Below are 230686 nucleotides of genomic sequence, written 5' to 3'. Positions count from 1 at the left end.
GCGATGCGGTGCGCCGTTTCTCGTACTGCATTGCGGACAATACGTACTTTCAAACTCGTCCTATTCCTGCACACCTTCGTCGCTGCGACCATCAGACCTTCGTCAAGCGAAGGAGTGGAAAAGATGGCGCATGTGTATGAAAAGGCGGCTGAACATCGGCTGCTCGCCATCGCCGCGCTCGCATGCAGTCCGCTCGTCGCATTACCCGCGTCCGCTGCGACCGAAGACTGCCCCGCACGCGTTGCCGTTACCCAGCGGCTCGACGGTCAACCACCCGATGGCTGGAAAAGCTTCGACACGCAAAGCACCTACCCGCTTGCCAGCGTCACCTTCTGGTCAGGGCCGCCGGACCGGATGATGTCCTTGCTGCCGAACCGCTCGCGCTCCGAACCCAAAAGCGACGTCTATACCTGGTCGCTCGCTGAAAACCGTGAGGATTACTGGGTCTCATGCGACTACGGGAATACGAGCGTCGTGATCGCACGACCGCTCGGCAGACAGGCGCAGACTTGCGTCGCGCGTTACAGGCGTGGGCACGCCATCGTACAAAGCTGGCAATGCACGCCGGGGAAGTAATCCGCGTTCAGGCCGGTGCGCTGCCTTGAATCAGCCGCGCCGCGACCGACCCGCGCAACGCATTGCAGATCATCAACTCGTCCGCGTTCAGCACATCGTCGAGCGTCAGCACGCGCTCTTTTGCGCCTAGCGCCGGATCCTCGAGCAGCACACCGCGCATCACGCCCGGCAGCACGCCGCACGACAACGGCGGCGTCAACCACACGCCATCACGCTTCACGAACACATTCGACCGCCCACCTTCGGTCACCTCGCCGCGCTCGTTCACGAACAGCATGTCGAAGCCGCCGAGCGCTTCCGCCGCCTGCCACGCACGGTCGTACTCGGCGCGGCGCGTCGTCTTGTGCAGCAGCAGCGCGTCGTCCGTGCGGGTCGGCGCGAAGCCGTGCGCGGACGCGAGCATCACGCCGACCGGCCCCGCGGGCAGCGGCTTCAGCGCCGCGGCCGTGATGTCGACCGTGCCGTCCTTCGCGAGTGCGAGCTTCATCCGGTACGGGCCGTCGCCGTCGAGCGCCGCGCAACGCGCGTCGATCTCGCGGCGCAACGCGTCGGCGTCGAGGCGGAAGCCGAACGCATCCGCGCTGCGCTGCAGCCGCGCGAGATGGCGCTCGAGATGCCGGATGCCGTCCGCACGTGTCGCGGCCGTGGTTTCGAACAACTGGAAGCCGGGATCGGCATCGGTCAGGAATCGCGCTTTCAATTCGCACTCCGCATATTCGTCGGCGGCGACGCTGTCGAGCACGATGCCCGCGCCGACACCCATCCTGCCGCGCCGCCGGCCGCTAGCGGCCGTTGCCGCGTCGCGCGAGCCGATCGTTGCGGCCGCATCGACGGCGATCGCATCGAGCGTCAGCGTCCGGATCGCGACCGACAGGCAGAAATCGCCGCAGCCGGCCACGCCGTCGGGCACCGCAGCGCCTGCCGAAAGGCCTTCCTTCGGTGCATCGAGCCAGCCGATCGCGCCCGTATAGAGCCCGCGCGGCGTCGACTCGATCGCGTCGATCAGTTCCATCGTCTTGTGCTTCGGCGCACCGGTGATCGATCCGCACGGAAACAGCGCACGCAGCATCTGCGCGAACGTGGTGCCGTCGCGCCAGCCGGCCTCGACCGTCGACGTCATCTGCCACACCGACGCATACGGCTCGACCGAGAACAGCGCCGGCACCTTGACCGTGCCCGTGCGCGCGATCCGCGACACGTCGTTGCGCAGCAGGTCGACGATCATCACGTTTTCCGCGCGGTTCTTCGGATCGTTCGCGAGGAACGCGGCAGCCGCCGCATCGTCGCGCGGATCGGCCGAGCGCGGCGCGGTGCCCTTCATCGGCCGCGCGCGCAGCACGTCGCCGTGCTTCTCGACGAACAGCTCCGGCGAGCACGACACGACCCACGCGCCGTCGGGCAGCGCGATCAGCGCGCCGTAACGCACGGGCTGACGCGCGCGCAGCCGCCGGTACAGCGCGAGCGGCGTGCCGAACATGTCGAAATTCAACCGGTACGTGTAGTTGATCTGATACGAATCGCCCGCCCGCAGCGCGTCGTGCACCGCGGCGATCGCCGCGTCGAACGCGTCGCGCGACACACTCTTCGCGACGTGCGCGACGCCCGCGATCGACGGCGGGCCGCCGCCGTCCTGCTGCGCGAGCCACGCATCGACTTCGTCGCGCGACAGGCGCTCGCAGCGCGCATACAGCAAAAAGCGCAGCGGGGCATGGCCCGGCTGCGCTCTGTCCAGATTGCGCCCGAATTCGTAGTCGCCGACGACGATCGCATGCAGCCCGTCGCGCAGATCCTGCGCCACCGCCGCATCGACTTCGTCGAGCCGTGCCGGATCCGTGCACACGCGTTCGCGCACGAAACCGGAATACAAACGACTCGACCGCGCGGACGCGGTCGAGTCGCAATCGTCCAAGAGCGCGAACGACGCGCTCTCGTTGCCTTCAGTCATGCCGTTACTCGAAGAAGCTCTTCACCCGGTCGAACCAGCTCTTGCTCTGCGGGCTGTGACGCGCACCGCCCTCGGCCAGCGACTTCTCGAACTGCTTGAGCAGGTCGCGCTGCTGGTCGGTCAGCTTCACGGGCGTCTCGACCTGCACGTGTACGTACAGATCGCCCGCGATGCTCGAACGCAGACCCTTGATCCCCTTGCCGCGCAGGCGGAACGTCTTGCCCGACTGCGTGCCTTCCGGCACCGGGAACGACGCACGGCCGGCCAGTGTCGGCACCTCGATCTCGCCGCCCAGTGCGGCGGTCGTGAACGGGATCGGCATCTGGCAGTGGAGATCGTCGCCGTCGCGCTCGAACACCGAGTGCGGCTTGATGTGGATCTCGACGTACAGGTCGCCCGGCGGCCCGCCGTTGATACCCGGCTCGCCGTTGCCGGCGGAGCGGATCCGCATCCCGTCGTCGATGCCGGCCGGGATCTTCACTTCGAGCGTCTTGGTTTCCTTCACCTTGCCCGAGCCGTGGCAGTGCACGCACGGTTCCGGGATGTAGGTGCCGGTGCCGTGGCACTTCGGGCAGGTCTGCTGGATGCTGAAGAAGCCCTGCGACATGCGCACCGTGCCCTGGCCGTGACAGGTCGGGCAGGTTTCCGGCTTCGTGCCGGGCTTCGCGCCCGACCCGTGACAGACTTCGCACGATACCCAGCTCGGCACGCGGATCTGCGTGTCGTAGCCGTGCGCGGCCTGCTCGAGCGTGATTTCCATGCTGTAGCGCAGGTCGGCGCCGCGATACACCTGCGGACCGCCGCGGCCGCCGCGCGCGGCACCGCCCGCGGCCTGGCCGAAGATGTCGCCGAAGATGTCGCCGAACGCATCCGCGAAGCCGCCGAAACCCTGTGCGCCCGCACCGCCCATGTTCGGATCGACGCCCGCGTGGCCGTACTGGTCGTACGCCGCGCGCTTCTGGTCGTCCGACAGCATTTCATAGGCTTCCTTCGCCTCCTTGAAATGCTCTTCCGCATCCTTGTTGTCCGGATTGCGGTCAGGGTGATACTTCATCGCAAGCTTGCGATACGCCTTCTTGATTTCGTCGTCGCTCGCGTTCTTCGCGACGCCCAGAACCTCGTAGTAATCCCGTTTCGCCATATCGATTCACTGTGCCGTCGCGCGTCACGCACGCGGCGGCTCCTTTCGCCCGCAGTAAAGTCTCTCGACTCGTCTGGCGCTGCGCCGTCCGCGGACGGCTCGCGCAGCACCCGCCAAAAAACAAATGTGCCCGGAGGGCCGCGAAGCCCGCCAGGCGTGGAGTCGATCCGGCCATCCGGAAGGAAAGACAGACCGCTTTCAGTCGTTGGTCAACCGCGCCGCGCGCGTTTCCACGCGCGGCGTACGGTGCCATTGCAACCCGGCTTAGTCCTTCTTCACTTCCTTGAACTCGGCGTCGACGACGTCGTCGGCAGCCTGCTGCGCACCGCCCGCCTGGGCCGCGCCTTCCGCTGCACCCGCCGCGCCAGCTTGCTGCGCCTGCATGTCGGCGTACATCTTTTCGCCGAGCTTCTGCGAAGCCTGACCGAGTTCCTCGACCTTCGCGTCGATCGCCGCCTTGTCGGCCGACGTATCCTTCAGCACGTCCTCGAGCGACTTCAGCGCCGCTTCGATCTTTTCCTTCTCGCCCGCGTCCAGCTTGTCGCCGTACTCGGTGAGCGCCTTCTTCGTGCTGTGAACCAGCGCGTCGCCCTGGTTGCGCGAATCAGCCAGCTCGCGCAGCTTGTGGTCTTCCGCTGCGTTCGCTTCCGCGTCCTTGATCATCTGGTCGATTTCAGCGTCGGACAGGCCCGAGTTCGCCTTGATCGTGATCTTGTTTTCCTTGCCGGTCGCCTTGTCCTTCGCGCCGACGTGCAGGATGCCGTTCGCGTCGATGTCGAAGGTCACTTCAATCTGCGGCACGCCGCGCGGCGACGGCGGGATGCCTTCGAGGTTGAACTCGCCGAGCAGCTTGTTGCCCGCTGCCATCTCGCGTTCGCCCTGGAACACCTTGATCGTCACGGCCGACTGGTTGTCGTCCGCCGTCGAATACACCTGAGCGTGCTTCGTCGGGATCGTCGTGTTCTTGTTGATCATCTTCGTCATCACGCCGCCGAGCGTCTCGATGCCGAGCGACAGCGGGGTCACGTCGAGCAGCAGCACGTCCTTGCGGTCGCCCGACAGGACCTGGCCCTGGATCGCCGCGCCGACTGCGACGGCTTCGTCCGGGTTCACGTCACGGCGCGGATCCTTGCCGAAGAACTCCTTCACCTTCTCCTGCACCTTCGGCATGCGGGTCTGGCCGCCGACCAGGATCACGTCGTCGATGTCCGACACCTTGACGCCGGCGTCCTTGATCGCGATGCGGCACGGTTCGATCGTGCGCTCGACCAGATCCTCGACCAGCGCTTCCAGCTTCGCGCGGGTGATCTTCAGGTTCAAGTGCTTCGGACCCGATGCGTCGGCCGTGATGTACGGCAGGTTGATTTCGGTCTGCTGGCTCGACGACAGCTCGATCTTCGCCTTTTCAGCGGCTTCCTTCAGGCGCTGCAGCGCGAGCACGTCCTTCGACAGGTCGACGCCCTGCTCCTTCTTGAACTCACCGATGATGTAATCGATGATGCGCTGGTCGAAGTCCTCGCCGCCGAGGAACGTGTCGCCGTTGGTCGACAGCACTTCGAACTGCATTTCGCCGTCGACGTCCGCGATCTCGATGATCGACACGTCGAACGTACCGCCGCCGAGGTCATACACGGCGATCTTGCGGTCGCCCTTCTCGGCCTTGTCGAGGCCGAACGCGAGCGCGGCGGCCGTCGGCTCGTTGATGATCCGCTTGACTTCCAGGCCCGCGATGCGGCCGGCGTCCTTGGTTGCCTGGCGCTGGCTGTCGTTGAAGTACGCCGGCACCGTGATCACGGCTTCCGTGACCGGCTCGCCGAGGTAGTCTTCGGCCGTCTTCTTCATCTTGCGCAGCACTTCGGCCGACACCTGCGGCGGCGCGAGCTTCTCGCCGTGCGCTTCGACCCATGCGTCGCCGTTGTCGGCCTTGATGATCGCGTACGGCATCAGGCCGATGTCCTTCTGGACTTCCTTCTCTTCGAAGCGGCGGCCGATCAGGCGCTTCACGGCGAACAGCGTGTTCTTCGGGTTGGTCACGGACTGGCGCTTGGCCGGCGCGCCGACGAGCACTTCGTTGTCGTCCATGTAGGCGATGATCGACGGCGTCGTGCGCGTGCCTTCCGAGTTCTCGATGACCTTGACCTGGTTGCCTTCCATGATGGCGACGCACGAGTTCGTGGTGCCGAGGTCAATACCGATGATCTTTCCCATTTTTCCTAATCTCCAGAAATGCTTGTTTGCTGCGCGAAACCCCGCGTTTTTGGGCAGTTTCGCGCGCCAGAATTCAACTCTGTTCCCGAAATGCGTCCGGCCGATCCGTTTTCAAGACCCGCCAAGCGATGCGGATATTAAATTTTTTCAATCGCCGCCGGTAGCCGGATCGTACGAACCGGCGTCGCGGTCCGACGGCGCGCCGGCCGCCGCGGCGATCTTCGCGCGCGCCGCCGACACCGCCGCCTGGAACTGCGCGAGGCCATGCCAGCCGGTCGCACGGCCGAGCCGCTTGCCGCGGTGGAAGAAGAACCACGTCGGCACGCCGTGCAGGCCGAAGCGGCGCCCCAGCTCATGATGTTCGTACACGTTGCAATGGAACCACTTCAGATCCAGCGCGCGGATCGCGTCCGGCTGGGCGAGCATCGCCTTCTTGGCGATCTCGCAGTTGAAGCAGTCGACGCCCCAGAAGAACACCACGGCGAGCGCATCCCCGGCGTCGGCGATCGCGGCGTCGAACGTGTCGGCCGCCAGCGCCTGCATGTCGAACGCGTCGAACGCGGCCGGATCGACGCCGGCGGGAACCATCGCGTCGGCCTTACTTCGGCTGGGCGACCGTGACGAGCGCCGGGCGCAGCACGCGGTCGGCGATCATGTAACCCTTTTGCAGGACGGTCACGACGGTGTTCGGCTCCTGCTCGGCCGGCACCATCGAAATCGCCTGGTGCTGGTGCGGATCGAACTTCTCGCCGACCGGGTTGATCGCGACGACGCGGCCCTTCTCGAGCGCGCTCGTCAGCTGGCGCAGCGTCAGTTCGACGCCTTCGCGCACCTTCGTGATGTCGCCGGACGTATCGCCGACGGCAGCCTCGAGGCTGTCCAGCACGGGCAGCAGGTGCTCCGCGAAGCCCTCGATCGCGAACTTGTGCGCCTTCGAGACATCTTCCTGCGCGCGGCGGCGGACGTTCTCGGTCTCGGCCTTCGCCCGCAGGAAGCTCTCCTGCAGCTCGGCGACCTTGGCTTGAGCCTCCGCGAGCGCCGCGTCGGCTGCTTCGGCGGCGGGCGCCGCGCCTTGCGCCGCCTGCTTCTCGCTGCCGATGTCTTCGGCCGATTGGGTAGCCGGGTTCTCTTGCGTGTTTTCCATGTCGCTGAAAGTCGATTAGAGGTTGAAGCCAAATCGGCAACCGCCGGACCGTATGTCGGCGGCACCGCACATTGTTGGTGCAAATAAGGGCGAAAACTGCGATTTCAAGGGGGTTATTCACCGGCATTCGCCAATGCCGTGAAACAACCGCGCTGCGCGCCGCCGATTACGTGCATTTGTCGCCGGATCGGACGAAACGACCGGTAACAACGCTTACCAGGCAAGTACTAGCTCGGCACAGGGGGGTGCACTACACTCCATTCAAGCGTCGAAAAAGCGCGTTTACCCTAGCTTACCGGCGCCTGACATCCACCTGGCGCTGCATTCACAGTCCCATCGAGGCGCGTACCGTGAAACTGACCTTTGCCATATCGGTGGTCGCGCTGGTACTGATTGCCGGCACCACCACCATCTGCCTGTCCGGAGCCGTCACCGACCGCACGACCGAATACGGCAGCGCGCGGGCGACGTTCGACCAGATGTTCAGCTCCCACCAGAAAATCTGTCGATGATGCGCCGGTCGCGCTTGGTCGGCCGGCCGTGCAGCTCCGCCGCCGGCTCGCGATAGGTGCGGCGCCGTTCCAGTTCGGCGAGCCGCGCGACGCGCCCCGCTTCCGTTTCCTCGTAAAGCGTCTGCGCGATGCTCGCGGGCCCGCGCACGTCGCAAATGCCAAGCACGGCAATGTGCCAGACGACACCGTCGATCGCAATCTCGACCTCGTCGCCGACGCGCACGTCCTTGGCCGGCTTCACCGCCGCGCCGCCGATCTTCACGTGGCCCTTGTCGACCGCGTCGGACGCGAGCGAGCGCGTCTTGAAGAAGCGGGCCGCCCACAGCCATTTGTCGATGCGCAGCTTCGCGCCGGGTTCCGTCGAAATCCTGTAGTTCATCGCGTTCAACTCACCGTTTCGGGCTGCGCGGCCTTCACCGGCCAGCCCTGCAGATTCTCGGCGACGATCTCGCCCACCGCGCCGATCCACGCGGGCGCGCCGTTCAGGCACGGAATCCGGTGGAACGCCTGGCCGCCGCCCGCGATGAACTCGTCGCGCACCTCCATCCCGATCTCCTCGATCGTCTCCAGACAATCGGCCGTAAAACCGGGACAGAACACGTCGGCCCGCCGCACGCCCGCCTCGCCGAGTTCGCGCAGCGTCGGCGCCGTGTACGGCTGCAGCCACTCGGCCTTGCCGAAGCGCGACTGGAACGTCACGCGGCATTCGAGCGTCGACAGCCCGAGCGCGGCCATCAGCAGCGCGCCCGTCTGCTGGCACTGGTCGTGATAGGGGTCGCCCAGATCGAGCGTGCGCTTCGGCACGCCGTGGAAACTCAGCACGAGCTTGTCGCCGGCCGCGAAGTCGGGCCGGCCATGCTGCGCCCAGTACTGGCGCACCTGCTCGGCGAGCGCGTGGATGTAGGCCGGATGGTCGGCGTAGTGCCGCACCGTGCGCACTTCCGGCTGGTTGCGCATCCGCGCGAGCGCGGCGAACGCGGCATCGAATGCCGTCGCGGTGGTGGACGCCGAGTATTGCGGGTACATCGGCATCAGCAGCACGCGCTCGACGCCCGCACGCTTGAACTGCGCGAGCGCCTGCGCAATGCCCGGGCTGCCGTAGCGCATCGCGTAGTCGACCGTCACCTGATAGCCGTTCGACGCGAGCAGGTGGCGCACGCCGTCGGTCTGGCGCTCGGTGTACACGCGCAGCGGCGAGCCTTCGGGCATCCAGACGGCCGCGTACTTCTTAGCGGACGCGCGACCGCGCAGCGGCAGGATCAGCGTGCGCAGCAGCACCTGCCAGACGACCTGCGGGATTTCGACGACACGCGGATCCGACAGGAACTCGGCCAGATAGCGCCGCACCGCGCGCGGCGTCGGGGCGTCGGGCGTGCCGAGATTGATCAGCAGCACGCCGATGCGATGGGCAGCTGCGACGCTCGAAGGCGGCTCAAGATCGAAACGCATGGGCAGGAACGTGCTCGGGGCACGCAGTCGGACGGCCCTCAATTATAGCGGGCCGTCTCGCCCGGGTCGGCTGGCCGTTCGGCCGACTGGCGGTGCGCACGGCGCCGCGGCACGATGGCTGGACGGTATCGGTCGGGTTACTGCTGGCTCAGCGTGAGCGACAGCAGCCGCGCGGTGATGTCGACGATCGGGATCACGCGGTTGTACGCCATGCGGGTCGGGCCGATCACGCCGAGCGTGCCGACGATCTGGCCGTTCACCTCGTAGGGCGCGGTCACGACGCTCATTTCCTCGATCGGCACGAGCGTCGATTCGCCGCCGATGAAGATCTGCACGCCTTGGGCGTGGCTCGACACGTCGAGCAATTGCAGGAGGCCCGTCTTTTGGTCGAACACGTCGAACAGCTTGCGCAGCCGCGCCATGTCGGACGACAGATCCGCCACTTCGAGCAGGTTGCGCTCGCCGGAAATGAGCACGGTGTCCTCGGTGTCGGGCACCTCGGTGCTGGCCGTCACGGCCGCATGCATCAGCGTGGTCATGTCGCCGCGCAGCTGGTCGATCTCGTCGCGCAGGCGGCGGCGCACCTCGTCGAACGACAGCCCGGCGAAATGCGCGTTGATGTAGTTGGAGGCCTCGGTGAGCTGCGACGGCGAATAGTCGCGCGGCGTCGCGAGCATCCGGTTCTGCACGTCGCCCTCGGGCGTGACGATGATCAGCAGGATGCGCTTGTCCGACAGCCGCATGAACTCGATCTGCTTGAACACGTGGCTGCGGCGCGGCGTCAGCACGACACCCGCGAACTGCGACAGGTTCGACAGCACGCTCGCCGCGGCCGCCACGACCCGCTGCTGCGGTTCGCCGGCCTGCAGCGTGTTCTGCACCTGGCGCGCGACGGCCTCGGCGTCGATCGGCGCCTCGACCGTCAGCATCGTGTCGACGAACAGCCGATAGCCGCGCGGCGTCGGCACGCGGCCGGCCGACGTGTGCGGGCTCGACACGAGGCCGAGCTCCTCCAGGTCGGACATCACGTTGCGGATCGTTGCCGGGCTCAGTTCGAGCCCGGAATAACGGGACAACGTGCGCGAGCCGACCGGCTGACCGTCGGCGATATACCGTTCGATCAGGGTTTTCAGGAGGGTTCGTGCGCGAGGATCTAGCATGGTGGAAAATTTTAGCGCAACCGCGCGAGCACGGCGAGTGGCCGCGGCCACTGTCGCCCGGGCCGACCGATCCGGCCCCGTTCGCGCACAGCCGGTTCTTTTCGTCAACGAGCTATGGTGTAATGCCGGCATGAAAACCGGTAATCAGTTCAACACCGTCGCGCTCGTCGGCCGGAGCAACACGCCCGGCATCGCCGAGCCGCTCGCCACGCTGGCTGGCTGCATCGCGAAGCTCGGCTTCGAGGTCGTGTTCGAAGCCGAAACGGCGCGCGAGATCGGCATCTCCGGCTATCCGGCGCTCACCCCGGCGGAGATCGGCGCGCGCGCGGACGTGGCGGTCGTGCTCGGCGGCGACGGCACGATGCTCGGCATCGGCCGCCAGCTCGCGCCGTACAAGACACCGCTGATCGGGATCAACCACGGGCGGCTCGGCTTCATCACCGACATCGCGGCGGCCGACATGCAGGCGCGCGTCCCGGTGATCCTGTCGGGCAAGTTCGAGCGCGAGGAGCGCTCGCTGCTCGAGGCCCGGATCGTGCGCGACGGCGAACCGATCTACCACGCGCTCGCGTTCAACGACGTCGTCGTGAACCGCAGCGGCTTTTCCGGGATGGTCGAGCTGCGCGCGTCGGTCGACGGCCGGTACATGTACAACCAGCGTTCGGACGGCCTGATCGTCGCCACGCCGACCGGCTCGACCGCCTACGCGCTGTCGTCGGCCGGCCCGATCCTGCATCCGCAGCTCCAGGGCATCGTGCTCGTGCCGATCGCGCCGCACGCGCTGTCGAACCGGCCGATCGTGCTGCCCGACGATTCGAAGATCGCGATCCAGATCGTCGGCGGCCGTGACGTCAACGTGAACTTCGACATGCAGTCGTTCACGTCGCTCGAGCTGAACGACACGATCGAGGTGCGCCGCTCGAAGCACACGGTGCCGTTCCTGCACCCGGTCGGCTACAGCTACTACGCGACGCTGCGCAAGAAGCTGCACTGGAACGAACACGCATCGAACGAAGACGACAAGGCGTCCTGACGCACCCACGCCCGACACCATGCTCCGCCACCTCTCGATTCGCGACTTCGTCATCGTCGCCGCGCTCGATCTCGAATTCGACAGCGGCTTTACCGTCTTTTCCGGCGAAACCGGCGCCGGCAAATCGATCCTGATCGACGCGCTGGCCCTCGCGCTCGGCGAACGCGCCGACGCGAGCGTCGTGCGCGCCGGCTGCGGCCGCGCCGACATCACCGCCGAATTCACGCCGCACGACCGCGTCGCGCGCTGGCTCGACGAACACGCGTTCGACGCCGAGGACACCGTGATGCTGCGCCGCGTGATCGACGCGAACGGCCGCTCGCGTGCATTCATCAACGGCACCAGCGCGACGCTCGCGCAGCTGCGCGAGCTCGGCGAGATGCTGGTCGACATCCACGGTCAGCACGCGCACCAGCTGCTGATGCGGCCCGACGCGCAGCGCGAGCTGTTCGACACGCACGCGGGGCTCGTGGCCGATGCCGCGAACGTCGCACGCGCGTGGCGCGTCTGGCGCGACGCAACGCAGGCGATCGACGCCGCGAAAGCGCATGAGCGCGAACTGCAGCTCGAACGCGAGAAGCTCGCCTGGCAGCTCGCCGAACTCGACAAGCTCGCACCGCAACCCAGCGAATGGGACGAAGTCGGCAGCGAGCACAAGCGCCTGTCGCATTCGGCGAACCTGATCGCCGGCGTGCAGGGCGCGCTCAACGCGCTGTCCGAGGCCGACGACGCGATGCTCCCGCAGCTCGGCGCGATCGTGTCGAAGCTGCGCAGCCTGGCCGACTACGACACGGGGCTCGGCGATGCGCTCGCGTCGCTCGAACCGGCCGAAATCCAGCTGCAGGAAGCCGTCTATTCGCTGTCGCACTACGCGCAGCGCCTCGATCTCGACCCGGCCCGGCTCGCGCAGGTCGAAACGCGCCTCGACGCGCTGCACTCGACCGCCCGCAAGTTCCGGCTGCCGCCCGACACGCTGCACGAGGAACATGCGGCACGCCGCGCGCAGCTCGCCGCGCTCGACGCGGCCGCCGATCTCGGCGCGCTCGAAGCCGCGCAGGCGAAGGCACGGGAAGCCTATCTCGCCGACGCGAAACACCTGTCGACGGCCCGCGCGCAGGCCGCGAAGGCGCTCGGCACGGCCGTCACGGCCGGCATGCAGGAACTATCGATGGCGGGCGGCAGCTTCGAAGTCGCGCTCGTGCCGCTCGCCGACGGCGGCCCGCACGGGCTCGAACAGGTCGAATTCCGGGTCGCCGGGCACCCGGGCGTGCCGCTGCGGCCGCTCGCGAAAGTCGCGTCGGGCGGCGAACTCGCACGGATCAGCCTCGCGCTGGCCGTGATCGCTAGCGCCGCCAGCCCGACGCCGACGCTGATTTTCGACGAAGTCGACACGGGGATCGGCGGCGGCGTCGCCGAGGTGGTCGGCCGCCTGCTGCACCAGCTCGGGCGCGACCGCCAGGTGCTGTGCGTGACGCACCTGCCGCAGGTCGCCGCACGCGGCGACCATCACTTCCAGGTCGCGAAAGGCGCCGACGAGCGCGGCGGCACCGTCTCGTCGGTCGTCCCGCTCGACAAGGCGAGCCGGGTCGAGGAAGTCGCGCGGATGCTCGGCGGGCTCGAGATCACCGCCACCACGCGCAAGCACGCGAAGGAAATGCTGGCGGCCTGACGCCGGCTTCGTCGGCCGAATGCAGAAGATCGGCGCATGCGCCGGTCCCGGACCGCCGACGAACCCCACGTTTTTCGGCACGTGGCGTGTCGCTTTTCCCGGAACAGGCCTGCAGCGGCACGGCGAGCTGGCAGACCGATCTACCGGTCGAACCGCTCGCACGGCGCAGTTTTTCGATGGACGGCCGCCGCCCGGGCGCGCCCGCCCTGCCCCGCGGATTCGAGCGTCCTGCCGCGAACGCCGAATTCAAACGTCCGACTCAAACTCCCGTTTCGACTGCGCCGAACACACGCTCCCACAACGCCGTCACGGCCGCCCGCTCGTCGGCCACCAGCGCCGGATCGACCCGCGCCTTCTCCATCCCGTCGAGCCGCAGCTTGTGCTGCAGCTTCCGGTACTTGCGATACGCGGCGCCGACGCGCTCGGCCTCGTCCTCGCCCATCAGCCCGAATCGCGCGACCTCGCGCAGCAGTGCGATGTTGCCGGTGTTGCGGATCAGCTCGGCATCGCTCGACGCATGCAGCAGCACCCAGTACTGGACGATGAACTCGATGTCGACCATCCCGCCGCGATCGTGCTTCAGGTCGAACAGCTCGGTCTGGTTCGGGTGGCCGGCGAACACCTTGCCGCGCATGTCGACGATTTCCTTCGCGAGCACCGCCCCGTCGCGCGGCGTCGTCAGCACCTGCTGGCGGATCGCCTCGAAGTCCGTGCCGATCTGCGGATCGCCCGCGCTGTAGCGGGCGCGCGTCAGCGCCTGGTGTTCCCACACCCACGCGGTGTTGGCCGCGTCGCCCTCGCGCAACTGGTAGCGGCGGAACGCGTCGAGATCGGTCACGAGCAGCCCGGCCTCGCCGTTCGGCCGCAGCCGCAGGTCGATGTCGAACAGCGCGCCCGCGCCGGTCGCGGTCGTGAGCCACGTGATCAGCCGGCGCGTGAACGTCGTGTAGACGTCCGCCGAGCGCTCGTCGGGGTCGTCGTACAGGAAGATCAGGTCGAGATCCGATGCGTAGCCGAGCTCCTTGCCGCCGAGCTTGCCGTACGCGATCACCGCGAACTTCGGCACGTCGCGGTGGCGCTTCGCGAGCTGCGACCAGACGACTTCGATCGTCACGTCGAGCACCGCGTCGGCGAGTTCCGACAGGCGGTCGCTCACATGCTCGACCGACAGCTGGCCGGCCAGGTCGATCAGCAGGATGCGGAACACCTCCGCGTGCTGCGCGTGTCGCAGCAGGTCCATCTGCTGCTCGGGGCCGTCGGCGGCCGCGAGGCGCGCACGCAATGCGTCCTTGAACGCAGGCCAGTCGAACGGGCTCGCGATCGCTTCGTCGTCGAGCAGTTCGTCGAGCAGCTGCGGATGGCGAATCAGGTAGCCGCCGCCCCAGCGCGTCGCGCCGAGCACCGACAGCACGCGGTCGAGCGCGGCCGGATACTCGGTCAGCAGCGCGAGATAGACGCCGCGCCGGCTGACCGTCTCGAGCAGGTCGAACAGCCGCACGATGGTGTCGTCGCGGCGCGCGGCGTCGATCCGCGGCGCGGCCTCGAGCGCGCGCTGCGCGACGCTGTCGAAACGCTGCCGGCTCTTTTCCGGCAGGCCCGCGTAGCGCGACGACTGCCAGATCGCGCGCAGCCGCGCGAGCACGGCCGCCGGATCGGTGAAGCCCACGCCGTCGAGGCGCGCGAGCAGCGCGTCGTCTTCGCCGTCGTCGGCGAGCGCCCCGCTCCAGATCCACGTCGCGGCCGTGTCCTCGCCCGCCGCGCAGGGGCCGCCGTTCACCTTGTCGGCAAAGATCTGGTCGAACTGCGCCTCGACGAACGTCCGGTGACCGTCGAGCACCGTCATCAGCGCCGCATAGTCGGCAAAGCCGAGCGACGCGGCCAGCACCGCCCGCTCGCCCGGATCGACCGGCATCGCGTGCGTCTGCGCGTCGTCGCGGTACTGCAGCCGGTGCTCGAGCGTGCGCAGGAAGTTGTAGGCGTCGGTCAGGCGCTCGCGCACGTCCTCGCCGATCAGCCCGCGCGCCTGCGCATGGCGCAGCACCGCGAGCGTCGGCCGCACGCGGAATTCCGCATCCTGGCCGCCGCGGATCAGCTGGAACACCTGCGCGCTGAATTCGATTTCGCGGATTCCGCCGCGCCCGAGCTTGATGTCGTCGGCCTTGTCGGGCCGCATCGACGCGCGGCGCGCGGCTTCCTGGCGAATCTGCTGGTGCAGCGCACGGATCGCGCCGATCACGCCGAAGTCGAGATAGCGGCGGTATACGAACGGCTTGACGATCGATTCGAGCTGCGCCGCCAGCCGCCGCGCCGCGTCGCTGTCGCCTTCGGATACGAGCCGCCCCTTGATCCACGCGTAGCGCTCCCATTCGCGCCCCTGCACGTAGAAATACTCCTCGAGCATCCCGAGACTGCAGACGAGCGGCCCCGAATCGCCGTTCGGGCGCAGCCGCATGTCGACGCGAAACACGTAGCCGTCGGCCGTGACCTCGGACAGCACGCCGATCAGGCGCCGACCGAGCCGCGTGAAATATTCCTGGGTGGACAGCGGCGAGCGCGTGCCGCCGGCCGTTTCCCCGTCGTCCTCGTAGACGAAGATCAGGTCGATGTCCGACGACACGTTCAGCTCGCGGCCGCCGAGCTTGCCCATCCCGACCACGCCGAGCACAACGCGCTGGCCGTCGGCGCCGCGCGGCTCGCCGTACATCGCCTCGAGCTCGGCCGACAGCAGCGCGAGCGAGCGCTGCACGGCCACTTCGGCGAGATCGGTCATCGCGCCCGTCACCTCGGCGACGCTCGCGACGCCGCGCAGGTCGCGCTCCGCGACCGCGCCGAACACCTCGATACGCAACTGCCGCAGCGCGCGCTTCAGTTGCTCGTCGCCCGGCGCGGCCGTGCCGGCCGGCGTGGCGAGCAGTTCGGTCAGGCGCGCGTCGAGTTGCGCGCGCGTGAGCGGCGCGGCGGCCCACGCGGCGATCTGGTCGGACAGCGCGGGACGCGCGGCGGCCGCGCGGGCGAGATAGCGGGAATAGGACGTGCTGATCAGGGCGGAAGCGTCGGTCATCGAAAAGCGGGCCTGGCAGTAAGGCCCCGCTGCGGGACAACGCGTGCGCGTCCCGCTGCCGACAGGCCCCTTGGACTCGGCGCGGTGTCGCGACGCGGGTGCGCCGCCGCGACAACCGCGCGCAGGAAAGCCCGTGCCGTGCGGGCTCAACGGCCGCCGGCACGAACCCGTGTGATACATTTCAACGTCAGTCTGCAAAACTACCATATCGCCGCCCTTCCGCCGCATGTCCGACCGTCAGGAATCCGCCGTAGCTGAGCCCGAAGCGGGACCTCCGAAGCACGATCATCCGGTCCTGCGTCGCGTGTTCAGGGTGACGCTGGCAGTCGGGATCGGCACGTACTTCGTCGCGTCCGGCGTGTTCCTCGGGATGCGCTACGTGCTGCTGCCGCGGATCGACGAATACCGCCCGCGCATCGAGCGCGCGGTGTCCGACAAGCTGCACGCGCAGCTTTCGATCGGCAAGCTGTCTCCGCACTGGTCCGGCATGCAGCCGGGCGTCGAAGTCGCCAACCTCACCATTCGCGGCCGTGACGGCCAGATCGCGCTGTCGGTCCCGCACGCGACGGCCGCGCTCTCGTGGATGTCGCTGCTGCGGCTGTCGCCCGCGCTGTCGAGCCTGATCGTCGACCATCCCGACCTCGTCGTCGCGCGCGCCGCCGACGGCTCGCTGAGCGTCGCGGGCGTCGGCGTCGCGACCACTCACGGCGGCAACGACACGTTCGGCACGTGGCTGCTGAAGCAGGAAGCGATCGTGCTGCGCAACGGCACGCTGCGCTGGCGCGACGCGCAGCACGACGCACCGGAACTCGCGCTGTCCGGCATCCGCCTCGCGGTGCTCAACCACGGCCGCGAGCACAAGGCCGCGCTGCAGGCGCCCGCGAACGGCACGCTGCTGCTCGGCCCACTCGATTTCCGCGCGCGTTTCCGCCACAAGCCGCTCGCGCCGATCGGCAAGCCGACGAACTGGACCGGCGACGCGTACCTGTCGACCGGCCCGGTCGACCTGCAGACGCTCGGCCGCTATCTCGACATCCCGCTCACGATCCACGCGGGCCGGATCGACAACGCGATCTGGGCGACCTTCCAGGACGGCCACCTGCGCTCCGCGGGCGGCGACCTGCAGGGCGCCGACGTCGTGCTGCGCGTGCGGCCGACCCAGCCGCGCCTCGACGTGCCGACGGTCGGGTTCGGCTGGGACATGGCGCTGGACGCCGGCCACGACTACACGCTGCACCTGACGCGCTTCAACGCGGAGCTCGGCCAGCCGCCGCTGCCGGACGGCACGCCGCTCGCCCGTTCGCTCGCGCTGTCGACGCTGACCGCCCGCTACCGCGTGCCGACCGCCGACCAGGGGCAGCTGCTGAGCGTCGTCGGCGACCGCGTCGATCTCGGCATCCTCAGCGAGTTCATCCGCGGGCTGCCGCTGCCCGCGCGGCTGCGCAACGAGCTGATCAAGCTCGACCCGCGCGGGATGGTGTCGAACTATCACATCGAGGTCGAACGCGCGAAGCCGGCGCGGGCCGAGCTCGCCGACGAAGAGCGGCGCACCGGCGCCGCGCCGATCGTCCGCTACCGCTTCCTCGGCGATCTGCAGGGCATCAGCGTCGCCGCGCAGGAGCCGCCGCCGGGTCTTTCCCCGCGCGGCCACCCGCGCGCCGGCTGGCCGGGCGTCGAGAATTTGTGGGGCCGCATCGATGCGAAGGAAACCGGCGGCACCGCGCACTTCGACACGGTCAATGCGGCGGTCACGGTACCCGGCGAATTCGACGAGCCGCGCCTGACCTTCGACCGGCTGCGCGGCAACGCGAAATGGGTGATCACGCCGGCGCCGGGCGAGAAGCACGCGCGCGTCGACGTGACGTTGCCCGACCTGTTCGTCGCGAACCCCGATGCGGAAATCGCGGTGTCCGGCACGTACACGAACCCCGGCCACGGCCGCGGCTCGCTCGACCTGCGCGCGGATTTCGCGCGCGCATCGGTGGCGCGCATCCCGCGCTACCTGCCGACCGGGATGTCCGAGCACCTGCGCGACTATCTCGGCCATGCGCTGCAGGACGGCCAGGTGACCAAGGGGGCGTCGATCGTCGCCCGCGGCCCGCTCGAGAAATTCCCGTTCGAACACGAGCCGGACGCCGGCGTGTTCCACATCGTCGCGCCGTTCACCGGCGGGCGCTTCGAGCCGACGCCGTACCCGCCGCGCAAGCTCGCGAACGGCACGCCGAGCGTCTGGCCCGCACTCGACGGAATCGACGGCGTGTTCGAGCTCGCGCAGAACAAGCTGCGCTTCGACATCGCGCGCGCGCACTACAAGCGCGTCGCGCTGACGAAGGTCGCCGGCTGGATCGACGATCTCGGCAATCCGTCGAAGTCGCCGCTCGTCATCGACGGCCATGCGCAAGGCCCGCTCGCGGACCTGATCGACTACGCGGACAACAGCTCGCTCGGCACGATGAGCGGGCACATCGGCCAGCGGATCGATGCGCAGGGGCCCGCGGCGCTCGCGCTCAAGATCACGATTCCGCAGCACGTTCCGCATCCGCATACGCACGTCGAGGGCACGCTCGCGTTCGGCGGCAACACGCTGTCGACCGACGGCGTGCCGCCGCTGTCCGCGCTGCGCGGCAGCGTGCGCTTCAGCGAGGCCGGCGCGTCGCTGCACGAGCTGTCGGGGCGCTTCCTCGGCGGCCCGGTGCGCGCGAACGGCAACTTCCAGTCGCACGGCCCGTACGCGGTGGACGTCGACGGCAAGCTCGCGCTCGACGCCGCGCGCGGCCTGAACCTGCGGGGCACGGCCGCGGCGCTGCTCGAGCACGTGGTCGGCGACGCGCCGTACCAGCTCGCCGTGCGCGGCGCGCCGGGCCGCTTGCCGGAGGTCACCGCGCATTCCGACCTGACGGGCGTCGCGCTGAATTTCCCGGCGCCGTTCGCGAAACCGGCCGGCACGCCGATGCCGTTCCGCTTCACGCTGCAGCCGGCCGCCCAGGCCGGCGGCAAGCGCCTCGAGCATGCCGACCTGACGCTCGGGCCCGTGTCCGCGACCTACCTGCTCGACGCGACGCCCGGCCAGCCGCTGCGCGCGGTGCGCGGCGCGATGGGCATCCATCGGATGCCCGATCTGCCGCAGGACGGCGTGAGCGCCGCCGTCGACGTCGACGAACTGGATGCCGACGCGTGGCTCGCGCTCGCCCGCACGCTGCAGCACGACACGCCGCGCGCGCCGGAGCCGCAGGCCGCGCCGCGCGTCGACGTCGCGAGCTTCACGCCGAAGCGCTTCGCGCTCCACTTCGGCACGCTGAAGCTGCTCAAGCGCAACTGGGAAAACGTGATCATCGGCGCGTCGCACGTCGACGAGCTGTGGCAGGCGAACATCGCGTCGAACCAGGTCTCGGGCTACCTGTCGTGGGCGCCGGGCGGCGGCCACAACGGTGCGGGCGTGCTGAACGCGCGGCTCGCGAAACTCGTGATCCCGCAGAGCGCGCAGCACGACCTCGTCGGCCGCGCGATGAACCTGCCGACGCCGACCGACCGGCCGATGCCGTCGGTCGACCTGATCGTCGACCAGGTCGTCGCGCGCGATCACGACATCGGCAGGCTCGTCGTCAACGCGCGCAACCTCGAGGAAGACGGCGTGCCGGTGTGGCAGCTCGACAAGTTCGAACTGGCGAACCCGGCCGCGAAGCTGACGGCGACCGGCAACTGGCGCACGTCGCGCCGCGCGCTGGCCCGCGGCGTCGACGAAAACGATGCGCCGCGCCGCAGCGTGTTCGACTTCAAGCTCGACGTCGGCAACGCGGGTGCGCTGCTCGACCTCGTCGGCCTGCCGCGCACGCTTGCAAACGGCCACGGCACCGTGACCGGCAAGGTCGGCTGGCGCGGCGGCCCGACCGCGGTCGATCTGCCGTCGCTCGGCGGCCAGGTCGCGCTCGACCTGGAGCACGGCCAGATCCTGAAGGTCGATCCGGGTGCCGCGAAACTGCTCGGCGTGCTGAGCCTGCAGAGCCTCGCGCGCTTCCTGACGCTGAATTTCCGCGACGTGATCGGCAAGGGACTGCCGTTCGACAAGATCACGGGCACCAGCCGGATCTCGAACGGGATCGCGCGCACCGACGACTTCTCGATGACGACGGCGCCGGCGAACGTGACGGTGCGCGGCGCGGTCGACCTCGGCGCCGAGACGCAGGACCTGCACGCGCACGTCGCGCCGAAGATCGGCGCCGGCACGGCGGCAATCGCGGCCGCGATCATCAATCCGCTGCTGGGTGTCGGCGTGCTGGCCGCGAACTACGCGCTGTCGGAGACGCTGTCGCACGCGTTCGCGCTCGACTACGCGATCACGGGCTCGTGGGCGCATCCGCACATCGAGCGGGTGCGAGGCGATCAGGGTAAGATGAATCACGGTCCGGCCGATGCGGCGAGCCACTGACGCGCGCAGGGTGCCGGGCCGCACCCCATTTATGACGCAACCGATCCAGCGATGACCGATCACACCCGTTCCGCCACGCCCTTTCGGGTCGCCGCGCTGCAGATGGTGAGCACGCCGGACGTCGCACGCAATCTCGCCGAAGCCGGCCGCCTGATCGCGGAAGCGGCCGGCGACGGCGCGCAGCTCGTCCTGCTGCCCGAGTATTTCTGCTTCATGGGCCATCGCGACACCGACAAGCTCGCGCTCGCCGAACCCTACCGCGACGGCCCGATCCAGCGCTTCCTGTCGGAGGCCGCGCACCGTCACGGCATCTGGGTGATCGGCGGCACGCTGCCGCTGAAGGCGCCGGAGCCCGATCGCGTGCTGAACACGACGCTCGTGTTCGACCCGAACGGTCAGGAAGCCGCCCGCTACGACAAGATCCACCTGTTCAACTTCGAGAAAGGCGACGAATCGTTCGACGAGGCGCGCACGATCCGCGCGGGCGACACGGTCGTCGCGTTCGACGCGCCGTTCGGGCGGGTCGGCCTGTCGGTCTGTTACGATCTGCGCTTTCCGGAGCTGTATCGCAGGATGGGCGACTGCGCGCTGATCGTCGTGCCGTCGGCGTTTACGTATACGACGGGCCGCGCGCACTGGGAAATGCTGCTGCGCGCGCGGGCCGTGGAGAACCAGTGCTACGTGCTCGCGGCCGCGCAAGGCGGCAAGCACGAGAACGGCCGGCGCACCTGGGGCCACAGCATGCTGATCGACCCGTGGGGCGAGATCGTCGCGGTCCGCGACGAAGGCGCGAGCGTCGTGACCGGCACGCTCGATCCGCAGCGCATCGCCGACGTGCGCCAGAGCCTGCCCGCGTGGCGGCATCGCGTGCTGGCCTGAACCGCTGAACCGCCCGGCGCTTGAAACGCCGCCCGGCCAACCCATCTGCCCAGAACGCACCCGACAACTTTTTGAGAACCCTCGATACCCGCATGAACATCATCGAACCCGGCATCCGCAATCTTGCGCTGGCGAAGGACATCCTCCTCACGCCGTACGGCCTCGACGAGAGCCTGCTCACGCGCACGATGGCCGACATCTTCACGCATCGCGTCGACTACGCCGACCTGTACTTCCAGGCGACCCGCAGCGAAGCGTGGAGCCTCGAGGAAGGCATCGTGAAGTCGGGCAGTTTCAGCATCGACCAGGGCGTCGGCGTGCGCGCGGTCGCGGGCGACCGCACCGCGTTCGCGTACTCGGACGACCTGTCGCCGGAAGCGATCGCACAGGCGGCCGCGGCCACCAAGGCGATCGCGGCGGCCGGCGGCGGCCGCCAGAAGATCAAGGCGGCGACCTCCCTGAAGGGCATCTCGGGCCGCGACCTGTACCTGCCGTCCGATCCGCTCGCGTCGCTCGACGCGACCGCCAAGGTCAAGCTGCTCGAGCGCATCGAGCAGATGGCGCGCGGGCGCGACCCGCGCGTCACGCAGGTGATGGCGGGCCTCGCCGGCGAATACGACGTCGTGCTGGTCGCGCGCAGCGACGGCGCGCTCGCGGCCGACATCCGCCCGCTGGTGCGCGTGTCGGTCACGGTGATCGCCGAACAGAACGGCCGCCGCGAGATCGGCTCCGGCGGCGGCGGCGGCCGCTTCGACTACGGCTACTTCACCGACGACGTGCTGTCGCGCTACGTCGACGACGCCGTGCACGCGGCGCTCGTCAACCTCGACGCGCGCCCCGCGCCGGCCGGCGCGATGACGGTCGTGCTCGGGCCGGGCTGGCCGGGCGTGCTGCTGCACGAGGCGATCGGCCACGGCCTCGAGGGCGACTTCAACCGCAAGGGTTCGTCGGCGTTCGCCGGCCGGATCGGCGAGCAGGTCGCCGCGAAGGGCGTGACGGTGGTCGACGACGGCACGCTGCCGAACCGCCGCGGCTCGCTGAACATCGACGACGAAGGCAACCCGACGCAGTGCACGACGCTGATCGAGGACGGCATCCTGAAGGGCTACATCCAGGACACGCTGAACGCGCGCCTGATGAAGATGCCCGTCACCGGCAACGCGCGGCGCGAGTCGTACGCGGCGCTGCCGATGCCGCGCATGACCAACACGTACATGCTGAACGGCGACAAGGATCCGCAGGAAATCATCGCGTCGGTGAAGAACGGCCTGTACGCGGTGAACTTCGGCGGCGGCCAGGTCGACATCACGAACGGCAAGTTCGTGTTCTCGGCGTCCGAGGCGTACATGATCGAGAACGGCAAGATCACCTACCCGGTGAAGGGCGCGACGCTGATCGGCAGCGGCCCGGAATCGCTGAAGTACGTGAGCATGATCGGCAACGACATGTCGCTCGACTCGGGCGTCGGCGTGTGCGGCAAGGAAGGCCAGAGCGTGCCGGTCGGCGTCGGCCAGCCGACCCTTCGGATCGACAAGATGACGGTCGGCGGTACGGCATAACCGCATCGCGGCGCAGACAATCCGCGCATTTTGGCAAAAGCACGCGGATTCTCCGCATTTTTGAGCACCCCCGGTTGCCAGCGACGCGGCGACCGGGTATAAATTCCGAATCAACTTTTTTTGACGAACCGAATCTCCGTCATGTCCGCCAAGTTTTATTTTTACTTTTTTTGGCATCTCAGACCGCTGGCGGATCGAGAGGGTTGATGGCGCGTGAAGCGCAACCGAAATTCCCGAAAAAACCGCCGGCGAACCCGGCGGTTTTTTTTCGCCCTTCGCCACCCGGTCGCCGCCGCAGCGGATCCCGCGGCCCCGACCGAAATCACTGAATCGCTTGAATCGATGAATCTGCCGCACGCGCACTGACCGAACGGCGCCCGCAAAACCAGGAGAAACAGCATGCCCCCGCACAACACCGACGACGTCCGCATCCGCGAACTCAAGGAACTGACGCCGCCCGCCCACCTGATCCGCGAATTCGCGTGCTCCGAGGCCGCGTCCGAGCTGATCTACAACTCGCGCCAGTCGATGCACCGCATCCTGCACGGGATGGACGACCGGCTGATCGTCGTGATCGGGCCGTGCTCGATCCACGATACGAAGGCGGCGATCGAGTACGCGGGGCGGCTCGTGAAGGAGCGCGAGCGCTTCAAGGGCGAGCTGGAAATCGTGATGCGCGTGTACTTCGAGAAGCCGCGCACGACGGTCGGCTGGAAGGGGCTCATCAACGATCCGCACCTCGACAACAGCTTCAAGATCAACGAAGGGCTGCGCACCGCGCGCGAACTGTTGCTGCAGATCAACGAGATGGGGCTGCCGGCCGCGACCGAATACCTCGACATGATCAGCCCGCAGTACATCGCCGACCTGATCTCGTGGGGCGCGATCGGCGCGCGCACGACCGAGTCGCAGGTGCACCGCGAGCTGGCGTCGGGGCTGTCGTGCCCGGTCGGCTTCAAGAACGGCACCGACGGCAACGTGAAGATCGCGGTCGACGCGATCAAGGCCGCATCGCAGCCGCACCATTTCCTGTCGGTGACGAAGGGCGGCCATTCGGCGATCGTGTCGACGGCCGGCAACGAGGACTGCCACGTGATCCTGCGCGGCGGCAAGACGCCGAACTACGACGCGGACAGCGTGAACGCCGCGTGCGCGGACATCGGCAAGGCCGGCCTCGCCGCGCGCCTGATGATCGACGCGAGCCACGCGAACAGCTCGAAGAAGCACGAGAACCAGATTCCCGTGTGCGCGGACATCGGCCGCCAGGTCGCGGCCGGCGACGAGCGCATCGTCGGCGTGATGATCGAGTCGCACCTCGTCGAGGGGCGCCAGGACCTGAAGGAAGGCTGCCCGCTGACCTACGGCCAGAGCATCACCGACGCGTGCATCGCGTGGGACGACAGCGTGAAGGTGCTCGAAGGCCTCGCGGAATCGGTGAAGGCACGGCGCGTCGCGCGCGGCAGCGGCAACTGACAGGCGATACCGGTCGTGACCGTGGCTTCCCGCTTGCCAGCGGGTTGCCATGGTTCGACTGCAGCCGGTATCCGGTCCTGCTAGGCTAGCTAACACGCCCTGGCTAACCGGAGGTACTCATGTCGACCGTCAACATGCATGATGCCAAGTCGCGGCTTTCAAGTCTCGTCGAGGCACTGGAACTGGGGCGCGAATCCGAAGTCGTGATCGCCCGCAATGGCCATCCGGTCGCCCGCATCGTTCCCTACACGGCGCCTCGCCGCATCGGCGCCGCTCGTCAGCTGCTTGCCGGCCTGAACATCCCGACGACCGTCGAAGCATTCAACGCCGGCGACGAATCGATTGCCGCCGATTTCGATGCCAGCGCCGAGCGAGGACTCGCGCGTGAAGCTGTTGCTCGACACGCATATCGCGCTGTGGGCGGCTGAAGGCGCGCCGCAACTGTCGCCGACCGCCGTCGCATTGATCGAGGATCCGCAGAACACGCTGTACGTCAGCGCCGCGTCTATCTGGGAAATCTCGATCAAGTATCGTAAAGGCAACCTCCCCGTTCATCCACGCGATGCCCGTTCGGCATTCCGGCTCGCTGGCTTCGCGGAATTGTCGATCAATAGCGATCACGCCGAGGCGGTCGCTGCGTTGCCGGATTTCCCTGACCATGCCGATCCGTTCGATCGCATGATGGTCGCGCAGGCGCTACATGAAGGCATGCCGCTCGTCAGTGCCGATCCGAAGGTATGGCGCTACCACGCAACACTGATGCTACGCGCCTGAAGTCGCCCGCCTGGCGCAGCACGAACAAAAGCCCGACTCGCGCCGGGCTTTTTCATTGCCTCGGCCGGAACCGGCCGTCAGATCCTCACTCGAGCGCACCCGAGCCGAAGATCTCGGTGTTGATGCGTTCCGGCGCGACGCCGAGCGCGACCAGCGCGTCGCGTTGCGCCTTCATGAACGCGATCGGGCCGCAGATGTAGTAGTCGGCGTCAGGCACAAGCGCGTATTGCTTCACGCGTTCCGGCGTCAGGCGCCCTTCGAGGTCGTGATCGACGCCAACCCGGTCGGTCGGCCCCACCAATTCATATAGCACCGTGCGCTTGACGTTCGCGTGTTCGCGCACCGTATCGTTCAGCCAGTCGCGGAACGCATGCACCGCGCCCGACCGGCATGCGTGGACGAACCGCACTCCACGCGTGCTGCCTTCGCCGACCAGCGTCGAGGCCATCGACACCATCGGCGTGAGCCCGACGCCGCCTGAGATCAGCACGACCGGCGTATCGGCGCCGCGCTTCAGCGAGAATTCGCCCATCGGCGCCGTCACCTCGACGATCGCGCCCTCCTCCACGCCGTCATGCATCAGCGTCGACACCTTGCCGGCCGGGATCACCTCCGGCTGGCCGGCCTCGCGCTTCACCGAGATGCGCAGCCACTTGCCGTGCGGCGCGTCGGACAGGCTGTACTGGCGCGGCTGATCGACGCCGAGATCGCCGACGAAGCGCTTCACCGTGACGTACTGGCCCGGCGCGAAGGTCGGCGCGTCGCCGCCGTCGGCGGGTGTCAGGTAGAACGACGTGATCTCGTCGCTCTCACGCACCTTGCGGGCAACCTTGAACGGACGGAAGCCGCTCCACGCTGCGCCCGCGTACAGGTCGGCCTCGGCGCCGATCAGGATCTGCGCGAGCTGGCCGTACGCGACGCGCCATGCCTCGAGCGTCTCGGCATCGACCGCATCGCCGAGCACTTCGACGATCGACGCGAGCAGGTTCTCGCCGACGATCGGGTAATGCTCGGGGCGGATGTTCAGGCTCGCGTGCTTGTGCGCGATGTGCGACACCGCCCCGCCGAGCGCGCCGAGGTTGTCGATGTTCGCCGCATACGCATAGACCGCCTTCGCGAGCGTTTCCGGCTGGCTGCCGGTCTTCTGGTGCGTCTGGTTGAACAGGTTCTTCAGTTCCGGATGCCGCGCGAACATGCGCTGGTAGAAATGCTTCGTGATCGTCGCGCCGTGCACGGCGAGGACAGGGGCAGTGGCCTTCACGCGAGCCATCTGGTCAGCGGTGATGTGGGTCATGTTCGTTCTCCGTTAAACATGCGCATACGATACATCTTTAAAAACAGACGTCCGTCGGGCAAATTGTCGCAGTGCGGAAACACGACGCCGGGCGTCAGCGGACGCGCCCGCGCTCCCACAGCACGTCCGAGCCGCCATCCGCGCGGTTCAGCACACGCGCCAGCACGAACAGCAGGTCCGACAGCCGGTTCACGTAACGCCGCGGCGCGTCATTGAGCGTGTCGGTGCGCCCGAGCGCGACGATCGAGCGCTCCGCGCGGCGGCACACCGTCCGGCAGACGTGCGCGAGCGACGCCGCACGCGAGCCGGCCGGCAGGATGAATTCCTTCAGCGGCGGCAGCGTCGCGTTGTAGTCGGCCAGCCACGTGTCGAGGCGCGCGAGGTGCGTGTCGTCGAGCACCGCATGGCCGGGAATGCACAGCTCGCCGCCGAGATCGAACAGGTCGTGCTGGATCGTGACGAGCGCCGTGCGCACGTCGTCCGGCAGCGTCTCGGCGAGCAGCACGCCAAGATTCGAGTTCAGTTCGTCGACGTCGCCGATCGCGGCGATCCGCGCGTCGTCCTTGCCGATGCGCCGGCCGTCGCCGAGGCCCGTGGTGCCGTCGTCGCCCGTGCGCGTCGCGATCTTGCTCAAGCGGTTGCCCATGCGAATGTCCTCTCGTGCGCGGCCGCGATGCGGCCCGGTTGGGTTGGTACGCGATTATCGCAGCCCGCGGCGGCGGGCGCAGCGGGCGTTCCAGCGTAGAATGGACCGAAAGTTTGACAAGCAGTCGTCAGGAGACATTCGTGAATCACCCTGCCCCGCCGGCCGCCACGCGCCGCCCGCTGCCCCCCGCCATGCTCGATGCGCTGCGCGCCGCCTTCGGCGAGCGCGTGTCGACCGCCGACGCCGTGCGCGCCCATCACGGCCGCGACGAATCGCCGTTCGATCCGCAACTGCCCGACGCCGTCGTGTTCGCCCGCAACGCCGATGAAGTCCGCGAAGTCGTGTCGCTGTGCGCGCTCTACAGCGTGCCGCTGATCCCGTACGGCGCCGGCTCGTCGCTCGAAGGCCATCTGCTCGCGGTGCGCGGCGGCGTCTCGCTCGACCTGTCGGAAATGAACCGCGTGCTGTCGATCAACGCGGAAGACCTGACGGTCACGGTCGAACCGGGCATCACGCGCAAGGCGCTCAACGAAGCGCTGCGCGACACCGGCCTGTTCTTCCCGATCGATCCGGGCGCCGACGCCAGCATCGGCGGGATGACCGCGACCCGCGCATCGGGCACCAACGCCGTGCGCTACGGAACCATGCGCGAAAACGTGCTCGGCCTGACCGCCGTGCTCGCCGACGGCCGCGTCGTGAAGACGGGTTCGCGCGCGCGCAAGTCGTCCGCCGGCTACGACCTCACGCGCCTGTTCGTCGGCTCCGAAGGCACGCTCGGCGTGATCACCGAGATCACGCTGCGCCTGCATCCGCTGCCCGAAGCCGTGTCGGCCGCGATCTGCACGTTCCCGTCGATGGGCGACGCGGTGCGCACGGTGATCGAAACGATCCAGATCGGCGTGCCGATCGCGCGCGTCGAATTCGTCGACGCGCTCGCAGTGCGCTCGATCAACCGCCATTCGAACCTGACGCTCGCCGAAGCGCCGACGCTGTTCTTCGAATTCCACGGCACCGAGGCCGGCGTGAAGGAACAGGCCGAGCTCGTGCAGGCGCTCGCGGGCCAGAACAACGGCCAGGGCTTCGAATGGGCGACCCGCCCCGAGGACCGCACGCGGCTCTGGGCCGCGCGCCACAACGCGTACTTCGCGATGCTGCAGCTGAAGCCCGGCTGCCGCGCGGTGACGACCGACGTGTGCGTGCCGATCTCGCAGCTCGCCGCGTGCGTCGAGGAAACCGAGATCGACCTGCGCGCATCGTCGCTGCCCTGCCCGATCGTCGGCCACGTCGGCGACGGCAATTTCCACGTCGCAATCCTGATCGATCCCGACAAGCCCGAGGAAATCGACGAAGCCGAACGCATCAACGACCGGATCGTCGAGCGCGCGCTGCGCCTCGGCGGCACCTGCACCGGCGAACACGGCGTCGGGCTGCACAAGATGCGCTTCCTGCCGAAGGAGCACGGCGACAACGCGATCGACGCGATGCGCGCGATCAAGCTGGCGCTCGATCCGCGCAACCTGATGAATCCCGGCAAGATCTTCACGTGCTGACACGGCGGCGCGCCGCCGCGCCCCGGCTGGAGACCCAATGAACGCTTCCGTCGAACTGTCGAGCGCGACCCGCGCGCAGCGCCAGCGCGAAGTCGTGCAGGCGCTGATGGCCGTGCTGCCGACGCATTGCCTGCTGTTCCGCGACGAAGACACCGCGCCGTACGAATGCGACGGCCTGTCGGCGTACCGCCGGCTGCCGCTCGCGGTCGCGCTGCCCGAAACCGAATCGCAGGTGCAGCGGATCGTGCAGATCTGCCGCCGCATGGAAGTGCCGATCGTGCCGCGCGGCGCCGGCACGAGCCTGTCCGGCGGCGCGCTGCCGATCGCGAACGGCGTCGTGCTGTCGCTCGCGCGCTTCACGCGCATCGTCGAGGTCGATCCGTACGCGCGCACGGCCACCGTGCAGCCCGGCGTGCGCAACCTCGCGATTTCGGAAGCCGCCGCGCCTTACGGGCTGTACTACGCCCCCGATCCTTCGTCGCAGATCGCCTGCACGATCGGCGGCAACGTCGCGGAAAATTCCGGCGGCGTCCATTGCCTGAAATACGGGCTGACGGTGCACAACGTGATGCGCGTGCGCGCGGTCACGATCGACGGCGAGGTCGTCGAATTCGGCTCGCTCGGTCTCGACGCGCCGGGCCTCGACCTGCTCGCGGTGATGATCGGCAGCGAAGGGATGTTCGCGATCGTCACCGAAATCACGGTGAAGCTGATCCCGAAACCGCAGACCGCGCAGCTCGTGATGGCGAGCTTCGACGATGTCGTGAAGGGCGGCGAGGCGGTCGCCGCGATCATCGCGTCGGGCATCATCCCGGCGGGGCTGGAGATGATGGACAAGCCGGCCACTCAGGCCGTCGAGGCGTTCACGCACGCGGGCTACGACCTCGATGCGAAGGCGATCCTGCTGTGCGAATCGGACGGCACGCCCGAAGAAGTCGCGGAGGAAATCGTCCGCATGACGGCCGTGCTGCGCGAGCATGGCGCGACGCGCATCCAGGTGTCGCGCAACGAAAGCGAGCGGCTGCGCTTCTGGTCCGGCCGCAAGAACGCGTTCCCGGCCGCCGGGCGCATTTCCGCCGACTATTACTGCATGGACGGCACCGTGCCGCGCCGTGCGATCGGCCCGCTGCTCGCCCGCATCGAGCAGCTCGAGACGCGCTACGGGCTGCGCTGCATCAACGTGTTCCATGCCGGCGACGGCAACATGCATCCGCTGATCCTCTACAACGCGAACGATCCGGACGAGCTGCACCGCGCCGAGCAGTTCGGCGCGGAAATCCTCGAATGCTGCGTGGAATTCGGCGGCAGCGTGACGGGCGAGCACGGCGTCGGCATCGAAAAGCTGAATTCGATGTGCGTGCAGTTCTCGCCGCAGGAGCGCGATGCGTTCTTCGCGGTCAAGCGCGCGTTCGATCCGGCCGGGCTGCTGAACCCCGACAAGGGCATCCCGACCCGCGCGCGCTGCGCCGAATACGGCCGCCAGCACGTGCGCGGAGGGCTGCTGCCGCACCCCGACCTGCCGCGCTTCTGAGCGCCGCGCGGTGCGCGGCCCGTGCCGCCGCGCGGGCCGCGATGTGCCGCCCTGCCCGCGCCGGCCGTGCGCGCGGCGACGCCCGCATGCATTCGTCATGCGTGGCTTAGGGATAGTCGCGATGTGGATTCGCGCCACCCCGGTACAATCGACCGGACAACAACGAGGCAGCAATACAACATGGAAGAGGACGACATCGTCGCCGGATGGGCCGAACGCGTCCGCGCCGCCAGTGCCGACGGCCGGCCGCTGCGGATTCGCGGCGGCGGCACCAAGGACTGGTACGGCCAGGCGCTGGACGGCGAAATACTCGACACGCGCGCGTTTCAGGGCGTCGTGTCGTACGACCCGGCCGAACTCGTCGTCACGGTCCGCGCGGGCACGCCGCTCGCGCAGCTTGAAGCCGTCCTCGCCGAGTGCGGCCAGATGCTGCCGTTCGAGCCGCCTCACTTCGGCCGCGCGGCCACCGTCGGCGGCTGCGTCGCGGCGGGCCTCGCGGGGCCGCGCCGCGCGACCTGCGGCGCGCCGCGCGATTTCGTGCTCGGCGTCACGCTGATGAACGGCCGCGGCGAAGCGCTGCGCTTCGGCGGGCAGGTCGTGAAGAACGTCGCCGGCTACGACGTGTCGCGGCTGATGGCCGGCTCGCTCGGCACGCTCGGGCTGATGCTCGAGCTGTCGATCAAGGTGCTGCCGGTGCCCGTCGCCGAAGTCACGCTGAAGTTCGAGATGACCGCGACCGACGCGGTGCGCAAGCTCAACGAATGGGGCGGCCATCCGCTGCCCGTCAGCGCGAGCGCGTGGCGCAACGGCACGCTCGTGCTGCGGCTGTCGGGCGCCGAGGCGGCCGTGAAATCGGCGAAGACGCTGCTCGGCGGCGAAGTCGTCGACGCGGTCGAGGCCGAGCGCTTCTGGGCAGCCGTGCGCGAGCACACCGACCCGTTCTTCAACGGCATCCCGCCCGGCTATGCGCTGTGGCGGCTCGCGCTGCCGTCGATCACCGAACCGATGCACCTGCCCGGCACCCAGCTGATGGAATGGGGCGGCGCGCAGCGCTGGTGGATCACCGACGCCGACGCGCAGACGGTGCGCATGAGCGCGAAGCAGGCCGGCGGCCATGCGACGCTGTTCCGCGCGGGCGAGTCGTACGACCGCAGCGCGGGCGTGTTCACGCCGCTGCCCGCGCCGCTGATGAAGATTCACCGCGGGCTGAAGGCTGCGTTCGATCCCGCGCGTATCTTCAACCGCGGCCGCCTCTATCCTGATCTCTGAGGGATCGATGCAAACGAACCTCGCCGATTTCATCCGCAATACGCCCGACGGCGACGAGGCCGACGCGATCCTGCGCAAGTGCGTGCATTGCGGCTTCTGCACCGCGACGTGCCCGACCTATCAGCTGCTCGGCGACGAACTCGACGGCCCGCGCGGCCGCATCTACCTGATCAAGCAGATGGTCGAAGGCGCGCCCGTCACGCGCAGCACGCAGCAGCACCTCGACCGCTGCCTCACCTGCCGCAGCTGCGAGACGACCTGCCCGTCGGGTGTCCAGTACGGCCGGCTCGTCGAAATCGGCCGCAAGCACGTCGAGGCGCAAGTGCAGCGCCCGGTGCAGCAACGACTCGTGCGCCGCGTGCTCGCCAGCCTCGTGCCGAACGCGGCGCTGTTCTCGCCGCTCATGCGGCTCGGCCAGCACATGCGGCCGCTCTTGCCGAAACGGCTGCGCGACAAGGTGCCGCCGCGCACGCGGCTGCTCGAATGGCCGCAGCGCCCCCATTCGCGCAAGATGCTGATGCTCGCCGGCTGCGTGCAGCCGTCGATGCTGCCGAACATCAACATCGCGACCGCGCGCGTGCTCGACGCGCTCGGGGTCGAGACGATCGTCGCGCCCGACGCGGGCTGCTGCGGCGCGATCCGCCTGCACCTGAACTATCACGACGAGGCGCTCGACGACGCGCGCCGCAACATCGACGCGTGGTGGCCGTACGTCGAGCAAGGCGCCGAGGCGATCGTGATGAACGCAACGGGCTGCGGCGCGACGGTGCTCGAATACGCGCACCTGCTGCGCGACGATCCGGCCTATGCGGAGAAGGCGCAGCGCATCGTCGCGCTGACGCGCGACATCTCCGACGTGCTGCTCGCGTTCGAGGCCGAGATCGCGACGCTCGCGCGGCGCCGCGCGATCCATACCGTCGCGTACCACCCGCCGTGCACGCTGCAGCACGGCCAGCAGTCGCGCGGCAAGGTCGAGCGCCTGCTCGAGACGCTCGGCATCGACGTGCGGCTGCCGGCCGACAGCCATCTGTGCTGCGGCTCGGCCGGCACCTATTCGCTGACGCAGCCGTCGCTGTCGTACCGGCTGCGCAAGCAGAAACTGCTGAAGCTGCAGGCACTCGAGCCGCAGATGATCGTGTCCGGCAACGTCGGCTGCATCGCGCACCTGCAAAGCGGCACGCAGATTCCGGTCGCGCACTGGATCCAGCTCGTCGAACATCTGCTGTACGGCTGACGCGGATGGCCGGCCCCGCCGGCGCCCCGTCCGTATAATGGGCGAACCGATGCGGCGCGTGCCGTGCCGCACCCGCTGCCGCATTCGTCACCGCATTCGCCGCCGTACTCGCTTCCCGTGCCTGCTTCCGTGCCCGTCATGTCCGATTTCGCACTCCGTCTCGATTCCGTTCACCGCCGCATCGCCGACGCCGCCCGCGCGGCCGGCCGCGATCCCGCCACCGTCTCGCTGCTCGCCGTGTCGAAGACGTTTCCCGCCGACGACGTGCGCGCCGCGCATGCGGCCGGCCAACGCGCGTTCGGCGAGAACTACGTGCAGGAATCGATCGACAAGATCGACGCGCTCGCGGATCTGCGCGCCGCGCTCGAATGGCATTTCATCGGGCCGCTGCAATCGAACAAGACGCGCCCGGTCGCCGAACGGTTCGACTGGGTCCATTCGGTCGACCGGCTGAAGATCGCGCAGCGCCTCGCCGAACAGCGCCCCGCGCACCTGCCGCCGCTCAACGTATGCGTGCAGGTGAACATCAGCGGCGAGGCGTCGAAGAGCGGTGTCGCGCCGGCCGACGTGGCCGACGTCGCGCGCGCGGTCGCCGCGCTGCCGGCGCTGCGCCTGCGCGGCCTGATGGCAATTCCCGAGCCGGCCGACGATATCGATGCGCAACGCGTGCCGCATCGCACGCTGCGCGCGCTGTACGACGCATTGCGTGCCGACGGCCTGCCGCTCGACACATTGTCGATGGGCATGTCCGCCGATCTCGAGGCCGCGGTGCTCGAAGGCGCGACCATCGTGCGCGTCGGCACCGCAATCTTCGGCGCCCGCGATTATTCGCACTGAGCGCCGCCCTTTTCCGCCTTCCCGTTCACTCACTTGCTCAATTCGACACCATGAAAATCGCATTCATCGGCGGCGGCAACATGGCCGCGGCCCTGATCGGCGGCCTGATCAAGCGCGGCGTCGCCGCTGACGGCCTGTATGCCATCGACGTCAACGAAGACGCCCGCGCGCGCACCGCGCAGCAGTTCGGCATCCGCACCGGCGCGGCCGTCGACGCGACGCTCGCGGACTACGACGCGATCGTGCTCGCGGTGAAACCGCAGGTGCTGAAGGACGTCGCGCAGGCGCTCGCGCCGCACCTGACGTCGCAGCTCGTGATCAGCATCGCGGCCGGCATCCGCGGCACCGACCTCGCCCGCTGGCTCGGCGACTACGCACGCGTCGTGCGCACGATGCCGAACACGCCGGCGCTGGTCGGCATGGGCGTGACGGGCCTCGCCGCGCTGCCGGGCGTCGACGCGGCCGGTCGCGAGCTCGCGTCGAACGTGCTCGGCGCGGTCGGCGAGATCGTCTGGTTCGACGACGAAGCGCAGCTCGACGCGGTCACGGCGATCTCGGGCAGCGGCCCGGCGTACGTGTTCTATTTCATCGAAGCGCTGCAGGAAGCCGCGCGCCGCCTCGGCATGAACGACGAACAGGGCCGCGCGCTCGCGGTCGCGACGTTCGCGGGCGCCGCGCAACTCGCCGCGCAGTCGGGCGAACCGGCGAGCGTGCTGCGCGAGCGTGTGACGTCGAAGGGCGGCACGACGGCCGCCGCGCTCGCGTCGTTCGACGCGCAAGGCGTGAAGGAAGCGATCGTGCGCGGCGCGCTCGCGGCCGAGGCACGCGCGAAGGAAATGGGCGACGAGCTCGGTCGCGCGTAAGCGCCGCGTCGTCGGCCGGGCGTGCCCGGCAGCGCCAACAAAAAAAGCGGCCGCGGCCGCTTTTTTGTTGGCATCGCGCGCCGGCGAGGCGCCCGTACCGCTTCAATTGGCAGCCGGCCCCGCCAGCAGGTAATGCACGGCGATCCCCGCGAACAGCACGCCGCCGAGCCAGTTGTTGTGCCGGAACGCCGCGAAGCACGGCATCCGCTCGCGATCCTTGATCAGCGTGTAGTGATACAGCGCGCAGCCGACCGCCGCCGCCCAGCCGGCCCAGTACGCGAGACCGAAGCCGAGCGTCACGCCGATCCACACGTAGATGCCGAGCGTCACCGCATAGCACGCCATCACGGCCGCGACGTCGAAGCGGCCGAACGTCAGCGCGGACGTGCGAATGCCGATCTTGATGTCGTCGTCGCGGTCGACCATCGCGTATTCGGTGTCGTACGCGACCGACCAGAAGATGTTCGCCACCAGCATCACCCACGCGAGCGTCGGCACCGTGTCCTGCACGGCCGCGAACGCCATCGGGATGCCGAAGCCGAACGCGATGCCGAGATACGCCTGAGGAATCGCGAAGAAACGCTTCATGAACGGGTACGAGCCGGCGACGAACAGCGCGACGACCGACAGCTCCTTCGTCAGCGTGTTGAGCGGCAGGATCAGCAGGAACGCGATGAACGACAGCACCACCGCGATCGCGACGGCTTCCCATGCGCGGATCTTGCCCGACGTCAGCGGCCGGTCGGCCGTGCGCTTCACGTGACGGTCGAAATCGCGGTCCGCATAGTCGTTCATCGCGCAGCCGGCCGAGCGCATCAGCAGCGTGCCGAGCGCGAAGATCACCAGCAGCGGCCAGCGCGGATGACCGTCCGACGCGATCCACAGCGCGTTGAGCGTCGGCCAGAGCAGCAGCAGGCTGCCGATCGGCTTGTCCATCCGGACGAGCCGCAGATACAGGGGAAAGCGGGCGAGCATGGCGAACCACCGGGAAGAGAATCCCGGCATTTTAGAGCCGAGCGGCGGTTCGCGTCATGTCGGGACGGCCCGCAGCCGGGTGAGGCGGCACGCGCGCAGGCTGCTCGGGCCCGCTGCACGCGGCCGAGCAGCCACATACGTCAATCAGGGGACAGATGCATGGGCGGGGCGGGGCGGGGCGGGACCCGCCCTGCCCGACATTCGATGCCGATGCGGGCAATCCGACCCCGCTTCGACTTCGGGACACCGCCCAGTTGACACCGGCCGCACGACGCACGGCCCGTCACGCCGGATTCAGGCAAGCAGCGACCGCAGCATCCACGCGGTCTTTTCATGCGTCTGCAGGCGCTGCGTCAGCAGGTCGGCGGTCGGCTCGTCGCTCGCCGCATCGGCGATCGGGAAGATTTCGCGCGCAGTGCGCACGACCGTCTCGTGCCCTTCGACGAGCTGGCGGATCATCTCTTCGGCCGCCGGCACGCCGTTCGCTTCCGACACCGACGACAGCTTCGCGAAATCCGCGAACGTGCCCGGCGCGACGACGCCGAGCGTGCGAATGCGCTCGGCGACCAGGTCGACCGCGAGCCACAGTTCGTTGTACTGCTCTTCGAACATCAGATGCAGCGTGTTGAACATCGGACCCGTGACGTTCCAGTGGAAGTTGTGGGTCTTCAGGTACAGCGAAAACGTATCGGCGAGCAGACGCGACAGGCCGTCCGCGATCTTCTTGCGGTCCTTGTCGCTGATGCCGATGTTGATCTGCGTGGCGTTGCCTTTCCTGGCCATCTTCGGGACTCCTCATTCGAAATGTTGAACCGGCGAAAACGCGTCGAGCAATCCGCATGCCGCGCCGTGCGGCATCCGTTCGCGACGTGCCAGTCTAGCGCGGCGCGCGATTCGCTGCGCTCAGCCGCCGAGCGCGTGCAGCGCCTGCGCGACCAGCTCGGCCGCCCCGCCGATGACGATCGCGAAACCGACGATACGGCGCGCCAGCTCGGCCGGCGTGAACGCGGCGCGCATGTTCAGCATCATTTGCGTCATGGTCGTCACTCCTTCGACAAGACCTCGAATCGGAAGAAAAAACGGCCGGTCGTGCGACCGGCCGTTTCACGTTTACAGCGTGACTGCGTCAGCGCATCGCGACTTTCACGCGAGGTCGAAGCGGTCGAGGTTCATCACCTTGTTCCAGGCCGCGACGAAATCGCGCACGAACTTCTCGTGCGCGTCGGCGCTGCCGTACACCTCGGCCAGCGCCCGCAGCTGCGAGTGCGAACCGAAGATCAGGTCGACGCGCGTGCCGGTCCACTTGACCTGGCCCGTCGCCCGGTCGCGCCCTTCGAACACGTCGTTCGCGGCCGACACCGGCTTCCACTCCGTGCCCATGTCGAGCAGGTTCACGAAGAAGTCGTTGGTCAGCGCGCCCGGACGATCGGTGAACACGCCGTGCTTTGCGTCACCGACGTTCGCGCCGAGCACCCGCAGGCCGCCGACGAGCACCGTCAGCTCCGGCCCGCTCAGCGTCAGCAGCTGGGCCTTGTCGACCAGCAGCGCCTCGGCCGGCGTCTTGTACGCGTGCTTCAGGTAGTTGCGGAAACCGTCCGCAACCGGCTCGAGCACGGCCATCGCCTCGATGTCGGTCTGCTCTTGCGACGCGTCCATCCGGCCCGGTGCGAACGGCACCGTCACCGCGACACCCGCGTTCTTCGCGGCCTGTTCGACGCCGGCTGCACCGGCGAGCACGATCAGGTCGGCGAGCGATACCTTCTTGCCGCCCGTCTGCGCATCGTTGAACGCCTTCTGCACGCCTTCGAGCGTCTCGAGCACCGCGGCAAGTGCCGCCGGCTGATTCACTTCCCAGTCCTTCTGCGGGGCGAGGCGGATGCGCGCGCCGTTCGCGCCGCCACGCTTGTCCGAACCGCGGAACGTGGAAGCCGACGCCCACGCGGTCGACACGAGCTGCGCGACCGACAGGCCCGACGCGAGCACCTTCGCCTTCAGCGCCGCGACGTCGGCGGCGTCGATCAGCGGGTGGTCGACGGCCGGGATCGGGTCTTGCCACAGCAGTTGCTCGGTCGGCACTTCCGGGCCCAGATAGCGCGCACGCGGACCCATGTCGCGGTGCGTGAGCTTGAACCAGGCGCGCGCGAACGCGTCGGCGAACTCGGCCGGGTTCTCGTAGAAGCGGCGCGAGATCTTCTCGTAGGCCGGGTCGAAACGCAGCGACAGGTCGGTCGTCAGCATCGTCGGGCGATGCTTCTTCGCCGGATCGAACGCATCGGGAATCACCTCGTCGGCGCCCTTCGCAACCCACTGGTGCGCGCCGGCCGGGCTCTTCGTCAGTTCCCATTCGTAGCTGAACAGGTGCTTGAAGAAGTCGTTGCTCCACTTCGTCGGCGTCGACGTCCACGTGACTTCGAGGCCGCTCGTGATCGCGTCGCGGCCCTTGCCCGATGCGTACGTGCTCTTCCAGCCGAGGCCCTGCTGCTCGATGGCCGCCGCTTCCGGCTCGGGGCCGACGTTCGTGGCGGGGCCGGCGCCGTGCGTCTTGCCGAACGTGTGGCCGCCGGCGATCAGCGCGACCGTCTCTTCGTCGTTCATCGCCATCCGCGCGAACGTCTCGCGGATGTCGCGGGCCGCCGCGACCGGGTCGGGGTTGCCGTCCGGGCCTTCCGGGTTCACGTAGATGAGGCCCATCTGCACGGCCGCGAGCGGGTTCTCGAGATCACGGTCGCCCGAGTAGCGGCTGTTCGGGCCGCCGCTCAGTTCCAGCCAGATCTTTTCCGAACCCCAGTAGACGTCGTCCGGTTCCCACGTGTCGACGCGGCCGCCCGCGAAGCCGAAGGTCTTGAAGCCCATCGATTCGAGCGCGACGTTGCCGGTCAGGATCATCAGGTCGGCCCACGAGATGTTGCGGCCGTACTTCTGCTTGATCGGCCACAGCAGCCGGCGCGCCTTGTCGAGGTTGCCGTTGTCCGGCCAGCTGTTCAGCGGCGCGAAGCGCTGTTGCCCGCCGCCCGCGCCGCCGCGGCCGTCGGCGGTCCGGTACGTGCCGGCGCTGTGCCAGGCCATCCGGATGAACAGGCCGCCGTAGTGGCCGAAGTCGGCCGGCCACCAGTCCTGCGACGTGGTCATCAGCGCCTGCAGATCGCGCTTCACCGCCGCGAGGTCGAGCTTCTTGAACGCTTCCGCGTAGTCGAAATCCTTGTCCATCGGATCGGACAGCGCCGAGTGCCGGTGCAGGATGTTGAGATTGAGCTGGTTCGGCCACCAGTCCCTGTTCGACGTGCCGCCGGCCGCCGTATGGTTGAACGGACACTTCGATTCGGTCGACATGCTTTTTCTCCTTTGCTTGACTCGTAAGCCCCCACTTGCCGGGCGCGGTTCATGGAGCATTGCGGGGGGATGAAACGGAACAGGTTGATCCTGTCGTACTACGGGGTGTCAGGCCGCGCGGCCTTCGATGCGGGTTGCGGGACTTCGGACATGCAACGCTCCCTCATGGCTGAACGGCGGTGAGTCGGGGAACACCGAACCGGCATGCAACGGCACTCATCCGCCATACGTACGGTCCGCCAGGTACGCGAACGCAATCGGGCGCAGGCTCCGGGCCGCGGCCCTCGCACGATTGACGACCTCGTCGCGCGACGGGATGTTCCGCTGCGCGTGCTGCAGTACCGACCGCATCATGACATCCTCCTTTGACGCTTGCATTCAACGTGCGAATCGAACCGCCGATCCGACGCAATCCATGGAAATGATTCTAATTACGTCTATCGATATTTTGAATTTAATAAATTTCATCTATTCGATAGGCAAAAATAAACGGGGTCGCCAGACCCCGTTCATCCGCCTGCCTCGGGAGCACTGCTCCCTGATCAGTTCACTCAGTTCATCGTCGCCGGCATGTCGAGCTTCGCGACGCCCGGCAGCTCGCACGCGGCGATCGCCTCGCTGATCGCGTCGATCGCGGGCATTCGCGTGAAGCTCTTGCGCCACACCAGCACGACGCGGCGATCCGGCACCGGTTCGTTGAACGGCACGTACGACAGCAACTCGGCGTCGGGGCCGTTCGCGCGCGGACCAACCTCGGCGACCGACATCCGCGGCAGCACCGTGATGCCGACGCCGCTCGCGACCATGTGGCGAATGGTTTCGAGCGACGAGCCCTCGAAGGTCTTCTGGATGCCGTCGGCCGTCTGCGAGAAGCGCATCAGCTCCGGGCACACGCCGAGCACGTGATCGCGGAAGCAATGGCCGTTGCCGAGCAGCAGCATCGTTTCCTGCTTCAGGTCCTCGGCATCGATTTCCTCGCGCTTCTCCCACGGATGGCCGGCCGGCAGCGCGACGACGAACGGCTCGTCGTACAGCGGCCGCACCATCAGGCCGGTTTCGGGGAACGGCAGCGCCATGATCGCGGCGTCGATCTCGCCCTGCTTCAGCAGTTCGAGCAGCTTCAGCGTGTAGTTTTCCTGCAGCATCAGCGGCATCTGCGGCACGCGCTGGATCATCTGCTTGACGAGCGTCGGCAGCAGGTACGGCCCGATCGTGTAGATCACGCCGAGCCGGAACGGGCCGACGAGCGGGTCCTTGCCCTGCTTCGCGATCTCCTTGATCGCGAAGGTCTGCTCGAGCACGCGCTGCGCCTGCGTGACGATCTGGTCGCCGATCGGGGTCACGCTCACTTCGCTCGCGCCGCGCTCGAAAATCTGCACGTTGAGCTCGTCTTCGAGCTTCTTGATCGCCACCGACAGCGTCGGCTGGCTCACGAAGCACGCTTCGGCCGCGCGACCGAAGTGCCGTTCGCGCGCGACCGCGACGATGTATTTCAATTCAGTCAGGGTCATTGTGGGTCAATCAGGGATATACAGGCGATAGGTTTAATTTATACACCCGTTGGCACCGGTTCGCCAAGTTTCTCTGTATCGCAACGCGCCGAATCAACGCTGAATGGCGGTTTTAAATCCGACCCTGAATGCGCGAATCAGGCCTTCAGATATTGCTCGCGCGCGCCGAGCCAGCGGGCGAGATGCTGCGTGACCACGTCGGGATACGCGGCGATCAGCCGCGCCGCCGCGTCGCGGGCCGGATCGATCAGCCAGCCGTCGGTCTCGAGGTTCGCGAAGCGCAGCATCGCCGCGCCGGACTGGCGCGCGCCGAGGAATTCGCCGGGGCCGCGGATCTCGAGGTCGCGCCGCGCGATCTCGAAGCCGTCGGTCGTCTCGCGCATCGTCTTCAGCCGCTCGCGGCCGGTCAGCGACAGCGGGCCCGTGTACAGCAGCACGCACACCGACGCCGCGGTGCCGCGCCCGACGCGGCCGCGCAGCTGGTGCAGCTGCGCGAGGCCGAAGCGCTCCGCGTGCTCGATCACCATCAGCGAGGCATTCGGCACGTCGACGCCGACTTCGATCACGGTCGTCGCGACGAGCAGCTGCACGTCGTTGCGCGTGAAGGCCTCCATCACGGCCGCCTTGTCGGCCGGCGACAGCCGCCCGTGCACGAGCCCGACCTTCAGCTCGGGCAGTGCCGCGGCCAGCGTTTCATAGGTTTCGACGGCCGTCTGCAGCTGCAGCGTCTCGCTCTCCTCGATCAGCGGACACACCCAGTACACCTGGCGGCCGGTCAGCGCGGCCTCGCGCACGCGGGCGATCACCTCCTCGCGCCGCGCGTCGCCGACGAGGCGCGTCAGCACCGGCGTGCGGCCCGGCGGCAGCTCGTCGATCGTCGACACCTCGAGGTCCGCGTAATACGTCATCGCGAGCGTGCGCGGGATCGGCGTGGCCGACATCATCAACTGGTGCGGCTGGAAATCGCGCGCGCCGTTGGCCGCGTTCGCGGCCTTCGCGCGCAGCGCGAGACGCTGCTCGACGCCGAAGCGGTGCTGCTCGTCGACGATCACGAGGCCGAGCCGCGCGAATTCGACGGTGTCCTGGATGATCGCGTGCGTGCCGATCACGAGCTGCGCGGTGCCGAGCGCCGCGGCCTCGATCGCCGCGCGCTTCTCCTTCGCCTTCAGGCTGCCCGCGAGCCATGCGACCGTGACGCCGAGCGGCTCGAGCCATGCGCGCAGCTTGCGCGCATGCTGTTCCGCGAGGATTTCGGTCGGCGCCATCAGCGCGGCCTGGTAGCCGGCGTCGATCGCCTGCGCGGCCGCCAGCGCCGCGACGACCGTCTTGCCGCTGCCGACGTCGCCCTGCAGCAGCCGCTGCATCGGGTGTGCGAGCGTGAGGTCGTGCGCGATCTCGTCGACGACGCGCGACTGCGCGCCCGTCAGCGTGAACGGCAGCGCCGCGTAAAGGCGTGTGGTCAGCGCATCGGCATCGGTCGCGGCGCGGCGCGGCATCGCGGGCGCCGCGCGCGTGCGTCGCTCCTCGTGCGCGCGCTTGAGCGACAGCTGCTGCGCGAGCAGCTCCTCGAACTTGATGCGGGTCCACGCCGGATGCGAGCCGTCCATCAGCGCGGCTTCGTCGGAATCGACGGCCGGGTGGTGCAGGATGCGCACGGCCTGCGCGAGCGTCGGCACGCCGAGCGGCTTCAGGTAGTCGCGCTCGATCTCGGGCGGCAGCAGCTCGGGCAGCGGCGTGCGCTCGACCGCGTTCTCGATCGCCTTGCGCAGATACGCCTGCGACACGCCGGCCGTGCTCGGATAGACGGGCGTGAGCACCTGCGGCAGCGGCGCATCGGCCTCGACGACACGCACGGCCGGATGCACCATCTCCATCCCGAAGAAGCCGCCGCGCACGTCGCCGCGCACGCGCAGCCGCTGGCCGACGGCCATCTGCTTGACCTGCGAGCCGTAGAAATTGAGGAAGCGCAGCACGAGCTGCTCGCCGTCGTCGTCCTGGATCTTCACGACGAGCTGACGACGCGGCCGGTACGCGACCTCGTTGTCGAACACGACGCCTTCGGTCTGCGCGATGCCGCCCGGCAGCAGTTCGCCGATCGGCGTGAGCGTGGTTTCGTCCTCGTAGCGCATCGGCAGATGCAGCACGAGATCGATCGAGCGCGTGAGGCCGAGCTTCGCGAGCTTGTCGACGGTCTTCACGGGTTTGTCGGCGGCCGGCTTCTTCTTGCGTTTCGCACCGGAGGGTCCAGCTGCGCCCGCCTCGTCGCTGCCCGCGCCCGGTTCGGCGTCGGGCGCGGCCGCGGCCGGCTGCGCGAGCCGGCCGTCGGCACCGCGCTTCGGGCCCGTGCGGCGCGGCGCGATACTGCGCGGCGGCTCGTGCTCCCCCGCGCTGCGCGCGGGCAACGCGGCATCGTCCGCGTCGAACGGATCGGCGGAATCGGCAACGGCGGCGGTGGAACGGCGTGGTGACACAGGCATCGGATCGTCTGGGTGCTTCGCAAGGCAAGTACAATAGCGGCTTTCACGTCGTCCGAACGAACGACGCCGGCCAGGCCGCGCATCCCGCCATCATAGCGGCTCGCGCGCCCCATTCATGCGTTTCCGCCCTGTCGGCGGCGCCCGCCGGCCGTTTCGAACCAGCCCGCATGTTCACGCTTTCCGATTTCGATTTCAATCTGCCTCCCGAGCTGATTGCGCAAACCGCGCTGCCCGACCGTACCGCGAGCCGCCTGCTCGAGGTCGACGGCACCGTCGAGCCCGCGCGCCTCGTCGACCGCCGCTTCGCCGAGCTGCCGTCGTGCATCGCGCCCGGCGACCTGCTCGTGTTCAACGATACCAAGGTCCTGAAGGCACGTTTCTTCGGCCAGAAGGCCAGCGGCGGCAAGATCGAGGTACTGATCGAGCGCGTGACCGGCACGCACACCGCGCTCGCGCAGATCCGCGCGAGCAAGTCGCCGGGCGCCGGCACGACGCTGCGCCTCGCCGACGCGTTCGACGTGACGGTCGGCGAGCGCGTCGAGCCGTTCTTCACGCTGCATTTCCCGGCGCCGTGCCTCACGCTGATCGAGCAGCACGGCCGCCTGCCGCTGCCGCCGTACATCGAGCACGACGCCGACGCGAACGACGAGACGCGCTATCAGACCGTCTACGCGAGCAATCCGGGCGCGGTCGCCGCGCCCACGGCCGGGCTCCATTTCGACCGGCCGCTGCTCGAGAAGCTCGACGCGATGGGCGTCGAGCGCGCGACGCTGACGCTGCACGTCGGCGCCGGCACGTTCCAGCCGGTGCGCGTCGAGAACCTCGCCGAGCACAAGATGCACAGCGAGTGGTACGACCTGCCGCAGTCGCTCGTCGACAAGATCGCCGCGACCCGCGCGCGCGGCGGCAACGTGATCGCGGTCGGCACGACCTCGATGCGCGCGCTCGAAGCCGCGGCGCGCAGCGCCGACGAAGCCGACCGCCCGCTCGCGGCGACGCAGGCCGAGACCGACATCTTCATCACGCCCGGCTACGCTTTCCGGGTCGTCGACCGGCTCGTCACGAACTTCCACCTGCCGAAGTCGACACTGCTGATGCTGGTGTCGGCGTTCGCGGGCGTCGAGACGATCCGCGCCGCGTACCGGCACGCGATCGACGCACGCTACCGCTTCTTCAGCTACGGCGACGCGATGCTGCTCACGCGGCGCGATACGCCGGAGGCGCCGCGCGCGTAAGCGCGGCAGGTGCGAAGACACGCCGGCCCGCGCCGGCCCGCGACCGCGCTGCGGCCGCTGAGCTTCGCGCCGTCGCGCGCCGCGCCGTTGTCCCCGCGCTGTCGCCCCCGCTTTCCTGCGGTACGCGCTACGATGGCGCGCACCCGCTTTTCCCCGCCGCCGGTTGCCCGGCGGCGTTTCCAACATGCGCCGGACTGTTCTCCGGTGGCAAGGAGAATGACGCGATGACCGAAGGTTCATCCCACGATACGCACGCTCATCCGCACGCCCCCGTGCAGGACCGCCCCGCGAACGGGCTCGAATTCGAACTGCTGACGACCGACGGCCATGCGCGCCGCGGCCGCGTGAAGCTCAACCACGGCGTGGTCGAGACGCCGATCTTCATGCCGGTCGGCACGTACGGCACCGTGAAGGCGATCCAGCCGCGCGAGCTGCACGAGATCAAGGCCCAGATCATCCTCGGCAACACGTTCCACCTGTGGCTGCGCCCGGGCCTCGACACGATCGACGCGCACGGCGGCCTGCACGGCTTCATGGGCTGGAACAAGCCGATCCTGACCGACTCGGGCGGCTTCCAGGTGTTCTCGCTCGGCGACCTGCGCAAGATCACCGAGGACGGCGTGACGTTCGCATCGCCGATCAATGGCGACAAGCTGTTCCTGTCGCCGGAAGTGTCGATGCAGATCCAGAAGGTGCTGAACTCGGACATCGTGATGCAGTTCGACGAGTGCACGCCGTACGCGACCAACGGTGTGCCGACCACGCACAAGGAAGCGGCCGAGTCGATGCGCATGTCGCTGCGCTGGGCGAAGCGCTCGCTCGACGAGTTCGACCGGCTCGGCAACCCGAACGCCCTCTTCGGGATCGTCCAGGGCGGGATGTTCGAGGACCTGCGCGACGAATCGCTCGCGGGCCTCGCGGAGCTCGACTTCCACGGCCTCGCGATCGGCGGGCTGTCGGTCGGCGAGCCGAAGGAAGACATGATGCGCGTGCTGCAGCACGTCGGCCCGAAGCTGCCGGCGCACAAGCCGCACTACCTGATGGGCGTCGGGACGCCGGAGGACCTGGTCGAGGGCGTCGCGAACGGCATCGACATGTTCGACTGCGTGATGCCGACCCGCAACGCGCGCAACGGCTGGCTGTTCACGCGCTTCGGCGACGTGAAGATCCGCAACGCGACGCACAAGAACTCGCTGAAGCCGCTCGACGCCAGCTGCACGTGCTACACGTGCCAGAACTTCTCGCGCGGCTACCTGCATCACCTGCACCGCGTCGGCGAAATCCTCGGCGCGCAGCTCAACACGATCCACAACCTGCACTACTACCTGCAGCTGATGAGCGAGATCCGCGACGCGATCGAGACCCATACGTTCGACGCATTCCGCCAGCGCTTCGCAGAGGATCGCGCGAGAGGGGTCGACTGACGGGCCGGCGGCCCGCAGCGCGCCCGTCACATAGGACGTGTACTAAATAATGCGTTCTGAGTGCCGGTCGCGACCGCCAAACATTACAATTGCCTTTCCAAACGAGTCGCAACGGTGTCGTTTCACGCTTAACAGCTTGATCCGAAAGCGCATTTGCCGAGCCGTTCGCGCATGGGGCCGGTGGTAGAATAACCGGCTTATTTTTCGATCTTCCCCTACGGAGAGACCAACGTGCCGTTCATTTCCAATGCCTTCGCGCAAGGCGCCGGTGGCGCCGAATCGAGCCTGATGAGCTTCCTGCCGCTCATCCTGATGTTCGCGGTGCTGTACTTCATCATGATCCGTCCGCAGATGAAGCGCCAGAAGGAACACCGCAACATGCTCGCGGCCATGGCGAAGGGCGACGAAGTCGTCACGAGCGGCGGCCTCGTCGGCAAGGTGACGAAGGTCACCGAAGGCTACATCGGCGTCGAAATCGCCGAAGGCACCGAAATCACCGTGCAGAAGGCTGCGGTCACGACCATTCTGCCGAAGGGCACGATCAAGTCGCTGTAAGGTTTTCACCGAGCGTCCGGCTCCCCGCGCCGTGCCCGCCTGACAGCGCGGGCCGCCGCGGCGCCGGACGCGACGCTTTCACGCCAACCACCCGTTCGGCCCCCTCATGAATCGTTATCCACTCTGGAAATATGTCGTGATGGTCGTGGCGCTCGCCATCGGCCTTCTGTACACATTGCCCAACTTCTTCGGCGAAGCGCCGGCGGTGCAGGTGTCGAGCGGCAAGGCCACGGTCAAGCTCGACTCGACCACGCTGACCCAGGTCGAATCCGCGCTCGCGTCCGCGCAGATCACGCCGGACGACGTCACCTTCGAGAACACGGCGTCCAACGCGAACATCCGCGTGCGCCTGAAGGACACCGATACGCAGCTGCGCGTCAAGGACCTGCTGCAGAAATCGCTGAACACCGACCCGAACGATCCGCAGTACGTCGTCGCACTGAACCTGCAGAGCGCGTCGCCGCGCTGGCTGACCGCGCTGCATGCCCTGCCGATGTATCTCGGCCTCGACCTGCGCGGCGGTGTGCATTTCCTGCTCCAGGTCGACATGACGGGCGCGCTCACCAAGAAGCTCGACTCCGACGCGTCCGACGCCCGTGCGCTGCTGCGTGACAAGAACATCCGCGACGGCGGCGTGAGCCGCGTCGACCAGTCCGTCGTCGTCAACTTCAGCGACGCGCAAACGGCCGAAGACGCCCGCAAGGTGCTCGCCGCGTCGGTCACCGAACTGCAATGGGCGACCCAGCCCGGCGGCGGCGGCACGCAAGTCGTCGGCACGTTCACGCCGGCCGTGCAGAAGGCCGTCGAGGACGCCGCGCTCAAGCAGAACCTGACCACGCTCCACAACCGCGTGAACGAACTCGGCGTGTCCGAGCCGATCCTGCAGCAGCAGGGCAGCGACCGTATCGTCGTCGAACTGCCGGGCGTGCAGGACACCGCGAAGGCGAAGGACATCATCGGCCGCACCGCGACGCTCGAGGCGCGCCTCGCCGATCCGCTCAACACGCACCCGAACCCGAACGACCCCGTGCCGCCGGGCGAGGAGCTGTTCACGCAGGGCAACCAGGCGCCCGTGCTGCTGAAGAAGGACGTGATCTTCACCGGCGACCGCATCATCGACGCGTCGGCCGGCTTCGACGAACATCAGCGTCCGTCGGTCAACATCCGCCTCGACTCGGCGGGCGGCCGCTCGGTGCGCGCGGTGTCGCGCGAGAACATCGGCAAGCCGATGGCGATGGTGTTGTTCGAGAAGGGCAAGGGCGAAGTGCTGACGGTCGCGACGATCCAGTCCGAACTCGGCGACCGCTTCCAGATCACGGGCCAGCCGACGCCGCAGGCGGCGGCCGACCTCGCGCTGCTGCTGCGCGCCGGTTCGCTCGCCGCACCGATGGACATCATCGAGGAACGCACGATCGGCCCGAGCCTCGGCGCGGACAACATCAAGATGGGCGTCCACTCGGTGATCTGGGGCTTCTGCGCGATCGCCGTGTTCATGATCGCGTACTACATGCTGTTCGGCGTGATCTCGGTGATCGGCCTGTCGGTGAACCTGCTGCTGCTCGTCGCGGTGCTGTCGCTGATGCAGGCGACGCTGACGCTGCCCGGTATCGCCGCTATCGCGCTCGCGCTCGGCATGGCGATCGACTCGAACGTGCTGATCAACGAGCGCGTGCGTGAAGAACTGCGTGCCGGCCAGCCGCCGCAGCTCGCGATCCAGGCCGGTTACGCGCATGCGTGGGCGACGATTCTCGACTCGAACGTCACGACGCTGATCGCCGGCCTCGCGCTGCTCGCGTTCGGCTCGGGCCCGGTTCGCGCGTTCGCGATCGTGCACTGCCTCGGCATCCTGACGTCGATGTTCTCCGCGGTGTTCTTCTCGCGCGGGATCGTCAACCTCTGGTACGGCGGCCGCAAGAAGCTGAAGTCGCTCGCGATCGGCCAGGTGTGGAGGCCGGAAGGCGCCACGGCCGGTGCCGCAGGCGCAGCGTTCGGCGCGGCCGACGAATCGACCGACACCGCGCGCGCCGCGAAGCTCGCCGCACCCGCGAAGGGCGACGCACCGCGCGCCGGCAAGCCGCAGCTGCGCAACCGCGCGCAGCAAGGCGTGTCGCCGAAGAAACCGGGCTCGACCCAATAAGGCCCCGGAGACGAAGCCATGGAATTTTTCCGCATCCGTAAAGACATTCCGTTCATGCGGCACGCGCTGGTGTTCAACGTGATCTCGCTGGTCACGTTCCTCGCCGCCGTGTTCTTCCTGTTCCACCGCGGGCTGCACCTGTCCGTCGAATTCACCGGCGGCACGGTGATCGAGGTCCAGTACCAGCAAGCCGCGCAGCTCGAACCCGTGCGCGACACGCTCGGCAAGCTCGGCTATGCCGATGCGCAGGTGCAGAACTTCGGCACGTCGCGCAACGTGCTGATCCGCCTGCAGCTGAAGGAAGGCCTCACGTCCGCGCAGCAGAGCGACCAGGTGATGACCGCGCTGAAGGCGCAAAGCCCCGACGTGACGCTGCAGCGCGTCGAGTTCGTCGGCCCGCAGGTCGGCCGCGAGCTTGCGACCGACGGTCTCCTCGCGCTCGCGTGCGTGGTGATCGGCATCGTGATCTACCTGTCGATCCGCTTCGAATGGAAGTACGCAGTCGCCGGTATCATCGCGAACCTGCACGACGTCGTGATCATTCTCGGCTTCTTCGCGTTCTTCCAGTGGGAGTTCTCGCTGGCGGTGCTCGCGGCCATCCTCGCGGTGCTCGGCTACTCGGTCAACGAGTCGGTCGTCATCTTCGACCGGATCCGCGAAACGTTCCGCCGCGAACGCAAGATGAGCGTGCAGGAAGTGATCAACCACGCGATCACGACCACGATGTCGCGGACGATCATCACGCACACGTCGACGGAAATGATGGTGCTGTCGATGTTCTTCTTCGGCGGCCCGACGCTGCACTACTTCGCGCTCGCGCTGACGGTCGGCATCATGTTCGGCATCTATTCGTCGGTGTTCGTCGCGGGCTCGCTCGCGATGTGGCTCGGCATCAAGCGCGAAGACCTGATCAAGGAAAAGAAGACCGCGCACGATCCGGACGATCCGAACGCGGGCGCGCAGGTTTAAGCGCCGCATCGCTTCGGCTGATACCGGAAGGCCGGTCCCTCGTGGACCGGCCTTTTTTCATGGCCGAGCCGCCGCCCTCCTCGTCCGTCGCGACTGCACGGACCGTCGGCTACAATCGCGTCACCGTCCCGCCCCGCCACCCGCCGAAGCCGCGGTCCTCATGATGCCAGCCACGCGTGTCGTTCATCGCATCGTCGCCTGGAGTACCGGTGCAGCCGCCGCGGCTGCGTTCGTTGCATGCGCATCGGCCGCGCGCGCACAATCCGCGTCCGCGCCGCCTGCCGTCCCGCCTGCGGCCCCGTCCGCGGCCGCGGCGGCCGCTGCTGCCGCCGCGTCGCAACCGTCACCCTGCCCGCCCGACTGGGAACCGCAGCTCTGCGAACTGAAGGCCGCGGTCGACGTGCTGAAGAAGCAGCACCTGACCGACGTCGACATCGGCGCGCTGCTCGACGCCACCGTGCACGACGGGATCAAGACGCTGCCGCACGCGCGCTTCTTCAACGCGAAGGAGGAGCAGGAACGGCGCGACGACGAGCGCCGCGCGCGCGACGGCACGCCGGGCATCGGCATCGTGTTCGAGACACGGCCCGACGGGCTGCACATCCTCGACGTCATCCCCGACGCGCCCGCCGAATAGGCCGGCGTGCGGCCCGACGATCTCGTCGTCGCGATGAACGACCGGAGCGTCGTCGGCATCGACAGCAGCGAGGTCGTGAAATTCGCGAAGGGCGACGCGGGCGTGCCGCTCAAGCTCACGGTCCGGCGCGGTCCGAACCACGTGACGCTGACCTTCGCGCCGGTCCGCGCGATCGTCCGGCCACACCCGGCGACGACGAAGCGGCTCGCCGGCGACATCCTGTACACGCGGCTGTCGAGCTTTCCGGAGCCCGCGATCGGCAATACGATCGATGCGGTGCAGGCCGCGCGCCGCGCGGGGCCGCCGGTGAAAGGCGTGATCCTCGACCTGCGCATCAACGGCGGCGGCGCGCTGAATGCGGCGATCGGCATCACCGCGCTGTTCGCCGGGCGCGACCGTACCGCGATGATCACGCTCGAGCGCGACGGCACGAAGCGCCGCCGCTTCACGACCAACTGGCCCGACTACGAACTGCCGGTCATGCGCGGCCAGGATCCGCTCGCGCCGCTGCAGGCCGACGACTGGTGGCGCACCGTGCCGCTCGTGGTGCTCGTCGACGGACAGAGCGCGTCGGCCGCCGAAGCGACCGCGGCCGCACTGAAGGATCTCGGCCGCGCGCGGCTGCTCGGGATGCCGACCTACGGAAAGGGACTCGCGCAGACCGGCGTCGACCTGATCGACGGCACGCGCCTCGCTTTCACGTTCGCACGCAACCTGCGGCCGAACGGCTGCCCGATGGACGGCTACGGCGTCGTGCCGGACTGGCTCGTGCCGCCGCGCCGCGACTCGGACGTCGACGGCGTGCTGCTGTGGTACCGCGAAGTCGATCTCGCCCGCGCGCCGTATGCGGACCGGGTCGCGCCCGACCCGTTCGCGCAGGTCCGCAAGGCGCGGCAGGCACTGCGCGAAGCCCGTGTGCGCGCGAAGATCGATACGGCGAAGAGCGCGGCGCTTCCGCAGCGCGAATTCGGCACGGCAAGTGACTGGCAGCTTCAGCAAGCGCTGAATGCGCTCGCGCAGCGCGCGGTCGCGACGATCGAGGCGAAACCATCGTTGATGCCGGCGAAGCCGACGTGCGAGCCGGAAGGCTGACCTGCCAATACGATTGCAGGCCCCGGCTCAATCCGGCCCGGTCATCAGGCACGACAACGTTTGTCTTTCCGGTGACGGCGAATTACTCCATTCCGGCGAGTTTCTTTTCCGAAATCCTTCCAAAGATTGGTAGCCGCTCACATTCCAGTTGTAACCCCTCGCGTGCTCGACTTCGACAACGGAATAACGGCATCGACTGCTGCGGTTCTTCAAACGAAAGACCATTCGTTCCTGATCGCGATCCAGTCCGCTTTCCAGAATTTCGTAGTGCGTCGCCTCACAGATGCTGTAGGTTGAATTCCATTCGATTGTCTTGGCACGTACATGGAGTGCGCCGGAACAGGCCCGGCCGGTTCCCTGGAATGTACCGGTGAATACGTGGTCGGCTGCGACCGCCGCACTCGACAGGCCGCCGATGGACATCGACAACACCCAGGCCATCAGTACGCGCATATCGCCTGCCATTTTTCGAAACCTGTCTTCGGTCGTGCCCGCTCCGCCATATCAGTCCTGTCCCGCCAAATTGCCGGGGGTAATTTGCGAAATACCCCCGGGACTCTACAAAGCGAGGGACAAAATCGCTATAAGACATGACTGAATTGGCAAGGCTCAATTTGAACCAGGGCAATCGCTGAAATATCATTACCCGGCGCGCGCGGCTACCTGACGGTCTGCCTGTCAGTACCTGAAAACCACCGCACCCTCGGAAAGCGGCTGACGCACCGCCAGCGTCGCCGCGACCTCACCGGAACCCGAACCGCCGCCGCAACACCACCAGCGCCGCGAGGCTCAGCACGGCCGCGAACATCAGGTAGAAGCTCGGCGCGGTCTTCATCCCGGTCGCGCGGATCAGCCATGCGATGATGAACGGCCCGAAGCCGCCGAAGATCGTCACCGCGACGTTATACGCGAGCGACATCCCGGTCGTGCGCGTCTGCACCGGAAACACTTCGGACAGCAGCCCCGGCAGCGCCGCGAAATAGCCGGTCATCAAAAACGCAAGCAGCACCTGCAGCGCGATCAGCGTGCCGAAGCCCGGATGCGCGACGAGATACGCGAACGCCGGATAGATCAGCACGAGAATGCCGACGGCCGGCGCGAGCATCACGCGCACGCGGCCGTAACGATCCGACCAGTGGCCGACGAGCGGCGCGAACGCCATCTGGATCACGCCGACGACGAGGATCGCCGCGAACGCGGCCGACGGCGCGAGGCCGAGCTGCTTCACGCCGTAGGTCGGCATGAACAGCACGAGATAGGTCGCGACGGTGCCGAGCACCACCACGCCCATCGCGGCGACGAGCCGCGCCTTGTGCGACGCGAACGTGTCGCGCAGCGGGCTCGCGGTGCTTTCCGCCGCGAGGAATTCGGGCGTCTCGTCGACCTTCGAGCGGATGTAGTACGCGACGGGCCCGAGCAGCAGCCCGAAAAAGAACGGGATGCGCCAGCCCCACGCGGCCATCTGCTCGGCCGTGAGCTGCGCGTTCAGCACGGTGCCGAAACCCGCCGCGAGCAGCGTCGTGAGCCCCTGGCTCGCGACCTGCCAGCTCGCGAAGAAACCGCGCCGCCCGGGCACATGCTCGGCCAGGAACGCGGTCGCGCTGCCGAATTCGCCGCCGGCCGAAAAGCCCTGCATCAATCGCGCGGCGACGAGGATCAGCGGCGCCGCGACGCCGATCGTCTGGTAGGTCGGCAGTACCGCGATGACCAGCGTGCCGGCCATCATCAGCAGGATCGACAGCGTGAGCGCGGCCTTGCGGCCCGCGCGGTCGGCGTACGCGCCGAGCACGATCGCGCCGAGCGGGCGCATGAAGAACGACACACCGAACGTGCCGAGCGTGAGCAGCAGCGACACGGTGTCGTTGCCGGCCGGAAAGAACAGCTTCGAGATCGTCACCGCGAAGAAGCCGTAGACGACGAGGTCGAACCATTCGAGCGCGTTGCCGATCGACGCGGCGACCACCGCGCGCCATACGCGCGACGACGAAGCAATGGAGCTGGACTGCGTGACGGCGTGCATCGGCGATCTCCTTGTCGTTGTACGTTCTGTCCGACGCGTCCGTTCTCGCGCCGCGAGCTGTGCGCACGATTATAGGCGCGCAAAAAAAACCGCCGCGCCCCCGAACAACGGGAGCGCGGCGGCTGGCACGCGACGGGCCGGCGAGCGTGACGCGGCGGCCGGCCCGGCCGGGCGCGTTACTGCTGCTTGACGGCTTCGGCCGTGATCAGCAGCTTCGTCTTCATCTTGAAGCCGTACTGCTTGCCGTAGTCGAGGCCGAAATCGTCGCGGCTGAATTCGCCGACCGCGTCGACACCGCACACTTCACGCTTGAGCATCGGATGCGGCATGCACTTGAACGAATCGATCTTCAGCGTGAGCGGCTTCGTGACGCCGTGCAGCGTCAGGTTGCCGACCACCGACACCGGCTTGTCGCCGTCGAACTTGATGGTGCCCTTGTAGTTCGCCTGCGGGAACTTGGAGACGTCGAAGAACTCGGCCGTCTGCAGGTGCTCGTCGAGCTTCGCGCTGCCCGTCTGGATCGACGCGACGTCGGTCGTCACGTCGACCGTGCCGGTCTTCGCCGCGCGGTCGAGCGTCACGCTGCCGCTCGACTTGTCGAACTTGCCGCGCCAGACCGACAGGCCGCCGAAGTGGTCGGCCTCGAAGCTCGGGTACGTGTGGCTCGGGTCGAACTGGTACGTCGCGCTGTCGGCGAATGCCGAGAACGACAGCGAGGCGGCCAGCGCGCCCGCGGCGATGATCAGATGCTTTTTCAAATGCTTTCTCCTTGGAACAGCGCCGCGCCCTCGCGCGGCATTCGGGGTGATGCGACAGCCCGCCGCTTACTTCGTGGCGACGAGATGGAACTTGATCTGCACTTCGTCGGCGACGATCGACGTGTCCTTCCACTCGCCGGTGCCGACGTTGAACGCCGAACGCTTGATCGGCAGCACGCCGTCGAAGGTCTGCGTCGCGCCGCTCTGCGTGACCGTGACGGGCACGGTGACGGTCTCGGACTTGCCCTTGATCGTCAGCTTGCCGGTCACGTTGTACTTGTTGCCGCCGGCCGGCGCGATCGCCGACGACGCGAAGGTCGCCTGCGGATACGCCTTCGCGTCGAACCAGTCCTTGCCCGCGACCTGGTCGTTGTACATCTTGTCGCCGAGGTCGAAGCTCGCGATGTCGATCGACATTTGCGCGCTGCCCTGCGCCGCCTTCGCGGGGTCGAACTTCACCTGCGCGGAGAACTTCTTGAACGCGCCTTCGGTCGGCACGTTCATCTGCTTCGACACGGCGGACACCTTGCTCTTCGAGAGATCGACGTCGGCATGCGCCGCGGCCGACGCGACAAGTGACACCGCGGCGAACGCGGTCAGCATGGAGCGGGAGAAAGACACTTTCATGGGATCCTTCATTTGGCAGAGGGAAGCATCCGCGACAGCAGGCCGTCGCGGTCCAACAACTGGTGCTTGAGCGCCGCGAGCACGTGCATGGCGACGAGCGCAAGCAGAATGTAATTCAAGGACACGTGCAGCGTCTTGAAGGTTTCCTTCAGCACCGGATCGGGATCGATCAGGCGCGGCAGCGGCAGGATGCCGAGGTAGACGACCGGGATGTTCGATGCCGAGCTGTACAGGTAACCCGTTACCGGGATCACGATCATCAGCACGTACAGCAGCATGTGCACGCCGTGCGACACCGCGCGCTGCCACGCCGGCGTGTCGCCCGGCAGCGGCGGCGGCACATGGGTCGCGCGCCACAGCACGCGCACGACGGCCAGTGCGAACACCGTCACGCCGATCCACTTGTGCCACGAGAAGTACTTCAGCTTCGTCGGCGTGAAGCCGGGGATGTCGGTCATGACCCAGCCGAGTGCGAAGCCGCAGACGATCAGCAGCGCGATCAGCCAGTGCAGCGCGATCGCGGTGTGCGCGTAGCGTGCCGGCCCGGCCGGCGGCGATTTCGATGCCATCTTGGATTCCTCAGTTGAGCGAACGGCTGCGCCGGCCCATTCGTCCGACGCTTGTCAAGGCCGCCATGCTACCGCAACCTTTTGCCACGCGCGGACTCTGAGGACACGCGCGCCAGCCGGCTGCCATGTTTACGCCATGTTACCGACCGGTCACGCGGCAACCAGGCGTTGACACGTCGAAAAAGCCGTTTTGGTAAGATTGGCGCGGGTTCCGGCCCCGTCGACGCGTCTCCCGCCCGTCGCACAACCGCTTTTCCCATGCAACGACACGACCTGATTGCCTGCCACGAATGCGACGCACTGTTGCATAAACCGCACCTCGCGCGCCGCGAAATCGCACGCTGCCCGCGGTGCGACGCGCTGCTCTATCGCGACAGCACCACGCAGATCGAGCGAATCAGCGCGCTGGCGGTCGCGGCGCTCGTCACGTTCATCATCGCGCAGGGGTTCCCGATCCTCGAAATGGACCTGAACGGCACCCGCGTTCAGACGACGCTGATCGGCGCGATCGACGCGCTGTGGCATCAGGACATGGAGATCGTCGGCGTGATGGTGTTCTGTTCGACCGTGCTGTTCCCGCTCGTCGAGATGGCCGCGCTGCTTTACGTACTGCTGCCGATCCGGCGTGGCGTCGTGCCGCCGGGCCTGAACTTCGTGCTGCGCATGATCCAGTTCGTGCGGCCGTGGGGGATGATCGAGGTGTTCATGCTCGGGATCCTCGTGACGATCGTGAAGATGGTGAGCCTCGCGCGCGTCGTGCCCGACGCGGCGCTGTTCGCGTTCGCCGCACTCACGCTGATGACCGCCGTCGTGCTGATGTTCGATCCGCGCACGCTGTGGGACATGGCCGACGACCTGCGCGCCGGGCGCTCGCCCGTGCGGCCCGACACCACCCCGCCGCGACCGGAAGCCCCCCGCCGATGACGACGCCGACCGCCGCCCGCGAGGGCTACGCCAGCTGCCACGCATGCGGGCTCGTGCAGACGATCGACCATCCGCACGCGCATTGCGCGCGCTGCGGCAGCGCGCTGCACATCCGCAAGCCGAACAGCATCATGCGTACGTGGGCGCTGCTGATCGCGGCCGCGATCCTCTATATTCCGGCGAACCTGCTGCCGATCCTGCACACGTCGTCGATCGTCGGCTCGCAGGAAGACACGATCATGAGCGGCGTCATCTATTTCTGGACGTCCGGCGACTGGCCGCTCGCGGTCGTCGTGTTCGTCGCGAGCATCCTCGTGCCGATGCTCAAGCTCGGCGTGCTGACGATCCTCGTCACCAGCGCGCAGCGGCGTGCCACGTGGCGGCCGCTGCAGCGCACGCGCCTGTTCCGGATCGTCGAGCGGATCGGCCGCTGGTCGATGCTCGACATCTTCGTCGTGACGCTCACCGTCGCGCTCGTCCATTTCCGTTCGCTCGCCGTCATCACGGCCGGCCCCGGCGCGCTCGCGTTCGGCTCGGTCGTGATCCTGACGATGCTCGCGTCGATGCAGTTCGATCCCCGCCTGATCTGGGATCCAGTCGAAACCTCAGGGAAACACCATGAATAGTCCGCAAGGCCCGCAGCACGATGCGTCCCGGCCGCCCGATCCGGCGATCTCGACGAAAAGCGGCTGGCTGCCGTCGCTCGTCTGGCTCGTGCCGCTGATCGCCGCGCTGATCGGCATCGGCCTCGTGATCAAGTCCGTGCGCGAGCGCGGCCCGGAAATCTCGATCAGCTTCCACAGCGCGGAAGGGCTCGAGCCGGGCAAGACGCAGGTCAGGTACAAGGACGTCGAGATCGGCACGGTCAAGACGATCAAGCTGTCGAAAGACCTGTCGCGCGTGCTGGTGCAGGTGCAGCTGAAGAAGGAAGCCGAGGACTTCGCGATCAAGGGCTCGCGCTTCTGGATCGTGCGTCCGCGCATCGGCGCGACCGGCGTGTCGGGGCTCGGCACGCTGCTGTCGGGTGCGTACATCGGCGTCGATGCCGGCCACGGGCAGGACACGCAGACCGACTTCACCGGCCTCGAGACGCCGCCGCCCGTGACCGGCGACCAGAAGGGCACGCAGTACGTGCTGCGCGGCGATTCGCTCGGCTCGGTCGACATCGGCTCGCCCGTCTACTACCGCCGCGTGCAGGTCGGCCAGGTGGTCGGCTTCTCGCTCGACAAGGACGGCACCGGCGTTACGTTCAACGTGTTCGTCAATGCGCCGTACAACCAGTACGTCGGCGTGAACTCGCGCTGGTGGCAGGCGAGCGGCGTCGACCTGCGGCTCGATTCGAGCGGCCTGAAGCTGAACACGCAGTCGCTCGCGACGGTGATCCTCGGCGGCATCGCGTTCCAGACGCCGCCGAACCAGGACAGCGGCGCGACGGCGCCGAACAACACGACCTTCCGCCTCGGCTCCGACGAGGCCGACGCGATGCGCGATCCGGACGGCCAGCCGCTGCAGGTCGTGATGAACTTCAACCAGTCGCTGCGCGGGCTCGCGGTCGGCGCGCCGGTCGACTTCCGCGGCATCGTGCTCGGCGAAGTCACGAACATCGGCATCGACTTCGATCCGAAGACCAAGAACTTCCTGATGCCGGTAACGATGAACGTGTATCCGGAGCGGCTCGGACCGCGCTTCCGCGAAACGATCGAAAGCAAGGGCGAACCGGCCCGCCGCGAGATCGTCGAGCGCCTGGTCCAGCACGGGCTGCGCGGCCAGCTGCGCACGGGCAACCTGCTGACGAGCCAGTTGTACGTCGCGCTCGACTTCTTCCCGAAGGCGCCGGCCGTGAAGATCGACACAGCGCGCCAGCCGCTCGAGCTGCCGACCGTGCCGAACACGCTCGACGAACTGCAGCTGCAGGTCGCCGACATCGCGAAGAAGCTCGACAAGGTGCCGTTCGACCAGATCGGTGCGAACCTGAACAGCGCGCTGTCGAATGCCGACAAGCTGTTCAAGCAGCTCGACACGCAGGTCGCGCCGGAAGCGCGCGACACGCTGTCGGCCGCGCGGCAGACCTTCTCGACCGCCGAGGTGACGCTGCAGCAGGATTCGCCGCTGCAGTCCGACGTGCGCGGTGCGCTGAAGGAACTCACGCGCACGCTGCAATCGCTGAACGCGCTCGCCGACTATCTGGAGCGCCATCCCGAATCGCTGCTCAAGGGCAAATCAGGAGATCGATAATGACGACGACACGCGTGAACGTCCTCGCGAGCGGCGCGGCGGCAGTGTTCGCCGCGCTCGCGCTCGCCGCGTGCAGCTCGCCGCCCGCGCGGTTCTATACGCTGAGCCCGGCCGACGCCGCGGCGCCCGTGCGCACCGCACCCGCCAACCCGCCGTTCCTGATCGAGGTGCCGTCCGTCGGCGTGCCCGAACAGGTCGCGAAGAACCAGCTCGTCGTGCAGAAGAACGCCGCGCAGGTCGACGTGCTCGAGCAGGAACGCTGGGCCGCGCCGCCCGCCGACGAGATTCGCCGCGCGCTGTCCGACGACCTCGCCGCACAGCTCGGCACGATCGATGTCGCGAATTCCGCGTATCCGGCCGGCGTGCCCGTCTATCGGATCAGCGTGAACGTGCAGCGCTTCGAGTCGTGGCCCGGCAAGCGTGCGGCGATCGATGCGGTGTGGAGCGTGCGCGCGGTCGGCACGCAGGCACTGATGACCTGCCGCACGAGCGTCGCGGAACCGGTCGCCGACGGCTACGACGCGCTCGTCGCCGGTCACCGGCGCGCGCTCGACGTGATTGCATCGCAGGCCGCGTCCGGCGTGCGCGCGCTCGCCGCGCGGCGCGGCTCGACGGCTGCCTCGGCCCCGTCGACGACCGCGTCCGGCAAGGCAGCGGCCGCCGCGCCCGTCATACCCTGCCCGGCCAATCCGACGCCCGGCGGCGACGCGAGCGCGAGCGTCAAGTCCGGCGCGTAAGCGCGGCGCGCGGCCGGCGTCCGGTGCCTGCGCGCCTGCGACCGGATTCGGCACGCGCCGCCCGATAGTCCTCGCCGGCATCGATCCGCGTGCGCGCGCCGCCGCGCACGCGAACCCGCCGCCCTCGTCGCCACGGCCGACGCAGCACGGCATCCATCGGCCGGACGGCCGCTTTGCAGTGTTTGTCAAAATCCGCCGGAACCGGCGCCATGCAATGCGGTCGGCTTGCGTTTTCGCGCCCGATTGACGATCCTACGCACTTTCCGGCGCGTGCCGCGTGCCGCGTGCCACCTGTCGCGCGCGCCAGCCGGCGGCGATCCGCCCGTTGTGGCCGGTCCGGCCGCCGCGTCTCCCGGAGCTCGCACGCGTGTTCGCGTGCACCGCATCGGGGCAGCCGCATCGCGGGTCGCCGCGCATCGTCCGGCATCCCGACCAGCTTCACCGTTCTCGCCGGCGCCGCGCCGTGTGTTCCCGCCGGCATCCCGAACCCGCCCGTCCAGGGCTATCGCTATTCCGTTTATGTTTCGTTCCCTGACGACCCTGATCAAGAAGTGGCGCGCGTCGCGCAATGCGGGCCACCAGCTCGATGCGCTGCTCGCGCATGCCGACGCGGACGCGCCGTACGCCGAGCGCAGCGAATGGCTGATCGAGCTCGCGCACTGGCTGCGCCGCAACGGCGCGATGCAGGCCGCGCACGACACGCCGGCCGCACGCGATGCCGACGCACGCGCGTATCCGGCGCACGCGCGGCTGCGCTACCTGTTCCACGTGCTCGACCGCAACCCGGCATGGAAATCGCACGCGGCGCGCATCCTGCGCGGGATCCTGCGCGAATGCGACGGCATCTCGCTGCTGTGCGACGCCGGGATGCCCGTGCATTCCGGTTTCTTCGGCGCGCTGTTCGAGCGCATCGACTCGTCGCTGATCCCGCCGGCGCCGAACCGCCGCGAGCTGACGGCGCTGTTCACGCTGATGTTCCCGACGCCGGAAGACGCGCAATGGATCGACGCGCTGCCCGACGACCTGCTTGCCCGCCTCGCCGAGCTGATCTCGTTCGACGTCACCGACGAAGAACGCCACGAGCCCGGCTCGTTCTCGCGCGACCTGCTGGCCGCGCTGCACAACCTGACCTGCCAGATCAGCTCGACCGGCCTGTCGCAGACGGTGCGCAGCCGCCTGTCCGACGACGACGCGCGCAAGCCGCTCGAAACGCAGCCGTTCTACCGCCTCACGCGTGCGATGCTCGCGGTCGAGACCGCCCACGCGGCCGTCGAGGACGGCGGCGACCCGAGCAAGCTGCTGCACGAGGTGAATTACCTGCGCGTGCTGCTCGACGAATGCCGGATCGCGGTCGACGACGTGTTCGCGCACCTGTACCGCAACGGCGTGTCGGTCGACATCGTGTTCCAGGTCGAACGGATGCGCATGCGCATCCTGCGCGCGGAACTGCTGCTCAACGCGTGGATGGCACGCGACGACCTGCGCGGAATGGCGCGCCTGACGGCCGAGCTCGTCGACGCGAACCAGAACAGCCAGAGCGTGTCGCACCTCGTGCGCAGCAACTTCTCGCTGTTCGCGCGCAAGCTCGTCGAGACCAACGCGGACACCGGCGAGCACTACATCTCGCGCGGCCGCGCCGAGTATCTGAAGATGCTGCGGATGGCCGCGGGCGGCGGCCTCGTCACCGTCGTGACCGTGTGCGTGAAGTTCGCGATCACGGGCGCGCACCTGCAGTCGATGCTCGAAGGGCTGCTCGCGGGCGTCAACTACGCGGCGAGCTTCATGCTGATGCACTTCCTGCACTTCACGCTCGCGACCAAGCAGCCCGCGATGACCGCGCCGACGCTCGCGCGCGAGCTCGACGACACCGGTCACGAGGAAGGCGTGAAGGCGTTCGTCGCGTCGGTGATCGCGCTGATCCGCACGCAGGCCGCGGCGATCTCCGGCAACGTGCTCGTCGTGCTGCCCGTGTGTCTGCTCGTTCAACTTTTCGCGGGCAACCTGCTGCACGCGAACCTGATCTCGCCGGAAAAGGCGCACGCGACGCTGCATTCGTTCTCGCTGCTGGGCCCGACGCCGTTCTACGCGGCGCTCACCGGCGTGCTGCTGTGGGCGTCGAGCCTGCTCGCGGGCTGGGCCGACAACTGGTTCGTGCTGCACCGGGTCGGCGATGCGCTCACGTACAACCGCCGGCTGCGGCTCACGCTCGGCGCGGCGGGCGCCGCGAAACTCGCGCACTTCTGCCGGTCGAACGTCGCGGGCGTGGTCGCCAACGTCGGCCTCGGCCTGATGCTCGGCCTGATTCCCGCGATCGTCACCGTGTTCCTGTTCCCGTTCGAGGTGCGGCACGTGACGCTGTCGGCCGGCTCGATCGGGATCGCGCTCGGCGTGCTCGGCAAGGGCGCGCTGAGCACGCCCGAACTCTGGTGGGCCGGCGCCGGCGTGCTGAGCATGGCGATCCTCAACGTGCTCGTGAGCTTCGCGCTCGCGTTCACGATGGCCGTGCGCTCGCGCAGCCTGCGCCGCACCAAGGTGCGCGCGCTGGTCGGCGCGATCGTCCGCACGGTGCTCGCGAAGCCGTCCGCGCTGTTCTGGCCGGCCGGCGGAACGGCCGCGCGCGCCGGCCAGACGGGCTCGCACTGAGCGTTCGACGGCGGCGCGCCTGCCTGGGCGGGCGCCGCCGCGCGGCCCGGCGGGCCGCCGTCACGGCCGGCCGACCCGCGCCGGCGTCCCGAATCCGACGCAACGCCGGCCCCGGGCGCCCGCGCCGCGTACAATAGTGGACTTTTGCACGTCCTCACCCGCCTTATGTCCTCGCCCACCCTGTACGAATTCTTCGCTCCCTGCCCGCGCGGCCTCGAAGCGGCGCTTGCCGCCGAGCTGGCCGAAATCGCCGGCCGCCATCTGGACGGCGCGCCGTTCACCGCGGGCGCGCAGGTGCCGGGCGGCGTCCATTTCCGTGGCGGCTGGGCCGCCGGCATGGCCGCGAACCTCCATTCGCGAATCGCGAGCCGGATCCTGCTGAAGATCGCGCACCGCCCGTACCGCAACGAACAGGACGTCTACGCGCTCGCGCTCGAGCAGCCGTGGGAACGCTGGTTCGCGTCGACGCAGACGCTGCGCGTCGACATCACCGCGATCAAGTCGCCGCTGAAGAGCCTCGAGTTCGCGACGCTGCGCGTGAAGGACGCGATCTGCGACCGGATGCGCGACAAGACCGGTTCGCGCCCGAGCATCGACACCGGCGCGCCTGACGTGCGCGTCTTCGCGTTCCTGACGGCCACCGAGTGCACGCTGTACCTCGATACGTCGGGCGAGCCGCTGTTCAAGCGCGGCTGGCGCCTCGACAAGGGCGCGGCGCCGCTGCGCGAGAACCTCGCGGCCGGCATCCTGCGCCTGACGGGCTGGACGCCCGGCACCGCGCTGTACGACCCGATGTGCGGCAGCGGCACGTTCCTCGCGGAAGCCGCGCAGATCGCGCTCGGCGTCGCGCCGGGCGTCGAGCGCCGGTTCGGCTTCGAGAAGCTCAAGCAGTACGACATCACCGCATGGCAGGGCCTGAAGGTCGCGGCGCTCGACGCGAAACGCGCGGCGCGCGGCAAGCGCGATTCGCTCGGCGTATACGGCAGCGACATCTCGGGCGACATGCTCGAGAAGGCGCGCGCGAACCTCGAGCGCGCGGGCGTGCCGTCGGTGTGGCTCAAGCAGGTCGACGCGCGCGGCATGACGCCGCCGTGCGACGGCCCGGGCATCATCCTCGCGAACCCGCCGTACGGCGAGCGGATCGAGGTGCGCGGCCGCAGCGCGCGCGGCGAGGTGCGCGAGACGGGCCGCAACCGCGGCAACGACGACGCATTCCGCCGCACGCACACCGACGCGCCGGACAGCGAGTTCTTCAACGCGCTCGGCGATGCGCTCAAGCAGCGCTTCACCGGCTGGCAGGCGTTCCTGCTGACGTCGGACCGCTCGCTGCCGGGCCAGCTGCGCCTGCGCGAATCGGCGAAGACGCCGCTGTTCAACGGCGCGCTCGAATGCCGGCTGTTCCGCTTCGACCTGATCGCCGGCAGCGTGAAGGCACGCCCGGCCACGCCGGAAGGCGACGCCTGATACGCGAGGCGGCGGCTGCGGCCGCCTGCTGACACCCTGACGATGCCCGGCCAATCGGCCGGGCATTTTTCTTTCCGCCGCACCCAGGCGAGCGGCGCCACGCGCGCCGCCGAAGTCCCGCGCGGTCGTTGTGGGAGCGAAGCCGCCATTTGTCAGCGTCATTTGTCAGCGTCGCCACGACTACTGACAGCACGCTGTCAGCAGCCCCCGGTCACACTGCAATCCCGGCGCAATGCAAGGCTGGTTTCCATCAAGAACCCGAACAACACGGAGCTCGTCATGACGTCCGCAACTGCAACCGACACCGCAACCCTGGAACGCGCGATCGCGTGGTTCGACATCCCGTCCCTCGATTTCGACCGGGCGATCCGTTTCTACGAAACCGTGCTGCAGACGACGCTGCAGCGCGAAGTCATCGGCGGCGTGCCGATGGCCATGTTCGATCACGAAGCGTCGAGCACGGGCGGCAGCATCGTGTTCGATCCGCAGCAGATGAAGCCGAGTGCGAACGGCGTGCTCGTCTACCTGAACGCCGGCGAGTCGGTCGTCGCGGCACTCGAACGCGCGAAGCGCGCGGGCGGCGTCGTGCAGGGTTCGGTCGTCGAGTTGCCGAACAACTACGGCTACATCGGCTACCTGATCGACACCGAAGGCAACCGCGTCGGCCTGCACGCGCCGAAATGCCACTGAGCGCGTCCACCCTCCGGCGGGCGCGGCGCTATCATCGCGAAGTCCCCGTAGCCGTTGGAGTCGAGGTGCAGCCATGACGCGCCGTGCCGACCGCCTGTTCCAGATCGCCGAGCTGCTGCGCGGGCGACGTCTCACGACCGCGCAGCAGCTCGCCGACTGGCTGTCGGTGTCGCCGCGCACGGTCTATCGCGACGTGCGCGACCTGCAGCTGTCGGGTGTGCCGATCGAAGGCGAAGCCGGCATCGGCTACCGGCTGAACCGCAACGCGAGCCTGCCGCCGCTCACGTTCACGGCCGAGGAGCTCGCGGCGCTCGCGGCCGGCGCGCGCATGCTCGAGACCTGGGGCGGCGCGCGCTTCGCGGGCGGCGCGCGTTCGGCGCTCGCGAAGATCGCGTCGGCGATGCCGGCCGACAAGCGCACCGCGCTCGATCGCCTGCCGGTGTTCGCGCCGTCGTTCCACATCGACGAGACGTTCTGCGCGAAGGTCGACGCGATCCACCAGGCGGTCGACACGCATCACGTCGTCAGCTTCGACTACCGCGACCGGCTCGGCGCGCACACGAAGCGCCGCGTGTGGCCGCTCGGGCTCGTCTACTGGGGCGGACGCTGGACGATCGGCGCATGGTGCGAGCTGCGCGACGACTTCCGCACCTTCGACATCGCGCGGATGGGCGACATCTCCGTGCACGAGCAGTTTCCGGACATGGAAGGCCGGCGGATCGCCGACTACATGCGGATCGCGGAAGCGCCGATGCGCTGAGGCGGGCAGGCTCGGGCCGCTGCCCGCTGAATGACGCGCCGCGGTTCGGCTGTTCGGCTGTTCGGCTACCTGGTTGTCCGGCGGTCTGGCTGGCTGTCCGGCCGCCCGACTGTCTGGTTGTCCGGCTGGCTGTCCGGCCGCCCGACTGTCAGGCCACCTCGCCGCCATTCGCACACCGGGGCGTCCGCGCCCCGGTCGCACCCGTCACTCGCCGAACACCACCGACCGCTTCGGCCGCTCGTCGACGTGCAGCGAAAACACGTCCGGGCGCGCATAGTGCCCGACCACATCGAAGTCGTAACGCGCGCGCACGAGTTCGTCGGTATCGATGCGCGCAGTCACGAGTCCGGCCTCGCCGATCAGCGGCTCGGTCAGCAGGTCGCCGAGCGGCCCGACGATCACGCTGCCGCCGCGGATCAGCGGCCGCTCAGGATCCCAGCCCGGCACGTCGATGCCGAGCGCGCGCGGCGACGGCTGCACCTGGCAGGCGCTCACGACGAAGCAGCGTCCCTCGTGCGCGATGTGCCGCATGGAGCTTTGCCACAGGTCGCGCTCGTCGACGGTCGGCGCGCACCAGATCTGCACGCCTTTCGCATACATCGCGCAGCGCAGCAGCGGCATGTGGTTCTCCCAGCAAATCACGGCGCCCGCGCGGCCCGCGGCCGTGTCGACCACCGGCAGCGTCGAGCCGTCGCCCTGCCCCCAGATCAGCCGTTCGGTGCCGGTCGGCATCAGCTTGCGGTGCTTCGCGACGAGCCCGTCGCGCGGATCGAAGAACAGCGCCGTGCAGTACAGCGTGCTGCCGCCGCGCTCGATCACGCCGACCACGAGGCTCGCGCCCGTGCGCTGCGACAGCGCGGCCAGTTCGTCGGTTTCGGGGCCCGGCACGTCGATCGCCTGCGCGGCGTAGCGCGTATACGCGTCGCGGCCCTCGGGCAGCCGGTAGCCGAGCCGCGTGCCGAAGATCTCGCCTTTCGGATAGCCGCCGAGCACGGCTTCGGGCAGCACGACGAGCGACGCGCCGCTGTCGCGGATCGCGGTTTCGTAGCCGAGGATCGTGTCGAGCGTGGCGCGCGTGCCGGCGGGCGATGCGCCGATCTGCAGCGCGGCGATGACTGAGGTGGACATGACGACGTCTCCGGTGAATGGGGTGACGCCATCTTTATCGATATCATTTCATCGATCAAATCGATACAACGATAACTGACATGAATACGGATGATATCGCCGGGCTCGACCTGAACCTGCTGAAGGTGTTCGAGGCGCTGTACGAGGAAGGCGGCGCGAGCCGCGCGGCGCTGCGGCTCGGCCTCACGCAGTCGGCCGTCAGCGCGGCGCTCGCGCGGCTGCGCGTAATCTACGCCGACCCGCTGTTCGTGCGCACCGGCCGCGGGCTCGCGCCGACGCCGCGCGCGGACGAGCTCAAGCCGATCCTGTCCGACGCGCTCGACCGCTGCCGCGCGAGCCTCGCGATCGCGGCCGACGGCGGCGAGCGGGTCGGCCGCACGATCTCGATCGGGCTGTCGGACGACTTCGAGATCGCGCTCGGCCGCGCACTGATCGACGCGGTCGCGCGGGAAGCCGCGGGCATCCGGCTGATCTTCCGGCAGACCCACAGCGGCATCGCGGGCGACGCGCTGCTGCGGCACGGCGTCGATCTCGCGATCGCGTCGGGCGGGTTCTCGGCGAACGGGCTCAGCCGGCGCGCGGTCGCGACGGGCGGCTACGCATGCCTGATCGATCCGGCCGGCCGGGCGCGCGCGCCGCGCACGCTCGCGCTCGCCGATTTCCTGCGGCGCGATCACCTGCTCGTGTCGTCGGGCGGCGTGATCGGGATCGTCGACGAGGCGCTGGCCGCGCTCGGCCACAAGCGGCGCGTGGCGGCGTCGACCACGCATTTCGCGGCGCTGCCGTACCTGCTCGCCGGCTCCGACGCGGTGGCGACGATACCGGCGCACGCGGCCCGCGCGATCGCGCAGTCGACGTCGCTTCGCGCGCTCGCATGCCCGGTCGAGCTGCCGCGCTACCCGGTGGAAATCGGCTGGCGCACGAGCACGCAGCGCGACCCGGCGATCGTGCGCGTGCGGGACACGGTCGCCGCCTGCGTCGCGACGATCGTCGCGCCATAAAAGGGCGCGATACGGCGTGCACTGGTGAGGCGAGGGCGCAAGACCGGGGTCGGATTCGTCTAACGTAATGGCCGGCAGCGTCCGGGCGCAACCGGTAAAATGCCAATCCATGAAACCCGAAATCTGGACCCCGCATGTGACCGTCGCGGCGCTCGTCGAGCGCGCCGGTCGCTTTCTCGTGATCGAGGAAGAAACCTCGACGGGCCTGCGCATCAACCAGCCGGCCGGCCATCTCGAGGCCGGCGAGACGCTCGCCGACGCCGTAATCCGCGAGACGCTCGAGGAAACCGCGCATCCGTTCGTCCCCGATGCGCTCGTCGGCGTCTATCTCGCGCACTACGACCGCCCCGGCAGCGCCGGCGCGACCTACCTGCGCTTCACGTTCTGCGGCACGGCCGGCGAGCCGCTGCCGGGCCACGTGCTCGACGACGGCATCGTCCGCACGCTGTGGATGAGCGCCGACGAGCTGCGCGCGTGCAGCGAGCGTCACCGCTCGCCCGCGGTGATGCGCTGCGTCGACGACTATCTGGCCGGGCGGCGCATTCCGCTCGATTTCGTGCACACGCATTCGGTCGCGCCGCGCCCGGACGCATTCGACCGTCAGGCGGTAAACAAATGAGCAAGCGCCGTGTAGTAGTGGGCATGTCGGGCGGCGTCGATTCGTCGGTGACCGCGTGGCTGCTGAAGGAACAGGGATACGACGTGGTCGGCCTGTTCATGAAGAACTGGGAAGACGACGACGACGGCGAATACTGCTCGACGCGCCAGGACTGGATCGACGTGGTGTCGGTGGCCGACCTGATCGGCATCGACGTGGAAGCCGTGAACTTCGCGGCCGAATACAAGGACCGCGTGTTCGCCGAATTCCTGCGCGAATATTCGGCCGGCCGCACGCCGAACCCGGACGTGCTGTGCAACGCCGAGATCAAGTTCAAGGCGTTCCTCGACCACGCGATGTCGCTCGACGCGGAAATGATCGCGACCGGCCACTACGCGCGCGTGCGCGAGCGCGACGGCGGTTTCGAACTGCTGAAGGCATTCGATCATACGAAAGACCAGTCGTACTTCCTGCACCGGCTGAACCAGGCACAACTGTCGAAGACGATGTTCCCGCTCGGCGAGATCCCGAAGACGAAGGTGCGCGAGATCGCCGCGCAGATCGGCCTGCCGAACGCGAAGAAGAAGGACTCGACGGGCATCTGCTTCATCGGCGAACGGCCGTTCCGCGACTTCCTGAACCGCTATCTTCCGACGAAACCCGGCCCGATGAAGACGCCGGACGGCAAGGTGGTCGGCGAGCACATCGGCCTCGCGTTCTACACGTTCGGCCAGCGCAAGGGCATCGGCCTCGGCGGCAGCAAGGACGGCAGCGGCGAGCCGTGGTTCGTCGCGGCGAAGGACATCGCGTCGAACACGCTGTACGTCGTGCAGGGCCACGACCATCCGTGGCTGCTGTCGCGCGAGCTCGTCGCCGGCAACGTGAGCTGGGTCGCGGGCGAGCCGCCGGCCGACGGCTTCGCGTGCGGCGCGAAGACGCGCTACCGGCAGGCCGATGCGGCATGCGCGTTCGGCGCCGTCGCACCCGGCCCGGCCGGCGAAGCCCGCTTCTCGCTCGCCTTCGACGACGCGCAATGGGCCGTCACGCCCGGCCAGTCGGCCGTGCTGTACGACGGCGAGATCTGCCTCGGCGGCGGCATCATCGAGTTCGCGGCCACCGGCCAGCCCGGCCAGACGGCGCCGGCACCGGCGGCAGCCCGCGCGGGTGCGCTCGCCGAAGCACGCTGACATCCATTCGGTTTAGACTTGCGGCACGCCGCGCCCGGCGGAACACGATTCCGCCGCGGCCGGTGCGCCGCCGCGCAGCGTACGCATGGCGGCATTTCAAGATTCTTACGGAGTCCCCATGCTTTCCAGACGCTACCTCGCGATGTGGTGTGCCGTCCTGCTGCTCGTTGCCGCGGCCGCGCTCGCGTCGATCCACGTGCTTTCCTGGCTGTGGATCATCATCCCCGTCGCCCTCGTCGCCGTCGGCCTGTACGACCTGAACCAGGACCGCCACGCGATCCTGCGCAACTACCCGCTGTGGGGCCATTTCCGCTTCCTGTTCGAGTTCATCCGGCCTGAAATCCGCCAGTACTTCGTCGAGGACGACACCGACGAGAAGCCGTTCTCGCGCGCGCAGCGCAGCCTCGTCTACCAGCGCGCGAAGAACGTCGCCGACAACCGTCCGTACGGCACCGAACTGAACGTGAAGGCCGTCGCGCACGAATGGATCAGCCACTCGCTCGCGCCGACGAAGCTGCCGAACCACGACTTCCGCATCCGGGTCGGCGCGAATCGCGCGCAGCCATACGACATCTCGATCTTCAACATCTCGGCGATGAGCTTCGGCTCGTTGTCCGCGAACGCGATCCGCTCGCTGAACCTCGGCGCGAAGAAAGGCGGGTTCGCGCACGACACCGGCGAAGGCTCGCTGTCGAAGTACCACCGCGAGAACGGCGGCGACATCATCTGGGAAATCGCGTCCGGCTACTTCGGCTGCCGCAACGAGGACGGCACGTTCAACCCGGACAAGTTCGCGAAGCAGGCCGCCGATCCGCAGGTCAAGATGATCGAGATCAAGCTGTCGCAAGGCGCGAAGCCGGGCCACGGCGGCGTGCTGCCGGCCGCGAAGATCACGCCCGAGATCGCCGAGACGCGCGGCGTGCCGATGGGCAAGGACTGCATCTCGCCCGCGACGCACTCGCAATTCTCGACGCCGCGCGGGCTGCTCGAATTCGTCGAACGGCTGCGCACGCTGTCGGGCGGCAAGCCGACCGGCTTCAAGCTGTGCATCGGCCATCCGTGGGAATTCTTCGGGATCGCGAAGGCGATGCTCGAGACGGGTATCGTGCCCGACTTCATCGTCGTCGACGGCGCGGAAGGCGGCACCGGCGCGGCGCCGCTCGAATTCACCGACCATGTCGGCGTGCCGCTGCAGGAGGGCCTGCTGCTGGTGCACAACACGCTCGTCGGGATCGGCGTGCGCGATCGCGTGAAGATCGGCGCGAGCGGCAAGATCATCAGCGCGTTCGACATCGCACGCACGCTCGCGATCGGCGCGGACTGGGTGAACTCGGCACGCGGCTTCATGTTCGCGGTCGGCTGCATCCAGGCGCAGCACTGCCACACCGACCGCTGCCCGACCGGCGTCGCCACGCAGGACCCGGTGCGCCAGCGCGCGCTCGTCGTGCCCGACAAGGCCGAGCGCGTGTTCAACTTCCACCGCAATACGCTGCACGCACTGCAGGAACTCGTGCAGGCGGCCGGCCTCGGCCATCCGTCCGAGCTGCGCGCGCATCACATCGTGCAGCGCGTCGCGCCGCACGAGGTGCGGCTGATGTCGCAGCTGCTGAAGTACCTGAAGCCCGGCGCGTTGCTCGACGGCCAGACCTGCGGCTATACGCTGTACGACAAGTGGTGGCCGATCGCGCGCAGCGATTCGTTCGTGCTCGGCGAAACCGTTTACACGTCGATCGAGTAACGCGCGAGCGCCCGCCGCCGGGCGGCTCGCCAAAAAGAAAAGCGCCCCGCGGGGCGCTTTTCTCTTGTCTGCCCGATCCGCCGGCGGCGGCAGGTCAGCCTTGCGGCAGCGTGTCGACGAACGTCTGCCGCTGCGACAGCTTCACGAAATGCTTGTCGAGGTTCGGATGGCGGTCGCGCCAGTTGAGTTCGGACATCCGGAAGTCGAGGTAGCCGAGCGCGCAGCCGAGTGCGATGTCGGCGAGCGTGTAATGATTACCGACGCACCACGTCTTGCCGCCGAGGCCCTGCGACATCGCGACGAGCGCGTCGTCGATCTTGCGCTGCTGGCGCGCGATCCAGCTCGCGCTGCGCTGCGCTTCGTCGCGCAGCGTGTGTTCGAGACGGATCGCCACGGCCGCGTCGAGCACGCCATCGCCCAGCGCTTCCCAGCACCGCACTTCGAGCCGTTCGCGCCCCGACGGCGGAATCAGCTTGCCGACCGGCGACAGCGTGTCGACGTATTCGCAGATCACGCGGGAATCGAACACCGCGGCACCATCCTCCATCACGAGACACGGGACCTTGCCGAGCGGGTTCGATGCATGAATGTCCGTCTCCGGCGCCCATACGTTCTCGAGCTCCAGCTTGTAGTCGATCTTCTTTTCAGCAAGCACGATCCGCGCCTTGCGGACGTACGGGCTGCTGAGCGAACCGATTAATTTCATCATCTGCCTTTTCAAGGGAACTGCCGAGAGTATACGTTGTCGCCGATCATAACCGGCCGGCGCGGCCCGATAGAAAATCGCCCGTCCGGCCTGTGGATGGTTTGCAACAGCCGCCGCCGAGCCCCGTCCGGCGCGGCTTGCGGCCGTGTCTCTCACGCGCCGCGTCCGGCGGCGCTACAATCGCACGATGAATGCGCCCCTCGATACCGCCATCGCCGTCGACGTCTACCGCCAGCGCCGTGAACGCGTGCTTGCCGCACTGCGCGCCGCCGGCGGCGGCGTCGCCATCGTTCCCACCGCGCCGGAAATGCTGCGCAACCGCGATACGGCCTTTCCGTACCGGCATGACAGCTACTTCCACTACCTGACGGGCTTCACCGAGCCGGACGCCGTGCTCGTGCTGAACGCGGCCGGGTCGCACGGCGCGCCGGAATCGATCCTGTTCTGCCGCGCGAAGAATGCCGACCGCGAGATCTGGGAAGGTTTCCATTACGGGCCCGAGGCCGCGCGCGATGCGTTCGGCTTCGACGCGGCCTACGCGGTCGACGTGATCGACACCGAAATGCCGCGCCTGCTCGCCGATGCGGGCACCGTGCACTACCGGTTCGGCGCGTCGGCCGAGTTCGAGCGCCAGCTCGCCGGCTGGATCGATGCGGTGCGCGCGCAGGCGCGCAGCGGCGTCGCCGCACCGGACGCGCTGCTCGACCTCACGCCCCTGCTCGACGACATGCGGCTCGTGAAGGACGAACACGAACTCGCGATCATGATGCGTGCCGCACACATCTCCGCGCTCGCGCACCGTCGCGCGATGCAGGTGTGCCGCCCGGGGATCCGCGAGTACGAACTCGAGGCCGAGCTGCTGTACACGTTCCGCAAGCATGGCGCGCAGGCGCCCGCGTACGGCTCGATCGTCGCGGCCGGCGCGAACGCGTGCGTGCTGCACTACCCGGCCGGCAACGCGGCCGCGCGGGACGGCGACCTGATCCTGATCGATGCCGCGTGCGAACTCGACGGCTACGCGTCGGACATCACGCGCACGTTCCCGGCCAACGGGCGCTTCTCGCCCGCGCAGCGCACGCTGTACGACATCGTGCTCGCCGCGCAGCAGGCCGCGATCGACGCGACGCGCGCGGGCGTGCCGTTCGAGGCGCCGCACGACGCGGCCGTGCGGGTGCTGGCGCAAGGGCTGCTCGATACGGGCATCATCCCGAAGACGCGCTTCTCGAGCGTCGACGACGTGATCGCCGAGCGCGCGTACGCACGCTTCTACATGCACCGCACCGGCCACTGGATCGGCATGGACGTGCACGATTGCGGCGACTACCGCGAGCGGCTCGCCGCGCGCGACGCCAACGGCGCGCTGCCGTGGCGCACGCTGAAACCCGGCATGACGCTCACCGTCGAGCCGGGCCTGTACGTGCGCGCCGCCGACGACGTGCCGTCCGAATACTGGAACATCGGCATCCGCATCGAGGACGACGCGATCGTGCGCGAGCACGGTTGCGAGCTGATCACGCGCGACGTGCCGGTGGCGGCCGACGAGATCGAGGCGCTGATGCGTGCGGGCGCGGCGCACGGCGCTTGAGCGTGCCGCAGGTTGCCATCGCGCCGGTGCCGGGTCGCCGTTGGCCCGGTGTTGACCTGCCGTTGACCCGCAGTTGACCGTTACCCCGTTTCACGAACACAGATGACGACCGCTTCCTCCCCGGCCACGCCGGACCATGACCTCGCCATCGTCGGCGCGGGCCCCGTCGGGCTCGCGCTCGCCGGCTGGCTCGCCCGACGCAGCGCGACGCAGCACGCGTCGATCGCGCTGATCGACGCGCGCGAGCCGGCCGCGAGCGCGAACGACCCGCGCGCGATCGCCGTGTCGCACGGCAGCCGCGTGCTGCTCGACACGCTCGGATGGCCGGCCGACGCAACGCCGATCGAACACATCCACGTGTCGCAGCGCGGCCATTTCGGCCGCACGCTGATCGATCGCGACGAGCACGACCTCGCCGCGCTCGGCTACGTCGTGCGCTACGGCTCGATCGTACAGGCGCTCGCGCAGGCCGTGCGCGGCACGCGCGTCGACTGGCTCACGTCGACCACCGCACGCATGCCGCAACAGGACGCCGACGGCGTCACGCTGACGCTCGACGGCCCGCAAGGCGAGCGCACGCTGCGCGCGCGCATCGTCATCAACGCCGAAGGCGGGCTGTTCCACGAACAGCAGGCCGATACCGGCAAGCAACGCCGCGACTATGGCCAGACCGCGATCGTCGGCACGGTCACCGTCTCGGCGCCGCGCCCGAACGTCGCCTGGGAGCGCTTCACGCACGAAGGCCCGCTCGCGCTGCTGCCGCTTGGCGGTGCCGACTATTCGCTCGTGTGGTGCTGCACGCCCGACGAGGCGGCCCGCCGCGCCGCCCTTCCCGACGACGCGTTCCTGCGCGAACTCGGCGCTGCATTCGGCGAGCGGATGGGCCGGTTCGTCGCGATCGCGGGGCGCGCATCGTTCCCGCTCGGATTGAACGCGGCGCAGACGCTCGTCAACGGGCGCATCGCGATCGTCGGCAACGCCGCGCAAACGCTGCATCCGGTCGCCGGCCAGGGGCTGAACCTCGGACTGCGCGATGCGCACACGCTCGTCGACGCGCTGTCCACGCAGGGCTTCGAAGCGACCGCGCTCGCCACCTTCAACGCACGGCGCGCGCTCGACCGGCGCTTCACGATCGGCGCGACGGACACGCTCGCGCGCCTGTTTACCGTCGACGCCGGCCCTCTTCCGCTGCTGCGCGGCGCGGCGCTCACCGCGCTCGAATTCGTGCCGCCGCTCAAGAAGGCGATCGCACGCCAGATGATGTTCGGCCAGCGCAACTGACACGCCGCGCGTTGCGCGCCGTCAGGCCGCGCAAACCGGGTCAAATCGGCGGGGCATGGGAATACGGTAAAATAGCCGTTTTCCCTCTGCCCTTTTTTGCCCGCGACGCCCGGCGCTCGCGGGCGGTGCCATTGCGATGCCCGTTATCGGCTCTCACGTATTGCGTAACAACCTGTTCGTCGCCCCGATGGCCGGCGTGACGGATCGTCCGTTCCGCCAGCTGTGCAAGCGGCTGGGGGCCGGGTACGCCGTGTCCGAGATGGTCGCGTCCAATGCGCAGCTGTGGAAGAGCGCGAAGACGATGCGACGGGCGAACCACGAAGGCGAGGTCGAGCCGATCGCGGTGCAGATCGCCGGCGCCGATCCGGCGATGATGGCCGAAGCGGCCCGCTACAACGTCGACAACGGCGCGCAGATCATCGACATCAACATGGGTTGCCCGGCGAAGAAGGTCTGCAACGTCGCGGCCGGCTCCGCGCTGCTGCAGAACGAGCCGCTCGTGCAGCGGATCGTCGAGGCCGTCGTCGCGGCGGTCGGCACGGGGCCTGATGCGGTGCCCGTCACGCTGAAGATCCGCACCGGCTGGGATCGCGAGCACAAGAACGCGATCACGGTCGCGCGCCTCGCCGAGGCGGCCGGCATCTCGATGCTGACCGTACACGGCCGCACGCGCGCCGACCTCTACCGCGGCGACGCGGAATACGACACCATCGCGGCCGTGAAGGCGGCCGTGCGCATCCCGGTCGTCGCTAACGGCGACATCACGTCGCCGGCAAAAGCGAAGGCCGTGCTCGACGCCACCGGCGCCGACGCACTGATGATCGGTCGCGCCGCGCAAGGCCGGCCGTGGCTGTTCCGCGAAATCGATCATTTCCTGCAAACCGGCGAGCTGCTGCCCCCGCCGCGGATCGACGAGATCCAGCACGTGATGAACGAACACCTGGAAGACCACTACGCGTTCTATGGTGAATTCACGGGCGTCCGTACTGCGCGCAAGCACATCGGCTGGTACACTCGCGGCCTTTCCGGTGCCAACGGGTTCCGGCACAGGATGAACACGCTCGATTCCACCCGCGAGCAACTCGCCGCCGTCAATGCATTCTTCGAGGCGCAAAAGGCGCTGTCGGACCACCTCGTCTACGTCGATGACGAAGAGGAAAACGGCCAGGGCGAGTCGGACGACCATAACCAGTTAGCAGCATGAGCAAGCACAACATCGAACAATGTGTCCGCGAGAGCCTGGACGTGTATTTCCGGGATCTAGACGGCTCCAATCCGCACGACGTCTATGAAATGGTGATGTCCTGCGTCGAAAAGCCGATGCTCGAGGTCGTGCTCGTACAGGCCGGCGGCAACCAGTCGCTCGCCGCGGAGTACCTCGGCATCAATCGCAATACGCTGCGCAAGAAGCTGCAGCAGCACGGCCTGCTGTAGGCAGCCGTCCCGTCCCCGTTTCCCTGGCTATTGGTGGTTCCATCATGATCAAGCAAGCGCTCATTTCCGTTTCCGACAAGACCGGCATCGTCGATTTCGCGAAGTCGCTGTCCGACCTCGGCGTCAAACTGCTGTCGACCGGCGGCACCGCGAAACTCCTCGCCGACGCGGGCCTGCCCGTGACCGAAGTCGCTGACTACACGGGCTTCCCGGAAATGCTCGATGGGCGCGTGAAGACGCTCCACCCGAAGGTGCACGGCGGCATCCTCGCCCGCCGCGACCTGCCCGAGCACATGCAGGCGCTGGAGCAGCACGGCATCCCGACGATCGACCTGCTGGTCGTGAACCTGTACCCGTTCGTCGCGACGATCGCGAAGGACGACTGCACGCTCGCCGACGCGATCGAAAACATCGACATCGGCGGCCCGACGATGCTGCGCTCGGCCGCGAAGAACCACCGCGACGTGACGGTCGTCGTCGACCCGGCCGACTACGCGGTCGTGCTCGACGAAATGAAGGCGAACGGCAACGCGATCGGCTATGCGACCAACTTCCGCCTCGCGACCAAGGTGTTCGCGCACACCGCGCAATACGACGGCGCGATCACGAACTACCTGACGAGCCTGACCGACGAGCTGCAGCACGCATCGCGCAGCGCATACCCGGCCACGCTGAACATGGCGTTCGACAAGGTGCAGGACCTGCGCTACGGCGAGAACCCGCACCAGAGCGCGGCGTTCTACCGCGACCTCGCGGCGCCGGCCGGCGCACTGGCGAACTACCGCCAGCTGCAGGGCAAGGAACTGTCGTACAACAACATCGCGGATTCGGACGCGGCGTGGGAATGCGTGAAGACGTTCGACGCGCCGGCCTGCGTGATCATCAAGCACGCGAACCCGTGCGGCGTCGCGGTCGGCAACGATTCGGCCGACGCGTACGCGAAGGCATTCCAGACCGACCCGACGTCGGCGTTCGGCGGCATCATCGCGTTCAACCGCGAAGTCGACGAGACGGCCGCGCAGGCGGTGGCCAAGCAGTTCGTCGAAGTGCTGATCGCGCCGTCGTTCACGGACGCCGCGAAGCAGGTGTTCGCCGCGAAGCAGAACGTGCGCCTGCTCGAAATCGCGCTCGGCGACGGCCATAACGCGTTCGACCTGAAGCGCGTGGGCGGCGGCCTGCTCGTGCAATCGCTCGATTCGAAGAACGTGCAGCCGAGCGAGCTGCGCGTCGTCACGAAGCGTCAACCGACCGCGAAGGAAATGGACGACCTGCTGTTCGCATGGCGCGTCGCGAAGTACGTGAAGTCGAACGCGATCGTGTTCTGCGGCAACGGCATGACGCTCGGCGTCGGCGCAGGCCAGATGAGCCGCGTCGATTCGGCACGCATCGCGAGCATCAAGGCGCAGAACGCGGGCCTCACGCTGGCCGGTTCGGCCGTCGCGTCGGATGCGTTCTTCCCGTTCCGCGACGGTCTCGACGTCGTCGTGGCGGCAGGCGCGACCTGCGTGATCCAGCCGGGCGGCTCGATGCGCGACGACGAAGTGATCGCCGCGGCCGACGAGCACGGCATCGCGATGATCCTGACGGGCGTGCGCCACTTCCGTCACTGATCGCACGCGGCCCGCGCGGCCGCCGCACGAAAACCCGGCGGCATCATACCCGCCGGGTTTTTTATTGCGCGGCGCCGGCGCACGCAGCCACGCGGCCGGCCCCGCGCACCATTCGTTGTAGTATCGCGGCATCAGGTTTTTCTCCTCACTCATGCGAATTCTCGGCATCGACCCCGGCCTGCGCGTCACCGGCTTCGGCGTCATCGACGTCAGCGGCCACCGGCTCGCCTATGTCGCAAGCGGCGTGATCCGCACGCCTACGGCTGACCTGGCTACCCGGCTCGGCACGATCTTCCAGGGCGTATCGACGCTCGTGCGCGAACACGCGCCCGACCAGGCCGCGATCGAACAGGTGTTCGTGAACGTGAACCCGCAGTCGACGCTGCTGCTCGGCCAGGCGCGCGGTGCCGCGATCTGCGGGCTCGTCTCCGGCGGCCTGCCGGTGGCGGAATACACCGCGCTGCAACTGAAGCAGGCGGTCGTCGGTTACGGCCGCGCGACCAAGTCGCAGATGCAGGAGATGGTCACGAGGCTGCTCAACCTGACCGGCCAGCCTGGCAGCGACGCGGCCGACGCGCTCGGGATGGCGATCTGCCACGCGCACAGCGGCAATACGCTCGGCACGATCGGCGGCCTCGCGCCGGCGCTCGCGAAAAGGGGGCTGCGCGTGCGGCGCGGACGGCTCGTCGGCTGACGCGACGGCACGCATCCCCTCGGCGCGGCGCGCGGCTACCCGCATCGCGCGTATTGCGCCTGCCACCGTCCTGCCTACCCGCCCGCCTGATCGCCTGATCGCCCCGCGTCGCGCGGCGCCCCGACCTGACGGCCAACCCATCGGCATCGCGCCGCAGCTGCGCTACACTCGCGCTTTCTTCCTCGCATCCCGCCATCCATGATCGGTCGCATCGCCGGCATCCTGCTCGAAAAGAATCCGCCTCACCTGCTCGTCGACTGCAACGGCGTCGGTTACGAAATCGACGTGCCGATGAGCACCTTCTACAACCTGCCGCAAACGGGCGAGCGCGTCGTGCTGCTCACGCAGCAGATCGTGCGCGAGGACGCGCACCTGCTGTACGGCTTCCTGACGCCGCAGGAGCGCACGACCTTCCGCGAACTGCTGAAGATCACCGGCATCGGCGCGCGCATGGCGCTGGCCGTGCTGTCCGGCATGAGCGTGCAGGAGCTCGCGCAGGCGGTGACGATGCAGGATGCTGCACGTCTCACGCGCCTGCCCGGCATCGGCAAGAAGACCGCCGAGCGCCTGCTGCTCGAGCTGAAGGGCAAGCTCGGCGCGGACCTTGGCGCACTCGCCGGCGCCGCGTCCCAGTCCGACCACGCGACCGACATCCTCAACGCGCTGCTCGCGCTCGGCTATTCCGAAAAGGAAGGCCTCGCCGCGATCAAGAACGTGCCGGCCGGCACCGGCGTGTCCGAAGGCATCAAACTCGCGCTCAAGGCACTGTCGAAGGTGTAACGGCCGCCCGAGCCGGCTGTCGGAGCCAGTGTCGCGCCGTCGCGCGGCACGCGCCAGTCGGCCGTTCGGCCAGTTCGGCCGCGCGACGGCGCGCGGTACAATGGCCGCATGATTGAAACCGACAAACTCGCCGCCGAGCGGATCATCGCCGCCACGCCCGCCTCGTCGCACGAGGAGGTGTTCGAACGCGCGCTGCGGCCGCGCCAGCTCGACGACTACGTCGGCCAGGAAAAGGTGCGCGGCCAGCTCGAGATCTTCATCGAGGCCGCGAAGCGCCGCGCCGAGCCGCTCGACCACGTGCTGCTGTTCGGGCCGCCGGGTCTCGGCAAGACCACCCTCGCGCACATCATCGCGCGCGAGATGGGCGTGAACCTGCGCCAGACGTCGGGCCCCGTGCTCGAACGCGCGGGCGATCTCGCCGCGCTGCTGACCAACCTCGAAGCGAACGACGTGCTGTTCATCGACGAGATCCACCGGCTGTCGCCGGTCGTCGAGGAAATCCTGTATCCGGCGCTCGAGGATTACCAGATCGACATCATGATCGGCGAAGGGCCGGCCGCGCGCAGCGTGAAGCTCGACCTGCAGCCGTTCACGCTGGTCGGCGCGACCACGCGTGCGGGGATGCTGACCAACCCGCTGCGCGATCGCTTCGGGATCGTCGCGCGCCTCGAGTTCTACGATGCCGAGCAATTGTCGCGCATCGTGCGGCGCTCGGCGTCGCTGCTGAACGCGCAGATCGATCCGAACGGCGCGCTGGAGATCGCGAAGCGTTCGCGCGGCACGCCGCGGATCGCGAACCGGCTGCTGCGCCGCGTGCGCGACTATGCGGAAGTGAAGGCCGACGGCCAGATCACCGCGGCCGTCGCCGACGCCGCGCTCGCGATGCTCGACGTCGACCCGGTCGGCTTCGACCTGATGGACCGCAAGCTGCTCGAGGCGATCCTGCACAAGTTCGACGGCGGCCCGGTCGGCATCGACAACCTCGCGGCGGCGATCGGCGAGGAGCGCGACACGATCGAGGACGTACTCGAACCGTACCTGATCCAGCAGGGCTTCCTGCAGCGCACGCCGCGCGGGCGCGTCGCGACGCTGCTCACGTACCGCCACTTCGGGCTCTCCGCGCCCGACGCCGGCAACCCGGAACGCGGGACGTGGGATACCGCCGACGGGAAGTAACCCGCTGCCCGCGCCAAGCTCGCCATGACCACGCCGCCCAGCCCGCACCCCGCCCCGCCCACACCGGGCCCGCGCTGGGTCGAACCGATCCGCAAGCGGCTCGTGGCCGGCATCACCCACCTGACGACGGGCGGCGGCGGTCCGTCGATCGATCTCTCGTCGCCGCCCGGAGACCCTGGGCTGTTCGGCCCCGACGCGATCTGCTGGCGCGTGCATGCCGATTTCACGTCGATGATGACGGGCGGCATTGCCGCGCTGCTGCTGCAGGCGCTCCATCCGCTCGCGCTCGCGGGCGTGTGGGATCACTCGTCGTTTCGCACCGACATCCTCGGCCGCTTGCGGCGCACCGCCACGTTCATCACGGGCACGACGTTCGGCAGCCGCGCGGACGCGCTCGCGCTCATCGAGCGCGTGAAAACGATCCACGCGCGCATATCGGGCACGGCGCCCGACGGCCGGCCGTATCGAGCCGACGATCCGGCGTTGCTGACGTGGGTGCATGTCGCGGAAGTTTCGAGCTTCCTCGGCGCGCATTTGCGCTATGTGAATCCGTCGCTGTCGGGCGAGCTGCAGGACGGCTACTACGCGGAAACGGCATTGATCGCGGAGTTGCTCGGCGCCCGGGATGTGCCCCGTTCACGCGCCGAGGTAGCGGCCTATTGCGCGCGCATGCAGCCCGAACTCGAAGCCGGGCCGCACACCTTCGAGGTCATGGACATCCTGTTGAACGTGCCGGTCGCAACGCCCGCGCTGCGGCCAGCCGCGTCGCTGATCATGCATGCGGGAATCGACCTGCTGCCGCCCTGGGCGCAGCGCATGCTCGACGTGTCGACCTTCGCGCCGCTGCGACGCGCGGTGGTCCGGCCCGGTGTGCGGGCAGTCGCGCCCGTGCTGCGCTGGGCGCTCGTCAACGGCGCGTCGAAGCGCGCACGCCGCCGCGCAACCGCGACACCGCCCGACGGCACCCCGCCCGCCTGACGATCGGCTTCTTCCGCCGGGCGGAGCCGGTACGACCGGATCAGAGTACCTTGCGATACCCGTCGTCGTCGTCGCTCGCGGCGTCCAGGTGCGACACGTCGGCCCATTGCACGACCTGTGCGCGACCATCGACGTAATCGACGACGTTGATGCTCGTGTTGAGCAGCTGATAGCTGCGCGGCGCCGACAGGTCGATACCGTTGGCGAAGCGGTACACGCAGTCGAGCACGCCGCCGTGTGCGACACACGCGATCCGGCCGCCCGGATGCGCGGCGACAATCGGCTCGAGCGCATGCAGCACGCGATGATAGAACTCGCGCTGCGACTCGCCGCCGTCGGGCGCGAAGCCCGGATCGCGCGTCTGCCACGCGGCGTAGGCGTCCGGAAACAGCGTCTCGATCTCGGTGCTGTCATGCCCCTGGAACACGCCGTACGCGCGTTCGCGCAGCCCTTCGCGCAACTGCAGCGGCAGCCCAAGCGCATCGGCAAAGGGTTGCGCGGTTTGTTGCGCGCGCATCAGGTCGCTCGAATAGATCGCGTCGATCCGCTGCCCTTCGCGCGCGTCCCGCGCGAGCCGGACGGCCAGCCGCTGCGCCTGCGCGAGCCCCGTGTCGGCCAGCGGAATGTCGATGTGGCCCTGGATGCGCTTGATGCGGTTCCAGGCCGTCTCGCCATGGCGAATGAAGAGAATCTGCGTAGTGGCCATCGCGGCGCGTCTCCGGGAATGAATCAGGGCCGCACTTGCAGCCAGAACGTCACGGGGCCGTCGTTGACGAGCGACACCTGCATGTCGGCGCCGAACTCGCCCGTCTCGACGACCGGATGACGCTCGCGCGCGGCCGCGACGAAATAGTCGAACAGGCGCGCGCCTTCGTCGGGCGGCGCGGCCGGCGTGAAGCTCGGCCGCAGCCCGCTGTTGGTATCGGCCGCGAGCGTGAACTGCGACACGAGCAGCAGGCCGCCGGCGCCGCCCGCGCCGTCGATGTTCGACACCGGCAGGTTCATCTTGCCCGCCGCATCGCTGAACACGCGATAGCCGAGCAGCTTCGCGAGCAGCTTGTCGGCCGCGGCCTCGGTGTCGCCACGCTCCGCGCAGACGAGCGCGAGCAGCCCTGCGCCGATCTCGCCCGTCGTGCGGTCGCCGACGCGCACGTCGGCGCGCTTCACGCGCTGGATCAGCGCGATCATGCGGTCAGCGTGACGCGCGCGAAGCGGCGCTTGCCGACCTGGACGACGAACTCGCCGGCCTCGACCTTCAGCCCCTTGTCGGAGACGGTCGCGCCGTCGATCTTCACGCCGCCCTGCTCGATGTTGCGCAGCGCTTCGCTCGTCGACGGCACGAGGCCCGCCTGCTTCAGCAGCTGGCCGATCGCGAGCGGCGCGCCCGCGAGCGTGACCGACGGGATGTCGTCCGGCACGCCGCCCTTCGCGCGGTGGTTGAAGTCCTCCAGCGCACGCTCGGCATCGGCCTGCGAGTGGAAGCGCGCGACGATTTCCTGCGCGAGCAGCACCTTGAAGTCGCGCGGGTTGCGGCCGCCTTCGGCGTCGCGCTTGAAGCCCGCGATTTCTTCGATGCTGCGGAACGACAGCAGCTCGAAGTAACGCCACATCAGCGTGTCCGAGATGCTCATCAGCTTGCCGAACATGTCGGTCGGCTTCTCGCTGATGCCGACGTAGTTGCCCTTCGACTTCGACATCTTCTCGACGCCGTCGAGGCCTTCGAGCAGCGGCATCGTGAGAATGCACTGCTGCTCCTGGCCGTACTGCTTCTGCAGTTCGCGGCCGACCAGCAGGTTGAACTTCTGGTCGGTGCCGCCGAGCTCGAGGTCGGCGTTCAGCGCGACCGAGTCGTAGCCCTGCATCAGCGGGTACAGGAATTCGTGGATCGAGATCGGCACGCCGCCCTGGAAGCGCTTCGTGAAATCCTCGCGCTCGAGGATCCGCGCGACCGTGTAGCGCGACGCGAGCTTGATCATCCCGTCCGCGCCGAGCGGCATCGACCATTCGCTGTTGTAGCGGATTTCGGTCTTCGCGCGGTCGAGCACGAGCGCAGCCTGCTCGAAGTAGGTCTTCGCGTTCGATTCGATCTGCTCGCGCGTGAGCGGCGGGCGCGTCGCGTTGCGGCCCGACGGGTCGCCGATCAGCGACGTGAAATCGCCGATCAGGAAGATCACCGTGTGGCCGAGGTCCTGCAGCTGACGCATCTTGTTCAGCACGACCGTATGGCCGATGTGGATGTCGGGTGCGGTCGGGTCGAGGCCGAGCTTGATGCGCAACGGCGTGCCGGTGGCCGCGCTGCGCGCGAGCTTCTGCGCGAACTCTTCCTCGATCAGCAGTTCGTCGACGCCGCGCTTCGTGACGGCGAGCGCATGGCGGACTTCGTCGGTGATCGGGAAAACAGGCTTGGAACTGGGTTCGGTGCTCATCGGGGCCAGGAAGAATGTCGCAAAGACAGGGATTTTCCCATAACTTGCGCGTGCATCGCTTAACGACGCGTCAGGTTGCGCGGATAATCGGGCGCAAGGCGCGTGGCACCGGCCCGCGCCGCTCGATCCAGGAGGACCCAACGTGCCGCAACGACATCCGCAACCCGCCCATCCGGCCGACGGCATCTACTTCGGGCTGATGTCGGGAACCAGCATGGACGGCGTCGACGGCGTCGCCGTGCGTTTCGAGACCGGCCGCGCGCCGGTCGTGCTCGCGGAAGCGTTCGTCGGCTTCGCCCAATCGCTGCGCGACGCGCTGTTCGCGCTGCAGCAGCCCGGCGACAACGAGATCGACCGCGAATCGGTCGCGGCGAATGCGCTCGTCGCGCGCTACGCGGTGTGCTGTCACGAGCTGCAGCGCACGGCCGGCCTGTCGCGCGACGAGATCCGCGCGATCGGCGTGCACGGCCAGACGGTCCGGCACCGTCCCGAGCGCGGCTACACGCGCCAGCTCAACAATCCGGCGCTGCTCGCCGAACTCACCCATCTCGACGTGATCGCCGATTTCCGCAGCCGCGACGTCGCGGCCGGCGGCCACGGCGCGCCGCTCGCGCCGGCGTTCCACGCGACGGTGTTCGGCGCGCCGGGCGAGACGCGGGTCGTCTGCAACCTCGGCGGCATCAGCAACATCACGATCCTGCCCGGCGAAGGCGGCGACGTGCGCGGCTTCGACTGCGGGCCCGCGAACGCGTTGCTCGACGAATGGGCGACGCGCCATCTCGGCAAGCCCTACGACGACGGCGGCAAGTTCGCCGCGCGCGGTACCGTGCACGCGGCGCTGCTCGACGCGCTGCTCGACGAACCCTACTTCGTCGCGCCGCCGCCGAAAAGCACCGGCCGCGACCTGTTCAATCCCGCGTGGCTCGACGCGAAGCTCGCCGCGTTCGCGCAGGTCGCACCGGAAGACGTGCAGGCGACGCTGACGGCACTCACCGCCGTCTCGGTCGCGCGCGAGATCGCCCGGCACGCGGCCGGCTGCAAGGCCGTGTTCGTCTGCGGCGGCGGCGCCCGCAACCCGGTGCTGCTCGATGCGCTCCGGCATGCACTGCACGAGGCCGGCGTGCCGGCGACGGTAGAGACGACGGCCGCGCTCGGCGTGCCGCCGCAGCAGGTCGAGGCGCTCGCGTTCGCGTGGCTCGCGTACCGCTTCACCGCGCGCCAGCCCGGCAATCTCGCGAGCGTGACGGGGGCCGCGGGCGAGCGCGTGCTCGGCGCACTTTATCCGCGCTGATACGAGAAAACGACGAAACGAGCGGGAGCCCCGATGCGGCGCGTCCGGGACGCGCCGACAGGCCACCCGCGCGGTTCGTCGCGTACAACGGACGCAAAAAAAACGGGGCATCAAGCCCCGTTTTTCATTCCGGCGAACCGGACAGGATCCGTCGTGCGTTCAGACCGAGAACGACGAGCCGCACCCGCAGGTGGTCGTGGCGTTCGGGTTCTTGATCACGAACTGGGCACCGTTGAGGTCGTCCTTGTAGTCGATCTCGGCGCCGACCAGGTACTGGTAGCTCATCGAGTCGATCAGGAGCTGGACGCCGTTCTTGTTCATCACGGTGTCGTCCTCGTTGACTTCCTCGTCGAACGTGAAGCCATACTGGAAGCCCGAGCAGCCGCCACCCTGCACGAACACGCGCAGCTTCAGGTCGGGATTGCCCTCTTCGTCGATCAGTTGCTTGACCTTGTCGGCCGCGGCGTCGGTGAAGACGAACGGTGCCGGCATTTCGGTGGTCGTTGCTGCGGATTCGGTAACAGCGTTCATGCGAACTCTCCAAAAAGCTTTAGCCGCTATTGTAGGGCCGATCAGAAGATCGTGCTGATGTCCATGAAATCAATAGGTTCTTGTTGATTTCAGTAAAGGAAACCGCCCGCGGGGCGCCGCCGCGCGGGCATAAAAAAACCGCCAGCGCGAAAACTGGCGGTTTTTCCGGCGGACGCCGCCCGGAAGCGGCGCGGCCATGAAGCGGAATTAACGCTTCGAGAACTGCTTTGCGCGACGTGCCTTGCGCAGACCAACCTTCTTACGCTCGACTTCACGTGCATCGCGCGTGACGAAGCCTGCGTTCGACAGCGACGGCTTCAGCGTTGCATCGTAGTCGATCAGCGCGCGGGTGATGCCGTGACGCACTGCGCCTGCCTGACCCGTTTCGCCGCCGCCGTTGACGTTGACCTTGATGTCGAACGTCTGGCCGTGGTTCGTGAGTTCCAGCGGTTGACGCACGATCATCAGCGACGTTTCACGCGAGAAGTAGTCGGCGATGGGCTTGCCGTTGACGATGATGTCGCCCTTGCCAGCCTTGATGAAGACACGTGCGACTGCGCTCTTGCGGCGGCCCGTACCGTAGTTCCAGTTACCGATCATGTGGGCTCCCCTTAGATCTCGAGCGCCTTCGGCTGTTGAGCCGAATGCGGATGCGTAGCTTCAGCGTAGACCTTCAGCTTCTTGATCATCGCGTAGCCGAGCGGGCCCTTCGGCAGCATGCCCTTGACCGCCTTCTCGAGCGCACGGCCCGGGAAGCGTTCTTGCATCTTGCCGAACGTCGTTTCATAGATACCGCCCGGGTAGCCCGAGTGACGGTAGTACTTCTTGTCCAGAGTCTTGTTGCCCGTGACCTTCAACTTGCTCGCGTTGATGATGATGATGAAATCACCAGTGTCGACGTGCGGGGTGAACTCAGGCTTGTGCTTGCCGCGCAGACGGCGTGCCACTTCGCTGGCAACACGGCCGAGAACCTTATCCGTCGCGTCAATCACGTACCATTCGCGCGTCACCTCATGGGCTTTTGCGGAAAACGTCTTCATGATCGATCCAAAAAAAATGCTTTGCCCGATGTGTTCTTCCTGCTTGTCTGTGTGCGCTTCGAGGCGCGGTGCAGGCTCTCCCTGTTCTTTTTCCGTGGGCATGAATGCGGAAAAGCCCTGAATTATAAAGGAAATACCGCAGCGCGGTCAAAGAGAATCCACGCCCCGTGCCGGCGGCGCCCGAAATGGGCCAAAATCCGGTCGTGCCCCGATACACCAGGCGAACCGAGCGCCTGGGGCGGCACCCATCGACGCGCGGCACCTGACCTGGCCGCGCCAGACCGGCCGATCACGGAAAACAACAAACAAGCATGATGAAACAACGACTTACGCCCTTTCTCGCGGCCGCGTTGCTGGCCGCCGCGGCGCCCGCCGTCGCCGCCCGGGCCGGCTGCGAGGCCAAGCTCGACGCTCTCGACGCCCGCATCGCCGACGCCCGCCACGCCCATGCCGAAGATCGCATCGCCCGCCTGCGCGCGGTGCGCGAACGCGTGCGCCACTTCTGCGCGCGCGGTCATGGCCATGCATCGGCCGCACACGTTCCGCCCCCTGCCGCCCGTTCGACGGACACGCCGCCCGGCGCGGCATCGCAGCCAGCCGCGCGGCGGCCGGCGTAAAGGGGAGTCAATGACGGATATCGACGCGCGCAAACTGCGCGCCGATGCTTGCATGGGACGAAAAAAAGCCCGAACGGCTGGTTCGGGCTTAATCCACCTTAGGAGGAGGGTGGAGGAGACATGCGGAGGTTGCCGCAGCGCGACAACCAATGAGGCTGATTATACGAACGCGTCGCCGACTTCACAAGAAAATTTGCATTACGAAATGCAACACCATAATGCGGAATCCGGTGAGCCTCACGCGATGAATGGATTTTCCCTTTTAAAATCAATCTACTGGGAAGAAAGCGCGCAGCAGGAAGCCCGCCACGCCTAGAGTAAAACCCCTAAAGACAGCAGGGAAATCGCCGTTCGGCGCCCCGCCGGGCGCCGCACGCGGCGGCATGGCGTGGCGCGTCGTGCAGCGCATCAGCCGAGCGAAGCGCTGCGGGCTACAATGCCGGATCAAATCCGAATCAGGCAACGCTGGAGTGCAAGCATGGAATGCAAAGTAAGCTGGATGGGTCAGGACGGCATGGCGTTTTCCGCCCAGACCGGAAGCGGGCACCTCGTCGCGATGGACGGCGCGCCGGAAGGCGGCGGCCACAACCTCGCGCCGCGCCCGATGGAAATGGTGCTGGTCGGCACCGGCGGCTGCACCGCGTACGACGTCGTGCTGATCCTGAAGAAGAGCCGCCAGGAAGTCACCGGCTGCTCGGTCACGCTGAAGGCCGAACGCGCGAGCGAAGATCCGAAAGTGTTCACGAAGGTCCACTTCCACTTCACCGTCACCGGCCGCAACCTGAACCCGGCCACGGTCGAGCGCGCGATCAACCTGTCGCACGACAAGTACTGCTCCGCGTCGATCATGATCGCGAAGACCGCCGAACTCACGCATTCGTTCGACATCGTCGCCGACTGAACACACGGCAGCCACGCATGAAAAAAGGGCCGGCGCTCCTGACGGAGCGCCGGCCCTTTCGCATTCGAACGGCAAAGCAGGCCGATAAGCCGGATTCTGTGCACGCTGCACGCCGAAGCGCACGGCGCGTGGCAGCCATTCCTCTAGGCGCGCCATTGCTGACGCGCTCAAGCTTCCTACCCGCAGACGAGACGGGGGCCCCGTCCTGCATCCGAAAATGCGCGCCTGCCTACTTGGAATTGCTCCGGGTGGAGGTTACCGTGCCGGCGAACGTCGCCGTCGCCGCGGTGCGCTCTTACCGCACCGTTTCACCCTTACCTGATCCCGGCTTGCGCCGGGCCATCGGCGGTTTGCTTTCTGTTGCCCTGTTCCGCGTGTCGCCACGGATGGCCGTTAGCCATCACCCTGCCCTGTGGAGTCCGGACTTTCCTCGCCCCCGCCAGCCCGAAGGCAGCGAGGCCGCGACTGCCTGGCCTGCTTTGCGACGCGCATTCTAGCACTGTGCGCCGCCGCCGGCAGCGCGCGAGCGGCGGCCGCTGCGGAAAACCGCCGGATCGGCGTAGAACGCGGGCGCGGCATTCGCTTCGCACCAGCCCGGCACGCCGAGCACCGGCAGCGGCGCGAAATCGCGGCTCGTCAGGTCGCGGGTCGCCAGTTCGCCGGCGATCCGCGCATCGACATGCGCGGCACGCTGCGCGTCGGGCCACGAAAAATAGTCGTCGCCCACTTCGACGATCCATGCGTGCGCGGTGCACGACTTGTAGGGCGCGACGAGCTTCTCGAGCAGCGCATGGCCGACGAGCCGCGCCTCGCAGCGCGTGCCCCACGCGTCGCGCGCCGCCACCAGCAACTGCTGCCAGCTGAAGCCGCGCAGCGCATCGGCGAGCGTGCGGTCGGCCGTCACGAACAGCGCGGCATTTTCGTCGAACAGCGTCAGCGCATCGCGCAGCGTGCCGCGCACCGGCTCGACGCCGCCCGCGGCATCGATCGCCGCGGCCTGGCGTGCGTTCAGCGCAGCCTTGGTGCGCGGATACGCGAACCAGACGAGCGCATTGAAGAAGTCGTGAAGATTGTGGCGGGTCGGGACGCCGCCGGTCGCGGCGATATGGGTTTCGTATGCGATGCCGGGCGGCAGCTCGGCCTGCGGCACGAAGCGCAGCGGCTTGCCGCGGCCGCTGACTCGGGCATCACCGCGCATTGCGCCGTTCAGTGCGTCGAGCAGCGCGGCCTCGCCGGCGAGCGCGGCCGCCTGAAGCGTGCGGCCCGGTGCCGCGTAACGCGCGAGCCACGGCGCGGACCAGTCGATCCGCGCGAACGCCGCCGCGCCGCCGCCGGCCGCGTGGCCGGCCGCGCGCGGCGGCGTGCCGGTCACGCGAACTTCCAGCCGATCGATTCGCCGGCGCGCAGCGGCACGACCGGCGTATCGCCCGCGAACACCTCGCGCGGCAGTTCCCAGGTCTCGCGGCGCAGCGTGATCGTCTCGGTGCTGTGCGGCAGCCCGTAGAAATCGGCGCCGAAGCGGCTGGCGAAATTTTCCAGCTTGTCGAGCGCGCCCGCCTTGTCGAACGCTTCCGCATACAGCTCGAGCGCGTGCAGCGCCGTGTAGCAGCCCGCGCAGCCGCACGCGGTTTCCTTCGCGTCGCGCGCGTGCGGCGCGCTGTCGGTGCCGAGGAAGAAGCGCGGGTTGCCCGACGTCGCGGCTTCGACGAGCGCGACGCGGTGCGTTTCACGCTTCAGCACCGGCAGGCAGTAGTAATGCGGGCGGATCCCGCCGACGAACAGCGCGTTGCGGCTGTACAGCATGTGCTGCGGCGTGATCGTCGCGCCGAGCAGGCCCGGCGCCGCATCGGCGTCGCGCACGTAGTCGGCCGCGTCCTTCGTGGTGATGTGCTCGAACACCACCTTCAGGCCGGGGAAATCGCGGCGCAGCGGCGTCATCACGCGGTCGATGAACACCTTCTCGCGATCGAACATGTCGATCGCCGGATCGGTCACCTCGCCGTGCACGAGCAGCGGCATGCCGGTTTCCTGCATGACCTCGAGCGTCTTCGCGCACTTCGCGAGATCGCTGACGCCGTGGTCGGAGTTCGTCGTCGCGCCGGCCGGATACAGCTTCACGCCGTGCACGAAGCCGCTGTCGCGCGCGCGGCGGATTTCGTCGGGCGACGTGTTGTCAGTCAGGTACAGCGTCATCAGCGGCTCGAACGCCATGCCCGCCGGCAGCGCGGCCAGGATTCGCTCGCGATAGGCCTGCGCTTGCGCGGTGGTCGTGACGGGCGGCTTCAGGTTCGGCATGACGATCGCGCGGGCGAACTGGCGCGCCGTGTGCGGCAGCACCGCGGCCAGCATGTCGCCGTCGCGCAGGTGCAGGTGCAGGTCGTCGGGACGGGCGAGCGTGAGCGTCGCCGGAGAGGAAGCGTTCGAGGCAGTCATAGGAGGCGTCGTGAGGAACGGGCTGGCCATCTGCGGGGCCGGAACGCGCGTGTGCGGGCCGACTGACGGCAAACCGCAACACGGGGCCTTCGGCCGGCGGAATCCGCTTTTTACCGCTCAAGGCTCGGTGATATGCTAGAAGCCACATTGTACCGGGGTTCACCCGGTTGGTTACCCTGCTTCCGCCCCCGCCCCAAGTAAAATGTGCCAACTCCTAGGAATGAACTGCGCCGCGCCGACGGACGTCACATTCTCCTTCACAGGTTTCGCGGCCCGGGGCGGCCTCACCGATCACCATGCCGACGGCTGGGGGATCGCATTCTTCGAGGACAAGGCCTGTCGCCTCTTCGTCGACCACCAGGCATCGGCCACGTCGCCGCTCGCCGAAATGGTCAAGCGCTACCCGATCAAGTCCAAGAACACGATCGCGCACATCCGCAAGGCCACGCAAGGCCACATCCTGCTCGAGAACAGCCACCCGTTCATGCGCGAGCTGTGGGGGCGGCACTGGATCTTCGCGCATAACGGCGATCTGCAGGAGTACGAACCCGATCTCGACGGCAGCGTCTACCATCCGGTCGGCACCACCGACAGCGAGAAGGCGTTCTGCGTGCTGATGCAGGGGCTGCGCGAAGCATTCCCCGGCGCGCAGCCGCCGTTGCCGGAGCTGTTCGAGCGCGTCGGCGAGCTGACGCGCGGCATCACCGATCACGGCGTGTTCAACTTCCTGATGTCGAACGGCCAGGCCCTCTTCGCGCACTGCTCGACGCGGCTGCACTACCTCGTGCGGCGCTGGCCGTTCTCGACCGCGCATCTGGTCGACGAAGACCTGTCGATCGACTTCGCGAAATACACGACGCCCGAGGATCGCGTCGCGGTGATCGCCACGCAGCCGCTGACCGACAACGAAATCTGGACCTCGTTCGAACCGGGCGAGCTCATCATGTTCCAGTGCGGCGACGTCGCCGCGCGGATGCAGATTCCGGTGCCCGAGCGCGTGCTCGAGAAACTGCGCAACCCGGCGCTCGACGCGTCGGCGTCCGCGCCGTGCGGTTCGCAGCACGCCGCACTCGCGGCCGGCGCCGACGGCGATTCCGACGACTCGATCGATTTCTGAGCGCGCCGCGCCACCGCCGGGCGCGCCCTTCGTGCGTTGCGCTGTTCCGCCAGCGTCGCGGCCCGGCGATCCCGCGTCATGCCCGGATCGTCGCACCACGCATCCGGCATCCGGCATCCGGCATCCGGCATCCGGCATCCGCCAATGATTGCCCGCATTGAAAGTCTCCGCTCGACAACGTTCCATTCAGGCCGCCATTTCACGCACGCGTGCGTCGCCACACGACATTCACTTTTATTTTATTAATTTTCAAGTGAAAATAATTCACCGGCGAAACAAATAAAACAAGATATTCAAAACGGGGTAATCCGGAAACCATAGATTAAAGCAAAATCTCCACGCCGATCGTGCGCCAGCCCACCGAACCGGCGATTCCGGCTGTTTTAGAAAAAATCCACCAAGCCCTTACCCACAAAGGCTTTCAGTTCGATTACCCACACAACTCAGAAATACCACTCGATACCGTTACCATCCCCACATTTCCTGATTTTTTGAAAATCGCCCGCCCCGCCAATTAGTAGACTCGCTCCATCTTCGGTGTAACGAAACCCGACCGGCGCGTCATGCAGCCACGGCTGCCGCATGTCCATTCGCGTCACGCGGCACCGTGGAATGCGCATTCGCCGCATGCGGCGAGTAACACGTCAAAACAAGAAAGAGGGCATGTCGTGAATCACTCATTTCGATCGATCTGGAGCGACGCCGCCGGCTGCTGGGTCGCGGTCGCGGAAACGACACGGGCGCGCGGCAAGCGTTCACGCCGCGAATCGGGCGCAAGCACCCGCGCCGGCCGCACGGCGATGCGCCGCTCGCCGCTGCGCGTCGCCGCGCTCGGTGCCGCGCTGGCCGCGCTGTCGGCCGGCTCCGCGTACGGGTCGAGCTGCGGCGACGGTTCGGCAGTCGCGAGCGGCGGCAGCTGCGCGCTCGGCAGCGTCAGCCCGACCGTGAACGACAACCTGGCCGGCGCCACGACCGTGTCCGGCGGCGACGCGGTCGGCGTGACGGGCGCATGGACGGCGCAGAACAGCGGCGACGCCGGCTACACGCGCATCCCGTTCGGCACGACGACGATCGTGTCGGGAAATCCGGATCAGCCGCTGGTGTCGCTCGGCGGCAAGACGCAAAACATCGGCACGCCCGACACGATCACGGGCACCCATACGTCGGTCGCCACCTACGACTCGTCCGCGTTCTCCGCGTCGACGGTCGGCACGACCGACGTGCCCGTCTACCGCGACGTCAACGGCGACCAGTACGTGAACACGCGGATCGGCACCGTCGACCGCTCCGGCGGCACGCTGAACGTGTCGATCGGCAATCCCGCCAACGCGCCCGGCTCGGCCGGCAACGCGATCACGATGGCCGCGAAGCAGACGGACCTCACCGTCGCGGACGGGACGGGCGCCACCCCGAGCGTCGTCAACTGGAATTCGCGCAACCAGGTCTGGTTCACCACCGGCGACTACCTCGCGAGCGGCGGCTCCGTCGGCAACCTCCAGCTCGACGTGCCGGCCTATGCGGGCACCTTCACCGCGTTCGACGGCAGCACGTGGACCGTCAGCGACGCCGCGTCGCTCGCCGCCTACAACGACTTCCTCGTGCGTTCGGTCCGGAGCGGCGCGCTCGGCTCGCAGGCCGCGTACGACACCGCGTTCGGCCAGGCCGTCACGTTCTCGAAGGAGATCTTCCAGTACGCGAACAACGTATCCGCCGGCGACAAGAACACGCTGCCGATCGATCACCTGTCGGCAATGCACGGCACCGGCGCGAACGCGACGCTGCAGATCGGCAAGGACGGCCAGATCGACTTCCGCGGCACCAACACGATCGCATCGAGTTCGGCCGTCCTCGCGGAAAACGGCGCGCACTTCGTCAACGACGGCCGCCTGTCGGGTGATTTCACGCTGGTGCGCCTGCTGAGCGGTGCGAGCGGCGTCAACAATGGCGTGATCTCGTCCGGCTACGCGTCCGGCGACAATTTCGACACGAGCAGCGGCACGCCGCCCGACAACTTCGGGTTCCATGCGTACACCGAGGGCAACGGCGTGTACGCGAACGGCTCGGGCACCTCGTTCGTCAACCACGGCGTGATGAACGTCGGCGCGTGGACGCTCGCCGGCGACCGCCCCGACCTGCAGAACTACGCGGTGGCCGTGACGGGCGGCGCGAACGCGTCGAACGCCGGCACGATCAACGTCGGCGTCAACGCGACGACGCTCGACAGCCAGGTGATCGGCGGCTTCGCGGCGGGCGGCACCTTCACGAACGCGGCCGGCGGCACGATCTATCTCGGCCGCGCGGCCCAGTACGGCCCGGGGGCGGCGGCGAACGACGTCGCGCTGTCCGCGCACGCGTACGGGATCCTGCTCGGCGCGTCGGGCACCGCCAGCAACCTCGGCTCGATCGTGATCGGCTCGCAGACGCAGAACGGCGCCGGGATGGCGAGCATCGGCTCGTCGTCCGGCACGCTGCGCAACGCCGGCACGATCGTCGTGAACGGCGCGGCGCCCGGCACGCCGTTCGCGAACGTCGGCATGCTCGCGGCCAACACGGCCGCGACCGTGACCAACACCGGCACGATCACGCTGAACGGCGTGAACGGCATCGGCATCATGGTGGTCGGCACCGGCTCGACCGCGACGGCCGCAACGTCGACCGGCACGATCTACGTGGCCGGCGGGCTCGATCCGGCATCGGACACGCGCAACTACGGCGTGTGGGCCGAAGGGCCGCGCGCGAAGGCCACGGTCGACGGCGCGCTCAACCTGACGGGTACTGGCGCGATCGGCGTCCATGCGCGCTCGGGCGCGACGATCAACGTCGACGCGAACGCGGTGCCCCACTTCATGTCGGGTACGAACCAGATCGGCTTCTATGCGTATGGCGCAGGCTCGAAGATCAACGTCGCCGCGCAGCACCTGAGCGTCGATACCGACGATTCGACGCTGTTCCGCATGGCGGGCGGCGCGGCCTATACGGGGGCATCGGCCGCCGGCACGCTGACGACGGACGTCAATGGCCAGCGCGCGCGCGGCGTGCTCGCGACCGGTGCCGGCACGACGCTGTCCACCGGCCACGCCACCTACAACGTCAACGGCGCGAACGGCATCGCGGTAGCAGTCGAAGGCGGCGCGAAGGGCACGATCGACTCGGGCGCGACCATCAACCTGAATGCGGCCGGCGCGATCGCGGGCGTCGTCGACGGCCAGGCGCACGACCTCGCCAGCGCGAATGCCGGCGCGCCGGTCGCGACGACGCTGACCAACGATGCCGCGGTCACCTCGTCGACCGCGGGCGTGACGGGTTTCGTCGCGCAGAACCTCGGCACGCTCGACAACCGCGACACGGTGCTGCTGAGCGGCGCAGGCTCGACGGGCGTCGTGGTCGGCACGCTCGGCACCGTGAACAACGCGTCGGCGATCCGCGTGGCCAACGGCACCGGCGCGCTCGTGCAGGGCGCGTCGGCGACGCTCGCCAACGCGGGCACGATCGAGGCCGACGACGGCGTCGCGGGCGTGCACCTGACCGGCACGGGTGCGTCGGTCGCGCTGTCGGGCGCGGGCACCGTCGTCGCGAACGGCAGTGCCGACGGCGTGCTGATCGACTCGACCGTCTCGAACGGCGGGATCGCGGCCGGCGCGACGTCGATCGCGGCGGGCGGCGCCGGCAAGGGCATCGACAACCGCGGCACGAACACGACGATCGTGCTGTCGGGCACGCAGATCGGCACGACCGGCAATGGCGCCGACGGGCTGTCGTCGACGGGCACGGGCGCACGCATCGCGACCGACGCGGCGACCGTCGTACGCACCGCCGGCGACAACGCACGCGGCCTCTTCGTGACGGGCGCGGATTCGACGCTCGCGGCCGACGGCACGACCGTCGCGACGACCGGCGCCGGCGCGCATGCGATCGTCGCGGGCAGCGGCGCGACCGTGTGGCTGTCGGGCACGAAGGTCTCTGCGGCGGGCGCGGCAGCGGACGGTCTCGTCGCGCGCAACGGCGGCCGTATCGGCGACACGGGTTCGTCGCTCGCGAGCGCGGCCGGCAACGGCGCGACCGTCGACGGCGGCGGCGTGCTCGCGCTGACGGGCACGACGCTCAAGGGCGCGACGGCCGGCGTCATGAGCACGGACACGCTCGCGACCGGCGCGACGAGCTCGGTGCGCGTCGACGGCGGCAGCGTCGCGTCCGTCGCCGGGCCGGCGTTCGCCGCACGCGGCGGCACCGTCGACATCGCGGTGCGCAACGGCACCGTCGTGACGGCCGGCAACGGCACGCTGCTGGACCTCGCGAACGGCAGCACCGCGACCTTCAACGCATCGGCCGTGAATCTCGCGGGCGACATCGTGTCGGACGCGTCGAGCACCGGCAACGTGTTCCTGACGAACGGCACGACCCTGACCGGCACGATCGACCCGGTCGCGCTGAGCGTCGACGGCTCGAGCACGTGGCACATGACCGGCAGCTCCGTGCTGAGCAGCCTGAACAACGCGGGCCTGGTCGCGTTCGCCGCGCCGTCCGGTTCACCGACGGCCGCCGGCAGCTACCGGACGCTGACGACCGGCAGTTACGTCGGCAACGGCGGCACGATCGCGCTGAACACCTACCTCGGCGCCGACGCATCGCCGACCGACCGGCTGATCGTGAACGGCGGCACCGCGAGCGGCACGACCGGGCTGAAAATCGCGAACACGGCCGGCACCGGCGCGCAGACGACGGGCGACGGGATTCCGGTGGTCGTCACGGCCAATGGCGGCACGACTACCGCGTCGGCGTTCCATCTCGCGGGCCCCGTACAGGCCGGCGCGTACGAATACCGTCTCTACCGCGGCGGACAGGGCGATGCGAACGGCTGGTACCTGCGCTCGCAACTGGACCCGACGGACCCCGGCGATCCGGTCGGCCCGTCCGTCATCGAGGGCGGCGACAACGGCGGCAATCTCGCGTACCGTCCTGGCGTCGCGGGTTATGCGATGACGCCGCTGCTGAACGCCGACTACGGCTTCTCGACGCTTGGCAAGCTGCACGAGCGCGTCGGCGACATCTACAACCTCGAGAAGCAGGCGCCGGGCAACCGCGACGGCGTGTGGGGCCGCATCGGCGGACAGAGCCTCGACGCGAACGCGGGCCGCTTCGCGGCCGACGAGCGCACGTTCTTCGCGCAGTTCGGCAAGGACTGGACGCTCGACCAGGCGCCCGCCGGCGGCAGCACGCATGCGGGCGTGACGGCGAGCATCGGCGTCGCGAACGCGAGCTTCAGCGACACGGCACGCGCCGACACGGCCGGGCTGTCGACGTCGACGGGCTCGGTCGAGATGCACGCGCAGAGCGTCGGCGGCTACTGGACACGCTACCTGTCCGACGGCACCTACTTCGACAGCGTCGGCCAGGTCACGCACTACGGCAACCGCTATCGCGACAGCTACGGCAACGAGGCCTCGCAGAACGGCTTCGGCATCGCGCTGTCGCAGGAGGTCGGCAAGCCGTTCGGGATCGGCGGCACGCCGATCGCGGTCGAGCCGCAGGCGCAGCTGATGTACCAGTACCTGAAGCTGAACGGGTTCAACGACAACGTATCGGCCGTGTCGGGCACGACGACCCACGCGCTGCGCGGACGCGTCGGCGTGCGCGTCTTCCGGCCGAACCTCGACGCGAACGCGGGCGGCGGCGCCGCGACACCGTACTTCACGGCCGACGTGCTGCACGACTTCCTGTCGCCGGGCCAGACCGTCGTCGGCGGCACGCCGTTCGCGACACACCTGGGCCGCACCTGGTACGAGCTCGGCCTCGGCGTGACCGCGGGCTTCGGCAAGTCGGGCGCGTTGTACGCGAACGTGAAATATGCGCGCAACATCGGCGGCGATTACCGGCGCGGCGTGACCGGGCAGGTCGGCTACCGCTACAGCTGGTAACGCCCGACGCGACGCCCCGTCCACTGCCATCGGCGGGCGACGGGCAGCCCGCGAAAAAAACCGCCCGGTGTTCAGCCGGGCGGTTTTTTTCATCGGCGTGCATGCGGCACACGCGCTGCACGAACGCTCAGTGCAGGATTTTCGCGAGGAAGTCCTTCGCGCGATCCGACTTCGGATTCGAGAAGAAATCGTCCTTGCGGTCGTCCTCGACGATCGCGCCCTTGTCCATGAAGATCACGCGATGCGCGACCTTCTTCGCGAAGCCCATCTCGTGCGTGACGACCATCATCGTCATGCCTTCCTGCGCGAGTTCGACCATCACGTCGAGCACTTCGTTGATCATCTCGGGATCGAGCGCGGACGTCGGCTCGTCGAACAGCATCGCGATCGGGTCCATCGACAGCGCGCGCGCGATCGCGACCCGCTGCTGCTGGCCGCCCGACAGCTGGCCCGGAAACTTGTGCGCATGCGCCTTCAGGCCGACGCGATCGAGCAGCTTCATGCCCTTCTCGGCCGCTTCGTCCTTGCCGCGGCCGAGCACCTTGACCTGCGCGAGCGTCAGGTTCTCGGTGATCGACAGGTGCGGGAACAGCTCGAAATGCTGGAACACCATCCCGACCTTCGAGCGCAGCTTCGACAGGTTCGTCTTCTTGTCGCCGACCGACTGGCCGTTCACGAGGATCTCGCCCTGCTGGAACGGCTCGAGGCCGTTCACGGTCTTGATCAGCGTCGACTTGCCCGAGCCGGACGGGCCGCACACGACCACCACCTCACCCTTCTTGACCTCGGTCGTGCAATCGGTGAGGACCTGAAACTGGCCGTACCACTTGGAAACGTTCTTGATGGAAATCATCTTGTGACCTTTTTCTGGAGACCTTTGACGAGGGCAGACGCCACCGAGCAAACCACGAAATAGCATGCGCCCGCGAACAGGACCATCTCGACGGTCGTGCCGTCGCGATCGCCGACGTTGGCGGCCGTGCGGAAGAAGTCCGCGAGACTGATCACGTACACGAGCGACGTATCCTGGAACAGGACGATCGCCTGCGTGAGCAGCAGCGGCACCATCGCGCGGAACGCCTGCGGCAGGATCACGAGGCGCATCGCCTGCGCGTAGTTCATGCCGAGCGCGAACGCGGCGTTGACCTGCCCGCGCGGCACCGCCTGGATGCCGGCGCGGATGATCTCGGAATAATACGCGGCTTCGAACAGCGAGAACGCGACCATCGCCGACGCGAGGCGAATGTCGATCGTCGGCGACAGCCCGAGCACGCCCTGCAGCACCTGCGGCACGATCAGGAAGAACCACAGCAGCACCATCACGAGCGGGATCGAGCGGAACACCGTCACGTACGCCTTCGCGAACCACGCGAGCGGCTTCACGCCCGACAGCCGCAGCAGCGCGAGCAACGTGCCCCACACGATGCCGACGACGATCGCGATCAGCGTGATCTTGAAGGTGACGATCGCCCCCGTCCACAGCGTCGGTATCGCGCCGGGAATACTACTCCAGTCGAACTGATGCATCACTTGCCTCCGATGTAGCCGGGCAGCCGCGTGCGGCCTTCGATCCAGCGCATCAACGCCATCACGACGAGGTTGATGATCACGTACGCGAGCGTGACCGCGATGAACGACTCGTAGGTCTGCGCGGTGTAGTCGACGAGCTGGCGCGCCTGCGCGGACAGGTCGAGCAGGCCGATCGTCGACGCGACCGCCGAGTTCTTGAAGATGTTCAGGAACTCGGACGTGAGCGGCGGCACGATGATCCGGTACGCAACCGGCAGCAGCACGTAGCGGTACGTCTGCCATTGCGTGAAGCCCATCGCGAGGCCGGCCGCGCGCTGGCCCTTCGGCAGCGCGTTGATCCCCGAGCGCACCTGTTCGCACACGCGCGCGCCCGTAAACAGGCCGAGACAGATGATCGACGAGGTGAAGAACTGCGTGGTCGGCGGCAACTGCTTGATCCAGGTGCCGATCGACGCGGGCAGCAGCTCGGGCACGACGAGGTACCAGATGAAGAACTGCACGATCAGCGGGATGTTCCGGAAGATCGACACGTACACGGTGCCGATCGCGGACAGCCATTTGTTCGGCACCGTGCGCAGCACGCCGAACAGCGAGCCGACGATCAGCGCGATGACCCAGGCGACGAGCGACACCTCGATCGTCACCCAGAAGCCGGACATCAGCCATCCGAAATAAGTCGTCGGCTCGCCGGTCGAGACGGGGCTCAGGAAGACGCCCCAGTTCCAGTGGTAAGACATGGGCAAGACTCCAGCAAAAAGAAACGGAAGAAGCGTGGCCTCTTCCGTTTCAGTAGCGTCATTTCTGCGTCAACGGCCGCGTGGTCAGTCGAGCGCCTTGTCGTTCGGGTTCGCGTACAGCTTCTTCATCGAATCGGACAGCGGGAAGTTCAGGTTCAGCCCCTTCGGCGGGATCGGGTTCTCGAACCACTTCGCGTAGATCTTCGCGGCTTCGCCCGACTTCTCGACTTGCGAGATCGCGTCGTCGACGACCTTCTTGAAGTCCGCATCGCCCTTGCGCATCATGCAGCCGTACGCCTCTTCCGACTGCGGCGTACCGACGATCACCCATTCGCCCGGCTGCTTCGCCTTCGCGCGCTCGCCCGCGAGCAGCGCGTCGTCCATCATGAACGCGACCGCGCGGCCCGACTCGAGCGTGTTGAACGAATCGCCGTGATCCTTCGCGCTGATGATGTTCATGCCCAGCTGCTTGTCGTTGTTCATCTTGCGCAGCAGGCGCTCGGACGTCGTGCCGGCGGTGGTCACGACCGTCTTGCCCTTCAGGTCGGCGAAGTCCTTCACGCCCGAATCCTTCTTCGTCATCAGGCGCGTGCCGATCACGAAGATCGTGTCGGAGAATGCGGCCTGCTGCTGACGCTCCAGGTTGTTGGTCGTCGAGCCGCACTCGATGTCGACCGTGCCGTTCTGCACGAGCGGGATGCGGTTCTGCGACGTGACCGGGATGTTCTTGACCTGCAGGTTCGGCAGGTTCAGCTTTTTCTTCACCGCGTCCACGACCTTCAACTGGAATTCGCGCGAATAGCCGACGACCTGCTGGTTCTGGTCATAGTAGGAGAACGGAATCGACGATTCGCGGTGGCCCAGCGCGATCACGCCCGTGTCCTTGATCTTCTTCAGCGTGCCGGTCTCCTGTGCGTGCGCGCCGCTCGCGAACGCGCACAGCGCCGCGACCATCAGGACTGCCTTGTGGTATTTCATTTTGGTCATCTCCTTGGCTAAAACCCGCGCCAGTGTATCAAAGTAATATTTTTGAAAGTACTGGTTGTTAACCGCACTACGAATCGCGCTGTGCGAAGCCGTCCTCCCGGCTCCGGGCGCCCGTTTCGGCACCTGAATGCGCGCGCGGGCGATGCCGGATTCGGCATCGCCCGCGAGGGTTCATGCACGCAATCGGGTGGATTGCGTCATGCTTTGATCGTAGTCAACCGATCGGCGATCGGCAACGACCGATCAGGGGTACAGGCCGCGCATTTCGCGCGCCATCAGGATGCGCTTGCACGCGACGATGAACGCCGCCGTACGCACCGTCACCTTGTGCTCTTCCGCGACCGCCCACACGCCGGCGAACGCTTCGCGCATCACGCGCTCGAGACGGTGGTTGATCTCGTCTTCCGTCCAGAAGAAGCTCGAGAAGTCCTGCACCCACTCGAAGTACGACACGGTCACGCCGCCCGCGTTCGCGATCACGTCGGGGATCACGAGCACGCCGTTCGCGCTCAGGATGTCGTCCGCCGCCGTCGTCGTCGGGCCGTTCGCGCCTTCGACGATGATCTTCGTGCGGATCTTCGCCGCGTTCTTTTCGGTGATCTGGTTTTCCAGTGCCGCCGGGATCAGGATGTCGGTCTCGACCGTCCAGAACTCGTCGTTCGGCATCGGCTCGGCGCCTTCGAAGCCCGCGACGCCGCCCGTGCGTGCGACGTGGTCGAGCAGCTTGTTCGAATCGAGGCCGGCCGGCTGGTAGATCGTGCCCGTGTGATCCTGCACCGCGATCACCTTCGCGCCCGCTTCCTGGAACAGCTTCGCCGCGATGCCGCCGACGTTGCCGAAGCCCTGCACCGCGATGCGCGCGCCTTCGATTTCCAGGCCCTTCTTCTTCGCCGCTTCGGAGCCGACGACGAACACGCCGCGGCCCGTTGCTTCCTTGCGGCCGAGCGAACCGCCGAGCGCGATCGGCTTGCCGGTCACGACGCCGGTCGACGTCTGGCCCTGGTTCATCGAGTACGTGTCCATCATCCACGCCATCACCTGTTCGTTGGTGTTGACGTCCGGTGCCGGAATGTCGGTGTTCGGCCCGATGATGATGCCGATTTCGCTGGTGTAGCGGCGCGTCACGCGCTCGAGCTCACCACGCGACAGCTTGCGCGGGTCGACGCGGATGCCGCCCTTCGCACCGCCGTACGGCACGTTCACTGCAGCGTTCTTCACGGACATCCATGCCGACAGCGCCATCACTTCCGACAGCGTCACGTCCTGGTGGTAGCGCACGCCGCCCTTGCCCGGGCCGCGCGACACGTTGTGCTGCACGCGATAGCCTTCGAAGTGCGCGACGGTGCCGTTGTCGAGCTCGATGGGGCAGTCGACGATCAGGATGCGCTTCGGACGCTTCAGCGTCTCGAGCCAGCGCGACAGCGAGCCGAGGTACGGCGCGACGCGATCGACCTGCTGAAGGTAGTTGCCCCACGGGCCGAGATCGTCGGCGTGAAGGTAGGACGGGATGGACTGCAGTTGCGAAGACATGGACACTCCAACGTTCAACGGATTGCGCACATTGTCGAAAAACCCGTTTTTTTTATCCAATGCCGTTTGCTTATTCGATTATGCGTTTCTTGCATGATCGTGATTTTTCGCAAATCCGCGGTCGATTTGCGCAAGAACGCCCGCGATCGGCCATGCATCGCGGGCGTGAAAAATCGTCGTGAAAGTCGCGGGACGCCCGCCGGACGGGCGTCCGACAGGCGTCGAAAGCGGCTCGTCAGTCGCTCGCGGCCGACCGGCCCGGTTAACCGCCGACGGTTAACCGGTGGTTTCGCGCAGTTCGTCGCGCACGACGTCCCACAGCGCGCGCACGAGTTTCTGGTGCGGATCGTCGCCCTGCAGCGCGAGCTTGTCGCAGTACAGGCGGATCTCCATCGTCAGCGTGAACGGATGGGTGCCGCCGCGCGCGGAACGGTCGAGCCGGATCAGGCGGCCGCTCGCCACCGCATCCTCGACCGCGCTGTGCGGCAGGAACGCGACGCCGTGGCCCGCGAGCGCCATCGCCTTCAGCCCCTCCGCCATGTCGGTTTCGTAAACACGATCGAGGAACAGCGACGTCGGTGCATTCGCCACGATGACTTCGGTCATCCGGCCGAGATACGCGTTCGGCGTATACGACAGGTACGGCACGCGCGCCTCGGCCGTGCCCGGCAGCGTATAGCGCGGCCGGCCCGCGCGGCCCGGCGCCGAAAACGCGCTGATCGGCTCGCTGCCGAGCACCAGCATGTCGTAGCGGGCCGGGTCGAGCGCGACCGGATGGCTCGGGTGGTGGTAGCCCATCACGAGATCGCAGCCGCCCTCGACGAGCGACAGCACGGCATCGTGCACGTTCAGCGCGCGCAGCCGCGTGTGAACCTGCCCCATCTTCGCCTCGATCCGCTGCAGCCAGCGCGGAAAATACGTGAGCGACAGCGTGTGCGGCACCGCGAACTCGATCGTCGGCACCGGCGCGCCGACGTGGCCGCGCAGCAGCGTGCGCGCCTCGTGCGCCTGCGACAGCATCGTCAGCGCCTGCTCGTAGAAGATCTGGCCGGCCTGCGTGAGCCGCGTCGGATAGACCGAACGATCGATCAGTTCGGTCGCGAGCCACGCCTCGAGCGCCTGGATACGCCGCGAGAACGCGGGCTGCGACACGTGCCGCAGTTCGGCGGAGCGGCTAAAGCTGCGCGTTTCCGCGAGCGAGACGAAGTCTTCGAGCCATTTCAGTTCCATGCAGGCGGGCGCGGCGGGCGGCGGTCGGGAAGAAGCCTGCATTCTACCGGCGGGCGGGCCGGCCCGGCGGCGTGGCGGGCAGCCCGGCGAGCCGCCGCACACGTCGGCAGGCAAGCCGACCGACCGGCCGTCGGCGGGCCGCGCGGGCGCGTTGCCGGGGCGGTTTCGACGCGGCGCGCGCGCGATTTGTCCGCGCCGGCGGCGGCCGGACCGGTTCGGCCGGGATCGCCCCGCGGCGATGGTAAAATGCCGGATTCTTCCCCCCTCGCTCGACCCGGCCCCAAGGCCCGCCCGATCATGTCCGACACTCGTCCCGATACGCTTTTCGCCCTCACCGCGCTCTCGCCCATCGACGGCCGCTACGCCAGCAAGACCGAAGCGCTGCGCGACTGGCTCTCCGAAGCCGCCTTCATGCGCCACCGCGTCACCGTCGAGGTGCACTGGCTGATCGCGCTGTCGCGCGCCGGCTTCGCGGAAGTCCCGCGCTTCTCCGACGCGTCCGAACAATTCCTGCTGCAACTCGCGGAGCGCTTCACCGCGCACGACGCCGCCCGCATCAAGGAAATCGAGCGCGTGACGAACCACGACGTGAAGGCCGTCGAATACTGGCTGAAGGAATCGGTCAAGGGCCAGGCCGAACTCGAGAAGGCCAGCGAATTCATCCACTTCGCGTGCACGTCCGAAGACATCAACAACACGTCGCACGGGATGATGCTCGCCGGCGCGCGCGAGCACGTGATCGTGCCGGCGCTGCGCACGGTCCACCAGCGCCTCGTCGCGCTGTCGCACGCGCTCGCCGAGCAGCCGATGCTGTCGCGCACGCACGGCCAGCCGGCCAGCCCGACGACGCTCGGCAAGGAACTCGCGAACGTCGCCGCGCGCCTCGCACGCGCGATTACGCGCATCGAGAAGGTCGAGATCCTCGGCAAGATGAACGGCGCGGTCGGCAACTTCAACGCGCACCTGTCCGCGTATCCGGAATTCGACTGGGAAGCGTTCTCGCGCGACGTGATCGAGAACCGCCTGAAGCTCACGTTCAACCCGTACACGATCCAGATCGAACCGCACGACTACATGGCCGAGCTGTTCGACGCGGTTGCGCGCGCGAATACGATCCTGCTCGACCTCGATCGCGACGTGTGGGGCTACATCTCGGTCGGCTACTTCAAGCAGAAGACGAAGGCCGGCGAAATCGGCTCGTCGACGATGCCGCACAAGGTCAACCCGATCGACTTCGAGAACTCGGAAGGCAACCTCGGCCTCGCGAACGCGACGCTGCGCCACCTCGCCGACAAGCTGCCGGTGTCGCGCTGGCAGCGTGACCTGACCGACTCGACGGTGCTGCGCAACATGGGCGTCGCGCTCGGCTATTCGCTGCTCGCGTACGACTCGCTGATCCGCGGCCTCGACAAGCTCGAAGTCAACCCGCAGCGCCTGAACGAAGATCTCGACAACTGCTGGGAAGTGCTCGCGGAGCCGGTGCAGACGGTGATGCGCCGCTACGGCATCGAGAACCCGTACGAACAGCTGAAGGAACTGACGCGCGGCAAGGGCATCACGCGCGAAGCGCTGCAGGAATTCGTCGCCACGCTGGCGATCCCGCAGGACGCGAAGGACCGCCTGCTCGCGATGACGCCGGCGTCGTACATCGGCAAGGCCGTCGAACTCGCGAAGCGGATCGCGTAAGCGCCGCCGTCGCCGGACGGAAAAAAAGCCCGATGCGAAATTGCTCGCATCGGGCTTTTTCTTTGGCGGCTCTCGCGCGCTCGACGAAAAAAGGCGCCCCGAGGGGCGCCTGTCTCACTGCGGCCTCACGATTGCCGCGAACCGCGCTCAGTGCGCGTGGCCGATCTTCGCCATCACCTGATCGACGATCTGTTCGGGCGTCAGCTCGATGCTGACCTCGATCGCCTCGTCCGGGCCCGGCTCCTCGAGCGTGTCGAGCTGGCTCTTCAGCAGCGACGGATCGAAGAAATGGCCGGTGCGGCTTTTCAGGCGCTCGTGCAACACCTCGAACGAGCCCTTCAGATACACGAACCGCACGTCGGTGTCGGTGCCGCGCAGCACGTCGCGGTACGACCGCTTCAGCGACGAGCACGTGAACACGGCCGTCTCGCCGGCACGCTGCTTTTCCTCGATGGCCGCGCGGATCGTGCGCAGCCACGGCCAGCGGTCGTCGTCGGTCAGCGGAATGCCGTTGTGCATCTTTTCCTTGTTCGCCGCGCTGTGAAACGCGTCGCCGTCGGTATAGCTGCACGACAGGCGTTCTGCCAGCATTTCGCCGATTCGCGATTTGCCCGCGCCCGACACGCCCATTGCGATCAGAATCATTGACTACCCCTTGTTACAAAACCACGCTCAGCAGCAGCGTAAAGCTCAGACCGAGCACCGAGATGATGGTTTCAAGCAGCGACCAGGTCTTGAACGTCTGACCAACCGTCATCCCGAAGTATTCCTTGATCAGCCAGAAGCCGCCGTCGTTCACGTGCGAGAAGATCAGCGAGCCCGAGCCCGTCGCGAGCACCAGCAGCTCCGGACGAACCGCCGCGCCCGACGCCGCCGCGATCGGCGCGACGATGCCGCAGGCCGTCGTCATCGCGACCGTCGCCGAACCCGTCGCGAGACGCATCAGCGCCGCGACGAACCAGCCGAGCAGCAGCGGCGACAGGTGCGCGTGCTTCGCGGTCTCGACGATCTGCTGCGAGATCCCGCTGTCGCGCAGGACGCCGCCGAAGCCGCCGCCCGCACCGACGATCAGCGTGATGCCGGCGATCGGTGCCAGGCATTCGCCGCAGAACTTCTGGATCTGGTCGCGGTTGAACCCCTGCAGCTTGCCGAACGTGAAGAAGCTCACCAGCACGGCGATCAGCAGCGCGACGTCGGAGTTGCCGGCAAAGCGCAGCAGGCTGTTCGGCAGCGACTTCGGCGTGAAGATCAGGTCGGCCCAGCTGCCGACCAGCATCAGGATCACCGGCAGCAGGATCGTGAACAGCGTGATGCCGAAGCTCGGCAGTTCGCGCTGCTTGCCTTCCGTGTGCGATTCGACGAACTGCGCGGCGAGCGGATTGTTCTCCGGCAGCTTGACGAATTTCGAGATCATCAGCGCGAACAGCGGGCCCGCGACGATCGCGGTCGGCACGCCGACGATCAGGCCGAACGCGATCGTCTTGCCGATGTCGGCACCGTATTGCTGGACGGCCAGCAGCGCGGCCGGGTGCGGCGGAATCAGCCCGTGCACGACGGACAGGCCCGCGACCATCGGCAGGCCGACGACGAGCAGCGACTTGCCGGTGCGCTTCGCGACGTTGAACGCGATCGGGATCAGCAGCACGAAGCCGACTTCGAAGAACACCGGCAGGCCGACGATGATCGCGACGAACATCATCGCCCAATGGATGTTCTTCTCGCCGAACCAGTCGATCAGCGTGGTCGCGATCCGCTCCGCGCCGCCCGATTCGGCCATCATCTTGCCGAGCATCGTGCCGAGGCCGACGACCACCGCGATGTGGCCGAGCGTGTTGCCGTTGCCGGTCTCGAACGACTTGACGATCTTGTCCATCGGCATCCCGACCACGAGGCCGAGGCCGAGCGAGACGATGATGAGCACCAGGAACGGATAGATCTTGAACCGCGCGATCATCACGATCAGTGCGACGATCGCGATCACGGTATAAATGAGCAGCATGCTGCCTTGGACAGCCCCCATGTGGCACTCCTCCTAGGATTGTTCGAACCGGGCGAGTTGTTGCGAGTATGCCCGGCTATGCAGGTCTCCGAAACACGGGGGTTCCCACCCCGCGAGGACGCTGAATTTTACTTATCTTTACGGTCCGCGGATAGAACCGGTTCCATCAGCAAAAACCCTCGGTAAAACAAGCACTAAGCGCTCGCTTACCGAGGGTCAAACGTTCGTTTCGTACAAGTCTTAACGGGGCAGCTGGCTCGCGGCTTGCGCGAGGCGCGTGACTTCGGCCCAGTCCTGCGCGGCGAGCGCGGCCTTCGGTGTGAGCCACGAACCGCCGACGCACACGACGTTCGGCAGCTTCAGGAAATTCGGCGCGGTGTCGACCGTGATGCCGCCCGTCGGGCAGAACTTCAGCGCCGGGAACGGACCGTGGAACGCCTGCAGCATCGGCACGCCGCCGGCCTGCTGCGCGGGGAAGAACTTGACGATCTCGTAGCCGAACTCGAGCGCCTGGATGATGTCGCTCGGCGTCATCACGCCCGGCAGCAGCGGCAGGCCGGCGTCGAGCGACGCGAGGTGCAGGTCCTTCGTCAGGCCCGGCGACACGCCGAACTTCGCACCCGCGCGCTTCGCCTGCTCGCAGTGCTCGGGCTTCGTGATCGTGCCGACGCCGACGACGATGTCGTCCGCGAGCTGGCTCGCGCGCTGGATCGCCTCCAGGCCGGCCGGCGTGCGCAGCGTGATCTCGAGCACCTTGACGCCGCCCGCGTGCAACGCGCGCGACACGTGTTCGCCCTGCTCGACCGAGTCGAATGCGAGCACCGGAATCACCGGGCCCAGCTTCACGATTTCAGCAATCGTCTTCATCTGGAACACTCCTTGAAATTCATGCAGCGACGCTGACGGCCGTTTCGCCGACCAGCGTCCCGAAAACCGATGCGCCCTGCTCGGCCGGCGCGGCCGCCGCGCGGAACACGCCGAACAGTTCGCGCCCGAAACCGACCTCGTTCTCGGCCTGGTGCAGCGGCTGCGCGACCGGGCGCGCCTGCCACTCGGCGTCGTCAACCTCGATGTCGAGGATGCCGGCTTCCGCGTCGATTACGAGCGTGTCGCCCGTCTTCACCTTGCCGAGCGGGCCGGCCAGCAGCGCTTCCGGCGACACGTGGATCACGGCCGGCACCTTGCCCGACGCGCCCGACATGCGGCCGTCGGTCACCAGCGCGACGTGGAAGCCCTGATCCTGCAGCACGCCGAGCAGCGGCGTCAAACGGTGCAGCTCGGGCATCCCGTTCGCGCGCGCGCCCTGGAAGCGCACGACCGCGACGAAATCGCGCTTCAGCTCGCCGCGATCGAAGGCCTCCTGCACGGCTTCCTGCGAATCGAACACGATCGCGGGTGCCGTCACCTTGCGGTGCTCGGGCGCGACCGCCGAGATCTTGATCACGCCGCGGCCGAGCCGGCCCTGCATCAGGCGCAGGCCGCCGTCCGGCTGGAACGGGTCGCGAATGCCGCGCAGCACCTTCGTGTCGTGGCTCTCGGCCGTGCCGTCAACCCACGTCAGCTTGCCGTCGATCAGCTTCGGCTCCTTCGTGTAGTGCGACAGGCCCTTGCCCGCCACGGTCGTCACGTCTTCGTGCAGCAGCCCGCCCTCGAGCAGGTTGCGCACCAGGAACGCGACGCCGCCCGCCGCGTGGAAGTGGTTCACGTCGGCCTTGCCGTTCGGGTAGATCTTCGCGAGCAGCGGCACGACCGCCGACAGCTCGTCGAAATCGTTCCAGTCGATCAGGATGCCGGCCGCGCGCGCGATCGCGACGAGGTGCAGCGTGTGGTTGGTCGAGCCGCCCGTCGCGAGCAGCGCGACGATCCCGTTGACGATCGCCCTCTCGTCGATCACGTGGCCGATCGGCGTGTAGTGGCCGCGCTCGACCGTCAGGTCGAGCACGCGGCGCGCGGCTTCGGCGGTCAGCGCGTCGCGCAGCGGCGTGTGCGGATGGACGAACGCCGAACCCGGCAGGTGCAGGCCCATCAGCTCCATCAGCATCTGGTTGCTGTTCGCGGTGCCGTAGAACGTGCAGGTGCCGTGGCCGTGATACGCGGCCGATTCCGCTTCGAGCAGCGCGTCGCGGCCGACCTGACCGGTTGCGAACTGCTGGCGGATCTTCGCCTTGTCGTCGTTCGACAGGCCGCTCGTCATCGGGCCGGCCGGCACGAAGATGGTCGGCAGATGGCCGAACTGCAGCGCGCCGATCAGGAGGCCCGGCACGATCTTGTCGCAGATGCCGAGGCAGAGCGCCGCGTCGAACATGTTGTGGGTGAGCGCGATCGCGGTGCCCATCGCGATCGCCTCGCGCGAGAACAGCGACAGCTCCATGCCCGGGTTGCCCTGCGTGACGCCGTCGCACATCGCCGGCACGCCGCCCGCGAACTGCGCGACGCCGCCGTTCTCGCGCGCGGCGGCCTTGATGATGTCGGGGAAATCCTTGTACGGCGCGTGCGCGGACAGCATCTCGTTGTACGAGGACACGATGCCGATGTTCGGCTCGCGGATCGCCTTGATCTGGAACTTGTCGCTGCCTTCGAGACCCGCGAAGCCGTGCGCGAGGTTCGCGCACGACAGCGCGCCGCGCGCCGGGAACTTGCCTTGCGCGCCGTCGATGCGCTGCAGATAGGCGGAACGGGTCGATTGGCTGCGGGCGATCACGCGATCGGTGACTTTCGCCAGGGTGGGGTGCAGCGACGTCATGCTGGGCGCTCCTGTATGCCGGACGGACACCGGCGGTTGGAATCGTGGGGACGGTCGAGTGCATCGAACGAACGAAGTCAGTCTAGTAGAAAAACTACAAGCGCGCAATGCGGATCGGCATACGCTCAACTCACATCCCCGCCACCAGCAAGGCTTTCCTAGTGAAAACCCTAACAAACGGCATCGTCCACTGCAGAAATTGCCGACGGTAGAGCTAGCATTTTCATGTAGATTTTCTACAATTCGATTGCGATACACTCGCTCATCCGAACCCGATTTCCATCCGCCGTCCCATGCTGCCTCGCATTGAAGCGATCCGCGCCGACCTGCGCCCGTCCGAGCGCAAGCTCGCCGACTACATCCTCGCCGCGCCGCGCGAGGTGCTCGACCTCGCGATGACCGAGCTGTCGACCCGCGCGGGCGTCAGCCAGCCGACCATCGCGCGCTTCTGCCAGGCGCTCGGCTGCAGCGGCTTTCGCGAATTCAAGATCCGGCTCGCGCAGAGCGTCGCGCCGGGCGTGTCGTCGGTGTATCGCGACGTCGAGCCCGACGAGCCCGCGCCCGGCATCATCGGCAAGGTGTTCGACCGCACGATCGGCGCGCTGATCGAGGTGCGCAACAGCCTGTCGGCCGGCAGCGTCGCCGACGCGATCGCGCTGCTGTCGAACGCGTCGCGCATCGAGTTCTACGGCGCCGGCGGCTCCGGCATCGCCGCGCAGGACATCCAGCACAAGTTCTTCCGGCTCGGCGTGCCGAGCGTCGCGTATTCGGACCCGCACACGTTCTCGATGTCGTCGGCGCTGCTCGGGCCGCACGACGTCGTCGTCGCGATCTCGAACACCGGCCGCACGCGCGACATCGTCGAGGCCGCGCGCTCCGCGCTCGCGTGCGGCGCGAAGGTCGTCGCGATCACGCAGAGCCATTCGCCGCTCGCGAAGCTCGCGACGGTGAGCCTCGCGTCGAACGTCGCGGAGGAAACCGACGTGTTCTCGCCGATGACGTCGCGCATGTCCCATCTCGCGATCGGGGATATCCTCGCGGTCGGCGTCGCGCTGTCGCGCGGGCCCGCATTGATGGAGCGCGTCGGCCGCGCGAAGGAAGCGATCACGCGCCGCCGGATCGACGACGGCACGAAGGATTGACCCACGCACGGCGCCCCGCCGGCGCATGAGCGATGCAGAACCGACGCGCGGTCCGGCGCGTCAGCCAACACCCGACGCGCACGTAAACGAAGAACGGCGCCCCGCGGGGCGCCGTTGCGCTTGGGTCGGTGCGGCCAACCGGCCGCTCAGCTCAAAACGGCTTGATCACGACCAGCGCGACCGCCACGAGCATGCCGAGCACCGGGAGTTCGTTGAACACGCGATACCACTTATCGGTGCGACGGTTCTCGCCGCGCTCGAACACCTTCAGCAGATGCCCGCAATACGCGTGGTAGATGACGAGCAGCAGCACCACCGTCACCTTCGCATGGATCCAGCCCTGCCCCTGGCCGATGCCGATCACGAGCCACAGCCACAGCCCGCATGCGAGCGCCGGCACGGCGATCATCGTCATGAAGCGGAACAGCTTGCGCGCCATCAGCAGCAGGCGCCGCACCGCGGCCGGATCGGTCTCCATGGCCAGGTTCACGTAGATGCGCGGCAGGTAGAACAGTCCCGCGAACCACGCGGCGATCAGAACGATATGGAACGTCTTGACCCAGAGCATTGCCATCGGTTGTGCGCCTCGCTTTACTGGCGGCCTTCGCCGTGCCCGAGCACGACGTACTTCAGCGACGTGAGCCCTTCCAGGCCGACGGGGCCGCGTGCGTGCAGCTTGTCGTTCGAGATGCCGATTTCCGCGCCGAGGCCGAATTCGAAGCCGTCCGCGAAGCGCGTCGACGCGTTGACCATCACGCTCGCCGAATCGACTTCGCGCAGGAAGCGCATTGCGCGGTCGTGATCCTCGGTGACGATCGCATCGGTGTGGTGGGAGCCGTAATGGTTGATGTGCTCGATCGCGGCGTCGAGGCCGTCGACGACCTTGATCGCCAGCACCGGCGCGAGATATTCGGTGTGCCAGTCTTCGTCGGTCGCGTCGACGAGCGGACCGACGCCCGCCTCGGCGAGCACCGCGCGCGCGGCTGCATCGACGCGCAGCTCGACCTGCTTGTCGCGATACAGCTTGCCGAGCGGCGGCAGCAGCGCGGCCGCGATGCCGCCCGACACGAGCAGCGTTTCCATCGTGTTGCAGGTGCCGTAGCGGTGCGTCTTCGCGTTGTCGCACACCGTCAATGCCTTGGCGAGATCGGCGCGATCGTCGACGTACACGTGGCAGATGCCGTCGAGGTGCTTGATCATCGGCACGCGCGCCTCGTTGATCAGGCGCTCGATCAGGCTCTTGCCGCCGCGCGGCACGATCACGTCGACGTATTCGGTCATCGTGATCAGCTTGCCGACCGCCGCGCGATCGGCGGTCGCGACGACCTGCACCGCGTCCTGCGGCAGGCCAGCCGCCTCGAGCCCTTCGCCGATCAGCTTCGCGAGCGCCGCGTTCGATTCGAGCGCCTCGGAGCCGCCGCGCAGGATCGTCGCGTTGCCCGACTTCAGGCACAGCGCGGCCGCGTCGATCGTCACGTTCGGACGCGACTCGTAGATGATGCCGATCACGCCGAGCGGCACGCGCATCTGGCCGACCTGGATTCCGCTCGGGCGGTACTTGAGATTGCCGATCTCGCCGATCGGATCGGCCAGCGACGCGACCTGGCGCAGGCCTTCGACCATCGTGTTCAGCGCCTTGTCCGACAGCGTCAGGCGGTCGATGAACGCCGCATCGAGCCCCTTTTCGCGGGCACGGGCGACGTCGCGCGCATTCGCGTCCTTCAGCGCCTGCGCGTCGCGCTCGATCGCGCGGGCCACGGCGTCGAGCGCCGCGTTCTTCGCCGCCGTGCTGGCGCGCGCCATCGCGCGGGAAGCGTGCCGGGCACGGCGGCCCAGGTCCGTCATGTACTGGTCGATATCCATCGTGTGACTCGAGAAGCGAGCCGCTTGGCGCGGCATGAATTCGTGGAGAAGCGTGAGGCGCGGCGGCAGGAAGGCCGCGCCGGCCATCGAAATATTGTAAGCGGGTTGCGATGCGTGCGCTGAAGGCCCGGACGGGGCTTAACGCCGCACACGACCCGCGGTCGGCGGTCGTTCGCCGCGCGCGCCCGCCACCGTCATCGCCAGCTGGAACAGGCCGTCCCACGGATCGGGCGGCGGCTCGTCCTGCGTGCGGCGGCCCGGCGTGACGGCCGACAGCCCCTTCACCTGCCGGTCGAGCTTCGCGGCAAACGCGAGCGCCTTCTCGAGCACGCCTTCCGACACGCGGTTCAGCGCGGGGCCGATCAGCCGCTCGCGCGGCCCCCACACGCGGTTCTCGCGCAGCAGCGTGGCCAGCGGCTTGCCGGCCGTCGTGCCGCGCTTGATCCGCAGCAGCGTGCGCAGTTCCTCGACGACGGCCCACATCACGAGCACGATCGCCTCGCCCTCGCCCTTCAGCCCGTCGATCATCCGCGCGAGCCGCGCGGCGTCGCCCGCGAGCATCGCCTCGTTCAGCTTGAACACGTCGTAGCGTGCGACGTTCAGCACCGCGTCGTGCACCTGCTCGAACGTCAGCACGCCCTGCGGATAGAGCAGCCCGAGCTTCTGGATTTCCTGGTGCGCGGCGAGCAGGTTGCCCTCGACGCGCTCCGCGATGAACTGCAGCGCGCGCCGGCCGTCGTCGCCGGGCGCGACGCGCTGGCCCTGCATCGACAGACGCTGGCCGATCCAGTTCGGCAGCTGCGCGCGGTCGACCGGATCGATCTTCAGCGCGACGCCGCCGTTCTGCAGCGCGGTAAACCACGCGGATTTCTGCGTGGCCGCGTCGAGGCGCGGCAACGTGACGAGCATCAGCGCATCGGGGTTCGGTGCGGCCGCGAGCGTCTTCAGCGCGTCGGCGCCTTCCTTGCCGGGCTTGCCCGACGGAATGCGCAGCTCGATCAGCTGACGCTCGCCGAACAGCGACATCGCCTGGGTCGCGCCGAGTAGCACGCTCCAGTCGAAACCGCGCTCGACCGTGTGCACCGAACGCTCGGTGAAGCCGGCCGCGCGCGCGGCCGCACGAATGCGGTCGCACGCTTCCTGCGCGAGCAGCGGCTCGTCGCCGTAGACGGTGTAGAGCCCGGCCATCCCCTTCGCGAGGTGCGGCTCCAGCGCATCAAGTCGCAATTGCATCGATACGTGCGCCGGCGATCAGAGCGGCGGCGGCGGCAGCGGTGCGCCCGGTGCAACGCCCGGCACCACGTCTTCCGGCGCCGGCGTCAGCGAGTGGACGATCGCGAGACGCCGCATCAGCTGGTCGACCGCGTCGTTCTCCATGTCGCCGTACAGGATCTCGGCTTCCTGCGCCTTCGCGTTCGTGTACTGGTCGCTGTACGTCATCGCGCGGTTCAGCGCGATCGCGCTCGGCGGGATCAGCACGGTGCCGTCCTTGCTCGTCAGCGTGTAGTTCAGCGTATAGAACAGCGCGTATTCCTGCGCCGAGCCGTACTTGTTGAGCGTCAGCGTGTTCTGCCCACGCGACTCCCACATGCGCAGCACGGCATCGGCGTCGTCCGCCGACTTGACGATCTTCGTGTCGCTGCCGGCCTCGACGAGGCGCACCAGGCGCGCCTCGACGGGCGCCGGCGCGCCGGCCACCAGCAGGCGCTTGAACGCGTAGTCCTGCTGGCCGCGCAACTGGAAACCGCATGCCGACAGCGCGAGCGCGCTGCCGACGGCGAGCATCAAAAACGATCTGCGGATCACCTTCGCTCCTTCTGTGTGCGCCCGGCGGCCAACGGCCGTCAGACGACGATGTTCACGAGGCGGCCCGGCACGACGACGATCTTCTTCGCCGGCTTGCCGTCGCTGAACTTCGCGAATGCTTCGTCGGCCACCGCCGCCGCTTCGATCGCCTCGCGGCTCGCGTCCTTCGCGACCTTCAGCGCGCCGCGCACCTTGCCGTTCACCTGCAGCACGAGTTCGATCTCGGCCTGCTCGAGCGCAGCCTCGTCGACCTTCGGCCACGGGGCGTCGAGCAGCGGGCCGAATTCGTCCGCGTAGCCGAGCGCCTTCCACAGTTCGAACGTGACGTGCGGCACGACCGGGTACAGCACGCGCAGCAGCACGCCGTACGTCTCGCGCAGCACGCCGGGCGTCGCGCCCTTCGCGCCGTCGATCGCGTTCAGCATCTTCATCGCGGCCGACACGACCGTGTTGTACTGCAGGCGCTGGTAGTCGAAATCGGCCTGCTTCAGCACGCTGTAGATCTCGCGGCGCAGTGCCTTGTCGGTATCGCCGAGCGCGGCCGCGTCGAAGCCCGCGCGCGCGGCGAGCGCTTCGCGGTTCGTCGCGCCGAAGCTCCACACGCGGCGCAGGAAGCGGCTCGCGCCTTCGACGCCCGCGCCCGACCATTCGAGCTGCTGCTCGGGCGGTGCGGCGAACATCGTGAACAGACGCGCGGTATCGGCGCCGTACTGGTCGATCAGCACCTGAGGATCGACGCCGTTGTTCTTCGACTTCGACATCTTCTCGATGCCGCCGAGCACGACCGGCTGGCCGTCGGCGTTCAGCGTCGCGCCGACCGGGCGGCCCTTCTCGTCGAACGCGACGGTCACGTCGGCCGGGTTGTACCAGGTCTTCTTGCCCGATGCGTCTTCGCGGTAGAACGTCTCGTTCAGCACCATGCCCTGCGTCAGCAGGTTCTTCGCCGGCTCGCCGAACTTCACGAGGCCGAGGTCGCGCATCACCTTGGTCCAGAAGCGCGAATACAGCAGGTGCAGGATCGCGTGCTCGATGCCGCCGATGTATTGATCCATCGGCATCCAGTAATCGGTGCGCGCGTCGACCATCGTCTCGGCGTCCGGCGCCGTGTAGCGCGAGAAATACCACGACGAATCGACGAAGGTGTCCATCGTGTCGGTTTCACGCTTCGCGGCCGCGCCGCACTTCGGGCACGAACAGTTCAGGAACGCTTCCGACTTCGCGAGCGGGTTGCCCGAGCCGTCCGGCACGAGGTCTTCCGGCAGCACGACCGGCAGGTCCTGCTCCGGCACCGGCACGTCGCCGCACGACGGGCAGTGGATGATCGGGATCGGCGTGCCCCAGTAGCGCTGGCGCGACACGCCCCAGTCGCGCAGGCGCCACGTGACCTGCTTGTCGCCGAAGCCGCCGGCCTTCAGGTCGGCCGCGATCGCGTCGACCGCCGCGCCGTACGCGAGGCCGTCGTACTTGCCGCTGTTGATGCAGGTCGCGACTTCCTTGTCGCCGTACCACTCCTGCCATGCGTCGAGCGAGTACGTCCGGCCTTCGGCCGCGATCACCTGCTTGATCGGCAGGTCGTATTTCTTCGCGAATGCGAAATCGCGCTCGTCGTGCGCCGGCACGCCCATCACCGCGCCTTCGCCATAGCTCATCAGCACGTAGTTGCCGATCCACACCTCGACCGGCTCGCCCGTCAGCGGGTGCTTGACCGAGAAGCCCGTCGCGACGCCCTTCTTTTCCATCGTCGCGACATCGGCCTCGGCGACGCCGCCGCGCTTGCATTCGTCGATGAACGCCTGCAGTTCCGGCTTGCCCTGCGCGAGGCGCGTGGCGAGCGGGTGCTCGGCCGCGATCGCGCAGAACGTGACGCCCATGATCGTGTCGGCACGCGTCGTGAACACGCGCAGCAGCTTCTGCTCGCCGTCGAGTTCGTACGGGAAGCCGAAGTTCACGCCGAAGCTCTTGCCGATCCAGTTCTGCTGCATGATCTTCACGCGCTCGGGCCAGCCGAGGCCGTCGAGGTCGTTCAGCAGCTCATCCGCGTACTGCGTGATCCGCAGGTAGTACATCGGGATCTCGCGCTTCTCGACGAGCGCGCCCGAACGCCAGCCGCGGCCGTCGATCACCTGCTCGTTCGCGAGCACGGTCTGGTCGACCGGATCCCAGTTCACGGTGCCCGTCTTCTTGTACGCGATGCCCTTCTCGAGCATCTTCAGGAACAGCCACTGGTTCCACTTGTAGTAGTCGGGCTTGCACGTCGCGATCTCGCGCGACCAGTCGATCGCGAGGCCCATCGACTGCATCTGGCCCTTCATGTAGTCGATGTTGTCGTAGGTCCACTTCGCGGGCGGCACGCCGTTCGCCATCGCGGCGTTCTCGGCCGGCATCCCGAACGCGTCCCAGCCCATCGGCATCAGCGTGTTGTAGCCGTTCATCCGCAGATAGCGGTACATCACGTCGTTGATCGTGTAGTTGCGCACGTGACCCATGTGCAGCTTGCCGGACGGGTACGGCAGCATCGACACGCAGTAGAACTTCGGCTTCTGCGAATCTTCCTTCGTCTTGTAGGCATCGGCTGCGCGCCAGTCGCCCTGAGCGGCGGCTTCGACGTCGGCGGGTACGTATCTCTCGTGCATGGTGTGGTTCGGACTAGGCTTTAAGCGGCGCGCCACGAGGCGGGCACGCGGAAGTGGACGAAATCGGGCAGCCCGGCGGCGGGGGCAGGCTCACGGTTCTCGTGCCTGCCTCATGATCCGGATATTCGCCGGGTAACCCGGAGGGTCTCCAGGTTACCCGGCGAAACCCTGCCAACCGGGCGAAAACGACGATTATACCGTTCGTGGCGGGCGGTACGGCCGGTCTCGCCGGCCGGCCCGCATTCTTGCCTGCGGGACGTCACGGATGGCGCGGATGGCGCGAGCGCCCGGTGCGTCAGCCGGTCAGCCGGTCAGCCGGTCAGCCGGTCAGCGGGTCGCGCCCGCGGCAGCCGGCGCGGCGGCGCCCGCCGGCGGCACGTCGGTCACGAAGCCGATCCGCGTGAGCCCGGCGGCCTGCGCGGCGCCCATCACCTGCGCGATCACGTCGTAGCGGGTCGCGCGCGAGGCGCGCAGCCGCAGCTCGGGCGGCGCGGCGCCCGCGGCGGCGGCCCGGAAGCGCGCCGGCAGCGCGTCGAGTGCGACGGGCGCGTCGTCCCAGTAGAGCTTGCCGGCGTCGTCGATCGACAGCGTGACCGACTGCGGCGTGTCGCGCGCGATGCTGGCCGCGACCTTCGGCAGGTCGAGCCGGATCGCGTGCGTCATCAGCGGCGCGGTGATGATGAAGATGACGAGCAGCACGAGCATCACGTCGATCAGCGGCGTCATGTTGATCTCCGCCATCGGCGCGGACGTCTTGTGGTGCTCCAGCCCGCCGAATGCCATGGTCGTCCCTCCCGGCCGCGCGTCAGGCGCCCTGCGCGCACACGAATACGTGCAGGTCGCGCGCGAAGCCGTCGAGTTCCTCGGCGAGCTGGCGCACGAGCCGCCCGAGGATGTTGTAGGCAAGCACCGCGGGGATCGCGACAACGAGCCCGAACGCGGTCATGATCAGCGCCTCGCCGACCGGCCCCGCGACGTTCTCGATCTGCGCCTGCCCGCTCGCGGCGATGCTGCCGAGCGCGTGGTAGATGCCCCAGACGGTGCCGAGCAGCCCGACGAACGGCGCGGTGCTGCCGATCGACGCGAGCAGCACCTGGCCGAACTCGAGACGCCGCTGCGAGCGCAGCATCGCGTGACGCAGCGCGCGCAGCACGCGTTCGCTGCGCTCGACACGCGCGGCCAGCGCGGCCGGATCGTGTTCGTCGGCCGCATCGCGCGCGGCTTCGGCGAGCGGCACGAACACGCGCTCGCGATCGGTGCCGGCGAGCGCGGCGATGCCCGCGTCGAGCGACGGCGCGCGCCAGAACGCGGCGAGCGCGCGCGGCCCCTGCCGCTTCGCGCGGACCAGCAGCCAGGCTTTCATGAGGAGGAAGCACCAGCTGGCGACGGACATCGCCAGCAGCACGTAGGCGACGGCGTGCGTGATCGCATCGCCGCTTTCGAGGTAGTGGACAACGCCGGTGGGAATCGCCATCGGAGTTTCCCCGTGAGGGTCAGCGCAGGCCGAGCACGTCCTGCATGTCGAACAGGCCGGCGCCGCGCGCCGACAGGAAGCGGACCGCACGCAGCGCGCCCTGCGCGTACGACACGCGGCTCGACGACTTGTGCGTGATCTCGATCCGTTCGCCGATCCCGGCGAACAGCACGGTGTGATCGCCGACGATGTCGCCGCCGCGCACGGCCGCGAAGCCGATCGTCGACGGGTCGCGTTCGCCCGTCACGCCCTGGCGGCCGTACACCGCGCAGTCGTCGAGCGAGCGCCCGAGCGCGCCGGCCACGGCCTCGCCCATCATCAGCGCGGTGCCCGACGGCGCGTCGACCTTGTGACGGTGGTGCGCCTCGATGATCTCGATGTCGTAGCCGTGCGAGAAATGCTTCGCCGCGAATTCGAGCAGCTTCAGCGTGACGTTCACGCCGACGCTCATGTTCGCCGCGAACACGATGCCGATCTTGCCTGCCGCGGCCTGCAGCTCGGCCTTCTGCTCGGCGGTGAAGCCGGTCGTGCCGATCACGAGCTTCACGTCGTGGCGCAGCGCGGCCGCGACGTGCGCGATCGTGCCTTCCGGCCGCGTGAAGTCGATCAGGTAGTCGGCCTGCGCGAACACGGCGTCGAGGTCGTCGGTCAGCTTGATCCCGGTTTCCTTGCCGAGAAACGCGCCCGCGTCCTGGCCGAGGAACGGCGAATCGGCGCGGTCGAGCGCGCCGACGAGCTGCGCGTCGGAATCGTTGAGAACGGCTTCGATCAGCATCCGGCCCATACGGCCCGATGCACCGGCAATCGCAATCTTCATGGCTTTCTACACGACAGGTCTAAAGGCGGGCGGCGCATGCCGCCCTGTTTCCGCACGCCGGCCGCTTACTGGGCCGGCGCGGTGAGCGGCTGGTTCTGCAGGTTGTCCGAGCCTTGCGGGCCGACCGGCGGCGACGCCTCGTTCGACGCGTTCGGCTGCGGCGGGCGATGGAACTGGAACTGCGGCTGGATCGCCGGCGCGGCGCCCGGCGGCTGGCCGCCCGGCACCGGCGCGCCGCCCGAGGCCTGCGCGGACGGCGTGAAGCGGCGGGCGGTCGTGCCCTGCCCCGACACCTGGTTGGTCGCGCGGTTCGCCGCGCGCGCCGCCTGGGCGTTCGCATCCTGGTCGACCGCCGCGCCGGAAACCGGCTCGACGGACGGGCTCGCGGCAGCGGTCGCCTGCGCGGCGCTCGCCGCAGCCGCGGCAGCGGCGGCTTCGGACGCCTTCTTCGCCGCGGCCGCGGCCTTCGCCTTCTTGCCGCCGCGATCGCCGTCGATATCGGCCAGCAGGTCGAGTTCGGACGGCAGGTTGTCGGCGCCCGTCCAGCTCGCGAGGCGATCGCCCGAGAACGTCAGCACGAGGTCGCGCTGCTGGACGACGGACGTCGAGCCGCGCTTGAAGTAAAAGAGGTAATCCCAGCGGTCGGCATGGAACATGTCCGACAGCAGCGGCGTGCCGAGCAACGCGCGCACCTGCTCGCGCGTCATTCCGGCCTGCAGCTGCGCGGCCTTCTCCTGCGACACGAAGTTGCCCTGCACGACAGTGATCCGATAGGGCGTGATGCTCTGCGCGATGCGCTGCGTCACGCTGTCGTACGACGAACAACCAGCCAGCGCGGCAACGGCGGCGGCAGCGATGATGGCACTCCGCATGCGACTCCTCTGATAGTGCGAAAGGGATTCCGGGAACATTTCCGTCACCGAGCTGGCCCGCGTCGCGGGTCGCGCGTGTTTCTGGAACGGCCAAAAGCCGGTAACATTGAAGCCCTGCATTGTACTCTAGGGATGCCTAGCCATGACCAATCCGACGGATCTCAAGAATATCGGGCTAAAGGCCACCCTACCGCGCCTCAAGATTCTCGAGATCTTCCAGCAAAGCCCGGTGCGTCACCTGACGGCCGAAGATGTCTACCGCAACCTGCTCAACGAGCAGCTCGACATCGGGCTCGCCACCGTTTACCGCGTGCTGACGCAGTTCGAGCAGGCCGGCCTGCTCACGCGCAGCAACTTCGAATCCGGCAAGGCCGTGTTCGAGCTCAATGAAGGTTCGCACCACGATCACCTCGTCTGCCTCGATTGCGGCCGCGTCGAGGAATTCTTCGATGCCGAGATCGAAGGCCGCCAGCAAGCGATCGCCAAGGAACGCGGCTTCCGGCTCCAGGAACACTCGCTCGCGATGTACGGCTCCTGCACGACCGAGAACTGCCCGCACCGCAAGCACTGATCCGCACCCTGCGCGCACGCGCGACGGCCCGGCCGGCATCCCGCCGCCCGGGCCGTGTTGTTTTCGGGATGGAAAAACGGCCCGCACGACGCGTGCGGGCCGGGTCGGAACGTTTTCGGTCGATCGTGCGGGACGAGGCGCCGCGTGTCGCCGGCGCGCGGCGCTCGATCCACTCGAATCCGCTCACAACCCCTGACCCTACCTTCGCGCATCAGGCCGTGCTCGCGCACGCCGGCTCGAACTCGAGCGCCCACGCGTCGTCGAGCGGAATCTCGTCGCAGTTCGGCTGCGGGCCGCCACGGTCGACGATCACGAAGTCGCTGACCGCGTCGAGCGCGAGCAGCGGATGGTGCCAGACGCCCTTCGCGTAGTTCACGCCCTGCCAGCCTTCGGCGAGGAATGCGCGCATCGCGTCGGGCCGGAACTCGCCGGCCGGCGCGACGACGATCGCGTAGCGCGACACGGCCGCCAGCGGGATGAACGCCTGGCTGCCGTGCGGATGGCGCTCCATCAGCGTGATCGCCACCGGCAGCGTGCGCGGCTGCGCACGAAACACGCTGACGAGCGGCCGGCCGCCGTCCGCGCAGACGTCGATCGTCGCGAGATCGTGGAAGCGCTCGGTCGTGCCGCCGTTGATCGGGAAGTGCCGCGCGCCTTCGAGCGCGATCACGTCGCCGAACGGCGCGAAGGCCTCGCGGGTCAGGCGCTCGACGCGCAGGATGTGTGGTCCGCTCATGCCGATGCCCTCCTTCAAGCCGGCTCGCCCCACAGACGCAGGCGCGACACGCCGCCATCCGGGAAGATGTTGAAGCGCACGTGCGTGACGGGGCCGAGCGTTGCGAGCTGGTCGAACGTATGCACGTGGTCCATCTGCAGCTTCTGCTCGCCGAGCAGTTCGGCCCAGAACATCGCCTGCGTGACGAGCGAATCGTCGGTGCCGCCGGCGACGTGCGCGGCCTGCAGCGAACAGCGGTCGGGGAAGTTGCCCTTGAAGAACGCCGTATCGACCTCGACGCGCCGGATGATGCCCGGCCGCGCCAGCGCGACGATCGCCCAGTCGTTGCCGGGCTCGCGGCGGCGCCGCGTTTCCCAGCCGTCACCCATGTTCGCGCCGCGCCCCGGCATCAGCATCTGCGAGGCCGGACCGAAGTGCTGGTTGTTCGCGGCCACCAGGTAGCCGCCGTTCTCGATCGCCGCGAGATCGACGAGTTCGCCCGCCGGCACGTGGCGCCAGTCGCGCTGCGGCTGGCCGTACACGCGCAGCCGCGCGAGCCCGCCGTCCGGATACAGGTTCACGCGCAGGTGCGTGACCGGCTGCGCATCGTCGACGCTCACGTAGTGATGCGAATTGCCCTGCAGCGTCGTCGCGGGGACGATCGTGCGCCATTCGGTGTCGTCCGGCGGCGTGTCGCCGTCCACCGCACAGGCCTCGATCGACGCGGCCGGCGGAAAGTTGCCGGTGAAGTGGCTCGTATCGAGATCGACGCCGTAGATCACGCCCGGCCGCGCGAGCCGGACCACGCAGAAGTCGTGGCCGGTGGTGCGCTTGCGGCGCGTTTCCCAGCCGTCCATCCACTTGCCGTGGTCGTCGTACTTGCCGGGAATGAACACGGCCGGCTCGGGATTCAGCATGCGCTCCTTCGGCGCGAAGAATTCGTCGCTAGCGAAGAGCGCCTGCGCGCCCAGGCGCGGGTCGGCGAGGTTCATGTAGCGCCGCGTGAAGGCCGGCGCGTTCGGATCGAGGATGGGGGCTGCCATGTCGTCTCCATTATCTTGGTAAGGACCGGCGCATCGTCGCGCCGGCCGCGGGACATTCGTTCGCGCGAAGCAGCCGGGAGGCCGCTTCGCGCGCGGGTGCGCTCAGAGCGCGTGGGCCTGGTCGCCGGCGACCGGCGCGGCGCTGCCGGCTTCGTCGGCCACGTAGCGCAGTTCGCGGTTCAGCACGCGCTTCGCACGGGCCCGGTCGATGTCGTTCTCCCACACGGCGACGACCACCGTCGCGACGCAGTTGCCGATCAGGTTGGTCAGCGCGCGGGCAATGCCGACGAACCAGTCGACCGGCAGGATCAGCACGAGGCCGAGCACCGGAATCGCGGGAATCGCCGACAGCGTCGCCGCGAGGATCACGATCGCCGAACCGGGAATCCCGTGCGCGCCCTTCGACGTGACGAGCGACACGAGCAGCACGACGATCAGGTCATGCGTGGACAGCGGCGTGTTGGTGGCCTGCGCGATGAACAGCACGGCGAGCGTCAGGTAGATCGAGAAGCCGTCGAGGTTGAACGAATAGCCGGTCGGGATCACGAGGCCGACCGTCGAATCCTTGATGCCCATGTATTCGAGCTTGCTCATCACCTGCGGCAGCACCGCGTCCGACGACGCCGTGCCGAGCACGATCGACAGTTCCTCGCGCAGGTAGCGGATCAGCTTGAACACCGAGAAGCCCGCGAGACGCATCACCGCGCCGAGCACGACCGTGACGAACACGAAGCAGCTCAGGTAGAACACCGCGACCAGGTAGCCGAGCTGCTTGAGCGACGCGACGCCGTACTTGCCGGTCGTGAACGCGATCGCGCCGAGCACGCCGAGCGGCGCGAGCTTGATGATGAAGCCGATGATGCGGAAGAACACGTGCGACAGTTCCTCGATCAGCGAATTGACGCGCTGCGCCTTGTCGCCGAGCAGCGACAGCGCCGAGCCGAACAGCACCGCGAACACGAGGATCTGCAGGATGTCGCCCTTCGCGAACGCGTCGATCGCAGTCTCGGGGATGATCTTCATCAGGTAGCCGGCCGTGTCCTTCAGGCTTTCGGCGTTCTTCGCGTACGTCGAGAGCGAGGCCGCGTCGAGCGAGCGCAGGTCGATGTTCATGCCGACGCCCGGGCGCGTGACCCATGCGAGGACGAGCCCGATGCCGAGCGCGAGCGTCGTCATGATCTCGAAGTAGACGACCGCCTTCAGGCCGACCCGGCCGACCTTCTTCAGGTCGCCCGCATTGGCCATCCCGCTGACCACGACGCAGAACACGATCGGGCCGATGACCATCTTGATGAGCTTCAGGAAGCCGTCGCCGAGCGGTCGCAGCGACTCGGCGAAATGCGGGAAGAACGCGCCGAGCGCGACCCCCAGGATCAATGCGACGACTACCCGGCCAAACAGCGAATTGAGGAATTTCGACACGGCGCTCTCCCGATCCAACGGTTGCAGTTTCGTCTGTTCATACTGGTAAGACCAGTGATGTTATGGAGGATAGTAGGAAGCCGATATAGTCGAGTCAAGGACGGACAAAATAGGGATTTCCCGCCCCTGTGCCCCGCACCGTGCGGGGGCGGATCGTGGCTTTCCCGTAGGCCGGTCGTGCACCGCGCGCGTGCGGATTACAATGCCGGTCAGACCGGCCATCGTTCACATCATGAAAAACGTTCCGCACACCGTGACCGACGCCGCCATCGCGACGATCCGCGACCGGATCGAGGCAGGCGTGTATCCGGTCGGCAGCCTGCTGCCGGCCCAGCGCCAGCTCTCCGAGGAGCTGGAGATCAGCCGCGCGTCGCTGCGCGAGGCGCTGTCGACGCTCGAGGCGCTCGGGATGCTGCGCATCCGCGCCGGCAAGGGCGTGTATGTCGAAAGCGCGCAGGCGTCGGCCGCGCATCCGTGGCAATTCGCCGAGCAGTCGTCGCCGCCCGATACGTACCAGATGCGCTATGCGCTCGAAGGGTTCGCCGCGCGGATGGCGGCGCACGTCGTCAGCGACGACGACATTGCGTGGTTCGAGGACAACCTCGCCGACCTGCACGTCGCGCTGACCGACAGCGCGCTCGACGAAGCGTCGCAGCTCGACTTCGACTTCCACATGCGGATCATCCATCTCGCGGGCAACGCGGCGATCGAGTCGGTGCTGCGCAGCAGCGCCGACATCATGAAGGAAAGCCAGCGCATGCCGTTCTACCGGCGCGAGCTGCTGCTGTCGACGTGGCACGAGCACCGCGCGATCGTCGACGCGCTGATCGCCCGCGATGCGGCCGCGGCCGGCACCGCGATCGAGACGCACATCGCGAACGCCGCGCAGCGCGCGGGCATCTTCTTCCCGACGCCGGGCACCTGACGCAGCCGCCGGCCTACGGTCGCGGCCGGCGCGGCAGCGGTTCGCCGGTCGTACCGGTCATCCCCCCGAAGGAGCGCGATACGCGAGCGCGCGCTCGATGAACGCGCGCGCCGCGACGCTGCGGTATGCGCCCTTGCGCGTGAGCAGCGCGGCCGTGCGCGACGGCAGCGGCGGATCGAGTTCCAGCGCGCACAAGTCGCCGCTCTCGCGCGCGATCGCGTCGGGCAGCACCGTCGCGAGCCGCCCGCGGCGCACGAGTTCGAGCACCGCGCTCACCGTATTCGTCTCGATCGCGATCCTCGGCTGCACACCCTGCTCGATGAAATACCGGTCGATGCTCGCGCGCGTCGCGAACGCGCGGCTCAGCAGCACCAGCGGCTCGCCGGCGAGTTCGGCCGGGCTCAGCGCGCGGCGGTGGCGGGCGAAGCGGTGCGCGCGGCCCGTCACCAGGGCGAGCGGTTCGTCCCACAGCGGCAGCGCGTCGATGTCGGGCGCGCGCGGCGGCATGAACGCGAAGCCCGCATCGAGACGGTCGTCGGCAAGCTGCGCCTCGATGCGCTCCTGCGACATCGCGTCGATCGTCAGCGCGACGTTCGGGAAATCCGCATGGAACGCATCGATCAGCGAGCCGCTCAGGTAGGCCGCGAAGGTCGGCATCATCGCGAGCCGCAGCGAGCCGCTGCCGAGATCGGCAACGTCGCGCAGCGCCCGCTGCCCGGTGTCGAGCTCGTGCAGCGCCGCGCGCGCGTGGCGCGCATAGACCTCGCCGAATTCGGTGAGCCGCACCGTGCGGCCCGAGCGGTCGAACAACGGCACGCCGAGCATGTCCTCCAGCTGGCGGACCTGCTGCGACAGCGTCGGCTGCGACACGTGCAGCGCATCGGCCGCGCGCGTGAAGCTGCGCTGCTCGGCGACGGCCAGGAAATAGCGGATGTGGCGGAGTAGCATGGCGGCCCGGGTATTGGTAGAACCAATGAATACCATAAGGATCCAGTCTTGGACGCTATGGTTCGGTTCCCGCATCATACGCACATCCGCTCCCGCGCACGCCGCCTGGCCGCCGCACCGGAGCGGCCCGCCCGGGCCCGCCCTCCCCCGCCCGCCGCACGACGTTGCGCCGCCGCCTCGACCGGGCGCCGGCCACGCGCCGCCCGGCGCGCATCGTCGATCCGCTGACGCCGGCCCCGATTTCCGCAACCCCGCGTTGCCGACGGCCCGCGCCGCCGGCCGGCACCGCTGCTTCTTTCGCGACCATGGAACCGCATCAAGACAACCATCCTCCCCTGACCCGCGCGATGACGCTGCTGTTCGCCTGCGCGTGCGGCATCGTCATCGGCAACATCTACTACGCGCAGCCGCTGCTCGCCGCGATCGCGCACAGCTTCGGCCGCCCGCCCGCCGAACTCGGCTATCTCGTCACGCTGACGCAGCTCGGCTATGCGGCGAGCCTGCTGCTGATCGTCCCGCTCGGGGACGCGGTCAACCGCCACACGCTGATCGTGCGGCTGCTCGTGCTCAACGTGATCGCGCTGGCCGCCGTCGCGTTCAGCACGAACTTCACGATGTTCGTCGTCGCGAACATCGCGCTCGGCTTCGTCACCTGCTCGACGCAGCTGCTCGTGCCGTTCGCCGCGTCGCTCGCCGATGCGCGCACGCGCGGCCGCGCGGTCGGCACCGTGATGAGCGGGCTGCTGCTCGGCATCCTGCTCGCGCGCGTCGCCGCCGGCGCGATCGCCGACGGGTTCGGCTGGCGCGCCGTGTACGGCATCGCCGCGGCGATGATCCTCGCGCTGACCGGCGTGCTCGCGGCGAAGCTGCCGAAGGATCGGCGCCACGCGCGGCTCGACTACGCGGCGCTGATGCGCTCGCTCGTCGCGCTGCTGCGCGCGCAGCCGCTGATCGCGCTGCGCTCGGCCTACGGCGCGCTCGTGTTCGCGTGCTTCAGCCTGCTGTGGACCGGCCTCACGTTCCTGTTGAGCCAGCCGCCGTACAGCTATTCCGAAGGGCAGATCGGCCTGTTCGGGATCGTCGGCGCGGTGGGCGCGCTCGCGGCGACGTCGGCCGGCCGGCTCGTCGATCGCGGCCACGGCAACGCGGCGACCGGCCTGTTCGCGGCGGCCGTGCTCGCGTCGTTCGCGCTGATCGCGGCCGGCGCGCATTCGCTCGTCGCGCTGATCGCGGGGATCCTGCTGCTCGACGTCGGCGTGCAGGGCATGCACATCTCGAACCAGAGCGTGATCTATGCACTCGCGGGCCACGCGCGCAGCCGCGTGACGACCATCTACCTGACGAGCTACTTCATCGGCGGCGCATTCGGATCGTTCGCGGCGAGCGTCGCGTACGGCATCGACGGCTGGCGCGGCGTGTGCATCGCGGGCGCCGCGCTCGCGGGCGTGCTGATCGCCCTGTGGCTCGCGTCGCAGCGGATCGGCGCGCGGCAAGTCACGCAATGATCCGGTTTCGCTCCGGCCAATGAAAAAGGCACGCTCCGCCAATCGCGGGCGTGCCTTCTTTGCCTTTTTGCCTTGCGCGCCGTCGCGCGCCATCAGCAGACGATCATGCCGCCGCGTCCGCGAAATCAATCAGCACCTTCATCGCGCGCTGCCGGTCGCCGGCCAGCTCGAACGCGCGATTCGCATCGCGCATCGGGAACACGCCCGTCACGGCCGGGCGCAGGTCGACGCGCCCCGCATTGATCAGTTGCACCGCGAGCGCGAATTCAGCATGGAAGCGGAACGAGCCGCAGATCGACAGCTCCTTCGCGACCACGACGTTCTGCGGCAGGCTGACGTCGCCGCCGAGCCCGAGCTGCACGACGACGCCGCGCGGCCGCATCACGTCGAGACCGTCGCGCAGCGCACGCGCATTGCCCGAACACTCGATCATCACGTCGAACGTGCCCTTGTCGGCACCGTAGCGCGCGACCCAGCCGGTGTCGGCCGCCGCGTTGATCGTATGGTCGGCGCCGAGCGCGCGGGCGACCTCGAGCGGCGCATCGACCACGTCGGTCGCGACGATCTCCGCCGCGCCGTGCACCCGCGCCGCCGCGACCGCCAGCACGCCGATCGGCCCACACCCCGACACGAGCACGCGCCGGCCGATCAGCGGGCCCGCGCGCGACACCGCATGCAGCCCGACCGCGAACGGCTCGGCGAGCGCCGCGAGCGACAGCGGCACATGGTCCGCCACCTTCACGCACTGCGCGGCATCGCACACGAGCGCGTTGCGAAACGCGCCCTGCACGTGCGGCATGCGCATCGCGCTGCCGTAGAAGCGCATGTCGAGACACTGGTTCGGCAGCCCTTCGAGGCAATAGCGGCACGCGCCGCACGGGCGGCTCGGATTCACCGCGACGCGATCGCCGACCTTCACCGACGTCACGTCCGGTGCGACCGCCGCCACCGTGCCGGCAACTTCATGGCCGAGCACCATCGGCTGCTGCAGCCGGATCGCGCCGAAGCCGCCGTGCCGGAAGTAATGGAGATCGGAGCCGCAGATGCCGCCCATCGCGACCTCGACGCGCACCTGGCCCGGGCCGATCTCGCCCGCGTCCTGCTCTTCGAGCCGCAGGTCGTTCGGCCCGTGGATCACGAGACACATGCAACGCATACGCATGACAGCCTCCTCAGACGACCGGCGTGAGCAACGGCGCGCCGGCGAAGTGCGCGGCGAGGTTGTCGCGCACGAGCCAGCCCATCGCCTGGCGCGTCTCGACGGTGCCGCTCGCATGATGCGGCTGCAGCAGCACGTTCGGCAACGCGAGGAAACGCGGGTCGATGCGCGGCTCGTTCCAGAACACGTCGAGCGCCGCGCCGGCGATCGCGCCGCGTTCGAGCGCGTCGAGCAGCGCGGGCTCGTCGACGGTCGTGCCGCGCGACACGTTCACCAGATAGCCGCGCGGGCCGAGCGCGTCGAGCACGCCCGCGTCGACGAGGTGGCGGGTCGACGCGCCGCCCGCCAGCGTGACGATCAGCACGTCGCACCAGCCGGCCAGTTCCGCCAGCCGGCCGAAGAAGCGATGCTGGCTGTCGTCGCGCGGCGCGACGTCGAAGTAGCCGAGTTCGACGTCGAAGCCCGACAGCCGGCGCGCGAGCGTCGAACCGATCCGGCCGAAGCCGACGATGCCGACGCGCTTGCCGTACAGGCGCGTGACGAGCGGCATGTCGCCGTCGGACCATGCGCCGGAGCGGACGTACGCGTCGCCGGCGCCGATCCGGCGCAGCAGCGCGAGCGTGAGGCCGACGCCGAGATCGGCGACGTCACCGGTCAGCACGTCGGGCGTGTTGGTCACGCGGATCCCGCGCTCGCGGGCGGCCGCGAGATCGATCGCATCGGTGCCGACGCCATAGCACGCGATGATCTCGAGCTTCGGCAGCGCGGCGATCAACGCCGCGTCGGCGCCGAGGTCGCCGCGCGTCGCGATCGCGCGCACGCCGGCGCCGCGTTCGGCGAGGCATGCCGCGCGATCGGCGGCCTCCCACAACCGATGGACGTCGTAGCCGGTCGACAACCATGCGTCGTCCCACGGCTGGTAAGGGCCCGTCATCAGCAGCTCGGGCCGCCGGTTCGATTCGTGCGCCATCTGCGCTTGCTCCTGTCGAAAAGCGTTGAACGTCGAATGCGTGCCGGGCCGCGTCGGCCGCCCCCCGGCCCGTTCATGCATGCCGTGCGAGCGATTCGGCGTCCGGGGCCGATTGCGCCTGCGCGGCGTCGAGCGGATCGTCGAGATCGCGGTTCAGCGTCTCCGGCATCCGCGCGGTGGTGAACAGCGTGATCAGCGTCAGCAGCACCAGGTACGCGGCGATCGGTACCCACGCATGCACGCCCGCCGCATGGTCGCCGCCGTGCCGCGCGATCACGGTCGCGATGAGCGTCGCGCCGACGAGCGGGGCAATCCCGCCCGCGAGCACGGCCGACACTTCGCGCGAGAACGACACACCCATGTAGCGATGCCGCGCGCCGAACAGTTCGGGCAGCAGCGCGGCCTGCGCGCCGAGCATCCCCCAGTTCGCGAAGCCCTGCGCGATCGAGATCGCGATCACGCTCGCCACCACGTTCCCCTGGCTGAAGATCCACCACACCGGAAACGCGAGCGCGAGCTGCAGCCACGCGAACGTACGGTACACGCGCACGCGGCCGTAGCGATCGCTCAACCGCCCGGCCAGCGGCACCGTGCACGCGCCGACGGTCGCCGCGCACACCAGCGCGAGCGCGCCGATCGGCCCCTTCATCCCGATCACGCCGGCGAGATAGCTGACCGCGAGCGCCTGGTAGATCGACGAGCCGCCGTTCTCGGCCATCCGCAGGCCGATGCCGATCAGCAGCGTGCGCTTCGAATGCCGGACCGCGCTCTTCAGCGGATTCGCCGACACCTGCGCGCGCTTCTCGAGCCGCACGAAGGTCGGCGACTCGTGCAGCCGCACGCGCATGTAGAGTCCGACCGCGACGATCACCGCGCTGAACAGGAACGGCACGCGCCAGCCCCAGCCGTCCGTCACGCGCTCGAGGTTCGCGAGCAGCAGGAAATAGACGGCCGCCGCGAGCAGCGTGCCGAGCTGGATCCCGAGAAACGGCAGCGACGCATAGAAGCCGCGTTTGCCGGGCGGCGCGTATTCGGTCATCAGCACGGCCGCGCCGGCCTGCTCCGCGCCGGCACCCAGGCCCTGCAGGATGCGCAGCAGCACCAGCAGCGCCGGCGCCCAGTAGCCGGCGCTCGCATAGGTCGGCAGCACGCCGATCAGCGTGCTCGCGACGCCCATCAGCAGCACCGTCGCGGTCAGCACGAACTTGCGGCCGACGCGATCGCCGAGCACGCCGAACACCACGCCGCCGAGCGGGCGCACCGCGAAGCCGACGAAGTAGGTGCCGAAGCTCGCGATCAGTCGCATCTCGGCGGTTTGCGCGGGAAAGAACAGCGGTCCGAAGACCAGCGCCGACGCGAGCGTGTACAGCGCGAAATCGTAGTATTCGAGCGCGCTGCCGAGCGAGCAGGTCCATGCCGCGCGGTTCAGCTGCTGCGTGTCGACGCCGCGACGCTCGACGGCATCGGCCGGCGCGTCCGTGCCGGGCATTGCATCGCGCCGCGCGGGCGGCGGGGAAGTGCGATCCATCGTTGTCTCCTGTCTCCTGCGTTCCGTTCCGGAACCCGGCGCGAGACGCACCGGGATATCGGCCCGCTCGTGCGGCGGGCTCTTCTGGGCATTCGGATGCCGGCGAGATTCGACACTCACCGGCCCAACGACGCTGCGCTCACGGCGCAAGCGTCGCCGCTCAGACGGCGCTGGTCAGCCCGCCGTCGACGAACAGCGTCTGGCCGTTCACGAAATCGGATGCGGCCGACGCGAGGAAGATCGCCGCGCCGCACAGCTCGTCGACCTGCCCCCAGCGGCCGGCCGGCGTGCGCTTGCACAGCCAGTCGGAGAACGCCGCGTCGTCGACCAGCGCGCGATTCAGTTCGGTCTCGAAATAGCCGGGCGCGAGGCCGTTCGCCTGGATGCCGTGGCGCGCCCAGTCGGCGCACATCCCTTTCGTCAGCATCCGCACCGCGCCCTTCGTCGCCGCATACGGCGCGATCGTCGGCCGCGCGAGCTCGCTCTGCACCGAGCAGATGTTGATGATCTTGCCGCGGCCGCGCGCGATCATGTGGCGCGCCACCGCCTGCGCGACGTTGAACACGCCGTCGAGGTTCACGCGAATCAGCGCGTGCCAGTCGTCCGGGTCGAATACGTCGAGCGGCGCGCGGCGCTGGATGCCCGCGTTGTTCACGAGGATGTCGATCGCGCCGACGCGCGCCTCGAAATCGTCGATCGCCGCGCGCACCTGCGCGTGCTCGGCGACGTCGAACACCGCGTAGTCGGCCGCGAAGCCTTCCTCGCGGAAATGGCGCGCGAGCGTCGCGGCCTTCTCCTCATTGCGATCGTTGATCACGATCGCCGCACCGGCCTCCGCGAGCCCGCGGGCGAGCGTCAGGCCGATCCCGCGTCCGGAACCCGTGATCAGTGCGCGGCGGCCATCCAGGCGGAACCGGTCAAGCGCGTTGTTCATGCATGTCTCCTCGTGCCATCGAGCCGACCGCCGGTCGCGGCCGGTCTCGCGTCGAGGGTATCTTCGGCGCTCGGCCGGGCGTCGCGCCAATGGTCTTTTTTGATCCGGTTATCATCAAATCCGATCACCGTTCTCTTCACCGTTCGCTACCGCCCGCCCACCATGGAACTCAAGCAATTGCGCGCCTTCGTCACGCTCGCGGAAGAACTGCATTTCGGGCGTGCCGCGCAGCGCCTGTTCATCGTGCAGTCCGCGCTGAGCATGCAGATCAAGGCGCTCGAGGAGGATCTGGGCGCACGCCTGTTCGAGCGCGACCGTCACAAGGTCGAGCTCAGCGATACGGGGCGCGTGTTCCTGCCCGAAGCGCGGGCGACGCTGCAGCAGGCCGCGCGCGCGGAGCAGATGGCGCGGCTGTCGAGCCGCGGCGAGATCGGCACGCTGCGCATCGCGTTCGTGTCGTCGGTGCTGCCGGCGCTGCTGCCGGCCGTGCTGCGCACGATGCGCGAGCGTTATCCGCTGATCGCGCTCGAACTGAAGGATTTGCCGACGCCCGACCAGATCGCCGCGCTGCGCGACCGGCGCATCGATTTCGGGATGATCCGGCTGCCGGCCGCGTATGCGGGCATCGACACGCGCGTGGTGCTCGAGGAAGGCTTCGTGGTCGCGCTGCCGCTCGACCACCCGCTCGCCGCGCACGACACGATTTCACCGTCCGCGTTGCGCGGCCAGCCCGCGTTCGTGCTCGCGCGCCGCTACGCGCCCGGCTTTCACGACGACATGCTGCTGGCACTGAGCCGCGCGGGCACGACACTCGAGATCGCGCAGGAGTTCGGGGAATTCACGACGATGCTCGCGCTCGTCGCGGCCGGCATGGGGATCGGGCTGATCCCGGCGGAAGCCGCGAGCGCGCTGCCGCCGAACGTGCTCGCGCGGCCGCTCGACCTGGCCGGCCACCGGACCGGCATCGGCCTCGCGTGGACCGACCTCGACAGCCCGCTGAAGCGCGCGTTCGTCGACGCGCTCGAGCAGGTGACGGCGAACGCCGCGCAATAAAAAACCCGGCCGGGAAAAATTCCGGGCCGGGCTCGTTCGCCACGCAGGCCGCCGTGCGGCGGCCGCGCGACGTGCGGGATTACTTCGCGTTCGCGAATGCGACTGCCGTATCCAGCATGCGGTTCGAGAAACCCCACTCGTTGTCGTACCAGCTCGACACCTTGACGAGGCGGCCCGACACCTTGGTCAGCGTTGCGTCGAACGTCGACGAAGCCGGGTTGTGGTTGAAGTCGATCGACACCAGCGGTGCGTCGTTGTAGCCGAGGATGCCCTTCAGCGCGCCTTCCGATGCTTCCTTCATGATCGCGTTGACTTCCTCGACCGTCGTGTCGCGCTTCGCGATGAACGACAGGTCGACGATCGACACGTTGATCGTCGGGACGCGGATCGCGTAGCCGTCGAGCTTGCCGTTCAGTTCCGGCAGCACGAGGCCGACGGCCGACGCAGCGCCCGTCTTGGTCGGGATCTGGCTGTGGGTGGCCGAACGCGCGCGACGCAGGTCTTCGTGGTAGACGTCCGTCAGCACCTGGTCGTTCGTGTACGCGTGGATCGTCGTCATCAGGCCGGTTTCGAGGCCGATCTTGTCGTTCAGCGGCTTGACGAGCGGCGCGAGGCAGTTCGTCGTGCACGATGCGTTCGAGATGACGGTGTGCTCGGCCTTCAGCACGTCGTGGTTCACGCCGTAGACGATCGTCGCGTCGACGTCCTTGCCGCCCGGCGCCGAGATGATGACCTTCTTCGCGCCGCCCTTCAGGTGCGCGCTCGCCTTTTCCTTCGTCGTGAAGAAGCCCGTGCATTCCATCACGACGTCGACGCCCAGCTCGCCCCACGGCAGTTCTGCCGGGTTGCGGTTCGCGAGCACGCGGATCTTGTCGCCGTTCACGACGAGGAAGTCGCCGTCGACCGACACTTCGCCCGGGAACTTGCCGTGCGCGGTGTCGTACTGGGTCAGGTGCGCGTTGGTCTTCGCATCGCCCAGGTCGTTGATCGCGACGATCTCGAGATCGTGCTTCTTGCCGTTTTCATAGAACGCGCGCAGCGTGTTGCGGCCGATACGGCCGTAGCCGTTGATTGCGACGCGAATCGTCATGGTCTATCTCCTGATGGCTGAAAAAATTCGTTTCGTGCAGCTTCACGGTGCGACGCGCGCGAGGGGTGGCGCGCGTCGCGAATGCTTTTAGGCCAGCACGGCCTTGGCGGTCTCGACGACGTGCTCGACGGTGAAGCCGAAGTACTTGAACAGCACGCCGGCCGGCGCCGATTCGCCGAACGTGTCGATCCCGACGACGCCGCCTTCGAGGCCGACGTACTTGTGCCAGAACGCGGTCACGCCCGCTTCGATCGCGACGCGGCGCACGCCGTGCGGCAGCACGCGTTCGCGGTATTCGGCGTCCTGGCGGTCGAACACGTTGGTCGACGGCATCGACACGACGCGGGCCGCGATGCCCTGCTGCGCGAGCGGCTCGACGGCCTTCATCGCGAGTTCGACTTCCGAGCCCGTCGCGATCAGGATGATCTTGCGCGCGACGATCTCTTCGTCCCAGTCCTTCAGCACGTAACCGCCCTTCTCGATGTTGGCGATCTGCGCGTCGGTGCGCGGGTTGAACGCGAGGTTCTGGCGGCTGAAGATCAGGCTCGACGGACGGTCGGCAGCAACCGCGTGGGTCCACGCGACGGCCGTCTCGACCGTGTCGGCCGGACGCCAGACGTCGTGGTTCGGGATCAGGCGCAGGCTCGACACGTGCTCGATCGACTGGTGCGTCGGGCCGTCTTCGCCGAGGCCGATCGAGTCGTGCGTGAACACGAAGATCGACGGGACCTTCATCAGCGACGCGACGCGCAGCGCGTTGCGGCTGTAGTCGGAGAACGTCAGGAACGTGCCGCCGAACGGCTTGTGGCCGCCGTGCAGCGCGAGGCCGTTGATCGCGGCGCTCATGCCGAATTCGCGCACGCCGTAGTTGATGTGGTTGCCGAGCAGCACGCCCGCGCCTTCCGGATTCGCGCGGACCGCCTTCGATGCCTTCCAGTTGGTCAGGTTCGAGCCGGTCAGGTCGGCCGAGCCGCCGAGCAGCTCCGGCAGTGCGGCGGCGAGCCCTTCGATCGCCTGCTGCGACGCCTTGCGGGTCGCGACCGTCTCGGCGCGCTCGTTCGCACCGGCGATGATCGCCGCAGCCTTCTCGGCCCAGTCGGCCGGCAGCTTGTTGGCCATCCGGCGCTCGAATTCGGCGGCTTCTGCCGGGAACTTCGCGCGATAGGCGGCGAACGTCGCGTCCCATTCGGTCTCGGCGCGCTTGCCGGCTTCCTTCGCGTCCCACGCTGCGTAGACTTCCTGCGGAATCACGAACGGCTCCCAGGTCCAGCCGAGCGCCGCGCGCGTCTTCGCGATTTCTTCCGCGCCGAGCGCCGCGCCGTGCACGTCGTGGCCGCCCGCCTTGGTCGCCGCGCCCTTGCCGATCACCGTCTTGCAGCAGATCAGCGTCGGCTTGTCCGACAGCTTCGCCTTCGCGATCGCCGCGTCGACCGCGTCGACGTCATGGCCGTTCACGTTCGGGATCACGTTCCAGCCGTACGCTTCGAAGCGCTTCGGCGTGTCGTCGTGGAACCAGTTCACGACGTCGCCGTCGATCGAGATGCCGTTGTCGTCGTACAGCGCGATCAGCTTGTTCAGCTTCAGCGTGCCCGCGAGCGAGCAGGCTTCGTGCGAGATGCCTTCCATCAGGCAGCCGTCGCCGAGGAACACGTACGTGTGGTGATCGACGATCTTCGCGCCGTCACGGTTGAACTCGTCGGCCATCAGCGCTTCGCCGAGCGCCATGCCGACCGCGTTCGCGAGACCCTGGCCGAGCGGGCCGGTGGTCGTCTCGACACCCGGCGTGATGCCGTATTCGGGGTGGCCCGGCGTCTTCGAGTGCAGCTGGCGGAAGTTCTTCAGCTCTTCCATCGGCAGGTCGTAGCCGGTCAGGTGCAGCAGCGAGTACAGCAGCATCGAGCCATGGCCGTTCGACAGCACGAAGCGGTCGCGGTCCGCCCAGTGCGGGTTCGTCGGGTTGTGCTTCAGGTGGCGCGACCAGAGCGCGACGCCGATTTCGGCCATGCCCATCGGCATGCCGGGGTGGCCGGAGTTCGCTTGCTGGACGGCGTCCATCGCGAGCGCACGGATCGCATTGGCCATCAGGGTGGTGGAGGCGGGAGACGAAGTCGTCATGTCGAGTCCGGAGAACGAGTCGAGGAAACGGGGGCACGGCGGCATCCGGAAGCTCGAGCGTCAATCGTTCCCGGCGCGCAGTGCGGCGCCTGACGGACGCGAAGTGGACGGAGCCTACGGACGGGGCTGCAAAGCTCGTCATTTTAACAGATGGGCTGACATTTCCCTTGTCGGCGCGTAGTGTTCCGGCACGGTTTTCCGCCAAACCGCCCGCCTCCTATAATTCAGACGTCGGAACTGTCTGCCCGAGCGGCCCGCCCGTGAACACGACCCTTCTCTTCCATCCCACGCCCGACGTCGCGTACGGCTTCCCGAACGCACGCCGGCTCGCGCACGTCGCGTCGCCGCACCAGCACATCGAGGTCTGGGAAACCCCGCAGCTCGGCCGCCTGTTCACGCTGGACGGCCGGCCGATGACGTCGGTCGGCGACGAATACGTGTACCACGAGTGCATGACGCACCCGGCCGCGCTCGCGCATCCGTGCCCGAGGAAGGCGCTCGTGCTCGGCGGGGGCGACGGCGGCGCCGCGCGCCAGCTGCTCAAGCACGCGTGCATCGAGCGGATCGTCGTCGCGGAGCTCGACGACGAGGTGGTCGGCATGGCGCGCCGCTATCTCGACGACGTGCACCAGGGCGCGCTCGACGACCCGCGCGTCGCGATCGTGATCGGCGACGCCGCGCATTTCGTCGCGTCGACCGTCGAGCATTTCGATCTCGTCGTGTTCGACCTCACGCCGCCCGACTCGCCGGCGGCCGGCCTCTATACGCGCGAGTTCTACGCGCGGCTCAAGCGGATCCTCACGCCGTGCGGCGCGATCTCGATGCATCTCGGCTCGCCGGTGTTCCACACGGCGCGCATCGCCGCGCTGCTCGACGATCTGCGCGCGAGCTTCGCGGTCGTCGATCCGCTGTCCGCGCACGTGCCGCTGTACGGATCCCAGTGGCTGATGGCGATCGCGAGCGACACGCTCGACGCGGCCGCGCTGTTCGCGCACGACATCGACGAACGGCTCGCCGCACGCCGCGTGCAGGGCTTGCGCTACTACGACGCGCGACTCCATGCGGCCCTCTTTGCCCTGCCGCGCGCGCTGCGCGATACACTGGGCGTTCGCCGCTGAGCTGCCGGGCGGAGCATCGCTTCGCGGGCGGGCCGCGCTTTCTGCCGCGCCCGACCCGCCACGCGCGGGCCCGGCGCGACGCAGGCGGCCCGCCTGCGTATCCTCTGCACGGCGCGGTGCCGCCCCGGGCATCCGCGCGCCAATATCCGTTGGACTGCAAAGCATGGGACCTGAGTCACCGCTCAAGCGCCAACCCCGTTCGACAGGAGATTTCATGACCGATCCACGTCCGGCCGACGTGCCTTGGTTGACGCCTTACCTGGCCGTGCGCAATGCGCACGCGACCATCGAGTTCTTCAAGGCCGCTTTCGGCTTCGAATTGCGCGACGTCCTCGACGAGGACGGCGCGATCATGCACGTCGAGATGACCTACCGCGGGCAGCTGATCGTGATGTTCGCGCCCGAAGGCGCCTTCGGCTCGATCGCGCTCACGCCGAAGAGTGCGCACGCAACCGCTCCGCAGTCTTTCTACCTGTATGTCGACGACGTCGACGCAACCTGGCAGCGCGCGCTCGACGCGGGCGCGCAATCGCTGACCTCGCCGCAAGATCAGTTCTGGGGCGACCGCTTCGCCCAGATCGAGGATCTCGACGGCTACCGCTGGGCGCTCGCGCGCCGCCTCGCCGCATGAACGGAGCCGCGATACGCATGAGTGAAGCCACCACCACCGCGGCCGTGCCGCGTTTCTTCGTCGAAGCGGCGCTGCGCGCCGATACGACGCTCGCGTTGCCGGCCGACGTCGCGCGGCACGCGCAAGTGCTGCGGCTGCAGCCCGGCGACGCGCTCGCGCTGTTCGACGGCAGCGGCGGCCAGTACCGCGCGCGGCTCGTCGAGATCGACAAGCGCGGCGCGCTCGCGCAGCTCGAAGCGTTCGATCCGGCCGAGGCCGAGCCGCCCTATCGCGTGACGCTGGCGCAAGGCATCGCAGGCGGCGACAAGATGGACTGGGTGATCGAGAAGGCCGTCGAGCTCGGCGTCGCGGCGGTCGTGCCGCTGTCGACGGCGCGCGGCGTCGTGAAACTGTCCGGCGAGCGCGCGGACAAGCGCGTCGCGCACTGGCGCGGCGTCGTGCGCGCATCGTGCGAACAATGCGGGCGCAACCGCGTGCCCGACGTCGCGCCGGTACGCGGCTTCGGCGCGTGGCTCGATACGCTGCCGGCCGCGCCGGCCGACGGCGAGCTGCGGTTGCTGCTGTCGCCGCGCGCGAGCATCCCGTTTGCGTCGCTGCCCGACGCGCCGCCCGCGGCGGCCGTCACGCTGCTGATCGGGCCCGAAGGCGGGCTGTCGCCGGACGAGGAACACGCGGCCCGCGCGCACGGGTTCACCGCGTTGTCGCTCGGCCCGCGCGTGCTGCGCACCGAGACGGCCGGCGCGGCCGTGCTGGCGGCGCTGGCCGCGCGCTGGGGCGGATGGTGATGCGTCGGGGCGCGGCCGGCGTGGCATGCGCCCGAAATGACCGACGCCGGCCCGATGCCTGACGCACGTTCGGACCGACGCCGCGCGTGACTTCCCGGCGCCCATCGGCCGGAACGCAGACGCAAAAAAGCCCGCGCGATGCGGGCTTTTTGCCGAATCGGCCGCGCTCGGGCGGCCAGTGGATCCGCGCTTTACGCGAACGAATAGAACACGCGGAACGCGACCTTGCGCTCGGCCCAGAACTCGGCGGCTTCGCGGAACACGTCGAGCAGCGTCTCGCGCCCTTCCTTGTCGAATTTCTGCGCGATCGGCAACCCTTCGAGAACGATCACGAAACCGGGCTGCGCGCCGGCCTTCGCGACGAGGTCGGTCAGGCAGTCGTACAGCGCGTCGTAGTTCTTGCCGAAATGCTTCGGAAACAGGAACGACGTCGCGATCGTCTCCATCACTTCCTGCTTCGACTGCGCGGCACCGCAATACGCGTACAGGAAATGCTGGCCGAGCCGGCCGGCTTCGTCGGCGAGATCCTGCACGCGGAACGCGCGGATCGACTGCACGAGATTGGGTCGCACGGTCGTGAAAAGGCTCATAGGCTCCTCGTTCGATGAAAGCCCGGGCTCGGCTTCCTGTTGCTCCGCCGCGACGCCAGCCTGTGCCGCCGCGTGAAGTTGGATCACGCGCTGAAACAGGTTGCCGTCGCCGGCCGCGAACAGTTCCGCCGCCGCCGTATCGTGCGCGTAGATGGAGTCGCTCATGCCGTTCATCCCGAAGTCATTCAACAATACGTTTAAAACTGTTGTAGTGGTCGTCCGTGTAATAACAGTTGTCGATCCGGCGCAATGGCCCGCCACAGACGATCCGGCGCGCGCCGCGATTGCGCGCGCGCGGCGTCGGCACCGTGTACTCGTGGTAGTAGCCGCGCTTCGCCTTCGGCAGGATCCGCTCGCGGTTGCCGAAGACGACGCCGTCCTTCTCGTACGGATAGGGGCCACCGGCGCCGATCAGGCCAAGCGTGGTCACGGCCTCGCGCGGCAGACGGGCGGTCGGGATCGTATCGACCCCGCCGACGGCCAGGTCGGCCGAAACGGCCTGCCGTGCGTAAGCGGCGGAAACCAGACTGCCCGTCGGTGTACCGACGATACCCATCGCGAACATCGCGAAGACGGACGCGAGCGCGCCGTTGCGGAGCCACTTGCGTGCCATGAACCAGGGTTCCCGCTGTTAAATCAAGTAGTTGACGACCAACCAAAGGCGTTAGCGTAGCGCTATTGTCCGCGCGAATCAATGTTCGTTTGGGAACCGAAAGGCTGGCTCCGCCCCGAATCGCGCATTTTTTACCGAAATAAGACTACATTTATCTTACGTGAGATAAAATATCCGCGGCATCTCTCGCATGGCAAGACCTGCCTCCTTGCCACGCCCGCTAACCTGGGTGGAGAGATGCCGCTGTTGCTTATGGGAAGCGCGTTTGCGCCCTGCCCGCGGCGTGCCCATTGCGGGCACGCCTCTTTTTGCTTTTGTTTACAATTTCGCCCGCCGCGCGGCAGCGGTTCGACCGACGCCGCGCGTTCATTCCGCTCAGCGTGCGGCGTTCACGTCGGCGACCAGCAGCGCCGCCATGTTGACGATGCGGCGAACGGTCGCCGATTCGGTCAGCACGTGCACCGGCTGGGCCGCGCCCAGCAGGATCGGCCCGATCGCGATGTTGTTGCCGGCCGCCGTCTTCAGCAGGTTGTACGCGATGTTCGCGGCATCGATGTTCGGCAGGATCAGCAGGTTCGCGTCGCCTTCCAGCGTCGATTCCGGCAGGATTTCCTTGCGCAGCGCCGCGTCGAGCGCGACGTCGCCGTGCATTTCGCCGTCGACCTTCAATTCCGGCGCACGTTCTTGCAGGATCGCGAGCGTATCGCGCATCTTCTGCGCCGAAGGCGCGTTGCTCGTGCCGAAGTTGGAGTGCGACAGCAGCGCGACCTTCGGTTCGATGCCGAAGCGGCGCACTTCCTCGGCAGCCATGATCGTGATCTCGGCGAGTTGCTCCGGGGTCGGATCCACGTTCACGTGCGTATCGACCAGGAAGATCTGGCGGCCCGGCAGCACGAGGCCGTTCATCGCCGCGTACACGCTGCAGCCCGGGCGCTTGCCGATCACCTGGTCGATGAAGTGCAGGTGGCGGTGCGTGGTGCTGATCGTGCCGCAGATCATCCCGTCCGCCTCGCCCTTCTTCACCAGCATCGAGCCGATCAGCGTCGTGCGGCGGCGCATCTCGACACGGGCCAGCTGCTCGCTGATGCCCTTGCGCGCCATCATCTTGTGGTACGTCTGCCAGAAATCGCGGTAGCGCTCGTCGTGCTCGGTGTTGACGACCGTGAAGTCGGTGCCCGGCGTGAGGCGCAGGCCGTAACGCTGGATACGGTGCTCGATCACCGACGGACGGCCGATCAGGATCGGCTTCGCGAGTTTCTCGTCGACGATGATCTGGACGGCGCGCAGCACGCGCTCTTCCTCGCCTTCCGCGAACACGACGCGCTTCTTCTCCGCCGGCGCGCTGCGCGCGAGCTGGAAGATCGGCTTCATCGTCGTGCCGCTGTGATACACGAATTGCTGCAGGTGCTGCTTGTAGGCTTCCATGTCCTCGATCGGGCGCGTCGCGACGCCGCCGTCCATCGCGGCCTGCGCGACGGCCGGCGCGATCTTGACGATCAGGCGCGGATCGAACGGCTTCGGAATCAGGTATTCGGGCCCGAACGACAGGTCCTGGATCCCGTAGGCGGTCGCGACGATGTCGCTCTGCTCGTGCTGCGCGAGTTCGGCGATCGCGTTGACGACCGCGATTTCCATTTCACGCGTGATCGTCGTCGCGCCGACGTCGAGCGCGCCGCGGAAGATGAACGGGAAGCACAGGACGTTGTTGACCTGGTTCGGGTAGTCGGTGCGGCCGGTCGCGAGAATCGCGTCGGGGCGCACTTCGAGCGCCAGTTCCGGCAGGATTTCCGGCGTCGGGTTCGCGAGCGCGAGGATCAGCGGGCGCTCGGCCATGCCCTTCACCATCTCCTGCTTCAGCACGCCGGCGGCCGACAGGCCGAGGAAGATGTCCGCGCCGTCGATCACCTCGGCCAGCGTGCGGGCTTCGGTTTCGCGGGCGAAACGCTCCTTGTCCGGATCCATCAGCTCGGTGCGGCCCTTGTAGACCACGCCGGCCAGGTCGGTCACCGTGATGTTCTCGAGCGGCAGGCCGATGTCGACCAGCAGGTCCAGGCACGCCAGCGCGGCCGCGCCCGCGCCCGACGCGACGAGCTTCACCTTCTTGATGTCCTTGCCGACGACCTTCAGGCCGTTCGTGACGGCCGCGGCCACGACGATCGCGGTGCCGTGCTGGTCGTCGTGGAACACCGGGATCTTCATCCGCTTGCGCGCTTCGCGCTCGACGATGAAGCAGTCCGGCGCCTTGATGTCTTCCAGGTTGATGCCGCCGAAGGTCGGCTCCAGCGCGGCGATCACGTCGACCAGCTTGTGCGGGTCCGACTCGTTCAGCTCGATGTCGAACACGTCGATGCCGGCGAACTTCTTGAACAGTACCGCCTTGCCTTCCATCACCGGCTTCGACGCGAGCGGGCCGATGTTGCCGAGCCCCAGCACCGCCGTGCCGTTCGTGACGACGCCGACCAGGTTGCTGCGCGCGGTGAAGCGCGCGGCGTTCAGCGGGTTCTCGACGATCTCCTCGCACGCATACGCGACACCCGGCGAATACGCGAGCGCGAGGTCGCGCTGGTTGATCATCTGCTTGGTCGGTGCGATCGCGATCTTCCCCGGCGTCGGGAATTCGTGATAGTCGAGAGCGGCTTCGCGGAGCTTGGCTTTGGAGGAGGCTTGGGTCGACATGTGTCTCGTGGCGGGCGGATTAGAATGACTGTTCGACGGCATTGTAGCGCCAATCGAAGGCCGTCAGACCGGCGATTCGGGTGCGACAGCCGCGACATAAATGTACTGAACGGTGCAGGAACGGCACCGCTCGCTGCGTACAATGCCATTCCTTTCACCGCTTCCGGGTTCCTCCGCCGTGCCAGCCGCCCTGTCCGAGTTTTCGCTGATCGATCGCTTCTTCGCGCGCCGCGCGGCCCGGGGGGCGCGCGCGTCGACGCTCGGCATCGGTGACGATTGCGCGCTGATCGCGCCGCGATCCGGAAAATTGCTGGCCATTTCGACGGACATGCTGGTCGAGGGCCGCCATTTCTTCCCCGATGTCGCGCCCGACGCGCTCGGCCACAAGACGCTCGCGGTCAACCTGTCGGATCTCGCGGCGATGGGCGCCGAGCCGCGCGCGTTCACGCTCGCGTGCGCGCTGCCGCGCGCCGACGCGGCGTGGCTCGAGGCGTTCAGCAACGGCCTGTTCGCGCTCGCCGAGCGGTTCGGCTGCGAGCTGATCGGCGGCGACACGACAAGCGGGCCGCTGAACCTGTGCGTGACCGTGTTCGGCGAAGTCGCGCCGGATGCGGCGCTGCGGCGCGACGCCGCGCGCGACGGCGACGACGTCTGGGTGTCCGGCACGCTCGGCGACGCGCGCGCGGGGCTCGGGCTCGCGCGCGGCGAATGGAGCGCCGGCGCGGCCGAAGCCGCCGCGTTCCGGCACGCACTCGAGCGCCCGGAGCCGCGCATTGCGCTCGGGCTCGCGCTCGCGGGCGTCGCGCATGCGGCGCTCGACATCTCGGACGGCCTCGCCGGCGACCTGCGGCACATCCTGACCCGCTCGAACGTGCGCGCCGAGATCGACGCCGACGCGGTGCCGCGCTCGGCCGCGCTCGCGACGCTGCCGCCCGACGTGCAGCGACGCTGCACGCTGGCCGGCGGCGACGACTACGAGCTGTGCTTCACCGCGCCGGCCGCGGCCCGCGCGGCCGTCGAGGCAGCGGGCGCGAGCGCCGGGGTTCCGGTCACGCGAGTCGGTACAATACATGCGTTGTCCTCGCCGTCGGAGCAGCCCGCGATCGCGTGGCGCGACGCCGCCGGCGCGCCCCTGACTCTCACGTTGCACGGTTTCGACCACTTCCATGCAGACTGACCCGACGACCGCGCAATCCGCGGCCGCGCCCGGCGCCGCCCGGAACGCGCCGCGGCGCGCCACCGCGCGCTTCATGCTGTCGCACCCGGCGCACATCGTGTCGCTCGGCTTCGGCAGCGGGCTCGCGCCGTTCATGCCCGGCACGTTCGGCACGCTGTTCGGCTGGCTCGCGTTCGTCGTGCTCAACCGCTACCTGACGGTGCCCGAATGGTGGGCGCTGATCGCGGTCGGTTTCGCGGCGGGCACGTGGGTCACCGGTTTCACCGCACGCAGGATGGGCACGAGCGATCCGGGCGCCGTCGTCTGGGACGAGATCGTCGCGATCTGGCTCGTGATGCTGTTCGTCACGCCCGCGACCTTCATCGGCCAGTTGTGGGCGTTCGTCGTGTTCCGCTGCTTCGACATGCTCAAGCCGCCGCCGATCCGCTATTTCGACCGTCGCGTGAAAGGCGGGCTCGGCATCATGGTCGACGACCTGATCGCCGCGTTCATGACGCTGCTCGTGATCGCGTTCTGGCGCTCCGTCGTCGGCTGACCGATTTCCCGACTCCCGTTTCCCGACGCGCATGCCAACCGATTCCGTCGTCCATCAGCTTGCGATCCGCGCAGGCAACAAGCTGCGTGACGAGCACCTGTCGCTCGCCACGGCCGAATCCTGCACGGGCGGCATGATCGCCGCCGCGATCACCGACATCTCCGGCAGCAGCCAGTGGTTCGAGCGCGGCTTCGTCACCTACTCGAACCAGGCCAAGATCGAGATGATCGGCGTGCCGCCCGACCTGATCGAGAAACACGGCGCCGTCAGCGAGCCGGTCGCGCGCGCGATGGCCGAGGGCGCGCTGCGCAACAGCCGCGCGCAGGTCGCACTGTCGGTCACCGGCATCGCCGGCCCGGCGGGCGGCAGCGAGAAGAAGCCGGTCGGCACCGTGTCGTTCGCATGGAGCAACCGGCTGCATACCGACGTCGAAACGCTCGTGTTCAAGGGCGATCGCGAACAGATCCGCACGCAGGCGGCCGCGCATGCGCTGCGCGGGCTGCTGAAGCTGCTCGACGAACGCGAAGGCTGATTCCCCCGCGCAACGGCAGCGGCCGCCGCCGCCCCTCGCCGCTTACTGGATCGCGTCGGGCTTCACGACGATCCAGTTCTTGTCCGCCGTGACCGGCTGGCCGAGCGCCTTCTGCTGCGCGGCCGATTCGTCCGACCATGCGCGGATCTGCGCCATCTGCTTGTCCTGCTTGTTCACCCAGACGCGCACGCCGCCGCGCGCGACGTCGGTCGCGTTCAGCAGCATGTAGCCGTCGGATTTCGGCGTGTCGCCCGCGACGAGCACCGGCTTCTTCCACTGGTCGATCCAGCCGGCGATCGAGCCGAGCTTGCCTTCGTACCACGTCATCGGGTTCATCAGGAACGGCGTGATCACGAGGTTGCGGTTCGCTGCCTCGTCGTACTTGCCGGCCTTGATCTGCAGCCGCGACGTGGTCAGCGCGCCCGTCGCCGGGTCGCGCAGCAGCGTCGTCACGCCGATCACGTTCTGCGGCTTCACGTTGTAGCCGTATTTTGGATCGGACAGCACGAGCCGCGCGAGCTCCTCGTGCGCGGCGGTCATCACGTACACCTCGATCCCGTTCTCGCGCAGCGCGTTGTACAGCTCCTGCATGCCGCGGAAGAAGCGCGGCGGGTTCGCGGTGCCGTCGACGACCTTGTCGCCCTGCCAGTAGCGGATCGGCACCGGCTTGCCGTCGGCGAGCATCGCGTCGACGTGGCGCTTCAGGTCGGCCAGCGACAGCCCCGCGAACGCCTGCGCGATCCACGGGTAGCAGACCAGGTCGTCGATCTCGCAGAGCCGGTAGTAGTAGCTCGTCAGCGATTCCTTGTAGTCGGCGGAATCCTTGAACGGGATCAGCTTCAGCGACGGATCGAGCGAGTCGCGCGTCAGCACGCCGCGGTTCTCGAGATACGGCAGCAGCGACTCCTCGAGGTCATAGCGATAGGTCGTGTTGTCGGCGTCGAACACCGCGTAGTCGCCGCGGTTCGCGTGCGCGGCGATCATCGCGTTCAGCGCCTTCGCGCTGTCCGCCGGCCAGTGCGACAGGTCCGCCGCGTGAGCGAACGACATGCACAACGACGCGGCAAGCGCGCTGAGAAGACGTCGGGACAGCTTGGGCATGGCGCCGCTCCTTTTATGACATTCTGGTGACAGATCGATGACAAGCGGCAGCATCGCGCGATTGTGGCGCGAGCATGCGGTGCGCAAGCGACGGGAAGTTGTTCGCGTGCGCCAGGACGGCAAACACGCGAGGCAGGCGCGCGGCCCGCGGATGCGGGTTCGGCATTGAAAGGCCGCCCGGGCGGGCGGCCTGTGGCTCAGCGATATTTCAGCGATGCGCGTTGATCGTATCGCGCGTCTTCTGCGCGGCGAGCGCGGCGGCTTCGGCGAAATCCTCGCCCTTGCTCGCGTACAGGATCGCGCGCGACGAGTTGATCATCATCCCGGTGCCGTCGGCGGTGCGGCCCGCGTTGACGGTCGCCTGCACGTCGCCGCCCTGCGCGCCGATGCCGGGGATCAGGAGCGGCATGTCGCCGACGATCCCGCGCACGATCTCGATCTCCTTCGGGAACGTCGCGCCGACCACGAGGCCGAGCTGGCCGTTCTTCGCATTCCACTTGTTCGCCGCGAGGTCGGCCACGACCTGGTACAGCGGCCGGCCACCCGTTTCGAGGAACTGCAGGTCCGACCCGCCCGGGTTCGACGTGCGGCACAGCACGATCACGCCCTTGCCTTCATGCTCGAAGTACGGTTCCACCGAGTCGTAGCCCATGTACGGGTTCACGGTGACCGCGTCCGCGCGATAGCGCTCGAACGCTTCGCGCGCGTACTGCTCGGCGGTGCTGCCGATGTCGCCGCGCTTCGCGTCGAGGATCACGGGCAGGCCCGGGTGCTGGAGGTGGATGTGCGCGATCAGCCGCTCGAGCTGGTCTTCCGCGCGATGCGCGGCGAAGTACGCGATCTGCGGCTTGAACGCGCTCGCATACTGCGCGGTCGCGTCGACGATCTGCCGGCAGAATTCGAAGATCGCGTCGGGCTGGCCGTCGAACTGCACGGGAAAACGCGACGGCTCGGGATCGAGGCCGACGCACAGCAGCGAATTCGTGCGCTGCCACGCGGCGCGCAGCGATTCGATGAAAGTAAGCGGGGAAGACATGGCGGATACTCGCGGCAAACCGTTGATAGACCGCGTATTTTACCCGCGTCGCCGGCGGCCTTCGCGCACGGCGGCGTCGACCCGTGCATCGGCCCGCTCGACGGTGAACGCGAAACGCCGCGTGAGCCGCTCGCCCGGCGCGAGCAGCGTCATCCCGTGCGCGGCCGCGCCGCCCGGCAGGTTCACCGCATTGATCGGATGATCGACCGGCTCGAAGCAGAAGAACGGCTCGCCGGGCGGCGTATAGAGCACGTACGCATCGGCGTCGGCCGCGATCGTCAGCAACAGCCCGCGGTGCGGCCAGCTCACCGTCGCGTGGCCGCCCCAGCCGGTGAACGCATGATTGACGAGCGTCGCCGGCAACGGATACGCGACGCCGAACTGCCAGGCCGGCGGCACGCACACGTGCCGCACCGGCAGGAAATCCGCGCCCGACAGCCACAGGCCGCCCGCGGCCGCCGCCAGCTCGGTCGCGTCGTCGCGCACCAGGAACGGGTGCAAGCCGAGCCCGAACGGCAGCCGTGCGCGCCCCACGTTCTCGATCGTCAGCGCGATCGACAGCGTCGTGTCGTCGAGCGCGAGCGACTGGATCGCACGAAACGCGTACGGCGCGCCGCTCGCGCGATCGAGCGACAGCTGCAGCGTGGTATCGGTCGCGTCGTCCACCTGCCACGGCGCGAGCCAGCCGTCGCCGTGGATCGGCAGCGGCTCGTCGCGGCGGTTGCGCGGCACCGCGACGCTGCGCCCGTCGCATTCGAAGCGGCCGTTGCCGATCCGGTTCGAATACGGCAGCAGCGGATAGCACGCGAGTGCGTTCGGGTCCGTCGCCGTCTCCGGGTGTTCGCAACGTCGGAACACCGGCACCAGCGCACCGCGGTCGCCGCGCCAGTCGAAGCGCGCGATGCCGCCGCCGAGGTGGGGCAGCACGTCGAGCCGCAGCGCCGCGTTCGACAGCGTGACGGCCGCCGCATGCGCGGCGCCGACGCCCTGCGCGAACGTGGCGGTCTGCGGGCCGGCGCTGACCGGCTGCGCGGCGGCAGCCAGGCGCGCACGGCGCGACTGGCTCGTGGACGACGACGCTGCGCGCGAGGACGTGGCGGTCATGGTGAACTCCTTTGCTTCGTCGATGAAGCGATACGGATCGTCGCGCGGTGCCGCGCGAACACGGACATCGGCAATCAGGCCCAGCCGCCGTCGACCACCACGTCCTGCGCGGTGATCATCCGGCTGTCGTCGGCCGCGAGAAACAGCGCCATCCGGGCGAGATCGTCCGGCAGCAGCTCGGCGTCGATGCACTGGCCGGCCTTGATCGCCGCCCGGCCCGCGCCGTCGAGCCACAGCCTGCGCTGCTTGTCGGTCATCACCCAGCCGGGCACCAGCGAATTCACGCGGATCCCGAACGGGCCGAGATCGCGCGCGAGCCCGCGGGTGAGGCCCTGCACGGCCGCCTTCGCCATCACGTAGACGGGATAACCGCCGTTCTTCAGCATCCAGCTGATCGAGCCGAGGTTGATGATCGCGCCGCCGCCGCGCTGCTTCATGTCGTCGATCACCGCTTGCGCGGCGAAGAACTGGTGGCGCAGGTTCACCGCGATGCCCGCGTCGAACGACGCGGGCGTCACGTCGCCGATCGCGTGGCGCGTGTCGTTCGCCGCGTTGTTCACGAGCACCGCGATCGCGCCGATCCGTGCGCGGATCGTGTCGATCGCATGGCGCAGCGCGTCGATGTCGGTGAGGTCGCACGGGAGGAACAGCGGCGCGTGACGTACGTCCGGCGCCTGCGCGAGGCTTTCCGCGAGCGCCTGGCCCGCCTGTGCGTCGAGATCGACGAACGCCACGCGCGCGCCCTGCCGCGCGAAGTGCTCGACGAACGCCGCGCCGATGCCGGTCGCGCCGCCCGTGATCAGCACCGCGCGATCCTCGAGGCTCGGGTAGCGCGCATAACGCGCGTCGCGCGCGGCGCGCGGATCCGGCGCGGAAGTTTCGATGGTCATGCGAATCGTCTCCGTGGAATCGGTCAGTCGCGTACGCCGCGGTTCTTCAGCTGGTCGAGCAGCACGGCCGCGAGCAGGATCGCGCCGCGCACCAGGTACTGGTAGAACGCGTCGATGTTCAGCAGGTTCATCACGTTCTCGACGGTGCCCATGATCAGCACGCCGATCACGACGCCCGAGATCGTCGCGCGGCCGCCCATCAGCGACACGCCGCCGAGCACGCACGCGGAGATCACGTTCAGCTCGAAGCCCTGCGCGGCGTTCGGCTGGCCCGACGTGATGCGTGACGCGAGGATCACGCCGGCGAGCGCCGTCACCGCGCCCTGGATCAGGAAGATGTACACGCGCGTGCGTTCGACGTTGATCCCCGCGAGACGCGACGCCTCGGGGTTGCCGCCGATCGCGAGCGTGTTGCGGCCGTACACGGTCTGGTTCAGCAGCACGCCGAACACGATGAAGCACAGCAGCGTGACCCAGATCGGCAGCGACACGCCGAAGAGCGTGAGCCCGCCGAGCGCGATGAAGGTATCCGACGACACGCCGACCGCCTGCCCCTTCGACACGATGAAGCCGAGCCCGCGCACGATTTCCATCGTCGCGAGCGTCGTGATCAGCGCGTTGATGCGCAGGTACGCGATCACCGCGCCGTTCACGAAGCCGATCGCGGCGCCGGCCGCGACCGCCGCGACGATCGCGACGAACGTGTTGTCGGTCGCGTTCAGCACCATCGCGCACAGCACGCCCGAGAACGCGACGGTCGAGCCGATCGACAGGTCGAAGTCGCGCGACGCCAGACAGAACATCATCGTGCACGCGACCATCCCGATCTGCGAGATCGACAGCGCGAGGCCGAGCATATTGTCGATCGAGAAGAAGTGATCGACCGTCAGCGACATCGTCAAGAACATCACCGCGAAGATCGCAATGAGGCTGTATTCGGTGAGGTGCTGCCACCACTTCTGGCGGTCGCTCTGCTGTGGAACCAGCGCGTCGGCCGACGGCTTCACGGCTGCGCTGGCGAGGTTTTCCCTGACTTGCATGGTTGTGTCTCCTGCTCCTGCGTCGCGCGGCCCGCGCCGCGCGTGATCGATTCGAATGTCCTGCGTCGCCCGCGGCGACCTCACACTGCGTCAGCCGCCTCGACGACGCTCGTCTGCGGCAGCGCGAGGCTCAGCACCGCATGCTCGTTCGCCCGTTCGCGCGGCAGCTCGCCTGCGATCCGCCCTTCGCGCATCACGACGATGCGGTCGGACACGCCGAGCACTTCCGGCAGCTCCGACGACACCATCACGATCGCGCAGCCGCGCTCCGCGAGCCGGTAGATCACGTCGTAGATCTCGTGCTTCGCACCGACGTCGATGCCGCGCGTCGGCTCGTCGAGGATCACGACCTTCAGGTCGGGCTCCGCGAGCCAGCGCGACAGGATCGCCTTCTGCTGGTTGCCGCCCGACAGGAAGCGGATCTTCTGCCGCCGGTTCGGCGTCTTGATCTTCAGCCGCTGGATGAAGCGGTCGGCCGTTTCGCTTTCGGTCTTGCGGTCGATGAACAGGCCCGCGCGCAGCGAATGACGGCGGCAGCTGATGTTGATGTTCTCCGCGACCGACGCCATCGCGATGATCCCTTCCTCCTTGCGGTCTTCCGGACACAGCACGATGCCGTGACGGATCGCGTCGCCGGTGCGCTTCACGTCGATACGCCGGCCGTCGAGCGTCAGCGTGCCCGCGCGCCGGCGGTCGGCGCCGTACACGAGCCGCATCAGCTCGCTGCGTCCCGCGCCGACGAGGCCGAAGAACCCGACGATCTCGCCCGCGCGCACCGAGAAGCTCGCGGGTTCGCGCAGCGCCGGGCCATCGACGCCTTCCGCCGACAACCGCACGTCGCCGAGCGCGCGCGGCGCGTAATGGTAGATATCCGAAATTTCGCGCCCGACCATCTCGGCGACCAGCCGCTCGCGCGGCACGTCGGCGAGCGATTCGTGCGACGCGATCTTGCGCCCGTCGCGGAAGATCGTGCACGCATCGCACAGCCGGTAGATCTCGTCCATCCGGTGCGAGATGTAGATCAGCGCGCGGCCCTGCGCGCGCAGGTCGTCGACGAGCTTGAACAGCACCTCGGTCTCGCGATGCGACAGCGAGCTCGTCGGCTCGTCGAGCGCGATCACGCGCGCATTGCGCATCAGCGCCTTGCAGATCTCGACCATCTGCCGCTGCGCGATCGACAGCCGGCCGAGCTTCGCATCCGGATCGAGATCGACGCCCATCGCCGCGAGCCGCTCGCGCACGTGGCGCTTCGCCTCGCCCTTCCTCACCCAGCCGAGCGCGTTCGGCAGGCGGCCGAGCAGCAGGTTCTCCGCGACCGTCAGGTCGGGCACGTACTGCAGCTCCTGGTGAATCACCGCGATGCCGGCCGCGATCGACGCGGCCGCACTCGAGAAATGCACGGGCTGGCCGTCGACCAGCACGCTGCCCGCATCGGGCTGGTATTCGCCGCCGAGAATCTTCAGCAGCGTCGACTTGCCCGCGCCGTTCTCGCCCATCAGGCCATGCACCTCGCCCGCGTGCACGTCGAACGAGATGCCGTCGAGTGCGCGCACGCCGGGAAATACCTTGCCGATATTGTCAAAACGCAGTGCCGCTGACACGTCGTCTCCCCACTTGCAGATCCATCGATCGCCGGCCGCCGCATCGCCGCGGCGGCCGGCGTGCCGCTTACTTCGAGGCAAGCCCCATCTCCTCGCGTACCTTCGACACGTTGTCGCGCGTCGCGAGCATGCCGGTGGTCAGCGTGAGCGGCGCCGGCGCCTTGCCCTGCGTGATCCACGTGTACATCAGCTCGGAGGTTTCCTCGCCGTGGCGCTTCGGGCTGATGATCACGGTGCCGTAGAAGCCCGTCGGCTGCGGCTTCTTGAACTCGTTCAACGCCGAATCGGAACCGCCGATGCCGATGCCGATCATGTTGTCCGCCTTGAAGCCGCGCCCTTCGGCCGCGCGCACCGCGCCGAGCACGGCCTCGTCGTTCAGGCCGTAGGCGACCCAGTGCTTGAACTGCGGGTTCTTGGTGAGCGCGATGTTCGCCGCGTTGAACGCGTTCTCGGTATCGGTCTTCGCCTGCGGCGCCGCGATCACGTTCGCCTTCGGAAAGCCGGCGGCCACCAGCGCATCGGTCGCGCCGCTCGTGCGGTCGTGCGCGGTCGGCAGCTGCTCGTAGGTGATGTCGATCGCGCCGACGTCCTTCATGTTCCAGCCGCGCTTCTTGATCTCGGCCGCGATGCCGTCGCCGACCTGCTTGCCGATGTTGTACGCGGAGATCCCCATGTGCGGCACCGCCTCGATCGGCTTGCCCGCGCCGTCGACGAGGCGGTCGTCGACCGTCATCATCTTCAGGTTGTGCGACTTCGCCTTCGCGACGATGCCCGGCCCGAGCTTCACGTCAGGCGTGCAGATGATGAAGCCCTGCGCCTTCTGCGCGGACAGGTTGTCGATCGCGCTCATCACCTTCTCGCCCGACGGCGCGCCGATCTTCACGAGCGTGAAGCCCTTGTCCTTCGCGGCGATCTCGGCGAACTTCCATTCGTCCTGGAACCACGGCTCTTCCGGCTGCTTCACGAGGAAGCCGATCTTGACCGGGTCGGCCGCGTGCGCCACCGGGCTTCCCATCACCACCGCGGCCGCGGCGGCCAGCGTTACGAACGTTCTGCGTTTCATCTCCAGTGTCTCCTTGTCTTCATCGAACGGAATGCAGCCGCTTGTTGGTTTCGACGCAGCGTGCGCGCGGCCGTCGCACGTGCGGTCTGTCGAATCGTTGCGTCAGTCGTGGTACAGCGCCGCGCGCCCGCCGTCGACGGTAATGCACGCGGCATTGATGAACGGCGCCTCGTCGGACGCGAGGAACACGGCCGTCATCGCGACTTCCTCCGGTTTGCCGATCCGTTTCATCGGCTGCAGCGCGAGCGTCTCGGCGCGCGCCGCGGCCGGGTCGGCCTGCGCATCCCACCAGTCGCGCGTGAGCTGCGTCTCGATGTAGCCGGGCGCGATCGCGTTCACGCGCACGTTGCGCGCCGCGTATTCGATGCCGAGCGCACGCGTGAGGCCCAGCACGCCGTGTTTCGCGACCGGGTACGGAAAGCAGCCCGGGATGATCCGGAACGCATGCGTCGACGCGATGTTGACGATGCTGCCGCGGCCGCGCTCGACCATGCCCGGCAGCGCCGCGCGGCAGCCGTGCCACACGCCGTCGAGGTCGACCGCGAAGCAGCGGCGCCAGTCGTCGTCCGTCATCGTCAGCGGATCGGCGAACACGTTGATGCCCGCGTTGTTCACCAGCACGTCGAGCGGGCCGAAAGCCGCTTCGGTCTGCGCGAGCGCGTCGCGTACCGAGTCCTGCCGCGCGACGTCCGCATGCAGCGCCAGCACGCGCGCGCCGTCGATGTCGTCGGTGATCGCCGCGGCCGTGCGCTGCGCCTGCGCGAAGTCGAGGTCGACGAGCGCGACGGCCGCGCCCTCGCGTGCGAACGCCTGCGCGATCGCGGCGCCGATCCCGCGGCCCGCGCCCGTCACCATCGCGACCTTGCCCGCGAGGCGTTCCATCATGCGGCTCCGCCGCGCGCCGCGCGCAGGCCGGCCTGGAACGCGCGTGCGTTCGCCGCGGTCGTGTCCGCCGACTGGCCGGGCCGGTACAGCGCCGAACCCAGGCCGAAGCCGTTGGCGCCTGCCGCGAGGAACGGCTGCATGTTGTCCGGCGTAATCCCGCCGACCGGAAGCAGCGGCACCGCGCGGTCGATCACCGCGCGCCACGCCTTCACGACGGGCACGCCGAGCTGCTCGGCCGGGAACATCTTCAGCACGTCGGCGCCGTTCGCGAGCGCGGCGAACGCCTCGGTCGGCGTCGCGACGCCCGGTGCGCTCGCGAGCCCGCGCTCGCGCGCGCGGCGGATCACCGCCGCGTCGCTGTGCGGCATCACGATCAGCGTGCCGCCCGCGTCCTGCACGCGGTCGACGAATTCGGCGCGCAGCACGGTGCCCGCGCCGACGATCATGTCGTCGGGCAGCGCGCGGCGCAGCGCCGCGATGCTGCCGAACGGATCGGGCGAGTTCAGCGGCACCTCGACGATCCGGAAGCCGGCTTCATGCAGCGCAAGGCCGTGGTCGACAGCTTCCGCGGGCGCGATGCCGCGCATGATCGCGATCAGCGGGCACGCGTCGAACGCGCGCATCAGCGCGGCGTGCGGCGTGTACGGCGCGGGCAGCGTAAGGTCGGACGACATTGGCGGTTCCTCTTCAATCGGTTCAATGGTCGGCGCAGACGGGCTCGCCGTCCGCGCGCACGAGTCCGGCGCGCGACGCGATCCACCACAAGCCGCGCTCGGTCGCCTGTGCGACGACGCGTGCATGCGTGCAGCCGAATACGCTCAGCGCGTCGACGTAGCGCGCGCACAATCCGTCGTCGCCGATCAGCAGCAGCGGCTGGTTCGCGAGCGCGACACCGCGCTCCGCGAGCATCGCGTCGAGCGCGTTCAGCTCATGGCCGATCAGCAGCCCGGACAGATAGTCGCCCTGCGCATCGGGCGCGAGCCGGTCGGTCAGGCCGAGCGTGCGCGTGCTGAAGATCGTCGCGAGCAGCCCCGCGCGCTGCGCGCCGCGGGCCACCGCGACACCGCGCGCGAACGCCGCGCGGTCGGGCGACGCGCTCGCGCGCATCGTGCGGCCGAGGATCGTGTGATCGCGCAGCGCCGCGAACAGCTCGCCCGTCATGAAGGTCTGGAAGCGCTCGATGAGCCCGTCCTTCACCCATGCCCACTTCGCATGCGTGCCCGGCAAGCCGATCAGTACCCCTGAACGATCGGCATCAAGCATGGGATCGTTCGCGAGTGCGCCGAATATCTGCGTTTCTTCGCCGCGCATCACGTCGGGCAATTCGCCCGTCGCGATCACGCCCGGCACGATCGACACAGTCGTGCCGCGCGCCGTCGTCACCGTGACGAGCCCCGCGACGAGCGCGTCGGCGCCGGCCGGCACCGCGACGTACGGCGCCTCGCGCCAGCCCTGCGCGCTGCCGACCATCCCGGCCGCCAGCACCGGCACGCCCGGCGCTCGGTCGAGCCAGTCGCCGCACGCTTCCTCGAACACGACGTCGAAGGCACGCGCGCCGCCGGCCGGCACGTGCATCACGCCTGCCGCGCGGCTGCGCGTGTCGAGCAGCGCGCCGTGCGCGTCGAACAGATACGCGCGCAGCGACGTCGTGCCCCAGTCGAGCGCGATCAGCGACGGGGCGGCGGAGTTGGCGTCCGGAGCGGTCCGGGTCGAATGGGTCATCGTTTGATCCTGCGGGTACCCTGCGGCGGGCTCCAGCCCAGTTCCGCGGAAATGGCTCGCGCTTCGCGCTGCACGAGCGGAATCAGTTCGTCCATCCGGTCGTGCGGCATGTACGGGATCGTGCTCGCGACCGATACGGCGGCGACGATCGCGCCCGACGCGTCGCGGATCGGCGCGGCCACGCAACGGATCGACGCTTCGTTTTCCTCGAGGTCGAACGTGTAGCCGCCGGCCGCGTAATGCGCCATGCGCTGCAGGAACGCGCTCGTCTCGGGCCGGTTGTCCGGCTTGAAATTGACGCCGGCCAGCGCGCGCCGCGCGGCTTCGAACAGCGAGCGCCACCGGTCCGGATCGAGGTCGAGCATCATCGCCTTGCCGATGCCGGTCGACGCGAGCGGCATCCGGTGGCCGACGCGCGAACGCATCTCGAGGCCGCGCGTGCCGGGAATCTTGTCGATGTACAGCACGTCGTCGCCGTCGCGCACGCCGAGGTGGATCGTGTCGAGCGTCGCTTCGGCGAGCGCCTCGAGGTGCGGCCGTGCAACCGCCGTGAGCGGCATCTGCTCGAGCGCGATCGTGCCGAGTTCGATCAGCTTCGGGCCGAGCAGGTAGCCGCCCTGCACCTGGCGCAGGTAGCGCGCCTGCACGAGGCTGCTGACGAGACGGTGCGTCGTGCTGCGCGTCGTGCCGAGCGCGGCGCCGATCGCACGCATGTCGCGCGCGCCGTTCGCGATCGCTTCGAGGATCGCGAGGCCGCGCAGCAGCGTCTGCGTGCCGGCCTGCTGCGCGGCGAGGTCGAGCGGCGTGCTGGTCGCGCCGATGCTGTCGGTCAGCGGCGCATCGTCCGGCGTCGCGCGCCGGGCGTCGAGAGCAAGGGTATCGGGCATCTTGGTCATGGAACGGGCTTCTTCAGCGGAATCGGTCTAGCCGCTGTCGCGAGGCCGGAACGAAGTCCGGCGTCGCGGCAACGCGGCGGTCGATGCACCGAGGAAAGCGCCCGGCGAACGTCATGGAAGGTGTCTCCGTGTGCGTCGGGCGCCGCGCGATGCGTGGGTCCGAAGCTGTCGATGTGCTTCGGATTGTAGGAGCGCACGCACTCGCCTCCAATATTTGAGTGCGTTGTCCAGATAATGAGAAAAGCGACGGAAGCCGCGGCATTCGGCGCGGAACGGCCGCGCCATGCGCACGGGGGCGGAACCCGACACGTTGCGGGTCCCGCCCCCGTTATCCGCGCGCGGCGCGCTTACTGCTGGTTCGTGCTGCGCGCCTGCATGTAGCGCTGCACGTCGGAGAACGACACGCGGCCGCTACCGTTCGCGTCGATCTGCCGGAAGTGGTTCGCGACGTAGCCGAGGCCGGCCGCGCGCGCCTGCGCTTCGGTGATCGAGCCGGTGTTCTGCGTGTCGGCCGCGCCGAACTGCCGCGCGAGCTTGCGCACCACCTGCGCGTGCAGCGCGGCGCCCGTCGTCTGCGTGCCGGCGGTCGGCTTGCGCGCGGCCGGCGGCACGTATGGATCGCCGAGCTGCGCCTGGCGCGCGCGCGCCGGGGTGGCGGCGTCGCTCGCCTGCGCGAACGCGGACACCGATGCGGATGCTGCAACCCCGGCGCATGCGAGCGCCGCGGCAACGACGATGAAACGTTTCTTCATGTCAGGCTCCAGTCTGGAATGAGGTCGTCGACGGCCGGCGAACGGCGCCGCCGCGGGCGCGCGTCGCCAGGCCCGCACATCGCATCAGTGCGCGGCCGCGTTGTAGAAAGTCACGAGGTCGGCTTTCTCCTGCGGACGCGACGTATCGTCGAGATAGACCATGTGTCCACCCTGATAGTCCTTGATCGTCAGGTTCGGTTGCGTGCCGAGCCGCGCGAGGTCGAGCTCGGTCTGGTAGAACGGCGTCGCGATGTCGTGATACCCGTTCAGCGACAGCACCTTCAGCGACGGATTCAACGTCAGCGCAGCCGCGAGATCGGGAATCGTGTCGGGCATCGCGAGGCCGTCGTGCGTCCAGTCCCACGTCTCGATCGCATTGCTGCTGAGCGAATACGCCGACTGCGCGCTGTACTTCAGCACGTTCGGCAGGTAGCTGCCGATCGTGTCGGTGAACGGCTTCGTGATGAACGTGCTCGACGGGTCCCCGTCCGCCGCGAGCGGGCTCGACGACGACACGTTCACGCGTGCGTCGTAGCGGCCGATCAGCGTGCCCGGGATCAGCGCCACCTGGAAGCTGTTGTCGAAGAAGGTCGGGACCACGTTGAAGTCAGCATTCCAAAGCGACTGCTTCACGCCGGTCGAATTCACCATCGTCGTGACGAGCGCAGGCGGAGGCGGCGTGTGGCTCGCGAGATAGGCGTTCACGGCGGGCGTGTAGCTGCCGGCCGTCAACTGGCGCATCTGGTCCGCGTACTGCGGCAGGCTCGACGGGTTCGGATTGTCGAGCTGGTAGTACGCGCCGACGGTGCCGTAGGACGGCACGAAGCCCGCGCAGCTCACCGGGCTCGCCCCGTTGTTCGAGTTGCCGACATAGTCGCTCGCCATGTCGCAGTTCGCGTTGTAGTTCAGGATCGACGACTGCAGCACGATGCCGTCGAGCTTCACGCCGGCCGTCTCGAGCAGGTTCGCGAGCACGTCGGTGCGCGGCGTGCCGTACGACTCGCCGAACAGGTATTTCGGCGAATCGTTGCGCCGGTTCACGGCGATGTAGCGCGTCACGAAGTCGCGGAACGCGCCGCCGTCCTGGTCGACACCCCAGAACGTCTGGTTCGTGTTCGGCGCGATCGCCTCCGAGAAACCGGTGCCGATCGCATCGACGAACACGAGGTCGGTCGTATCGAGCAGGCTTTCCGCGTTGTCGACGAACGGGAACGTCGAGGCATTCGCGTTCGGGTCGCCCGTCTGGATCCGCTTCGGACCGAACGAGCCGAGATGCAGCCACACCGATGCGGAACCGGGGCCGCCGTTGTACAGGAACGTGACGGGCCGCTTCGCCGCGGGCTGGTTGTCCGCGGTGTACGCGATGTAGAAGAACGAGGCTTCGGGCGCGCCCGTCTGCGGATTGCGCGCGACGAGATGGCCGGCGGTGGCCGTGTAGCGAATCGTCTTGCCGTTCAGCGTGATCTGGTGATGGGTGACGGCGGCCTTTTCGACCGCGGCGGACGCGTCGAGCGACGCGGTCGCGCTCGATGAATAACTGTTGGGATCGTTGTACGGCCTGTCCACCTGAGCGGCGGGATCGGCTGAATTGTCGGTACCTGCTGCCGAGGACGGGGTCACGTCGTCGTTGCAGGCCGTCAGAATCAGCGAAGAGAACACAACTCCCAACCACAGCTTCGCTTTGCTCGCTGGCATCGTTGCTTTCCTTCTCTCGAATGTTTTTTTGTGTCGAGCAGCCGGGTGAGCCGCCCCCCGCCTCGATTGCGGCCGATAAGCCGAGGCGCCGGCCAATATACGCGAGCGGGTCGGCTTTGAAAAATTTGGAAATATTCGATCGGCGGGCGGTGCAGTGCACACCTTTCAGGAATGCTTCGATTCGCGAACCGTCGCTTTTCAGTCGCCTTTCGATTGCTTTCGTGTTTACTCCGGAGCACTAAAAATCACGCGGATTTCGTGCCATATCGGCAAACAAAATTCCGCGCGTGCGAGCATTGCTCAGCAAAGCGAAATAGATGAATTCGTCTAATGGATGCGGCCCGAAATGCGGGCATCACGAATGCGCTGCAGTGCACCAATGGCGCAGCGGCGACGGAACGGACAATGCGACGGCGCGGGTGCGCCGCTCACTGCGATTGCGGAAGTTCGGCCGCGCCCATCCGGCGGGCAATGACGGCCGCGCGCTGCGCCTGGTAGGCCGAGCCGCGGTGCGCGTCGAACCAGCGCGGCTTGGGCAGCATCACCGCGAGGCGCGCCGACTGCCACGCGCCGAGCCGGCTCGCGGGAATCTTGTAGTAATAACGGGCGGCGGCCTCGGCGCCGTACACGCCGCGGCCCCATTCGACCGAATTCAGGTAGATCTCGAAGATCCGCTCCTTGTCGAGCACCGTCTCGAGCATCCACGTGATGATCAGCTCCTGCCCCTTGCGGATGTAGCTCTTCTCGCGCGACAGGAACAGGTTGCGCGCGAGCTGCTGGGTGATCGTCGAACCGCCCGCGACGATCCGGCCGCGCGCCTTGTTCTTCTCCCATGCCTGCAGGATCGCGTCGACGTCGTAGCCGTTGTTGGTCGCGAAGGTCGAATCCTCCGACGCGATCAGCGCGCGCTTCAGGTTGCGCGAGATCTGGTCGTATGGCACCCACTGATGCTGGATCCGCGCGGGCGGGTTGTCGCGCGACAGCCACCATGCGTCGGTCCGCATGAACGCGGTCGAGCCGGGATTGATGAACGACCACGCGGCGATCTGCACGAGATAGAACAGCTGCGTCGCGAGCCATGCGCCCGCGAACACCGAACCCGCATAGACGAGCCAGCGCGTCGCGCCGACCGTGCGCGTGCGCTGCGTGCCGCTGACCGCCACCACGTGCCGCGCCCTGCTCAGGCCGCCGCGAGCGCCTGGCGCAGCGCGGCCAGCACCGGTGCGCCGTCCGGCCGCACGCCGCGCCAGATGAAGAACGATTCGGCCGCCTGCTCGACCAGCATCCCGAGCCCGTCGGCCGTGCGCGCGCCGAGCGACGCCGCATGCTGCATGAACACCGTCGGCTGCGCGCCGTACATCATGTCGTACGCGAGCGTGCCCGCGCCGAACGCAGCCGCGTCGCACGCCGGCAGCGCCGCATCGAGGCTGCCTGCCGTCGCGTTGACGATCACGTCGTACGGCTCGGACCGCACGGCGTCCGGGCCGCCGCCCGACAGTACGCAGCCCGCATCGTGCGCGGCCTGCGTGAACTGGCCGACGAGCGCCTCGGCCTTGCTCGCGGTGCGGTTCACGATCGTGATCGACAGCGGCGCGCGCTCGAGCATCGGCAGCACGACGCCACGCGCCGCGCCGCCCGCGCCGAGCAGCAGGATGCGCGCGCCCGCGAGCGACACGCCGAGATTCGATTCGATGTCGCGCACGAGGCCGACGCCGTCCGTGTTGTCGCCGTAGATGCCGCCGTCGGCATCGATGCGCAGCGTGTTCACCGCGCCCGCCGCCGCCGCGCGCGGCGACAGCGTGTCGGCGAGCGCGTGCGCGTCGAGCTTGAACGGCACCGTCACGTTCGCACCGCGTCCGCCTTCGGCGATGAACGCGCGCACGGCGGCCTCGAAGCCGTCGACCGGCGCGAGCCGGTGCTCGTAGACGATCGCCTCGCCCGTCTGCGCGGCGAACTGCGCGTGGATGAACGGCGACTTGCTGTGCGCCACCGGGTTGCCGAACACCACATAGCGGTCGGCGCCGCTCGTCGACGCGGCTGCGTTCATGATGCGCGCCCCTCTTCGCTGTCCTGGCCGTTGGCGGTCGCGGCCGCGTCGTCTGCGGCCGTCGCGCCGTCCGCTTCGGCCAGTGCTTCGGCCTCGGCTTGCGCCGACGCGTCCTGCGCATCGACCAGCGTGTCGTCGCCGCCTTCGCTCTCGTCTTCGTCGTCGGCCGCGTCGCCGCTCGTCACGGTCGGCGCGTCGAGCACGTTAAGCAGCCGCACCGACGCCTCGATCGTCAGCTCGTCGAGCGACATCACGTCGAGCAGCACGCGCGTGCCGCGCGCATGCACGCCGAGCCCCGGCACGTGCAGCAGCAGCGGAATTTCCTCGAGGCGCACCAGGTCGCCCTTCACCACGCTCGCGACGACCTGCTTCTTCTGCTCCTGCGCGAGCCAGCGCAGGCACCAGAAGTACTCCATCCGGCGCTGGTAGTCGGCGTACGCGGTATAGGTGTCGTCGAAGCCCTGCACGACCGCGTACAGGTCGGCGTCCTTCGGCTTGAACGGCGCGGCGAGCTTCGCGGTGACGCCGTGCTGCACGCATGCCAGCAGTTGCCACTGGTTCACGAGGTCGACGTAACGGCGCAGCGGCGACGTGCTCCACGCGTATTGCGCGACACCGAGGCCTTCGTGCGGCGCGGCCGTCGTCTGCATCCGCGTGCGCTTCGGGCCCGGCGCGCCGAAGCCGCGCTGCGAGCGATAGATGCCGGGCACCGTGTGATCGTGCAGGAACGCGCCCCACGTCGAGTTCGCGAGGATCGCGAGCTCCGACACGATCAGGTCGAGCGGCGAGCCGCGGCGGCGCGGCGTGATCGTCACGTGCTCGCCTTCGACGTAGAAGTTGTAGTCGGTGTTGCGCTGCACTTCGCGCTTCAGGCCGTAGCCCGCGCGCGCGACCTGGCGCTTCTCGAACAGCGCCTGCGCGAGCGGCCACAGCACGGCGATGTCGTCCTTGTGCGGATAGTCGCCGGTGCCGGCGGCGAGCGTCTCTTCGTTGACGAGCTCGTCGAGCGTGTTGTGGCGCAGGTTGTTCTTCACGAACACGAGTTCGGCGCGCGTCTCGTTCGCGACGATCTCCTGCGTCTCGCGGTTGACGATGATGTACAGCGACAGCGCCGGGCGGTAGTCGCCTTCCTTCAGCGTGAACACGTCGACCACGTCGTCCGGCAGCATCGTGATCTTGTCGCCCGGCATGTAGACGGTCGACAGGCGCGCGCGCGCGATCGCGTCGACCGCGTCGCCGCGCACGATGCCGAGCGCCGGCGCCGCGATGTGCACGCCGATCCGCACGCGACCGTCGGACAGGTGCTCGACCGAAAACGCGTCGTCGATTTCGGTCGTCGTGATGTCGTCGATCGAGAACGCCTCGACGTCCGCGCGCGGCAGGTCGTCCGGCAGCGGGCCGACCGTGACGGCCGGGAAGCCGGTGCCGTGCGGGAAGAATTCCGCGAGGAAGCGCGCCTCGTGCAGCGCACGCGGCGACGCGATGCCGCCGCAGTCGAGCATCAGCCGCGCCGGCGACACGCCGCGCGCGCCGGCCGCCGCTTCCATCGCCTTGTATTCGATCGCGTTCTTGTCCGGCCGCGTGAGCAGCCCGAGCACCTTGCCCGCGAACGCTTCCGGCAGCTTGCCGGCCTTCAGCTCCTCTTCGTACTGCGCCTGGACGAGCGCCTGCTGGCGCTTGCGCTCGAGCGACGCGAGCGCCATCTTGAGCTGCTCTTCCGGCGCGCGCTGATACTGGCCGCGCCCCTTGCGGCGGAAGTAGACGGGCGAGCCGTGCAGCCGCAGCACCAGCGCCGCGCGCTCGACCGGACCGTAGGTCGCGCCGAAGTATTCCGCGGCCAGCGCCGTATACGCGAATTCGTCGGCCGGCGCGCATTCCCACAGGAAATCCAGGTCGATCTGCTGCGCGGCCGTGTCGGCTTCCTGCATCAGCTCGCCCGCGGCCGGCTTCTCGAATTCGATCAGCACGTCTTTCGCGCGCACCTTCGCCCGCCGCCCGCCGGGCAACTCGACTTGAAACGCGTCGCCCTGGCGCGACAGCACGCTGCCCGCCTTGAAACTGCCCGATTCCTCGAAGAAAACGTTCACTCAGTACTCTCGTTCAGACTGCCGGGCGCCGCATCGGCGGCGCCGCATGATGATGGGAATTCGATCGGCATGACGCCGGGTTCATGACGTTCGGTCGTCGCAAAAAGCGAGAACGTCGTCGACATAGTCGGCAAATTCGCTGATTCCGTGGTCGCTGCCTTCGATCACGCGCGTTTTCGCACCCGGGTAGTGGGCGAGCATCTCGCGGTAGTCCAGCACTTCGTCGCCCGTCGCCGCGAACAGATAGTAGCGTTCGGGCCGCGAAATCGCCGGCACGCGCAGCGCATCGAGCTCCTGAAGGTGATGGCGTTCGACGACGATCGAGCCGCCGCCGTGCCACAGCGGCTGTTCGCCCAGATGCTGCTCGAGGTCGCGCTGCGGCACGATCGCCGGATTCAGCAGCACCGCCTTCCAGCCGTGCTTTTCGGCGAGCCAGGTCGCGTAGTAGCCGCCGAGCGAGCTGCCGATCACCGTCACGTCGCGCACCCCGGCCACCGCGGCTTCCGCGACGGCGATCGCCTCGAGCGGCGACACCGACAGCGACGGGCAGCGCCATTCGGGCGTGCGGCCGAGCTCGGCCATGCGCGCGGCGAGGAGCCGCGACTTCTGCGACTCCGGCGACGACCGGAACCCGTGCAGGTACAGGATCACGCGCGGCTCCCGAGCGCGTCGAGCAGCTTCTGGTGCACGCCGCCGAAGCCGCCGTTGCTCATCACGAGCACGTGGTCGCCCGGGCGCGCGGCCGCGACGACCGACTTCACCAGCAGATGGAGATCGTCGAACGCGCGAGCCTTGTCGCCGAGCGGCGCGAGCGCGTCGCCGAGGTTCCAGCCGAGCGCGTCGCGCCCGGTCGGCGCGCCGTAGCCGAACACCAGGTCGGCGTCGGCGAGACTGGCCGGCAGTTGCGCCTTCATCACGCCGAGCTTCATCGTGTTCGAACGCGGCTCGAGCACGGCGAGAATACGGGAGTTTTGGCGGCCGATGCGTGCACGAAGGCCGGCGATCGTGGTTTCGATCGCGGTCGGATGGTGCGCGAAGTCGTCGTAGACGGTTACCCCATCCACGCTGCCGCGCACTTCCATGCGCCGCTTCACGTTGCGAAACGATGCGAGCGATTCGGCCGCCTGCGCGGGCGGCACGCCGACGTGGCGGGCGGCGGCGATCGCCGCGAGCGCGTTCATCCGGTTGTGGTCGCCCTGCACCTGCCACGCGACCTCACCGACACGCTCGGCCTGCGAATACACCGCGAAGCGCTCGTCGACCGGCACGCCGTCCTCGGCCGGCAGCGCCTGCCAGCCGCCGTCGACGCCGAAGCGCTCGACCTCGCTCCAGCAGCCGCGCGCGAGCACGCGCTCGAGCGCGTCCGAGCGGCCGTTGGTGACGATCCGGCCGACGCCCGGCACGGTGCGCACGAGATGATGGAATTGCGTTTCGATCGCGGCGAGATCCGGGAAGATGTCGGCGTGATCGAATTCGAGATTGTTGAGCACCGCGGTGCGCGGCCGGTAATGGACGAACTTCGAGCGCTTGTCGAAGAACGCCGTGTCGTATTCGTCGGCCTCGATCACGAAGAAACTCGAATCGGTCAGCCGCGCCGACACGCCGAAGTTCAGCGGCACGCCGCCGATCAGGAAGCCCGGGTTCAGGCCGGCATCTTCCAGCAGCCACGCGAGCATCGACGACGTGGTCGTCTTGCCGTGCGTGCCCGCGACCGCCAGCACCCACTTGCCTGCCAGCACGTGTTCGCCGAGCCATTGCGGGCCGGATACATAAGGCAGGCCGCGATCGAGGATCGCCTCCATCAGCGGGTTGCCGCGCGTGACGACGTTGCCGATCACGAACAGGTCGGGCTTCAGGTCGATCTGCTCGGCGCCGTAGCCCTCGATCAGCGTGATGCCCTGCGCCTCGAGCTGCGTGCTCATCGGCGGATAGACGCCCGCGTCGCAACCCGTCACCGTGTGGCCGGCCTCGCGCGCGAGCACGGCGAGACCGCCCATGAAGGTGCCGCAGATGCCAAGAATGTGGATGTGCATAGATGAATGCTTTCGCGCCGCCGGGCGCCGTCGATTCGGAAAGATGGTCTGCGGCACGCCGGACAGGCCGCCCGGCCAACGACTTTCGCCGCGACACAAAGACCGTCATTGTAACTGACGGCCCGCCGTGCCCGGCGGCCCGAACGACGGATCCGGATGCCGCGCGGCACGGCGGACGACGCGCGGCCGCACCGCATTCGGCCGCCGCGCGATCGAGTATGATTGCCGGATCATGTCTCGCAAACCTCTTGTCGACCCGCGGCGCGCCCGCGAGGAAATCGCCCAGTCCGCCGCCCGCCTGATCGCGGAGGACGGCCTCGATTACGCCAGCGCGAAACGCAAGGCCGCGCGCCAGCTGTTCGGCGATACGCGCGTTGCCGGCGAATGGCTGCCGGATAACGACTTGATCGAGGAAGAACTGCGCGAGTACCTCGCCCTGTTCCAGAGCGACACGCAGCCGGACGAACTGCGCCGCCTGCGCGAGATCGCGCTCGACTGGATGCGCCGGCTCGCCGAGTTCAATCCGTACGTGACGGGCGCGGTGCTGAACGGCACCGCGAACGCGCATTCGGACATCCATTTGCAGATATTCACCGACAACCCGAAGGACGTCGCGATCTACCTGCTGAACCAGAACGTTCAGTACGACGTGTCCGAAACGCGGCATTTCGCCGGTCGCGCCGACGTCGAGACGCTCAGCTTCCTGTGGCGCCCGCGCCGCGACGTGGACGCGATCGGCATTCATGTCGCGCTCTACGCGAGCGACGACCTGCGCGGCGCGGTCAAGGCCGACGCGCGCGGCCGGGTCGCCCGCGCGGACGCCGCCGCATTGCGTGCGCTCGTCGAAGCCAGCAACGCCCCTTCCGAACCGGAATGATTCAACGATGATGATGAAACGCATGTTGCCGCTCGCGGTGGTCGCGGCCGCCGCCGTCGCCGGCGGGCTCGCCGCCGGCCACTGGTTCCGCGGCGGCAGCGCCGATGACGGCGTCGCCGTCGCCGCGCCCGCTGCGCAGGGCAGCCCGGTCGACCAGCTGTGGGCCGCGTCGCTGACCGGCGTCGACGGCAAGCCGGCGTCGCTCGCTTCCTTCAAGGGCCAGAAGGTCGTGGTCAATTTCTGGGCGTCGTGGTGCGGCCCGTGCGTCGAGGAGATGCCGGAGCTCGTCGCGCTGTCGCACCAATACAAGCAGAAAGGCATCCGCTTCATCGGGATCGGCGTCGATTCCGACCAGAACGTGAAGAACTTTCTCCAGAAGGTGAAGGTCGACTATCCGGTTTTCGTCAGCGGTTATGCGGGCGCCGATCTGGCCCGCAATTTCGGAAATACCGCGGGCGCGCTGCCGTTTACGGTCGTCATCGACGAAACCGGCAAGATTCGCGAGACAAAATTAGGACAAATCCAACCGGCCGAGCTGAAAAAGACCCTCGACGCGTTGTGATCGCCCTGAACGGCGGCCAGCACGTTGGCGGCGATTTGTACGTCGATCGCCGCAATTTCACGTGAATTCGCTGATACTTTGCAGCCGCACCGGTAATTCTTGCAGGTCCGGCGCGCTCGGCCGTTCGGCAAAACTAGACAAATTTCTCTAAATAGCGCTAAAGTTCGCGCAATTCCGCAGAAATAGAAGCGACCATGACACGATTGCTGGTGCTGCACGGCCCCAACCTGAACCTTCTCGGCACCCGGGAACCGGAGGTGTACGGCCGCGTCACGCTCGCGCAGATCGATCAGGCGCTTGCCGCGCGAGCCCAGGAAGCCGGCGCCGAACTGTCGTCGTTCCAGAGCAACCATGAAGGCGCGCTCGTCGACCGCATTCAGGCCGCGCGGGAGGAACAGACCGATTTCATCCTGATCAATCCCGCCGCGTATACGCACACGAGCGTCGCGATCCGGGACGCGATCGCCGGCGTCGGCATCCCGTTCGTCGAGGTTCATCTGTCGAACGTGCACCGCCGCGAAGCGTTCAGGCATCACTCCTACTTTTCCGACCAGGCCGAAGGCGTGATCTGCGGGCTCGGCTGGAAAGGTTATCTGTACGCGCTCGAGTACGCGCTGGACAAGCTGCAAGGCGCGTCGCGCGGCTGATTTCGCGATCTAGATTCAGCGCCGGTCCCACCGGCGCTTTCACGTATTGAAAGGGGAATTCCCGATGGATCTTCGTAAGCTGAAAACTCTGATCGACCTCGTTTCCGAATCCGGCATCTCCGAGCTGGAAGTCACGGAAGGCGAAGGCAAGGTGCGTATCGTCAAGAACGCGCCGCCGGTCTACGTGCAGCCGACGGCTGGGTATGCCCCGCAAGTCAGCGCGCCCGCTCCGTCGGTCGCGCTGCCGACCGAAGGCGCTGCCGCGCCGGCAGCAGGCGCCGCCGCCGCACCGGCCGCCCCGCAAGGCCACGTCGTGACGTCGCCGATGGTCGGCACGTTCTATCGCGCGCCGTCGCCGGGCGCGGACCCGTTCGTCCAGGTGGGCGACACGGTCAAGGAAGGCCAGACGATCTGCATCATCGAAGCGATGAAGCTGCTCAACGAGATCGAGTCGGACAAGGCCGGCGTGATCAAGGAAATCCTCGTCGAGAACGGCCAGGCCGTCGAATACGGCCAGCCGCTTTTCGTGATCGGCTAAGTCCGCCGCGCGGCCCGTCCGGCCGCGCGCCGCCGATGCTCGCCAGGCGCCGTTCGCGCGCCCCTCGAAGAGACGAATACTCGCTATGTTTGAAAAAATCCTCATTGCCAACCGCGGTGAAATCGCGCTGCGCATCCAGCGCGCGTGCCGCGAACTCGGCGTCAAGACGGTGGTCGTCTACTCGGAAGCCGACAAGGAAGCCAAGTACGTGCGCCTCGCGGATGAAGCCGTCTGTATCGGCCCGGCCCCGTCGAACCTGAGCTACCTGAACATGCCGGCGCTGATCAGCGCCGCGGAAGTCACCGATGCCGAGGCGATCCACCCCGGCTACGGCTTCCTGTCGGAGAACGCCGACTTCGCCGAACGCGTCGAGCAGTCGGGCTTCACGTTCATCGGCCCGCGCCCGGAAACGATCCGGATGATGGGCGACAAGGTCACCGCGAAGCAGACGATGATCAAGACCGGCGTGCCGTGCGTGCCGGGCTCGGAAGGCGCGTTGCCGGACGATCCGAAGGAGATCGTCAAGATTGCGCGCGCGATCGGCTATCCGGTCATCATCAAGGCAGCGGGCGGCGGCGGCGGGCGCGGGATGCGCGTCGTGCACACCGAAGCCGCGCTCGTGAACGCGGTCAACATGACCCGCGAGGAAGCCGGCCGTGCGTTCGGCAACCCGCAGGTGTACATGGAGAAGTTCCTCGAGAACCCGCGCCACATCGAAATCCAGGTGCTGTCGGACGCGCACAAGAACGCGATCTGGCTCGGCGAGCGCGACTGCTCGATGCAGCGCCGTCACCAGAAGGTGATCGAGGAAGCGCCGGCGCCCGGCATTCCGCGCCGCCTGATCGAGCGCATCGGCGACCGCTGCGCGGACGCGTGCAAGAAGATGGGCTATCTCGGCGCGGGCACGTTCGAATTCCTGTACGAGAACAACGAGTTCTACTTCATCGAGATGAACACGCGCGTGCAGGTCGAGCACCCGGTGTCGGAGATGATCACGGGCGTCGACATCGTGCAGGAACAGATCCGCATCGCGGCCGGCGAGAAGCTCGCGCTGCGCCAGCGCGACATCGAGTTCCGCGGACATGCGATCGAATGCCGGATCAACGCGGAAGATCCGTTCAAGTTCACGCCGTCGCCGGGCCGGATCACGTCGTGGCATACGCCGGGCGGCCCCGGCGTGCGCGTCGACTCGCATGCGTACAATGGCTATTTCGTACCGCCGAACTATGATTCGATGATCGGCAAGCTGATCACCTACGGCGCGACGCGCGACCAGGCGATCCGCCGGATGCGCATCGCGCTGTCGGAAATGGTCGTCGAAGGCATCCAGACCAACATCCCGCTGCACCGCGAGCTGATGATCGACTCGAAGTTCGTCGAAGGCGGCACCAGCATCCACTATCTCGAACACCGGCTCGCCCAGAAGCAGCAGGTCGCACCGGAAGAAGCGTAAGCATGAGCTATCGCGAACTCGTCGTCGAACTGGCCCGTGAGCATGCGGAGGCGCTGTCCGACGCGCTGCTCGACCTCGGCGCGCTGTCGGTGTCCGTCGAGGACGCCGACGCTGACACGCCCGACGAACAGCCGCTCTTCGGCGAGCCCGGCCTCGTTCCCGAACGCACCGCGTGGCAGCACTCGCGCGTGATCGCGCTGCTGTCGCCCGATCATGACCCGGCCGTGCTGCTCGCGGCGGCCGCGAACGAGATCGGCGTCGCCGAGACGCCGAAGTTCGACGTGCGCGAAGTCGAGGAACAGGACTGGGTGCGGCTCACGCAGTCGCAGTTCGAGCCGATTCCGATCGGCGAGCGGATCTGGGTCGTGCCGTCGTGGCACGACGCGCCCGACCCCGACGCGCTGATCCTCGAACTCGACCCCGGTCTCGCGTTCGGCACCGGCAGCCACCCGACCACGCGTCTGTGCATGGAATGGCTCGAACAGTCGGTGAAGCCCGGCCAGTCGGTGCTCGACTACGGCTGCGGCTCGGGCATTCTCGCGATCCTCGCGCGGAAATGCGGGGCGAACCCCGTGGTCGGCATCGACATCGATCCGCAGGCGGTCGAATCGGCGCGCCAGAACAGCGAACGCAACCATGCGGAAGTCACGTACGGGCTGCCCGATGCGTGCCCGGCCGGCGAATTCGACATCGTCGTCGCCAACATCCTGTCGAACCCGCTGAAACTGATGGCATCGATGCTCGCATCGAAGGTGAAACCGGGCGGGCGCATCGCGCTGTCGGGCGTGCTCGCGCGCCAGGCGGACGAAGTCGCGGCCGTCTATGCGCGCTACGTCGACATCTCGGTCTGGCGCGAACACGAAGGTTGGGTATGCCTCGCCGGAACGCGGCGGGAAAGCCATTAGAATAGCGCTGTCCTTCACTCTGGCCAGCAGGCCGCCCGGCTCGACATGCTTCTTGCGACGCGCTGCCCTCATTGCGAAACCGTCTTCCGGCTGCAGCAGGAACAGCTCGCGCTGCATGACGGGCTCGTGCGTTGCGGACACTGTCAGCAGGTCTTCGACGCATCGCAGTCGCTCGTACCCGATCCGGCACCGCCGGAATCCGCGCTGACCGAAGCGGCGCCGATCGAGCCGGCCGCCGCCAACCCGCAACACGACGCCGCGCCCGCGCGGCTCTTCACCACCGACGCACCGGTCGAACCGGCGGCCGGTTCCGATTACCAGCCGGAAGGCTGGGACATGTGGGCGCCGTGGCTCGATGCCGGCGTCGACCCGTCCCTGCAACACAGTGTCGAGACCGTGCGCGCCGAGCCGCTAATCCCGCTCGCGCTGCCGTCGACGGAATCCGGTGTGGTTCACCTGTCCGGCACGCCGGCGCCAATCGCATCGCAGCCGGCCGAGTTGCACGCCGTCGCCGCGCGATCGGCCGGACCGGATGCAGTGCCGCCCGAAACCGACGAACCGCTCACGCCGCTCACGCCGCTCACCGAACCCGACCTGCGCGAACCGCGCTTCGTCGCGCGTGCGCCATCGGCCGAACACGCCGCAGCAGCGCCCGTCGAACCGGTCGGCAACGCGCGCTTCGCCGCGCCCGACGACGAGCACGCGCCACGCGAACCGCGCTTCGCGTTCAGGCCGGTACAAGCCGAGCCCGGACTCGAACCGAAACCCGAACCCGACACCCACGCCGAACGTGCCGCCGCACCGGCCGCAGCCGCCAGCGAACCGGGTGCCGAACCGGACGTACAACCGGCCGTCCAATCAGCGACCCCCTTCCCCGCCGCACTGTCCGACGACGACCGCCCGCCCTTCGCCGTGACGCGCGAGCCGCGCGCGCAGCAGCGACGTGGAACGCTCGGCGGCTTTTTCGGCGGCCTCGTCGCGGCCGTGCTCGCGGTGCTGCTCGTCGCGCAGCTCGCGTGGTGGCAGCGCGAAACCGTGATGATCTACTGGCCCGTCACGCAGGGCTGGTTCCGGCAGGCGTGCGCGCCGCTCGGCTGCAAGGTGACGCCGCCACGCGCGATCGACGGCCTGCGGCTCGACGCGGCCGACCTGCGCCAGATCGACGGCCCGCGCGTGCTGGAGTTGAAGGTGCCGCTGACGAACCGCTACCGCGTCGCGCTCGCCTACCCGTCGCTCGAACTGACGCTGCTCGACGACACGAATCACGTGACCGTGCGCCGCGTGCTCGCGCCGCGCGACTACGTGCGCCCGGGCATGCCGATCGACGCCGGGCTGCCGCCCGGCACGACGCAGACGATGGTCGTCCGTCTCGACACGAACGGCGCGCCCGCCTCGAATTTCCGCGTCCAGATCTTCTATCCGTGACGCCCCGCGGCGCGCGCATGCGCGCCGTCTCAACCCGCGCGCCGCTGCGGCGCGCTATTTCGGAGCACGAACATGAGCAAAGTTACGCTGGGTGGCAACCCGATCGATCTCGCCGGCACGTTCCCGGCCGTCGGCTCGCAAGCCCCCGACTTCAAGCTGGTCGGCAAGGACCTCGCCGACCTGTCGCTCGCCAGCTTCGCCGGCAAGCGCAAGGTGCTGAACATCGTCCCGAGCCTCGATACGCCCACCTGCGCGACGTCGACCCGCAAGTTCAACGAAGCCGCGTCGTCGCTCGACAACACGGTCGTGGTGGTCGTGTCCGGCGACCTGCCGTTCGCCGCCACGCGCTTCTGCACGACCGAAGGCCTCGCGAACGTCGTGACGGCTTCGACGTTCCGCGGCGGCCGCGCGTTCGCGAACGCATACGGCGTCGACGTGACGAGCGGCCCGCTGAACGGCCTGACGGCCCGAGCGGTCGTCGTGCTCGACGCGCAGGACAAGGTGCTCCACGCGGAACTCGTCGGCGAGATCAAGGACGAGCCGAACTACGACGCAGCGCTCGCCGCACTGAAGTAACCCGCAGCCGCCCGGCCCTGCCGCGCGAGGCCCGACGGCCTGCGCGCGCCGGCCGGGCAGCCGCCTCCCTTTGCTCTCTACAGGAACGCACGCCTTGACTACGCTGATTTGCGGCTCGCTCGCCTACGACAACATCATGACCTTCGAAGGCCGGTTTCGCGAGCACATCCTGCCCGACCAGGTTCACCTTCTGAACGTGAGCTTCCTCGTGCCGACGATGCGTCGCGAATTCGGCGGTTGCGCGGGGAACATCGCCTACGCGCTGCACATGCTCGGCGGCGACGCGCGCATCATGGCGACGGTCGGCGCGAACGACGCCGATCGCTATCTCGAGCGTCTCGACAGCCTCGGCCTGTCGAAGGCCAGCATACGCGTGGTGCCCGAAACGCACACTGCGCAGGCGATGATCACGACCGATCTCGAGAACAACCAGATCACCGCATTCCACCCGGGCGCGATGATGCAGTCGCACCTGAACCGCGCGGACGAAGTGTCGGGCGTGAAGCTCGGCATCGTCGCGCCGGACGGCTTCGACGGGATGGTCCAGCACGCCGAGCAATTCGCGAAGGCCGGCATCCCGTTCATCTTCGATCCGGGCCAGGGCCTGCCGCTGTTCGACGGTGCGACGCTGCGCCGCATCATTGAACTCGCCACCTTCGTTGCGGTCAACGACTACGAGGGCAAGCTCGTCAGCGACAAGACGGGCTGGTCCGAACAGGAAATCGCCAGCCGGGTTCAGGCGTTGATCATCACGCGCGGCGAGCGCGGCGCCACCATTCTTCACAAAAACGGCGAAGAACAGATTCCGGTCGTGCCAGCCGAGCGTGTCGTCGATCCGACCGGCTGCGGCGACGCCTTCCGGGGCGGCCTGCTGTACGGCATCGAGAATGGCCTCGACTGGGCAACCACGGGCCGCCTCGCGAGCCTGATGGGCTCGATCAAGATCGCCCACCAGGGGCCTCAAACTTACGCACTGACGCGCGCCGAAATCGACGCGCGCTTCGAGGCTGCCTTCGGGTACAGTCTCAAATGAATATTGTGGGAGAGCAAAGATGTTGACCAAGAAAACCCTCACGCTCGCTGCCATGCTGACGGCCACGCTGACGCTCGCCGGCTGCTTCACGGCGCCGGGCTCGGCAGATGTCTATAGCGTCGGCCAGGCGCAGCGCGAGCAAACCGTGCGCATGGGCACCGTCGAAAGCGTCCGTGCGGTGCGCATCCAGTCCGATGGCGGCGGCAGCGCGATCGGCACGCTCGGCGGCGGCGCGCTCGGCGCAGTCGCGGGCAGCGCGATCGGCGGCGGCAAGGGATCGATCCTGACGGCCATCGCGGGCGGTCTCGTCGGCGCGGTCGCAGGCAACGCGGTCGGCGAAAACCTCAGCACGGCGAACGGTGTCGAAATCACCGTGCGCCTCGACAACGGCGACCTGCGCTCGATCACGCAGGCGGCGAGCGGCGAAGTGTTCCGCGCCGGCGAACGGGTGCGACTGCTGTCGAGCGGCGGCGTCACGCGCGTCACGCACTAACGAGCATCCTCAGCACGCGGCGCAAGCCGCGGTCGAACGCATGTGCGAAGCTGCACATGCGTTTTTTTTCGTCCGTGCCCGGCAGCCGGCCGGCCCATCGATGCAGGCGGACGAAAAAAATCCCGCCACCTGAGCCAGATGGCGGGATCGATTGAGTAGCGCTACTCAACCCGCGGACACCGCGTGAGTGTCCGGGTAGTGCTGGTCAGCCGCGATTACGGACGGCTGCCGGTCGGGAACGGCCATGCCGCTGCCGGGTTGAGCGCGGTCTTCACGCCCGATGCCGGCGCGACCGATGCGGTCGACGCGGTGGTTGCCGGTGCAGCCTTCTTCACGACGGCCTTCTTCGGAGCAGCAGCCTTCTTCGGTGCAGCGGCCTTCTTCGCCGGTGCGGCAGCCTTCGGAGCAGCGGCAGCCTTCGGTGCAGCAGCAGCCTTCGGTGCAGCGGCAGCCTTCTTCGCAGGGGCAGCCTTCTTGGCAGGCGCAGCCTTCTTCGCAGCAGCCTTCTTCGCAGGCGCAGCCTTCTTGGCGGCAGCCTTCTTCGCCGGCGCGGCCTTCTTGGCAGCAGCCTTCTTCGCCGGTGCTGCCTTCTTCGCAGCAACCTTCTTCACCGCGACTTTCTTCGCAGCAACCTTCTTCGCAGCGGCCTTCTTCGCCGGTGCTGCCTTCTTCGCGGCAACCTTCTTCACCGCGACTTTCTTCGCAGCAACCTTCTTCGTTGCGACCTTCTTTGCCGCGACCTTCTTCGCAGCAGCCTTCTTCGCCGGTGCTGCCTTCTTCGCGGCAACCTTCTTCACCGCGACCTTCTTCGCAGCAACCTTCTTCACCGCAGCGGCCTTCTTCGCCGGAGCAGCAGCCTTCTTCGCAACGGTCTTCTTGGCAGCAACCTTCTTAGCAGCCGGTTTCTTCTTGGCAGTAGCCATGTTGTTCTCCTTCAGGTTCAGATGAGAGTCAGTTCAAACTACACCCTTCGTCAAAACCCGCTTCCCGCGGACGCTGTTCAGGACGTGCGCTTCGAAGCGGGCTATTCATCGGCGTACGCGGATACCACGCGCTTACGCTAATGAATACGGTATGGCGCGCGTGACCCCATGGCCTCGCGCGCCAAATCAAGTCGGTAGCCGGCGCGCCTCGCGCCGCCACCCCTAATCGCTTGATCAAGCGGACCGCCACACGGCCGTCCGCTTTTTCCGGAGGGAAGTTTGCCCATCCCACTGAAGGGTTCGCAAAGTGCCGATCATGTCGTTGGGCCGTTAAGGCACCGGGCATGCTTTGCATCAGGCGTTCTTGCTCCTAAACCTTGGGCCGGGGCCGAGAGGCCGCCGGCTGCTCACATCATGTGACGGGTTCGCTGCTGCGGGTTATTCCCAGGACAGCGCGCCGCCCGTCTGATACTCGATCACACGCGTCTCGAAGAAGTTGCGTTCCTTCTTCAGGTCGATCATCTCGCTCATCCACGGGAACGGGTTTTCCTCGTTCGGGAACAGCGGGTCGAGGCCGATCTGCTGGCAACGGCGGTTGCTGATGAAGCGCAGATAGCTCTTGAACATCGACGCGTTCAAACCCAGCACGCCGCGCGGCATCGTGTCCTCGGCGTAGCGGTATTCGAGTTCGACAGCCTGCTTGAACAGCTCGCGGATCTCGGCGCGGAATTCCGCGGTCCAGAGATGCGGGTTCTCGAGCTTGATCTGGTTGATCAGGTCGATGCCGAAATTGCAGTGCATCGACTCGTCACGCAGGATGTACTGATATTGCTCTGCAGCACCCGTCATCTTGTTCTGGCGGCCGAGCGCGAGAATCTGCGTGAAGCCGACATAGAAGAACAGGCCTTCCATGATGCAGGCGAACACGATCAGCGACTTCAGCAGCTTCTGATCCGCTTCGAGCGTGCCGGTCTTGAAGGCCGGGTCCGTCAGCGTGTGGATGAACGGGATCAGGAATTCGTCCTTCGCGCGGATCGACGTGACCTCGTGGTACGCGTTGAAGATCTCGCCTTCGTCGAGACCGAGCGATTCGACGATGTATTGGTACGCGTGCGTGTGGATCGCCTCTTCGAACGCCTGGCGCAGCAGGAACTGCCGGCACTCGGGCGCCGTGATGTGGCGGTACGTGCCGAGCACGATATTGTTCGCGGCGAGCGAATCGGCCGTCACGAAGAAGCCGAGGTTGCGCTTGACGATGCGGCGCTCGTCCTCGGTCAGACCGTTCGGATCCTTCCACAGTGCGATGTCGCGGGACATGTTGATTTCCTGCGGCATCCAGTGGTTCGCGCAACCCGCCAGATACTTTTCCCACGCCCACTTGTACTTGAACGGCACCAGCTGATTGACGTCAGTCTGGCCGTTGATGATGCGCTTGTCTGCAACGTTGACCCGCGCTTCCGAACCGCCGGCGGGAACAGCCGATGCTTGCGGCGGCACCGCAAGATCGCCTTCGAAAATGTCGCGGACCTGATGGGCGGCAGGCGTTGCAGCCTGCATTCCGACAGCCATCCCTGCGGAGGTGCGCAACGCGTTTTGCTGCGCTCCGCTCGCGGGGGTTACGGCAGTCTTCTCGTCATCCCAGTTGAGCATAAATTCTCACCATCAATTTAGAACGGTTTGTACCATCTTTTCCTGAGCGATAAAAGGGCTCGCTCACGAAAAATCCTTTTTTCGATTCGCGTTGCGACCTCGATACAACACTTTGAGCAACGCATCGTCGTTCATGCAGCGCGCGACGTGTGTCGCACGTGTATCGCGAGGTGCGCTCGACGCATCGAACGCTGATCGAAACGCGACGTCGTCGGGGATGTTTCGATCGCTTGTCACTGCCTGCAACGCGAGTGCCGCGTTACAGATTCCTTATCATTTTTTTAGTTGAGAGCGGCGCACACTTCAACCTCGATCGGTTGTCGTGCGCGCCGCCCGAACCTTCTTCAGGTCATGCGCGCCGCGTTACTGGCAGGCTTCGCACTCGTCGAAGCCGGGATCGCCCGGGCGCATCGTGCATACCGGACCGTCCGCTTCGACCGGTGCGAGTGCCGGTGCCGCGTCGACTGCGCCCGACGACGACGCTGCGCCGCCTGCCGCGCCGAAGCCGCCTGCCGCGCCTTGCGCGCCGCCGCTGCTCGAGCCGCCGCTCGTCGGCACTGCGTTCAGCGCGCCGTGTGCGACCGTCGACTTCTCGACGTGCGTCGCCGCCATCGTGCGGAGGTAGTAGGTCGTCTTCAGACCGCGCAGCCACGCGAGCTTGTAGACCTCGTCGAGCTTCTTGCCCGACGCGCCGCCCATGTAGATGTTCAGCGACTGCGCCTGGTCGATCCACTTCTGGCGACGCGATGCCGCTTCGACCAGCCACGTCGGGTCGACTTCGAACGCGGTCGCGTAGATCGCGCGCAGGTCGGCCGGGATGCGGTCGATGCGCGACAGCATGCCGTCGAAGTACTTCAGGTCGGCGACCATCACTTCGTCCCACAGGCCGCGTTCCTTCAGGTCGCGGACGAGGTACTCGTTGACCACCGTGAATTCGCCCGACAGGTTCGACTTCACGTACAGGTTCTGGAAGGTCGGCTCGATGCATGCCGACACGCCGATGATGTTCGAGATCGTCGCCGTCGGCGCGATCGCGACGCAGTTCGAGTTGCGCATGCCGTGCGCGGCGATCCGCGAACGCAGCGTCGTCCAGTCGAGCGACTCGGACGTGTCGACCTCGACGTAGCCGCCGCGCGCTTCCGTCAGCAGCTTCAGCGTGTCCTGCGGGAGGATGCCGCGATCCCACAGCGAGCCGCGGTAGCTCGAGTAGCGGCCGCGTTCCTCGGCCAGCTCGGTCGACGCGTAGTACGCGTAGTAGCAGACCGCTTCCATCGAACGATCGGCGAACTCGACCGCCGCTTCCGACGCGTACGGCGTGCGCAGCAGGTGCAGGCAGTCCTGGAAGCCCATGATGCCCATGCCGACCGGACGGTGCTTCAGGTTCGAGTTACGCGCCTTCGGCACCGCGTAGTAGTTGATGTCGATCACGTTGTCGAGCATGCGCATCGCGACGCTGATCGTGCGCTTCAGCTTGTCGTGGTCGAGCGCGTAGCTGCCGTCGGCCTGCTTCACCAGGTGGGCGACGAGGTTCACGGAGCCGAGGTTGCACACCGCGATTTCGGTGTCGCTCGTGTTCAGCGTGATTTCCGTGCACAGGTTCGACGAGTGGACGACGCCGACGTGCTGCTGCGGCGAGCGCACGTTGCACGGATCCTTGAACGTGATCCACGGGTGGCCCGTCTCGAACAGCATGCCGAGCATCTTGCGCCAGAGCTGCTGCGCCGGGATCTTCTTGAACAGCTTGATCTCGCCGCGCGCAACCTTGTCTTCGTAAGCCGTGTAAGCCGCCTCGAACTCCGCGCCGAACTTGTCGTGCAGGTCCGGGCAGGTCGACGGCGAGAACAGCGTCCAGTCGGCGCCTTCCATCACGCGCTTCATGAACAAGTCGGGAATCCAGTTCGCCGTGTTCATGTCGTGCGTACGGCGGCGATCGTCGCCGGTGTTCTTGCGCAGCTCGAGGAATTCCTCGATGTCGAGGTGCCACGATTCGAGGTACGCGCAGACCGCGCCCTTGCGCTTGCCGCCCTGGTTGACCGCGACGGCCGTGTCGTTGACGACCTTCAGGAACGGGACCACGCCTTGCGACTTGCCGTTCGTGCCCTTGATATGCGAGCCGAGTGCGCGCACGCGGGTCCAGTCGTTGCCGAGACCGCCGGCGAACTTCGACAGCAGCGCGTTTTCCTTCAGCGCTTCATAGATGCCGTCGAGGTCGTCCGCGACCGTCGTCAGGTAGCACGACGACAGCTGCGAGCGGTGCGTGCCCGAGTTGAACAGCGTCGGCGTCGAGCTCATGAAGTCGAAGCTCGACAGCACGTTGTAGAACTCGATCGCGCGCGTTTCGCGGTCGATCTCGTTCAGCGACAGGCCCATCGCGACGCGCATGAAGAATGCCTGCGGCATTTCGATGCGGCTGCCGTCGACGTGCAGGAAGTAGCGGTCGTACAGCGTCTGCAGGCCGAGGTAGCCGAACTGCAGGTCGCGGTTCGCGTCGAGCGCTTCGCCGAGACGCTTCAGGTCGAACTGAAGCAGCTTGTCGTCGAGCAGGCCGGCGTCGACGCCGCGCTTCAGGAACTGCGGGAAGTATTCCGCGTAGCGGGCCGACATCTCGGCCTGGACCACTTCCTCGCCGAGGATCTCGCGACGGATCGTGTGCAGCAGGATGCGGGCCGTGACCTGGCTGTATGCCGGATCCTTTTCGATCATCGTGCGCGCAGCGAGGATCGCCGAGTCGTAGACCTGGCTCATCGGCACGCCGTCGTACAGGTTCTTCACCGTTTCCGCGACGATCGGGTCAGGGTTAACCGCAGCGCCGAGACCGTCGCATGCCGACACGATCAGCGCGCGCAGTGCGTTCAGGTCGAGCGGGCGCGTGACGCCGTTGTCGACGACGTTGATGCCGGTGCTCGACTCGCCGCCCGCTGCCGCTGCTTCCTCGCCCGCATGCTGGCGCTCGAGGTGACGCTTCTCGCGATACAGCACGTACGCACGCGCGACGTTGTGCTCGCCGCCGCGCATCAGCGCGAGTTCGACCTGGTCCTGGATGTCTTCGATATGGAACGTACCGCCGTTCGGACGGCTGCGCACGAGCGCGCGCACGACGTTGTGCGTGAGCTGCTCGACGAGTTCGCGTACGCGTGCCGATGCCGCGCCCTGCCCGCCATTGACGGCCAGGAAAGCCTTGGTCACCGCAATCGCGATCTTCGAAGGCTCGAACGACACCACGCTGCCGTTGCGGCGGATCACCTTGTAGTCGGCGAACGTGGCCTGCGGCGCGAGCGCCTGCGCGCCCTGTTCGGTCCCGCCGAGCGGACGGCTCGAGGCGCTCTCGTACTGGGACGTCGCGTTGTCGGTGGTTTGCATGTGCAAAGCTCCTGGTGTTGGATGGTGCGGAGAGAACCGCGGATTAAAACGAACGCTGCGCTATCGGATGCGCGAGCGGTAAGAGGCGAGCGATGCGTCGGGGAAGCCGGTTCGGTCGATGCGCGACAACCGATCCGGTCGTGTGCTTCGTCATGTGTACGCTGCCCCGTCGAAGTTCGCTGCGCTTGATTGCGACGCCCGGACCGCCCGGCCTGGCGCGCCGCACTGAGAACCCTGGCCGCCGGCGTTGCCCGCCGGCCGGTGCCGCTCGGGTTTCCCCTGCGACACACACTATATCTAGTACAGAACCGCTCAACTGGCACCAAGTATAGTGGACATTCCGGCGACATCAAAACGGAGAATTTTCGCCGGAGGTATTGACATCAACCCGGCCGCCCGGACGGGCAGACGCGACAAGGCATTGGTCGGAAAAAAAATTTCGCCCGCTCAAAAACCCTGCGATCAGTGCTGACGGAAAGGAAAGTATTCGGCGGAAAACCCGGCATCGCTCGCGAAGCGTTGCCAATCGAAGTGCGGACCCGGGTCGGTCTTGCGGCCCGGCGCGACGTCGGAATGCCCGGCCACCGCATCGATCGGGTAGCGCGCGGCGAGCGTGCGTGCGAGCACCCCGAGCGTCGCGTACTGCGCCGCGTCGAACGGCACGTCGTCCGCACCTTCGAGTTCGATGCCGATCGAGAAGTCGTTGCAGCGCGGCCGGCCGAAGAACTCGGACGCGCCCGCATGCCATGCACGCTCGTCGCACGACACGAACTGCACGAGTTCGCCGTCGCGGCGGATCAGGAAGTGCGCGGACACGCGCACGTCGCGCAGGTGACGCTGGTAATAGGGGTGCGTATCGCAATCGAGGCGATTCAGGAACAGCGCCTCGATCGCATCGCCGCCGAACTCGCCGGGCGGCAGGCTGATGTTGTGGACGACGACGAGCGTCGGCACCGCGCCCGCGGGCCGCGCCTCGAAATTCGGCGACGGCGCGTGGCGCGCTTCGCGCACCCAGCCGTTCGCGTCGACCGACAGCAGCGCTGCGTCGCTCATCGGGCGTCGTGGCCGCTCGCGTGTGCGCCGTGGCGCTGCGCGTGCTCGGTGCTGCAGAAGTATTCGCCGCCCGCGGCGACGGCGTCGCCCTGCGGCGTATGCACGCCGCATTCGGCGCAACGCACCATCGGTTCGGGCAGCGAGCGCGCGTCGCCGTTCGGGCGTGCCGCCCCGGCGCCGGCACCCGGTGCGCCGTCGTAGCCGCGGCCGGTGCGCGCCTGCGCATGCTCCTGGGCCTGGCGCAGCTTGCGCGTGAGCCACGAACCCGCGAAGAAGAGAAGAATCAGGAGAAGAATCTGTCGCATCGGAAACCTGCGTTCAAACCACGGAGCGGTGCAGCAGCACCTCGAAAACGAACCGGCTGCCGACATACGCGAGCAGCAGCGCGCCAAACGACACGAGCACCCAGCGCGCGGCGCCGCGCCCGCGCCAGCCCGACGTCTTGTGCGCGACCAGCAGGCCGCCGAACATCAGCCACGACAGCACCGCGAACACGGTCTTGTGATCGAGCCGCAGCGCGCGTGCATCGACCTGCTCGCTGAACAGGATCCCCGACGCGAGCGTCAGCGTCAGCAGCACGAAGCCGGCGCCGATCAGGCGGAACAGCAGCTTCTCGAGCGTGAGCAGCGGCGGCAGCGTTTCGAGCCAGCTCGCGATCCAGCCGGTCGAGCCGTCGCGGCCGCCGCTCCGCAGCGACTGCAGGCGCCGCTCGACCATCAGCATCAGGACCGCGTGCAGCGCGGCGATCGCGAAGAGGCCGTACGCGATGTTCGCGATCAGGAAGTGCATCTTGAACAGCGGCGCTGCGGCATAAGGCAGCACCCGCACGCCACCGAACACGAGCGGCAGCAGCGACGCGCCGCACGCGAGCGGCAGCACCAGCAGGCGCAGGCTGTCGAGCGGGAAGAAGAAGCTCTCGATCCAGTAGATGCCGGCGCCGAGCCAGAACATCGCGGACAGCGCGAACGCGAAGCCGAAGACCATCGCGTCGTGCGGGAAGATCGTCGTGTGCAGCAGCACGCCGTGCGCGACGAGCGCCGCGAACAGCAGCGCGCGGCCGGCGCCGCTCATTCCCGACGCGGCGGACGCCGGCACCGGCACGGCCGGCACGCTCGCGACGAGCGGCGTCGCACCCTGGCGGTGCGTGCGCCAGCCTGCGACGGCGAGGCCGCCGTACAGGAATGCGGTGAGGGCATACAGTACAATATCCATGTTCGAAGTTTACACTAGGCCCCCTTCCCGCGACGGCTCCCTTTTGTACGGTTCCGTTGCGCCTTCGGGCCCCACTGTCCATCGCTCCCCATGCTCGACAATCTCACTCAACGGATGGCGCGCGTCGTCAAGACGCTGCGCGGCGAGGCCCGGCTTACCGAGGCGAACACCCAGGAGATGCTCCGCGAGGTGCGTCTCGCGCTGCTGGAAGCCGACGTCGCGCTGCCGGTCGTCCGCGAATTCATCGCCAAGGTCAAGGAAAAGGCGCTCGGCGAGGAAGTGATCAGCAGCCTGTCGCCGGGCCAGGCGCTCGTCGGCGTGGTCCAGAAGGAACTGACCGCCGTGATCGGCGGCGACTACGAAGGCAAGGCCGCCGAGCTGAACCTCGCGGTCACGCCGCCCGCCGTGATCCTGATGGCCGGCTTGCAGGGCGCCGGCAAGACCACGACCGCCGGCAAACTCGCGAAACTCTTGCGCGAGAAGTACAAGAAGAAGGTGCTGACGGTGTCGTGCGACGTGTATCGCCCGGCCGCCATCATGCAGCTGAAAACGGTGAGCGAACAGGTCGGCGCCGATTTCTTCCCGTCGACGCCGGACCAGAAGCCCGTCGACATCGCACTCGCGGCCGTCGACTGGGCGAAGCGCCACTACCATGACGTGCTGATCGTCGATACGGCCGGCCGCCTCGGTATCGACGAGGCGATGATGCAGGAAATCGCCGCGCTGCACGGCACGCTGAAGCCGGCCGAAACGCTGTTCGTCGTCGACGCGATGCTCGGCCAGGACGCGGTCAACACCGCGAAGGCGTTCAACGACACGCTGCCGCTCACCGGCGTCGTGCTGACCAAGCTCGACGGCGATTCGCGCGGCGGTGCCGCGCTGTCGGTGCGCCACATCACGGGCAAGCCGATCAAGTTCGTCGGCGTCGCCGAGAAGCTCGACGGCCTCGAGGTGTTCCACCCGGACCGGATGGCGAACCGGATCCTCGGCATGGGCGACATCCTCGCGCTCGTCGAGGAAGCGCAGCGCGGCGTCGACGTGCAGGCCGCGCAGAAGCTCGCCGACAAGGTCAAGAAAGGCGGCGACTTCGACCTGAACGATTTCCGCGCGCAGATCTCGCAGATGAAGAACATGGGCGGCCTGTCGTCGCTGATGGACAAGCTGCCCGCGCAGTTCCAGCAGGCGGCGGCCGGCGCCGACATGGGCCAGGCCGAGAAGTCGATCCGCCGCATGGAAGGCATCATCAGCTCGATGACGCCCGCCGAGCGCGCCAAACCCGAAATCATCAAGGCGACGCGCAAGCGCCGCATTGCAGCCGGCGCGGGCGTGCCGGTGCAGGAAGTCAACCGGATGCTGAACCAGTACGACCAGATGCGTACGATGATGAAGAAGCTGAAGGGCGGCAACATGCAGAAGATGATGCGCGGCCTGAAGGGCATGATGCCCGGCATGCGCTGATTCCGCCCGTCGGCCGGCGCGCGGGTTTTTGCCGTAGCGCGCGCCGCCCGTTCTGCTTCATTCTTATTTGTATACCGACTGCCCGCCAGAACTCATGAACCGCGAAGAAGCCCTCCACATTTTCGAACACTCCGAAGAGATCGTCTCGGCGGACGCCGTCAACGCGTCGATCGCCCGGATGGCCGAAGCGATCCGCGCCGAGATCGGCGACGCGTTCCCGCTCGTCCTCTCGGTGATGGGCGGCGCCGCGGTGTTTACCGGGATGCTGCTGCCGCATCTCGATTTCCCGCTGGAATTCGACTACATCCACCTGACCCGCTACCGCAACACGACGCAGGGCAGCCCGGAAATGCACTGGCGCGTCGCGCCGCGCGAATCGGTGAAGGACCGCATCGTGCTCGTGCTCGACGACATCCTCGACGAAGGCGAGACGATGGCCGCGATCCGCGACCGCATCCTCGACATGGGCGCGAAGCGCTTCATGTCCGCCGTGCTGTGCGAGAAGACGCTCACGAAGGCGAAACCGCTGCATCCCGACTTCTGCGGCTTCTCGGTGCCGGACCGCTACGTGTTCGGCTGCGGGATGGACGCCAAGGGCTACTGGCGCAACCTGCCGACGATCCGTGCGCTGACCGCGAACGCCTGATTGCCGCCCTGCCCGCTATATAAATGGAAAGCGGCGCTCCGGTTACCCGGAGCGCCGCTTTTTTTTCGTCGGTACGCACCGACGCGTTACATCTGCAGCTGGTGCACGAACGCCTTGATGCCGGCGAGCAGCATCTCGACCGAGATCGCGACGAGCACGAGACCCATCAGCCGCTCGAACGCGGCGACGGTCCGCTCGCCGAGCCACTGCTGGATCCGTTCGGCCAGCACCAGCGTGATCGCGCAGACGATCATCGTGACCGTCAGCGCGCCGACCCACTCGAACATCTTGCCCGGCGCCTGCGACGTCAGCAGCATCACCGTCGCGAGCGCGGACGGCCCGGCCAGCGCGGGAATCGCGAGCGGCACGATGAACGGTTCACCGCCCGCGCGCGGATCGCTGCCGAGCGCGCCGTCCGGATGCGGGAAGATCATCCGCAGCGCGATCAGGAACAGCACGATCCCGCCGCCGAGCCGCAGCGACAGGTCGGTGAGGTTCATCATCCGCAGGAAGCGGTCGCCGACCACCATGAAGAACAGCAGGATCACGAACGCGATCCCGACTTCACGCAGGATCAGCTTCACGCGCCGCTCGCGCGGCACGTCCCGCATCGCCGTGATGAACAGCGGGATGTTGCCGAGCGGATCCGTGATCAGCACGAGGAGCACGGTGGCCGACAGGAAGGTGTATTCCACCGTGTCCTCCGGTCGAAGCGCTTAGCGCGCGAGCGCGGCGCGGATCTTCTCCGTCACCGTCGCCGCGGCCGCGTCGGCCGGCAGCAGCGTCGCCTCGGCGTCGCGGCGGCCCTGATACTCGATCTTGCCTTCCTTCAGGCCGCGCTCGCCGATCACCAGGCGATGCGGCACGCCGATCAGTTCCCAGTCGGCAAACATCACGCCCGGGCGCTCGCCGCGATCGTCGAGGATCACGTCGATGCCGGCCGCGGCCAGTTCCGCGTACAGCTTGTCGGCGGCCTCGCGGACCATGTCGCTGCGATCGTAGCCCATCGGGCACAGCACGACTTCGAACGGCGCGATCGACTCGGGCCAGATGATGCCGCGCTCGTCGAAGTTCTGTTCGATCGCCGCGCCGAGAATGCGCGTGACGCCGACGCCGTAGCAGCCCATCAGCATCGGCTGCGGCTTGCCCGACTCGTCGAGGAAGGTCGCGCCCATCGCTTCCGAGTACTTGGTGCCGAGCTGGAACACGTGGCCGACTTCGATGCCGCGGCAGATGTCGATCTCACCCTTGCCGTCCGGCGACGGATCGCCCTTCTTCACGTTGCGCACGTCGGCGACGTCCGGCTCCGGCAGGTCGCGGCCCCAGTTCACGCCCGCGATGTGATAGTCGACCTCGTTCGCGCCGACGACGAAATCGCTCATGTTCGCGACCGTGCGATCGGCGATCACCTTCACCGGCTTCTTCGTGCCGACCGGGCCGAGGTAGCCCGGCGGCGTGCCGAACCACTCGACGATTTCCTGCTCGGTCGCGAAGCGGTGGTTCTTCAGCCCCGGCAGCTTCGACACCTTGATCTCGTTCAGGTCGTGGTCGCCGCGCAGCATCACGAGCCAGATGGTCGGCTCGGCGCCTTCGTTGTCGGTGGCGAGCACGATCGACTTGATCGTGCGCTCGAGCGGGATCGACAGCAGTTCGGCGACGGCCTCGCACTTCGCCTTGCCGGGCGTCGCGACCTTTTCCATCGCTTCGGCGGGTGCCGCGCGTTCGGCGATCAGCGGCAGGGCTTCGGCCGCTTCGACGTTCGCCGCGAAGTCGGACGTCGGGCAGTAGGCGATCGCGTCCTCGCCGGTATCGGCGATCACGTGGAACTCGTGCGAGAAGTTGCCGCCGATCGAGCCGCTGTCGGCCGCAACCGCGCGGAACTCGAGGCCGAGGCGCGTGAAGATGCGCACGTATGCGTCGTACATCTTGCGATACGACTCGTTCAGGCCGGCCGCGTCCTTGTCGAACGAGTACGCGTCCTTCATGATGAACTCGCGGCCGCGCATCACGCCGAAGCGCGGACGGATCTCGTCGCGGAACTTCGTCTGGATCTGGTAGAAGTTCACCGGCATCTGCCGGTAGCTCTTGATCTGGTTGCGCGCGATGTCGGTGATGACTTCCTCGTGCGTCGGCCCGATCACGAAGTCGTTGTCCTTGCGGTCCTTGAAGCGCAGCAGTTCGGGGCCGTACTGCTCCCAGCGGCCCGATTCCTGCCACAGCTCGGCCGGTTGCACGGCCGGCATCAGCAGCTCGATGGCGCCTGCCCGGTTCATTTCCTCGCGCACGATCGCCTCGACCTTGCGAATCGAACGCAGGCCGACCGGCAGGTAGTTGTAGATGCCGCCGGCGACGCGACGGATCATGCCGGCGCGCACCATCAGCTTGTGGCTGACGATCTCTGCGTCGGCCGGTGCTTCTTTGAGGGTGCCGATAAAGAAACGGGAAGCTTTCATGCGGACGGTTCCAAATACGGCGCCCCCAGGCGGGGCGCCCGAAAAAGTTTCAAGGTGAAAAAGCTGCGCGCGACGAACGACGATGGCGCAGATGACTTAGCAGACAAATCAGGGACAATTCAGCCGGTGTACCCCGCGCGGTTTCGCTCCGTCACGGTGCGCAGCGCCCGTTATCTGTTTATAATCAAAGCAATTTTAAAGGATTCGAAGGTGGTTGTATGCTGGATCGTGAAGGCTTTCGCCCGAACGTCGGCATCATCCTCTTGAACGCGCGCAACGAGGTGTTTTGGGGCAAGCGGCTCCGCGAGCATTCCTGGCAGTTTCCTCAAGGTGGGATCAAGTACGGCGAGACCCCCATGCAGGCGATGTACCGGGAACTGCACGAGGAGACGGGCCTGCACCCGGAACACGTCAAGATAATCGGCCGCACTCGCGACTGGTTGCGTTACGAGGTGCCTGACAAGTTCATCAAACGCGAAGTACGCGGACATTACCGCGGCCAGAAGCAGATCTGGTTCCTTCTGCGGATGGTCGGACGCGATTGCGACATTTGCTTGCGCGCGACCGACCACCCGGAGTTCGATGCGTGGCGCTGGAACGAGTACTGGGTGCCGCTCGATGCGGTGATCGAGTTCAAGCGGGATGTCTATCAGTTGGCGCTGACGGAACTGTCGCGCTTCCTGCGCCGCCCGGCGCAGCGAGCCGAAAAGCCGCGTGGGCCGCGTCTGTCGCGCTATCCGCGCGTCATCGGCGCGCAGGCCCAGCAGACGCTGACGATTGTCGACACATCGGTGGTCTGTTCGGAGATCGAAGTGGAGGCGAGCACGCTCGACGAGATGCCGCCCCGCGTGATCGTCGGCAAATGACGAGTCGGACTGCATGACCGGGCGCGACCTTGGTGTCGCGCCCTTTTTTTACGAGGAATGCATATTGAAAGCGATTGCTCTCGCGCTCGCATCGATCGTCGCGGCGGCCACGCTGGCCGGTTGCGCGAATTCGAAGACGCCGACCAACAAGGATGACAGCGAGTTCGTGTACCTGCTGGACCGCCAGGGCAACTGGAAGGAAAACCCGGTCGACACGCTGCCGCCGCTGCCGCAAGCGGGCGATCTGCTGCCGTTCAACGTGTCGCAGAACACGCCGCTCAAGTTCTCCGTCGATGCGAAGTCGCTCGCGGTCGGCAGCGACGGCGTCGTGCGCTACGCAGTCGTCATCACGAGCCCGGCCGGCGCGCGCAACGTGAACTACGAAGGCATCCGCTGCGACACCTACGAATGGCGTCAGTATGCAGGCTTGAATTCGGATCACGACGGCTGGGACCGCACGGTCGAGAACGACTGGCGTCGCATCGAGAACGGCGAGCTGAACGCGTACCACTCGGCGCTGTACCAGGACTATTTCTGCGCGAACAAGATGCCGCAGGGCACGACCCAGCAGATCCTCGAGAACATCAAGTTCCACCGCACCGCGATGAGCCAGCTGCGCTGACCGCGCAACCGAGGCCGGCTGCCCGGCCTCGGTTCGCTTCGTCACAACAAAAAGCCCGCGCGATGCGGGCTTTTTGTTATCTCGCGGCGCCTGGCCGAACAGTCACACGAGCACGAGGTTGTCGCGGTGAATCAGCTCCGGCTCCAGCATGTAGCCGAGCACCGTCTCGATCTCGCCGCTCGGCTTGCGGTGAATCAGCTTCGTTTCCGCGCTGCTGTAGTTCGTGAGGCCGCGCGCCACTTCACGCCCGTCGGGGCCGACACACGCGATCACCTCGCCGCGTGCGAACGCGCCCTGCACGCCGATCACGCCGATCGGCAGCAGGCTCTTGCCGCCGGCCGTCAGCTTCTCGACCGCGCCCGCATCGATCACGACGTGCCCGCGCACCTGCAGGTGATCGGCCATCCATTGCTTGCGCGCGGCCATCCGCGCGGTGCGCGCGATCAGCTGCGTGCCGATCGCCTCGCCCGCCGCCAGCCGCACCAGCACGTCGGCTTCGCGGCCGCTCGCGATCACGGTGTTCGCGCCGCTGTGCGCCGCGCGCTTCGCCGCGAGGATCTTCGTCAGCATCCCGCCGCGGCCGAGGCTCGAGCCTGCGCCGCCGGCCATCGCCTCGAGCTCCGGCGCGCCCGCGCTGGCTTCCGCGACCAGCGTCGCATTCGGATCTTTGCGCGGATCGGCGGTGAACAAGCCCGTCTGGTCGGTCAGGATGATCAGCGCATCGCCTTCGATCAGGTTCGCGACGAGCGCGCCGAGCGTATCGTTGTCGCCGAACTTGATTTCGTCGGTGACGACCGTGTCGTTCTCGTTGATGATCGGCACGACGCCGAGCCGCAGCAGCGTGAGCAGCGTCGAGCGCGCATTCAGGTAGCGCTCGCGATCGGCCAGGTCGGCGTGCGTCAGCAGGATCTGCGCGGTGCGGATATCGTGCTCGGTAAAGCGGCTTTCATAGACTTGCGCGAGCCCCATCTGGCCGACCGCGGCGGCGGCCTGCAGCTCGTCGATCTCGCGCGGACGCTTGCTCCAGCCGAGCCGCTGCATCCCTTCGGCAATCGCGCCCGAGCTGACGAGCACCACTTCCTTGCCCTGCGCGCGCAGCGCGGCGATCTGGGCCGCCCAGCGGCCGATTGCAGCATGATCGAGCCCCTTGCCGTCGTTGGTCACGAGGCTGGAGCCCACCTTCACCACCAATCGCTTCGAATCCGCGATGATCGAACGCATCGTGCGCCGTCTCCTGTATCTGATGCCTGCCCGGCCGGGCGCAATTGAATTCAGGCACCGGACGCGATGCCCGGTGCGTGTCGGGCCCGCTCAGGCGTCGTCGCCGGGCGTCGCGCCGCCATCGGCTTGCGGCGCATCGCGGAACCGCACGTCCGCGGCCAGATCTTCCTCTTCCGCCGCACGATGCGCGTCCGAATGCTCGGCGAGGTAATCGTAGATCGCGTAGCACAGCGCTTCGCAGCCCTGGCCCGTGAGCGCCGAAATCTCGAACACCGGGCCGTCCCAGCCGAAACGGTCGAGGAAATCGGCGACGCGCGCCTCGCGCTCGTCTTCCGGCACCATGTCGAGCTTGTTGAGGACGAGCCAGCGCGGCTTCTCGTACAACGCCTCGTCGTACTTGCGCAGCTCGCCGACGATCGCGGTCGCTTCCGCGACCGGATCGACGCTTTCGTCGAACGGAGCCAGATCGACGAGATGCAGCAGCACGCCGGTGCGCTGCAGGTGTCGCAGGAACTGGTGGCCGAGGCCCGCGCCTTCGGCGGCGCCCTCGATCAGCCCCGGAATATCGGCGATCACGAAGCTCTTGCTCGGGCCGACCCGCACGACGCCAAGGTTCGGCGCGAGCGTCGTGAACGGATAGTCGGCGATCTTCGGCTTCGCGTTCGACACCGACGAGATGAAGGTCGACTTGCCGGCGTTCGGCATGCCGAGCAGACCGACGTCGGCGAGCACCTTCAGCTCGAGCCGCAGCATGCGCCGTTCGCCGGGCTTGCCGTCGGTTTTCTGGCGCGGCGCGCGGTTCGTGCTCGACTTGAAATGCAGGTTGCCGAGACCGCCTGCGCCGCCCTTCGCGAGCATCACCTGCTGATCGTGCTCGGTCAGGTCGGCGATCAGCTCGCCCGTATCCATGTCGGTCACGACCGTGCCGACCGGCATGCGCAGCGTGACGTCGTCCCCGCCCTTGCCGTAGCAATCCGAGCCGCGACCGTTTTCGCCGTTGCGCGCCAGGTGCTTCTTCGCGTAACGGTAGTCGATCAGCGTGTTGATGTTGCGGTCGGCGATCGCGTAGACGTTGCCGCCCCGGCCGCCGTCGCCGCCGTCCGGCCCGCCGAACGGAACGAATTTCTCGCGGCGCATCGACGCGCTGCCATCGCCTCCGTCGCCGGCGATGACTTCGATTCGTGCTTCGTCAATGAACTTCATTCGTCACTCCGACCAGTATTTCCGCTATTGTGCCGCGCGCCGGCGCGCTTGAACAATCTGCCGTTCGGCCGATTGCCCGCCAGTGTCGCGACAGCCGTCGGCGCGCACATGCGCCCGGCGGCCAAATAAAAAAAGGCCCCGCGAAGACTGCGGGGCCTTTCGGCTACGAAGCCCGTGGGTGCCTGAACTTAGGCAGCCGCCGGGACAACGATGACCAGATGCTTCTTGTCCGCGCCCTTGGTCGCGAACTTGACGTGACCGTCGACCAGCGCGAACAGGGTGTGATCCTTGCCCATGCCGACGTTCTCGCCAGCGTGCATGCGCGTACCGCGCTGACGCACGATGATGCCGCCAGCGTTGATCGCCTGGCCGCCGTACACTTTCACGCCGAGACGTTTCGACTCGGAGTCGCGGCCGTTCCGGGAAGAGCCGCCTGCCTTTTTGTGTGCCATCTGATTGCTCCTTTACCGAGGCGCTTACGCGTTGATCGCGTCGATGCGCAGCTCAGTGTAGTTCTGGCGGTGGCCGCCGTGCTTTTGGTAGTGCTTCCGGCGACGCATCTTGAAGATGGTGACCTTGGCATGACGACCGTGCGACACAACGGTGGCCTTGACGGAAGCCCCACTGACCAGCGGCGTACCGAACTTAATCGATTCGCCTTCGCCCACTGCGAGAACCTGGTCGAGCGTGATTTCAGCGTCAATGTCAGCCGGTATCTGTTCTACTTTGAGTTTTTCGCCAACGGCAACCTTGTACTGCTTGCCGCCGGTTTTTATGACCGCGTACATTGAGAACCTCACTCTGGATCCAATTTTTCCGCACACCACGCGCGGAAAACACGTGATTATACATGGGCTTAGCACCCAAGTCAAAGCCGATCCACGATTGCCGCCCGCAAGCCCTGGCCGGACGGCCAAAATCACCGGGCAGACACGTCCGACAGACCGGCATATCGCGGATTCGACTTATAATCCGCGGCATCACCCATTTCGATCATCATGTCGTCGTCCACCGCCTCCCCCACCCTCAGCGCCGCCCACCTGCTCGCCCCGATCGCCAGCGACATGGAGCAGGTGAATCGCGTTATCCGGCAAAGCCTCGCGTCCGACGTGCTGCTGATCAACCAGATCGCCGAGTACATCATCGGCGCGGGCGGCAAGCGGCTGCGTCCGGCCCTGCTGCTGCTCGTCGCCGGCGCGCTCGGCGAGACGTCGCACCAGCGGCACGTGCTGGCCGCCGTCGTCGAGTTCATCCACACGGCCACGCTGCTGCATGACGACGTCGTCGACGAATCCGAACTGCGGCGCGGCCGCCAGACGGCCAACGCGCTGTTCGGCAACGCGGCGAGCGTGCTGGTCGGCGACTACCTCTATTCGCGTTCGTTCGAGATGATGGTCGGCGTCGGCAAGATGCGCGTGATGGAAATCCTGTCGGAAGCGACGACGATCATTTCCGAAGGCGAAGTGCTGCAGCTCCTGAACATGCACGACGCGGACGTCGACGAGACGCGCTACATGCAGGTGATCCGCTACAAGACGGCGAAGCTGTTCGAGGCATCGGCCCGCCTGGGCGCGGTGCTCGCCGGCGCCGATGCGCCGACCGAAGCCGCCGCCGCCGAATACGGCCGCCGGATCGGCACCGCATTCCAGATCATGGACGACTGGCTCGACTACGCGGGCACGGCCGAAGCGATGGGCAAGAATGCCGGCGACGACCTGCGCGAAGGCAAGCCGACACTGCCGCTCATCTATCTGATCGAACGCGGCACGCCCGAGCAGTCGGCGCTCGCCCGCGAGGCGATCGAACAAGGCGGCACCGATCGCTTCGACACGATCTTCGACGCGATCACGCGTTCGGGCGCGCTCGACCATACGCTCGAATGCGCGCGCCAGGAAGCACAGGCCGCTGCGGCCGCGATCGCCGCGTTCCCGGATTCGATCTACAAGGAAAGCCTGCTCGCGCTGTGCTCGTACTCGACGTCGCGACAGTCGTAAGCGCGCGGCGACCGCGACGCGAACCGCTTTTCGAAAAATTTCTTCATCAAGGTATTCCCTTTTCGAAAAAACATCGTTATAGTTACGTTCTTGCTTGTGACGACGCAGCGATCTGAACGAAAGCGGCGAAGTCGGAAGAGCAAAAAATCGGGGTGTAGCTTAGCCTGGTAGAGCGCTACGTTCGGGACGTAGAGGCCGGAGGTTCGAATCCTCTCACCCCGACCAGATTTTGAAAAAACCGTGCACCGCGTGCACGGTTTTTTTTTGCCTTCTTCTGCCTGGTCTCGCGAGCGCGCGTGTCGCGCACGACACATCCCGGCCGCCGGCCTCTGCTATATTCCCTCCATCCCTGTCCTTCACTGCCCTTCTGACGCGTGGACCAAATTCCCTTATGGGCGCAAATCGGCGCCGTCTTCCTGCTTCTCCTCTGCTCCAGCTTCTTTTCCATTTCCGAGACCGCGATGATGGCGCTCAACCGCCATCGGCTGAAGCATCTCGCCGGCCAGGGCGTGCTCGGCGCGAAAACCACGCAGGGTCTCCTCACGCGCACCGACCTGCTGCTCAGCGTGATCCTGATCGGCAACAACCTGTTCAACACGATCATCCCGGTCCTGACGACGTCGCTCGCGCTGCACACGTTCGGCCGTAACAACCTGGCGCTGTCGATCGCGACCGGCATCGTCGCGTTCCTGATCATCGTGTTCGCGGAAATCGCGCCGAAGATCGTCGGCGCGACGTTTCCCGAACGCATCGCGCTGCCCGCCAGTCTGGTGATCGCGCCGCTGATGCGCGTGTTCAAGCCGGTCGTCTGGTTCGTCAATGAATTGGCGAACGGCGTGCTCTGGATGCTGCGCATCAATACGAAGAAGGGCCGCGACCAGCGGATGTCCGCCGACGAGTTGCGCGCGATCGTGCTCGAGTCGAGCAGCTTCATGCCGACCAAGCACCGCAGCATCCTGCTCAACCTGTTCGACCTCGAGAACATCACGGTCGACGACGTGATGGTGCCGCGCCGCCAGATCGAGTCGCTCAACTTCTACGCGCCGCTCGACGACATCCTGCATCAGCTCGAGACCTGCTATCACAACCGCCTCGTCGTCTACGAAGGCGACATCGACAAGGTGCTCGGCGTGCTGCACGTCCGCAAGACGCTCACCGCACTGCACAACCAGGATTTCGACCGCGAAACGTTGCGCACGCTGCTCGCCGAGCCGTACTACGTGCCGTCGGGCACGCCGGTCGTCCAGCAGCTCCAGTATTTCCAGGAAAGCCGCCAGCGGACCGCGCTCGTCGTCAACGAGTACGGCGAACTCGAGGGGCTCGTCACGCCCGAGGACATCATCGAGGAACTGATCGGCGAATTCACGACGTCTATGCCGCGCGGCGAACGCGCGGGCGGCTGGAACGAGAACGGCGAATGCATCGTCGCCGCCAGCATGCCGCTGCGCGAACTGAACCGCTGGCTGCACCTGCAACTGCCGACCGACGGGCCGAAGACGCTCAACGGCCTGATCCTCGAAATCCTCGAGGAAATCCCCGAAGGCGACGTGTGCCTGAAGATCCGCGACGTGATGCTCGAGGTCATGCGCAGCGACGACCAGGCCGTGCGCACCGTCAAGCTCTTCAAGCCGCGCAGCACGCGCGCACGCGGCGCGCGCTAGCCGAACGGCCGACTGTCGACGCCGCGCACGATACGCGACCATTTGCCGGTCACGATCAACAGGCGGCCGAGCGCCGGCTCACATGCACTTCCCACTTCCCGGGGCGCCGCTGCACACGCAGCGGCCGCCTGTCTCCACCGACGCATCGTCCGCCGAAACACCGCGGTCGCTCGATGCGGCGCAACTCGACGACTCGCCCGCCGTCCGGCTGCTGACCGACACACTGCACGCCGCCCGCGTGCGCGACGCGTCCGACATCCACGTCGAACCGTTCGAAGCAGGCTGGCGCATCCGGCTGCGTATCGATGGCGTCCTGCATGAACACGCGCGGCCGCCCGCTCATCTGCGCGATGCGCTCGTGACGCGGATCAAGGTGCTCGCTCGCATGGACATCGCCGAGCGCCGGCTTCCGCAGGACGGCCGGCTGCGCATCGCGGTCGACGGCGGCACGCGCGGCGACTACCGGGTCAGCTCGCTGCCCACGCTGTTCGGCGAGAAGCTCGTGTTGCGCCGCCTCGAAACGCTGCCGCCCGACCTCACGCTCGCGCGTCTCGGCTTCGACGCACGGCAGGCCGCGGCGATGGAAGCCGCGATACGCGCGCCGCACGGTCTCGTGCTCGTCACCGGGCCGACCGGCAGCGGCAAGACGCTGTCGCTCTACTGCGCGCTGCAGATGCTCGACCGCGATGCGCACAATGTGTGCACGGTCGAGGATCCGGCCGAGATCCAGCTCGACGGCATCAACCAGGTCGGCGTCGCCGAAAAAGCCGGGCTGACGTTCGCCACTGCGCTGCGCGCGCTGCTGCGTCAGGACCCGGACGTCATCATGGTCGGCGAGATTCGCGATGCGGAGACGGCCGACGTCGCGATCAAGGCCGCACAGACCGGGCACCTCGTGCTGTCCACGCTGCATACGAACGACGCGCCGGCAGCCGTCGCGCGACTGCTCGACATCGGGGTCACGCCATACAACCTCGCCGCCGCGTTGCGCCTCGTCACCGCGCAACGCCTCGTGCGGCGCCTGTGCCCCACCTGCCGCGTGCGTTCGGACGCGTCGGTGCGCGCGCTGCGCGAAGCAGGCTGCAATCCGGCAGCACTGGAATCCGGGTGGCGCCCGTTCGTCGCGCGCGGCTGTGCCGCCTGTCACGGCATCGGTTATCGAGGCCGCATCGGCCTGCATCAGACGATGCCGGTTTCACCGGAGATGGCGGAACGCATCGTCGCGCGCGCAAGCGTCGGTGCGCTCGCGCAATGCGCGGCAGCCGAGGGCGTACGCAGTCTGCGCGACGCGGCACTCGCGCACGTTCGCGACGGTACGACGAGCGTCGCGGAAGCGCTGGCCGCGACGCCCGACGCGTGATCGCAATGCCTGCACCGCCGCACGAGACGCGTTTCGGGTGGCGTGGCCGTCGTCGCGACGGCACGCGATGCCGCGGGAACGTCATCGCCTTCGATGCCGCCGCCGCACGTGCGACGCTCACGCGCGACGGTGTCACGGTGCTGTCGCTCGATGTCCGCGGCACGGCCCGGCCGCCGTCGGCCGGCGCGCGGGAGGTCACGCGCTTCACGCGTCAGCTCGCGAGCCTGCTGCAGGCCGGACTGCCGCTCGCACCGTCGCTCGAGATGCTCGCGCGCACCCGCACGCGTGACGGGCTGCCGCGCATCGCCGCCGGCCTCGCACGCGAGATCGTCGGCGGGCAACGCTTCGCCGCCGCGCTCGCACGCTACCCGTCCCAGTTCGGCACGCTGTATCGCCAGTTGATCGAGGTAGGCGAAGCATCGGGCGCGCTCGGCACCGTACTGACCCGCGTCGCGGAACACCGCGAACGCGCCGACGCGCAATGGCGCAAGCTGCGTGCCGCGCTCGCCTACCCGGTCGCCGTCATCGTGTTCGCGCTCGCGATCTCGGCCGCGCTGATGGTGTGGGTCGTGCCGACGTTCCGGCAGATCTTCGACGGCTTCGGCGCGGCCTTGCCGGCGCCGACCCGAGCCCTGCTCGCCCTCTCGTCCGCGACCTCGGCCTGGGGCGGCACGTTCGTCGCCGGGGCAGCGGTGGCGGGGCTCGCCGCACGTCACGCGCTGCGGCGCTCGCCATCGCTGCGCTACACGGCCGCGCGGCACGTGCTGGATGCGCCGCTCGTCAGCGGCGCGCTCACGCGGTTCGCGACCGCGCGCTGGTGCCGCTCGCTCGCAACGCTGCTCGGTGCGGGCGTCCCGCTCGCCGATGCATTCGCCACGCTCGAACGCACCGCCGGGCATCCGGTGTTCGAGCAGGCCACCGCGCAGATCGCGACGCGCGTGCTGCGCGGCGCGCGTCTCGCCGATGCGATGCACGCGGCGGGCTGCTTCCCGGACGACGTCGTGCAGCCGATCGCCGTCGCCGAGGAAACCGGCGCACTCGACACGATGCTCGCCGATATCGCCGCGCTATGCGAGCGTCAGCTCGACGCACGCCTCGATGCGCTCGCCGCGCTCGGCGAGCCGCTGATCGTGATCGTCCTGGGTGCGCTCGTCGGCGGCCTCGTGATCGCGATGTATCTGCCCATCCTTCAGCTGGGCAACGTGGTGTAGCATCGCAACCGATTCTGTCGCCTTTCAAGCCCGAACCCGAGCCCCATGACGCCCGCGCCCCTGACCGCCGTTTTCGACTCGCCCGACAGCACGTTGCACGCGCTGGCGATGCTGCCGCTCGCGGTGCAGTATGCGTTCGCCGTCGTGCTCGGCCTGTGCGTCGGCAGCTTCGTGAACGTCGTCGTGCACCGGGTCCCGGTGATGATGCAGCGCGCGTGGCAGGCCGAAATCGCGGAAGCAACCGGCAGCGCAAGCTCGCCGCCGGACGACGGCTATCCGCCGCACTACGATCTGTGGCGCCCGCGCAGCGCCTGTCCGCATTGCGGTCACGTGCTGCGCGCGTGGGAAAACATCCCGCTCGTCAGCTACCTGCTGTTGCGCGGGCGCTGCCGTCAGTGCGGCCATGCGATCGGCGTGCGCTATCCGCTCGTCGAGCTCGCCGGTGCGCTGCTCGCCGCCGGTTCGCTCGCCGCGTTCGGCCCCACCGTTGCCGCACTCGCCGCGTTCGGACTGTGCGCCGCGCTGCTGGCGATGAGCGCGATCGATATCCAGACCGGCTACCTGCCCGATTCGATGACGCTGCCTCTGCTGTGGGCCGGGCTCGCACTGAATCTCGGCGGCACGTTCACGTCGCTGCGTTCGGCCGTGGTCGGCGCGATGGCCGGCTACCTGTTCCTGTGGTCGGTCTACTGGTTGTTCAAGTGGCTGCGCGGCATCGAGGGCATCGGCTTCGGCGACCTGAAGTTGCTCGCCGCGCTCGGCGCGTGGATGGGCTGGGCCGCGCTGCCGCAGGTCGTGCTGTTCGCCGCGGTGACGGGTGCGCTCGTCGGGCTCGTCGCGACCTGGCGCGGGCGCATGCGCTTCGAGGAGCCGATTCCGTTCGGCCCGTTCCTCGCGGCAGGCGGCGTCGCCACGCTGTTTTTCGGTACCCCTTTCTATTCGGCGCTCGGCGGCTGACATGACACGCTGCCAACGTCCGCCATGTTCGCTGCGTCGCGGGGAGGCGCTTCGCTTCCGCGCGGCGGCCCGGCGGAGGCTCACATGTTTGCAATAGGACTGACCGGCGGCATCGGCAGCGGCAAGACGACCGTCGCCGACCTGTTCGCCGCACGCGGTGCATCGCTCGTCGACACCGACCTGATCGCGCACCGCATCACCGCACCGGCCGGTCTCGCGATGCCCGCGATCGAACACGCATTCGGACCGGACTTCGTCGCGGCCGACGGCTCGCTCGATCGCGCGAAGATGCGCGCACTCATTTTCAGCGACGACGACGCACGCCGGCGCCTCGAGGCGATCACGCATCCGCTGATCCGCGCCGAAACCGATCGCGAAGCCCGCGCAGCGCAGGGCCCTTACGTGATCTTCGTCGTGCCGCTGCTCGTGGAGTCAGGTAACTGGAAGGCGCGCAGCGATCGTGTGCTCGTGGTCGACTGTCCGGTCGAAACGCAGATCGCACGTGTGATGCGACGCAATGATTTCACGCGCGAACAGGTCGAAGCGATCATCGCGAGACAGGCAACGCGCGAAGCGCGTCTCGCAGCGGCCGACGACGTGATCGTCAACGACGCGACGACACCCGATGCGCTCGCCGCGCAGGTCGATGCACTGCACCAACGCTATCTCGCGTTCGCGGCTGCCGCGCACTGATCGCGGCGTGCGATCGTGATGGTGTACGAAATTGGTGCGTTGCTAGGGTAGACAGTGAGCATTAGAATGTCCTGCATTGTTTCAATCCCTACCCTAGAGGCGAGCGCGCTTGATTCTTTACGAGTATCCGTTCAACGAGCGAATTCGCACGCTGTTGCGCCTCGAAGACCTGTTCGAGCGCTTCGCGTTCTTTTTGGCTCAGGAGGACCCGCGTGAGCATCACGTCGCGCTGACGACGCTGTTCGAAATCGCCGAGGTCACGGGCCGCGCGGACCTGAAATCGGATCTGATGAAAGAGCTCGAACGTCAACGCCAGACGCTCGCCCCCTTTCGCGGCAATCCGGGCATCGAACAGAATGCGCTCGAGTCCGTGCTCGGTGAAATCGAGCAGACGCTCGCCAATCTTGCGCAGATGCAGGGCAAGACCGGGCAGCATCTGGTCGACAACGAGTGGCTCGCCAGCATCCGCAGCCGCGCGGTGATTCCCGGCGGCACGTGCAAGTTCGACCTGCCGTCGTACTACGCGTGGCAGCAATGGCCCGCGGAACAGCGGCGCCAGGACATCGCGAAATGGATCCTGCCGCTGCTGCCGCTGCGCGATGCCGCGGCGATCGTGCTGCGGCTCGCTCGCGAATCGGGCCAGGCGTCGAAGGTGATGGCGATGCAGGGCAGCTACCAGCAGATGCTGTCGGGGCGCACCTATCAGCTGATGCAGGTGCGCGTGCCGCCGGAGCTGCGCGTGATTCCCGAAGCGAGCGCCAACAAATACATGTTGTGGGTACGGTTCACCATGCAGGACGGCGACGTGCGGCCGCGCGCGGTGGACATCGACGTGCCGTTCCATCTGACACTGTGCAATCTGTAACGGCCGTGTGCCGGTTCGACGCTTTCGTATGACTACCGTTGTGAAATGTCCTTCGTGCGGCGCAGAAGTGCGCTGGACGCCTGAAAACAAGTTCCGTCCCTTCTGTTCGGCCCGCTGCAAGCAGCTCGACCTCGGCGCATGGGCCGCGGAAAAGTACCGGATCGGCGGATCCTCCGACGAGGGTCCGTCTTCGGAGGAAGACGGCACCGACGGCCGCCGCGACAGCTGAGCGGCGCACGGCACCGCCCATGGGCGGATACGGCCCGCCTTTCAGGCGAGCCGTCACGGCGTCATTGCGACGCCGCTTCCTTCTCGAGCAGTTCCAGCACCGGCAGCGCCGCCGGCAACAGCGGCGCGACCTCGACCGGCAGTTGCTGCCATACGAACGCCTGCCCTTCCTTGCTGTGCGGCTCGCCCGTCCAGCCCGTCACCTTGCAGAAATAGAGCCGCACGTACGCGTGCGGATAATCGTGTTCGAGCGTATGCCAGCGGTGGCTGGCCGTGACTTCGATGCCGAGCTCCTCGTGCAGCTCACGCGCCAGCGCGTCCTCGACGCTCTCCCCGGCCTCCAGCTTGCCGCCCGGAAACTCCCAATAGCCTTCATACGGCTTGCCCTGCAGCCGCTGCGCGAGCAGGTAGCGACCGTCTGGCTGCACCATCACGCCGACCGCGACCTCCGTCACCTTCCGGCCGTCGGGCGCGCGCACGGCGCTCGTTACGGAATCCGTGCTCATGCCTGCTCCTTGCGGCCCGACCAGTCGCGCGCGAACTGCCATGCGACACGCCCCGAACGCGAACCGCGCTCGAGCGCCCAGACGAGCGCATCGCCGCGTGCCGTCTCGATCTCGGCGTCCGCGCAACCGAAATGGCGCAGCCAGTGCGCGACGATGTCGAGGTAGTCGTCCTGCTTGAACGGGTAGAAGCTGACCCACAGGCCGAAGCGCTCCGACAGCGAGATCTTTTCCTCGACGACTTCGCCGGGGTGGATCTCGCCGTCCGGCAGATGCTTGTACGACTCGTTGTCGCTCATGTACTCGGGCAGCAGATGGCGGCGATTCGACGTCGCGTAGATCAGCACGTTGTCGGACTGCGCGGCGATCGAGCCGTCGAGCGCGACCTTCAGCGCCTTGTAGCCCGATTCGCCGTCCTCGAACGACAGGTCGTCGCAGAACACGATGAACCGCTCCGGACGCTGCGAGATCACCTCGACGATGTCGCCGAGATCGTGAAGATCGTCCTTGTCGACTTCGATCAGGCGCAGCCCGTCCTTCGCATAGGCGTTCAGGCACGCCTTGATCAGCGACGACTTGCCGGTGCCGCGGGCACCGGTCAGCAGCACGTTGTTCGCCGGCTTGCACTGCACGAACTGTCGCGTGTTCTGCTCGATCAGCCCTTTCTGCCGATCGATGTTGTGCAGGTCGTCGAGCGTGATCGTCGACGCTGCCGGCACCGGCTGCAGATAGCCGCGCCCCTGGCGCTTGCGCCAGCGAAACGCGGTGGCGGCGTTCCAGTCGACGGCCGCCGGCGCCGGGGGCAGCATCCCCTCGAGGCGGCCGAGCAGCGCTTCCGCGCGCGTCAGAAACTGTTCGAGCTTGTCCATGTCGTTCGAGCGCTCCCGGATCAGGAGCGGTAGTCCGCGTTGATGCTCACGTAATCGTGCGACAGGTCGCACGTCCAGACCGTTGCTTGCGCGTCGCCGCGGCCAAGCAGCACGCGAATCGTGATTTCGCTCTGCTTCATCACGCGCTGGCCGTCCTCTTCCTGATAAGCCGGGTTACGGCCGCCGGCCTTCGCGACGAGCACGTCGTCGAGATAGAGATCGATCTTGCCGACGTCGAGATCCGTGACGCCCGCGTAGCCGATCGCCGCGAGAATCCGGCCCAGGTTGGGGTCGGATGCATAGAAGGCCGTCTTCACCAGCGGCGAATGCCCGATCGCATACGCGATCTGGCGGCACTCGGCGACGCTCTTGCCGCCCTCGACCTGCACCGTCATGAATTTCGTCGCGCCTTCGCCGTCGCGCACGATCAGCTGCGACAACTGCTGGGCAACCTGCGTCACTGCATCCCGCAGCGCCGCATAAGCCGGCGAGTCGGTCGACGTGATCGCGGGCAGCGTGCTCTTGCCCGACGCGATCAGGATGAACGAGTCGTTCGTCGACGTGTCGCCGTCGATCGTGATGCAATTGAACGAGCGGTCGGCCACTTCCTTCACGAGCGTGTCGAGTACCGGCTGCGCGACATTCGCATCGAACGCGAGGAAGCCGAGCATCGTCGCCATGTTCGGCTTGATCATGCCCGCGCCCTTGCTGATGCCCGTCAGCGTGACCGTATGGCCGTCGATCGTCACCTGGCGCGACGCGGCCTTCGGCAGCGTGTCGGTCGTCATGATCGCCTGCGCGGCGTCGTACCAGTTCGCGGCCTTGCGGTTCGCGAGCGCGGCCGGCAGCCCGGCCTTCAGGCGGTCGATCGGCAGCGGCTCGAGAATCACGCCGGTCGAGAACGGCAGCACCTGGGCGGCGTCGAGGCCCGCGAGACGCGCGAGTTCCGCGCAGGTTTCGCGGGTGTTCGCGAGGCCCGGCTCGCCGGTGCCCGCATTCGCGTTGCCCGTGTTCACGACGAGCGCGCGGATGCCCGCGCCGCCCGCGCGCACCTTCGCGAGATGCTCGCGGCACACGATCACGGGCGCGGCGCAGAAGCGGTTCTCGGTGAATACGCCGGCGACCGTCGCCCCTTCGTCGACGGAGATGACCAGCACGTCCTTGCGATTCGGCTTGCGGATGTTCGCTTCCGCCCAGCCGAGCGTGACGCCGGCGACGGGATGGAGTTGGGCGGGATCGATCGACGGAAAATTGACAGCCATGGGGCACACCTGCCGGATGGAAAATGCCGGCACGCGCCGGCATCGATTGGAAGAACCGGCGGCCGCACGCGCGGGCCGCCGCAACTCACGTCACTGACTCGAAGCTGCGAACGAAGCGGCACGCGGATGCGCGCCGCCGCCGATCATGACAGCTTCCCGTGACATTGCTTGTACTTCTTGCCGCTGCCGCACGGGCACGGGTCGTTGCGGCCGACCTTCGGCATCTCGCCGCCGGGGCCGCTGTGGGTCATCGCACTGCCGACCATGTCGGCCGTCGCCGTGGCCGCGGTGGCGGCCGCGACGTTCGCGACCGGCGCGCCGGATTCCGCGTAGTCGGCGTGCTGAAACTCGACGTTTTCGAGATGACCGCCGCGCTCCTCGATCTGCTCGGCGGCTTCCTCGAGCTGCTCAGGCGACTGGATCTGCACGTTCATCACGATGCGCGTGACTTCCTGCTTGATCGCGTCGAGCATCGCGGCGAACAGCTCGAACGCTTCGCGCTTGTATTCCTGCTTCGGGTTCTTCTGCGCATAGCCGCGCAGGTGGATGCCCTGGCGCAGGTGGTCGAGCGCCGCGAGGTGCTCGCGCCACAGCCGGTCGACCGTCTGCAGCATCACCGAACGCTCGAACGCGCTGAACGATTCGCGGCCGACCAGCGCGACCTTCGCCTCGTACTGCTCGTCGGCGGCGGTCGTCACGGCTTCGAGAATCTCCTCGGCCGTGATCGACGACGACTCGTTCACCATTTCCTGGATCGCGAGGTCGAGCTGCCAGTCGTTGCGCAGCGCTTCCTCGAGCTCGGGCACGTCCCACTGTTCCTCGATGCTGCCTTCCGGCACGAACTGGCGGACGACTTCGGTGATCACGCCGTGACGCATCGCCGAGATCGTCTCGGTGATGTCGTGCGCTTCGAGCAATTCATTGCGCTGCTGGTAGATCACCTTGCGCTGGTCGTTCGACACGTCGTCGTATTCGAGCAGCTGCTTGCGGATGTCGAAGTTGCGCGCTTCGACCTTGCGCTGCGCCGATTCGATCGAACGCGTGACGATGCCGGCCTCGATCGCCTCGCCTTCCGGCATCTTCAGGCGATCCATGATCGAGCGCACGCGGTCGCCCGCGAAGATGCGCAGCAGCGGATCGTCGAGCGACAGGTAGAAGCGCGACGAGCCCGGATCGCCCTGGCGGCCCGCACGGCCGCGCAGCTGGTTGTCGATCCGGCGCGATTCATGGCGCTCGGTGCCGATGATGTGCAGGCCGCCCGCGGCCTTCACCTGCTCGTGCAGCGTTTCCCACTCGTCGTGCAACTGCTTGATGCGGCGCGCCTTTTCGTCGGCCGGGATCGCTTCGTCGGCTTCGATGAACGCGGCCTGCTTCTCGGCGTTGCCGCCGAGCACGATGTCGGTCCCGCGACCGGCCATGTTGGTCGCGATCGTGATGCGCTTCGGACGGCCGGCTTCCGCGACGATCGCCGCTTCGCGCTCGTGCTGCTTCGCGTTCAGCACCTCGTGCGGCAGCCCGGCCTGCTTCAGCAGGTGCGACAGCAGTTCCGAGTTCTCGATCGACGTCGTGCCGACCAGCACCGGCTGACCGCGCTCGTAGCACTCGCGAATGTCGCGGATCACCGCGTCGTAGCGCTCCTTGGCCGTCTTGTAGATCTGGTCCTGCTTGTCGATCCGCTTCGGCGGACGGTTGGTCGGGATCACGACCGTCTCGAGGCCGTAGATCTCGTTGAATTCGTACGCTTCGGTGTCCGCCGTACCCGTCATGCCCGCGAGCTTCGCGTACATCCGGAAGTAGTTCTGGAACGTGATCGAGGCGAGCGTCTGGTTCTCGCTCTGGATCTTCACGTGCTCCTTCGCCTCGACCGCCTGGTGCAGGCCGTCGGACCAGCGGCGGCCCGCCATCAGGCGGCCCGTGAATTCGTCGACGATCACCACTTCGCCGTTCTGCACGACGTAGTGCTGATCCTTGTGGAACAGCGTGTGGGCGCGCAGCGCCGCGTACACGTGGTGCATCAGCGTGATGTTCTGCGGTGCGTACAGGCTCTCGCCCTCGCCGATCAGGCCCCACTCGGCGAGCAGCCGCTCGGCCTTCTCGTGGCCCGACTCCGTCAGGAACACCTGGCGCGACTTCTCGTCGAGCGTGTAGTCGCCCGGCTTCTCGACGCCCGTGCCATCGGCCTTCTCCTCGCCGATCTGGCGCTCGAGCAGCGGCGGCAGCGCGTTCATCCGCACGTACAGCTCGGTGTGGTCTTCCGCCTGGCCCGAAATGATCAGCGGCGTACGCGCCTCGTCGATCAGGATCGAGTCCACTTCGTCGACGACCGCGAAGTTCAGGGCCCGCTGCACGCGCGCGTCGGTCTCGTAGACCATGTTGTCGCGCAGGTAGTCGAAGCCGAACTCGTTGTTCGTGCCGTAGGTGATGTCCGACGCGTAGGCCTGCTGCTTCTGGTCGTGCTCCATGCCGGACAGGTTGATGCCGACCGACAGACCGAGGAAGTTGTAGAGGCGCGCCATCCATTCGGCGTCGCGCTGCGCGAGGTAGTCGTTGACCGTCACCACGTGCACGCCACGGCCGGCCAGCGCATTCAGGTACACGGGCAGCGTCGCGACGAGCGTCTTGCCTTCGCCGGTGCGCATTTCCGCGATCTTGCCGTAGTGGAGCACCATGCCGCCGATCAGCTGCACGTCGAAATGGCGCATCTTCAGCACGCGGCGGCTCGCCTCCCGGCAGACCGCGAACGCCTCGGGCAGCAGCTTGTCGAGCGACTCGCCGCCCGCGATCCGCTGGCGGAACTCATCCGTCTTGCCGCGCAACTGGTCGTCCGTCAGCTTCTCGATCTGCGTTTCGAGCGCATTGATCGTCGCGACGGTCTTTTGGTATTGCTTGACGAGCCGCTGGTTGCGGCTGCCAAAAATTTTCTGGAGAAAACCGGTTGTCATCGGATCGGATCCTGCGTCGCAGCACCGGCGCCCGGCGCGTGTTGCGCGCCCCGACGCCCGAGCCTCGGCGGCTTAGCGAATTAGTGGAATCAAACGAGGAATTTTAGCACGCGAGGAAGCATGCGCCGGTGTCCCGGCCCGACCCACGCCGCACGCCGAACCCGTGCAGGCAACCGGGCGCACGGCCCGAAAGCCGCCCGTGCGGGAGCCGGCGCGGGTACAATCGGCGTCAACGTCCGCGCCCGTGCGCGCCCGAAGAATGCCTCGATGAACCGATTTTCCAAGCGTTTCGGCCCGCTCCCCGCGTATCGCCCGCAACCCGTGTCCGAAGTGCTCAACCGCACCGACGCGTTCGCGGCGCTGCGCGCCGGCGTCGAACAGGTCGCGTCGCTGCAGCGCGACCTCGCCGCGCTCCTGCCCGACTATCTTGCGAGTCATGTCGAACCGGGCTCCATCAAGGACGGCACCCTGACCCTCTTTGCCGCGCACAATGCGCTCGCGGCCCGCTTGCGGCAAGTCGAGCCGCGCCTGCTCGCCGATCTCCAGAAGCGCGGCTGGCCGGTCTCGGCGCTGCGCGTTCGCGTGCGTCCGAAGGACGCGCCGGAACCGCCGCACGTGAAGCAGGCGCGCATGACGACCGTCGGCGCCGCCGCGTTGCGCGAGCTCGCCGATCACCTCGAGCCATCGCCGCTGCAGGCCGCGCTCGCGCGGATGGCCGCGCGGCACGGTGCGAAGTCGTCGCGCTGAACGCGCACCGCCACCGCCCGTGCGGGCCGGCCGCCCAATAAAAAAGCGACCCGAGGGTCGCTTTTTTTATCGCGGGGCGCCGGACGCCGATCAGGCGAAGGCCGTCTGCGCGTCGAACGCGAAGCCCTTCGGCGCAGCCTGCGGATCGTCGAACGTGACGATCTCGTACGCGTCTTCGTGCGCGAGCAGTTCGCGCAGCAGCGCGTTGTTCAGCCCGTGCCCCGACTTGTACGCGGTGTACGACGCGAGCAGCGGATGGCCGACCACGTACAGGTCGCCGATCGCATCGAGCATCTTGTGCTTCACGAACTCGTCGTCGTAACGCAGCCCGTCGTTGTTCAGGATCCGGTACTCGTCGAGCACGATCGCGTTGTCCATGCTGCCGCCGCGCGCAAGACCCAGCTCGCGCATCATTTCGACTTCATGGGCAAAACCGAACGTGCGCGCACGCGCGATCTCGCGCACGTACGACGTATTCGCGAAATCGACCTCGAGCTCCTGGCCGGTCTTGTCGACGGCCGGGTGACGAAAGTCGATCGTGAACTTCAGCTTGAAGCCGAAATACGGATCGAGACGCGCGAACTTGTCGCCGTCGCGGATTTCGACCGGCTTCTTCACCTTGATGAAGCGCTTCGGCGCGTTCTGCTCCTCGATGCCCGCGGACTGGATCAGGAACACGAAGGACGCGGCGCTGCCGTCCATGATCGGGATTTCCTCGGCCGTCACGTCGACATAGAGGTTGTCGATGCCGAGGCCGGCGCACGCCGACATCAGGTGCTCGACGGTCGACACGCGCGCTCCATCCTTCTGCAGCACCGACGCGAGCCGCGTGTCGCCGATCGACATCGCGGATGCCGGAATGTCGACAGGCGTGGGCAGGTCGACGCGCGAGAATACGATCCCCGTGCCCGGCGCGGCCGGGCGGAGCGTCAGTTCGACCTTGCGGCCCGAGTGGAGACCGATGCCCACGGTCTTCACGATCGATTTGATGGTGCGCTGCTTCAGCATGATGTTCTTCGTCTTGATTGAGAATATCAATCAGGAGTTATATTCGATAGGTGGGATTATAGCGTAATTCCCTATTCGACGCTGTTTGAAACTGCGTATCAATCTGTTTCGACTGGTTACCCGCGCCGATACGGGACGGGCCGATGCCCGGAACGGAGGCGTTTCCGGTCATCGGCCCGTGTTACAACTGCCCTGAGGCCGGTGAGCAGCGTTGCCGGCAGGCAACGGCGCACCGCACGATCAGGACTTCAACGTCGCGAGCACACTCGCCGCATCGCTCACTTCGAACTTGCCCGGCGCTTCGACGGCCAGCGTCTTGACCACACCGTCGTCGACCACCATCGCGTAGCGCAGGGAACGGATTCCCATGCCACGCGCGGACAAATCCTGCGTCAGCCCCAGCGCATGAGTGAAAGCAGCGCTGCCGTCCGCCATCATGCGCACCTTGCCCGCGGTGTGCAGATCACGTCCCCATGCGCCCATCACGAATGCGTCGTTGACGGACACGCACCAGAGCTCGTCGATGCCCGCCGAGCGCAGTTGCTCGGCGTGCTCGACATAGCCCGGCACATGCTGCGCCGAGCAGGTCGGCGTGAAAGCTCCCGGCAATCCGAAGATCACCACCCGCTTTCCCGCAGCCTGGTCGCGCACGCTGAAGGCATTCGGCCCCAGCGTGCAGCCTTCGCGCGCGTCGTCGATGAACTCGAACAGTTGCGCGTCGGGCAGCGCGTCGCCCACTTGAATCATGGCTGGTCCCTCATAGCGATACGGTTTTTCAGCGTGTTGCGGACAGCACGGCCCATCCCGCCTCGCTCGAGCGAAGAGGGCACGTTTCCCGGCCCGGCGTCGCATCCGACGCGGCCTGTTGTGGTCCGTGGCATCCGTCACGCCGGCGTTACCGCGGCAAACTTGCCGCGGCTTCGCCTGTGTGCGTCGTCAGTCAGCCTGCTTGCGCAGGAAAGCCGGGATGTCGTACGTGTCGACACCCTTCTCCTGCAGCGCCTGCACGTGCGATGCCGCGGTTTCGCGCGAGTTGCGCCACACCGCCGGCGTATCGAGCGCGCCGTAGTCGGCCGTGCTGACGTGCTGCGGCTGCGCATAGCCGTGCGAGACGTTCACCGGCTGGTTGTCGGTGCCGGTGCGCAGCAGCGTCATCGGAGCCGATTGCTGCTTCTTCGCCGCACGGCCCAGACCCGTCGCCACGACCGTCACGCGCAGCGCATCGCCCATCGCGTCGTCGTACACCGCACCGAAGATCACCGTGGCATCTTCCGCCGCGTAGCTCTTGATCGTGTTCATCACTTCGCGCGTTTCCGACAGGCGCAGCGAACGGCTCGACGTGATGTTGACCAGCACGCCGCGCGCGCCCGACAGATCGACGCCTTCGAGCAGCGGGCTCGCCACGGCCTGTTCCGCCGCGAGGCGTGCGCGATCGACGCCGGCGACCGTCGCCGTGCCCATCATCGCCTTGCCCTGCTCGCCCATCACCGTCTTCACGTCTTCGAAGTCGACGTTCACGAGGCCATCGACATTGATGATTTCGGCAATGCCCGCAACCGCGTTGTTCAACACGTCGTCCGCGCACTGGAAGCACTTGTCCATCTCGGCGTCATCGCCCATCACGTCGAACAGCTTGTCGTTCAGGACGACGATCAGCGAGTCGACGTGATCCTCCAGTTGCTGCGAGCCTGCTTCCGCGACGCGCATGCGCTTGCCGCCTTCGAATTCGAACGGCTTGCTGACGACACCCACCGTCAGGATGCCCATCTCCTTCGCGATCTGCGCGACCACCGGCGCCGCGCCCGTGCCCGTGCCGCCACCCATGCCGGCCGTGATGAACACCATGTGCGCGCCACGCAGTGCATCGGCAATGCGCTCGCGCGCCTCTTCCGCGGCCGCCTTGCCCATTTCCGGCTTCGCGCCGGCGCCGAGGCCCGTGTTGCCGAGCTGAATCACGGACGGTGCGCGCGCACGCGACAGCGCCTGTGCGTCGGTGTTCATCACGATGAAGTCGACGCCCTGCACGCCACGGTTGATCATGTGCTGAACGGCATTGCCGCCAGCGCCGCCAACGCCGACCACCTTGATGATGGTGCCGTTGGTTTCGGTTTCCAGCATTTCGAATTCCATTGTTGCCTCCGTCAAGAAAATAGAACTACTCGGCCGTTATTCGGCAGGAGATCGGGCAACCCCCTGTCGCGCGCCAGCCGCCGGCACCGGCGCGAATTTCGATTCGGTATGTCAAAAGTTGCTCAGGAACCATTCCTTCATCCGCGAGAAGATCTGCCCCGCGTTGCCGGACTGCACGGCGACCTTGCGGCCGCGCATGCGCTGCGCACTGCCTTCGACCAGCAGGCCCATCGCCGTCGAGTAGCGCGGGTTGCGCACCACGTCGGCGAGGCCGCCTGCGTATTCCGGCGCGCCGATGCGCACCGGCTTCAGGAAAATGTCTTCGCCGAGCTCGACCATGCCCGGCATCATCGAAGCCCCGCCGGTAATGACCACGCCGGAGCTCAGCAGTTCTTCGTAACCCGACTCGCGCACGACCTGCTGCACGAGCGAGAACAGTTCCTCGACGCGCGGCTCGATCACGGCGGCAAGCGCCTGGCGCGACAGCGTGCGCGGACCGCGTTCGCCGAGGCCCGGCACTTCGACCATCTCGTCCGGATCGGCGAGCGCCTGCTTCGCGATCCCGTAGCCGACCTTGATGTCTTCCGCGTCCGGCGTCGGCGTGCGCAGCGCCATCGCGATGTCGCTCGTGATCTGGTCGCCGGCGATCGGAATCACCGCGGTGTGGCGAATCGCGCCTTCGGCGAAGATCGCGATGTCGGTCGTGCCGCCGCCGACGTCGACCAGCACCACGCCGAGATCCTTCTCGTCTTCAGTCAGCACGGCCAGCGACGACGCGAGCGGTTGCAGGATCAGGTCGTTCACTTCCAGCCCGCAGCGGCGCACGCACTTGACGATGTTCTGCGCGGCGCTGACCGCACCGGTCACGATGTGCACCTTCACCTCGAGGCGGATCCCGCTCATGCCGATCGGCTCGCGCACGTCTTCCTGGCCGTCGATGATGAATTCCTGCGTGAGGATGTGCAGCACCTGCTGGTCGGTCGGGATGTTGATCGCCTTCGCGGTCTCGATCACGCGCGCGACGTCGGTCTGCGTGACTTCCTTGTCCTTGATCGCGACCATCCCGCTCGAGTTGAAGCTGCGGATGTGGCTGCCGGCGATCCCCGTGAACACGTTGGTGATCTTGCAGTCGGCCATCAGCTCGGCTTCCTCGAGCGCGCGCTGGATCGACTGCACGGTGGCCTCGATGTTGACCACCACGCCCTTCTTCAGACCTTTCGACTCGCTCTGGCCGAGGCCGATCACCTCGTAATGGCCTTCGCCCTTCAGCTCGGCGACGATGGCCACCACCTTCGACGTGCCGATGTCGAGGGAAACCAGCAGATCCTTGTAGTCTTTGCTCATAAAGTGCTCTTGCGTGTGATCTCTCGTTACTTCTTGCGCTTGTCAGTATCGGTCAGGAACCGCATGCCTGCCGCACGAATCGCGAATCCGTTCGGATAACGCAGGTCCGCGTACTCGATGTCGTTGCCCCAACGCTCCGTGACAGCCGGCCACGCGGCGACGAGGCGCTGGCTCCGGTCATGCAGCGACTCGCTGTTGCGTTCCTTGCCCAGCTCGACCTGCATGCCGTTCGACAGCTTCACCGTCCACGCGTAGCGCGCCGACAGCGTCACTTCTTCCGGCGCCGCCTTCAGCGGCGCAAACCAGTTCGCGAAGTCGTGATACCGCGTGACGACTTCCTTCGCACTGCCCTCCGGGCCGTCGAACGCGGGCAATTCCTGATCCAGTTCGCCCTGGTTCGCGGTGAACAGCTCGCCGTCGACGCTCACGAGCTGCGCACTGCCCCAGGTCCCGAGCGGTTTGTACTCCTCGAGCGTGACAGCCAGCGCATTCGGCCACACCCGGCGCACGCTCGCGTGGCGCACCCACGGCATCTGCTCGAACGCGGCCCGCGCCGCGTCGAGATCGACCGTGAAGAAATTGCCCTTCAGCCGGCCGACCACGCCCGCACGCACCGTCGGCGAGTTGATGTGCTCGGTGTCGCCATCGATCCGGATTTCGCGCAGCGCGAACGTCGGACGCTGGATCAGCCAGTAGCAGCCGGCCGCCGCCAACACGAGCAGCAACAGCGCGTACAGCGCGCTGGCGGCAAGGTTGAGTTGGCGAACGTTGTTCCACATACGTCGTTCCGTTCCTGCGTCAGTCGTTGAGCGTAAGCGACAGCACCTTCACGACCAGCTCCGAATAGCTGATGCCGATCGAGCGCGCGGCCTTCGGCGGCAGCGAGTGGTCGGTCATCCCGGGGGCCGTGTTCACTTCCAGGAAATACGCGTTGCCGGCGGCGTCGAGCATGAAGTCCGCCCGGCCCCAGTCGGTGCAGCCGAGCACGTCGAACGCGCGGCGCGCGATGCGCTTCAGTTCCGCTTCCTGTTCGGCGGGCAGCCCGCACGGAATCAGGTACTGCGTGTCGTCGGCGACATACTTCGCGTGGTAGTCGTAGAACTCGCCGGCCGGCACGATCTTGATCAGCGGCAGGTCGAGATCGCCGGCGATGCACGCGGTATATTCGCCGCCGCCTTCGATGCTCTTCTCGACGATCACGATCTTGTCGTGCGTCGCCGCTTCCGACAGTGCGGCGGGCAACGCGTCGGCCGTCTTCACCTTCAGCACCGCGACGCTCGAGCCTTCGCTCGCCGGCTTCACGAACAGCGGCAGGCCGAGCTTCGCGACGATGTCCGTCGCGCGCGCCGCGTAGTCGTCGCCGCGCATCACCGTCTCGAACGGCGGCGTCGGCACGCCCGTCTGCTGCCACACGAGCTTCGTGCGGAACTTGTCGAGGCCGAGCGCCGAGCCGAGCACGCCGCTGCCCGTGTAGCGGATCCCGTAGAAATCGAGTGCGCCCTGGATCTGGCCGTTCTCGCCGTAGCCGCCGTGCAGCGCGTTGAACGCGCGCACGAAGCCTTCGTCCTTCAGCGCCGACAGCGGCCGCTCGGCCGGGTCGAACGGATGCGCGTCGACGCCCGCGTCGCGCAGGCCCTGCAGCACGAGGCGGCCCGAGGTGAGCGACACCTCGCGCTCGGCGGATTCGCCGCCGAACAACACCGCCACCTTGCCGAAACGTTTCGGATCGATCCCGCTCATGTCATGCCTTCTGTTGAGTGTGTTGCACGAGCTTCGCCGGCACGCCGCCGATCGAACCCGCGCCCATCGTGATCACCACGTCGCCGTTCTGCGCGACCTTCGCCAATGCATCCGGCACGTCGTCGACCGTCGCGACGAACACCGGGTCAACCTTCCCCACCGCGCGCAGCGCACGCGACAGCGCGTCGCCGTTGGCCGTCGCGATCGCCGCTTCGCCCGCGGCATAGACTTCCGTCAGCACCAGCGCGTCGACCGTCGACAGCACGTTGACGAAATCGTCGAAGCAGTCGCGCGTGCGCGTGTAGCGGTGCGGCTGGAACGCCAGCACGAGGCGGCGGCCCGGGAACGCGCCGCGCGCGGCCGCGATCGTCGCGGCCATCTCGACCGGGTGGTGACCGTAGTCGTCGATCAGCGTGTACTGGCCGCCGTCCGCGCTCGGCACCTCGCCGTAGCGCTGGAAGCGCCGGCCGACGCCGTTGAATTCCGCGAGCGCCAGCTGGATCGCGTCGTCCGCCACGCCGAGATCGGTCGCGATCGCGATCGCCGCGAGCGCGTTCTGCACGTTGTGCAGGCCCGGCAGGTTCAGCACCACCGCGAGCGGCGCACGGCCTTCGCGGATCACCGTGAAGTGCATGCGGCCGTCGCGCGCGTCGATGTCTTCCGCGCGCACCTGCGCGTCCGGCGACAGCCCGTAGCGCACGACCGGCTTCGAGATGAACGGGATGATCTGCCGCACGTTCGGATCGTCGACGCACACCACCGCGCTGCCGTAGAACGGCAGGCGCTGCGTGAACTCGATGAACGCCTGCTTGAGCCGCGCGAAATCGTGGCCGTAAGTGTCCATGTGATCGGCGTCGATGTTCGTGATGACTTCGATCACCGGATACAGGTTCAGGAACGACGCGTCCGACTCGTCGGCCTCGGCGACGATGAAGTCGCCCGTGCCGAGCCGCGCGTTCGCGCCGGCGCTGATCAGCCGGCCGCCGATCACGAAGGTCGGGTCCAGCCCGCCTGCCGCGAGCACGCTCGCGACGAGGCTCGTCGTCGTGGTCTTGCCGTGCGTGCCGGCGATCGCGATGCCCTGCTTCAGGCGCATCAGTTCCGCGAGCATCACCGCGCGCTGCACGATCGGCACGCGCTGGCTACGCGCGGCCAGCACCTCGGGGTTGTCCGAGCGCACGGCCGTCGATACGACGACTGCGTTCGCGCCCTCGATGTTCGCCGCGTCGTGGCCGATCGCGATCCGCGCGCCGAGCGCCTCGAGACGATCGGTCACCGCGTTGCGCGACAGGTCGGAGCCGCTGACCTCGTAGCCGAGGTTGACGAGCACTTCGGCGATGCCGCTCATGCCCGCGCCGCCGATCCCGACGAAATGAATGTGTTTGACGATGTGTTTCATTGCAGTTTTTCCAGGTTCGCGCCGGCCGCCTTCGCGCAGACACGCGCGACTTCGTCGGTGGCCTCGGGCTTCGCCAGCGAGCGCGAACGCTCCGCCATGTCCGCGAGCGACACCCGCGACTGGCCGCGCAGCCAGTCGGCGAGCAGTTCCGCCGACAGGTCGCGTTGTTGCACCAGCACGGCCGCGCCCGCATCGGCGAGGAACGCGGCGTTGGTCGTCTGGTGGTCGTCGACCGCGTACGGGAACGGCACGAACAGCGCCGCCACGCCCACCGCCGCGATCTCCGACACCGTCATCGCGCCGGAACGGCAGATCACCAGATCCGCCGCCGCGTACGCGCTCGCCATGTCGTCGATGAACGGCACGAGCCGCACGTCTTCGCCGGCCGCGAAACCGGCCGCTTCGTAATTCGCCTTCAGCGCGTCGATGTGCTTCGCGCCGGCCTGGTGCACGACGCGCGGGCGCTCGTCCGGCGTCAGCAGCGCCAGCGCGCGCGGCACGACTTCGTTCAGCGCGGCCGCACCGAGGCTGCCGCCGACGACCAGCACGTTCAGCGGGCCGCTGCGCGACGCATAGCGTGCTTTGGGCGGTTCCGTGTGCGCAAGTTCCGCACGAATCGGGTTGCCCGTCCATTCCGCGTGCGGCAGCGCGCCGGGAAACGCGACGAGCACGCGTTTGGCCAGTTTCGCGAGCACCTTGTTAGTCAGGCCCGCGATCGAATTCTGTTCGTGCAGCACGAGCGGACGACCCGACAGCGCGGCCATCACGCCCGCCGGGAACGTGATGTAGCCGCCCATCCCGAGCACGACGTCGGGCCGCACGCGGCGCAGTGCGCCGAGGCTCTGCCAGCATGCGCGCAGCAGGTTGAACGGCAGCGTCAGCTTGGTCTTCAGGCCCTTGCCGCGCAGTCCGCCGAAGCGCACGTATTCCATCGGAATGCCGTGCTTCGGCACGAGCGTCGCTTCCATCCCGGCCGGATTGCCGAGCCACACGACGCGCCAGCCCGCCGCTTCCATCCGGTGCGCGACCGCGAGCCCCGGGAACACGTGGCCCCCGGTGCCGCCTGCCATCACCATCAGCGTGCGTCGCGACGCGGTCATACCTTCCCTCCCCGCATCAGGACGCGATTTTCATAATCGACCCGCAGCAGCACCGCGAGCGCGACACAGTTCAGCAGGATGCCCGAACCGCCATAGCTCACGAGCGGCAGCGTCAGGCCTTTGGTCGGCAGCAGGCCGAGGTTCACGCCCATGTTGATGAACGTCTGCGCGCCGAACCAGATACCGATGCCCTTCGCCGTCAGGCCCGCGAACGTGCGATCGAGCGCGAGCGCCTGGCGGCCGATCTCGAACGCGCGGCGCACGATCCAGTAGAACAGCAGGATCACGACCATCACGCCGACGAAGCCGAGTTCCTCGCCGATCACCGCGAGGATGAAGTCGGTATGCGCTTCGGGCAGGTAGTTCAGCTTCTCGACGCTGCCGCCGAGGCCGACGCCGAACCACTCGCCGCGCCCGAACGCGATCAGCGAATGCGTGAGCTGGTACGCCTTGCCCTGCGCATACCGTTCGTCCCACGGATCGAGATACGCGAAGATCCGCTCGCGACGCCACGGCGACAGCCATACGAGCATCGTGAAGGTGCCGACCGCCGTCGCAACCAGGCCGCCGAACAGCTTGCCGTTCACGCCGCCGAGGAACAGCACGCCCATCGCGATCGCGGCGACCACCATGAACGCGCCCATGTCCGGCTCGAGCAGCAGCAGCGCGCCGACGAGACCGACCGCGAACGCCATCGGCAGAAAGCCTTTCGCGAAGCTCTGCATGTACTCCTGCTTGCGCACCGTGTAGTTCGCCGCGTAGATCGTCACCGCGAGCTTCATGATTTCCGACGGCTGCATGTTCGTGATGCCGAGCGGAATCCAGCGGCGCGCGCCGTTCACGCCCTTGCCGACGTGCGGGATCAGCACGATCACGAGGCCGACCAGCGCGATCAGGAAGAGATGCGGCGCGTATTTGTCCCAGGTCGACACCGGCACGCGGAACGCGATCACCGCCGCGATGAACGCGACGACGAGCGACACGCAGTGGCGCATCAGGAACGCGTAATCGTGATACGACGCGTATTTCGGCGAATCGGGCATCGCGATCGACGCCGAATACACCATCACGACGCCGAGCCCGAGCAGCGCGATCGCGACCCACAGCAGCGAGTAGTCGAAGTCGAGCATCCGGGAGCGGCTCGGCCGCACGCCGTTGACGACGCTCGCGAGGCCGCCGGTCGCAGCGCGCGTAGCGGACGCGACGCGGCCGCCGGCGGCATTGCCGCCGGTGTCGCGCCGGTCGTTGAAACGGGAGACGAGGCGATCGGACCAGCTCATGGCGTCGCTCCTTTGTCGATGGCGACTTCATCCACCGCCGCGCGGAACACCTCCGCGCGATGGGCGTAGTTCCTGAACATGTCGAGGCTCGCGCACGCGGGCGACAGCAGCACCGCATCGCCCGGCTCGGCGAGCTCGGCGGCGGCACGCACCGCGCCTTCGAGCGTCGCGTGGTCCGCGAGCGGCACGCCGGTTTCGGCGAGCGTGTCGCGAATCGCCGGCGCGTCGCGGCCGATCAGCATCACCGCACGACACCAGCGTGCGACCGGCGCGACCAGCGGCGCGAAATCCTGCCCCTTGCCGTCGCCGCCGGCGATCAGCACGATCTTCTGCGCGAGCCCGTCGAGCGCGGCCACCGTCGCGCCGACGTTCGTGCCCTTGCTGTCGTCGACGTAGTCCACGTCGTCGATCGTCGCGATCACTTCGACGCGATGCGCCTCGCCGCGGTATTCGCGCAGCGCGTGCAGCAGCGGCGCTGCGGCCAAGTCGATCGCACGCGCGAGCGCGAACGCGGCCAGCGCGTTCGCCGCGTTGTGCAGCCCGCGGATGCGCAGCGCGTCGACCGGCATCAGGCGCTTCTGCGCGATGTCGGGCGTATGCGCGCCGTCGCGCTTGCGCCGGCGGGTCGTCGTCGTTTCGTCCGGCGCGTCGCGGTCGACCGCTTCGACCAGCCACGCGATGCCGTTGTCGCGCGACAGCCCGTAGTCGCCGTCCTGCACCGGTTCGTTCAGGCCGAACGTGACCGTGCGCGCCGCATCGGCCGCGCCGGCGGCCGGCGCGAACTTCATCACGGCCGCGTCGTCGCGGTTGAGCACGCGCGTCGTCGTCGCGCCGAAGATCCGGCCCTTCGCGGCCGCATACGCGTCGAAGCTGCCGTGCCAGTCGAGGTGATCCTGCGTGATGTTGAGAATCGCGGCCGCGTCGGGTGCGAACGTGCGCGCCGTCTCGAGCTGGAAGCTCGACAGTTCGAGCACCCAGACGTCGGGCAGCGCGGTCTCGTCGATCGCGCCCGCGAGCCGGTCGAGCATCGCCGGGCTGATGTTGCCGGCGACGGCGACCTTCTTGCCCGAACGCCGGCACAGCAGGCCCGTGAGGCTCGTCGTCGTGGTCTTGCCGTTGGTACCGGTGATCGCGAGCACCTTCGGCTGGTAGCCGCTCGTGCCGAGCGCGCGCAGCGCCTGCGCGAAGAATTCCAGTTCGCCCCAGACCGCGATCGCGCGCTCGCTCGCGGCTGCGATCAGCGCCGCCAGCGCCGGTTCGAGCGGCGACAGGCCGGGGCTCAGCCCGACGATCTCGACGCCGCCGTCGAGCAGCGCGGGCGTGAACGGCCCGCCGACGAACTCCGCATCGATGCCTTCGGCCTGCAGCGCGGCAAGGTTCGGCGGCGCCTCGCGGGTATCGGCAATACGCAGCCGGCACCCGTGCCTCGCGCACCACCGCGCGATCGCGAGACCCGATTCACCGAGCCCCAGTACGAGCACCATCGGCCGCTGCCGATCTCCAAACATCTCGCCAGACATCCTTGTTACCTTTCCTTTACCGCAGCTTGAGGGTGGACAGACCGAACAGGCACAGCATCAGCGTGATGATCCAGAAACGCACCACCACCTGCGTTTCCTTCCAGCCGGACAATTCGAAATGGTGATGCAGCGGCGCCATCTTCAGCAGGCGCCGCCCTTCGCCGTAACGCTTCTTCGTGTACTTGAACCACGACACCTGCAGCATCACCGACAGCGTTTCCGCGACGAAGATGCCGCCCATGATGAACAGCACGATTTCCTGGCGCACGATCACCGCGACCGTGCCGAGCGCGCCGCCGAGCGCCAGCGCGCCGACGTCGCCCATGAACACCTGCGCGGGGTGCGTGTTGTACCAGAGGAACGCGAGCCCTGCCCCGCCCATCGCCGAACAGAAGATCAGCAGTTCACCGGCGCCCGGGATGTGCGGGAACAGCAGGTATTTCGAATAGACCGAGCTGCCCATCACGTACGCGAACACGCCGAGCGACCCGCCGACCAGCACGACCGGCATGATCACGAGCCCGTCGAGGCCGTCGGTCAGGTTCACCGCGTTGCTCGCGCCGACGATCACGAAATACGTCAGCACGATGAAGCCCCAGACGCCCAGCGGATAGCTGATCGACTTCAGGAACGGCAGCATCAGGTCGGCCCGCGCCGGCAGCCCCATCGACAGGCCGCTCCTCACCCACGCCATGAACAGGTCGAACACGCGCACGTTGTTCGCCTCGGACACGCTGAATGCGAGGTAGACCGCCGCGAACAGCCCGATCACCGACTGCCAGAAATACTTTTCGCGCGACGACATCCCGCGCGGGTCCTTGTAGACGACCTTGCGGTAGTCGTCGACCCAGCCGATCACGCCGAAGCCGAACGTGACGAGCATCACGATCCAGATGAAACGGTTCGTCAGGTCGCCCCACAGCAGCGTCGCGACCGCGATGCCGATCAGGATCAGCACGCCGCCCATCGTCGGCGTGCCGGACTTGACGAGATGGCTTTGCGGGCCGTCCTTGCGCACGGCCTGCCCGACCTTCATTTGCGTCAGCTTGCGGATCACCCACGGTCCGCACACGAGCCCGATACCGAGCGCGGTGATGGTAGCCATCACCGCACGGAACGTCAGGTACGTGAACAAGCGCAAAAAGCTTGCGTCTCCCTGCAGCCATTGCGCCAGCGCCAGCAGCATGCTTCCTTCCTTCTACTCAGTGTGCGGCGGGCACCGTGCCCGCCGCGGGTTGGTTCGTCAGCGCGTCGACCACGCGCTCCATCTTCATGTACCGCGAGCCCTTCACGAGCACCGTCGCCCGCGCGCCATAGCCCGTCGCGAGCAGCGCCGTCACCAGCGCGCCGACGTCGCCGAAGTGGCGGGCCGTCTCGCCGTACGCCGTGCACGCATCGCGCGACGCATCGCCGAGCGCGAACAGCGCATCGATGCCGCGCTCGCGCGCATACGCACCGATCTCCCGGTGAAACGCCGGGCCTTCGTCGCCGACTTCACCCATGTCGCCGATCACCAGCACGCGCGGCGCCGGATGGGCAGCAAGCACGTCGATCGCCGCACGCATCGAATCGGGGTTCGCGTTGTACGTATCGTCGACGACCGTCGCGCCCGCGAGGCTGCCGGCGATCGCCTGCTTCACCTGGAGCCGGCCCTTGACCGGTTCGAACGACTCGAGGCCCTGCTTGATCGCCGACAGTTCGACACCCGCGCCCAGCGCCGCGGCCGTCGCGGCCAGCGCGTTGCGCGCGTTGTGCTCGCCGAGCGCACGCAACCGCACCGTGACGGCGCCAGCCGGCGTGTCGATCGCGAGTTCGCCGCCGTGAAGGCGACCGACGACCTGTGCATCGTTCTGCCGTTCGGCGTCGTGCAGTGCGAAATCGAGGATCCGGTTGCCGGTCGCCGCGACGCGCCAGATGCCCGCGTACGCATCGTCGGCCGGGAACACCGCGACGCCGTCCGGCGGCAGCGCGTGGATCACGGCCGCGTGTTCGAGCGCGACGGCTTCGACCGTCGCCATGAATTCCTGGTGTTCGCGCTGCGCGTTGTTGACGAGCGCGACCGTCGGCGCGGTGAGGCGCGCCAGAACTTCGGTCTCGCCCGGGTGGTTCATGCCGATCTCGATCACCGCGAGGCGATGCGCGGTCGACAGGCGCAGCAACGTCAGCGGCAGCCCGACGTCGTTGTTCAGGTTGCCGGCCGTCGCGAGTCGCGCGTCGGTACCGACCGCCGCGGCGAAGATCGACGCGATCATTTCCTTGACGGTCGTCTTGCCGTTGCTGCCCGTCACCGCGACGAGCGGCAGCGCGAATCGTTTGCGCCAGCCGTGCGCGAGCGCGCCGAGCGCGGCACGCGTTTCACCGCCTTCGATCGCCGGCATCGCGAGGCCCGCTGGCACGCGTGCGACGAGCGCCGCCGACGCGCCGCGCGCGGCCACGTCGCCGAGGAAGTCGTGCGCGTCGAAGCGCTCGCCCTTCAGCGCGACGAACAGGTCGCCGGGGCCGACCGTGCGGCTGTCCGTCGACACGCGCTCGAACGTGGTGTCCGGATCGCCGTGGACGGTGGCGCCGGGAATCAGGCGGGCGGCTTCGCCCAGACTGAGCATCGTCATTCGCCGCCTCCCTTGCCGTGCGTCGCGCGTGCCGCGAGTGCGAGCCGCGCGTGATCCTGATCGGAGAACGTGCGCTTCTTGCCCATGATTTCCTGCGTTGCCTCGTGCCCCTTGCCGGCCAGCACGACGACATCCTCGCGGGCGGCGCCGCGCACGGCCTGCAGGATCGCGCTCGCGCGATCCTCGATGCGGCGTGCGCGATCGGGCGCGGTCATGCCCGCGATGACCTGGTCGATGATGCGCTGCGGATCCTCGCTGCGCGGGTTGTCGCTCGTGACGACGACTTCGTCGGCGAGCCGCTCGGCGATCGCGCCCATCAGCGGACGCTTGGTCGCATCGCGATCGCCGCCGCAGCCGAACATGCAGACGAGCCGGCCGCCGCGCGCCGCCGCGATCGGGCGCAACGCGTCGAGCGTCTTCTCGAGCGCGTCGGGCGTATGTGCATAGTCGATCACGACCAGCGGTTCATCGTTCGCCAGCCGGCCGCCAAGGCGCTGCATGCGGCCGTTGACGGACTCGAGCCGCGCAATCTCCGCGACCGCCGCGTCGAACGGCAGGTCGGCCGCGAGCAGCGAGCCGAGCACTGCGAGCAGGTTGCTGACGTTGAACGTGCCGAGCGTGCCGACCTCGATGTCCGCGTCGCCCCACGACGAGCGCAGGCGGAATGCCGTGCCGGTAGCGGTCGCGCGCACGTCGAGCGCGACCAACTCGCGATCGGCGTCGGCCGCGTGCACGTCGCCGATCCCGTAGGCGATCGTGCGCACGCGGCCGGCCAGCTTCTCGAGCAGGCGGCGGCCGGCTGCGTCGTCGCGATTGACGACCGCCGCGCGCAGGCCGCGCCATGCGAACAGTTTCGACTTCGAGGCTTCGTACGCATCGAACGTGCCGTGATAGTCGAGGTGATCCTGCGTGAGGTTCGTGAACACGGCGATGTCGAATGCCGTGCCGTTCACGCGGCCCTGGTGCAGCGCGTGCGACGACACTTCCATCGCGACGGCCTTTGCGCCCGCGTCGTGCAGTTGCGCGAGGCTGCGCTGCAGCTGCGGCGCGTCCGGCGTCGTGAAGCCGGTCGGCACCAGCTGCCCCGGCATGCCGCTGCCGAGCGTGCCGATCAGCGCGCACGGCTGGTGCAGCGCCGTCAGCGCGGCCGCGATCCAGTGCGTGCACGACGTCTTGCCGTTGGTGCCGGTCACGCCGATGGCGAGCAGGCTGTCGCTCGGGTCGCCGTACCAGCCGCTGGCGATCTCGCCGGCCAGCTGGTCGAGCGCCGGCACCGCGAGTGCGACGGGTGCGGCCGGCGCAGCTGCGAGGCCTTCCGGCTGATACAGCACGGCGGCCGCACCGCGGGAAACGGCCTCGGCAATGAAGGCGCGATTGTCTGCCCCGTCGACCGCATAGCCGAGAAACACGTCGCCTGCCTGCAGGCTGCGCGTGTCGGCATGCAGTTGCGCCGCGGGGGCCACATGCTGGCGCAGCCACGCAAGCGCGGCCGCGATCTGCTGATGCGCCGGATGGGAACTGCGAGCGGCGCTCATCGAACAACTCCTGGTGAATTACGTGTCGTGCTGGATACGATCATATGCTTCGCACCGCCGCCGGCGGCGAGCTTTTGCGGGCCCGTCTTGGCGGGCGTGCCCGGCGTGTCGTCGGACACGACCAGTTGCTTGATCGGCATGTTCGGCGGCACGTTCAGCGCACGCATCGTGTCGCCCGCGATCGCCGAGAATACGGGGCCCGACACCTGGCCGCCGAAGTGGCTGCCGGCGGTCGGCTCGTCGACCGACACCGCGATCACGACGCGCGGATTCGGCATCGGCGCCATCCCGACGAACGACGCGCGGTACTTGCGCGTGTAGCCGTGACCTTCATGCTTGTACGCGGTACCGCTCTTGCCGCCGACCCGATAACCCGGCACGGCCGCATCCGGCGACGTGCCGCCCGGCGCGACCACCGTCTCGAGCATCGCGCGCACTTCGCGCGCGGTGGTCGGGTTGAACACCTGCGTGCCCACGATCGGCTGATTGGGGTCGGTCTTGAAAATGGTCACGGGCATCAGCTCGCCGTCGTGCGCGATCGCCGTGTAGGCGCGCGCGAGCTGGAACAGCGACACCGACAGGCCGTAGCCGTACGACATCGTCGCCTGCTCGATGCGCCGCCAGTTCTTCCACGGACGCAGGCGGCCGGCCACCGCGCCCGGGAACCCGACCTTCGGCGCCTGACCGAGGCCGATGCTCGTATACATATTCCACATTTCCTCGGGCCGCATCGTCATCGCGATCTTCGTCGCGCCGATGTTGCTCGACTTCTGGATCACGCCGCCGACCGTCAGCGTGCCGAAACCCGCGTCGTCGGTGATCGGCGCGCCGTCGAGCACGAAATGCCCGTTGCCCGTTTCGACGAGCGTGTTCGGCGTCACGCGGTGCAGGTCGAGCGCGAGCGACACCGTAAACGGCTTCATGATCGAGCCCGGCTCGAACACGTCGGTCATGATCCGGTTGCGCAACTGCTCGCCCGTCATGCGCGAACGGTCGTTCGGGTTGTACGTCGGATAGTTGACGAGCGCGAGCACCTCGCCGGTACGCACGTCGACCACCATCGCCGCGCCGGCCTTCGCCTTGAACTTCTCGACGGCGGCCTTCAGGTTCGCATACGCGATGTACTGGATCTTGCTGTCGATCGACAGGTCGACGTCTGTCCCGTTGTGCGGCGGAATCTGCTCGGCGACGTCCTCGACGATGTGCCCCATCCGGTCCTTGATCACGCGGCGCACGCCGGACGTGCCGGACAGCATCTTCTGGTCGCCGAGCTCGACGCCTTCCTGCCCTTCATCCTCGACGTTCGTGAAGCCGATCAGGTGAGCGGTGATCTCGCCTTCCGGATAGAAGCGCTTGTATTCGTTGCGCTGATAGACGCCGGGGATGTCGAGCGCGGCGACCTTGTCCGCGATGTCGATCGGCACCTGGCGCTTCACGTAGACGAAACCCTTGTCTTCCGACAGCTTCACGCGCAGTTCCTTCGGCGTCATGCCGAGGAGCTTTCCGAGCTGATTGACCTTGTCCGCGCCGAGATCGTCCGGCACCGCATCCGGAATCGCCCAGATCGCGCGCACGGGCAGGCTCGTCGCGAGCACGAGCCCGTTACGGTCGAGGATCTTGCCGCGCGTGGCCGGCAGCTCGATCGTGCGCTGGTAGCGGCTTTCGCCCTGCTTCTGATAGAACGCGTTGCCGGGCCCCTGGATCCAGAACGCCCGCGCGGCCAGCGCGACGAACGCCATGAACAGCAGGAACACGACGAATTTCGAGCGCCACATCGGCAGGTGCACGCCGAGCACGGGGCTCGACGAGAATTTCACGTCCTGACGCTTTTGTGCCGGCTTCATCGCGCGCCTCCCCCGCCCTTGGCGGCCGTCTCGGCCGAAGCCGGAATCGGTGCGTCGATCGCCTTCACGGCGCCCGGCGGCAGCGTCAGGTATTGGGTGCGACCCGTCGTGATCGCCTGCATCTTCAGCGAATCGTTCGCGAGTTGCTCGATACGCGACGTCTTCGACAGCGCGCTCTGCTGATATTGAAGCTGCGCGTAGTCCTGCTGGAGCTGACGCTCCTGCGACTGCGCGCGCTGCAGCTGGATGAAGATCTGGCGCTGCTGGTTCGTCGAGTTGACGACCGACAGCGCGCAGCCCATCACGATGATCAGCAGGAAGATATTGAAGCGGCTCATGGCGTGACGCGCTCCGCGATGCGCATCACGGCCGACCGGGCGCGCGGATTCGCGGCAACTTCCGCTTCGCTCGGAAACTGGCGGCTGATGATCTTGAGCGGCGGGCTCGGGAGGTCGACGGCACGGATCGGCAGGCGACGATCGACCGCAGGCGCGCTCGCGTGCGCCTGCATGAATCGCTTGACGATCCGGTCCTCGAGTGAATGAAAGCTGATGACCACCAGCCGCCCCCCTTGCTCCAGCAACGACAATGCCGCGTCTAGTACGACTTGCAGGTCCGCAAGCTCTTGATTGACGTGAATCCGTATAGCCTGAAAGGTGCGGGTTGCCGGATCCTTGCCCTTCTCACGGGTTTTGACGACGTTACCCACGATTTGGGCAAGCTCGCCCGTGGTGTCGAGAGGCCCAAGACGGTCGGACTCTGCCCGGCGAGCAACAAGCGCCTTTGCAATCTGAAAAGCAAACCGTTCTTCCCCATAATCCCGTATCACCTCCGTCAATTCCTGCACCGAAGCCCGCGCGAGCCACTCGGCCGCCGACTCGCCGCGCGTCGGATCCATTCGCATGTCCAGCGGGCCATCCGCGCGAAAGCTGAAGCCGCGCGCCGGATCGTCCACCTGCGGCGAGGACACGCCCAGGTCCAGCAACACACCCGACACCTTCTCGACGCCGCGCGCCGCAAGCGCGTCGCGCATCGATGCAAAGCTGTCATGCACGATCGAGAAGCGCGCATCCTCGATGCGCTGCGCCGTCTCGATCGCCCTCGGATCCTTGTCGAACGCGATCAGCCGGCCGGCCGCCGCCAGCCGCGCGAGCACCGCGCGGCTGTGACCGCCGCGCCCGAACGTACCGTCGACATAAATGCCGTCCGGCCGCGTCACGAGCGAATCGACCGCTTCGTCCAGAAGCACGGTCCGATGCTGCAATTCGTTTCCCATCGCGGGCGTCTCCGTCACCGCAATCAGAACGTGAAATTCTTCAGCGCGTCGGGCATGCCCTGCGCCATCGCTGCCTGCTCCTTCGCGATGTAGGTCTGTGAATCCCACAGCTCGAAGTGACTACCCATTCCCAACAACATGACTTCCTTTTCCAGTCCGGCCGCCATCCGCAGCTCGGGCGATACGAGAATCCGGCCCGCGCTGTCGAGATCGACATCCATTGCATTGCCGAGAAAGATCCGCCGCCACCAATGTGCATCCATCGGCAGCGCGGCGATCTTGGCGCGGAATACCTCCCATTCGGGGCGCGGAAACAGCAACAGGCAGCCGTCCGGGTGCTTGGTCACAGTCACCCGTCCTTCTGCCTGTCCTTGCAGCGCTTCGCGATAGCGAGCCGGCACCGACATCCGCCCTTTCGCATCGAGCGTCAGCGCCGACGCCCCTTGGAACACTTTCCGCTCTCCCGTTCAGGGCACCGAAGCACCCGCTCAACGCTCAAGAATTTAGCCCGAATAGCCCGCCAAATCACACAAAAATACACTTTCTCACACTGTCTCCCACTTTAGAGGAAGGGTTTGGCACGGTCAAGGGAGCGGCCCGGTTTTTTGACGAATTTTGTTAGTTAGAACAAGGACTTACGCGCACATGCTCATGCGGCCCCTCATACCAAAAACCGTTATAAATGAATGAGCTAGTGCAACTTGTGAAGGTGATACGTGAGAAAGGCGGGCCAGACTGGCGTGCGGACGGGGCTTTCGGGGGCGGGAAAACGCGGAAAAAACGGGCGGTATCGATGGGTGACGGAGGTGGGCGGCGTCATGCGCCGCCCACCTCCGAATGTCACAGATAGTATGCAGTCCGCGTCATGACTTTCGACGCGGCGCGCATCAGCATCCGCGCGGGCAGCGGCAGTTCGATCCCGCCGGCATCGGTCGCGGCCTTGCCGTGCTTCACCTCGTCGAGCCGCATCTGCTCGACGATCGCGCGCGACGCCGTGTCGGTCGCCGGCAGCTCGGACAGGTGCCCGTCGAGGTGGCTCTCGACCTGACGCTCCGTCTCCGCCATGAAGCCGAGGCTGACCTTGTCGCCCAGCGTGCCGGCGACGACGCCGATCGCGAGCGCGCCGGCGTACCACAGCGGGTTGAGCAGGCTCGGACGCGAATCGAGTTCCTTCAGCCGATGCGCGGTCCACGCGAGATGATCCTCCTCCTCGCGGGCGGCTTCCTCGAACATCGCCTTCGACGACGACGAGCGCGCGGTCAGCTTCTGCGCCTGATAAAGCGCCTGCGCACAAACCTCGCCGACGTGGTTCACGCGCATCAGCCCGGCGGCATGCGTGCGCTCCGCGGGCGTCAGTTCGCCGGCCGGCGGCTCCGCCGGCGCGGGCACCGGGCGGCTCATCCGGCTAATGCCGGTCAGCGATCGCAGGCCGCGATCGAATTCGCTGATCAGTTCGTCCAACACCATCCTGTTCTCCTGGCTGCGTGCGCTGCCGCGAGCGGCAACGGCACGTGCTCCGCTACGTAACCGACTTGATTATTCAGCGGAAATTGCGGTTAACCCGTGATTTTAACCATTGTTGCATAAAGGAAACATGGCAACCTTGAGCCACGGCATTTCGCTTTGTCGGAAAAATCGGCTTTGCTACATTACGTGCGACTTCTTGCGAAGTTGATGGGGCCCGTCAACACACCATAACTATCCGCCCCGCCAAAAAAATTCAGTGATTCTTGGAGATCCGTTAATGAAAAAGTCGCTTCTCGCGCTCGTCGCGCTGGGCGCGTTTGCTGGCGCTGCACATGCGCAAAGCAGCGTGACGCTTTACGGCATCATCGATGAAGGCTTCATCTTCAACAACAACGCCAAGGGCGGCCACCTGTACGGCCTGGCAAGCGGCGTGATGCAAGGCAGCCGCTTCGGCCTGCGCGGCACCGAAGATCTGGGCAGCGGCCTGAAGGCGATCTTCGTGCTCGAGAACGGTTTTGACGTCAACTCCGGCAAGCTCGGCCAGGGCGGCCTGATGTTCGGCCGCCAGGCTTACGTCGGCCTGTCGAGCCAGTACGGTACGGTCACGCTGGGTCGCCAGTACGACTCCGTCGTCGACTTCGTCGGCCCGCTCGAGGCAGGCGACCAGTGGGGCGGCTACATCGCCGCTCACCCGGGCGACCTCGACAACTTCAACAACGCTTACCGTGTGAACAACGCGGTCAAGTACACGAGCCCGACCTACGGCGGCTTCTCGTTCGGCGGCCTGTACAGCTTCGGCGGTCAAGCCGGCCAGTTCTCGAAGAACCAGGTCTGGTCGCTCGGCGCCGGTTACAACAACGGCCCGCTGGTGTTGGGTGTCGGCTACTTGAACGCACGTACGCCGGCGAACTTCGGCGGCATGTTCAACACGGGCGCGTCGGCTGCGGCGACGGCCGTGTCGTCGCCGGTCTACGGCGCGTATGCGAACAGCGCGAACACGTACCAGGTCATCGGTGCGGGCGGCGCATACACGTTCGGCGCAGCGACGATCGGCGCGACGTACTCGAACACGAAGTTCAAGGGCTTCTCGGTCGGTCCGTTCGTGAACCAGACCGCGACCTTCAACAACGGCGAAATCAACTTCAAGTATCAGCTGACCCCGGCATTGATCGTCGGCGCGGCGTACGACTACACGCAAGGCAGCAAGATCGACGGCAACTCGGCAGCCAAGTACCACCAGGGCTCGCTGGGCGTCGACTACTTCCTGTCGAAGCGTACGGACGTCTACGTGATCGGCGTGTACCAGCATGCATCGGGCAACACGCTCGACTCGGCAGGCAACGTCGTTCAGGCACATGCTTCGATCAACGGTCTCGATCCGTCGACGACCAGCAACCAGGTCGCAGCGCGTGTCGGTATCCGTCACAAGTTCTAATCAGCTTGCCTGACAAGCCGCAGCATCTTGAAGGCGCCTTCGGGCGCCTTTTCTTTTGGGGCTGCGAAGCGGTGTGCGGTGTGCGGTGTGCGGTGTGCGGTGTGCGGTGTGCGGTGTGCGGTGTGCGGTGTGCGGTGTGCGGTGTGCGGTGTGCGGTGTGCGGTGTGCGGTGTGCGGTGTGCGGTGTGCGGTGTGCGCGGAATGATCGACGGGTAACGCGCTCTTGGCGACGAATCGTTCGCGATGCTGACTCGACACGAACGCCGCCGTTTGCCGATCCGGCATGCAACGAGGTGCCGCCCCGTTCGAATCGAATCGGCTGCGGACAGCCAGACCGGAGCGCTCCGCCCGCCGCGGCGTGCCCGGACGAACGCGCGCCGTTCCGATATGGCGCGGCAGCCCCGATGCCGCACCACAAACAAAGGAGCCCGGCACAGACCGGGCTCCTTCGTTCGACTTGAGTGTTACGCGCGTCCGTCGCGCAGCTCGCGCCGCAGGATCTTGCCGACGTTCGTCTTAGGCAGCTCCGTGCGGAACTCGACGAGTTTCGGCCGCTTGTAACCGGTGAGCCGCTCCTTGCAGTACGCGAGGATGTCCTTGTCGGTCAGCGCCGGATCCTTCTTCACGACGAACAGCTTCACGGCTTCGCCCGAGTGCTCGTCCGGAACACCGACCGCCGCCACCTCGAACACCCCCGGATGCGACGCCACCACGTCCTCGACCTCGTTCGGATACACGTTGAAACCGGATACCAGGATCATGTCCTTCTTCCGGTCGACGATCTTCACGTAACCGCGCGCGTCCATCACGCCGACGTCACCGGTCTTGAAGAAACCGTCCGCGAACATGACCTTCGCGGTTTCTTCCGGGCGGTTCCAGTAGCCGGCCATGACCTGCGGCCCGCGGATGCAGATCTCGCCCGGCTCGCCGAGCGCGACGTCGTTGCCGGCGTCGTCGCGGATGGCAATTTCGGTCGACGGCAGCGGCAGGCCGATCGTCCCGCTGTACTCGGTCGCCGTCACGGGGTTGCAGGTCGCGACCGGCGACGTTTCGGACAGGCCGTACCCTTCGATGATCGCCGTTTGGGTCTTCTCGTACCAGCGCTTCGCGACGCCTTCCTGGATCGCCATGCCACCGCCGTTGGCGATCACGAGCTTCGACAGGTCGAGCTGGTTGAATTCGGGATGGTTCAGCAGTGCGTTGTACAGCGTGTTGACGGCGGGAATCGTCGAGATCTGGTATCCCTTCAGTTCCTTGATCATGCCGCCGATGTCGCGCGGATTCGGAATCAGGATGCCCATGCCGCCCGTGCGCATCGTCAGGAAGCCGCAGACCGTCAGCGCGAACACGTGATAGAGCGGCAGCGCGACAACCGTCACGAATTGCTTCACCTCCGGGTACTTCGCGTGCGCGGGATGGTGCCAGGCGCCGGCCTGCAGCACGTTCGACACGATGTTCCGGTGCAGCAGCGTCGCGCCCTTCGCGACACCGGTCGTACCGCCCGTGTACTGGAGGAACGCGACGTCGTCTGGGCCGAGCTTCGGCGGTTTGAAGGTCTGCCGCGCCCCTTCGGACAGCGCGGCCTTGAAGCGCGTGAACGACGGGAGCTGCCAGGCCGGCACCATCTTCTTCACGTTGCGTACGACGTAATTGACGAGCCAGCCCTTGATGCCCAGCAGGTCGCCCATCGACGCGACCACGACATGCTTGACGGCGGTATTGGCGATAACGGCCTGCAACGTCGACGCGAAATTCTCGAGAATGACGATCGCCTCGGCCCCGCTGTCCTTCAGCTGATGTTCGAGCTCGCGCGGCGTATAGAGCGGGTTGACGTTGACGACGGTGTAGCCCGCGCGGAGCACGGCAACGATCGCCACCGGGTACTGCAGCACGTTCGGCATCATGAGCGCGACCCGTGCGCCGCGCTTCAGGCCACGCGACTGCAGCCACGCGCCGAACCGGCGCGACAGTGCATCGAGTTCGCCGTACGTGATGCTCTTGCCCATGCAGACGAACGCCTTGCGGTCGCGATACTGCCTGAAGCTCTCGTCGAGGAGATCCGGGACGGAAGGATATGGAGACGCGTCGATTTCGGCTGGAACGCCGGGTGGGTACGATTTCAGCCAAATTTTGTCCATACCGCGCGTCTCCTCACTGATTTTCGAATGGTCGTGCTAAAACGCATCGTAGCGGCTCGCCCGTCCTGAGACAACAGGGTTAGATGTCCACTTCGAACTTTCGAACGCATTCGTCCGATCATATCTGGAAGTTCCGTCAAGTCCGCTCAACTTCCACCAAACAATCGTAAAAGGTCGCCGAGTTGCCGAGGTCGGTCAGCGCCTGGCTCGTCACTTCGTTCGCGTTCCGACCGTCCACCGACAATTTCTTCCACCAGATCGACAGTCCGACGACGAGCCCCGCCCGCGCACGATCGGTCACTCTTGCGACCGCCTGCATCGATCCGCGGTCGTTGAATATGCGTACGACGTCGCCCTCCGCGATGCCGCGCGCATCGGCGTCGGCCGGGTGAATATCGAGATGCGGCTGGCCTTCCGTGCTGCGCAGGCTGTCCACGTTCACGAACGTGCTGTTCAGGAAGTGCCGGGCCGGCGGCGAAATCATCGCGAGCGGGTAGCGGGCGGCAAGCTCAGGCGCCGCCTCCGCCGATTCGAACGGCGGCAGGTAATCGGGCACCGGGTCCATGCCCATCTGCTCGAGTCGCGCGCTGTAGAACTCGCATTTGCCGGACGGTGTGCGAAAGCCGCCATTCGCGAAAGGCGCGTCCGCAACCTTGAGCTTCAGCCAGCCGGCACGCTTCAACGTCTCCCAGTCGCTGTCGAGTGCCGGATCGTCCCAGCGAAGCGCCGCCTGCGCGACCTCTTCGTCGCTGTGATAAAGCGCGGGCTCGTCCAGCCCCATGCTGCGCGCGATGCCGCGAAAGATTTCGGTGTTCGGTCGTGCGTCGCCGACCGGCGGAATCGCCGGCAGATTCGCCATCACATAGGTGTGGCCGTACGACTTGTGGACGTCGAGATGCTCGAGCTGCGTCGTGGCCGGCAACACAATGTCGGCGAAGTCGACGGTATCTGTCTTGAAGTGCTCGAGAACGACCGTGAACAGGTCTTCGCGCGCGAACCCGGCGGCGACTTTCGACGAGTCGGGGGCAACCGCAACCGGATTCGAGTTGTAGACGATCACTGCTTCGACCTTCGGCCCGAAAGTCGCGTCGCCCGGATGCAGCAGTGCATCGCCGATGGCATTCATGTTGATGATGCGCGGCAGTTTCTGCGGCCAGCCGGGCATCAGATCGGGGCGCAGCAGCGCCGCCTGATTGACCGGTGCAGATTCCGACGACGACAGCAGCAGTCCGCCGGCCCGGTCGCGCCACGCGCCCGTCAGCGCAGGCAGGCTCGCAATCGCGCGCACGGCGTTGCCGCCCCCGCGCACGCGCTGCATGCCGTAATTGAGGCGGATCGATGCCTTGCGGGTCGCGCCGTAACGACGTGCGAGTTCGATCAGTTCCGACGCCTCGATGCCGCAGATTTGCGCGACACGCTCCGGCGGATAGGACAGGGCTCGCGCCTTGAGCGCATCGAAGCCGAGCGTATGGCGTGCGATGTAGTCGTGATCGAGCAGATCCTCGGTGATCAGCACATGCATCATGCCGAGCGCGAACGCTCCGTCGGTGCCCGGTTTCAATGCGATGTGCTGATGGCATTTTTCTGCCGTCAGCGAGCGGTAGGGATCGATTGCGACGAGACGGGCACCGCGACGCTTGGCTTCCTGCGCACGGGTCCAGAAATGCAGGCTGGAGGCGATCGGGTTGGCGCCCCAGATCAGGATCAACTCGCTTTCATCGAAATGCTCGAGATGCATGCCGACGCTTCCGCCATACGTATAGCGCAACCCTGCTGCGCCGGCCGCCGCGCAGATGGCCCGCTCGAGCCGGGACGCACCGAGTTTATGGAAGAACCGCTGGGCGATGCCTTCGCCCTGCACGAGCCCCATCGTTCCCGCGTAGCTGTACGGCAGGATCGCCTCCGGCGCGCGCGCGGCGATTTCGCCGAGACGACGACCGATCTCGTCGAATGCTTCGCTCCAGCTGATCGGCACGAAGCGCCCTTCTCCCTTCGCGCCCACGCGCTTGAGGGGCACAGTGAGTCGGTCGGGATGATGAACGCGGTCGGCGTATCGGCTGACTTTCGTACACAGCACGCCTTGCGTCGGCGGATGGTCGGGATCGCCCGCGACCTTGATCGCCCGACCGTTTTCGACGGTCACACGCATTGCGCACGTGTCCGGACAATCGTGCGGGCATACGGCCCGAGCTATCTGAGTGGCGGCGTTCATCGTTCTGGATGCTACTGGGATGGAGATTCGCAAATTCTACGTGGCCGCGCCGAATAAGGCGTCATTTCGCACGAGTTTCCGGCCTATTTGGCGAAAAAGCGGTGGCGGCGGATGGCTAATATCGATACGGGACGAACTTTGAAAAGTCGGTGCGACGATACAAGTGTGGTGCGGGTGTGAACGGTGCCGGGCCCGCGGCTTCGCCGAGTTCGCGCGAGTCGATCATCGACCGAAGATAGGGCGAATGGTCCTGGACGATGGAAAGTGGGTATGCGTTGCGGCTTGAGCAACAAACGGGGCAGATTCGAGGCCGGTGACCGCGCATTTCTGCGCTGCAAATGCAAAAACCCCCGCCTTTCGGGCGGGGGTTTCTGGC

General features: G+C 67.6%; 203 protein-coding genes, 1 tRNA gene, 1 other RNA gene and 1 pseudogene. 86 read left to right on the top strand and 120 right to left on the bottom strand.

Translation table 11 applies throughout. The features are described from left to right. Positions 1 to 123 precede the first annotated feature (123 nt). Positions 124 to 576, top strand: a complete 453-nt coding sequence (locus U5A56_RS01030) for an STY0301 family protein (protein WP_321819949.1) — start codon at positions 124 to 126, stop codon at positions 574 to 576. 7 nt (positions 577 to 583) lie between these two features. Here the strand turns inward: U5A56_RS01030 and U5A56_RS01025 are convergent, their stop codons facing one another. The 5 genes from U5A56_RS01025 to grpE form a co-directional block, all read right to left on the bottom strand. After that, positions 584 to 2521 (bottom strand): bifunctional anthranilate synthase component I family protein/class IV aminotransferase, encoded by a 1938-nt coding sequence (locus U5A56_RS01025; protein WP_321920719.1) that lies wholly within the window; start codon positions 2519 to 2521, stop codon positions 584 to 586. Positions 2522 to 2525: 4 nt separating this feature from the next. Then, positions 2526 to 3662, bottom strand: a complete 1137-nt coding sequence (gene dnaJ / locus U5A56_RS01020) for a molecular chaperone DnaJ (protein WP_044844050.1) — start codon at positions 3660 to 3662, stop codon at positions 2526 to 2528. 264 nt (positions 3663 to 3926) lie between these two features. Continuing rightward, positions 3927 to 5870, bottom strand: a complete 1944-nt coding sequence (dnaK, locus tag U5A56_RS01015) for a molecular chaperone DnaK (RefSeq protein ID WP_044844049.1) — start codon at positions 5868 to 5870, stop codon at positions 3927 to 3929. A gap of 147 nt (positions 5871 to 6017) precedes the next feature. Beyond that, positions 6018 to 6458, bottom strand: a complete 441-nt coding sequence (locus U5A56_RS01010; protein ID WP_321920718.1) for a thioredoxin family protein — start codon at positions 6456 to 6458, stop codon at positions 6018 to 6020. Positions 6459 to 6468: 10 nt separating this feature from the next. Then, positions 6469 to 7014 carry a nucleotide exchange factor GrpE gene (grpE, locus tag U5A56_RS01005; protein WP_044844047.1) on the bottom strand — a complete coding sequence of 182 codons (546 nt, stop codon included), beginning with the start codon at positions 7012 to 7014 and terminating at the stop codon, positions 6469 to 6471. A 350-nt stretch (positions 7015 to 7364) separates the two neighbouring features. Between grpE and U5A56_RS01000 the strand changes: the two genes are divergently transcribed. Continuing rightward, the gene (locus tag U5A56_RS01000; protein ID WP_006476841.1) at positions 7365 to 7526 is read left to right on the top strand and encodes a hypothetical protein; all 162 of its coding nucleotides are present in this window, start codon (positions 7365 to 7367) and stop codon (positions 7524 to 7526) included. Here U5A56_RS01000 and U5A56_RS00995 read toward each other — a convergent pair. The 3 genes from U5A56_RS00995 to hrcA all read right to left on the bottom strand — a co-directional run bounded on the left by U5A56_RS00995 (position 7498) and on the right by hrcA (position 10135). Beyond that, complete coding sequence (locus U5A56_RS00995; RefSeq protein ID WP_124487960.1) at positions 7498 to 7905, bottom strand: RNA-binding S4 domain-containing protein; 408 nt, start codon at positions 7903 to 7905, stop codon at positions 7498 to 7500. The two genes, U5A56_RS01000 and U5A56_RS00995, sit on opposite strands and share 29 nt — an antisense overlap. A gap of 5 nt (positions 7906 to 7910) precedes the next feature. Continuing rightward, positions 7911 to 8975, bottom strand: coding sequence for a ferrochelatase (gene hemH / locus U5A56_RS00990; RefSeq protein ID WP_321920717.1), 1065 nt, complete (start codon positions 8973 to 8975; stop codon positions 7911 to 7913). Between the two features lie 137 nt (positions 8976 to 9112). After that, positions 9113 to 10135, bottom strand: coding sequence for a heat-inducible transcriptional repressor HrcA (gene hrcA / locus U5A56_RS00985; protein ID WP_011544637.1), 1023 nt, complete (start codon positions 10133 to 10135; stop codon positions 9113 to 9115). Between the two features lie 130 nt (positions 10136 to 10265). On the opposite strand from hrcA, the gene U5A56_RS00980 reads away from it, so the two are divergent. Together U5A56_RS00980 and recN are read left to right on the top strand one after the other, a co-directional pair. After that, positions 10266 to 11168 carry an NAD kinase gene (locus tag U5A56_RS00980; protein ID WP_124487961.1) on the top strand — a complete coding sequence of 301 codons (903 nt, stop codon included), beginning with the start codon at positions 10266 to 10268 and terminating at the stop codon, positions 11166 to 11168. A gap of 19 nt (positions 11169 to 11187) precedes the next feature. Next, positions 11188 to 12837: a DNA repair protein RecN gene (gene recN, locus U5A56_RS00975; protein WP_321920716.1), complete on the top strand. Its 1650-nt coding sequence runs from the start codon at positions 11188 to 11190 to the stop codon at positions 12835 to 12837. Positions 12838 to 13096: 259 nt separating this feature from the next. Here the strand turns inward: recN and glnE are convergent, their stop codons facing one another. Beyond that, entirely contained in the window at positions 13097 to 15898 is a 2802-nt protein-coding gene (gene glnE, locus U5A56_RS00970) for a bifunctional [glutamate--ammonia ligase]-adenylyl-L-tyrosine phosphorylase/[glutamate--ammonia-ligase] adenylyltransferase (protein ID WP_321920715.1), read from the bottom strand. A gap of 226 nt (positions 15899 to 16124) precedes the next feature. Between glnE and U5A56_RS00965 the strand changes: the two genes are divergently transcribed. The 6 genes from U5A56_RS00965 (at position 16125) to U5A56_RS00940 (ending at position 25009) form a co-directional block, all read left to right on the top strand. After that, positions 16125 to 20324: a YhdP family protein gene (locus U5A56_RS00965; RefSeq protein ID WP_321920714.1), complete on the top strand. Its 4200-nt coding sequence runs from the start codon at positions 16125 to 16127 to the stop codon at positions 20322 to 20324. Between the two features lie 51 nt (positions 20325 to 20375). Further along, positions 20376 to 21203, top strand: coding sequence for a carbon-nitrogen hydrolase family protein (locus U5A56_RS00960; RefSeq protein WP_321920713.1), 828 nt, complete (start codon positions 20376 to 20378; stop codon positions 21201 to 21203). 92 nt (positions 21204 to 21295) lie between these two features. Continuing rightward, complete coding sequence (gene tldD, locus U5A56_RS00955; protein ID WP_321920712.1) at positions 21296 to 22762, top strand: metalloprotease TldD; 1467 nt, start codon at positions 21296 to 21298, stop codon at positions 22760 to 22762. A 399-nt stretch (positions 22763 to 23161) separates the two neighbouring features. Then, the gene (gene aroG, locus U5A56_RS00950; RefSeq protein WP_059465445.1) at positions 23162 to 24235 is read left to right on the top strand and encodes a 3-deoxy-7-phosphoheptulonate synthase AroG; all 1074 of its coding nucleotides are present in this window, start codon (positions 23162 to 23164) and stop codon (positions 24233 to 24235) included. Positions 24236 to 24354: 119 nt separating this feature from the next. Then, positions 24355 to 24663, top strand: coding sequence for a type II toxin-antitoxin system Phd/YefM family antitoxin (locus U5A56_RS00945; RefSeq protein WP_321920711.1), 309 nt, complete (start codon positions 24355 to 24357; stop codon positions 24661 to 24663). After that, positions 24620 to 25009 (top strand): type II toxin-antitoxin system VapC family toxin, encoded by a 390-nt coding sequence (locus tag U5A56_RS00940; protein WP_044844036.1) that lies wholly within the window; start codon positions 24620 to 24622, stop codon positions 25007 to 25009. The genes U5A56_RS00945 and U5A56_RS00940 overlap by 44 nt, the downstream gene beginning before the upstream one ends. A gap of 85 nt (positions 25010 to 25094) precedes the next feature. Here U5A56_RS00940 and hmpA read toward each other — a convergent pair whose 3' ends face one another. Together hmpA and U5A56_RS00930 are read right to left on the bottom strand one after the other, a co-directional pair. Next, a complete protein-coding gene (gene hmpA / locus U5A56_RS00935; RefSeq protein WP_321920710.1) occupies positions 25095 to 26303 on the bottom strand; it encodes an NO-inducible flavohemoprotein in 1209 nt (402 codons plus the stop codon). A gap of 94 nt (positions 26304 to 26397) precedes the next feature. Further along, positions 26398 to 26949 carry a cob(I)yrinic acid a,c-diamide adenosyltransferase gene (locus U5A56_RS00930; RefSeq protein ID WP_044844034.1) on the bottom strand — a complete coding sequence of 184 codons (552 nt, stop codon included), beginning with the start codon at positions 26947 to 26949 and terminating at the stop codon, positions 26398 to 26400. A gap of 140 nt (positions 26950 to 27089) precedes the next feature. Between U5A56_RS00930 and U5A56_RS00925 the strand changes: the two genes are divergently transcribed. The 6 genes from U5A56_RS00925 to proC all read left to right on the top strand — a co-directional run bounded on the left by U5A56_RS00925 (position 27090) and on the right by proC (position 34233). Then, positions 27090 to 28499 (top strand): FAD-binding oxidoreductase, encoded by a 1410-nt coding sequence (locus tag U5A56_RS00925; RefSeq protein ID WP_044844033.1) that lies wholly within the window; start codon positions 27090 to 27092, stop codon positions 28497 to 28499. Between the two features lie 37 nt (positions 28500 to 28536). After that, complete coding sequence (locus U5A56_RS00920) at positions 28537 to 30030, top strand: FAD-linked oxidase C-terminal domain-containing protein (protein ID WP_044844032.1); 1494 nt, start codon at positions 28537 to 28539, stop codon at positions 30028 to 30030. A 180-nt stretch (positions 30031 to 30210) separates the two neighbouring features. Next, the gene (gene glcE / locus U5A56_RS00915) at positions 30211 to 31299 is read left to right on the top strand and encodes a glycolate oxidase subunit GlcE (RefSeq protein WP_044844031.1); all 1089 of its coding nucleotides are present in this window, start codon (positions 30211 to 30213) and stop codon (positions 31297 to 31299) included. Positions 31300 to 31306: 7 nt separating this feature from the next. Continuing rightward, positions 31307 to 32533 carry a glycolate oxidase subunit GlcF gene (gene glcF, locus U5A56_RS00910; protein ID WP_044844030.1) on the top strand — a complete coding sequence of 409 codons (1227 nt, stop codon included), beginning with the start codon at positions 31307 to 31309 and terminating at the stop codon, positions 32531 to 32533. A gap of 138 nt (positions 32534 to 32671) precedes the next feature. Further along, positions 32672 to 33370: a YggS family pyridoxal phosphate-dependent enzyme gene (locus tag U5A56_RS00905; RefSeq protein ID WP_321920709.1), complete on the top strand. Its 699-nt coding sequence runs from the start codon at positions 32672 to 32674 to the stop codon at positions 33368 to 33370. 50 nt (positions 33371 to 33420) lie between these two features. After that, positions 33421 to 34233, top strand: coding sequence for a pyrroline-5-carboxylate reductase (proC, locus tag U5A56_RS00900; protein WP_044844029.1), 813 nt, complete (start codon positions 33421 to 33423; stop codon positions 34231 to 34233). 102 nt (positions 34234 to 34335) lie between these two features. Here the strand turns inward: proC and ubiA are convergent, their stop codons facing one another. The 6 genes from ubiA to recG all read right to left on the bottom strand — a co-directional run bounded on the left by ubiA (position 34336) and on the right by recG (position 42526). Further along, positions 34336 to 35208: a 4-hydroxybenzoate octaprenyltransferase gene (gene ubiA / locus U5A56_RS00895; protein WP_321811277.1), complete on the bottom strand. Its 873-nt coding sequence runs from the start codon at positions 35206 to 35208 to the stop codon at positions 34336 to 34338. Between the two features lie 294 nt (positions 35209 to 35502). Further along, positions 35503 to 35991, bottom strand: a complete 489-nt coding sequence (gene dpsA / locus U5A56_RS00890; protein ID WP_321920708.1) for a non-specific DNA-binding protein DpsA — start codon at positions 35989 to 35991, stop codon at positions 35503 to 35505. A 120-nt stretch (positions 35992 to 36111) separates the two neighbouring features. Then, a complete protein-coding gene (locus tag U5A56_RS00885; protein ID WP_268906939.1) occupies positions 36112 to 36246 on the bottom strand; it encodes a hypothetical protein in 135 nt (44 codons plus the stop codon). A 105-nt stretch (positions 36247 to 36351) separates the two neighbouring features. Beyond that, positions 36352 to 38538: a catalase/peroxidase HPI gene (katG, locus tag U5A56_RS00880; protein ID WP_321920707.1), complete on the bottom strand. Its 2187-nt coding sequence runs from the start codon at positions 38536 to 38538 to the stop codon at positions 36352 to 36354. A gap of 551 nt (positions 38539 to 39089) precedes the next feature. Beyond that, complete coding sequence (locus U5A56_RS00875) at positions 39090 to 40049, bottom strand: hydrogen peroxide-inducible genes activator (protein ID WP_044844025.1); 960 nt, start codon at positions 40047 to 40049, stop codon at positions 39090 to 39092. Positions 40050 to 40186: 137 nt separating this feature from the next. Continuing rightward, complete coding sequence (gene recG / locus U5A56_RS00870; RefSeq protein ID WP_321796880.1) at positions 40187 to 42526, bottom strand: ATP-dependent DNA helicase RecG; 2340 nt, start codon at positions 42524 to 42526, stop codon at positions 40187 to 40189. Positions 42527 to 42693: 167 nt separating this feature from the next. Here recG and queA point away from each other — a divergent pair, with 167 nt between their 5' ends. From queA to U5A56_RS00840, 6 genes and pseudogenes are all read left to right on the top strand, one after another. Beyond that, positions 42694 to 43761: a tRNA preQ1(34) S-adenosylmethionine ribosyltransferase-isomerase QueA gene (queA, locus tag U5A56_RS00865; RefSeq protein WP_321920706.1), complete on the top strand. Its 1068-nt coding sequence runs from the start codon at positions 42694 to 42696 to the stop codon at positions 43759 to 43761. A 224-nt stretch (positions 43762 to 43985) separates the two neighbouring features. Beyond that, positions 43986 to 45185, top strand: coding sequence for a tRNA guanosine(34) transglycosylase Tgt (gene tgt, locus U5A56_RS00860; RefSeq protein ID WP_321920705.1), 1200 nt, complete (start codon positions 43986 to 43988; stop codon positions 45183 to 45185). Between the two features lie 231 nt (positions 45186 to 45416). Next, a complete protein-coding gene (yajC, locus tag U5A56_RS00855) occupies positions 45417 to 45740 on the top strand; it encodes a preprotein translocase subunit YajC (protein WP_006476868.1) in 324 nt (107 codons plus the stop codon). 106 nt (positions 45741 to 45846) lie between these two features. After that, positions 45847 to 47877 (top strand): protein translocase subunit SecD, encoded by a 2031-nt coding sequence (gene secD / locus U5A56_RS00850; protein WP_321920704.1) that lies wholly within the window; start codon positions 45847 to 45849, stop codon positions 47875 to 47877. Between the two features lie 18 nt (positions 47878 to 47895). After that, the gene (gene secF, locus U5A56_RS00845; RefSeq protein ID WP_044844020.1) at positions 47896 to 48846 is read left to right on the top strand and encodes a protein translocase subunit SecF; all 951 of its coding nucleotides are present in this window, start codon (positions 47896 to 47898) and stop codon (positions 48844 to 48846) included. 160 nt (positions 48847 to 49006) lie between these two features. After that, positions 49007 to 50575 (top strand): annotated as a pseudogene (locus tag U5A56_RS00840) (S41 family peptidase). A 27-nt stretch (positions 50576 to 50602) separates the two neighbouring features. On the opposite strand, the gene U5A56_RS00835 reads toward U5A56_RS00840, so the two are convergent. The 5 genes from U5A56_RS00835 to U5A56_RS00815 all read right to left on the bottom strand — a co-directional run bounded on the left by U5A56_RS00835 (position 50603) and on the right by U5A56_RS00815 (position 54549). After that, positions 50603 to 51040: a hypothetical protein gene (locus tag U5A56_RS00835; protein ID WP_321920703.1), complete on the bottom strand. Its 438-nt coding sequence runs from the start codon at positions 51038 to 51040 to the stop codon at positions 50603 to 50605. 277 nt (positions 51041 to 51317) lie between these two features. Continuing rightward, on the bottom strand, positions 51318 to 52595 hold the full coding sequence (locus U5A56_RS00830; RefSeq protein WP_321920702.1) for an MFS transporter: 1278 nt from the start codon (positions 52593 to 52595) through the stop codon (positions 51318 to 51320). 176 nt (positions 52596 to 52771) lie between these two features. After that, the gene (locus tag U5A56_RS00825; RefSeq protein WP_044844018.1) at positions 52772 to 53353 is read right to left on the bottom strand and encodes a YceI family protein; all 582 of its coding nucleotides are present in this window, start codon (positions 53351 to 53353) and stop codon (positions 52772 to 52774) included. 66 nt (positions 53354 to 53419) lie between these two features. Then, positions 53420 to 53980: a YceI family protein gene (locus U5A56_RS00820; RefSeq protein WP_044844136.1), complete on the bottom strand. Its 561-nt coding sequence runs from the start codon at positions 53978 to 53980 to the stop codon at positions 53420 to 53422. 8 nt (positions 53981 to 53988) lie between these two features. Continuing rightward, positions 53989 to 54549: a cytochrome b gene (locus U5A56_RS00815; RefSeq protein WP_321920701.1), complete on the bottom strand. Its 561-nt coding sequence runs from the start codon at positions 54547 to 54549 to the stop codon at positions 53989 to 53991. A gap of 258 nt (positions 54550 to 54807) precedes the next feature. Here U5A56_RS00815 and U5A56_RS00810 point away from each other — a divergent pair, with 258 nt between their 5' ends. From U5A56_RS00810 to U5A56_RS00775, 8 genes are all read left to right on the top strand, one after another. Next, entirely contained in the window at positions 54808 to 55473 is a 666-nt protein-coding gene (locus U5A56_RS00810; protein ID WP_044844016.1) for a paraquat-inducible protein A, read from the top strand. Then, on the top strand, positions 55470 to 56099 hold the full coding sequence (locus U5A56_RS00805) for a paraquat-inducible protein A (RefSeq protein WP_124487981.1): 630 nt from the start codon (positions 55470 to 55472) through the stop codon (positions 56097 to 56099). The genes U5A56_RS00810 and U5A56_RS00805 overlap by 4 nt, the downstream gene beginning before the upstream one ends. Then, complete coding sequence (locus U5A56_RS00800; protein WP_044844014.1) at positions 56092 to 57708, top strand: intermembrane transport protein PqiB; 1617 nt, start codon at positions 56092 to 56094, stop codon at positions 57706 to 57708. The genes U5A56_RS00805 and U5A56_RS00800 overlap by 8 nt, the downstream gene beginning before the upstream one ends. After that, a complete protein-coding gene (locus U5A56_RS00795; RefSeq protein ID WP_321920700.1) occupies positions 57708 to 58445 on the top strand; it encodes a PqiC family protein in 738 nt (245 codons plus the stop codon). The genes U5A56_RS00800 and U5A56_RS00795 overlap by 1 nt, the downstream gene beginning before the upstream one ends. Before the next feature lie 519 nt (positions 58446 to 58964). Further along, positions 58965 to 61088 (top strand): site-specific recombinase, encoded by a 2124-nt coding sequence (locus U5A56_RS00790; protein ID WP_321920699.1) that lies wholly within the window; start codon positions 58965 to 58967, stop codon positions 61086 to 61088. A gap of 165 nt (positions 61089 to 61253) precedes the next feature. Continuing rightward, entirely contained in the window at positions 61254 to 62552 is a 1299-nt protein-coding gene (locus tag U5A56_RS00785; protein WP_044848269.1) for a THUMP domain-containing class I SAM-dependent RNA methyltransferase, read from the top strand. A 279-nt stretch (positions 62553 to 62831) separates the two neighbouring features. Then, positions 62832 to 63242: a VOC family protein gene (locus U5A56_RS00780; RefSeq protein WP_044848270.1), complete on the top strand. Its 411-nt coding sequence runs from the start codon at positions 62832 to 62834 to the stop codon at positions 63240 to 63242. 73 nt (positions 63243 to 63315) lie between these two features. After that, on the top strand, positions 63316 to 64002 hold the full coding sequence (locus U5A56_RS00775) for a helix-turn-helix transcriptional regulator (protein ID WP_044848271.1): 687 nt from the start codon (positions 63316 to 63318) through the stop codon (positions 64000 to 64002). A gap of 204 nt (positions 64003 to 64206) precedes the next feature. Here U5A56_RS00775 and U5A56_RS00770 read toward each other — a convergent pair whose 3' ends face one another. Further along, positions 64207 to 65130, bottom strand: coding sequence for a carbon-nitrogen hydrolase family protein (locus tag U5A56_RS00770; protein ID WP_321920698.1), 924 nt, complete (start codon positions 65128 to 65130; stop codon positions 64207 to 64209). Positions 65131 to 65210: 80 nt separating this feature from the next. Here U5A56_RS00770 and U5A56_RS00765 point away from each other — a divergent pair, with 80 nt between their 5' ends. The 4 genes from U5A56_RS00765 (at position 65211) to U5A56_RS00750 (ending at position 69654) form a co-directional block, all read left to right on the top strand. Then, the gene (locus U5A56_RS00765) at positions 65211 to 66131 is read left to right on the top strand and encodes a LysR family transcriptional regulator (protein WP_321920697.1); all 921 of its coding nucleotides are present in this window, start codon (positions 65211 to 65213) and stop codon (positions 66129 to 66131) included. Between the two features lie 109 nt (positions 66132 to 66240). Further along, on the top strand, positions 66241 to 66750 hold the full coding sequence (locus U5A56_RS00760) for an NUDIX hydrolase (RefSeq protein ID WP_124487985.1): 510 nt from the start codon (positions 66241 to 66243) through the stop codon (positions 66748 to 66750). After that, positions 66747 to 67916, top strand: a complete 1170-nt coding sequence (gene mnmA, locus U5A56_RS00755) for a tRNA 2-thiouridine(34) synthase MnmA (protein WP_321920696.1) — start codon at positions 66747 to 66749, stop codon at positions 67914 to 67916. The genes U5A56_RS00760 and mnmA overlap by 4 nt, the downstream gene beginning before the upstream one ends. 118 nt (positions 67917 to 68034) lie before the next feature. Further along, the gene (locus tag U5A56_RS00750) at positions 68035 to 69654 is read left to right on the top strand and encodes an FMN-binding glutamate synthase family protein (protein ID WP_321920695.1); all 1620 of its coding nucleotides are present in this window, start codon (positions 68035 to 68037) and stop codon (positions 69652 to 69654) included. Between the two features lie 94 nt (positions 69655 to 69748). Here the strand turns inward: U5A56_RS00750 and U5A56_RS00745 are convergent, their stop codons facing one another. After that, positions 69749 to 70360, bottom strand: a complete 612-nt coding sequence (locus U5A56_RS00745) for a glutathione S-transferase family protein (RefSeq protein WP_044848297.1) — start codon at positions 70358 to 70360, stop codon at positions 69749 to 69751. A 187-nt stretch (positions 70361 to 70547) separates the two neighbouring features. Here U5A56_RS00745 and U5A56_RS00740 point away from each other — a divergent pair, with 187 nt between their 5' ends. The 9 genes from U5A56_RS00740 to U5A56_RS00700 all read left to right on the top strand — a co-directional run bounded on the left by U5A56_RS00740 (position 70548) and on the right by U5A56_RS00700 (position 79898). After that, positions 70548 to 71945, top strand: coding sequence for an aminopeptidase P N-terminal domain-containing protein (locus tag U5A56_RS00740; protein WP_321920694.1), 1398 nt, complete (start codon positions 70548 to 70550; stop codon positions 71943 to 71945). A 102-nt stretch (positions 71946 to 72047) separates the two neighbouring features. Then, positions 72048 to 73226, top strand: a complete 1179-nt coding sequence (locus U5A56_RS00735; RefSeq protein WP_321920693.1) for a UbiH/UbiF/VisC/COQ6 family ubiquinone biosynthesis hydroxylase — start codon at positions 72048 to 72050, stop codon at positions 73224 to 73226. Between the two features lie 136 nt (positions 73227 to 73362). Beyond that, positions 73363 to 74430, top strand: coding sequence for a tRNA dihydrouridine synthase DusB (dusB, locus tag U5A56_RS00730; protein WP_006751898.1), 1068 nt, complete (start codon positions 73363 to 73365; stop codon positions 74428 to 74430). Then, a complete protein-coding gene (locus U5A56_RS00725; protein ID WP_006476892.1) occupies positions 74427 to 74660 on the top strand; it encodes a Fis family transcriptional regulator in 234 nt (77 codons plus the stop codon). Before dusB ends, U5A56_RS00725 begins: the two co-directional genes overlap by 4 nt. A 44-nt stretch (positions 74661 to 74704) precedes the next feature. After that, complete coding sequence (gene purH, locus U5A56_RS00720) at positions 74705 to 76270, top strand: bifunctional phosphoribosylaminoimidazolecarboxamide formyltransferase/IMP cyclohydrolase (RefSeq protein WP_044848279.1); 1566 nt, start codon at positions 74705 to 74707, stop codon at positions 76268 to 76270. 151 nt (positions 76271 to 76421) lie between these two features. Further along, positions 76422 to 76964, top strand: coding sequence for a crossover junction endodeoxyribonuclease RuvC (gene ruvC, locus U5A56_RS00715; RefSeq protein WP_044848280.1), 543 nt, complete (start codon positions 76422 to 76424; stop codon positions 76962 to 76964). 198 nt (positions 76965 to 77162) lie between these two features. Continuing rightward, positions 77163 to 77744: a Holliday junction branch migration protein RuvA gene (gene ruvA / locus U5A56_RS00710; protein WP_044848281.1), complete on the top strand. Its 582-nt coding sequence runs from the start codon at positions 77163 to 77165 to the stop codon at positions 77742 to 77744. A gap of 108 nt (positions 77745 to 77852) precedes the next feature. Beyond that, positions 77853 to 78920 carry a Holliday junction branch migration DNA helicase RuvB gene (ruvB, locus tag U5A56_RS00705; RefSeq protein ID WP_321920692.1) on the top strand — a complete coding sequence of 356 codons (1068 nt, stop codon included), beginning with the start codon at positions 77853 to 77855 and terminating at the stop codon, positions 78918 to 78920. A gap of 24 nt (positions 78921 to 78944) precedes the next feature. After that, positions 78945 to 79898 (top strand): oxygenase MpaB family protein, encoded by a 954-nt coding sequence (locus U5A56_RS00700; protein ID WP_321920691.1) that lies wholly within the window; start codon positions 78945 to 78947, stop codon positions 79896 to 79898. A 40-nt stretch (positions 79899 to 79938) separates the two neighbouring features. Here the strand turns inward: U5A56_RS00700 and U5A56_RS00695 are convergent, their stop codons facing one another. The 3 genes from U5A56_RS00695 to tyrS are packed head-to-tail and all read right to left on the bottom strand — an operon-like array spanning position 79939 to position 82324. After that, positions 79939 to 80604: a histidine phosphatase family protein gene (locus U5A56_RS00695; RefSeq protein ID WP_321796835.1), complete on the bottom strand. Its 666-nt coding sequence runs from the start codon at positions 80602 to 80604 to the stop codon at positions 79939 to 79941. Positions 80605 to 80627: 23 nt separating this feature from the next. Further along, a complete protein-coding gene (gene dtd, locus U5A56_RS00690) occupies positions 80628 to 81086 on the bottom strand; it encodes a D-aminoacyl-tRNA deacylase (protein WP_006751891.1) in 459 nt (152 codons plus the stop codon). Further along, the gene (gene tyrS / locus U5A56_RS00685; RefSeq protein WP_044848285.1) at positions 81083 to 82324 is read right to left on the bottom strand and encodes a tyrosine--tRNA ligase; all 1242 of its coding nucleotides are present in this window, start codon (positions 82322 to 82324) and stop codon (positions 81083 to 81085) included. Before tyrS ends, dtd begins: the two co-directional genes overlap by 4 nt. A 142-nt stretch (positions 82325 to 82466) precedes the next feature. On the opposite strand from tyrS, the gene U5A56_RS00680 reads away from it, so the two are divergent. Next, a complete protein-coding gene (locus U5A56_RS00680) occupies positions 82467 to 83615 on the top strand; it encodes an anhydro-N-acetylmuramic acid kinase (RefSeq protein ID WP_044848286.1) in 1149 nt (382 codons plus the stop codon). A gap of 159 nt (positions 83616 to 83774) precedes the next feature. Here the strand turns inward: U5A56_RS00680 and erpA are convergent, their stop codons facing one another. The 3 genes from erpA to rplM all read right to left on the bottom strand — a co-directional run bounded on the left by erpA (position 83775) and on the right by rplM (position 85186). Beyond that, a complete protein-coding gene (gene erpA / locus U5A56_RS00675; protein ID WP_006401687.1) occupies positions 83775 to 84146 on the bottom strand; it encodes an iron-sulfur cluster insertion protein ErpA in 372 nt (123 codons plus the stop codon). A 207-nt stretch (positions 84147 to 84353) separates the two neighbouring features. Continuing rightward, positions 84354 to 84746 (bottom strand): 30S ribosomal protein S9, encoded by a 393-nt coding sequence (rpsI, locus tag U5A56_RS00670; RefSeq protein WP_011883283.1) that lies wholly within the window; start codon positions 84744 to 84746, stop codon positions 84354 to 84356. 11 nt (positions 84747 to 84757) lie between these two features. After that, positions 84758 to 85186 (bottom strand): 50S ribosomal protein L13, encoded by a 429-nt coding sequence (rplM, locus tag U5A56_RS00665; protein ID WP_009687896.1) that lies wholly within the window; start codon positions 85184 to 85186, stop codon positions 84758 to 84760. 311 nt (positions 85187 to 85497) lie between these two features. Here rplM and U5A56_RS00660 point away from each other — a divergent pair, with 311 nt between their 5' ends. From U5A56_RS00660 to U5A56_RS00650, 3 genes are all read left to right on the top strand, one after another. Continuing rightward, positions 85498 to 85803, top strand: a complete 306-nt coding sequence (locus U5A56_RS00660) for a DUF1090 family protein (protein WP_044848287.1) — start codon at positions 85498 to 85500, stop codon at positions 85801 to 85803. Positions 85804 to 85813: 10 nt separating this feature from the next. Continuing rightward, on the top strand, positions 85814 to 86119 hold the full coding sequence (locus tag U5A56_RS00655; protein ID WP_321920690.1) for a hypothetical protein: 306 nt from the start codon (positions 85814 to 85816) through the stop codon (positions 86117 to 86119). 120 nt (positions 86120 to 86239) lie between these two features. After that, positions 86240 to 86704 (top strand): OsmC family protein, encoded by a 465-nt coding sequence (locus U5A56_RS00650; RefSeq protein WP_321920689.1) that lies wholly within the window; start codon positions 86240 to 86242, stop codon positions 86702 to 86704. Between the two features lie 69 nt (positions 86705 to 86773). On the opposite strand, the gene rnpB is transcribed toward U5A56_RS00650, so the two are convergent. The 3 genes from rnpB to pyrC all read right to left on the bottom strand — a co-directional run bounded on the left by rnpB (position 86774) and on the right by pyrC (position 89137). Beyond that, positions 86774 to 87185: RNase P RNA component class A (gene rnpB / locus U5A56_RS00645), an RNA gene on the bottom strand. 12 nt (positions 87186 to 87197) lie between these two features. Continuing rightward, positions 87198 to 88076 carry a DUF3025 domain-containing protein gene (locus U5A56_RS00640; protein ID WP_321920688.1) on the bottom strand — a complete coding sequence of 293 codons (879 nt, stop codon included), beginning with the start codon at positions 88074 to 88076 and terminating at the stop codon, positions 87198 to 87200. Next, complete coding sequence (pyrC, locus tag U5A56_RS00635; protein WP_044848289.1) at positions 88073 to 89137, bottom strand: dihydroorotase; 1065 nt, start codon at positions 89135 to 89137, stop codon at positions 88073 to 88075. Before pyrC ends, U5A56_RS00640 begins: the two co-directional genes overlap by 4 nt. Before the next feature lie 202 nt (positions 89138 to 89339). On the opposite strand from pyrC, the gene U5A56_RS00630 reads away from it, so the two are divergent. Both U5A56_RS00630 and U5A56_RS00625 read left to right on the top strand, forming a co-directional pair. After that, positions 89340 to 90254, top strand: coding sequence for a class II glutamine amidotransferase (locus U5A56_RS00630; RefSeq protein WP_321920687.1), 915 nt, complete (start codon positions 89340 to 89342; stop codon positions 90252 to 90254). A 668-nt stretch (positions 90255 to 90922) separates the two neighbouring features. Beyond that, entirely contained in the window at positions 90923 to 96169 is a 5247-nt protein-coding gene (locus U5A56_RS00625) for an autotransporter outer membrane beta-barrel domain-containing protein (protein WP_321920686.1), read from the top strand. A 127-nt stretch (positions 96170 to 96296) separates the two neighbouring features. On the opposite strand, the gene U5A56_RS00620 is transcribed toward U5A56_RS00625, so the two are convergent. The 6 genes from U5A56_RS00620 to U5A56_RS00595 form a co-directional block, all read right to left on the bottom strand. Beyond that, positions 96297 to 97022: an amino acid ABC transporter ATP-binding protein gene (locus U5A56_RS00620; protein ID WP_044848292.1), complete on the bottom strand. Its 726-nt coding sequence runs from the start codon at positions 97020 to 97022 to the stop codon at positions 96297 to 96299. Then, positions 97019 to 97696: a glutamate/aspartate ABC transporter permease GltK gene (gene gltK / locus U5A56_RS00615; protein ID WP_044848293.1), complete on the bottom strand. Its 678-nt coding sequence runs from the start codon at positions 97694 to 97696 to the stop codon at positions 97019 to 97021. The genes U5A56_RS00620 and gltK overlap by 4 nt, the downstream gene beginning before the upstream one ends. Beyond that, positions 97696 to 98436 (bottom strand): amino acid ABC transporter permease, encoded by a 741-nt coding sequence (locus U5A56_RS00610; RefSeq protein ID WP_321920685.1) that lies wholly within the window; start codon positions 98434 to 98436, stop codon positions 97696 to 97698. Before U5A56_RS00610 ends, gltK begins: the two co-directional genes overlap by 1 nt. Positions 98437 to 98520: 84 nt before the next feature. Beyond that, positions 98521 to 99414, bottom strand: coding sequence for a glutamate/aspartate ABC transporter substrate-binding protein (locus tag U5A56_RS00605; RefSeq protein ID WP_044848298.1), 894 nt, complete (start codon positions 99412 to 99414; stop codon positions 98521 to 98523). 252 nt (positions 99415 to 99666) lie between these two features. Then, positions 99667 to 100953, bottom strand: a complete 1287-nt coding sequence (locus U5A56_RS00600; RefSeq protein ID WP_226211072.1) for a Glu/Leu/Phe/Val family dehydrogenase — start codon at positions 100951 to 100953, stop codon at positions 99667 to 99669. Positions 100954 to 101229: 276 nt separating this feature from the next. Continuing rightward, positions 101230 to 102183, bottom strand: coding sequence for a LysR substrate-binding domain-containing protein (locus tag U5A56_RS00595; RefSeq protein ID WP_044848296.1), 954 nt, complete (start codon positions 102181 to 102183; stop codon positions 101230 to 101232). 297 nt (positions 102184 to 102480) lie between these two features. Between U5A56_RS00595 and purB the strand changes: the two genes are divergently transcribed. After that, positions 102481 to 103869, top strand: coding sequence for an adenylosuccinate lyase (gene purB, locus U5A56_RS00590; RefSeq protein WP_044844148.1), 1389 nt, complete (start codon positions 102481 to 102483; stop codon positions 103867 to 103869). Between the two features lie 147 nt (positions 103870 to 104016). Here purB and U5A56_RS00585 read toward each other — a convergent pair whose 3' ends face one another. From U5A56_RS00585 to edd, 4 genes are all read right to left on the bottom strand, one after another. Further along, the gene (locus tag U5A56_RS00585) at positions 104017 to 104514 is read right to left on the bottom strand and encodes a gluconokinase (protein WP_044844149.1); all 498 of its coding nucleotides are present in this window, start codon (positions 104512 to 104514) and stop codon (positions 104017 to 104019) included. A 13-nt stretch (positions 104515 to 104527) separates the two neighbouring features. Continuing rightward, positions 104528 to 105889, bottom strand: a complete 1362-nt coding sequence (locus tag U5A56_RS00580; protein ID WP_044844150.1) for a GntP family permease — start codon at positions 105887 to 105889, stop codon at positions 104528 to 104530. A 219-nt stretch (positions 105890 to 106108) separates the two neighbouring features. Beyond that, a complete protein-coding gene (gene eda / locus U5A56_RS00575) occupies positions 106109 to 106735 on the bottom strand; it encodes a bifunctional 4-hydroxy-2-oxoglutarate aldolase/2-dehydro-3-deoxy-phosphogluconate aldolase (protein WP_044844151.1) in 627 nt (208 codons plus the stop codon). A 19-nt stretch (positions 106736 to 106754) separates the two neighbouring features. Next, positions 106755 to 108611 (bottom strand): phosphogluconate dehydratase, encoded by a 1857-nt coding sequence (gene edd / locus U5A56_RS00570; protein ID WP_321920684.1) that lies wholly within the window; start codon positions 108609 to 108611, stop codon positions 106755 to 106757. A 293-nt stretch (positions 108612 to 108904) separates the two neighbouring features. Between edd and U5A56_RS00565 the strand changes: the two genes are divergently transcribed. Then, a complete protein-coding gene (locus U5A56_RS00565; protein ID WP_044844153.1) occupies positions 108905 to 109753 on the top strand; it encodes a MurR/RpiR family transcriptional regulator in 849 nt (282 codons plus the stop codon). A gap of 151 nt (positions 109754 to 109904) precedes the next feature. Here U5A56_RS00565 and U5A56_RS00560 read toward each other — a convergent pair whose 3' ends face one another. The 9 genes from U5A56_RS00560 to U5A56_RS00520 all read right to left on the bottom strand — a co-directional run bounded on the left by U5A56_RS00560 (position 109905) and on the right by U5A56_RS00520 (position 119218). Next, entirely contained in the window at positions 109905 to 110327 is a 423-nt protein-coding gene (locus U5A56_RS00560) for a CopD family protein (protein ID WP_124488267.1), read from the bottom strand. A 17-nt stretch (positions 110328 to 110344) separates the two neighbouring features. Beyond that, entirely contained in the window at positions 110345 to 111616 is a 1272-nt protein-coding gene (locus U5A56_RS00555; protein WP_044844155.1) for a glutamate-5-semialdehyde dehydrogenase, read from the bottom strand. Between the two features lie 138 nt (positions 111617 to 111754). Continuing rightward, complete coding sequence (gene holA / locus U5A56_RS00550) at positions 111755 to 112849, bottom strand: DNA polymerase III subunit delta (protein WP_124488266.1); 1095 nt, start codon at positions 112847 to 112849, stop codon at positions 111755 to 111757. Between the two features lie 18 nt (positions 112850 to 112867). Continuing rightward, complete coding sequence (lptE, locus tag U5A56_RS00545; protein WP_044844157.1) at positions 112868 to 113422, bottom strand: LPS assembly lipoprotein LptE; 555 nt, start codon at positions 113420 to 113422, stop codon at positions 112868 to 112870. Between the two features lie 38 nt (positions 113423 to 113460). Then, positions 113461 to 116055: a leucine--tRNA ligase gene (gene leuS, locus U5A56_RS00540; RefSeq protein ID WP_321920683.1), complete on the bottom strand. Its 2595-nt coding sequence runs from the start codon at positions 116053 to 116055 to the stop codon at positions 113461 to 113463. 327 nt (positions 116056 to 116382) lie between these two features. Next, on the bottom strand, positions 116383 to 116838 hold the full coding sequence (locus tag U5A56_RS00535) for a biopolymer transporter ExbD (RefSeq protein ID WP_321920682.1): 456 nt from the start codon (positions 116836 to 116838) through the stop codon (positions 116383 to 116385). A 22-nt stretch (positions 116839 to 116860) separates the two neighbouring features. Continuing rightward, a complete protein-coding gene (locus U5A56_RS00530; protein ID WP_044844160.1) occupies positions 116861 to 117529 on the bottom strand; it encodes a MotA/TolQ/ExbB proton channel family protein in 669 nt (222 codons plus the stop codon). 19 nt (positions 117530 to 117548) lie between these two features. Next, positions 117549 to 118346 (bottom strand): 4-hydroxy-tetrahydrodipicolinate reductase, encoded by a 798-nt coding sequence (gene dapB, locus U5A56_RS00525; protein WP_044844161.1) that lies wholly within the window; start codon positions 118344 to 118346, stop codon positions 117549 to 117551. Between the two features lie 65 nt (positions 118347 to 118411). After that, positions 118412 to 119218 carry an outer membrane protein assembly factor BamE gene (locus tag U5A56_RS00520; RefSeq protein ID WP_044844162.1) on the bottom strand — a complete coding sequence of 269 codons (807 nt, stop codon included), beginning with the start codon at positions 119216 to 119218 and terminating at the stop codon, positions 118412 to 118414. Between the two features lie 142 nt (positions 119219 to 119360). On the opposite strand from U5A56_RS00520, the gene fur reads away from it, so the two are divergent. After that, positions 119361 to 119789 (top strand): ferric iron uptake transcriptional regulator, encoded by a 429-nt coding sequence (gene fur, locus U5A56_RS00515; RefSeq protein ID WP_011350926.1) that lies wholly within the window; start codon positions 119361 to 119363, stop codon positions 119787 to 119789. 211 nt (positions 119790 to 120000) lie between these two features. Here fur and U5A56_RS00510 read toward each other — a convergent pair whose 3' ends face one another. The 3 genes from U5A56_RS00510 to U5A56_RS00500 form a co-directional block, all read right to left on the bottom strand. Further along, complete coding sequence (locus U5A56_RS00510) at positions 120001 to 120525, bottom strand: ureidoglycolate lyase (RefSeq protein WP_321920681.1); 525 nt, start codon at positions 120523 to 120525, stop codon at positions 120001 to 120003. A 14-nt stretch (positions 120526 to 120539) separates the two neighbouring features. Continuing rightward, on the bottom strand, positions 120540 to 121547 hold the full coding sequence (gene alc / locus U5A56_RS00505; RefSeq protein WP_124488263.1) for an allantoicase: 1008 nt from the start codon (positions 121545 to 121547) through the stop codon (positions 120540 to 120542). Positions 121548 to 121649: 102 nt separating this feature from the next. Then, the gene (locus tag U5A56_RS00500; RefSeq protein WP_124488262.1) at positions 121650 to 122969 is read right to left on the bottom strand and encodes a C4-dicarboxylate transporter DctA; all 1320 of its coding nucleotides are present in this window, start codon (positions 122967 to 122969) and stop codon (positions 121650 to 121652) included. A gap of 202 nt (positions 122970 to 123171) precedes the next feature. Between U5A56_RS00500 and U5A56_RS00495 the strand changes: the two genes are divergently transcribed. Next, the gene (locus U5A56_RS00495; RefSeq protein ID WP_185640885.1) at positions 123172 to 123894 is read left to right on the top strand and encodes a FadR/GntR family transcriptional regulator; all 723 of its coding nucleotides are present in this window, start codon (positions 123172 to 123174) and stop codon (positions 123892 to 123894) included. 57 nt (positions 123895 to 123951) lie between these two features. Here the strand turns inward: U5A56_RS00495 and cynR are convergent, their stop codons facing one another. Next, positions 123952 to 124842 carry a transcriptional regulator CynR gene (gene cynR, locus U5A56_RS00490; RefSeq protein WP_321920680.1) on the bottom strand — a complete coding sequence of 297 codons (891 nt, stop codon included), beginning with the start codon at positions 124840 to 124842 and terminating at the stop codon, positions 123952 to 123954. A 305-nt stretch (positions 124843 to 125147) separates the two neighbouring features. Between cynR and U5A56_RS00485 the strand changes: the two genes are divergently transcribed. Further along, positions 125148 to 126347 (top strand): MFS transporter, encoded by a 1200-nt coding sequence (locus U5A56_RS00485; protein ID WP_321920679.1) that lies wholly within the window; start codon positions 125148 to 125150, stop codon positions 126345 to 126347. Between the two features lie 103 nt (positions 126348 to 126450). Here U5A56_RS00485 and U5A56_RS00480 read toward each other — a convergent pair whose 3' ends face one another. The 4 genes from U5A56_RS00480 to U5A56_RS00465 form a co-directional block, all read right to left on the bottom strand. Further along, complete coding sequence (locus tag U5A56_RS00480; protein WP_321920678.1) at positions 126451 to 127509, bottom strand: L-idonate 5-dehydrogenase; 1059 nt, start codon at positions 127507 to 127509, stop codon at positions 126451 to 126453. 10 nt (positions 127510 to 127519) lie between these two features. Beyond that, positions 127520 to 128476 (bottom strand): 2-hydroxyacid dehydrogenase, encoded by a 957-nt coding sequence (locus U5A56_RS00475; RefSeq protein WP_044844168.1) that lies wholly within the window; start codon positions 128474 to 128476, stop codon positions 127520 to 127522. A gap of 73 nt (positions 128477 to 128549) precedes the next feature. Continuing rightward, positions 128550 to 130004 carry an MFS transporter gene (locus U5A56_RS00470; protein ID WP_321920677.1) on the bottom strand — a complete coding sequence of 485 codons (1455 nt, stop codon included), beginning with the start codon at positions 130002 to 130004 and terminating at the stop codon, positions 128550 to 128552. 160 nt (positions 130005 to 130164) lie between these two features. Then, positions 130165 to 130938, bottom strand: a complete 774-nt coding sequence (locus U5A56_RS00465; RefSeq protein WP_321811371.1) for an SDR family NAD(P)-dependent oxidoreductase — start codon at positions 130936 to 130938, stop codon at positions 130165 to 130167. A 162-nt stretch (positions 130939 to 131100) separates the two neighbouring features. Here U5A56_RS00465 and U5A56_RS00460 point away from each other — a divergent pair, with 162 nt between their 5' ends. Then, positions 131101 to 131991, top strand: coding sequence for a LysR family transcriptional regulator (locus U5A56_RS00460; protein WP_321796780.1), 891 nt, complete (start codon positions 131101 to 131103; stop codon positions 131989 to 131991). A 79-nt stretch (positions 131992 to 132070) separates the two neighbouring features. On the opposite strand, the gene gap is transcribed toward U5A56_RS00460, so the two are convergent. Continuing rightward, entirely contained in the window at positions 132071 to 133081 is a 1011-nt protein-coding gene (gene gap, locus U5A56_RS00455) for a type I glyceraldehyde-3-phosphate dehydrogenase (RefSeq protein ID WP_044844172.1), read from the bottom strand. An 87-nt stretch (positions 133082 to 133168) separates the two neighbouring features. After that, positions 133169 to 135241, bottom strand: coding sequence for a transketolase (tkt, locus tag U5A56_RS00450; RefSeq protein WP_044844173.1), 2073 nt, complete (start codon positions 135239 to 135241; stop codon positions 133169 to 133171). A gap of 215 nt (positions 135242 to 135456) precedes the next feature. On the opposite strand from tkt, the gene speE reads away from it, so the two are divergent. The 3 genes from speE (at position 135457) to U5A56_RS00435 (ending at position 137730) form a co-directional block, all read left to right on the top strand. Beyond that, positions 135457 to 136314: a polyamine aminopropyltransferase gene (gene speE, locus U5A56_RS00445; protein ID WP_044844174.1), complete on the top strand. Its 858-nt coding sequence runs from the start codon at positions 135457 to 135459 to the stop codon at positions 136312 to 136314. Positions 136315 to 136528: 214 nt separating this feature from the next. After that, positions 136529 to 136945: a VOC family protein gene (locus U5A56_RS00440; RefSeq protein ID WP_321920676.1), complete on the top strand. Its 417-nt coding sequence runs from the start codon at positions 136529 to 136531 to the stop codon at positions 136943 to 136945. 17 nt (positions 136946 to 136962) lie between these two features. Next, positions 136963 to 137730 (top strand): 16S rRNA (uracil(1498)-N(3))-methyltransferase, encoded by a 768-nt coding sequence (locus tag U5A56_RS00435; protein WP_044844176.1) that lies wholly within the window; start codon positions 136963 to 136965, stop codon positions 137728 to 137730. 191 nt (positions 137731 to 137921) lie between these two features. On the opposite strand, the gene U5A56_RS00430 is transcribed toward U5A56_RS00435, so the two are convergent. The 3 genes from U5A56_RS00430 to U5A56_RS00420 form a co-directional block, all read right to left on the bottom strand. Continuing rightward, complete coding sequence (locus U5A56_RS00430; protein WP_044844247.1) at positions 137922 to 138485, bottom strand: barstar family protein; 564 nt, start codon at positions 138483 to 138485, stop codon at positions 137922 to 137924. A gap of 16 nt (positions 138486 to 138501) precedes the next feature. Next, positions 138502 to 138933, bottom strand: a complete 432-nt coding sequence (locus U5A56_RS00425; RefSeq protein WP_006760307.1) for a ribonuclease — start codon at positions 138931 to 138933, stop codon at positions 138502 to 138504. Between the two features lie 375 nt (positions 138934 to 139308). After that, the gene (locus U5A56_RS00420; protein ID WP_311769724.1) at positions 139309 to 141651 is read right to left on the bottom strand and encodes an NADP-dependent malic enzyme; all 2343 of its coding nucleotides are present in this window, start codon (positions 141649 to 141651) and stop codon (positions 139309 to 139311) included. 136 nt (positions 141652 to 141787) lie between these two features. Here U5A56_RS00420 and thiL point away from each other — a divergent pair, with 136 nt between their 5' ends. From thiL to U5A56_RS00405, 3 genes are read left to right on the top strand one after another with little or no spacing between them, the layout of a single operon-like run. Further along, positions 141788 to 142786, top strand: coding sequence for a thiamine-phosphate kinase (gene thiL, locus U5A56_RS00415; RefSeq protein ID WP_321920675.1), 999 nt, complete (start codon positions 141788 to 141790; stop codon positions 142784 to 142786). Continuing rightward, positions 142776 to 143321 carry a phosphatidylglycerophosphatase A gene (locus tag U5A56_RS00410; RefSeq protein WP_044844179.1) on the top strand — a complete coding sequence of 182 codons (546 nt, stop codon included), beginning with the start codon at positions 142776 to 142778 and terminating at the stop codon, positions 143319 to 143321. Before thiL ends, U5A56_RS00410 begins: the two co-directional genes overlap by 11 nt. Before the next feature lie 31 nt (positions 143322 to 143352). After that, positions 143353 to 143853 carry a CinA family protein gene (locus U5A56_RS00405; RefSeq protein WP_044844180.1) on the top strand — a complete coding sequence of 167 codons (501 nt, stop codon included), beginning with the start codon at positions 143353 to 143355 and terminating at the stop codon, positions 143851 to 143853. Between the two features lie 42 nt (positions 143854 to 143895). Here U5A56_RS00405 and U5A56_RS00400 read toward each other — a convergent pair whose 3' ends face one another. From U5A56_RS00400 to mpl, 18 genes are all read right to left on the bottom strand, one after another. Next, on the bottom strand, positions 143896 to 144954 hold the full coding sequence (locus U5A56_RS00400) for a haloacid dehalogenase-like hydrolase (RefSeq protein ID WP_321920674.1): 1059 nt from the start codon (positions 144952 to 144954) through the stop codon (positions 143896 to 143898). Positions 144955 to 145162: 208 nt separating this feature from the next. Continuing rightward, positions 145163 to 145990 carry an orotidine-5'-phosphate decarboxylase gene (gene pyrF, locus U5A56_RS00395; RefSeq protein ID WP_044844182.1) on the bottom strand — a complete coding sequence of 276 codons (828 nt, stop codon included), beginning with the start codon at positions 145988 to 145990 and terminating at the stop codon, positions 145163 to 145165. 39 nt (positions 145991 to 146029) lie between these two features. Further along, positions 146030 to 147094 (bottom strand): aldose 1-epimerase, encoded by a 1065-nt coding sequence (locus U5A56_RS00390; RefSeq protein ID WP_321920673.1) that lies wholly within the window; start codon positions 147092 to 147094, stop codon positions 146030 to 146032. A gap of 74 nt (positions 147095 to 147168) precedes the next feature. Beyond that, the gene (locus U5A56_RS00385; RefSeq protein ID WP_321920672.1) at positions 147169 to 147984 is read right to left on the bottom strand and encodes an SDR family oxidoreductase; all 816 of its coding nucleotides are present in this window, start codon (positions 147982 to 147984) and stop codon (positions 147169 to 147171) included. 23 nt (positions 147985 to 148007) lie between these two features. Further along, a complete protein-coding gene (araH, locus tag U5A56_RS00380) occupies positions 148008 to 149024 on the bottom strand; it encodes an L-arabinose ABC transporter permease AraH (protein ID WP_044844185.1) in 1017 nt (338 codons plus the stop codon). Between the two features lie 80 nt (positions 149025 to 149104). After that, a complete protein-coding gene (araG, locus tag U5A56_RS00375; protein ID WP_044844186.1) occupies positions 149105 to 150625 on the bottom strand; it encodes an L-arabinose ABC transporter ATP-binding protein AraG in 1521 nt (506 codons plus the stop codon). Between the two features lie 67 nt (positions 150626 to 150692). Continuing rightward, positions 150693 to 151688, bottom strand: a complete 996-nt coding sequence (locus U5A56_RS00370) for an arabinose ABC transporter substrate-binding protein (RefSeq protein WP_044844187.1) — start codon at positions 151686 to 151688, stop codon at positions 150693 to 150695. 102 nt (positions 151689 to 151790) lie between these two features. Further along, positions 151791 to 152570: an SDR family oxidoreductase gene (locus tag U5A56_RS00365; protein ID WP_124520043.1), complete on the bottom strand. Its 780-nt coding sequence runs from the start codon at positions 152568 to 152570 to the stop codon at positions 151791 to 151793. Continuing rightward, complete coding sequence (locus tag U5A56_RS00360) at positions 152570 to 153247, bottom strand: 2-dehydro-3-deoxy-6-phosphogalactonate aldolase (protein ID WP_044844188.1); 678 nt, start codon at positions 153245 to 153247, stop codon at positions 152570 to 152572. Before U5A56_RS00360 ends, U5A56_RS00365 begins: the two co-directional genes overlap by 1 nt. Before the next feature lie 22 nt (positions 153248 to 153269). After that, entirely contained in the window at positions 153270 to 154295 is a 1026-nt protein-coding gene (locus U5A56_RS00355; protein ID WP_321920671.1) for a 2-dehydro-3-deoxygalactonokinase, read from the bottom strand. Continuing rightward, positions 154292 to 155191 carry an IclR family transcriptional regulator gene (locus tag U5A56_RS00350; RefSeq protein WP_044844190.1) on the bottom strand — a complete coding sequence of 300 codons (900 nt, stop codon included), beginning with the start codon at positions 155189 to 155191 and terminating at the stop codon, positions 154292 to 154294. Before U5A56_RS00350 ends, U5A56_RS00355 begins: the two co-directional genes overlap by 4 nt. A 347-nt stretch (positions 155192 to 155538) precedes the next feature. Beyond that, on the bottom strand, positions 155539 to 155943 hold the full coding sequence (locus U5A56_RS00345) for a hypothetical protein (protein WP_044844191.1): 405 nt from the start codon (positions 155941 to 155943) through the stop codon (positions 155539 to 155541). A gap of 84 nt (positions 155944 to 156027) precedes the next feature. Further along, on the bottom strand, positions 156028 to 157638 hold the full coding sequence (locus tag U5A56_RS00340) for a S10 family serine carboxypeptidase-like protein (RefSeq protein WP_321920670.1): 1611 nt from the start codon (positions 157636 to 157638) through the stop codon (positions 156028 to 156030). 428 nt (positions 157639 to 158066) lie between these two features. Then, complete coding sequence (gene mtgA / locus U5A56_RS00335; RefSeq protein ID WP_044844193.1) at positions 158067 to 158804, bottom strand: monofunctional biosynthetic peptidoglycan transglycosylase; 738 nt, start codon at positions 158802 to 158804, stop codon at positions 158067 to 158069. A gap of 14 nt (positions 158805 to 158818) precedes the next feature. Then, positions 158819 to 159685, bottom strand: coding sequence for a shikimate dehydrogenase (gene aroE / locus U5A56_RS00330; RefSeq protein WP_321920669.1), 867 nt, complete (start codon positions 159683 to 159685; stop codon positions 158819 to 158821). Beyond that, a complete protein-coding gene (locus U5A56_RS00325) occupies positions 159682 to 161772 on the bottom strand; it encodes an RNB domain-containing ribonuclease (protein ID WP_321920668.1) in 2091 nt (696 codons plus the stop codon). The genes aroE and U5A56_RS00325 overlap by 4 nt, the downstream gene beginning before the upstream one ends. Positions 161773 to 161853: 81 nt before the next feature. Continuing rightward, on the bottom strand, positions 161854 to 162423 hold the full coding sequence (locus U5A56_RS00320; RefSeq protein ID WP_044844196.1) for a YqiA/YcfP family alpha/beta fold hydrolase: 570 nt from the start codon (positions 162421 to 162423) through the stop codon (positions 161854 to 161856). Next, positions 162420 to 163805, bottom strand: a complete 1386-nt coding sequence (gene mpl, locus U5A56_RS00315) for a UDP-N-acetylmuramate:L-alanyl-gamma-D-glutamyl-meso-diaminopimelate ligase (RefSeq protein ID WP_321805129.1) — start codon at positions 163803 to 163805, stop codon at positions 162420 to 162422. The genes U5A56_RS00320 and mpl overlap by 4 nt, the downstream gene beginning before the upstream one ends. A gap of 232 nt (positions 163806 to 164037) precedes the next feature. On the opposite strand from mpl, the gene U5A56_RS00310 reads away from it, so the two are divergent. The 10 genes from U5A56_RS00310 (at position 164038) to U5A56_RS00265 (ending at position 172314) form a co-directional block, all read left to right on the top strand. Continuing rightward, positions 164038 to 164682, top strand: coding sequence for a UDP-N-acetylmuramate--alanine ligase (locus U5A56_RS00310; protein WP_124488239.1), 645 nt, complete (start codon positions 164038 to 164040; stop codon positions 164680 to 164682). Positions 164683 to 164689: 7 nt separating this feature from the next. Next, entirely contained in the window at positions 164690 to 165244 is a 555-nt protein-coding gene (locus U5A56_RS00305; protein ID WP_124488238.1) for a TlpA family protein disulfide reductase, read from the top strand. Positions 165245 to 165438: 194 nt separating this feature from the next. Beyond that, complete coding sequence (gene aroQ, locus U5A56_RS00300) at positions 165439 to 165891, top strand: type II 3-dehydroquinate dehydratase (protein WP_040143361.1); 453 nt, start codon at positions 165439 to 165441, stop codon at positions 165889 to 165891. A 64-nt stretch (positions 165892 to 165955) separates the two neighbouring features. Beyond that, positions 165956 to 166429, top strand: coding sequence for an acetyl-CoA carboxylase biotin carboxyl carrier protein (gene accB, locus U5A56_RS00295; protein WP_044844199.1), 474 nt, complete (start codon positions 165956 to 165958; stop codon positions 166427 to 166429). Positions 166430 to 166514: 85 nt separating this feature from the next. After that, positions 166515 to 167882, top strand: coding sequence for an acetyl-CoA carboxylase biotin carboxylase subunit (accC, locus tag U5A56_RS00290; protein ID WP_044844200.1), 1368 nt, complete (start codon positions 166515 to 166517; stop codon positions 167880 to 167882). Positions 167883 to 167884: 2 nt separating this feature from the next. After that, positions 167885 to 168787 carry a 50S ribosomal protein L11 methyltransferase gene (gene prmA, locus U5A56_RS00285; RefSeq protein ID WP_124488236.1) on the top strand — a complete coding sequence of 301 codons (903 nt, stop codon included), beginning with the start codon at positions 167885 to 167887 and terminating at the stop codon, positions 168785 to 168787. Positions 168788 to 168832: 45 nt separating this feature from the next. After that, positions 168833 to 170212, top strand: coding sequence for a DUF3426 domain-containing protein (locus tag U5A56_RS00280; protein WP_321920667.1), 1380 nt, complete (start codon positions 168833 to 168835; stop codon positions 170210 to 170212). A gap of 72 nt (positions 170213 to 170284) precedes the next feature. Continuing rightward, positions 170285 to 170788, top strand: a complete 504-nt coding sequence (tpx, locus tag U5A56_RS00275) for a thiol peroxidase (protein WP_044844203.1) — start codon at positions 170285 to 170287, stop codon at positions 170786 to 170788. 94 nt (positions 170789 to 170882) lie between these two features. After that, complete coding sequence (locus U5A56_RS00270; RefSeq protein ID WP_321920666.1) at positions 170883 to 171821, top strand: carbohydrate kinase family protein; 939 nt, start codon at positions 170883 to 170885, stop codon at positions 171819 to 171821. A gap of 19 nt (positions 171822 to 171840) precedes the next feature. Then, positions 171841 to 172314 (top strand): glycine zipper 2TM domain-containing protein, encoded by a 474-nt coding sequence (locus tag U5A56_RS00265; protein WP_011883213.1) that lies wholly within the window; start codon positions 171841 to 171843, stop codon positions 172312 to 172314. A gap of 215 nt (positions 172315 to 172529) precedes the next feature. On the opposite strand, the gene U5A56_RS00260 is transcribed toward U5A56_RS00265, so the two are convergent. From U5A56_RS00260 to U5A56_RS00230, 7 genes are all read right to left on the bottom strand, one after another. Next, a complete protein-coding gene (locus tag U5A56_RS00260; RefSeq protein ID WP_044844205.1) occupies positions 172530 to 173237 on the bottom strand; it encodes a histone H1-like DNA-binding protein in 708 nt (235 codons plus the stop codon). Between the two features lie 28 nt (positions 173238 to 173265). Further along, entirely contained in the window at positions 173266 to 173592 is a 327-nt protein-coding gene (locus U5A56_RS00255) for a hypothetical protein (protein WP_082088468.1), read from the bottom strand. 83 nt (positions 173593 to 173675) lie between these two features. Next, positions 173676 to 174887, bottom strand: coding sequence for a ribonucleotide-diphosphate reductase subunit beta (locus tag U5A56_RS00250; protein ID WP_044844206.1), 1212 nt, complete (start codon positions 174885 to 174887; stop codon positions 173676 to 173678). Between the two features lie 363 nt (positions 174888 to 175250). Further along, positions 175251 to 178247 carry a ribonucleoside-diphosphate reductase subunit alpha gene (locus tag U5A56_RS00245; RefSeq protein ID WP_044844207.1) on the bottom strand — a complete coding sequence of 999 codons (2997 nt, stop codon included), beginning with the start codon at positions 178245 to 178247 and terminating at the stop codon, positions 175251 to 175253. Between the two features lie 462 nt (positions 178248 to 178709). Further along, positions 178710 to 179300, bottom strand: coding sequence for a 1,6-anhydro-N-acetylmuramyl-L-alanine amidase AmpD (gene ampD / locus U5A56_RS00240; protein ID WP_124488232.1), 591 nt, complete (start codon positions 179298 to 179300; stop codon positions 178710 to 178712). Next, on the bottom strand, positions 179297 to 179605 hold the full coding sequence (locus tag U5A56_RS00235; protein ID WP_257768722.1) for a PP0621 family protein: 309 nt from the start codon (positions 179603 to 179605) through the stop codon (positions 179297 to 179299). The genes ampD and U5A56_RS00235 overlap by 4 nt, the downstream gene beginning before the upstream one ends. Before the next feature lie 13 nt (positions 179606 to 179618). After that, on the bottom strand, positions 179619 to 180512 hold the full coding sequence (locus U5A56_RS00230; RefSeq protein WP_321920665.1) for an inner membrane protein YpjD: 894 nt from the start codon (positions 180510 to 180512) through the stop codon (positions 179619 to 179621). 90 nt (positions 180513 to 180602) lie between these two features. On the opposite strand from U5A56_RS00230, the gene ffh reads away from it, so the two are divergent. Together ffh and U5A56_RS00220 are read left to right on the top strand one after the other, a co-directional pair. Next, on the top strand, positions 180603 to 181970 hold the full coding sequence (ffh, locus tag U5A56_RS00225; protein WP_039317379.1) for a signal recognition particle protein: 1368 nt from the start codon (positions 180603 to 180605) through the stop codon (positions 181968 to 181970). A gap of 94 nt (positions 181971 to 182064) precedes the next feature. Continuing rightward, on the top strand, positions 182065 to 182616 hold the full coding sequence (locus tag U5A56_RS00220; protein ID WP_321920664.1) for a hypoxanthine-guanine phosphoribosyltransferase: 552 nt from the start codon (positions 182065 to 182067) through the stop codon (positions 182614 to 182616). Positions 182617 to 182702: 86 nt separating this feature from the next. Here the strand turns inward: U5A56_RS00220 and U5A56_RS00215 are convergent, their stop codons facing one another. Both U5A56_RS00215 and U5A56_RS00210 read right to left on the bottom strand, forming a co-directional pair. Continuing rightward, positions 182703 to 183311, bottom strand: a complete 609-nt coding sequence (locus U5A56_RS00215) for a MarC family protein (protein WP_044844212.1) — start codon at positions 183309 to 183311, stop codon at positions 182703 to 182705. Positions 183312 to 183332: 21 nt separating this feature from the next. Then, on the bottom strand, positions 183333 to 185069 hold the full coding sequence (locus tag U5A56_RS00210) for a proline--tRNA ligase (RefSeq protein ID WP_044844213.1): 1737 nt from the start codon (positions 185067 to 185069) through the stop codon (positions 183333 to 183335). A gap of 218 nt (positions 185070 to 185287) precedes the next feature. Here U5A56_RS00210 and U5A56_RS00205 point away from each other — a divergent pair, with 218 nt between their 5' ends. Then, positions 185288 to 185935 (top strand): RNA pyrophosphohydrolase, encoded by a 648-nt coding sequence (locus U5A56_RS00205; RefSeq protein WP_044844214.1) that lies wholly within the window; start codon positions 185288 to 185290, stop codon positions 185933 to 185935. A gap of 13 nt (positions 185936 to 185948) precedes the next feature. Beyond that, the gene (locus U5A56_RS00200) at positions 185949 to 186557 is read left to right on the top strand and encodes a CNP1-like family protein (protein ID WP_044844215.1); all 609 of its coding nucleotides are present in this window, start codon (positions 185949 to 185951) and stop codon (positions 186555 to 186557) included. 102 nt (positions 186558 to 186659) lie between these two features. Here the strand turns inward: U5A56_RS00200 and proB are convergent, their stop codons facing one another. The 4 genes from proB to rplU form a co-directional block, all read right to left on the bottom strand. Continuing rightward, on the bottom strand, positions 186660 to 187778 hold the full coding sequence (gene proB / locus U5A56_RS00195) for a glutamate 5-kinase (protein ID WP_121858525.1): 1119 nt from the start codon (positions 187776 to 187778) through the stop codon (positions 186660 to 186662). Between the two features lie 90 nt (positions 187779 to 187868). After that, positions 187869 to 188981, bottom strand: coding sequence for an Obg family GTPase CgtA (gene cgtA / locus U5A56_RS00190; RefSeq protein ID WP_044844217.1), 1113 nt, complete (start codon positions 188979 to 188981; stop codon positions 187869 to 187871). Positions 188982 to 189169: 188 nt separating this feature from the next. Continuing rightward, positions 189170 to 189433 carry a 50S ribosomal protein L27 gene (gene rpmA / locus U5A56_RS00185; protein WP_006476999.1) on the bottom strand — a complete coding sequence of 88 codons (264 nt, stop codon included), beginning with the start codon at positions 189431 to 189433 and terminating at the stop codon, positions 189170 to 189172. 24 nt (positions 189434 to 189457) lie between these two features. Next, positions 189458 to 189769, bottom strand: a complete 312-nt coding sequence (gene rplU / locus U5A56_RS00180; protein ID WP_006025184.1) for a 50S ribosomal protein L21 — start codon at positions 189767 to 189769, stop codon at positions 189458 to 189460. 210 nt (positions 189770 to 189979) lie between these two features. On the opposite strand from rplU, the gene U5A56_RS00175 reads away from it, so the two are divergent. From U5A56_RS00175 to U5A56_RS00135, 9 genes are all read left to right on the top strand, one after another. Continuing rightward, positions 189980 to 190975 carry a polyprenyl synthetase family protein gene (locus tag U5A56_RS00175; RefSeq protein ID WP_044844218.1) on the top strand — a complete coding sequence of 332 codons (996 nt, stop codon included), beginning with the start codon at positions 189980 to 189982 and terminating at the stop codon, positions 190973 to 190975. A 148-nt stretch (positions 190976 to 191123) separates the two neighbouring features. Beyond that, positions 191124 to 191200, top strand: a tRNA-Pro gene (locus tag U5A56_RS00170). A gap of 149 nt (positions 191201 to 191349) precedes the next feature. Further along, the gene (locus U5A56_RS00165; protein ID WP_124571478.1) at positions 191350 to 192636 is read left to right on the top strand and encodes an HlyC/CorC family transporter; all 1287 of its coding nucleotides are present in this window, start codon (positions 191350 to 191352) and stop codon (positions 192634 to 192636) included. Positions 192637 to 192718: 82 nt separating this feature from the next. Continuing rightward, on the top strand, positions 192719 to 193996 hold the full coding sequence (locus U5A56_RS00160) for a GspE/PulE family protein (protein ID WP_321920663.1): 1278 nt from the start codon (positions 192719 to 192721) through the stop codon (positions 193994 to 193996). Positions 193997 to 194001: 5 nt separating this feature from the next. After that, on the top strand, positions 194002 to 195207 hold the full coding sequence (locus U5A56_RS00155) for a type II secretion system F family protein (protein WP_321920662.1): 1206 nt from the start codon (positions 194002 to 194004) through the stop codon (positions 195205 to 195207). Positions 195208 to 195252: 45 nt separating this feature from the next. Then, on the top strand, positions 195253 to 196164 hold the full coding sequence (locus tag U5A56_RS00150; protein WP_044844221.1) for a prepilin peptidase: 912 nt from the start codon (positions 195253 to 195255) through the stop codon (positions 196162 to 196164). A gap of 84 nt (positions 196165 to 196248) precedes the next feature. Next, positions 196249 to 196857 carry a dephospho-CoA kinase gene (gene coaE, locus U5A56_RS00145; protein ID WP_321805110.1) on the top strand — a complete coding sequence of 203 codons (609 nt, stop codon included), beginning with the start codon at positions 196249 to 196251 and terminating at the stop codon, positions 196855 to 196857. A 109-nt stretch (positions 196858 to 196966) separates the two neighbouring features. Beyond that, positions 196967 to 197722: a cell division protein ZapD gene (gene zapD, locus U5A56_RS00140; protein ID WP_044844223.1), complete on the top strand. Its 756-nt coding sequence runs from the start codon at positions 196967 to 196969 to the stop codon at positions 197720 to 197722. Between the two features lie 28 nt (positions 197723 to 197750). After that, positions 197751 to 197951: a DNA gyrase inhibitor YacG gene (locus U5A56_RS00135; protein WP_039317342.1), complete on the top strand. Its 201-nt coding sequence runs from the start codon at positions 197751 to 197753 to the stop codon at positions 197949 to 197951. A 61-nt stretch (positions 197952 to 198012) separates the two neighbouring features. Here the strand turns inward: U5A56_RS00135 and U5A56_RS00130 are convergent, their stop codons facing one another. The 4 genes from U5A56_RS00130 to secA form a co-directional block, all read right to left on the bottom strand. Next, entirely contained in the window at positions 198013 to 198456 is a 444-nt protein-coding gene (locus tag U5A56_RS00130) for an NUDIX domain-containing protein (RefSeq protein WP_044844224.1), read from the bottom strand. Beyond that, a complete protein-coding gene (locus U5A56_RS00125; RefSeq protein ID WP_044844225.1) occupies positions 198453 to 199322 on the bottom strand; it encodes an ATP-binding protein in 870 nt (289 codons plus the stop codon). Before U5A56_RS00125 ends, U5A56_RS00130 begins: the two co-directional genes overlap by 4 nt. Positions 199323 to 199342: 20 nt before the next feature. Continuing rightward, positions 199343 to 200584 (bottom strand): bifunctional glutamate N-acetyltransferase/amino-acid acetyltransferase ArgJ, encoded by a 1242-nt coding sequence (argJ, locus tag U5A56_RS00120; RefSeq protein WP_321796699.1) that lies wholly within the window; start codon positions 200582 to 200584, stop codon positions 199343 to 199345. A 143-nt stretch (positions 200585 to 200727) separates the two neighbouring features. After that, a complete protein-coding gene (secA, locus tag U5A56_RS00115; protein WP_124488223.1) occupies positions 200728 to 203526 on the bottom strand; it encodes a preprotein translocase subunit SecA in 2799 nt (932 codons plus the stop codon). 267 nt (positions 203527 to 203793) lie between these two features. On the opposite strand from secA, the gene U5A56_RS00110 reads away from it, so the two are divergent. Further along, complete coding sequence (locus U5A56_RS00110; RefSeq protein WP_044844228.1) at positions 203794 to 204273, top strand: DUF721 domain-containing protein; 480 nt, start codon at positions 203794 to 203796, stop codon at positions 204271 to 204273. A gap of 90 nt (positions 204274 to 204363) precedes the next feature. On the opposite strand, the gene lpxC is transcribed toward U5A56_RS00110, so the two are convergent. From lpxC to coq7, 18 genes are all read right to left on the bottom strand, one after another. Next, on the bottom strand, positions 204364 to 205281 hold the full coding sequence (lpxC, locus tag U5A56_RS00105) for a UDP-3-O-acyl-N-acetylglucosamine deacetylase (RefSeq protein WP_044844229.1): 918 nt from the start codon (positions 205279 to 205281) through the stop codon (positions 204364 to 204366). 240 nt (positions 205282 to 205521) lie between these two features. Then, positions 205522 to 206028, bottom strand: coding sequence for a peroxiredoxin (locus U5A56_RS00100; RefSeq protein WP_321819899.1), 507 nt, complete (start codon positions 206026 to 206028; stop codon positions 205522 to 205524). Between the two features lie 189 nt (positions 206029 to 206217). Then, positions 206218 to 207411: a cell division protein FtsZ gene (gene ftsZ, locus U5A56_RS00095; RefSeq protein ID WP_044844231.1), complete on the bottom strand. Its 1194-nt coding sequence runs from the start codon at positions 207409 to 207411 to the stop codon at positions 206218 to 206220. A 111-nt stretch (positions 207412 to 207522) separates the two neighbouring features. Further along, positions 207523 to 208755, bottom strand: coding sequence for a cell division protein FtsA (gene ftsA, locus U5A56_RS00090; protein WP_044844232.1), 1233 nt, complete (start codon positions 208753 to 208755; stop codon positions 207523 to 207525). A gap of 26 nt (positions 208756 to 208781) precedes the next feature. Next, entirely contained in the window at positions 208782 to 209534 is a 753-nt protein-coding gene (locus U5A56_RS00085; protein WP_124520021.1) for a cell division protein FtsQ/DivIB, read from the bottom strand. Between the two features lie 19 nt (positions 209535 to 209553). Continuing rightward, complete coding sequence (locus tag U5A56_RS00080; protein ID WP_040143319.1) at positions 209554 to 210495, bottom strand: D-alanine--D-alanine ligase; 942 nt, start codon at positions 210493 to 210495, stop codon at positions 209554 to 209556. Position 210496: 1 nt separating this feature from the next. Beyond that, positions 210497 to 211894, bottom strand: coding sequence for a UDP-N-acetylmuramate--L-alanine ligase (murC, locus tag U5A56_RS00075; protein ID WP_044844234.1), 1398 nt, complete (start codon positions 211892 to 211894; stop codon positions 210497 to 210499). Continuing rightward, positions 211891 to 212994: an undecaprenyldiphospho-muramoylpentapeptide beta-N-acetylglucosaminyltransferase gene (gene murG / locus U5A56_RS00070; protein WP_321920661.1), complete on the bottom strand. Its 1104-nt coding sequence runs from the start codon at positions 212992 to 212994 to the stop codon at positions 211891 to 211893. Before murG ends, murC begins: the two co-directional genes overlap by 4 nt. Then, positions 212991 to 214274: a putative lipid II flippase FtsW gene (gene ftsW / locus U5A56_RS00065; RefSeq protein ID WP_044844236.1), complete on the bottom strand. Its 1284-nt coding sequence runs from the start codon at positions 214272 to 214274 to the stop codon at positions 212991 to 212993. Before ftsW ends, murG begins: the two co-directional genes overlap by 4 nt. Beyond that, entirely contained in the window at positions 214271 to 215782 is a 1512-nt protein-coding gene (murD, locus tag U5A56_RS00060) for a UDP-N-acetylmuramoyl-L-alanine--D-glutamate ligase (protein ID WP_321920660.1), read from the bottom strand. Before murD ends, ftsW begins: the two co-directional genes overlap by 4 nt. 28 nt (positions 215783 to 215810) lie before the next feature. Next, positions 215811 to 216980 (bottom strand): phospho-N-acetylmuramoyl-pentapeptide-transferase, encoded by a 1170-nt coding sequence (gene mraY, locus U5A56_RS00055; RefSeq protein WP_006752439.1) that lies wholly within the window; start codon positions 216978 to 216980, stop codon positions 215811 to 215813. A gap of 16 nt (positions 216981 to 216996) precedes the next feature. Then, entirely contained in the window at positions 216997 to 218403 is a 1407-nt protein-coding gene (locus tag U5A56_RS00050) for a UDP-N-acetylmuramoyl-tripeptide--D-alanyl-D-alanine ligase (protein WP_321920659.1), read from the bottom strand. After that, positions 218400 to 219938, bottom strand: coding sequence for a UDP-N-acetylmuramoyl-L-alanyl-D-glutamate--2,6-diaminopimelate ligase (locus tag U5A56_RS00045; RefSeq protein ID WP_044844239.1), 1539 nt, complete (start codon positions 219936 to 219938; stop codon positions 218400 to 218402). The genes U5A56_RS00050 and U5A56_RS00045 overlap by 4 nt, the downstream gene beginning before the upstream one ends. Then, positions 219935 to 221782, bottom strand: coding sequence for a peptidoglycan D,D-transpeptidase FtsI family protein (locus tag U5A56_RS00040; protein ID WP_044844240.1), 1848 nt, complete (start codon positions 221780 to 221782; stop codon positions 219935 to 219937). The genes U5A56_RS00045 and U5A56_RS00040 overlap by 4 nt, the downstream gene beginning before the upstream one ends. Next, positions 221779 to 222120, bottom strand: a complete 342-nt coding sequence (ftsL, locus tag U5A56_RS00035) for a cell division protein FtsL (RefSeq protein ID WP_044844241.1) — start codon at positions 222118 to 222120, stop codon at positions 221779 to 221781. Before ftsL ends, U5A56_RS00040 begins: the two co-directional genes overlap by 4 nt. Next, entirely contained in the window at positions 222117 to 223058 is a 942-nt protein-coding gene (rsmH, locus tag U5A56_RS00030; protein ID WP_044844251.1) for a 16S rRNA (cytosine(1402)-N(4))-methyltransferase RsmH, read from the bottom strand. The genes ftsL and rsmH overlap by 4 nt, the downstream gene beginning before the upstream one ends. A 23-nt stretch (positions 223059 to 223081) precedes the next feature. After that, positions 223082 to 223510, bottom strand: a complete 429-nt coding sequence (gene mraZ, locus U5A56_RS00025; RefSeq protein ID WP_006400450.1) for a division/cell wall cluster transcriptional repressor MraZ — start codon at positions 223508 to 223510, stop codon at positions 223082 to 223084. A gap of 388 nt (positions 223511 to 223898) precedes the next feature. After that, positions 223899 to 224525: a 2-polyprenyl-3-methyl-6-methoxy-1,4-benzoquinone monooxygenase gene (coq7, locus tag U5A56_RS00020; RefSeq protein WP_124488218.1), complete on the bottom strand. Its 627-nt coding sequence runs from the start codon at positions 224523 to 224525 to the stop codon at positions 223899 to 223901. Positions 224526 to 224802: 277 nt separating this feature from the next. Here coq7 and U5A56_RS00015 point away from each other — a divergent pair, with 277 nt between their 5' ends. Further along, positions 224803 to 225960 (top strand): porin, encoded by a 1158-nt coding sequence (locus tag U5A56_RS00015; RefSeq protein WP_044844243.1) that lies wholly within the window; start codon positions 224803 to 224805, stop codon positions 225958 to 225960. A gap of 464 nt (positions 225961 to 226424) precedes the next feature. Here the strand turns inward: U5A56_RS00015 and U5A56_RS00010 are convergent, their stop codons facing one another. After that, entirely contained in the window at positions 226425 to 228098 is a 1674-nt protein-coding gene (locus U5A56_RS00010) for a long-chain fatty acid--CoA ligase (RefSeq protein ID WP_257768783.1), read from the bottom strand. Between the two features lie 136 nt (positions 228099 to 228234). Then, entirely contained in the window at positions 228235 to 230310 is a 2076-nt protein-coding gene (locus U5A56_RS00005; protein ID WP_321920658.1) for a molybdopterin oxidoreductase family protein, read from the bottom strand. Positions 230311 to 230686: the final 376 nt, after the last annotated feature.

This window comes from Burkholderia sp. BCC1998 (assembly GCF_905339875.1).
Lineage (GTDB): Bacteria > Pseudomonadota > Gammaproteobacteria > Burkholderiales > Burkholderiaceae > Burkholderia.
The sequence above is the reverse complement of the archived record's forward strand: the minus strand, read 5'-3'. Positions and strand labels throughout refer to the sequence as shown.

Coding starts and splice junctions, on each gene's coding strand:
- U5A56_RS01030 (WP_321819949.1), top strand. CDS start 124: ATGGCGCATGTGTATGAAAAGGCGGCTGAACATCGGCTGCTCGCCATC.
- U5A56_RS01025 (WP_321920719.1), bottom strand. CDS start 2,521: ATGACTGAAGGCAACGAGAGCGCGTCGTTCGCGCTCTTGGACGATTGC.
- dnaJ (WP_044844050.1), bottom strand. CDS start 3,662: ATGGCGAAACGGGATTACTACGAGGTTCTGGGCGTCGCGAAGAACGCG.
- dnaK (WP_044844049.1), bottom strand. CDS start 5,870: ATGGGAAAGATCATCGGTATTGACCTCGGCACCACGAACTCGTGCGTC.
- U5A56_RS01010 (WP_321920718.1), bottom strand. CDS start 6,458: ATGGTTCCCGCCGGCGTCGATCCGGCCGCGTTCGACGCGTTCGACATG.
- grpE (WP_044844047.1), bottom strand. CDS start 7,014: ATGGAAAACACGCAAGAGAACCCGGCTACCCAATCGGCCGAAGACATC.
- U5A56_RS00995 (WP_124487960.1), bottom strand. CDS start 7,905: ATGAACTACAGGATTTCGACGGAACCCGGCGCGAAGCTGCGCATCGAC.
- hemH (WP_321920717.1), bottom strand. CDS start 8,975: ATGCGTTTCGATCTTGAGCCGCCTTCGAGCGTCGCAGCTGCCCATCGC.
- hrcA (WP_011544637.1), bottom strand. CDS start 10,135: ATGCTAGATCCTCGCGCACGAACCCTCCTGAAAACCCTGATCGAACGG.
- U5A56_RS00980 (WP_124487961.1), top strand. CDS start 10,266: ATGAAAACCGGTAATCAGTTCAACACCGTCGCGCTCGTCGGCCGGAGC.
- recN (WP_321920716.1), top strand. CDS start 11,188: ATGCTCCGCCACCTCTCGATTCGCGACTTCGTCATCGTCGCCGCGCTC.
- glnE (WP_321920715.1), bottom strand. CDS start 15,898: ATGACCGACGCTTCCGCCCTGATCAGCACGTCCTATTCCCGCTATCTC.
- U5A56_RS00965 (WP_321920714.1), top strand. CDS start 16,125: ATGTCCGACCGTCAGGAATCCGCCGTAGCTGAGCCCGAAGCGGGACCT.
- U5A56_RS00960 (WP_321920713.1), top strand. CDS start 20,376: ATGACCGATCACACCCGTTCCGCCACGCCCTTTCGGGTCGCCGCGCTG.
- tldD (WP_321920712.1), top strand. CDS start 21,296: ATGAACATCATCGAACCCGGCATCCGCAATCTTGCGCTGGCGAAGGAC.
- aroG (WP_059465445.1), top strand. CDS start 23,162: ATGCCCCCGCACAACACCGACGACGTCCGCATCCGCGAACTCAAGGAA.
- U5A56_RS00945 (WP_321920711.1), top strand. CDS start 24,355: ATGTCGACCGTCAACATGCATGATGCCAAGTCGCGGCTTTCAAGTCTC.
- hmpA (WP_321920710.1), bottom strand. CDS start 26,303: ATGACCCACATCACCGCTGACCAGATGGCTCGCGTGAAGGCCACTGCC.
- U5A56_RS00930 (WP_044844034.1), bottom strand. CDS start 26,949: ATGGGCAACCGCTTGAGCAAGATCGCGACGCGCACGGGCGACGACGGC.
- U5A56_RS00920 (WP_044844032.1), top strand. CDS start 28,537: ATGAACGCTTCCGTCGAACTGTCGAGCGCGACCCGCGCGCAGCGCCAG.
- glcE (WP_044844031.1), top strand. CDS start 30,211: ATGGAAGAGGACGACATCGTCGCCGGATGGGCCGAACGCGTCCGCGCC.
- glcF (WP_044844030.1), top strand. CDS start 31,307: ATGCAAACGAACCTCGCCGATTTCATCCGCAATACGCCCGACGGCGAC.
- U5A56_RS00905 (WP_321920709.1), top strand. CDS start 32,672: ATGTCCGATTTCGCACTCCGTCTCGATTCCGTTCACCGCCGCATCGCC.
- proC (WP_044844029.1), top strand. CDS start 33,421: ATGAAAATCGCATTCATCGGCGGCGGCAACATGGCCGCGGCCCTGATC.
- ubiA (WP_321811277.1), bottom strand. CDS start 35,208: ATGCTCGCCCGCTTTCCCCTGTATCTGCGGCTCGTCCGGATGGACAAG.
- dpsA (WP_321920708.1), bottom strand. CDS start 35,991: ATGGCCAGGAAAGGCAACGCCACGCAGATCAACATCGGCATCAGCGAC.
- U5A56_RS00885 (WP_268906939.1), bottom strand. CDS start 36,246: ATGACGCAAATGATGCTGAACATGCGCGCCGCGTTCACGCCGGCCGAG.
- katG (WP_321920707.1), bottom strand. CDS start 38,538: ATGTCGACCGAATCGAAGTGTCCGTTCAACCATACGGCGGCCGGCGGC.
- U5A56_RS00875 (WP_044844025.1), bottom strand. CDS start 40,049: ATGACCCTGACTGAATTGAAATACATCGTCGCGGTCGCGCGCGAACGG.
- recG (WP_321796880.1), bottom strand. CDS start 42,526: ATGCCTGTGTCACCACGCCGTTCCACCGCCGCCGTTGCCGATTCCGCC.
- queA (WP_321920706.1), top strand. CDS start 42,694: ATGTTCACGCTTTCCGATTTCGATTTCAATCTGCCTCCCGAGCTGATT.
- tgt (WP_321920705.1), top strand. CDS start 43,986: ATGACCGAAGGTTCATCCCACGATACGCACGCTCATCCGCACGCCCCC.
- secD (WP_321920704.1), top strand. CDS start 45,847: ATGAATCGTTATCCACTCTGGAAATATGTCGTGATGGTCGTGGCGCTC.
- secF (WP_044844020.1), top strand. CDS start 47,896: ATGGAATTTTTCCGCATCCGTAAAGACATTCCGTTCATGCGGCACGCG.
- U5A56_RS00835 (WP_321920703.1), bottom strand. CDS start 51,040: ATGGCAGGCGATATGCGCGTACTGATGGCCTGGGTGTTGTCGATGTCC.
- U5A56_RS00830 (WP_321920702.1), bottom strand. CDS start 52,595: ATGCACGCCGTCACGCAGTCCAGCTCCATTGCTTCGTCGTCGCGCGTA.
- U5A56_RS00820 (WP_044844136.1), bottom strand. CDS start 53,980: ATGAAAGTGTCTTTCTCCCGCTCCATGCTGACCGCGTTCGCCGCGGTG.
- U5A56_RS00815 (WP_321920701.1), bottom strand. CDS start 54,549: ATGGCATCGAAATCGCCGCCGGCCGGGCCGGCACGCTACGCGCACACC.
- U5A56_RS00810 (WP_044844016.1), top strand. CDS start 54,808: ATGCAACGACACGACCTGATTGCCTGCCACGAATGCGACGCACTGTTG.
- U5A56_RS00805 (WP_124487981.1), top strand. CDS start 55,470: ATGACGACGCCGACCGCCGCCCGCGAGGGCTACGCCAGCTGCCACGCA.
- U5A56_RS00800 (WP_044844014.1), top strand. CDS start 56,092: ATGAATAGTCCGCAAGGCCCGCAGCACGATGCGTCCCGGCCGCCCGAT.
- U5A56_RS00795 (WP_321920700.1), top strand. CDS start 57,708: ATGACGACGACACGCGTGAACGTCCTCGCGAGCGGCGCGGCGGCAGTG.
- U5A56_RS00790 (WP_321920699.1), top strand. CDS start 58,965: ATGTTTCGTTCCCTGACGACCCTGATCAAGAAGTGGCGCGCGTCGCGC.
- U5A56_RS00785 (WP_044848269.1), top strand. CDS start 61,254: ATGTCCTCGCCCACCCTGTACGAATTCTTCGCTCCCTGCCCGCGCGGC.
- U5A56_RS00780 (WP_044848270.1), top strand. CDS start 62,832: ATGACGTCCGCAACTGCAACCGACACCGCAACCCTGGAACGCGCGATC.
- U5A56_RS00775 (WP_044848271.1), top strand. CDS start 63,316: ATGACGCGCCGTGCCGACCGCCTGTTCCAGATCGCCGAGCTGCTGCGC.
- U5A56_RS00770 (WP_321920698.1), bottom strand. CDS start 65,130: ATGTCCACCTCAGTCATCGCCGCGCTGCAGATCGGCGCATCGCCCGCC.
- U5A56_RS00765 (WP_321920697.1), top strand. CDS start 65,211: ATGAATACGGATGATATCGCCGGGCTCGACCTGAACCTGCTGAAGGTG.
- U5A56_RS00760 (WP_124487985.1), top strand. CDS start 66,241: ATGAAACCCGAAATCTGGACCCCGCATGTGACCGTCGCGGCGCTCGTC.
- mnmA (WP_321920696.1), top strand. CDS start 66,747: ATGAGCAAGCGCCGTGTAGTAGTGGGCATGTCGGGCGGCGTCGATTCG.
- U5A56_RS00750 (WP_321920695.1), top strand. CDS start 68,035: ATGCTTTCCAGACGCTACCTCGCGATGTGGTGTGCCGTCCTGCTGCTC.
- U5A56_RS00745 (WP_044848297.1), bottom strand. CDS start 70,360: ATGAAATTAATCGGTTCGCTCAGCAGCCCGTACGTCCGCAAGGCGCGG.
- U5A56_RS00740 (WP_321920694.1), top strand. CDS start 70,548: ATGAATGCGCCCCTCGATACCGCCATCGCCGTCGACGTCTACCGCCAG.
- U5A56_RS00735 (WP_321920693.1), top strand. CDS start 72,048: ATGACGACCGCTTCCTCCCCGGCCACGCCGGACCATGACCTCGCCATC.
- dusB (WP_006751898.1), top strand. CDS start 73,363: ATGCCCGTTATCGGCTCTCACGTATTGCGTAACAACCTGTTCGTCGCC.
- U5A56_RS00725 (WP_006476892.1), top strand. CDS start 74,427: ATGAGCAAGCACAACATCGAACAATGTGTCCGCGAGAGCCTGGACGTG.
- purH (WP_044848279.1), top strand. CDS start 74,705: ATGATCAAGCAAGCGCTCATTTCCGTTTCCGACAAGACCGGCATCGTC.
- ruvC (WP_044848280.1), top strand. CDS start 76,422: ATGCGAATTCTCGGCATCGACCCCGGCCTGCGCGTCACCGGCTTCGGC.
- ruvA (WP_044848281.1), top strand. CDS start 77,163: ATGATCGGTCGCATCGCCGGCATCCTGCTCGAAAAGAATCCGCCTCAC.
- ruvB (WP_321920692.1), top strand. CDS start 77,853: ATGATTGAAACCGACAAACTCGCCGCCGAGCGGATCATCGCCGCCACG.
- U5A56_RS00700 (WP_321920691.1), top strand. CDS start 78,945: ATGACCACGCCGCCCAGCCCGCACCCCGCCCCGCCCACACCGGGCCCG.
- U5A56_RS00695 (WP_321796835.1), bottom strand. CDS start 80,604: ATGGCCACTACGCAGATTCTCTTCATTCGCCATGGCGAGACGGCCTGG.
- dtd (WP_006751891.1), bottom strand. CDS start 81,086: ATGATCGCGCTGATCCAGCGCGTGAAGCGCGCCGACGTGCGCGTCGGC.
- tyrS (WP_044848285.1), bottom strand. CDS start 82,324: ATGAGCACCGAACCCAGTTCCAAGCCTGTTTTCCCGATCACCGACGAA.
- erpA (WP_006401687.1), bottom strand. CDS start 84,146: ATGAACGCTGTTACCGAATCCGCAGCAACGACCACCGAAATGCCGGCA.
- rpsI (WP_011883283.1), bottom strand. CDS start 84,746: ATGATCGGTAACTGGAACTACGGTACGGGCCGCCGCAAGAGCGCAGTC.
- rplM (WP_009687896.1), bottom strand. CDS start 85,186: ATGAAGACGTTTTCCGCAAAAGCCCATGAGGTGACGCGCGAATGGTAC.
- U5A56_RS00660 (WP_044848287.1), top strand. CDS start 85,498: ATGATGAAACAACGACTTACGCCCTTTCTCGCGGCCGCGTTGCTGGCC.
- U5A56_RS00655 (WP_321920690.1), top strand. CDS start 85,814: ATGACGGATATCGACGCGCGCAAACTGCGCGCCGATGCTTGCATGGGA.
- U5A56_RS00650 (WP_321920689.1), top strand. CDS start 86,240: ATGCCGGATCAAATCCGAATCAGGCAACGCTGGAGTGCAAGCATGGAA.
- pyrC (WP_044848289.1), bottom strand. CDS start 89,137: ATGACTGCCTCGAACGCTTCCTCTCCGGCGACGCTCACGCTCGCCCGT.
- U5A56_RS00630 (WP_321920687.1), top strand. CDS start 89,340: ATGTGCCAACTCCTAGGAATGAACTGCGCCGCGCCGACGGACGTCACA.
- U5A56_RS00620 (WP_044848292.1), bottom strand. CDS start 97,022: ATGATTTCCATCAAGAACGTTTCCAAGTGGTACGGCCAGTTTCAGGTC.
- gltK (WP_044848293.1), bottom strand. CDS start 97,696: ATGCATCAGTTCGACTGGAGTAGTATTCCCGGCGCGATACCGACGCTG.
- U5A56_RS00610 (WP_321920685.1), bottom strand. CDS start 98,436: ATGTCTTACCACTGGAACTGGGGCGTCTTCCTGAGCCCCGTCTCGACC.
- U5A56_RS00605 (WP_044848298.1), bottom strand. CDS start 99,414: ATGAAATACCACAAGGCAGTCCTGATGGTCGCGGCGCTGTGCGCGTTC.
- U5A56_RS00600 (WP_226211072.1), bottom strand. CDS start 100,953: ATGTCTTCGCAACTGCAGTCCATCCCGTCCTACCTTCACGCCGACGAT.
- U5A56_RS00595 (WP_044848296.1), bottom strand. CDS start 102,183: ATGGAACTGAAATGGCTCGAAGACTTCGTCTCGCTCGCGGAAACGCGC.
- purB (WP_044844148.1), top strand. CDS start 102,481: ATGTCCGACACTCGTCCCGATACGCTTTTCGCCCTCACCGCGCTCTCG.
- U5A56_RS00585 (WP_044844149.1), bottom strand. CDS start 104,514: ATGATTCTGATCGCAATGGGCGTGTCGGGCGCGGGCAAATCGCGAATC.
- U5A56_RS00580 (WP_044844150.1), bottom strand. CDS start 105,889: ATGGGGGCTGTCCAAGGCAGCATGCTGCTCATTTATACCGTGATCGCG.
- eda (WP_044844151.1), bottom strand. CDS start 106,735: ATGAAGACGATTGCTGAAATCGTGAAGCTGGGCCCGGTGATTCCGGTG.
- edd (WP_321920684.1), bottom strand. CDS start 108,611: ATGACGTCGCTGCACCCCACCCTGGCGAAAGTCACCGATCGCGTGATC.
- U5A56_RS00565 (WP_044844153.1), top strand. CDS start 108,905: ATGCTGCCTCGCATTGAAGCGATCCGCGCCGACCTGCGCCCGTCCGAG.
- U5A56_RS00560 (WP_124488267.1), bottom strand. CDS start 110,327: ATGGCAATGCTCTGGGTCAAGACGTTCCATATCGTTCTGATCGCCGCG.
- U5A56_RS00555 (WP_044844155.1), bottom strand. CDS start 111,616: ATGGATATCGACCAGTACATGACGGACCTGGGCCGCCGTGCCCGGCAC.
- holA (WP_124488266.1), bottom strand. CDS start 112,849: ATGCAATTGCGACTTGATGCGCTGGAGCCGCACCTCGCGAAGGGGATG.
- leuS (WP_321920683.1), bottom strand. CDS start 116,055: ATGCACGAGAGATACGTACCCGCCGACGTCGAAGCCGCCGCTCAGGGC.
- U5A56_RS00535 (WP_321920682.1), bottom strand. CDS start 116,838: ATGGCATTCGGCGGGCTGGAGCACCACAAGACGTCCGCGCCGATGGCG.
- U5A56_RS00530 (WP_044844160.1), bottom strand. CDS start 117,529: ATGGCGATTCCCACCGGCGTTGTCCACTACCTCGAAAGCGGCGATGCG.
- dapB (WP_044844161.1), bottom strand. CDS start 118,346: ATGAAGATTGCGATTGCCGGTGCATCGGGCCGTATGGGCCGGATGCTG.
- U5A56_RS00520 (WP_044844162.1), bottom strand. CDS start 119,218: ATGCGGAGTGCCATCATCGCTGCCGCCGCCGTTGCCGCGCTGGCTGGT.
- fur (WP_011350926.1), top strand. CDS start 119,361: ATGACCAATCCGACGGATCTCAAGAATATCGGGCTAAAGGCCACCCTA.
- U5A56_RS00510 (WP_321920681.1), bottom strand. CDS start 120,525: ATGAGCGGACCACACATCCTGCGCGTCGAGCGCCTGACCCGCGAGGCC.
- alc (WP_124488263.1), bottom strand. CDS start 121,547: ATGGCAGCCCCCATCCTCGATCCGAACGCGCCGGCCTTCACGCGGCGC.
- U5A56_RS00495 (WP_185640885.1), top strand. CDS start 123,172: ATGCCGGTCAGACCGGCCATCGTTCACATCATGAAAAACGTTCCGCAC.
- cynR (WP_321920680.1), bottom strand. CDS start 124,842: ATGCTACTCCGCCACATCCGCTATTTCCTGGCCGTCGCCGAGCAGCGC.
- U5A56_RS00485 (WP_321920679.1), top strand. CDS start 125,148: ATGGAACCGCATCAAGACAACCATCCTCCCCTGACCCGCGCGATGACG.
- U5A56_RS00480 (WP_321920678.1), bottom strand. CDS start 127,509: ATGCGTATGCGTTGCATGTGTCTCGTGATCCACGGGCCGAACGACCTG.
- U5A56_RS00475 (WP_044844168.1), bottom strand. CDS start 128,476: ATGGCGCACGAATCGAACCGGCGGCCCGAGCTGCTGATGACGGGCCCT.
- U5A56_RS00470 (WP_321920677.1), bottom strand. CDS start 130,004: ATGGATCGCACTTCCCCGCCGCCCGCGCGGCGCGATGCAATGCCCGGC.
- U5A56_RS00465 (WP_321811371.1), bottom strand. CDS start 130,938: ATGAACAACGCGCTTGACCGGTTCCGCCTGGATGGCCGCCGCGCACTG.
- U5A56_RS00460 (WP_321796780.1), top strand. CDS start 131,101: ATGGAACTCAAGCAATTGCGCGCCTTCGTCACGCTCGCGGAAGAACTG.
- gap (WP_044844172.1), bottom strand. CDS start 133,081: ATGACGATTCGCGTCGCAATCAACGGCTACGGCCGTATCGGCCGCAAC.
- tkt (WP_044844173.1), bottom strand. CDS start 135,241: ATGCCGCCGTGCCCCCGTTTCCTCGACTCGTTCTCCGGACTCGACATG.
- U5A56_RS00440 (WP_321920676.1), top strand. CDS start 136,529: ATGACCGATCCACGTCCGGCCGACGTGCCTTGGTTGACGCCTTACCTG.
- U5A56_RS00435 (WP_044844176.1), top strand. CDS start 136,963: ATGAGTGAAGCCACCACCACCGCGGCCGTGCCGCGTTTCTTCGTCGAA.
- U5A56_RS00430 (WP_044844247.1), bottom strand. CDS start 138,485: ATGAGCGACTCCATCTACGCGCACGATACGGCGGCGGCGGAACTGTTC.
- U5A56_RS00425 (WP_006760307.1), bottom strand. CDS start 138,933: ATGGCACGCAAGTGGCTCCGCAACGGCGCGCTCGCGTCCGTCTTCGCG.
- U5A56_RS00420 (WP_311769724.1), bottom strand. CDS start 141,651: ATGCCGTCGAACAGTCATTCTAATCCGCCCGCCACGAGACACATGTCG.
- U5A56_RS00410 (WP_044844179.1), top strand. CDS start 142,776: ATGCAGACTGACCCGACGACCGCGCAATCCGCGGCCGCGCCCGGCGCC.
- U5A56_RS00405 (WP_044844180.1), top strand. CDS start 143,353: ATGCCAACCGATTCCGTCGTCCATCAGCTTGCGATCCGCGCAGGCAAC.
- U5A56_RS00400 (WP_321920674.1), bottom strand. CDS start 144,954: ATGCCCAAGCTGTCCCGACGTCTTCTCAGCGCGCTTGCCGCGTCGTTG.
- pyrF (WP_044844182.1), bottom strand. CDS start 145,990: ATGTCTTCCCCGCTTACTTTCATCGAATCGCTGCGCGCCGCGTGGCAG.
- U5A56_RS00390 (WP_321920673.1), bottom strand. CDS start 147,094: ATGACCGCCACGTCCTCGCGCGCAGCGTCGTCGTCCACGAGCCAGTCG.
- U5A56_RS00385 (WP_321920672.1), bottom strand. CDS start 147,984: ATGACCATCGAAACTTCCGCGCCGGATCCGCGCGCCGCGCGCGACGCG.
- araH (WP_044844185.1), bottom strand. CDS start 149,024: ATGCAAGTCAGGGAAAACCTCGCCAGCGCAGCCGTGAAGCCGTCGGCC.
- U5A56_RS00370 (WP_044844187.1), bottom strand. CDS start 151,688: ATGAAACGCAGAACGTTCGTAACGCTGGCCGCCGCGGCCGCGGTGGTG.
- U5A56_RS00365 (WP_124520043.1), bottom strand. CDS start 152,570: ATGGAACGCCTCGCGGGCAAGGTCGCGATGGTGACGGGCGCGGGCCGC.
- U5A56_RS00360 (WP_044844188.1), bottom strand. CDS start 153,247: ATGTCGTCCGACCTTACGCTGCCCGCGCCGTACACGCCGCACGCCGCG.
- U5A56_RS00355 (WP_321920671.1), bottom strand. CDS start 154,295: ATGACCCATTCGACCCGGACCGCTCCGGACGCCAACTCCGCCGCCCCG.
- U5A56_RS00350 (WP_044844190.1), bottom strand. CDS start 155,191: ATGACCAAGATGCCCGATACCCTTGCTCTCGACGCCCGGCGCGCGACG.
- U5A56_RS00345 (WP_044844191.1), bottom strand. CDS start 155,943: ATGAAGAAACGTTTCATCGTCGTTGCCGCGGCGCTCGCATGCGCCGGG.
- U5A56_RS00340 (WP_321920670.1), bottom strand. CDS start 157,638: ATGCCAGCGAGCAAAGCGAAGCTGTGGTTGGGAGTTGTGTTCTCTTCG.
- aroE (WP_321920669.1), bottom strand. CDS start 159,685: ATGAACGCAGCCGCGTCGACGAGCGGCGCCGACCGCTATGTGGTGTTC.
- mpl (WP_321805129.1), bottom strand. CDS start 163,805: ATGCACATCCACATTCTTGGCATCTGCGGCACCTTCATGGGCGGTCTC.
- U5A56_RS00310 (WP_124488239.1), top strand. CDS start 164,038: ATGTCTCGCAAACCTCTTGTCGACCCGCGGCGCGCCCGCGAGGAAATC.
- U5A56_RS00305 (WP_124488238.1), top strand. CDS start 164,690: ATGATGATGAAACGCATGTTGCCGCTCGCGGTGGTCGCGGCCGCCGCC.
- aroQ (WP_040143361.1), top strand. CDS start 165,439: ATGACACGATTGCTGGTGCTGCACGGCCCCAACCTGAACCTTCTCGGC.
- accB (WP_044844199.1), top strand. CDS start 165,956: ATGGATCTTCGTAAGCTGAAAACTCTGATCGACCTCGTTTCCGAATCC.
- accC (WP_044844200.1), top strand. CDS start 166,515: ATGTTTGAAAAAATCCTCATTGCCAACCGCGGTGAAATCGCGCTGCGC.
- prmA (WP_124488236.1), top strand. CDS start 167,885: ATGAGCTATCGCGAACTCGTCGTCGAACTGGCCCGTGAGCATGCGGAG.
- U5A56_RS00280 (WP_321920667.1), top strand. CDS start 168,833: ATGCTTCTTGCGACGCGCTGCCCTCATTGCGAAACCGTCTTCCGGCTG.
- tpx (WP_044844203.1), top strand. CDS start 170,285: ATGAGCAAAGTTACGCTGGGTGGCAACCCGATCGATCTCGCCGGCACG.
- U5A56_RS00265 (WP_011883213.1), top strand. CDS start 171,841: ATGTTGACCAAGAAAACCCTCACGCTCGCTGCCATGCTGACGGCCACG.
- U5A56_RS00260 (WP_044844205.1), bottom strand. CDS start 173,237: ATGGCTACTGCCAAGAAGAAACCGGCTGCTAAGAAGGTTGCTGCCAAG.
- U5A56_RS00255 (WP_082088468.1), bottom strand. CDS start 173,592: ATGCAAAGCATGCCCGGTGCCTTAACGGCCCAACGACATGATCGGCAC.
- U5A56_RS00250 (WP_044844206.1), bottom strand. CDS start 174,887: ATGCTCAACTGGGATGACGAGAAGACTGCCGTAACCCCCGCGAGCGGA.
- U5A56_RS00245 (WP_044844207.1), bottom strand. CDS start 178,247: ATGCAAACCACCGACAACGCGACGTCCCAGTACGAGAGCGCCTCGAGC.
- ampD (WP_124488232.1), bottom strand. CDS start 179,300: ATGAGCGACGCAGCGCTGCTGTCGGTCGACGCGAACGGCTGGGTGCGC.
- U5A56_RS00235 (WP_257768722.1), bottom strand. CDS start 179,605: ATGCGACAGATTCTTCTCCTGATTCTTCTCTTCTTCGCGGGTTCGTGG.
- U5A56_RS00230 (WP_321920665.1), bottom strand. CDS start 180,512: ATGGATATTGTACTGTATGCCCTCACCGCATTCCTGTACGGCGGCCTC.
- ffh (WP_039317379.1), top strand. CDS start 180,603: ATGCTCGACAATCTCACTCAACGGATGGCGCGCGTCGTCAAGACGCTG.
- U5A56_RS00220 (WP_321920664.1), top strand. CDS start 182,065: ATGAACCGCGAAGAAGCCCTCCACATTTTCGAACACTCCGAAGAGATC.
- U5A56_RS00210 (WP_044844213.1), bottom strand. CDS start 185,069: ATGAAAGCTTCCCGTTTCTTTATCGGCACCCTCAAAGAAGCACCGGCC.
- U5A56_RS00205 (WP_044844214.1), top strand. CDS start 185,288: ATGCTGGATCGTGAAGGCTTTCGCCCGAACGTCGGCATCATCCTCTTG.
- U5A56_RS00200 (WP_044844215.1), top strand. CDS start 185,949: ATGACCGGGCGCGACCTTGGTGTCGCGCCCTTTTTTTACGAGGAATGC.
- proB (WP_121858525.1), bottom strand. CDS start 187,778: ATGCGTTCGATCATCGCGGATTCGAAGCGATTGGTGGTGAAGGTGGGC.
- cgtA (WP_044844217.1), bottom strand. CDS start 188,981: ATGAAGTTCATTGACGAAGCACGAATCGAAGTCATCGCCGGCGACGGA.
- rpmA (WP_006476999.1), bottom strand. CDS start 189,433: ATGGCACACAAAAAGGCAGGCGGCTCTTCCCGGAACGGCCGCGACTCC.
- rplU (WP_006025184.1), bottom strand. CDS start 189,769: ATGTACGCGGTCATAAAAACCGGCGGCAAGCAGTACAAGGTTGCCGTT.
- U5A56_RS00175 (WP_044844218.1), top strand. CDS start 189,980: ATGTCGTCGTCCACCGCCTCCCCCACCCTCAGCGCCGCCCACCTGCTC.
- U5A56_RS00160 (WP_321920663.1), top strand. CDS start 192,719: ATGCACTTCCCACTTCCCGGGGCGCCGCTGCACACGCAGCGGCCGCCT.
- U5A56_RS00155 (WP_321920662.1), top strand. CDS start 194,002: ATGCCTGCACCGCCGCACGAGACGCGTTTCGGGTGGCGTGGCCGTCGT.
- U5A56_RS00150 (WP_044844221.1), top strand. CDS start 195,253: ATGACGCCCGCGCCCCTGACCGCCGTTTTCGACTCGCCCGACAGCACG.
- coaE (WP_321805110.1), top strand. CDS start 196,249: ATGTTTGCAATAGGACTGACCGGCGGCATCGGCAGCGGCAAGACGACC.
- U5A56_RS00135 (WP_039317342.1), top strand. CDS start 197,751: ATGACTACCGTTGTGAAATGTCCTTCGTGCGGCGCAGAAGTGCGCTGG.
- U5A56_RS00130 (WP_044844224.1), bottom strand. CDS start 198,456: ATGAGCACGGATTCCGTAACGAGCGCCGTGCGCGCGCCCGACGGCCGG.
- U5A56_RS00125 (WP_044844225.1), bottom strand. CDS start 199,322: ATGGACAAGCTCGAACAGTTTCTGACGCGCGCGGAAGCGCTGCTCGGC.
- argJ (WP_321796699.1), bottom strand. CDS start 200,584: ATGGCTGTCAATTTTCCGTCGATCGATCCCGCCCAACTCCATCCCGTC.
- secA (WP_124488223.1), bottom strand. CDS start 203,526: ATGACAACCGGTTTTCTCCAGAAAATTTTTGGCAGCCGCAACCAGCGG.
- U5A56_RS00110 (WP_044844228.1), top strand. CDS start 203,794: ATGAACCGATTTTCCAAGCGTTTCGGCCCGCTCCCCGCGTATCGCCCG.
- lpxC (WP_044844229.1), bottom strand. CDS start 205,281: ATGCTGAAGCAGCGCACCATCAAATCGATCGTGAAGACCGTGGGCATC.
- U5A56_RS00100 (WP_321819899.1), bottom strand. CDS start 206,028: ATGATTCAAGTGGGCGACGCGCTGCCCGACGCGCAACTGTTCGAGTTC.
- ftsZ (WP_044844231.1), bottom strand. CDS start 207,411: ATGGAATTCGAAATGCTGGAAACCGAAACCAACGGCACCATCATCAAG.
- ftsA (WP_044844232.1), bottom strand. CDS start 208,755: ATGAGCAAAGACTACAAGGATCTGCTGGTTTCCCTCGACATCGGCACG.
- U5A56_RS00085 (WP_124520021.1), bottom strand. CDS start 209,534: ATGTGGAACAACGTTCGCCAACTCAACCTTGCCGCCAGCGCGCTGTAC.
- U5A56_RS00080 (WP_040143319.1), bottom strand. CDS start 210,495: ATGAGCGGGATCGATCCGAAACGTTTCGGCAAGGTGGCGGTGTTGTTC.
- murC (WP_044844234.1), bottom strand. CDS start 211,894: ATGAAACACATCGTCAAACACATTCATTTCGTCGGGATCGGCGGCGCG.
- murG (WP_321920661.1), bottom strand. CDS start 212,994: ATGACCGCGTCGCGACGCACGCTGATGGTGATGGCAGGCGGCACCGGG.
- ftsW (WP_044844236.1), bottom strand. CDS start 214,274: ATGAGCTGGTCCGATCGCCTCGTCTCCCGTTTCAACGACCGGCGCGAC.
- murD (WP_321920660.1), bottom strand. CDS start 215,782: ATGTTTGGAGATCGGCAGCGGCCGATGGTGCTCGTACTGGGGCTCGGT.
- mraY (WP_006752439.1), bottom strand. CDS start 216,980: ATGCTGCTGGCGCTGGCGCAATGGCTGCAGGGAGACGCAAGCTTTTTG.
- U5A56_RS00050 (WP_321920659.1), bottom strand. CDS start 218,403: ATGACGATGCTCAGTCTGGGCGAAGCCGCCCGCCTGATTCCCGGCGCC.
- U5A56_RS00045 (WP_044844239.1), bottom strand. CDS start 219,938: ATGAGCGCCGCTCGCAGTTCCCATCCGGCGCATCAGCAGATCGCGGCC.
- U5A56_RS00040 (WP_044844240.1), bottom strand. CDS start 221,782: ATGAAGCCGGCACAAAAGCGTCAGGACGTGAAATTCTCGTCGAGCCCC.
- ftsL (WP_044844241.1), bottom strand. CDS start 222,120: ATGAGCCGCTTCAATATCTTCCTGCTGATCATCGTGATGGGCTGCGCG.
- rsmH (WP_044844251.1), bottom strand. CDS start 223,058: ATGGGAAACGAATTGCAGCATCGGACCGTGCTTCTGGACGAAGCGGTC.
- coq7 (WP_124488218.1), bottom strand. CDS start 224,525: ATGGTGTTGGACGAACTGATCAGCGAATTCGATCGCGGCCTGCGATCG.
- U5A56_RS00015 (WP_044844243.1), top strand. CDS start 224,803: ATGAAAAAGTCGCTTCTCGCGCTCGTCGCGCTGGGCGCGTTTGCTGGC.
- U5A56_RS00010 (WP_257768783.1), bottom strand. CDS start 228,098: ATGGACAAAATTTGGCTGAAATCGTACCCACCCGGCGTTCCAGCCGAA.
- U5A56_RS00005 (WP_321920658.1), bottom strand. CDS start 230,310: ATGAACGCCGCCACTCAGATAGCTCGGGCCGTATGCCCGCACGATTGT.